This window comes from Arthrobacter melezitosi (genome assembly GCF_054511055.1).
Genome location: NZ_JBTNDJ010000005.1, coordinates 1 through 224,186, shown reverse-complemented (window position 1 = coordinate 224,186; position 224,186 = coordinate 1). Strand labels below are relative to the sequence as shown.

The following is a 224,186-nucleotide window of genomic DNA, read 5'->3' as shown; positions in this document are numbered from 1 at the left end:
CGCGATCCCGCGCGCCTCAAGGCGCTCCTGCTGCACCCGGAGCACCCGATCCAGCTCGTCGTCGCGGGCAAGTCGCACCCGGCGGACGAGCAGGGCAAGCGCATGATCCAGGACATGGTGCGCTTCACCGATGATCCGGAGGTGCGCCACCGCATCGTGTTCCTGCCCAACTACGACATCGCGATGGCACGCATCCTGTTCCCGGGCTGCGATGTCTGGCTCAACAACCCGCTGCGGCCGCTGGAGGCGTGCGGCACCTCGGGCATGAAGGCGGCGATCAACGGCGGGCTGAACCTCTCGGTGCTCGACGGGTGGTGGGACGAGATGTACGACGGCGACAACGGGTGGTCCATCCCCACGGCGAACAACGGGGCCTCCTCGGAGGAGCGCGACGACATCGAAGCGGCGGCGCTGTACGACCTCCTCGAGAACCAGGTCGCACCGCGGTTCTACGGCTCGGTTACGGCCGCCGCGGCCGGATCGGCCGGCCCGTCGGAGCCTTCGCACGACGGCATCCCGCACCAGTGGATCGCCATGATCAAGCACACGATGGCGACCCTCGGCCCGGCCGTCTCGGCCGAGCGCATGATTCAGGACTATGTCGGCCACCTGTACCAGCCGGCCTGGCGGGCCGGGCGGGACGCCTCCCAGGAGCACTACGCCCTGGCCCGGCGCACCGCGGCGTGGCGCACCCGGATCCAGGGCGGCTGGGCCGCCGTCCAGGTGGAGCACGTCGATTCGCTCGGCGTGAGCGAGGACCCCCAGATCGGTGACTCGCTCACCGTCAACGCCTACGTGGCCCTCGGCAACCTCGACCCCTCGGATGTCACCGTCGAGGTCGCATACGGCAGGGCCGCCGGTGACGACGAGCTCAGCGATGTGAGCCTGGCCGAACTGCGGGTCGCCGAGAACCTGGGCAGCGGACGGTACCTCTTCACGGGGGACACCCGGATCGAGCACTCCGGTTCATTCGGCTACACCGTCCGGGTGCTTCCGCGGCATGCCACCCTTGCCTCCAGCGCGGAACTGGGGCTCGTCGTCAACGCCTGAGGACTGCCGGGCTCCGCCCTCCGGCGGGGCCCGTGGGCGTAATGAACCGGATTTTGGGACGGATCGGAACCGTGGAGCCGCACGGGGAGTAGCTTGTGGGCATGGGCACTCACCGCACCCCAGCCAGGATCCGTTTGACAGTGCTTGCCACCCTCACGGTGGTGCTCGCCGCCGCTCCCGTCGGAGGGCCGGCGACGGCGGCGCCGGAGGCTCCGGTCGATTACGTGGCCATCGGTGATTCCTATGCCTCGGGGTTCGGCGCCGGTTCCTATACCGAATGTGGCCGCTCCCCGCTGGGCCTTCCCGGCCTCCTCGATGCCACGAGCCGGGTCGAACTCACCGCGGACGCGACCTGCGCGGGCGCGACCGCGGCCGTGGTGCCCGGCGGGGCGGTCGATGTGCCCGAACAGATCGCCGGGCTGACGGCCGAGGACAGCCTCGACGCCGGAACCGATCTTGTGACCCTGTCCGTCGGCGGGAACGACGCCGGCTTCGGCGTCGTCGCCGGCCTCTGTGCCACCGAGCCGCTGGAGGCGTGCCGGCGGGCGATCCAGAGGAGCCGGGAGGACGCGGAAACGACCGTCGCGTCGAGCCTGGACGCCGTCTATGCCCAGCTCGGGGCCGCCGCCCCCAACGCGAACGTGGTCGTGACCGGTTACCCCCACCTGTTTTCGCCCGGGTTTTCCGGCCCGGCGCCGTTTCCCGCTGAGGCGCAGCTCCTGTTCAATGACGCCACGGACGTCCTGAACCGCGTCATCGAATCGAGGGCCACCGCCGCAGGGTTCACCTACGTCGACGTGGTCGACGAATTCGCCGGGCATGGCGTTGGATCACCCGACCCGTGGATCACCTTCACCGGGTCCGCGGCCCCGGACGACCTGCACCCCACTGCGGCCGGCTACCGGGAGGGTTACTTCCGCGCCGTGCGCTGCGAGGCCAACCTCGCTCGGCTGCGGAAGTAGCACGGCCGCTGGCGGGGCGCAGCCGGCGGGATACACCCGCCCCGGTCCCGACCTGCGCTTCCGACAGCAGGAGCGACCCGAACGCCCTTGGACTCCCGGCCGTCCGGTGGAACCCGCCTACTTCCGGCAGAAATAGACGGCCACCGAATTGGCCGCCAGGAAGTCCGACTCCCCCAGGGAGATCCGGGCCCCGGACCGGCGCATCGTGGGATCGGCCGAGTCGAACAGGAGTTCCATCGTCGCCGCCTTCGCGTGCGACAGGCCCTGGCCCTGCAGGATCCAGGCGGCCGGCAGGTGGATCTTCCGGTCAGTGATCGAGCCGTTGACCGCGATGAGGGCTCCGGCCTGCCCGTCCGGATCGGCCAGCATGAGCTGCACGACGCGGGTGGTCGGGTCGTCCCAATCGGCGGAGGTCATGGGCAGGCCCGAGCCGTTGAACCACAGCAGCGCCGAACTGGCGGCCCGGCCGGGGAAAGCCGGGGGCTGACCGGCGAGGAACCGCCGGCGGATGCCCAGCAGCGTACGGGTCGCGGCGAGCATCCGCTCCGACGCGGCGTCCCGGTGCCAGGAGACCCAGGCGAGCTCGTTGTCCTGGCAGTAGGCGTTGTTGTTCCCACGCTGGGTCCGCCCGAGCTCGTCGCCGGCGGTGAGCATCGGAACCCCGACCGACATCAGCAGGGTGGCCATCAGGTTCCGGGCCGTCCGCTCCCGGGCGGCGATGATCGCGGCGTCCTCGGAGGGGCCTTCGGCGCCGTGGTTGTAGCTGCGGTTGTCGTTCGAGCCGTCCCGGTTCTCCTCCCCGTTGGCCTCGTTGTGCTTCCGGTCGAACGAGGTGAGGTCCGCGAGGGTGAAGCCGTCGTGGGCGGTGACGAAGTTGATCGAGGCGAGCGGCGTCCGGCCCGAGCGGGCGAACACCTCCTGCGATCCGGCCAGGGCGTCGGCGAGGCGCGCCGGGGTGCCTGCCTGCCTGCAGGCCCGCAGCGAGGCCTGGTCGCGCAGCCAGAAGTCCCGGGCGGTATCGCGGAAGCGGTCGTTCCAGTCCGCCCAGCCCTGGGGGAAGTTTCCGGTCTGCCAGCCGCCCATGCCCACGTCCCACGGTTCGGCGATGAGCTTCGTGCCCCGCAGCGCACTCGATGCCCCAACGGCGACGAGGAACGGGTGCCGCGGGGTGTAGGTGTTGGTTTCGTCCCGGCCCAGGGTCACGGCGAGGTCGAACCGGAAGCCGTCGATCTTGAACTCCTCGACCCAGTACCGCAGGGAGTCCAGCGCGAACTCGATGACCTTCGGCTGCGAGAAGTCCAGCGTATTGCCGACTCCGGTGGTGTCGAGATAGCGGCCCGTGCCGTCGTGCCGGTAATAGTCGGTGTCGCTTAGGCCGCGCCAGCAGAGGGCGGGTTGCTCCTTGCCCCCCTCGGCGGTGTGGTTGTAGACGACGTCGAGGATCACTTCGAGGCCGGCCTCATGGAGCGCCTTGACCATCGACTTGACCTCGGCGAGGACCGCCGCCGGGCCGGCGGCCTGCGCCGCCGCCGTGGCATAGGCGGCGTGCGGAGCGAAGAACCCGAGGGTGTTGTAGCCCCAGTAGTTGGAGAGGCCGAGGGTCCGGAGGTGCGCTTCATCGATCGAGAAATGCACGGGGAGCAGTTCGACGGCGGTCACGCCCAGCTCGAGGAGGTACCCGATCATCACGGGGTGGGCCAGCCCGGCGTAGGTCCCGCGGAGCTCTTCGGGGATCCCGGGGTGCAGCTTCGTCAGTCCCTTGACGTGCGCCTCGTAGATGACCGTGTCGCGCCAGGGCGTGCGCGGCCGGGCGGAGGAACCCCAGTCGAAGGATTCCTCGACGAAGACCGACCAGTACACCGGGTCCGCACCGGTGCCGCCGGCCTCCTGGACCTCGATGGCCCGCGCGTACGGGTCGAGCAGCAGCTGTCCCGGCCCTGCGGGCAGGGCCTTGCCGGTCGGCCAGAAACCGTAGCGCGCACCGGCGGGCATCGGACCCACCACCCCGTGGTGGACGCCGCCGTCGAGCCCCGACAGCGTCTCGAAGGCCCACCGGCCGTCCTCCCGCTGGAAATGCACGTCGATCGAGGGGATCGACGGCGCCCATACCGCGGCATTGGCGTGGAGGTCGTCGGAGAAACGGCCCTTGAGCCGGTGGACTCCCTGCGGGAATTCACTGGAGGAGACTGGAACCTGCTCGACGATGCTCATGGCGGGACGGGATCGGCGCTCTCAGGCGGAGCGCTGGCGGGAGATTTCGTAGAGGCTGATTCCCACCGCCATCGACGCGTTGAGGGATTCCATTGCCGAGTCGATGGGGATGGAGACGATCTGATCGCAGTTCTCCCGCACGAGCCGTGAGAGCCCCTTGCCCTCGGAGCCCACCACGAGGCATACCGGGTCCGTCCCGAGGGTCAGTTCCGGCAGGGAGATGTCGCCGTCGCCGTCGAGTCCGAGCACGAAGATGCCGCTGTCCTTGAACGACTTCAGCGCCGAGTTGAGGTTGCCCACCCGGGCGACGGGTACGCGCACGGCGGCTCCCGCACTGGTCTTCCATGCCGAGGCTGTGACTCCGACCGAGCGGCGCTCGGGAACGATGACGCCGTGGGCGCTGAACGCGGAGGCGGACCGGATGATCGCGCCGAGGTTGCGCGGGTCGGTGATCCCGTCAAGTGCGATGAACAGGGGCGCGTTGGCAATGTGGCCGCGCCGGAATTTCTCCATCGTGTCGGCGACCAGGTCAAGCGCATCGGCGTAGTCGTAGGGCGGGATCTGCAGCATCAGGCCCTGGTGCACTGCCCCTTCGGTCATCCGGTCGAGCTCCGGCTTGCCGGTTTCCATCACCGGGACACCGCGTTCGGTGGCGAGCTTGAGCGCCTCCCGGACGCGGTCGTCCATCTCGACGCGGATGGCGACGTGGAGTGCCTTGGCCGGGATGCCGGCGCGGAGCGCCTCCACGACGGAGTTGCGGCCCGTCACGATCTCCTCGGTGGCCTTGCCCTTCCGGCCCGAACCGGGGTTCTTGCCGCCGGCGCGCTTGGCGGCGGAGCGCTCGGCGAGCTCCTTGTTCTTGTAGGCCTTGTGGTACGGGCGGTCCTCCGCCTTCGGGGTGGGACCCTTGCCTTCGAGGGACTTGCGTCCGTGGCCGCCGGTGCCGATGGTGGGGCCCTTTTTCAACTTGCGCACCGCGCCTGGACGTCCGTGACTGGCCATGGGGAAACACCTTTATATAGAGGAAAAGTCTCCTCCAGTTTACGCGGACGGCGCGCGCAGGTGGTGCCGGCCGGAAACGGTCCCGTTCAGCGGGCCGCGAGGCTCCATTCCGCCCCGTCCGCGGAGTCTTCGACGATAACGCCGGCACCGGCCAGGGCATCCCGGATGGCGTCGGCGCGGGCCCAGTCCTTCGCGGCGCGTGCGGCCGCGCGCTCGCCCAACTGGTACCGGACCAGCGCGTCGAGGGCGGCGGCCTGCTCCCCGTCGCCCGTGCCTGCCGTGTCGGTTGCGTCGTCGAGCCCGAGGACGCTGACCATCGCCGCGACGGCCGCGTGGGCGACGCGGGCCCCCTCGGGGTCGCCGGCCGCCAGGGCCGTGTTGCCGGCCCGCACCGTCTCGTGCAGGACGGCGAGTGCCTGCGGGATGTTCAGGTCGTCGTCCATTGCGGTGCCGAAGGCCTCCGGCAGGTCCGCCGGCGCGCCGGTGGCCGGACCGAAGCGGGCCGAGGCCTTGGCCAGGAACCCGTCGATGCGGTCGACGGCGGCCGCTGCCTCGTCAAGCGAGGACGGGCGGTAATCGAGCACCGAGCGGTAATGGGCCTGCCCGAGGTAGTAGCGCACCACGCGGGGCCGGGCGAGGGTGAGCATGTCCTCGGGGCTGACGGTGTTGCCGATCGATTTCGACATTTTTTCGCCCTCGAAGGTGACGAGGCCGTTGTGCATCCAGAACTGCGCGTAGCCGCGCCCGGCGGCGCGCGCCTGGGCGAGCTCGTTCTCGTGGTGCGGGAAGCGCAGGTCGAGGCCACCGCCGTGGATGTCAAACTGCTCACCGAGGTATTTGTTGGTCATCGCGCAGCACTCGGTGTGCCAGCCGGGACGCCCGGGACCCCACGGGCTGGGCCAGCCCGCCGACGGCGCGTCGGTGGGCTTGGAACCCTTCCAGAGGGCGAAGTCACGGGGGTCGCGTTTGCCGCGCGGGTCGGCGTCGGTGGCGGCCTGCATGTCGTCGATCGACTGGTGGGTCAGGGAGCCGTATTCCGGCCAGGACCGGACGTCGAAGTACACGTCGCCGGAGCCGTCCGGGGCCGGGTAGGCGTACCCGGTGTCGATGAGCTTCTGGATGAGGGACTGCATCTCCGGGATGTGGCCGGTGGCCCGCGGCTCGTAGGTGGGGCGGCGCACCCCGAGGGTGTCGTAGGCCCGGTTGAACTCAAGCTCGAAGCGGTAGGCGAGAGCCCACCACTCCTCGTTCCGCTTGCCGCCGGGCGGTTCCTCGTCCCCGAAGGAGGCCTTGGACTTCTCGAGGATCTTGTCGTCGATATCGGTGACGTTCCGGACGGAGGTCACGCGGAACCCGCGGGCCTCAAGCCACCGGGTCAGCTGGTCGAAGACGATCGCCGACCGGACATGGCCCACGTGCGGCATTCCCTGGACCGTCGCGCCGCAGTAGTAAAGGCTGACGGCTCCCGGGGTCAGGGGGACGAAGTCCCGCACCTCGGCGGTGGCGGTGTCATAGAATTTCAGGCTCACCGCTCCAGATTAGCCGAACGTCCACCGCACGCCGGGCTGTTACCCGGCGGAGATGACGACGGCGGTCGCGAGGGCGGCGATGCCCTCGCCACGCCCGGTGAGGCCGAGGCCGTCGGTCGTTGTCGCCGAGACGCTCACCGGTGCTCCCGCCGCCTCGGAGAGGACGGCTTCGGCCTCGCTGCGCCGTGCGGCGAACCGCGGGCGGTTGCCGATGAGCTGGACCGCGATGTTCCCGATCCGGAAACCGGCGTCCCGGACGATCGCCGCCGCTTCGGCGAGCAGCGCCGCGCCCGACGCGCCCGCGAGCTCCGGGCGGTCGGTGCCGAAATGGGTGCCGAGGTCGCCCAGGCCCGCGGCGGAGAAGAGGGCGTCGGCGGCGGCATGGGCGACGACGTCGCCGTCGGAGTGCCCCGCCAGTCCGCGCTCGCCCTCCCAGTGGAGGCCGGCAAGCCACAGGGGGGCCGGCGCATCCTCGGGAGCATAGGCGTGGATGTCGGTGCCGATCCCGGTCCGGGGAATCGGAGCGGTAGGGGCGCTTTCGGTCATGGGTGCTTCCTCGGGGCTTGGAGTCCGGGTTTCGGGCGTGCCGGTGTCCCGGACGAGCGTTTCGGCGAGCGTCAGGTCAAGCGGCGTGGTGACCTTGAAGGCGGCCGGGTCGCCCTCAACGGTGACGACCGGGGCGCCCGTGGCCTCCACGAGCATCGCGTCGTCGGTGATCAGCGGGTCCCCGGCGCCGCCGCCGGCGTGCGCGACCCTCAGCAGGGGCGAGGTGAAGCCCTGCGGCGTCTGGACGGCGCGCAGGCCGCTCCGGTCGGGCGTGCCTGTCACCCGCCCGTCGCGCACGGCCTTGACGGTGTCGGCCAGCGGGAGGACCGGGATGACCGCACCGGCCCCGGCCGCGAGGCCGGAGACCACGCGCACGAAGACCTCCGGCGGCGTCAGGGCACGGGCGGCGTCATGGACGAGGATGAACGGCGCATCGGTGGACAGCGCGGCGATGCCTGCCCGGACTGAGCCGGCCCGGCTGGTTCCGCCGGCCACCGCCCGCACCGGGACGGCCCCGGAGAGGCGTTCCGCAACGGCGCGCAGGGTGTCGTCCCCCTCGGGGATCACGACGGCGACCTCGGCGGCGACACCCGAGGCGAGCACGGAGCGCAGGGAGCGTTCAAGCAGGGTGAGTCCACCGCAGAGCACGCGGGCCTTGGGGATCCCGTGGCCGAGCCGCTGGCCCGAGCCCGCTGCGACGACCACCACGCCCGCCAGGCCGGCGGTGGGGGTGTCGGCTGACCGGGGCGCTGTCGAAGGAGGTGTTGGGCTGGAGGGCACTAAGTCACCCTACGGCAGCCGGACGCAAAAGAAGGACCCCCCGGAGGGAGCCCTTCTCTCATGTTCTGCGGCTATCTGCGGACCTGCAGCCTAGGAGGCGAGGACCTCGTCGAGAACGCTTGCGGCCTTCTCTTCGTCGGTCTTCTCCGCCAGGGCGAGCTCGGAAATCAGGATCTGCCGCGCCTTGGCGAGCATCCGCTTCTCTCCGGCCGACAACCCGCGGTCGTGATCCCGGCGCCACAGGTCGCGCACGACCTCCGCCACCTTGATGACGTCGCCGGAGGCAAGCTTCTCGAGGTTCGCCTTGTAACGGCGCGACCAGTTGGTCGGCTCCTCGGTGAACTCGGCACGCAGTACGTCGAAGACGTGCTCCAGGCCTTCCTTGCCCACCACATCACGAACCCCGACAAGGTCGACGTTTTCCGCTGGTACTTCGATCGTCAGATCACCCTGTGCCACCTTGAGCTTGAGATACATCTTCTCTTCGCCCTTGATGACGCGCATCTTGATCTCCTCGATCTTCGCTGCGCCGTGGTGAGGGTAAACAACTGTTTCGCCAACCTCAAAAACCATGTGGACTTTCCCCTTTCCCGCCAATCAGTTTATCACGGCGGCGACACGCCGACGGCGCGTTTTCGCAGGTCAGCGGGCACCGGCAGGTCCGCTTGGCTATCATTCTCCTCTTGACGCAGCGGCGAATCGATGATCGGCCCTTGTCATGCCCGGTGAAACGGACTCACACGAATGACCCCTTGCGATAGTGTGTTTCCTAGTTTCACCACCCACCCCACCCGGCGCCGCGCCGGAAGACCCCAGGAGTTTGAGCTGTGAGAATCGCACCGAACCACCGAGTGCAGCAGGCCGCCGTGGCCGGCGTCGTACTGGCCATGCTCGGGATCACCGGCTGCAGCGTGATCAACGAACAGTCGACCACCCGCGAGTACGCGGCATCAGATGGCATCGTGGAGAACCTGGGCCCGGTGGAGCTGCGTAACATTCTGATCGTCTCAACCGACGAAGGCACGCCCGGAACCCTCCTCGGCACGGTGTTCAACTCGAGCGACCAGCCGGTGCAGGTCACCATCCAGGGCGAGAACGAGATGGCCGAGATCACCGTCGAAGCCGACGGGAAGTACGTCTTCGAGGAGGAGGTCGCCGACGACGGAACCCTCCAGGGCATCAGCGACATCCCCGGGTCCCTCGTCGACCTGGACTTCACTGTCGAGTCCGAGACCGCAACCTACGGCGTGCCGGTGGTCGATGGAACCCTGGCCGAATACCGCGAGTTCGTCCCGGGCGGCTACACCCCGGAGCCGAGCGAGCCGGCGGCGACCGAAGAAGCCCACGGGGGCGAATAACCTTTCCGGGCGGAGGCCGGGGCCTGTTGGTCCCGGCCTCCGTCGTGTCCGGCCCGGGTCGTCAGCGGCCCCGGCTCAGGGCTCAGGGCTCAAACTTGTAGCCCAGCCCGCGCACGGTGATCAGGTGCCGCGGCGCCGAGGAGTCCGGTTCGATCTTTCCCCGAAGGCGCTTGATGTGGACATCGAGGGTCTTCGTGTCGCCGACATAGTCGGCGCCCCACACCCGGTCGATCAGCTGGCCCCGGGTCAGGACCCTGCCGGAATTGCGCAGGAGCATCTCCAGCAGTTCGAACTCCTTCAGCGGCAGCGCCACCCGGGTACCCTCCACGCTCACCACGTGCCGTTCGACGTCCATGCGGACCGGACCGGCCGACACAGTGCTGGAGACGAGCTCCTCCGGTTCCCCCTGCCGGCGCAGGACCGCCCGCACCCGGGCGACGAGTTCCCGGGAGGAGTAGGGCTTGGTGACGTAGTCGTCGGCGCCGAGCTCCAGGCCCACCACCTTGTCGATCTCCGCGTCCTTCGCGGTCAGCATGATCACCGGGACGCTCGAGCGCTGCCGGAGCTGGCGGCACACCTCCGTCCCGGAAAGTCCGGGCAGCTGGAGGTCCAGCAGCACGAGGTCCGCTCCGGCCCGGTCGAATTCGGTGACGGCGTCGAGCCCGTTGTCGACGACGACCACCTCGAAGCCTTCCTTCCCCAACAGGTACGACAGCGGGTCGCTGAAGGACTCCTCGTCCTCGACAATCAAGATCCGGGTCAAGCGCTCACTCCCTGCTCCTGGGCGCTGGTTCCGCCCTTTTTCTCTGGGTTCTCTTCGGGCTTGGTCCCGGGCTGCGCCGCAGGCAGGGCGGCCGCGCCCCGGGTGTCCTCGGTCGCTTCCATTTCCGGAAGCCGGACGGTGAAGGTGCTGCCCTGGCCTGCCATCGACCAGACGGTCACCTCGCCGCCGTGGTTTGAGACAACGTGCTTGACGATGCTCAGGCCAAGGCCCGTGCCGCCGGTCGACCGCGAGCGGGCCGCATCGATGCGGTAGAACCGCTCGAAGATGCGTTCCTGCTCCTCGGCGGTGATGCCGGCGCCCTGGTCGGTGACCGAGACCTCGGCCAGCCCGTCGCGGGAGCGCAGCCCGATGCCGACCCGGGTTCCCTCCGGCGAATAGCGGATGGCGTTGTCGATGAGGTTGCGGAACGCGGTCATCAACTGGTCGGGGTCGCCGAAGACCGGCTCCTCGACGGTGCCGCGGACCACGATGTCGATGGCGTTGCTCTCGGCCGGCAGCCGGTTCCGGTCGACGGCCTCCTGGATGACGGTGTTGAGGTTCACGGGCTTGCCCCTGCGCACGATGTCGGCGCCCTGCAGCCGCGAGAGTTCGATGATGTCCTGGACCAGGGCGGAGAGCCGCCCCGATTCCTTGTGCATCCGCTGGGCGAACCGGCGCACCGCCACCTCATCCTCGGCGGCGTCGTCGATGGCCTCGGCCAGCAGGGAGATCGCCCCAACGGGGGTCTTCAGCTCGTGCGAGACGTTGGCGACGAAGTCGTTGCGGATCTCCTCGGTGCGGGTGATCTCGGTCCGGTCGTCGGCGAGGATGAGGATGTACTCGGCGCCGAGCGAAGCGACGCGCACCTGCAGGATGATCGTGCCCTTGCCAAGGGGTCCGCGCGGCAGTTCCAGCAGTTCCTGCTCGATGACGCCGTCGCGGCGGACGCGTGCGGTCAGGTTGAGCAACTCCTCATGGACGACGGTGTGCCCGCGGACCAGCCCGAAGGCGTAGGCCGCGGGGCTGGCACGGACGACGCCGTCGATCGCGTCGACGATCACATAGGCGCGTCCGATGATCGAGAGCACCTCCGCCGCACCCTCGGGAAGGGTCGGCTCATCATCGAACAGCAGCTGGCTGCGCTGGGCCTCGCTGGCCCGGTAGGCCAGCATGCCGAACACACCAAGGGCGAGGCCGACGAGCCCGGTGACCAGGCTGAACAGTACGGGGTCCACGGTCATAGCTTATGCGCTGGAATCCCGGGCGGACCCGCATCCGGTGGCAATAGGTCAGTGGTTCAACTAACGTTCACCTAAAGCTGCGGGAACGTTCACGGGGGGCTGAAAAGCTGGCCCGCGGACCTGTTGCCGCAGGTGAGTAGAAACTTCCAACGGAAAGGACGCCCACGTGCGTAAGGTTTTTCAGGCCGAACTCCACCAGATTGGCGAGGAACTGATTGAGATCTCGCAGCTGGTGTCGGAGGCCATCCAAAAAGCCAACAGCGCTTTCCAGGGTGCCGACACCGAGCTTGCCCAGGAAGTGATCGCGGCCGATGCCCGCATCGATTTCCTGCAGAACTCCCTCGACGAGCGCGCCATCGACATCCTCGCGCTGCAGGGGCCGGTCGCCAGCGACCTGCGAATGATCGTCGGCGCGCTGCGCATGAGCGCGTCGCTTGAGCGGATGGGCGACCTCGCCCGCCACGTGGCCCAGCTGGCGCGCCTGCGCTACCCGGCGCACGTCATCCCCGAGAAGATCCGCCCCACGTTCGATGAGCTGGCCGTCCTGGACATCCAGATCGCGGCCAAGGTCACCGAGCTGCTCGAGACGAGGAACCTCGAGCTCAGCAACGAGATCAACGCCGCGAACGCACGGGTCAACGAACTTCACGCGGGGGTCTTCAAGGCCGTCGCGGCCGCGGACTGGAACGAGACGGCGCCGACCACCGTCGACGTCACCCTCGCAAGCCGGTACTTCGAGCGCTTCGCCGACCACGGCGTCTCGGTGGCCCGGAAGGTCACCTACCTCGTCACCGGCGAGTGGCAGCCCAGCGCCCCGCTGAACTAAAACCGGGCGGGGTGCCCCGCTCTCCCGGCGCACAGACGACGACGGCGGCTTCCGAAGGGAAGCCGCCGTCGCGTTTAACGGGTGGTGCGTGGTGCCTTAGTGCTTGCCCTGGTTGGCCACGGCCTGGATCGACGCGGCGGCGGCCTCGGCGTCGAGGTAGGTGCCACCGGCCTTGATCGGAGTCAGGTTCTCGTCGAGTTCGTACACCAGCGGGATGCCCGTGGGGATGTTCAGGGCGGCGATGTCCTTGTCGCTGATCCCGTCGAGGTGCTTCACGAGGGCGCGCAGCGAGTTGCCGTGGGCGGCGACGAGCACCGTCTTGCCGGCCAGCAGGTCCTTGCTGATGTCCGACTCCCAGTACGGCAGGAACCGGTCGAGGACATCCTTGAGGCACTCGGTGCGGGGCAGGTCCGCACCCAGGTCCGCGTACCGCGGATCGTTGCTCTGGGAGTACTCGCTGGAGTCCTCAAGGGGCGGCGGCGGGGTGTCGTAGGAACGGCGCCAGAGCATGAACTGCTCCTCACCGAATTCGGCGAGGGTCTGGGCCTTGTCCTTGCCCTGCAGCGCGCCGTAGTGGCGTTCGTTGAGGCGCCAGTTGCGCTTGACGTCGATCCAGGTGCGGTCGGCGGCCTCGAGCGCGAGGTTGGCCGTGATGATGGCGCGCTTCTGCCGGGAGGTGTAGACGACGTCGGGCAGGAGGCCCGCCTCGACGAGGAGATCGCCGCCGCGGATCGCTTCCTGCCGGCCCTTTTCCGTCAGCGCCACGTCGACCCAGCCGGTGAAGAGGTTCTTTTCGTTCCACTCGCTCTGTCCGTGGCGCAGCAGAATCAGTTTGTGAGAAGTCATGGTCCCTAGTCTGCCGTATCCCGGGCCCGCGGGCATCCGGGCCCGACGGGTGCCAGTACCCTTGGACGGTGCACTCTCACCGCCGCGCCGGAAAGCCCGTGGGCAGCATCACACGCGGAACGACGAATCCGAACCGGTTGCGCCGGGTCGACCGCTGGTTGGCCGGGCCGCAGGCGTGGCGCCTGCGCCGCGCCGAAGATCCCCTCGTCGTCGACCTCGGCTACGGCGCCGCCCCGGTCACCGCCGTCGAACTGTTCGGCCGGCTCCGCCGCGTGCGCCCCGACACCGAACTGATCGGCATCGAAATCGACCCGGCCCGGGTGGAGGCGGCGCGTCCGCTGGAGAGCGGCGGCCTAAGCTTCCGCCAGGGCGGCTTCGAGCTGCCGGTCCCGGGACGCCGCCCGGTCCTGGTGCGTGCCTTCAATGTGCTGCGCCAGTATGACGAGGGCGAGTATCGAGCACACTGGGACACCGTGCGGTCCCGGCTTTCGGAGGACGGGCTGTTCATCGATGGGACGTGCGATGAGATCGGCCGGCGCTCAACCTGGGTTGCGGTCGACCGGGACGGCCCGGTGTCGCTGAGCATCTCGATGCGCTTCGGGGCCTTCGGCCTTCCCTCGGATGTGGCCGAGCGCCTGCCGAAGGCCCTGATCCACCGCAATATCCCGGGCGAGAACGTCCACCGGTTCCTGCTGGCGATGGACCGGGCCTGGCTGGACGCCGCCCCGCTGGCCGCCTTCGGGGCCCGCCAGCGGTGGACGGCGATGTGCACGGCGCTGGCCGAAGCTGGGTGGCCGCTGCTGGATGCGCCGTCGCGCTGGCGCCTGGGCGAGGTGACGGTGGCCTGGAGGGCTGTCGAGCCGGCCGCCCAGGGCTGAGCGGCGCCGGGAGGGGCCTACCAGGGGCCGTACGGGCCCTGGTTGCCGCGGCCGCGGATCTCGCTGACGGCCGGCTTCACGTCGGCGAGGTAGACGCAGGCGGCGACCACGGCGACCAGCTTGAACAGGCCGAAGCCGGGGCTGAGCGCGCTGAAGATGCCCACGAGGACGGCGCCACCGGTGATGGCCATCCAGAAGCCCTTGGTCCGCTTGAGGGTCGCCTCGAAGGACGCCGCCGGGCGGCGCACACAGTCGGCGAAGGCCCATAGCTCGAGCCCCAGCGCAACGTAGCCAAGAACGAGGTACAGGTAGAACTCGAAAGCCAGGATGATACCCACGGGGTTAGCTTAGCCGCTGGGATGCCGAGAGCGCTTTTTCGAGGTCCTCCCACAGGTCCTCGACATTCTCGATGCCCACCGACAGCCGCACGAGGGACGCCGGGACGGTGGCCGGCTCCCCCGGCTGGCGGCGGCGCCGCTCGATGAGGGACTCGACCCCGCCGAGCGAGGTGGCCGGCAGCCACAGGCGCACCGTCTCAACCAGCGCGTCGGCGGCCTCGGCTCCCCCGGCCGGTTCGATGCAGACGATCGCACCGAAGCCGTCCAGCTGTGCCTTGGCCCGCTCGTGCCCGGGATCCTGCGGCAGGCCCGGGAAGCGGACGCGCTCCACCGCCGGGTGGCCGGCCAGGCGCGCCGCAAGTTCGGCGGCGTTGGCCTGCGCCCGTTCCATCCGCACCGAGAGCGTGCGCAGGCCCCGCAGCGCCAGCCACACCTCGAACGGGCCGGCGACGGCGCCGTGCAGCGTCCGGTGGGCCAGCAGCCGGTCCCGCAGGGCGGGATCCGAGGTGGCGAGGGCCCCCAGGACGACGTCGGAGTGGCCAGAGAGGTACTTGGTCACCGAGTGCAGCACGACGTCGGTCCCGGTTTCGAGGGGCCGGGAGAGCAGCGGGGTGTTGAAGGTGTTGTCGGTGACAACCAGCGCCCCGGCCGCCCGGGCGGCACGGGCCAGGCGGGCGGTCTCGGCCACCTCGAGCATCGGGTTGGTGGGGCTTTCGAGCCACAGCATCGCGGTCCCGGCCGGCCCATCCAGCGTGTCGATCTCGCGCAGGACGGCGTCGGTGTCGGCGATGTCGACGGTGCGCAGGGAGAACCTGCCGCGGGCGGCCTCGGCGGCGGCGAGGCTGACCGAACCGGCGTAGGCGTGGCGGGGCATGATGACCGTGCCCCCGGTCGGCAGGAGGGAGAGGGCCGCGGCGGCGGCGCCGAGCCCGGAGCTGAACACGAGCGCCGGAAGGGCGGCGCCCTCGAGCCTGCCGAGGGCCTCCTCGAAGGGATCCCAGCTCGGGTTGGACATGCGTCCGTAGATCCGGTCCCCCGGCTCCGGGGCGCGGGTTTCATGGAAGGTCGTCGACAGCACCAGCGGCGGGTTGGCCGGGGAGTCATGCTCCCGCACGGGCCTGCCCGCCGAGACGACGACTGTATCGGGAGCCAGGTGGGGGTCGGAAGTAGCCATGGGGAAAGGGTAGCCCGGAGGTTTGTCCCCGCCGCACCACGGCGTCGGGCAAGTGGGGGCGGCACTCGGTAGGCTGGACGTGTGACCTCGTCGAATCCGCATCCGCTGCCCGGGCTTTTCGTTGCATTCGAGGGCGGCGACGGCGCGGGCAAGTCGACCCAGGTGGGTGCGCTGTGCCGGGCGCTCGAGGCCGACGGCGTGCCCGTGGTGCGCACCCGCGAGCCCGGCGGAACCCCGGTCGGCGAGAAGCTGCGCGCCCTGGTGCTCGAACACGGGCAGGGTGAGATCGACGCCCGCACCGAGGCGCTGCTCTTCGCCGCCTCGCGCGCGGCCCACGTCCAGCAGGTGATCCTGCCCGCCCTGCGCCGCGGCGACGTCGTCGTCTGCGACCGGTACATCGACTCCTCGGTCGCCTATCAGGGCGCCGGGCGCGGGCTGGGTGCCCGGGATGTCGAGGACCTCAACCTGTGGGCGGTCGACGGGCTCCGCCCCGACCTCACGGTGCTGCTCGACGTAGAGCCGGCGGAGGGCCGCAGCCGACGCACCGCAGGCGACGCCGCCGAGGACCGGCTGGAGTCCGAGCCCGATGACTTCCACGCGAGGATCCGCAGCGCCTTCCTGGCGGCCGCCGACAGCGACCCGGCCCGTTACCTGGTGCTCCCCGCCGCCCTGCCCGTCGACGACCTCGCCCGGCGTGTCCTCGCCGCCGTCCGGGAGCGCCGCGCGTGAGCGTCTGGACCGACCTGCGGGGCCAGGAACCCGTCGTCGAGCAGCTGCAGCGGGCCTCCCGATCAGGGGCGCCCACCCACGCCTGGCTGTTTACCGGCCCGCCGGGCTCGGGCCGCTCCAATGCGGCGCGGGCCTTCGCCGCGGCGCTGCTGTGCGACCGGGAGGACCTCGCGGAGCGGGGCTGCGGAACCTGCAAGTCCTGCCGCACCGTGCTCGCCGGCTCGCACGCCGACCTCACCAATGTCACCACGGAGAAGGTCACCATAACGATCGACGAGGCCCGGGAGCTGGTGCGCACGGCCCAGGACAAGCCCTCAACCGGCCGGTGGCGCGTGATCATCGTCGAGGACGCCGACCGGATGCAGGAACGCAGCACCAACGTGCTGCTGAAGGCGATCGAGGAGCCGCCGCCGCGGACCATCTGGCTGTTGTGCGCCCCGAGCCCCGGCGACGTGCTCGTGACGATCCGCTCGCGCTGCCGCAGTGTGAGCCTGCGCCTTCCCCCGGTGCGCGACGTCGCCGACCTGTTGGTCCACCGCGACGGTATCGACCCGGCGACCGCCGAGGCGGCGGCACGGGCGGCCCAAAGCCACATCGGCGTCGCCAAGCGGCTCGCCACCGATGACGGCGCCCGCGAGCGCCGCAACCAGATCGTGCGGCTGCCGTTGACCCTTCGCTCCGTCGCCGGGGCGATGCAGGCCGCGGCCGACCTCGTGAAGCTTGCCGAGGCCGAGGCGCAGAGCTCCTTCGAGCAGCGCGACGCGTCCGAACGCGCCGCCCTGCTCACCGCGCTGGGTGCGCCGGAATCCGGCACGCTTCCCCCCTCGATGCGGAGCCAGGTCAAGCGCCTGGAGGAGGACCAGACACGGCGGGCCAAGCGGTCGAAGAACGATTACTTCGACCGGGCCCTCACGGACCTGATCTCCTTCTACCGGGACGTGCTGATGCTCCAGGTCTCCAGCGGGCGCGACCTCGTCAACGAACCGCTGCGCCCCGAACTCGAGGCCTTCGCGCAGCGGGAGTCGGCGGAGGACACCCTGCGGCGCATCGACGCCATCAACGAGGTGCGCGGGCGCCTCGTCAGCACCAATGTCTCGCCCCTGCTGGCGATCGAGGCGATGGCCGTCGGTCTCCTCTCCCGGAAGGACCTCGCCTCATGACGCCGAAGACCCCGAAGGGCCGCCGCCGGCCGCGCCGCTGGCTGGCATCGGGCGCGGCCGCCGCGGCCCTGCTGCTCTCGGGCTGCACGCTGCTGCCCGGGCCGTCCGACGACAAGGGGCCGGACACCGGGGCTGTGACGGCGGACCCGGACGTGGTCGGCGACGTCCCGGCCGGGCTCGAGCCCTTCTACAGCCAGGAGGTGCAGTGGGAGAAGTGCGAGGGTGACTTCGCCTGCGCGATGGTGAAAGTTCCCCTTGACTACGGCGCCCCGGGGCGCGACACCATCGAGATCGCCGCGATCCGCGCCGACGCCACGGGAGGTCAGCCGCAGGGCACCATCCTGGTCAACCCGGGCGGTCCGGGCGGCTCCGGCTACAACATCGTCCGGGACGCCCTCGACCGGGTGGCCAGCGACCGGCTCCGGGAAGGGTACGACGTCCTTGGTTTCGACCCGCGCGGGGTGAACCGCTCAACCGCTGTCGAGTGCCTGACGGACAAGGAGCGGGACGCCGCCCGGGAGAAGTTCATCCCGGCCGACGCCACCGACGAGGAAGTGCTCGAACTGCTGAGGGCCGACGCCCGGGAGTACGCGGAGCTGTGCGCGGAGCGGAGCGGTGAGCTGCTCGGCTTCGTCGACACGGACAGCGCCGCGCGCGACATGGACATTCTGCGGGCCCTGGTCGGGGATCCGAAACTCAACTTCCTCGGCTTTTCCTATGGAACCCAACTGGGAGCGGCCTATGCCGGGTTGTTCCCCGAGCGCTCCGGCCGCCTGGTGCTGGACGGAGCACTGGACCCGTCGCTGAACAGCGAGCAGCTGACCCTGGGGCAGGCCACCGCCTTCGAGAAGGCCCTGCGGGCCTATGTCGCCGACTGCCAGGCCGGGGACGAGTGCCCGCTGCCGGGGGACGTCGAGGCCGGCGTTGCCACCGTGCAGGACCTGTTCCAGGCGGTCATTGACGAACCCAAGCCGGCGGAGGACGGGCGCCTCGTCACGATCGGCAGTTTCGTGCAGGGCTTCATCCTTCCCCTGTACGACAATGCGGGCTGGCCGGTCCTCACCGACGCCGTGGACGCCGCGCTGCGGGGGGATTACACGGAGATGATGTACCTGGCGGACCTTTCCTTCGAACGGGAGGAGGACGGCTCCTACAGCACCAACGCGACCGACGCTTTTACTGCGGTGAACTGCCTCGACTTCCCGGTGGTTTCGGACCCCGAGCAGATGAGCCGGGACGAATCGGCACTGGTCGCCGCCTCGCCCACCTTCGGCAAGATCCTCTCGTACGGCGGGCTGACCTGCGAGCCGTGGAAGTACGGCCCGGTGGGTAAGCCGGCACCCGCCAGCGCGCCCGGGGCGGATCCGCTCCTGGTGGTCGGCACGACGGGGGATCCCGCCACCCCCTACGAGTGGTCGCTCGCCCTGGCGGAACAGCTCGAGTCGGCCGTCCACGTCACCTGGGAGGGCGAAGGGCATACGGCCTACGGCCGCTCCAACCCCTGCATCGCGGACATCGTCGACTCCTACTTCGTCGAGGGCACTGTGCCCAAGGACGGGGTGCGCTGCTGAAAGGGCAAGCCCCGGGCGTGCGGGGCCGCGTTTTTGACCAGCGGGCTCAGGCTCTTATAGAGTTGCTTCTTGTGGATTGAGGGACCGGTCGGTCCGGATCATGAAGCGTGCCTCCTTAGCTCAGTCGGTAGAGCGTCTCACTCGTAATGAGAAGGTCGCCAGTTCGACTCTGGCAGGAGGCTCCACCGAAACCCCGCGCTTCACCGAAGCTGCGGGGTTTTTTGCGCCCCGCCCCGCCGTCACGCCCTAGGCTGAACGCCTTTACGCACAGCAGCGTTGGAGGGATCATCGACTGCGGGAGCTGATGTGGAGAAACTGCTGAACACGATCGACGGCGCAGCGCTGGGCGCCGCCCGGTTCCTCAGCGCCAAGTCCTCCGACCCCATCTCCCTCGGCGACGTCGCCGACCACGTCGGCTACAGCCCCTCCCACCTGGTGCGCCTGTTCGAGTCCGTGGTGGGGATGCCGCCGGGACGCTACCTGGCCCACCTGCGCTTCGAGCGCGCCAAGACGCTGCTGCTCACCAGCGGCGAGCCGGTGCGCGACATCTGCTTCGAGGTCGGCTTCACCTCGCTGGGCACCTTCAGCCGGCGCTTCGCCGAGGGCGTCGGCTACAGCCCGGGGCGTTTCCGGGTGCTGCCGGAGATCCTCGCCGACCACCCGCCCCGGCCGCTCCACCTGCCCACGGGCTCCACCAGCGGCGGGACCATCACCGGGCTGACCGTGCTCAGCCGCGCGGCCCGGGACGCCGTGGGCCCCTCCCCTGCGCTGTACGTGGGCCTGTTCACCTCGCCCTCGGCACGCGGGAGGCCCGTGACGAGCTCGCTCCTCGACGGGGTCGACACGTTCGCCTTCGTTCATGTGCCGCCGGGGAGGTTCTGGGTGCTCGCCTCGGCCCTGCCCGGCGCGGCCGAACCGCTGCGGCAGCTTGTGCCGCTGCGCAGCGTGTACGGCAGGACGATGAAGCCGGTCCTGGTGGGGCGGAACGCACCGCACCACCATGTCACCATTGAGCTTGAGCCGGCCGAGGATTGGCAGCTGCCGGTGCTCCTTGCCGTGCCGGCGCTCGCCTCGGCCGGGACCTGACGCGGCCCCGGCCGGGGCGTGCAGCGCTCAGCTCATGGCGGGCCCCGCCTGGCCCGAATGCATCAGGTCGCCGAGGAATTCGTGGCACTTCGCAGCACGCTCGGAATCCTGCGCCATGACCTGCTCGAAGAATCCCGCGATGTCCTCCCGCCCGGCGTTCCGGGCGTCCCGCACGTACTGCCCATAGTCGTGTCCGGCCTTGAGCGAGTGATACTGCAGCGAGATGAGGTCGAAGGAAACGTCGTCGAATCCGGTTTCGCCAGTAGCCATCATGCACCTCCAGAGTTGGGACAACAGGTGGTGCCAGATTAGGACCGCCCCCCATGCCGGGCAACGCGGAAATACCTCATCCGCTCCGCTCGCAAACCGCCCGTGCCTCTGGTAGCGGAACGGCACGGCCGGGCCCCGCGGAGCCCGCCCGCGCCGGACGCAGGAAGGCCACCCGGGGCGTGCCCGGATGGCCTTCCTGCAGGGACGGTTGCCCTCGATTCCGCTCAGGGAACGCGGCTGTGCCGGCGGCGCCGGCGCGCGGCCGGAATCAGGCGAAGTCCGCCGTCGCGGGGTTCGCCCCGATGCGGCCGGCTTCGCCCTTATCGAGTGCCGAGATCGCCTCGATGTCCTCCGCGGTGAGCTGCACGTCGAGCGCGGCCCAGTTCTCGGCGATGCGCGACTCGGTGACGGTCTTGGGGATCACCACATTGTCCAGGGCGAGGTGCCAGGCGATAACGACCTGGCCCGGGGTCGCGTTGCGCTTGGCAGCGATGTCCTTGAGCACCGGGTCCTCGAGCAGGCCCTTGCCGGAGCCCAGCGGCGAGTAGGCCTGGTGCAGGATGCCCTTTTCGGCGTGGAAGGCCCGCAGTTCGGGCTGGCTGAAGTAGGGGTGGCTTTCAACCTGGTTGATGACGGGCACGACGCCGGTCTCGTCGATGATCTCCTGGAGCGCTTCGATGGTGAAGTTGGAGACGCCGATGCTGCGGACGCGACCCTGCTTCTGGAGTTCGATGAGCGCCTTCCAGGTGTCGAGGTACTTGCCCTGCTTCGGCTGCAGCCAGTGGATCAGGTAGAGGTCGAGGGTTTCGAGGCCCAGCTTCTCCATCGACCTATCGAAGGCCGCCAGGGTGCTTTCGTAGCCCTGGTCGGAATTCCAGAGCTTCGTGGTGATGAAGAGGTCTTCGGTGGGGATGCCCGAGGCGGCGATCGCACGCCCCACCCCGGCTTCGTTCCCATAGATCTTCGCGGTGTCGATGTGGCGGTAACCCGCCTCGAACGCCTGGCCGACCACTTTCTCCGCCGTGGCGTCCTCGACCTGCCACACGCCGAAGCCGAGCTGGGGGATCGAGTGGCCGTCGTTGAATTTCAGTTCAGGTGATGTAGTCATAGGCACATAACTAATCACACCCGGCATGTATTTCACAACGTCAATGTTCAGCCGCCTTAGCACTTGCAGGGCGCAGCGTGGACCTAGCCCTAAAGCTGGCGTTCGGCCTCGAGGACATCCTCAATGACCAGTTCGGCCCGCCGCCGGACGTTCTCCAACCCGGCCGAAGCGAGGCCCCACCGCTCCCCGTCAAGGCGCGTCATGGCGGCCGCCTCCGCCGTCGTCGCGAGGGTGTTGCCCGCCCGTGAAAGGGCCCGGTGGACCGATATCCCGGCTCCCGGGATATCAAGGCCCTCACTGGGCCAGTGGGCCTGGGCACTGGCACACGCAGCGCGCACCCGGGGCAGCAGTTCCCCCAGTTGGTTGGCGACCGCGACGAGCTCGTTGTAGACGTCGTCGTCCTCCACGCCTTCGAGGATCTGGTGGTACCGGTCGAGGCCGCGGCGGAACCGGTCGTGGGCCCGGCGCCACACGCCGTTGCCCAGATCGGCGTCATCCTTGCGGCCCTGCCGGGCCGCCGCAAACAGTCCCACGGCCCGCTAGAGGTACTGGCCGGGCCCGCGGTGCTCCGGGTCGGCCGGTGCCTGCTTGCCCGGCGCACGCACCGGTTCACCGTCTTCGCCGACGACGACGCCGGGAGCGATCACCGTGCCCGGCGGGAGCTGGCGGAGCTGAAGCTTGGCAGCGAGCTGCTGGTGGGCCATCTGCTGGGCCGCCATCGCCGCCTGGATGCCGTGGAAAAGGCCCTCGAGCCAGCCGACGAGCTGCGCCTGGGCCACCCTCAGTTCGGCGTCCGTGGGGACGGAGTCCTCCTGGAAGGGAAGGTTGATGCGGTGGAGTTCCTGCACCAGCTCCGGGGCAAGGCCATCCTCGAGTTCCTTCACCGAGCGTTCGTGGATTTCGGCGAGCCGGGTCCGGCCCGCGGGGTCGAGGGGGGCCGTGCGCACCTCCTCGAGCAGCTGCTTCAGCATGGTGCCGATGCGCATGACCTTGGCGGGTTGGTCGACGAGGTCCACGAGCGACGCCCGGCCCGACCCCAGCGTGTCCGCAGCGGGTGTCGGTGGACCGGGATTTGGCAGCGGCGAGTCGGCCACGGGGGCCGGTTCTGGGGTGGGGGCTCCGGATGAAGAACTGCCTGGCTGCTGTTCGGTCATGGGTTCATATTCTCACGGGCGGCAGGGCGCGCGCTGGTAACTCTCCGCGGACGCCTGCACGCCCGTGAACAAAAAGGACCGGCCGGAGATCTCCCCCCAAGGAGATCTCCGCCCGGCCCGGTCGGTGGGGGCGCCTAGCAGCAGCGCCCTTCGGGATTGGTGTCCTGGCGGTCCGTCCGGTCCCGCCAGAACTCCCGCTCGCTCATCGGCGGTTCGGAGCAGTGCGAGTCCGCGTGGTGGTCAAGGTAGGCCGAATAGGCGTTCTCGCCCATCACCCCCTTGAACAGCCACGCCAGCCCGCGGGCTGCGTCCCGTGCCCTACCGAGGGCGGCCGCGGTGCTCATCAGTGCCCGGACCTCACCGGGCGCTTGACCGGGACCCGCGCGGTCCACTGCGACTCGAGCTCCTTCTCCGCCGGGGTGGGGATCAGGCCGGACGGCGCGTAGATGCGCGACGGCACCGGAGCGTCCTCCGTCTCGACGCCTCCGCCGTTGCGGTAGGCCTTGATCGTCGCAAGGACCGCGGTGATGATCACGATGATCGCCAGCGTCACGAAGACGATCGACAGGGTGCCCTGGATGAAGGTGTTGCGCACAACCGCCTCCATCGCAGCGACCGTCGGCGCATTGCCGAAGCTTTCCTCACCGGCGGCGAGGGCGTCCTTGAATGCGTTGTGCTGCGCCCAGTAACCGATGGCCGGGACCGGGGAGAAGATCTTCAGGAACGACGCCGAGATGGTCACCACGGCGGCGAAGGCCAGCGGAAGCGCGGGGATCCACAGGTACTTGAAGGCCCCCTTCTTCGCGCAGATCGCCATGCACACCGCCAGCGCAATGGCGGCCAGCAGCTGGTTGGCGATGCCGAACAGCGGGAACAGGGTGTTGATGCCGCCCAGCGGATCCGTGACCCCCATGATGAGGATCGCGCCCCAGCCGGCGACCATGATCGCCGTGCAGACCCACGCCCCGACCCGCCACGAGGTGTCGCGGAAGCGGGGGATGAAGTTGCCGATGCTGTCCTGGAGCATGAAGCGCGCCACGCGGGTTCCGGCGTCGACGGCGGTCAGGATGAACAGCGCCTCGAACATGATGGCGAAGTGGTACCAGAACGCCATCGCGCCGCCGCCTCCGAAGAGGCCCTGCATGATCTGGGCGATACCGACGGCCAGGGTCGGCGCGCCGCCGGTGCGGGAGACGATCGACTCCTCACCGACGTTGCCGGCCAGTGAGGTCAGCGCGTCGGGGGTGAGGTTCACGCCGGTCAGCCCGAGGCCGTTGACGAAGGCGACGGCGCCCTCGATGGTGCCGCCGGTGGCCGCCGCCGAGGTGTTCATGGCGAAGTAGATGCCGCGGTCGATCGACAGTGCTGCGACGAGCGCCATGATGGCGACGAAGGACTCCATGAGCATGCCGCCGTACCCGATGAAGCGGGCCTGGCGTTCCTTCTCGATCAGTTTCGGCGTCGTCCCCGACGAGATCAGGGCGTGGAAGCCCGAGAGCGCGCCACAGGCGATCGTGACGAAGAGGAAGGGGAAAAGCGGGCCGGGGACCACCGGGCCGGTGCCCGTTGCGGCGAACTCGCTGATGGCCGGCACGCTGATCTCGGGGCGGGTGATGATGATCGCCACGGCCAGCAGCACGATCGTGCCGATCTTCATGAAGGTCGAGAGGTAGTCCCGGGGTGCGAGGAGCAGCCAGACCGGCAGGACGGCGGCGATGAACCCGTAGATGATGATGCCCCACGCGATGGTGACGCGGTCGAGGGTGAAGAGGGCGACGCCCCATTCGGTCTCGGCGATCCAGCCGCCGGCGACGATGGCGAGCATCAGCAGGACGAACCCGATCAGGGAGACCTCGGTGACCTTGCCCGGCCGCAGGAAGCGCAGGTACACGCCCATGAACAGCGCGATGGGGATGGTCATGGAGACCGAGAAGACGCCCCAGGGGCTCTCGCCGAGGGCGTTCACGACGACCAGGGCGAGGATGGCCACGATGATGATCATGATGGTGAGGGTGGCGAGCAGGGCCGCCGTCCCGCCGATGACCCCGAGTTCCTCGCGGGCCATCTGGCCCAGGGAGCGGCCGCCGCGGCGCATCGAGAAGAACATCACGAGGTAGTCCTGCACCGCGCCGGCGAGGATGACGCCGACGATGATCCACAGCGTGCCGGGCAGGTAGCCCATCTGGGCGGCGAGGACCGGGCCGACGAGCGGGCCGGCGCCGGCGATCGCGGCAAAGTGGTGTCCGTAGAGGACGCGGCGGTCGGTCGCCACGTAGTCCTTGCCGTCCGCCTTGTACTCGGCGGGGGTGGCGCGGCGGTCGTCGGGCTGCAGGAGCTTGCGCTCGATGAACTTGGAGTAGAACCGGTACGCGATGAGGTAGGTGCTGACCGCCGCGAAGACGAACCAGATCGCATTGACGGTTTCACCGCGGACGATAGCCAGCATGACCCAGGCGATGCCGCCCAACAGGGCGATGCCCAGCCAGATGGCGATCTTGGCCGGTGTCCACCGGCGGTCCTCCGCTTCAGCCACCTCCGCGTCGATCGCGGTGGGCGGAAGGTCGGGGTCGGTCGCGAGCACGCCTTTGTGCCCGTGCGCCCCGTTGTGCTTCTCACTCATGATGCTCCCTTGGAATACGAGTGGTGGTATGCACACGAAGGTAGCAACCTACTGAGGTGTGCGTCACATCTCAAGGCGCCGACGGGGCTTTCGTCGCCGAAGGGCACCGCCGGTGCGGTGAGTGGTCCGGCCTCAGCCGCCGTCGTTGTCCCGGGCGTTCGATCCTTCGCTCAGGCTGGCATGCGTATGCGTGCGGGGGTCTTCGCCCTCGTTGGCGGTGTCCTGCGGGCCGCTGTCGACGCCGTCGGGAACCTGGTCCGCAAGGTTTTCGGTGAAGCTGTCGGCGGCCTTCGCCAAGCCGCTCTTCTCCGTGTCACCCGCGTCGTCGTTGGCACTGGATGTCATTGTGTTCCTCCTCGGTCCGGTTGGACGCTCCAAGGCTCGCACACTCCCCGCCCGCAAGGAAGCATGCTTATCGTTCGGGTGGAGGTTGACTAGACAGCCAGGAGGATCTTGCCCGTGGAGTCCCCCGAGTCGAAGTACTCATGTGCGGCGGCGGCCTCGGCGAGGGGGAAGGTGCGGCCGACCAAGGGCAGCACCTTCCCGGCTGCCACAAGTGGCCAGACCTCCCGTTCGACCGCAGCCATAATCGCCGCCTTCTGCGCGGGCGGCCGGGCCCGCAGGGTGGATCCGGCGATGCTGGCCCGCTTGGCCATCAGGGCTCCGAGGTTCACCTCGGCCGTCGTCCCGCCCTGCAGCCCGATCACCACGAGGCGGCCGCCGACGGCGAGCGCCCGTACATTCCGCTCAAGGTACTTCGCCCCAACGACGTCGAGGATCACGTCGGCCCCGGCACCTCCGGTCGCCGTACGGACCCGCTCGACGAAGTCCTCCTCCTTGTAGTTGATGCCGGCGACCGCGCCCAGCGAGGCCGCCAGCCGCAGCTTGCCCGCCGAGCCCGCAGTCACCAACGGCACCGCCCCGAAGGCCCGGGCCAGCTGGATCGCCATCGTGCCGATGCCGCCGGCCCCGCCATGGATCAGCACGGTTTCTCCAGCCTTCAGGCCCGCCGTGGAGAACAGGTTGGAGTACACGGTGGCGGCGGTCTCGGGAAGGCCGGCGGCCTCTCCGAGGTCCACGCCTTCCGGCGCCTTCAGGACCTGCCCTGCCGGCACCGCGACCTTCTCGGCGTAGCCTCCCCCGGAGAGCAGCGCCACCACCGGCGTCCCGGGAGGAAACGCCGAACCGTTCGGGTCGGCGACCGTGCCGGAGACCTCCAGGCCGGGGTATTCGGAGGCACCGGGCGGCGGCGGGTAGACCCCGCGGCGCTGCTGCACGTCGGCGCGGTTCAGGCCGGCAGCGACGACGTCGATCATCACCTCGCCCGGCTTCGGCTCCGGGTCCGGAACCTCCCGCAGTTCGAGCATTTCCGGTCCTCCCGGACCGCGGATGACGACTGCTTTCACGGGCGTTCTCCGATCGATTTGGGATTTGGGTGGGGCAGGTTCCCATGAAACACTACTCAGAAGGGAAGGTTGTCCGAGCGGCCGAAGGAGCTGGTCTTGAAAACCAGTGGGCGGTTACCCCGTCTCAAGGGTTCGAATCCCTTACCTTCCGCTCCCTGAAGGGACGGCCCCGGCAGCAGCCGGGGCCGTTCCTTTTTTCGTGGGTCAGAGCCTCTTCTTCGTGGGTCGGAGCCCCTTCTGCGTGGGTCGGAGCCCCTCTTCGTGGGTCGGAGCCCCTCTTCGTGGGCCGGACCCCCTCTTCGTGGGTCGGACCCCGCCGAAACTGCACATAACCACCCTTCGCCCGCGCCATAGCGTGGTGAGCTGCAGACTCGACGCCGGGGCGGTCAGCGTCGAGCCCTTCCCCGTTCCTGCCTTCCCGCCGAAACCGCAGATAACCACCCTTCGCCCGCGCCACAGCGTGGTGAGCTGCAAACTCGACGCGGGGGGACAGCACGCACTGCCGAGACGGTCTGCGAAAAGTCCAGTAATTGCCTCCCGCCACTTCCCCGGAGGTCGCCTCTTGTTCATTCTTCGTTGGTTGGATTATCACTAGTCACGTATGTCACAGGTGACCCATACTGTCTAAGCCATCACCAACCGCCGTCCGGACCATCAGTGCGGGCCCGCGGACTCACCGGCTGAACACCAGCCAGTCTCAAGGAGAGTTCTACCGAATGATCAATTCGCCATGGAAAGGCGCGCTGTGCTCGGTGCTGACGGTGGGACTGCTCGCCGCGCCCGCAGCAGCACTCCCGGCAAGCGCCGAGGAAACGACGCCGGCCAGCACGGGCGGCGTCGTCATCAACGAAGCGTATGTGACAGGCGGCAGCACCGGCGCGCCGTACGTCAACAAGTTCGTTGAGCTGTACAACCCGACCGACACCCCCGTCACCGTCGACGGGTGGTCCCTGCAGTACCGGTCCGCGACCGGCACCGTCGCACCTACCGGCGTTACTCCACTGACCGGCACCATCCCCGCCAAGGGGTACTTCCTGGTGCAGGGATCGAGCAATGGAACGGCTGGCCGGGCCCTCCCCGCTCCGGACGTCAAGGGCTCGATCAACGCCAGCGGAAGCTCCGGAACAATCCTCCTGGCCCGCCAGGCCACCGCCGTGAACCCGCTGCCCACCGACTCCGTCGTCGGCCACTCCGTCGTGGCGGACCTGCTGGGCTACGGGACCTCCAATACGTTCGAGGGTGCTCGGGCGACCGGCCCGAGCGGCGGGCAGAGCTCGATGAACCGCACCAACGGCGCCGACACCAACAGCAACGCCGCCGACTTCACCCTGTCGACGACGGTGACGCCCACCAACTCCACCGGGACGGCGACGCCGCCTCCCGTGGAGCCGCCCGTCGAACCCCCGGTCCCGGGCCAGGTCGTCCCCATCCGCGAGATCCAGGGCACCGGCACCGAAACCCCGCTCAAGGGCACCACGGTGACGACCCGCGGCAAGGTCACCGCCGCCTACCCCACCGGCGGTCTCGCAGGCTTCTACCTGCAGACCGCGGGATCCTCAGCGGCCGAGGGGCAGAACGCCTCGGACGCCATCTTCGTCTACTCTCCGGCCACCGTCGGCTCCGTTGCCGCCAGCGACTTTGTCGAGGTCACCGGAACGGCTGGCGAGTTCTTCGGTCTGACCCAGCTCACCGTCGCGGCCGGCGGCACCACCAAGCTCGCCGAACCGGCCGAGGAGGTCAAGGCCGCGGCATTGCCGCTGCCCGCCACCGACGCCGCGCGCGAGGCCTATGAGGGCATGCTCCTGCAGCCCGCCGGCGACTTCACCGTCACGGACAACTACGCGCTCAACCAGTACGGCGAAATCACCCTCGCCGCCGGCACGGCGCCGCTGCTGCAGCCCACCGAGGTTGCGGCGCCGGGAACGCCGGAGAACGCCGCCGTCGCCGCGGACAACGCCGCCCGCCGGATCGCGCTCGACGACGGCGCGACGACGAACTTCTTCAACGACGCCAACCGGGGCAGGCCGCTTCCCTACCTCGCGGTGGACCAGCCGGTCCGGGTGACGTCGAACGCCAAGTTCACCTCGCCCGTCGTACTCGACTACCGCAACAGTGCCTGGAAGTTCCAGCCGCTGACCGAACTATCGCCCGCCAACGCCGGCGCCGTGCAGCCGGTGGCCTTCAACGGCGAGCGCCCGGCGAGCCCGAAGGACGTCGGGGGCTCCCTGAAGCTCGCATCGTTCAACGTGCTCAACTACTTCCCCACCACCGGTGACCAGGTCGCCGGCTGCACCTTCAATAACGACCGCTCGGGCAACCCCATTACGGTGCGCGGCGGCTGTGATGTGCGCGGTGCTGCGAACGCCGAGAACTTCGAGCGCCAGGAGGCCAAGATCGTCAAGGCGATCACCGGGCTTGGCGCCGACGTCGTGAGCCTGGCCGAGGTCGAGAACTCCGCCAAGTTCGGCAAGGACCGTGACAGCGCCCTGGCGACGCTGACGGCGGCCCTGAACGAGCAGACGCCGGGGGTCTGGGACTACGTCCGCTCCCCCGCCGCGCTGCCGGCGCTGGAGAACGAGGACGTCATCCGCACCGCCTTCATCTACAAGAAGGCCGCGGCGAAGCCCATTGGCGACTCGGTCCTCCTCGATGACAACACCGTCTTCGGGAACGCCCGCAAGCCCCTCGCGCAGGCCTTCGAGACCGTCGACGGCGGCGAGGAGAGCCGCTTCCTGGCGGTCACCAACCACTTCAAGTCCAAGGGATCGGGCCCGCGCACCGGGGAGAACGCCGACACCGGGGACGGCCAGGGTGCCTGGAACGCCGCCCGCGTCCTGCAGGCCCGCGCCCTCGTCGAGTTCGCCGACCGGCTCAAGGCCGAGGCCGGAACCGACAAGGTCCTCCTCACCGGTGACTTCAACTCCTACTCCGCCGAGGACCCGATGTGGGTGCTCTACGACGCCGGGTACGTCAACCAGGGCACCAAGACCGACGGCCACTCCTACGTGTTCGGCGGAATGGTCGGCTCACTCGACCACATCCTGGCCTCCCCGGCCGCCGATGCCACGGTGGCCGGAGTGGACACCTGGAACATCAACGCCGTCGAATCCGTCGCGCTTGAGTACAGCCGCTACAACAACAACGTCACCGACTACTACTCACCGGATCCCTACCGCTCCAGCGACCACGACCCGGTGATCGTCGGCATGGACCTGGGCGACGGCACGAGCGAGCTGAACCTGCTCAACATCAACGACTTCCACGGGCGGATCGACGCGAACACCGTGCGCTTCGCCGGCACCGTCGAGAAACTGAAGGCGGCCTTCCCCGAAGGCAGCTCGGCGTTCCTCTCGGCCGGAGACAACATCGGCGCGTCGCTGTTCGCTTCGTCCCTCCAGCAGGACAAGCCGACCCTCGACGTCCTCGACGCCCTGGACCTGCGCGCCTCGGCCGTCGGGAACCATGAGTTCGACGGCGGTCTGGCCGACCTCGCCGGCCGGGTCGACGACGCCGCCGACTTCCCCTACCTCGGCGCGAACGTCTACGCCAAGGGAACCCAGGACCCGGTGCTCGACGAGTACACCCTGCTGGAGCTCGACGGCGTCGACGTCGCCGTCATCGGTGCCGTCACCGAATCCACGGCCACCCTGGTGAGCCCGGGCGGCATCGCCGACATCGAATTCGGTGATCCGGTGGAGGCGGTCAACCGCGTGGCCAAGGAGATCGAGGCGCAGGACCTCGCCGACGTCATCATCGCCGAGTACCACGACGGCGCCGGGGACGGCGCCGTCGAGGGCGGGACGATCGAGGAGGAGGTCGCGGCCGGCGGAGCCTTCGCCGACATCGTCACCCTCACCACCCCGCTCGTCGACGCCATCTACACCGGGCACACGCACAAGCAGTACGCCTGGGATGCGCCGATTCCGGGCGTCGAGGGCAAGACCCGCCCGATCCTGCAGACCGGGTCCTACGGCGAGTTCATCGGCCAGATCACCCTGACCGTCGACAGCGCGACCGGCGACGTCGAGTCGTACACCGCACGCAATGTCGCCCGCACCACGGAGGCCAACGACACGCTCGTTGCCACCTACCCGCGGGTCGCGGAGGTCAAGCGCATCGTCGATGCGGCCCTGGCCCAGGCGGCCGTCATCGGCAGCCAGCCGGTGGCGTCGGTCACGGCCGACATCACGACGGCCTTCATCGGCACCACCCGCGACGACCGCTCGTCGGAATCGACGCTGGGCAACCTCGTCGCGGACTCCCTCAAGGCGAGCCTTTCCGCCCCCGAGCGGGGAGGTGCCGAGATCGGCATCTCGAACCCCGGCGGGTTGCGCAATGAGCTCTACTACGGGCCCGACGGCGTCATCACCTACGCCGAGGCCAACGCGGTGCTGCCGTTCGTGAACAACCTTTGGACCACGACGCTGACCGGCGCGCAGCTCACCGCGCTGCTCGAGCAGCAGTGGCAGCCCGAGGGCAGCTCGCGGTCGTTCCTGGCCCTGGGCCTGTCGGACAACGTGAGCTACACCTACGACCCGGCCCGCGAGCGCGGCTCACGGATCACCTCGGTAACCGTGGACGGGGAGCCCCTCGACCCGACCCGCGGCTACCGGATCGGCACGTTCAGCTTCCTGGCGCAGGGCGGCGACAACTTCGCCGCCTTCAAGGAAGGCACCGACGTGCGCGACTCGGGGCTGGTGGACCGCGACGCCTGGATCTCCTACCTGAAGGCCAACAGCCCGCTGTCGCCGTCCTTCGACCGCCGCGGCGTGCTCGTGCAGAACGCGCCGACGAGGGTGCAGGCCGGCGGCCAGGCCTCGTTCACCGTGTCGAAGCTCGACCTGACCTCGCTAGGAAGCCCGGTGAACACCTCGCTCAACGCGGCGTATGTCGGAGCGGACGGGGTCCGCGTCGATCTCGGGAACACTCCGGTCACGGCCGGGTCGGCCGCCGTCACCGTCACCATCCCGACGACGGCGAACGGCCCGGGGCGGATCGTCCTCACCGCCGCCGAGTCGAAGACCACGGTGACGCTGTTCGTCACGGCCGAACCCGTGGTCGTCGAGAAGCCGGTGTGTGGCAAGGGCAACGGGCCCAAGGCCGACAAGCCGGTTCAGGGCGATGACAAGGCCGGCAGCAGGAAGTGCACCCCGCCGGGTCACAGCTGACGGTTCCAGCTCGTTAGGCTCCGGGTCTGCACGGTTCTCCGTGCAGACCCGGAGTTGTTTAAGGGGCGGGCCACGCCGTCGGGCCTCTCGCACCCCCGCCGAAACTGCACGTAACCACCCTTTGGGCGGCGCTAAGCGGGGTTATCTGCAGACTCGCCGCGAAGGGACAGGGCACAGCGCGGTTAGCTGCACAATCACCGAACCTACGCGCCGCGCTCCACCGGCTGCAGGTCCGGAGAGTCCCGAAGCGAGGCCAGCAGCGCCTCCGCAATGGAGTCGGTATCGCGCAGGGTCCGCGCCCCCGCATCCAGGGACGCCCCGGCCTCGGCCGCGATGGCCGTGCCCCACTGGACCGACGAGAGTTGCAGCCCGCACACGTACAGCCCGGGCTGCGCCTCGCCGGTGCCGCTCAGGGGCCGGTAGGGCGGCAGCGTCACGTCAAGGCCGGCCGAGACGACAGGCACCCCGTCCTCGGCCATCCGCAGCCGCGGACGCACCACGCCCTCCTCGAGCATCTGCCGCATGAGCACGGACAGGCTCGTCGACACCTGGTTCGCGGGCATCATCGCCTCGACGAGGTACTGGGCAGTGAAGCCCGATCCCCCGACCCACGGTGAGGAGGCCCGGAAGACGCCGTCATCGGGGTCGAGCGCGAACTGCGGATTCGGCCCAACGAACCGCACCAGGTCTGCCCGCACGAGCGCGGCGAGCTGCGCGATGCGCAGTGGCGGCGGCCCGCTGGCGAGACCTTCGACGAGCGGCTCGAACCAGCCCCGGAGTTCGGCGTACCAGCCGGAGTCGGTGAGCCCGCCGTCGGCCACGGCCTGCTTGATCACCGTCCGTCCGGCGTTCAGCGCCCCGATCGCCATCTTGAGGGGGTCGTCCTCCCCGCGGGCCGAGCCGGCGGCGTCCTCGTCGAGGTAGGCCAGGACGGCCTGTGTCAGGGCAGCGCCGTCCTCGAAGTGGCGTCCCGCGAAGGGCTGCGCCAGGGCCTCGACCTTCAGCTGCAGCTCCGCGGGCACGGCGCGGTCGAGCACCTCCTGCAGGGCGGGCGGCCAGCCGGGGCCGGCGGTGTCCAGCGCCGCGCGCAGCTCCGCCAGGGCGGCATCGGCCGGGCCCAGGAACGCACCGGGCCGGACGCGGGCGAGGGTTCCGTAGTACGCCGCGAGGACGTCGCGGTGCAGCAGCGGCCACACGTCGTGGTCGAACCCCGGCTGGATGCCGGCCTCGGCGAACGCGCCCAGGGTTTCGTTCGTGCAATAGGACAGGCTGACGCTGCGAGGGATGTAGCTGTCGATCGCGGCCTTGGCCCGGTAGGGAACGCCGCGGCGCGAGGCCGCGATGAGCACCGGCTCGCGGCCCGACGGCGTGTAGGCGAGCCTGCCGGTACCGTCATCGGCGAACCGGCCGCCGCGCCCCTCGGTCAGCTGGATCATGACGTCGAAGAAGTTGAGCCCGAGCCCCCGGATGAGCACGTCCTTGCCCGCGGGCAGCCGCTTCCAGTCGAGGTCCCCCGGGACGGCCGGCGGCCAATATTGGAGTCCATGGCGGGCCGCGCCGTCCTGGAGGACGCCCTGCTCCGGGGTGAGCCGTGCCGGCAGGTGCCCCAGCGCGAGGACGACGCCGTCGACCGCCAGGACCTCTCCCCCATCGAGCTGCAGCCCCCAGCGCGCGCCGGCGCGGCGGAGGGACAGCGCCTCCCGCCGGTGGTGGATCACCCGCACGCCGTCGCCCGGGTCGGAGACCAGCGCCTCATAGACCCAGGCGAGGTAGCGCCCGTAGAGCGCCCGGCTGGGGAACCCCGCGCTGCCGACCCGTCCGGCTTCGGCGGTCTCCGCCGCCGTCAGGCCGTCCACGCCGCCCACCGCGGCGAGGCGCCGCCAGGAGTCGAAGTCGACCGGCACCGGCGACGGCGGAACCGCCGCGGCGGCCTCCCCCACCGGCACGACGGTGGGGAACAGGGAGGGGGTGTTCATGAGGAAGAGCCGCGACTGGTCGGTCCGCCAGACATGCCCCGGACCCGGGTCGAACGGGTCGACGACGTGGATGGTGAGGGGCTCCTGCGGGCCGGCGAACGCTCTCCGGTGGGCGATCAGCCGCTCAACGACCGAGGTGCCGCGGGGTCCGCCACCGATTACGGCAACGTCCGCGCCCTCTCTGCTGATCATTGGCCAAGCCTATCGAACAGGCAGGGGTGCTCCCGCGCCTGCTTAGGATGGCACTATGAACAGCACACCGGAGCACGCACCCGCCGACGACGAGTTCCTCTGGCTCGAGGACATCTACGGCGAGCGCCCGCTCGACTGGGTCCGCGCGCAGAACGCGGTCACCGAGGAGATGCTCATCGATCCGGGCTTCCTGAAGCTCGAGGCCGGGGTGCTCGAGGTGCTCGACTCCACCGACCGGATCCCGATGGTGGCCAAGCGCGGCGCCCACTACTACAACTTCTGGCGCGACGCCGCCCACCCCAAGGGCCTGTGGCGGCGCACCAGCTGGGAGAGCTACAGCACCGAGGACCCCGAGTGGGAGACCCTGCTCGACGTCGATGCCCTGAGCGCCGCCGAGGGCACCGAATGGGTGTGGGGCGGGGCGATGTTCCTGCGGCCCCCGGAGGGGCAGGAGTACACCCGCGCCCTGGTCGTGCTCTCCCCCGACGGCGGCGACGCCGCCCGTTACCGGGAGTACGACGTCCCCACCCGCTCCTTCGTCGAGGACGGCTTCGACATCCCGACGGCGAAGAGCCGGATCAGCTGGGCCGGCCCGGACACCCTGTACGTCGGCACCGACTTCGGGCCCGGCTCCATGACATCGAGCTCCTACCCGCGCACGGTGCGCACCCTCGCCCGGGGCTCCGACCTTGCCGACGCCGAGCTCTACTTCGAGATCCCCGCCGAACACATGATGGCCGTCGTCGTGCACGACCCGACGCCCGGGTTCGAACGGGACATCGCCATCGACACCATCGACTTCTATTCGCACCGCACCCACGTCCGGCGCGGCGGGGACTGGGTCCAGCTCGACCTGCCCGACGACATCAATGTCTCCCTCCACCGCGAATGGCTGGTGCTGCGCCCCCGCACCGACTGGACCGTCGCCGGCACCACCTACCCGGCCGGGTCGCTGCTCGCCATCGGCTTCGAGGACTTCCTCGCCGGCGACCGGGCGCTGCGGATCCTCTTCGCCCCCGACGCCTCGACATCCCTGCAGTCCTGGAGCTGGACCCGGAACCACCTCCTGCTGAACCTGCTCCGGGACGTCTCCTCGGAGATCCTCATCCTCGACCCGGCCGACGGCTGGTCGCAGCAGTCCCTCGATGCCCCGGCCCTCCACAGCGTCGACGCCTACGCGGTCGACGACGAGGACGACGACGCCGGAGACGACTACTGGCTGGTGTCGACCGGCTTCCTCACGCCGTCGACCCTGAGCCGGGGCACCATCGGATCCGGGCACGCGCCGGTCAAGGCCACCCCGGCCTTCTTCGACGAGGACGCCTACGCCGTGGAGCAGCATTTCGCGGTGTCCGCGGACGGCACCAAGGTCCCCTATTTCCAGGTCGCGGCGAATGACCTCGTGCTCGACGGCGCGAACCCGACGCTCCTGTCCGGCTACGGCGGCTTCGAGCACGCCCTGACCCCTGCCTACAGCGGGGTCATCGGCAGGAGCTGGCTGGAGCGGCGCACGCCCGAGGGCCGCGCAGGGGTGTACGTGCTGGCGAACATCCGCGGCGGCGGCGAGTACGGCCCCGGCTGGCATGCCGCGGCCCTGCGGGAGAACCGGCACCGCGCGTACGAGGACTTCGCCGCCATCGCCCGCGACCTCGTGGAGCGCGGCGTGACGGTGCCGGCACTGCTCGGCTGCACGGGACGCAGCAACGGCGGCCTGCTGGTGGGCAATATGCTCACCAGCTACCCGGAGCTGTTCGGCGCCATCTCCTGCGGTGTGCCGCTGCTGGACATGCGCCGCTACACGAAGCTCTCGGCCGGCTACTCCTGGATCGCCGAGTACGGCGACCCGGACCGGCCCGAGGAGTGGGAGTTCATCCGCACCTTCTCCCCCTACCACCTGCTGCGCAGCGGGGTGGACTACCCCAAGACCCTGATCTGGACCGCCACAAGCGATGACCGGGTCGGCCCGGTGCAGGCCCGCAAGATGGCGGCCCGCATGAAGGCGATGGGCATCGGGGACGTCTGGTTCCACGAGGCGCTCGAGGGCGGCCATGCCGGGGCCTCCGACAACCGCCAGGCCGCCCGGATGCACGCGATGAGCCACGAGTTCCTGTGGAAGGCGCTGACCGGTTCCCTCTAGCCCGGGGGCCCGGGCGGGTGCCGGCTTGGGTCCCCCGCCCGGGAGGGGCCCACTGTTTTGCTCTTGGCTGCCCCTTCTGGGTACCCTTGGGTGGCTAGCAATAGCCGCTGGAGACGTGCCAGAGCGGCCGAATGGGCTTCACTGCTAATGAAGTGTGGGCCTAAAGCCTACCGGGGGTTCAAATCCCCCCGTCTCCGCACTCAATGCAAAAGACCCCCTGGGAACAGGGGGTCTTTTTGCGTTCCCGGCCGGTTCAGGCCCGCAGCGCCAGCGCGAAGGGCAGCACCGCTTCGGCACCGGCCTGCCGCAGCGCCCGCCCGGCCACCGTGATCGTCCACCGGCTGTCCGCGAGGTCGTCGACCAGCAGCACCGGTCCGGGGTTCGCGGCGAACCAGGCCGGGCCCTCGTCGGGCACCTGGAAGCGGTTCCACACCGAGGCGAGGCGGAAGGCGCTGTTTCCTCCCGGCGCCCCCTCCGGCCAGCCGTTGGGGGTGGTCAGGGTGCCCAGGTACGGGATCCGCCCGACCCCGGCGAGGGCCTGGGCCAGTGACCCGATGAGCTGGGGGTGCCGCCGGGACGGCATGGCGACGACGGCGACGGGCCGGGTCTCCCAGTTCCACTGCGCGAGGACCTTGATGCACGCCTCGATGACGCCGCGCTCCAGCGGGGCGTCCGGGGTGGCGTCGGCGAGCAGCGTGCGCAGCTGGGTGCCCCAGCCGAGGTCCGTCATGCGGGCCAGGGCCCTGCCGGGGGCGCTGACTTCGTCCGCCTTCAGCTTGCCCTTCACCGGCACCCCGAGCTTGTCCATGCCCGAGGGCCACTGCCCGCGCGGCTCGAGCTCGACGCCGACCCGGCTGAGGGCCTGTGCGGCGTTGTCGGAGGCGTCGTGGGCCACCTCGTCGGAGTACCACTTACCCGCGCAGTTGTCGCAGCGCCCGCAGGGGGCGGCGGTCGGGTCATCGAGGGCGTGGGCGAGGAACTCCATCCGGCAGCCGGAGGTGTTCTCGTAATCGAGCATCGAGCGCTGCTCGGCAATGCGCGCCTGCTGGATCCGGGTGTAGCGGTCGGCGTCGTAGCCCCAGGGCTGCCCGGTGCTTTCCCACCCGCCGCTGACCTTGCGGACCGCGCCGTCGACGTCGAGCACCTTGAGCAGCAACTCGAGCGGTGAGCGTTTGAGGTTCACCCGCGCCTCCAGCGCCGGCGTGGACAGGACCACGCCCGGCTCCAGTTCGGCAAGGACCCGCTGGGCCGCGTGCTCGGACGGCATCGACGCCGTGGCGAAGTACTCCCAGATGTCGCGGTCCTCCGGCCCGGGCAGCAGCAGCACATCGGCGTTGGGCGTGCCGCGGCCGGCCCGGCCCACCTGCTGGTAGTAGGCCACCGGGGAGGAGGGCGCCCCGAGGTGCACGACGAATCCGAGGTCGGGCTTGTCGAACCCCATGCCGAGGGCGCTGGTGGCGATGAGCGCCTTGACCTCGTTGTTCTTCAGCGCCGCCTCGGCCGCCTCCCGGTCGGCGGGGTCGGTGCGGCCGGTGTAGGCCCGCACGACGTGCCCGTTTTCCCGCAGGAGGCGGGCGGTGTCCTCGGCCGCCGAAACGGTGAGGGTGTAGATGATGCCGCTGCCGGGCAGGTCATCGAGGTGGGTGAGCAGCCAGGCGAGGCGCGAGCGCGGGCTCGGCAGGCGCAGGACGCCGAGCCGCAGGGAATCCCGGGAGAGCCGGCCGCGCAGCGTGAAGACCTCGGCGCCGCCGGTTCCCAGCTGCTCCTCGACGTCGTGCACCACGCGGGTGTTGGCCGTCGCGGTGGTGGCGAGCACCGGCACCCCCTGCGGGAGGGTGCCGATGAGTTCGCGCAGGCGGCGGTAGTCGGGGCGGAAGTCGTGGCCCCAGTCCGAGATGCAGTGCGCCTCATCGATCACCAGGAGCCCGGTGCGCCGGATGAGTTCGGGAAGCTGCCGTTCTCGGAAGGCGGGGTTGTTGAGCCGTTCGGGCGAGACCAGCAGGACGTCCACCTCGTTCGCCTCGAGCCGGGCCGTCACCTCCTGCCACTCGGTCTGGTTGGCGGAGTTGATCGCCTCCGCGCGCACGCCCGCCCGGGCCGCGGCGGCCACCTGGTCGCGCATCAGGGCCAGCAGCGGGGACACGATGAGTGTGGGCCCGGCACCGCGCGAGCGCAGCAGCAGGCTCGCCACGAAGTACACGGCGGACTTTCCCCAGCCGGTGCGCTGGACAACGAGGGCGCGGCGCCCTCCCTCCACCAGTGCCTGGATCGCTTCGAACTGCCCATCGTGGAAGCGGGCGTCGTCGCGGCCCACGAGGGTGCGGAGGATCGCGGTCGCCTGGTCGTAGAGGGTGATCGTGTCGGCCATGGGCCAAGTATTCCAGCCGCCACCCCCAGGAATTGACCGGCGGATGGTATGTGGACAGTCCTAGACCGGATGCGGGCCAGCGATACACTTCAGGAATGAACACTCCCGCGGATCTTTCAGCGTCTTTCAAGGCCTACGACGTACGGGGCATCGTTGGCGAGACCATCACGGTCGAGACCGTGACGGCGGTCGGCGCGGCCTTCGTGGATTCGCTTGATCTCGCGGGAGAGACGGTCCTCGTGGGCGGGGACATGCGGCCCTCCTCCCCCGAGTTCTGCAGCGCCTTCGCCAAGGGCGCGACCCGCCGCGGCGCCAACGTCCTGCTCCTCGACCTCATCTCGACCGACGAGCTGTACTACGCAAGCGGGATGCTGGGCGCCGCGGGTGTGACCTTCACCGCAAGCCACAACCCCGCCCAGTACAACGGGATGAAGATGACCCGCCCCGGCGCCGTGCCGGTCTCCTCGGAGACCGGGCTCAACGAGGTCCAGAAGCTCGCCGAGCAGTACCTCGACCGCGGCTTCATCCCCGCCGTGGAGAATCCCGGCTCGATCGGCGTCCGGGATGTCCTCGAGGAGTACTCGAGGTTCCTGCGCGCCCAGGTCGACCTTTCCGGTTCGCGCCCGCTCAAGGTCGTCGTCGACGCGGGCAACGGGATGGCCGGGCTGACCACCCCCGCCGTGCTCGGCGACCGGCTCCTGCCGGGGCTGCCGCTGGAGATCGTCCCGCTCTACTTCGAGCTCGACGGCTCCTTCCCGAACCACCCGGCGAACCCGCTTGAGCCCGACAACCTGTTGGACCTGCAGGCCGCCGTGATCGCCCACGGCGCGGACATCGGCCTGGCGTTCGACGGCGACGCCGACCGCTGCTTCGTCATCGACGAGCAGGGCAACCCGGTCTCCCCCAGCGCGATCACGGCGATGGTCGCCCGGCGCGAGATCGCCCGGGCCCGCGCCAACGGGGAGGAAACCCCGGTGATCATCCACAACCTGATCACCTCGCGCGCTGTCCCCGAGCTTGTCCTCCGTGAGGGCGGCCGGCCGGTCCGCACCCGGGTCGGCCACTCCTTCATCAAGGCGCTCATGGCCTCTGAGGGCGCCGTCTTCGGCGGGGAGCACTCGGCCCACTACTACTTCCGCGACTTCTGGTATGCCGACACCGGCATGCTCGCCGCCATGCACGTGCTCGCGGCCCTCGGGGAGCAGGAGGGCCCGCTGTCCGAACTGGGCCGGGAGTACGAACCCTATTTCTCGACGGGCGAGGTCAACTCCAAGGTCGCCGACGTGCCCGCGGCCATCGCCCGCGTCCGTGCCGAGTTCGAGGGGAACGGCGTCGCCGTCGACACCCTCGACGGGCTCACGTTCACCTCCTCCCAGGGGAACTGGTGGTTCAACCTGCGCCCTTCCAACACCGAACCATATCTTCGGCTCAATGCCGAGGCCGAGGATCCGGAGACCCTCCGCGACCTCGCCGACCGGGTCCTGGCGCTGGTGCGCCGCTGACCCCGCAGGGCGGCCCGCCCCGGGCGCGCCGCCCTTCACCCCCTCCTGGAGATAAGAATGAGCAATTTGGAAATCGACCCGACGCCCGTTGTGTGCAGCAGCGGGGACGAGGCACCCGGCCTCGTGGAAATCCTGGAGCCGCGGGAGGTCCCGCTCGGGGGGCCCCGCGCAATGGATGTACGGCGCACGCTGCCCCAGCGCAGCCGGTCGCTGATCGGGGCGTGGTGCTTCCTTGACCACTACGGCCCGGAGCCCGTGGGCGTCTCCGGCGGCATGTTTGTACCCCCGCACCCCCACACCGGGCTGCAGACCGTGAGCTGGCTTTTCGCCGGCGAGATCGAGCACCGCGACAGTGCCGGCAACCACGCCCTGATCCGGCCCGGGCAACTGAACCTCATGACCGCGGGCTCGGGCATCTCCCACTCCGAGGTGGCGACCCCGGCCGCCACGATGATGCACGGAGTCCAGCTGTGGCTGGCGCTCCCCGACGCCACCCGGCACACCGACCGCACCTTCGAGCACTACGCCCCGGAACCGGTCGCAGGTGACGGGTACACCCTCAGCGTCTTCCTGGGCACCTTCGGCGGCGCCACCTCACCGGTCGCCACCCATTCGCCCCTGGTCGGCGCCGAACTCCGGCTCGCGGCCGGGCACAGCGCCTCCTTCGAGGTCCAGCCCGGGTTCGAGCACGGCATCCTTGTCGACTCCGGATCCGTTGAGGTCAACGGGACCGCGGCCGCGGCCCGGGAGCTGGCCTATGTGGCCCCCGGAGCGACAACCCTCGAGGTCACCGCCACCGGGGACGGACCGGCCACCCTGATCGTGATCGGCGGAGAACCGTTCGACGAGGACATCGTGATGTGGTGGAACTTTGTGGGGCGAACTCACGAAGAGATCGTCGAGTTCCGCGCCGCCTGGGCAGCCGAGCTGGAACCCGCGGCGGAGCCCGCCAACGGCGCACCCCGGTTCGGCCTGCCGCCGGACAGCGGACTGCGTCCCCTGCCCGCGCCGGTGCTCCCCAATGCGCGCCTGCGGCCCCGGACGCGGAACGGCCATCCACGCCACGCCTGAGCCGCAGCGCCTAAGCCCCACGGGGGCACGTCGGGAGATGTCTCACGCTTTGAATTTGCTTTTAGCGTGAGAACTGGTAGCCTTGATGGAGTTTCGGCTGCCTCCTGCATGCGGCGGGACGCAGGAATGCGCGGCGGACGCCGCGGGTTCTGAAACAGGCGGGCGCAACTCTGCACCGGCCGGAGCACCGGCCGGGCCTGCGCCGCCCCGGCTGCAGCCGCATTCACCCACCTCACTGAAGGAGTCCCCCATGGCAACCATCGACATCACCGAGGCAAGCTTCCCCGAGACCATCGAGAACAACGACATCGTGTTCGTCGACTTCTGGGCCGACTGGTGCGGCCCGTGCACCCGGTTCGCCCCGGTCTACGACGCCGCCTCCCAGAAGCACGAAGACGTCGTCTTCGCCAAGGTCGACACCGAGGCCGAGCAGTCCCTGGCCGCCGCCGCGGGAATCACCTCCATCCCGACGCTGATGGCGTTCCGCGAGAACGTCCTGGTCTTCTCCCAGCCCGGTGCGCTGAACTCCTCGCAGTTCTCCGAGCTCGTCGACGCCGTCAAGGGCCTGGACATGAAGGCCGTCCACGAGCAGATCGCCAAGCAGGACGCCGCCGAGGCTGACGCCAGCTAACGGATTGCACCCGCCGGACGACGACGAAGCCCCCGCCTCCAAACCCGAGACGGGGGCTTCGTCGTATGTCAGCTGACCTGGAAGCGCTCCTTGAGGTCGGCGAGCTGGCCGCGCAGCTCATCGGGGAGCGATTCGCCGAACCGATCGTACCACTCCTCGATGCCCTCGAGTTCCTGCGCCCATTCGGCGGAGTCGACGTGGACGGCCGCCTCCAGCTCCGCCGGGGTCATGTTCAACCCGGTCAGGTCGATGGCGTCCGGGGTGGGCACGAACCCGATCGGCGTCTCGATCGCGTCGGCGGTTCCCTCGATGCGCTCGATGACCCACTTGAGGACCCTCGCGTTGTCACCGAAGCCCGGCCAGGCGAACCCGCCGTCGGCGGTCCGCCGGAACCAATTGACGAGGAAGATCTTGGGCAGCCGCGCCTGGTCGCCCTTCGCGCTCAGCGTGATCCAGTGCCGCAGGTAGTCCCCGGCGTCATAGCCGATGAAGGGGAGCATGGCCATCGGGTCCCGGCGCACCAGCCCCACCTCGCCGGCGGCCGCGGCCGTCGTCTCCGAGGAGAGGGTTGAACCCATGAAGATGCCGTTCGCCCAGTCCCGCGACTGGGTGACCAGCGGCACGGTGGTCTTGCGCCGGCCGCCGAACAGGATGGCGGAGAGCTCGACGCCGTCGGGCCGGTAGTACTCCTCCGCGAGCATGTCGATCTGGTCGATGGGAGTGCAGAACCGGGAATTGGGGTGCGCGGCGGGCACTCCCGACTCGGGCGTCCAGTCGTTGCCCTGCCAGTCGGTGAGGTGCGCGGGCGTCTCGTCGGTCATGCCCTCCCACCAGACCCCGCCGTCGTCGGTTAGGGCGACATTGGTGAAGATCGAATTACCCTTCGCGATGGCGCGCATCGCGTTCGGGTTGGTCCCCCAGCCGGTGCCGGGCGCGACGCCGAACAGGCCGGCCTCCGGGTTCACGGCCCGCAGTTCCCCTTCCTTGCCGAAGCGCATCCAGGTGATGTCGTCGCCGAGGGTCTCGACCTTCCAGCCCTCGATCGTGGGGTCGAGCAGGGCGAGGTTCGTCTTTCCGCACGCCGACGGGAACGCCGCGGAGAGGTAGTAGCTCTTCTGCTCCGGGGACGTGAGCTTGAGGATCAACATGTGCTCGGCCAGCCAGCCCTCGTCCCGCGCCATCACGGAGGCGATGCGCAGGGAGTAGCACTTCTTGCCCAGCAGCGCGTTGCCGCCGTAACCGGACCCGAAGGACCAGATCGACCGCTCCTCCGGGAAGTGGACGATCCACTTGTTGTCATTGCAGGGCCAGGGCACATCAGCTTCACCCTCGGCCAGCGGCGCCCCGAGCGAGTGGAGCGCGGGGACGAAGTCGGCGTCGAGCTCCTCCATGCGATTCAGGACGTCGGTGCCGATGCGCGCCATGATGCGCATGGATGCCACCACGTAGGCGCTGTCGGTGATCTCCACCCCGAACTTGGGGTCCTCGGCGTCGAGGTGGCCCATTACGAAGGGGATCACGTACATCGTGCGGCCGCGCATCGAGCCGTTGAAGAGGGTGCGCAGCTTGCCCTTCATCTCCGCCGGGTCCATCCAGTTGTTGGTGAAGCCGGCCTCACGCTCGTTTTCGGAGCAGATGAACGTCTGCTCCTCCACCCGGGCGACGTCCTTGGGGTCCGAGAACGCCGCGAAGGAGTTGGGGAAGGAGTCTTGGTTGAGGCGCACAAGGGTTCCGGCCTCGACCAGCTCGTCGGTGAGGCGGGTGTTCTCCGCTTCCGATCCATCCACCCAGTAGACCCGGTCGGGCTGGGTCAGCGCGGCGGTTTCGGCGACCCAGGCGAGCAGGCGGGGGTGGGTGGTCGGGGCCGCGGCGCCCTCGGCCGAAGCGGCGTGCCGGTCGGAGCCGGCCTGGTGACCCTGGTCCTGCTGGCGCACGGGATTGCCCATTGATCTTCCCTCCGTTGGGTGCGAGATGTGCTTCGATGCTAAAGGGGCCCTCAGGCCCATCCACGGCCTTTTTTGACGGCAGCTTCACCACACGTTGAAGAAAATCCGCGCAGTGGCGCGGATCACGAAATGGTTGCGGGCCGTTTATGTGATTAAGGTCACGTAGACCGGTCTAGCTGAAATGGCACCTTGGGACCGATTAGGCGGTGCTGCAATTTGCCTGTAAAGTTGTCTACGGCCAAACAGCCACCCGGCAGGACAAGCAGCGTCACCGCTGAACTAGCCCACCGGATGCGTGCGTAGCTCAACGGATAGAGCATCTGACTACGGATCAGAAGGTTGGGGGTTCGAATCCCTTCGCGCGCACTGAGTAAGCGTAAATCAAGAAAGCCCCGGTCACCGACCGGGGCTTTCTTGTGTTCTCCCCGTTTCATTCGCTACCCCCGACCGTAATCTTTAGTCCGCTCGGGTCCCCACCATTGCCTTGCCCAAATGCAGGTGGAAAGCTCTGCACATGAGCGAAGAGCAGGAAACTGATGTCATCGTTATCGGGGCCGGAGCGGCCGGGGAAAACGTCGCCGGGAGGGTGGTGGCGGCGGGGCTGAGCTCCACCATCATCGAATCCGAACTCGTCGGCGGGGAGTGCTCCTACTGGGCGTGCATGCCCTCCAAGGCCCTGCTGCGGTCCGGGACGGTGCTCAACCGTGCCCGAGGGATGTCCGGCGCCAAGGAGGCCGTCACCGGGAAGCTGGATGCCCAGCAGGTCCTTGAGCGGCGCACCCGCATGACGAACAACTGGGACGACGCCTCCCAGGTGGACTGGGTGAACGGTGCCAAGATCCAACTCCTGCGCGGGTCCGCCAAGGTGAGCGGCGAGCGCACGGTCGAGGTCCAGATGGACGGCGGCACCACCCGGGTCACCGCACGCCATGCCGTTGTCCTGGCCACCGGATCGACGCCGAATGTGCCGCCGATCGACGGCCTTGCCGGCCTCGACTACTGGGGCACCCGGGAGGCCACCTCGGCCAAGGAGGTGCCCGAACGCCTCGTGGTGCTCGGCGGAGGAGTCTCCGGGGTTGAGCTGGCGCAGGCCTTCGCCCGGCTCGGGTCGAAGGTGACGGTGGTGGCCCGGCACCGCGTCCTGGGCAACTATCCGCAGGACGCCGTCCGCCTCGTCGAGAAAGGCATGCGGCGGGACAACATCGAGATCCTCACCGACACGCCCACCGAGTCGGTCCGGCTCGACGCCGACGGCCGCTTCGTCCTGACCCTCGGCGGGAACAGGCACGCCACCGGCGACAAGCTGCTGGTCTCCACCGGCCGGACCGCCCACACCAGGGGCCTCGGCCTTGAGGAACTTGGACTGGATCCGGCGACGCTGATGTTCGACCCGACCGGGCGGTGCGAGAACGGCCCCGACTGGCTCTACGCCGTCGGTGACGCCGCCGGGAAGGTGCTCCTCACCCACCAGGGCAAGTACGAAGCCCGGGTCACGTCGGACGCGATCGTGGCACGCGCCGCGGGCACCCTGGGCGACACCGCCGAGGAATGGAGCAAATACACCGCGACGGCCAACACCTACGCCGTCCCCCAGGTGGTCTTCACCGATCCGGAAATCGCGATGGTCGGGCGGACAGCCGAGGAGGCGCGCGCGGACGGCCTCCGGGTCTCCGAGATTTCGCTGCCCATCACCGTGGCCGGCAGCTCGATCCACTCCGACGACTACGCCGGCTGGGCGTCGATGGTCGTCGACGAGGACCGCAAGGTGGTGGTCGGCGTCGCCTTCGCCGGCCCGGACGTGGCCGAGCTGCTGCATTCGGCGACCATCGCCGTCGTCGGGCAGGTGCCCCTTGACCGGCTGTGGCACGCCGTGCCGCCGTACCCCACGGTCAGCGAGGTCTGGCTGCGCCTGCTGGAGAAGTACGGCCTCTAGGAGCTGGCGGAGTGCGCGCGGCGCACCACGAAATCGGTGACGGCGGCGTCGCGCCCGTCGAGTTCGGCCCAGTCGCGGTCGTGCTCCAGCACGGTGAGACCCGCGGTGGGATAGCGGGTGGCCATGTCCATCACCGCGTCCTCATTTGAATGGATGGAGGCGAGGCGCATCGCCAGGTCCTGGACGCCGGGCATGTGGGCCACGACGAGCAGGCTGGTCACCGTGGCGGGCACCGCATTGATCAGGGAGAGGATCTCGACGGCGCGCGCCGCGTAGAGCCCCTCCTCCAGCTTCGGCGTCGGGCCCTTGTCCCCCAGCTCCTTGCTGACCCAGGTGCAGGTCTGCCGGGCGCGCAGGGCCGTCGAGCAGAGGATGAGGTCGGGCACGGCGTCGTTCTCCACCATCCAGCGCCCGGCCAGGGGCGCGTCGAGGTGCCCGCGGGAGCTGAGCGAGCGCTCGTGGTCGGGCACACCGGCCCGCCACTCGGCCTTCGCGTGGCGCAGCAGCATAAGCCGTTTGAGGTGATGGGTTGCCATAGGCGGAAGTCTATCGGCCCTGCTCCCCCCAGGAGCCGGGCCGCGGCCGTTCCGGGCCTAGATGGAGTATTCGGGCGCAGCCCAGACGACGACCTCGGGGTGGTCGTAGAACCGGTAGCCCTGGCCGCGGACGGTGCGGACCGTGTTCGCCAGGCGTCCCAGCTTGGAGCGCAGCCGCCGGATGTGGACGTCGATGGTGCGCTCGTTGGGCACCTCGTCGACGTTGCGCCACAGCCCGCTCAGCAGTTCCTCGCGGCACACCGTGCGGGCACCGTTCTCCACCAGGTAGTTCAGCAGTTCGAACTCCTTGAAGGTGAGGTTCAGGGCCTGCCCGTCGAGGTGCACCTCGCGGCGGGAAAGGTCGATGAGCACGCCGCTGGGACGGGGCGCCTGCGCGTGCGGGTGCATCCCATGGTGGTCCGGGCGCTGGCGGCGGACGGTCGGGTCGCCCAGGGCTGCGCGGACGACGTCGATGTCCGAGCCCGGGGCATCCGCCGGCGCCAGGGCGACGGCCGCGTGGCTCTCCGCCGTCGGCACGAGCGAGCGGACGTAGGCCCGTACGTCCTGGGCGAGCCGGGACAGGGTGGTGCCGTTCGCCGCCGCAGTGTCCTCATCGAGGGCGACGTAGAGGACGAAACCGCGCGCACTGGTGTCGCCGGTAATGGCCTGGGGCCCGGGGACGCCGTTGGGCGTGATGACGGGAGTGGGTGCGGTCATCGGATGCGGCTCGGATCCGACGGCCTGCAGCGGCCGGTGGGACGGCTGCACTGTTGGTGCGCCGTTGGGGCCGTAGGCGTAACCCGAGCCGTACTGCGGCCTGGTTGCGCCGCGGTTTTGCTGGGTGCGGAGGGATATGTGGACGTAGCCCGAAGTAACTGACATGAAAACAACCTCAAAGTGGTTCGCCGTGTAACGGCGCGAATGCCTGGGGGAAGCTCGGCCCGGACGAAACTGGGGTGGCGCCCGCCGTGGACCGGTAGTTGCAGAAACAGGTTGGGGTAGATCTGTTACGCGTGCATTCGACAACAGTGCGGCCCCGCAACGGATGCGGGATCCGCAGCGGCAACTGCGGCTGCAGATGCTGTTGAGTTGGTGTTCACAGGAGAGATTATTGCACGTCACATTGTGTTACGCGCAAGTAACAAGGGCCCTAATTCCGCGCGGTGGCGCGGATTTCGGCGTATGCCGGCAGGGAAATGTCAGCCGACGACGCCGTACAGGCGGTCGCCGGCGTCCCCGAGTCCGGGGACAATGTAGGACTTGTCGTTGAGTTTCTCGTCTATCGAGGCAAGGACAATCGTGACATTCGTGCCCTCGAGTTCCTCCTTGAGGACGGCGAGCCCTTCGGGGGCGGCCAGCAGGCAGATGCAGGTGACGTCGGCGGCGCCGCGCTTGAAGAGGAACTTAATGGCCTCGCGCAGGGTGCCCCCGGTGGCCAGCATGGGGTCGAGCACGAAGACCTGGCGTCCGGTCAGGTCATCGGGCAGCCGCTCGGCGTAGGTGATCGCCTCGAGCGTCTCCTCGTTGCGGGCCATTCCGAGGAAACCGACCTCCGCGGTGGGCACGAGCCGGGTCATGCCCTCGAGCATGCCGAGCCCGGCGCGGAGGATGGGCACCACCAGCGGGGTGGGCTTGACCAGCCCGACGCCCACCGCCGTCTCGACGGGGGTCTCGACCTGCACGGGGTGGACCCGCACCTCCCGGGTGGCCTCATAGGCGAGGAGGGTGACCAGTTCCTCGGTCAGCAGCCGGAACACCGGCGACGACGTGTTCTTATCGCGGAGAACGGTCAGTTTGTGGGCCACAAGGGGATGGTCGACTACCAGTACGCGCATAGGTCAAAAGTACCATTGGGAGCATGAACCCACCTTCGCCCGGCGCCGGCTCCGATCATTGGCACTGGATGGGCCTCGCCCTGGACGCGGCGCGGCGGACGGGCCTAGGTGCCGACGTCGGCAGCGCGGACGTGCCGATCGGCGCCGTCGTCGTCGGCCCGGACGGCAGCGTGGTGGGCACCGGCTGGAACCAGCGCGAGGAACTCGGTGACCCCACCGCCCACGCGGAGGTGCAGGCCATCAGGCAGGCCGCAGAGGCCCTCGGGAGCTGGCGGCTGGAGGGCTGCACCCTGGTGGTGACCCTGGAGCCGTGTGCGATGTGCGCCGGGGCCTCGGTGCTCGCCCGGATCCCCCGGGTGGTCTTCGGCGCCTGGGACCCCAAGGCCGGGGCCTCCGGGTCGGTGTTCGACGTACTGCGGGAGCGGCGGTTGAACCACTGGACCGAGGTCTTCCCGGGCGTGCGCGAAGCCGAATGTGCCGCGTTGCTCAAGGACTTTTTTGCCGCCCACCGCACGGGTTCCGCCGGCGCGAGGTGATGCCTAGGCTGGAATTCCAGCACGGAAAGTTCAGCGCGCCCGCACAGCGAAGGAGCATTGATGGATACCGAGCAGGGACGGCATGCAGGAACTGAGGAAGATCCTTGAGAAGGCCGACATCGCGATCCTCACCACTCAGAACGCGCAGGGGCAGCTCGTCAGCCGTCCCCTGGCGGTGCACGGCAAGGACTTCGACGGCGACCTGTGGTTCTTCACCGAGGACCCCTCCCCCAAGGCCGACGAGATCCGGGGCAACCCGCAGGTGAACGTGTCGGTCAGCACCGGGAAGGGCTACCTCTCCATCGCCGGCACCGCCTCCCTAAGCCGGGACCAGGCGAAGATCGATGAGCTGTGGGGCCCTACGGTGTCGGCGTGGTTCGAGAACGGCAGGGACGATCCCGCCGTCGCCCTGATCAAGGTCGACGCCGACACCGCCGAGTACTGGTCGATGGACGCCCCGCGGGTCGTTTCGGCGGTCAAGATGGTGAAGGGGCTCGTCACGGGGACTCGGCCGGACTCGGGGAAGAACGAGGTCATCGACCTCTAAGGCGCCCGGCTTCGCGGGCCGCGTAGCGTCCTGTTTTGGGTTCGGGGCCCTCGACCCGGTAAAGTAGCGGCGTTGGTGACGTGTCCGAGCGGCCGAAGGTGCAACACTCGAAATGTTGTTTGGTGTAAAAGCCAACGTGGGTTCAAATCCCACCGTCACCGCCAGCGAAAACCCCCGGGAAGCCGGGGGTTTTCTGCATTTTCGGGGCCTTCGTGGTGCATTTTTGGCGCATACCTCGAAGAATCACCGCCACATCGGGGTGTGCTACCGCACGCGCTTTCGCGAGTCGATGGCCTCGGTGGCGTTCGGCCAGCAGCAAGGTAGTCAAAGACGGGCGGGCCACAGCTCCTCCGACAGGTGTCTTGGAACCGGTCTTCCCAGCGGGGTCGGTGGACGGTAAATACCGACCGTCTTGACCAGGCCCGTGAGCTTGCCGATCAGTGTACCGGGACCGAGGCCCCTACCCTTTTCTAACGCATCTAGTAGTGGCACTCCACCGGGGGCTACGAGAACGGTCTGATGGTCTCACACAACATAACGACGGCTATCGGCGCTCTGAAAACACGGGAATGGACGTAGCTGCGAAGCTCTCGGCCGGTGCCTTTTCTCCGGCTTCGCCACGATTACCAGAGAAGTGCACGATGTTTGTCGCAGCCCCCTGGAACGGGCACCGCGCGGTCATCGGAATGAGGCACGAATCTCCTCAATGGCCATCTCCGGGCTTTGCAGGTGGGCGTAGTGTCCCACCTCAGGAAGAATACGGATGTTCGCGTTAATCCTTTGCGCGAACTCGATCCCCATTTCCTTCCTGATGAAGTTGTCCTTCTCGCCCCAGACGACGTTCACGGGCGTTTTGAGCTTGTCGATGTTCGCCTCAAGATAATCTTCATCCCGCGTAAAATGGGCGTAGTAGTGGTAGAAGGCGTCAGGCGGTGTCATTCCGCCATGGCTCCATGTGCGGGAGACGTCATCCTTGAACTCAGCCGAAGCCTCAAACCGCGCTTCTTGGGGAATACCTCCCTTCAAGGAGGTGTCGAGAAGCTCCGCACTGGTCCTGCTTTTGAAGCCGGCGAGCGTCGCACTTGCTGAGGGTTCCGACTTCAGACTTTGCAATCCGTCGAGCATGTACTGAGGCCTGTTGAACGGCGCGAAATCACCAACAATGATGGTCCTGGCGATCTGCGGATCGTCGAGAGCTGCTAGCAGGGCCGGGAGAGCTCCGATGTCGGTCGCATAGATCGTGAGCGTCGATGTCGCGATGTTGGACTTCTTGATGTAGTCCCGCAGAACACGCGCGTAATCTTTGGGCGAGTACGAAAACTTGTCGGCCGGGGGCCGCGATGAAAGACCATAGCCTGGCCAGTCGATGGCATGGACTTCGTAGTCCGTGGACAGCGCCAGGGACATGTCTTTCCAGGCATACAGCGTCTCCGGAAATCCATGCAGGAGAAGCACAGTTCCCTTTGGCGTGGTGGCCTGCCCCACCATCCTTCTGAGCGTGATGTCTAGATCGATCTTGACGTACCCGAGTTCGAGTTTGGGATCCATTGCCTCAGTTCCTAACTTTGTTGGGGTATGGGTGGTGCAGGTTTGAGCTCAAGGTTTGAGCTCATGACATTGGAGGTGTCCCACCCGCTCGACGGCGGGAGTTCTGTGCTTTTGTGGGTCACCCCTGCCAGCGACACACTCGTAGCCGAGTCCGCTCAGAACCTATTTCCGGACGTTCTTATGCCGGTCGTTTCCCAGCCGGTTGGACGGGCGTGGGCCTCAGGTGGTCCTGGGTGAGCTGTTGAGGACCATGGAGGCGAGTTCTTTGGCGAGGCGGGCCGCGTCCGGGTGGGCGTCCAGGTGGGAATTGGCGACCGCCCCGTCGTAAAGCAGCCCGAGGCGGGCCGCCACATCGGCAGCGTCAGTGAATCCTGCTTCTTTGCACAGGGCCAGAAGGGTATCGGCGAGCCAGTCCCGGAAAGTACGGAGGGCTTTGGCTTCTACGCTGCCGGGGAGGGCTTCGGCGTTTGCGTTGGCGAAGGCGCAGCCCCGGTAACCCGGGGCAGCAACCGCTTCGTTCAGGGCGTCGAAGATTGCCAGCAGTTTTTCGATTGGATCTTTCAGGCCTTGCTGGTGCCGGGCGATCCGGTCGCGTCGCCGCTGATCCCTGCCTTCAAGGTAGGCGGCCACCAAGTCGTCCTTGCCCGAGAAGTTGTAAAAGAGCGAGCCTTTGGCAACCCCCGCCTCTTGGATCACTTTGTCGATCCCGACCGTGTGGACACCTTCCGAGTAGAACAAGCGGTCAGCAGCCTCGAGGAGGCGCTGCCGTGCAGACGGACGCGTTGAAACCATGCACCAAGACTATCAGACAGATCTGTCTAAAAATAGATTGACCTTGCTAGACCGATCTGTCTAACCTGTTAGACCGATCTGTCCAAGGAGAATCCCACGTTGCCCCGTCTACTAGCGCCCAGCACTTCCTCTTTCGCCGGACTGACGGTGGTTTTCGCCGCGTTCTTTTTTGCTGCCGGTGCCCCCACACCGTTGCTCTCGCTCCGCCAGCAGGAGTGGGGCTTCTCGGCCGGCAGCCTGAGCATCGCCTTTGCCGTCTACGCGTTGGGCCTCCTAGCGGCACTGCTGGTGGGCGGCTCCCTTTCCGACCACGTCGGCCGGCGCCCGGTCATGCTCGCCGCGCTGTATATGGAGGTTGTTTCAATGCTGGTGTTCCTGCTCGCACCCACAATTACCTGGGTGATTGTTGCCCGTGCCCTGCAAGGCCTGGCCACCGGTGTCGCCACCAGCGCCTTCAACGAGCACGCCCCGGCGAAGCTGAAGAAGTTGGCGAGCGGCCTCGCCACAGCATCCGTTGCCGGCGGTCTCGGCATCGGCGCCCTGGTAACCGGCGCCGCCGTCCAGTTCACCCCGGACGCCAACAGGCTCATCTTCACGATCCTCGCCGGCGTCATGGTCGCGGGAGTAATTTTTCTGAGCTTCACCTCGGAAACAGGTGCGAAGCGTCCCGGCGCCCTTCGTTCACTCTGGCCACGCCTCGTCCTCCCGGCGAGCATCCGCACTGACTTCTTCGCCGGCATCCCCGTGCACATCGCGGGCTGGATGTTCCCCGCCTTCTTCCTCGGGCTTTCCCCCGTGGTACTGCGGGTCCACTTCGGACTCGACGGCGGCCTGGTGGGCGGCTTGACCGCATCCGTTGGCCCATTCGCGGCGGCAATATCCAGCTTCGTCTTCGCCAAGCAGCCCGCCCGGCGCAGCACCGTGGTCGGCATGATCCTTGTCTTCATCGGGATCGTCCTGGTACTTGCAGGAATAAACGAAAGGTGGTTGGCCGCCGTCTGGATCGGGGCTGTCTTTGGAGGTTCCGGCTTCGGCGCTTCATTCGGCGGACAGGTCCGACTCATCGCCCCGCACATCCAACCGCACCAACGAGCCGGCGTCTTCTCCGGCGTCTACACCGCCGCTTACCTGGCGTTCAGCATCCCGGTCATCATCGTCGGGCAGCTCGCACCGCTGGTAGGGCTGGTGACAACCGTGCAGTTCTATGCCCTCACCATTATGGCCTTCGCCGCACTTTCCATCCTTGTGCAGGCGCAACGGCTGCGGAAGGACATCCGGCTCCAACCCTCAGCAGCCAACTCCCCCGCCTGACATACCCAAGAGGGCAAGGGCGGGCTCCCGCGCACGATCCCGTTCCTCAACGCGCGGGCGCTAGGTAGTCGACGTGTCGTCTAGCGGACTCGACCTAAAGCCGAGAGCAGTCAAACAACTAACCAAACAACGTGTCCGGTCCACGCGCGCGCGATCGTGAGTATGTCAACATAATTCAGGACCACGAGGACGGCTCGATCCAAGACCACCGACGGCGCCGGCCGGTAACAGCGACTGCTCTACAGGCCGAGCATGGGAAATGGTTTATCCTGACTTATTTCCCGGACATATCTCCATACTGGAGGCCGCCGGCTGGCTAAGGGGCCCCCAGACGCCACCTTATGAGGCCCGCGATAATTGCGCCGCCTTCCACAACCAAGAAGAGTGTCGCAACCAGTCGTACCTGGCGTCGTTTTTGGATTCAGCGGTGTCTGTAAACACTCCTCGGCTGAACCCGTTCACGCCCACCGACGGCCACCCCATTCTCCGGGCGGCCGCCGGTTTCAGTGTTACGCGGCTCTAGTCCCCTGCAGGCGCTAGTGCTCCGCCTCGGCGGCAGCCTTCTGGGCGTCCTTCTCGGCGCGCAGAGCCGCCGCCTCGTGCTGCTCCTCGGCCTTCTCCTGATGAATAACCTCCGCCAGGAGCTTCTCCATCTCCTTGGCCACCCCGGCGGCCGAGGCAGGGTTCTGGCCGGTCACAAGCCGCTCGTCCACCACAACCTTCTCCTCGAACACACCGGCTGAGACATGGGTGGCACCCTGTTCCTCAAGCCGGTCCGCCAGGGAGAACGGAATGACCTTGTCCTTCCCTGCGGCCACCTCCTCCTCGTTCGTGAAGGCCGCGACCCTCCGCCCCTCGACAAGGCGGAACCCGTTTTCCAACTCCACATTCACCAGGCCGGCCGGTCCGTGGCAGACCGCCCCCACCACGCCGCCGGCGTTGTAGATGCTGGCTACCAGCTTCTGGAGGCCTTCGCTCTCCGGGAAGTCCCACATGGTGCCGTGGCCTCCCACGAGGTAGACGCCGTCGTACTGGTCGGCATTGACGACGTCGACGCGGGCCGTGTTGTAGAGGCCGGCGCGGGTGGTCTCGTCCTCCGTGAAGGCAACCTGGATGGGATCATCCTTATCCACCTCGTCGCGCGGGGGCTGGCCGCCCTGAATCGAGGCAAAGTCGACGAAATGCCCGGAATCCTTGAAGACCTTCCAGGGATGTGCAGCTTCGGCCACGTTGTAGCCGGTCTTCTCTCCGGTGTCGCCGATCTCGGAAACGCTGGTCAGTACCATGAGGATTTTCTTCATGAAGTGCTCCTTTCGTCCGACTTCCACCCTACGCCCCGGCGTATTCGGGCCTCCCTCCCGCTCGTCCAGTCCCAATCGGGGAGAAGCTGCAAGCTGTTCCCTCGGCCGATCTGTGCCGATACTGTGAACACGGGCAGCGTCAAATACCGCCCGGTGGGGGACCAAGACGGACGAGGAATATTCAACTCTCAGGAGGAAATATGACTGAATCACAGCAGGATCCCAGCGAGGCGGAAATCGCCATGGCTGGCGCCGCGGGTGCTAACGTCGGGGGTTCTGACGGCGGTGCCGATGGCGGTGCCGACGGCGGTGCGGACGGAGGCGCCGACGGCGGTGCGGACGGAGGCGCCGACGGCGGAGCAGACGGAGGCGCTGACGGTGGAGCCGATGGCGGAGCCGACGGCGGTGCGGACGGTGGCGCAGACGGCGGAGCGGGCATCTGAGCTGGGGCACTCCTCCTGAGGACCCCAGGCGCCCGAGCGCCGGGGTCCTGGAGACACGCCTGATCGACATCGACCGCGAACGGTTCGCGAACGAGGTCTGGGGACAATCAGCGCTGCTCACGCGCGCCGCCGGCGACTTCTCCGACCTGTTCTCCTCCGACGCCGTCGACGAACTGGTCTCCCGCCGCGGACTGCGCACGCCCTTCCTCCGCGTCGCCAAGGGCGGCTCCACCTTTCCCGACTCCTCCTTCACCTCCCCGGCCGGCGTCGGCGCCACCATCTCCGACCAGCTCGATGACACCGCCCTGTGGCGGAAGTTCGCCGACGGCGCCACCCTGGTCCTGCAGGCGCTGCACCGCACCTGGGAACCCATCGCGGACTTCAACGCCCGGCTGAGCACCGAGCTCGGACACCCGGTGCAGGCCAACGCCTACATCACCCCGCCCCAGAACCGCGGGTTCGACGACCACTACGACGTCCACGACGTCTTCGTCCTGCAGATCGAGGGCACCAAGCGCTGGATCATCCACGAGCCGGTCCTCCCGGACCCGCTACGCGACCAGGTGTGGACCGACCGCCGCTCCGCCGTCGCCGACGCCGCGAAAGGTGAGGCCTACATCGATACAGTGCTCGAGCCCGGCGATGTCCTCTACCTGCCGCGTGGCTGGCTGCATGCCGCCCAGGCGCAGGGCGAGGTCTCCATCCACCTCACGCTCGGCATCCACAGCTGGACCCGCTACGCGCTGGCCGAACAGCTCGCCCAGGCCGCGCTGGCGGAACTCCGCGACGACCCCGAGATGCGCCGGACGCTCCCGCTCGGCATCGACGGACCGGCCGGGGAGGTCGACCTCGTCCGCAAACGCCTGGCCGCCGCCGTCGCCGACGCCGATTCCGCTGCCCTGTTCCACCGCAGCCGACGTGGCCAGGGACGCCCGGCGCCGCTCGGCCCGCTGGCCCAGCTCGCGGCCGTCCAGAAACTCGGCCCGGAGTCCGTCGTGCGGCTGCGCGGTGCACTTGAAGCGCGGCTTGAGGGATCGCGCCTGGACACCCGGGTGGGCTGGCTCGATTTCCCCGAGGCCGATCTGCCGTCGGTGAGGCGCCTGCTCGACGGCGGGGCCCACACCGCGCACGAGCTCGGCGGCGAACTCGTCGAGAGGTTGCTGCGCGCGGGGGTTCTCGTCCCCGCGGAACCGTAACGACCGCCATGGAACGCTTCTTCTGCGCCGACGGTGCCCGGGTGCGGGGCGACCCGATGGCCGGCACGGCGCCGAACGACGTCGTCTGGGTCCTCATCGAGCACCGCGGCCGGTGGCCGTTCAACAGCTTCGACGGGCTCACCCTCGAGCCCGAGACGAAGGACCTCGTGATCACCGCCGCCCAGGCGGCGCGGGCGCGGGTACTGCTGGTGCGGCGGCCCGGCCGCCGTCGCCGCGAAGGCCCCAACCGCTGGGCCGTCCTGCGCCATGACGGATCCGGCGCCCACCGCCAGCAATGGGGGTCCTGGAGCCGTGAAGAGGATCTGGCGGAGATCGCAGCCGCCCTTACCCGGCCGGGCGAACTCGGCCACCCGCCGGTCCTCCTCGTCTGCACCCATGGCCTGCACGACACCTGCTGCGCGCTGCGCGGACGTCCAATTGGACGTGTGCTGAGTGAACGCTGGTCCGAGCAGGTGTGGGAATGCTCGCACGTCGGCGGTGACCGGTTTGCGGCCAACGTCGTCGTCGCGCCCGACGGCGTCTACTACGGCGGCCTCGACGCCGAGTCGTCGGTCGCCACTGTGGAAGGGCACCTCGCCGACTCCATCCACGCGGAGTACCTGCGCGGCTACACCGACCTCCTCCAACCCCAGCAGGCCGCAGTGGCTGCGGCGCTCGAACGCTTCGGTCCGGCAGGCCGGCGGGACTATACGGTCGCCGGCACAAGCCGCCACGGTGACCTCTGGCGGATCCGCCTCACCGCTCCCCCGCCCCACCCCGCACAGACCGACGTCGAGCTGCGGGTCCGCCGTGCCCCACCGAACCAGTTGACCTGCCGCGCGCCGGCGCCGGGCTCGGTGGTCGTGTACGAGACGGTTTCGATCACGGCCGTGTGAAACCCTGGTCGGGAACCTACTCGATGGCACCCTGGAAGATGGCGTCCTGGCCGGCCCCGGTGGGATCCGCAATCTCCACCTGGACGAGGTCCGCATCGGCAGCGGCGATGCCGTAGGCAAACTTCGCGGTTTCGGTTCCGCCGACCGGGATGGTCGAGAGGACCTCCGTGCCGATGCCCGTGTCCGAATCGACAACCGGCTGAACCGCTGTGCCGGAGTCACCGGCACGGACCGTGGGCAGGTTCATCAGGCCGCCATCCACTTCCTCCTCGCCGTTGTTGACCACCGTGATCTCGAAGACCGCGTACTGGCCGTCGACGGCCCCTGGCGCGCTGCCGGACGCGGCCTCGAACCCGTGGGATTGGAGGGTCACCTCCACGCCCCCGTCGAAGGTCACGGTGTCGCCGAACGCCGCACTCTGGTTCGAGGGGACTTCCTCGATGGCGTCCTGGGTCGTGGGAGGCTCGCTCGGGGGCGTTTCTGCCGACTCTCCTCCGCCACAGCCCGACAACCCGAGCCCGATCAGGAGAGTGGCGGTAAGTGCGATGGAGTTCCTCATGACGCCCCCAACATTGAAGTCGCCGGCCGGGATCATGCCAGCGTACCTACACTCTAATTTCAGGCCCCGGGAGTTTCACCTAAATTACCGAACCTGTGGCCACCGGACGGAGGGGCGCTGCCGCTCCTGTCAAGGAGCCCGCAGGGAGGAGTGCCCCAAAAGGCACCGGCGTAGGCATTCGCCATGAGAGATGACCGCGCCGACGACGCCCTGGTGTGGGCGAAGCTTTCCCCGGCCACCCAGGACCTCCTCAAGTCCGACCCGAACGCCCCGTTGACCGCCGACACCCTCGAGGAGCTCGCCCACGTCGGCGGCACCACCACGGCTTCCTGGTGGACAAGCGTCTCAAGGGATTCGGGGAACGTCCGGCTGCCCGAGCACTTCCAGGACTACGTCACCTCGCTGGACCGGCGCGGCGGCGACATCAATAGCTGAGCCTCAGCTTCGCCGCACCAAGCGCCGGCCGGCGCGGTAGAGCCGCCGCTGCGCCTCCTCCGGGGGAACATACTCCCCCACGGTGCTGTAGGTGCCCAGCGGCACCACCGAGTTGATGATCGTGTCCGGATAGACGTGCACAAGGTTGAGCGACTGGGCGCCGTCCCGGCCGCGGGATCCCCCGACCTCAACATTGAGGTCCTGGGTGTAGCAGGTCGCCGAGGCCACCGACACCGGAATCCCGGCGAAGGTCGCCGAGGACGAGAAGTGGAGGTGTCCGCCCAGGATCAGCCGGACATCGGTTCCCTGGAGCGCCTCCCTGAGCCGGCTCTGGTGCCGCAACTCGGTCAGGATGGCGAGGTCCTGAATCATGGGCACCGGCGGGTGGTGCATCGCCAGGATGGTGCCCTCGGGGGTCGGCCGCGCGAGCTGGCCCGCAAGCCACTCAAACTGCTCGGCGCAGATCTCCCCGTAATGGTGGCCCGGAACCGAGGTGTCGAGGGTGATCACCCGGAGGCCGCCCAGCCGGTAGCTGCGGTACAGCGGGGTGTCCACCGGCGGCTCCCCGAGCAGCCCCGAGCGCAGCCGGGCCCGGTCGTCGTGGTTGCCCATCAGCCAGATCAGCTGTGCCCCAAGCCGGTCGGCGATGGGCTCGACGATGCCGCGCAGCCTCGCATAGGCCTCCGGGTGCCCCTTGTCTGTGAGGTCCCCGGTGAAGATCATCGCCTCCGGTTCGACGCCGGAGGTGAGGGTCTGCTCAAGGAGCGCCCGCAGCCGGGCCCCGCTGTCCACCCCGCCGTACAGCAGCCCATCAGCCACGAGGTGGGTGTCGCTCAGGTGCAGGATCACGTGGCTGGCAGGCGGGTGTTCGCGCGAGAATTCGGCGCCCGCGCGTTCTTCCCCCATGGACCCCATCGCCTAGGCTGTTGCTTCCTCGGTCTCGGCGGGGTGCATTTGGCCCGTGAACACCAGCTTTTCCATTGCGACCGCGATCCGGTCCCAGTGGTGGCGTTTCAGCAGCCGCTTCAGTTCCGCCGACGGGGCACGTCCGGCCCGCCCAACGAGCCGTTCACAGGCCGCGGCGAAACCTCCGCCGTCGTCCTGCAGGTCGACGACGCCGGTGAAGTCGGCGACGACGTCGGGAACCCGGGTCGAGACGACCGGCAGCCCGCAGGCGAGGTATTCCAGGGTCTTCGTGGGACTGATCGAGCGGGTCGCCTCATTGAGGGCAAAGGGCATCAGGGCCACGTCGAGTTCGGCCATCAACCGGGGAAGGTCCTCATAGGACTGCTGCCCGAGGTAGGAGATGTTCGGGGCCTGGGGCAGGTCCGCGGGATCAATCTTGCACACCGGCCCGATCATGTGGATGTCCCACCCGGGCAGCTGTGCGGCGAGGTCCGCCAGGAGCTCCAGGTCCAGCCGCTCGTCGAGGACGCCGACATACCCGGCCACCGGGCGCTCCCGGTTCCGCTTCGCATGCCTGCCCGCGGCGGCGTAGTGCTCGGTCGCGACGCCGCTGGGCACCAGGTGCGCATCCTCGCGGCCCTGCCTCACCACCGAACGGTGCAGGGAGCGACCGCCGGCGAACACGACGTCGGCGCGGCGCAGCGCCTGGCGCTGGCGCACGACGAGCTCCGGCGCCGCATCCTTGAACGCCGCGAGGTCATCCATCACGTCGTAGACGAGGGTGGTGGGCGCCAGCGCCAGCGCGGCCTCGAGGGCCAGCGGGGTGTAGATCCACACGACGCGCTCGCCGGCCGGCGGTCCGATGAGCTGCGGTAGCTGCTCGATGTAGTCGGGCATCACCTCGTCGAAGAAGCCGACGTGCCTTCCCTGTTCGGGGATCTCGAGCCACACCCGGGTCAGCCCCTCAACTTCCTGGGTGCCAAGCCGGTTCCGGGTCACCTCGACGCCGGCGGGGGTGAGGGGTTCCTCGACGAACCAGGTGGTGCGGGCCGGCGCCTTGCCGAGCCGCGACATGAGCTGCTGCGGGCGCTGCCAGACCCAATCCCACCGCAGGTGCGACAGCACGATGAGTTCACTTTGCATCGACGATCCTCAATTCCATTCGAGTGGTGGTTCGGGGGAGGCTGGAACCGATATCGGTGCTCGGGGGCGTCGAAAAGTTCCAGTGGGACATCTGCGGGAAGTACCCGCGCAGCCACGTGTTCACGGGCTCCGCGAAGGAGTACGCCGGCAGATCGACGGCCCGCACCCCGGCGGCGGCACGGGCATACGCGGCGGACATCACCGATTCCCGGCGGTCCAGCAGTTCGTCCAGCCAGTAGACGCCCACCGGATCGACGTGCCCGTCGCAGCGGAACAGCAGCGAATCCCAGTCGGTCGAGTCGATGACGGGGAACCAGCACAGGCCCTCGACGGCGACGCCGCGCGCCTGGGCCTCCTCGCACTGCTCGAGCACGTACTTGAGCCAGCCCGCCCGGTCGCCGGTGTGGCCGCGGACATTCGTCTCGGTGATCATGCAGGAAAGGCCGTAGCGCTCCCAGTACTGCCCGATCTGGTCGGCCAGCGGCAGGGGCGTCGGGGTGGGGGCGGTCCCGCCCTCGGCGGAAAAATTCCACTGGCAGTGGGCGTAGTAATCGAGCCCCAGGACGTCGACGAAGCCCGGCTCAAGGCCCTGCAGCCGCTCCCCGCCCACCGGGGCGAGGTCGCGGCCGAGCTGGCTCCCGGCGTCGTAGCCGCGCCCGAGGAAGCTGTCGAGCACCAGGAAGCGCCGTTCGTTGGCCATGTCGGCGTACGCCTGGCCGGGGGCGTCGGACCCGGTGTGAAACTCGCAGGTGTCGACCCAGACGTGCCGGGCGCCGGGCAGGAGTTCCCGGTAGAGCCGGCTCGCCTCGGCCACCGCGGGCAGGACGTTGGCGATGAGGTCGATGAAGCCCCGGAGTCCGGAGTGGTAGGGCGGCCAGATCGCCTCATGCCCGGAGAGGAAGAGCGTCGAGAAGGGCTCGTTGAAGAGCGTGTACTCCTCCACCCACGGGTAGCGGCGGGCGAACGCCTCCGCGTAGCGCAGGTAGGCCGGGCCGAACCGGGCGTCGCCGAAGCCGCCCTCGAGCCAGGTGGGATAGCTGGTGTGGTGCACCAGGTCCACGATCGGCCGGAAGCCGTTGCCGCGCAGGTGGTTCAGCACCTCGTCGGTGGCCGACCAGTCGAAGACGCCCTCGACCGCCTCGAGGCGGTGCCACCGGACGGGATAGCGGAGCCGGGTGATGCCCGAGCGGCGCAGCAGCTCCAGGTCGTCCCGCCACCGGATGTCGTGTTCGGTGGTTTCGAAGATGTCCCGGTCGTGGGCGGGCAGGAAGGTGCTCTCGAACCCGCCGATGATCTCGATGGGCGGTCCGGGCGGCCGAACGCTTGGCGCCATACGGTTCTCCTGTCGATGGCGGAGCCGAAAAGGCATCCGGATAAAGCTGGGTCACCAAATAGTAAGGCTGCTTACTACCTTGCGGCGAGGAAAATCTCAGCGGGGATTTTCCGCTGAATCACGCCGGGCGTCTGCCGAGTTCCTCGTAGACGGTGTCGAGCAGTTCGGCCGCACGCAGGTTGAGTCGGCGCGACTCGTCGAGGTCCGCGTCGAGGCGGATGACCTCCGCGCGCAGGGCCTCGATCTCCTGCTGGAGGACGGGGATGGTGTCGATTCTCTGCAGGATTCCTGGAATCGCCGCGCGCAGCAGCTTCCGGCCCGGCCGTCTCAACTTCTCGCCTACAGCACTCATGGCTTGCTCCTTCGAACGATCACCCGGCGGATCTCAATACCCGCCGAGTCCGACAACGGAACTTCCGTTTCCTCTTCGATCTCCAGCCCGTACCGGGCCAACTGCTCCACGAACCGCCGCCACTCCACGGGCCGGTACTCGAGCCAGCTCGGCGACCCCACCTCCCCGCCGATGCCGACCTCGAAGTAGGCCCGCGCCTCCGGCTCGGCCAGCAGGTGCTTCACCAGCTGGAGGGTCGTATCCCAGCCCAGCGGGCTGAGCGCGTTGAAGAGCTGGTTCCCGTACACGTGCACCGGGCCCGCCAGCTGCGCGCATTGCCTCCGCAGGCGCATCGCATGCCGGGCCATATAGAGGTTCGTGTACTCAAAGCGCAGCCGTCCGTCCTCATCCCCCGCCCCGCGGGCGAAGACCAGGGCCGGCCTGCTGTAATCCACCCCGAGCACCGAATGTCCCTGCGCCGCGAAGTTGCGGGCATCGGCGCCCAAGCCGCAGCCGAGGTCGAGCACCGAGGATCCGGGGCCAAGCCTGCCGGCGGTGGCGAGCGCGAAGGACGACGGCGGCGGTGCAGGGTCCACCTCGATCTCGGCCCGGTGCTGGTCCTCCCAGTTCTCACGGTCGACGTCGAAGTGGTTGAGCCACCAGTAGAACCGCCGCCCGGCCGACGGCGGGGTGACGAACCGGAACGCCGGATCGGGGGTTCTCCAGCCGGGACCGTAGATGGCGGTGAGCATCCGCTCCGGCTCCGCGGGCCCGGGCAGCATCCGGCCGTTGACGTTCACCGGTTTCAGCGGCAGGATCCGTACCTCCCCGGCTCGCTCACGGGCGTGGAAGGTGCCGTGGAACCAGCCGGAGCAGACGAAGTAGGTGAAGATGTCGAGGTAGAAGCGGTCGGTGACCGTTCCGCCGGGGTACATCAGCTGAAGGTGTCCACTGGAGTGCCGCACCACCTCGTGGCCCTCCGCGACGAGCATCCGCTCGAGCGCGTAGCTCTCGAGGGCGACGTCGGAGGGGTTTTCGTACCGGCTGAGGTAGGCGAGGTCGGCGTCGTCGTCGCTTGGGAGAATCCGTCCGTCGCGCACCGGGCCGAGCAGGGTGCCCCCGGTGACGAAGAGCTCGATCCCCGCCCGGTCCCGGACGAGCGCGATGAGCCGTTCGGCCTCGTCCAGTACCCCTTCGAGGAGCGAGGCCTCGCGGCCCTCAAAGGAGCGCGCGATCCTTCCCCACTTGTTGACCACCAGCGGGATGCCCGTGGCCGGCTCGCACAACAGCAGCTCGGTGTCGCTCTCGTCGAACTGGACGGGCTGTTCACTGCCGATCATGGCTCCGTCGCGTTCGACGGCCAACCGCGCCCGGCCACGGAGCCGCTCGGCGAGCGCCGGCGGCCACTCGACGCTCACGCCGTCCCAGCCGGCGCCGTCCTCCGGCACCCGGAACGTCCAGATCCGGCGCCCGGCGAGCAGGACCGACACGGCCGACCCCGGGGCGAGGTCCGTTCCGGTGACGGTCAGGCGTTTGGTGTCGGCGGCAAACGACGCTGTCACTTCGCGGTTTCCAGGGAGACGTGCAGGGGGTCGGTTGCGGGCAGCCGGACGTCGAAGACCTGCCCGGTGACGTCCGAGGCCAGCACCTGCGCGCTGACCCGTGCCACCTCCCCGACCGGCACAAGGGAGGTTTCATCCTCGACACCGAAGGCCCGAACCCGCATGGGCGTCGCCGTGCGGCTGGGGCTGATGCAGTTCACCCGGATGCGGTCTTCGCCCCACTCGTCGGCGAGTGCCTGCGTGAGGTTCACGACGGCGGCCTTCGTCGCTGAGTACACCGTGTACTTGGCCCGGCCGCGAGTATACGAACTGGAGGAGTACAGCAGCAGCGAGCCCTGGGAGTCGGAGAGGTAGGAATGGGACTCCTGGGCGACGATGAAGGCCGCCATCAGGTTGACGTCGACGTCGTGCCGGATCTGCTCGTCGGTGAGTTCGACGAGGGCCCCGATGGTCAGCACCCCAGCGGTGAGGACGACGTGGTCGATCCGCCCGTAGGTTGCCGACGCCGCGGCGAGCGCGCGCGCCACCGAGGTGCGGTCCTCGACGAAGGTGCCCGTGCCGGTGCGGCTGTGGCAGACGACGTTGGCTCCTTCGGCGTCGAGCTGGCGGGCGAGCTCCTCGCCGATGCCCGAGCTGCCGCCGAACACGACGACGGTGGCACCGCGCAGGCTCGAGACCGGGAACGGCACCGGTTCGACCTCCCGGTTCTTCAGCTGGAACAGCTTGTCCGCCAGGTGGATATCGATCGGGTGGGTGATCTTGATGTTCGCCTCATGCCCGGGCACGACGATGATCGGCACGTCCGGACGGTACTTCAGCACGACCGAGCAGTCATCGGTGGCCGTGAACGCCGGGTCCTGCCGGGCCAGGGAGTAGGCGTCCATGATGGTGTCCCAGCGGAAGGCCTGGGGTGTCTGCCCGCGGCGCAGGGAGGAGCGCGGGGGGACCGCCCGGATGATGTCGGACCCGTCCACTTCGATGATGGTGTCGGCCGAGGGGATGCCGGTGTCCACCGCGTCGTAGCTGTCGAGCGCGTCGATGCACGCCCGGATGATGGAGAAATCGACGAGCGGGCGGACGGCGTCGTGGAAGATCACCTTGGCGCCGGGCTCCGCGATGGCCTTCAGCGCCCGGTAGGAGGTGTCGTTGCGGTCGACGCCGCCCTCGAGGATCGCGGACAGGCGGGGAAAGCGGGACGCCGGGAGGAGTTCACGGGCACGGGCGATGCTGCCGGGGTCCATCATCACCAGGACCTCGTCGATGCCCGGGCAGGTCGAGAAGATCTCGACAGTGTGCTCGAGGCTCGTCCTGCCGGCGATGGGCACGAGCTGTTTGGGGATGTCGAGACCCATCCGCGTGCCGACTCCGCCGGCAAGGACGACGGCGATGGTCCGCCCGCCGGGGGCGGCTCCTCCACCCGGTCGCCCAATATAGCCCTCGTCAGTTGCCAACTCTCCACCCGCCTTTCGATCCCGCCGGAGTTTGGTAAGCGTACTGATATTTTTTGGTGTGGGCACTGTTTTTGTTCACCTCCCGGACTCTTGCGTTTTACCCGAAGTTTACCCATCGGCCGGGCCCCTCTCCGGCGCGATAGCCTGAGGAAATGGCAATCCGAGTACTGGCCGTGGGCCGGAAACATGAACCCTGGGTTTCCGACGGAATCGCCCGGTACGAGAAACGCCTCAAGAAGCCCTTCGACCTGTCCTGGCAGTTCCTCCCCCACTCCGCCCGGGAGGGCGACGCCGCCAGGGCCGAGGAATCGGAGCGGCTCCTGGCGAAGACTCCCGACGCGCGCGACTACGTGATCCTCCTCGACGAGCGGGGCAAGTCCATTGACTCCCCAGCCTTCTCCCGCACCCTGGGCGGGCCGCTTGACGCCTCACGGCCCGTGACCTTCCTCATCGGAGGCGCCTACGGCGTCGACGACACGGTGCACCGGCGTGCGGACTTCGTCCTTTCGCTGTCCAAGCTCGTGTTCCCGCACCAGCTGGTCCGGCTCATCCTCGCCGAGCAGGTCTACCGCGCCCAGGAGATCGCCGGACGGCGCTCCTACCACCACGAATAGGCCGGTTCCATAACGATCCCGACACTCAAGCCGTGGAATGCGCGCCGCCTCATGCATCACAGCCGCACCACGCCTACTGTGGCTTTATGACTTCGGGTACACCGCATTGGATCCTCGCCACCGCAGCTCTCGGCACTGCGGCCCTGCTCGGCGCGTGCGCGCCGGCGTCCTCCGAGCCCGCCGGCGCCGAGGGCCGCTCCAGCCCGTCGTCGTCGGCGTCGGCGTCGGCGTCGCCCTCCGGCGAAGCGTCCGAGGCGCCCTCGGCCACCCCGTCTGCCTCTGCGTCGCCCTCCGCGTCCCCGTCGCCCAAGCCTCCGGCCGGTGACGGCGGCGTTTGCACCGCGGCAGTGCTCTCCGGTGCCCTCACCACCGAACCGGGCGCCGGGGCGGCCGGGAGCGCCTACCGGACCCTGACCCTGACGAACACCTCCGATACGGCCTGCGACATGGCCGGCTACCCCGGTGTTTCCTACGTCGACGCCGCTGGCACCCAGCTCGGCGCACCAGCCGACCGCGGGGAGCCAGGTGCTGCCTTCGAACTCCAGCCCGGCGCCTCGGCGACGGCGGTCCTCCGCCAGGCCAACGCCGGCAACTACGGCGCCGCCTGCGCCGCGGTGCCCGCGGCCGGGCTGCGGGTCTACCCGCCCGGCGCAACCGATTCGCTCATCCTGCCGCAGGAAATCACCGCCTGCTCGGCCTCGTCGATCGTCCTGATGACGGTGGGCGCCATGCAGCCCGCGGGCTGACCCCGTCCGGCACGCCTCCGCCGGGTCCCCGCAGGCCCGGACTCCATTCCGGCAGACCGGAATGTCGGCAATCTGGGGGATGATGTTGGGGTGACATCGGTGTTGAGCAGGTTTACCCCCGCCACCTCGGAGTGGTTCGCCGGCGCCTTCTCCGCGCCCACCGCGGCGCAGGAGGGTGCCTGGAAGGCCATCTCGGCCGGATCGAACGCCCTGGTGGTGGCGCCGACCGGATCGGGCAAGACCCTCGCGGCGTTCCTCTGGGCCCTGGACCGCCTGCTGGTGAACGGGGAGGTCGAACCGGCGGCGGCGGATCCTGCGGCGGCCGCCAAGGGTTCGAAGGGCGCTAAGGGTTCCCCCGGCCCGAAGGACTCCCCGGCGAAGCCGGCACGCAGCACACGGGTGCTCTATATCTCCCCCCTCAAGGCGCTCGGCGTCGACGTCGAGCGCAACCTCCGCGCCCCGCTGATCGGCATCACCCAGACGGCCCGCCGGCTGGGCCTTCCGGCGCCGTCGATCACGGTGGGGGTCCGCTCGGGCGACACCCCGCAGGCCGAACGGCGCGCCCTGCTCACCCGGCCCCCGGACATCCTCATCACCACCCCCGAGTCCCTCTTCCTGATGCTGACCTCACGGGCCCGGGAGACCCTCTCGGAGGTCGACACCGTCATTGTCGATGAGGTGCACGCCGTCGCCGGCACGAAACGCGGAGCGCACCTGGCGGTGTCGCTGGCCCGGCTCGACGCCCTGCTGGGCAGGCCGGTGCAGCGGATCGGGCTCTCGGCCACCGTCGAACCCCGGGAGACCGTGGCGCGGTTCCTCTCCGGCAACGCCCCGGTGCAGATCGTCGCCCCGCCCTCCACGAAGAAGTGGGACCTGACCGTCTCCGTGCCGGTGGAGGACATGACCGAACTCGGCGGAGCCACCGGCGGCCCGGACGGCGGCGACGGCGACGCCGTGCCCCAGGCGAGCATCTGGCCGCACGTCGAGGAACGCATTGTCGACCTGATCGAGGAGAACCGCTCCACGATCGTCTTCGCGAACTCGCGCCGGCTCGCCGAACGCCTCACGGCGCGGCTCAACGAGATCCACGCCGAACGCCTCGAACGCGACGCCGCCTTGGCCGGAGGGGAAGCAGCCGGCGGGGAGGCGACCGGAGCGGACGGCGGGGAGGCACCCGGCGCTGCGGCCGGTTCCCCACCACGGCCCGCGGCGCCGCCGGCGCAGATCATGGCGCAGGCCGGCTCGAGCGCGGGCGCCGAGCCCCTGCTGGCCCGCGCCCACCACGGCTCGGTGTCGAAGGACCAGCGCGCCCTCATCGAGGACGACCTCAAGTCCGGGCGGCTGCGCTGCGTGGTGGCCACGAGCTCCCTCGAACTCGGCATCGACATGGGCGCCGTCGACCTCGTGGTGCAGGTCGAGTCCCCACAGTCCGTCGCCAGCGGCCTTCAGCGGGTGGGCCGCGCCGGCCATCAGGTCGGCGAGGTGTCCCAGGGCGTGCTGTTCCCAAAGCACCGCGGCGACCTGGTCAACACCACGGTGACCGTCGAGCGGATGCTCGCGGGCAAGATCGAACCGCTCGCCATCCCCGCGAATCCGCTGGACATCCTCGCCCAGCAGACCGTGGCCGCCGCGGCGCTGGGCACCATCGACGTCGAGGAATGGTTCGACGTCGTGCGGAAGTCCGCGCCGTTCGCCACCCTGCCGCGCTCGGCCTTCGACGCCACCCTCGACCTGCTCGCGGGACGCTACCCCTCGGACGAGTTCGCCGGGCTGCGGCCGCGGATCATCTGGGACCGGACCGAGGGGACGATCACCGGGCGCCCCGGCGCCCAGCGCCTCGCCGTCACCTCCGGCGGCACCATCCCCGACCGCGGCCTCTTCGGGGTGTTCCTCGTCGGTTCCGAAGGCGAGGGGGCCCGGGCCGGCGGCCGGCGGGTCGGGGAACTCGACGAGGAGATGGTCTACGAATCCCGGGTGGGCGACGTCTTCGCCCTCGGCGCCACCAGCTGGCGGATCGAGGAGATCACCCACGACCGGGTCCTCGTCTCCCCCGCCTTCGGCCAGCCCGGCAAGCTGCCGTTCTGGAAGGGCGACTCCCTGGGCCGCCCGGTCGAGCTGGGCCGGGCGCTCGGAGCGTTCGTCCGGGAAATGTCCTACGCACCCGAGGACCAGGCCCGCGAGCGGTGCCAGCGGATCGGGCTCGACGAATGGGCCGCCGGGAACCTGCTGACCTACCTTCGGGAGCAGCGCGAGGCCACCGAGGTGGTGCCCAACGACCGCACGCTCGTCGTCGAGCGCTTCCACGACGAGCTCGGCGACTGGCGCGTGGTGCTCCACAGCCCCTTCGGCATGCCCGTGCACGCCCCCTGGGCGCTGGCCGTTGGGGCGCGCCTCGAGCAGCGCTACGGCATGGACGGCTCCGCAATGGCCTCCGACGACGGCATCGTGCTGCGGGTGCCCCTGATGGAGGACGAGCCGCCCGGGGCGGAGCTGTTCCTCTTCGACGCCGACGAACTCGACGGGATCGTCACGGCGGAGGTCGGCGGATCGGCCCTGTTCGCCTCACGGTTCCGGGAGTGCGCCGCCCGGGCGCTGCTGCTGCCGCGGCAGAACCCGAGCAAGCGCAGCCCCCTGTGGCAGCAGCGGCAGCGCTCGGCGCAGCTGCTCGACGTCGCCAAGAAGTACCCGACCTTCCCCATCGTGCTGGAGACGGTGCGCGAGGTGCTGCAGGACGTCTACGATCTGCCGGCCCTCAAGGACCTCGCGGCCTCCCTCGAGCGCCGCGAGCTGCGGATGGTCGAGGTCACCACCCAGCAGGCCTCCCCCTTCGCCCGCTCGATGCTCTTCGGCTACGTCGCCTCCTTCCTGTACGAGGGGGACTCCCCGCTCGCCGAACGGCGGGCCGCGGCCCTCTCGCTCGACCCCACCCTCCTCAACGAGCTGCTCGGCCGCGCGGAACTGCGCGAGCTGCTCGATGCGAAGGTCATCGCCGACACCGAACGCGAACTGCAGCGCCTCCGCCCCGACCGGCGCGCCCGCGGGATGGAGGGCGTGGCCGACCTCCTGCGCCTCCTGGGCCCGCTGAGCATCGGCGACATCGCCGAACGGCTCGAGGGCACCGGAACCGCGGCCGACGGGTCCGGGCCCGACGGCGGGTCGGGATCCGACGGCGGGTCCGGATCCGACGGCGGAACGGCTGCGGCGCCGGCCGCCACCGAGGCCGAGGCCGCGGCCCTGGTGGAGCCGCTCCTGCGCGCCAACCGCGCCCTGACCGTCCATATTGCCGGGGTCGAACGGATCTCGGCCGTCGAGGACGCAGCCCGGCTGCGTGACGCGCTCGGCGTCCCCCTGCCGATGGGCATCCCGCTGGCCTTCATCGAACCCGTCGCCGACCCTCTGGGCGACCTTGTCAGCCGGTACGCCCGCACGCACGGGCCCTTCACCGCGGCCGAGGCGGCGGCCCGGCTCGGGCTCGGCGTGGCGGTCGTCGCCACGGCCCTGCAGCGGCTGGCCGCCGACGGGCGGACCGTCGAGGGCGAGTTCCGGCCCGCGGAGGCCGCCCCGCAGGCCGGGGAGACCACCGTGGTCCACCCCGCCGCCCCGAGCGAATGGTGCGACGTCGAGGTGCTGCGCCGGCTGCGGCGCCGCTCCCTTGCGGCCTTGCGGCAGGAAGTGGAGCCGGTCGACCCCGCCGCCTACGGCAGGTTCCTGCCGGTGTGGCAGCACATCGGCTCCGGGCTCCGCGGCCTCGACGGCGTGGCCACCGTAATCGACCAGCTCTCCGGGGTGCCGATCCCGGCCTCCGCGTGGGAACCGCTCATCCTGGGCCAGCGGGTCGCCAACTACTCGCCCGCGATGCTCGACGAGCTGACCGCCACCGGGGAGGTGGTGTGGTCGGGGGCCGGATCGCTCGCCGGGAACGACGGCTGGATCGCCCTTCACCTTGCCGAGAACGCGCCGCTGACCCTCCGCCCCGACCCGGCCTACGAGCCCTCCCCGCTCTCGGCGGCACTGCTCGAACTGCTCGGCGGCGGGGGCGGGTATTTCCTGCGCCAGCTCACCACCGCACTCGACGTGGACAGCGTCCCCTCCGACACCGACCTCGTCACCGCGCTTTGGGACCTGGTGTGGGCCGGCCGCGTCAGCAATGACACCTTCACCCCCGTCCGGGCGCTGCTGGCCGGAGGGCGCACCGCGCACAAGCAGCGCCAGCCGCCGGCACGCGCCCGCACCTCCCGCGCCGGGCGGCTCGGGCGCGCCCCGGGACGGTCCCTGACGAACACCTCGATGAGCCTTGCCGGCGGGCCCGACGGCGCCTCCGGGTACCAGCGGACCACCCCGCCGGTCGCGGCCGGGCGTTGGAACCTGCTGCCACCCGTCGAGAACGAGTCGACGCTGCATGCCCACGCCACCGCAGAGCTCCTGCTCGACCGCTACGGCGTCGTGACCCGCGGCGCCGTGGGCAGCGAGGGGGTGCCCGGCGGATTCGGCCTGATGTACAAGGTGCTTGCGCGGCTCGAGGAGATGGGCCGGTGTCGGCGCGGGTACTTCATCGAACAGCTCGGAGCCGCTCAGTTCGCCGTGCCCTCGACCGTCGATCGGCTGCGCTCCTTCAGCGCCGACAACGACCCCCGCTCGGAGGCCGCCGGGGGGCCGGTGCCGACGGCGACCGCCCTGGCCGCGACCGACCCGGCCAACCCGTACGGCGCCGCCCTGGCCTGGCCGCAGGCCGAGGGAGGGCACCGGCCCGGCCGCAAGGCCGGCGCCCTCGTTGTCCTCGTCGACGGCGACCTCGTGCTCTATGTGGAGCGGGGAGGCAAAACGCTGCTGGCCTTCACCGAGGACCAGCCCGCCCTTGACCTTGCCGCGGCGGCCCTCGTCGGCGTCATCCGGCGCGGCGCGGCCGACAAGATGGCGCTGGAGAAGGTCAACGGCGGCGACATCCTCGACACCGGGGTCGGCTCGGCCCTTGCGGCCGCCGGGTTCTACACAACCCCCAAGGGGCTGAGGATCCGTGCCTGAGGGGGATACGGTCTGGCGGGCCGCCCGCGACCTTCATGCGGCCCTCGCCGGTAAGGAGCTGACCCGCTGCGACATCCGGGTGCCGCGCTTCGCCACCGTGGACTTCACCGGCGACACCGTCGACGAGGTGGTCTCCCGGGGCAAGCACCTGCTGATCCGCGGCGGCGGCCCGGACGGCTGGGACATCCACTCCCACCTGAAGATGGAGGGGCTCTGGCACGTCTACGCCCACGGAGCCAGGTGGCGGCGGCCCGGCTTCAAGGCGCGGTGCGTCCTGGAGACCCGGGACAACGTCGTCGTGGGCTTCGAGCTGGGGTTCCTGCGCGTCCTGCCGCGCTCCGGCGAGGAGGAGGCCGTCGGCTACCTGGGGCCGGACCTGCTGGGCGCGGACTGGGACCCGGCCGAGGCACTGCGGCGGATGCTGAGCCAGCCCGAGCGGCCCCTCGGCCTGGCCCTGCTCGACCAGCGCAACCTCGCCGGCATCGGCAACGTCTACCGCTGCGAGCTCTGCTTCCTGGCCGGGGTCCACCCGCTGACGCCCGTCGGCGAGGTGCACAACCTGCCACGCATCGTCGAGCTGGCGAAGAAGCTGCTGGAGGCGAACAAGCTGCGGAGCACCCGCGCCACCACCGGGAACCTCCGCGGCAACAACCTGTGGGTGTACGGCCGCTCCAACCGCGGGTGCCTTCGCTGCGGCACCCCGGTGGTCCTCGAACAGCTGGGCGACAATGAACTCGAACTGCGGGACCTCTACTACTGCCCGCACTGCCAGCCGGCCGCCGGTGGTGCCCGTACCCTTGAAAGGTGATGAAGTCCCCCCTTCCGGTGCGCAACGGCGTCAACGCCACCCGGCTCCGCCTGCCCGACGAGGGGCCGTGGTCAACGGCCCTCGAGTACATCCTTGACCGTTTCGACCACGTCGATCCCGACGGCATCGGCGAGCGCTTCGACCGCGGCGAGGTGGTGGCCCTCGGCGGGACGGTCCTCACCCGGGAGACCCCGCTCACCGAGCACACCTTCATCTGGTACTACCGGGAGCTGCCCGTCGAGGAGAAGCTCCCGGTGGAAATCCGCATCCTCCACCAGGACGAGGACCTGCTGGTGGTCGACAAACCCCACTTCCTCCCCACGACCCCCGGCGGAATGTATGTCGCGGAGTCGGCACTGGTGCGCCTGCGGGTGCAGTTGGACCTGCCCGACCTGATCCCCATGCACCGGCTCGACCGCATGACCGCCGGGATCCTCATGTTCTCCGTGAATCCGGCAACCCGCGGCAAGTACCAGCTCCTGTTCGAAAACCGCCAGATCCGCAAGGAATACGAGGCGGCCGCCCCGGTGCGGCCCGAACTCGGCCTTGACTCCGCACCCCGGACGGTCCGCAGCCGGATCGTTAAATCCCGCACCTACCTGCTGGCGCAGGAGGTCGAGGGTGCGCCGAACACCGAGACGACGGTGAGCCTCCTCGAGGAGCACGCGGGCGCGGGCCGGTACCGCCTGCAGCCGCACACCGGCAAGACCCACCAGCTGCGGCTGCACATGGCCGGGCTGGGCCTTGGCATCCTGAACGATCCCTTCTACCCGGTCCTGAAGCCGCAGGCGGCCGACGACTTCTCGAATCCGCTGCAGCTGCTGGCGAAAAGCATCTCCTTCACCGACCCGCTGACGGGCACCGAGTCCTCCTTCGAATCCTCGCTGCGGCTCTCCGAGTTGCCCCGGCCGGCCGCCGTGGAGCCGGATTAACCACCGGAATTCACCAGCGGTTGGCCCGATTCCGGTGGTTTCCCGGTCCGCGGCCTGTAGGTTGGGAGCGTGGAGATTCCCGGTTCCGACCTGGCCATGCCCCTCTACTTCCTGCTCATGTTCGCAGTCATCGTTGCGGACGTGGTCCTTCCCGTCGTGCCCTCGGAGCTGATGGTGATCGCCGCCGGCACGATGGCCTCGCATGGGAACCTCTTCCTGCCCGCGGCCGTCCTCGTTGCGACCACCGGCAGCTGGGTGGGCGACCTGGCGCTGTTCCTGCTCTTCCGCCGCCGGCTGACCCACTGGCTGGACCGCTTCCGCTGGGGCCGCTCGGTCCACGGCGGGTTGCGCCGCGCCGTGGAGAAGGCCGGGAAGTCCCCCACCTATGCGGGGCTCGTGGCGGTGCGCTTCCTCCCGGGCGGCCGGACCGCCAGTGTGGCGGCCGCGGGCATCGCCGAGGTGGCCCTCCGCCCGTTCATGGTCCTGACCGCCCTGGGTGCATGCCTGTGGGCCGCATGGCTGCTGGGCCTGGGGTACCTGACCGGCGCCTCCACCGGCCTGCCGCTCTGGGTGAGCATCGTCCTGGGCACCGCCGTCGGCACCTTCGTGGGGGTGGTAACGGCCGCCGTCCTCGGACTGCGCCAGCGCCGGAGATCACGGGCAGCCGGCGCGCAGGAGGGCGGAAAACCGTCCGGGCCGGTCGCTGCGGATCCGCCGGGCTCCCCGCAGCCGCGCCGGGGTGGGTAGGCTGAAGGCAAGCGCGCCGGTAGGAGCCGGGCGGCGCAGCACCGTCGAAAGGCAGGCAGTGAAGCCGACGCGTGAGGTGAGGGTCCCGCCAATGCCCCCGGTTCCTCCGACGGTGTCCGCGGCCCCGGACGGCGCCGCGGGGAACGACGGCGGCTCCGGTGCCGATCGGGCGTGGGGCGCGGTGCGGCGGCGCCTTGCAGCGGGCGCCTCGCAGGTGGGCTCCTGGGACCCCGACCTCGTCCGGGCGGTCCTCGTGTCCCTGGCCGCGGCAGCCTGGCTCCTCACGCCGGGCGGACGCGCCGCCGATCCTTTCCTTCCCGGGCCACCGCTCCCTGGCCCCACCCTGCTCGTCCCCGCCGCCGGCGCCCTGTGGATCTGGCTCCTCCTCGACGCGGCGCTGCTGGCCTACGTGCTGTATCAGTGGCTTCCCTCCCAACGCCGGTCGGAGCGCCAGCGCCGGCTCGGCTGGAACGCCGCCTCGGCCTTCGTACTCCTGACCGCCCTCCGCCTGTCGGCTCCGGAGGAGTTTGCGACCCTGGCGGCGGCCATCACCGTGCTGCTCCTCGGCGTCCTGCTTTCCGCCCTGCGGCCGCTGGAGCGCTACCCTGCCAGGGGGCGGATCGAGGGCGCCGCCGTCGATGTGCCCGTCGGCCTGCTGTTGGGCTGGGTCATCATGGAGACGGCGGTGCGGTGCGCCGCCCTGGCCGACCGGCAGGGCATCGACCTGTTCGACCTCGGCGCCAAGACCTGGGCCGTGATCGCCGTGGCTTTGGTCATCATCGGTACAGCCGTTCTCTGCAGTACGGGCAGGGGGCACCTCAGCGTCGCCCTGGCCGTGGTCTGGGGCCTCGTCTGGATCGTCCCGGCGCGCCTCTTCGGGGAGCCTGCGTCGACGCCGGTCGCCTTCGCGGCAGGCCTGGGCGTCTTCCTGCTGCTCATCTCCTCCGGATCGCGGAGGCACCGCGTGGACCATGAGCGCCGGCGGCGGCTGCGGGCACTCCAGGACGCGCAACGCGCCCCGCTGAACCTCATCGACTAGGCCCCGCGGGCTGTCGTGGCCCGGCGGGGATCAGTGGTCCGGAGGCCCCTCGTCACCCGGGCGCTTCAGCCAGTCGAGGGCGTCGGCCCGCGAGGTGAAGAAATGGGTGGGGCACGGCGGGCTGTGCAGGCCGAGGAAGAAGTTGGCGAGCAGCCGGTCCACCGGGGAACTGCCGAGCAGCGCGATCCGTGAGGCGCCGCACGGAATCGAAAAGACGCTGCGGGCTCCCCGGCTGACCGATTTTGTCTCCTCCATGTCCACGAGCATGGGGTGGGAGGTGTCCGCGCAGAGCAGGTCGACGTCGGCCATCGCGGCCCGGGCGTCCTCGGTGGCGATGTGGATGCCGCGGTTCCACCGGAGGTGGAGGACACCGTCCGGCCGGAGCTCAAGCGTGCCTTTTCCACCCTCGATCGGCTGTGGCGCGGCAGGCACTCCCGGGACCATCTAGCGCTCCCCCTGCGGCTGAAGCACCGCAAAGTAGGCGGGAATCGGCGTCGACTCGGCGGTTTCCGCGGGGACGGCGTCAATGACGGCCGGCCCGTCGGCGAGGAGCAGCCACTGGCCCCCGGGGAAGGCTGCCTCCCGCTCGGTGGCGCCGAAGTGACCGGGCCGTGGAAGACCAGCGATGGCCCGCCGCAGCCCCGCGGGGATGTACCCGGGTACCGCCCCGAGCCGTTCGACGTACTCGAGGGAGCTTCCCGGGAAGTTGGTTTCGGTGAGGAACACCCGGCCGCCGCGCACGGAGCTGCGGAGGTTGGAGGCCATAACGGCCCGGGGCCGCGGCGGAAGGACGTGGAGGACGCCACGGACGAAGACATTGCATGCCCCCGGGTAGGGCGAGATTGCGGCCCCCGGATCCGTTGCGTCGACGACGGCGAAGGACACGTTGGCCAGGCCCTCCGCCTCAGCCTCCGCCCGGGAGATCGCGCTCGGGGAAACGTCGACGCCGTGCGCTTCGGGGAAGATGCCGGCAAGCCACCGGGTGAAGGATCCATTGCCGCAGCCGACGTCGATGACCGGCAGCGAGGTGTCGAGGTGGGTGCGGATCGTGGCGGCGTACTGGCTGCGCTCGGCTTCGGAGGTCGAGTCCCAGAGCACCTGTCCCCCGGCGCCGGTGGCCTGAATGTCCTTCCAGTACCCCTCCCACGCCCGGTGGGGATCACGCGGGGCCCGCGCAGCCAGCCACGCGATCGTCGGCACCAGCCGCGCCCGGTTCCACAGCCGACGGGCTGCCGTACTTTCGACGTTTGTCACACGCGTCACTCTGCCACTTCGGGCGGATGGCGGCCAGTACGACCCGCCGTTGCCGGGCGGGACGGCGACGTTGGGGCTGGCGGGGTGAAGATGCGGTCCCGTGTCCTTCCGGGAGGTTCCCCCGGCGCGCCGGGGCGCCGGCCGGAGCTGCCGCCCCTTGCCCGAACTCCGGGGCGCGCCTACGCCAGCGGGCGGCTGAGCACCACCCGCGGCCACCGCGCCAGGCCATGGGCGGCCTCCTCCGCCACGATCTGTGCCAGGGCGGGCTCCAACCGGTCCGCCGGAACGTCCCGGAACCCCAGCCGCCGGTAGTACGGGGCGTTCCAGGGGACGTCGGTGAAGGTGGTGAGCGTGAGGCCCACCAGTTCCTGCCGGCGGCCCCAGTCCTCGGCGGCCTCCAGGAGCCGTCCGCCGATCCCCTGCCGGGCGGCGGCGGGGTGAACGCTGACCTGCTCGACGTGGGCGTCGTTCCCCACGCGCTTCACCAGCAGGTAACCCACCGGCCGGTCGGCCTCGTCCACGGCGACCCAGGCCCGGCCGTCCGCCTGGAAACCGGCAAGCTCGTCAACGCCAAGGGGCTCGTCGTCGGCGATCTGCGCCATGCCGAGGGCGCGGAACTGCTCCCCGGCGGCGCGCTCGATCTCCCGCAGGGCGGAGAGCTCGCCGGCCTGCGCGCCCCGGATCAGCACTCCGGGCGGGGCCTCCCCGGGCGTCAGGGGTTCCCGTCCTTCGAATCGAGTTCCTGGAACAGGGTGAGCTGGACCCCTGCCGGAGCGTTCAACCGGGAGTTCAGCGAGCGCCAGGGGGTTTCCCGCGGTTCAGCGATCAGCTCCGCTCCGGCGGCCACGAGCCGGTGGGTGGTTCCCGCGGCGTCGTCGACCTCGAAGGCAAGGCGGATCCGCGCGCTCGGCTGCCCGCCCGCCTCGACGCTGTCGATGAGGCGGACCTGCGCCGGGTTGGAGAGCTCGAGGGTGGCACGCCCGGCATCGAGGATCGCCACCCGGGCGCCGTCCGCGCCCTGGTAGGCCTCCTCCTCGGGCATGCCGAGCACATCCCGGTAGAACGCCAGCGCGGCGTCGTAGTCCTCGGCCTGCACGACGACCCTCAGCTGCCGCACCGGGCCGGCGGTCTCCATCTCCGTCATGGGCGCAGTCTAGCCCCGGCCTCAGCGGTCAGACGATGGCCGAAAGGCCCGTCAGGGCCCGCCCGACGATCAGCGTGTTGATCTCGTAGGACCCTTCGTAGGTGTAGACGGCCTCGGCGTCGGCGAAGATCTTCGCCATCCGATATTCGGTCACGATGCCGTTGCCGCCCAGGATGCTGCGCCCGAGGGCGACGGTCTCGCGCATGCGGGCGGTCGTATAGGCCTTGGCGAGTGCCGCCTGCGGCATGCCCGGGCCCTCCCCGGGGCCCGCCGGCGATCCGGCTGCGTCCTGCAGCTGGGCGGTCCGGACCATGAGGGCCATGCTCGCCGTCGTATTGCCGAGCATTGTCACAAGCTGGTCCTGGATGAGCTGGAAGCCGGCCAGGGGGCGGCCGAACTGGTAGCGCTCCAGGGCGTACCGGCGGGCGACGTCGAAGGCGGCAAGCTGCTGCCCCACCGCCTGCCAGCCCACGAGGATCCGCGAGCCGAGGAGCAGCCGCCGGGTGTCGGAGAAGCTTTCGATCCCCTCGAAGCGGTCGACCTCGGGCACCCGCACGTTCTCGAGCACGATGTCGGCGTTCTGCACGGTGCGCAGGGCGATCTTGTTTTCGATCGGGGTCCGGGTGACCCCGGGCAGGGTGGCATCGAGGATGAATCCGCGCACCGCCGAGGTGTCGGTGTCCCGGGCCCAGAGGAGCATGTAGTCGCAGAAGGTCCCGTTGCCGATCCACCGCTTGGCGCCGTTGAGGATCCAGGTGTCGCCGTCGCGGGTGGCCGTCGTGGCCATGCCGCCGGCGATGTCGGAGCCGTGCTGCGGCTCGGTGAGCGCGAACGCCCCGGTGATGCGCAGGTCCATGGCGGCCTGCAGGAGGCGCTGTTTCTGCCCGGGCGACCCGAACTGGTGCAGCGCCTCGACGAAGAGGTCGTGGTGGACCATGAAGAAGGTCGCAAGGGAGGTGTCGGCCCGGGTCATTTCGGCGATGACCATTCCGCCGAAGAGGTGGCTGTAGCCCTGCTGCACCGGGGTGCTCAGTTCGAGGGCGGCGAGTTTGGGCAGGATGCCGTGGGGGAACTCGGCGCGGTTCCACCATTCGGTGGCCGAGGGCGCCACCTCCTTGGCGAGGAAGTCGCGCACGTCGTCGAGTTTCGCCCGCTCGGTGGCGCTCAGGAGCGACTCGAAGCCGAGGAAGTCGGCGTCCGGAAGCTGGTTGGTCTCGAACTGGCTCTCCATTGAGCAGTCCTTTCGGTTCGGGCGGCCGGAGGCCGGGAAGGATTACCGCGGGCCCATGCGGATGGCGCCGTCGAGCCGGATGGTCTCGCCGTTGAGCATCTGGTTCGCGAGGATCGAGGACACCAGCGCGGCGTACTCGGAGGGCTTGCCCAGCCGGGAGGGGTGGGGCACCTGGCTGCCCAGGGAGTCCTGGGCCTCCTGCGGCAGCCCCGCCATCATGGGCGTCTCGAAGATGCCCGGCGCGATGGTGACGACCCGGATCAGGTGCCGGGCGAGTTCCCGGGCCAGGGGAAGCGTCATGGCGGCGACGCCGCCCTTGGACGCCGCGTAGGCGGGCTGGCCGATCTGGCCGTCGAACGCCGCGACGGAGGCGGTATTGATGATCACCCCGCGCTCCGGGGAGCCCCCGGCTCCGGTCACGGGTTCGACGGCGGCCATGGCCTCGGCCGCCAGCCTAAGGACGTTGAAGGTGCCGGTGAGGTTCACGGCGAGCACCCGTTCGAACTGTTCGAGCGGGAGCACGCCCCCGCGCCCGAGCACCTTTCCGGGGGTGGCGATGCCCGCGCAGTTCACCACAACGCGCAGCGGTGCGCGCTCCGCGGCGGCCGCGACAGCGGTGCCGACCTGCGCGGCGTCGGCGACGTCGGCCGGGACGAACCGTGCCCGGGGGCCGAGCCGTCCGGCCGCATCGGCGCCGGCGGAGGAGGGAAGGTCGAGCAGGACGACGAAGGCGCCCTCCTCGATCAGGCGCTGCGCCGTTGCATAACCCAGCCCGGAGGCGCCGCCGGTGACCAGCGCTGCCGAATCCTTCACATCCATAAAAGTGCCCCCTCGAAAAGCGTGCATGCTGCCTGATTCAGCGTACTGTGATGCGGCCCACATCGCATCCGGGGCGGCAAGTACTGGGCAGAATGCTCAATCCGGCGCCGGAACCGGTTGGCTAGGCTGGGTTTATGCCCACTCCCGCGGACCGGTCCACTCCGGCGCATCGGGCGCAGGCGGCCGCCGACAGCCTCGAGGGCCTGTTCGCCGCCCGGGCGTTCGGCCTGCCCGGCACCCGGCTGGGCCGGATCGCCTTCCCCCGCCCCACCGGATCGGGAACCCCCTGGCACTACTGGTGGCAGGCGCACTATCTCGACGCCCTCCTCGACGGGCACCTGCGCCTGCGCACCCGGGACCCGGCCGGCGCGGACGCTGCCCTCGGGCGCGCGGTCCGGCTCGCCCGGGGCATCCGCCTGCGGAACGGCCTGCGCTGGACCAATTCCTATTACGACGACATGGCCTGGCTGGCTCTCGCGCTCCAGCGGCTCGACCGGTGCCTCGTCGACGCCGGCCACCGCCCCCGCCACCGGCGCGCCCGGGCCGCCCTCGGGGCCGCACTGCGTTCGGCCTCCACCCCCGAACTCGGCGGCGGGGTCTACTGGAACACCCGGCGCGACTTCAAGAACACCCCGGCCACGGCGCCGGCCGCGCTGTACTTCGCCCGCTCCGGGGAACGGGAACGGGCCGCCGGGCTCCTCGGCTGGCTGCGCGGTCGGCTGTGGGACGCGGATTCCGGGCTTTACCTCGACGGCGTCCACCGCACCGCCGCCGGCGGAAAGGTGGCAAGGGCCGTCTACACCTACAACCAGGGTCCGGTGCTGGGCGCCCTCGTCACCCTCGGCGGCGGGCGGAACCTCCGCCAGGCACAGGCCCTCATCTCCGCCGTCCAATCCCGGCTCACCACCCCGGAGGGCTCCCTGCGCACGCATGGAACCGGCGACGGCGGACTGTTCACCGGCATCCTCGCCCGCTACCTGGCCGAGGCGGCGGAGGCGCCGGGGCTGGCCCCGGACGCCGCCGGAACCGCGCGGAGCCTTGTCACGGCGACGGCGGAGGCGGTGTGGAGCGGGCGGCGCGGGTTAGCCGACGCCCTGGTCTTTCCGGCGGCAGCGGGGATCCCCGCACTGCCCCCGGTGGACCTCTCGACCCAGGTCCAGGCCCTGATGATCTTCGAGGCCGACGCCCGCGCCGGCCGACCGGCCAACCCGCCGCCGGCAGGCGCCGCGCCGGAGACAGAACGCTCCACACCTAATTAGGTCATACGAACGTGACGAAAAAGGTGTGATTTGGGACACCTAAGTGGTGAAATAGGAATTAGTTAGGACATGCTTACCTGTGTGTGAAGGTGCACACAGTCCAACCATCGGTCCAGCCCTCCCGCTGCCGTCCACTGTTTTGTTGAAAGGCTCCAATGATCTTCCGTTCAAGGCAGGTTCAGCCCGCCGCGCTCACGGCCGCCCTGCTTCTCGCCCTGACAGCCTGCGGCTCCGGAGCTGCCTCCGAACCGGCGGCCGAAAGCTCGGACGCCGCCGAAATCACTGTCTACAACGCGCAGCATGAGTCAATGACGCAGGCCTGGGTCGACGAATTCACCGAGCAGACCGGAATCGAGGTGACCGTCCGGCAGGGCAGCGACACCGAGATGAGCAACCAGATCCTGCAGGAGGGCGAAAAGTCCCCCGCCGACGTGTTCATCACCGAGAACTCCCCGGCGATGACCCAGGTCGAGAACGCCGGACTGTTCGCCGACATCCCCGCGGCCGTCGAGGACAACGTTCCGGCGGAGTACCGCCCCACCACCGGCAAGTGGACCGGCGTCGCCGCGCGTTCCACCCTCTTCGTCTACAACCCGGAGAAGGTCACCGAGGCCGACCTGCCGAAGTCGATGATGGACCTGGCCGACCCGAAGTGGGCCGGGCGCTGGGGTGCGGCCGCCGGGGGCGCCGACTTCCAGGCGATCGTCTCCGCGATGCTTGAACTCGAGGGTGAGGAGGCCACCGCCGCGTGGCTCGCCGCAATGAAGGACGGCGCCAAGATCTACCCCAAGAACGGCGCCGCCATGAAGGCAGTGAACTCCGGCGAGGTCGACGCCGCCGTGATCTACCACTACTACTACGCCGCCGACCAGGCGGGCACCGGTGAGAACTCCGGCAACCTCGAGCCGCACTACTTCAAGGGCTCCGACGCCGGCGCGTTCGTGTCGATCTCCGGGGCCGGGGTGCTTGAGTCCTCCGACAACAAGGACGCCGCCAACTCCTTCCTCGAGTTCATCACCAGCAAGGAAGGCCAGGAGACCCTGAGCACCGGCAGCGACTACGAGTACCCGGTGAGCGCCGAGGTCACCCCCCGCGAGGGCCTCGTCCCGCTCGCCGAGCTCGAGGCACCGAAGGTCGATCCGGCCAAGCTCAACGGCGAGAAGGTCGTCGAACTGATGACCGACGCCGGGCTCCTCTAGGCGGCGGGAAGGCACAACCGGCCACCATGGCCACATCCGAGCGGATCCGCGAAACGGCGGGCAGGAGCACCGGCTCCCGCCCGCCTTTCGGCGTTTCCGCGGCGGCCGTGCTGATCACCCTCGGGACGCTGATCCCGCTGGGTTTCGTCGTCACGGTCACCGCCACCACCGGGTGGGACACCGCCGTCGAACTCCTCATCCGTCCCCGGGTGGGCGAGCTGCTGTTCAACACCGTGGCCCTTGTCGTGCTGACGGTGCCCGCCTGCGTCGCCCTCGGGGTGGCGGCGGCGTGGCTCGTCGAACGCGCCGACCTCCCGGCGGCGCGCACGCTCTCCCTGCTGCTCGCCGCACCCCTTGCCGTTCCTGCGTTCGTCAACAGCTACGCCTGGGCCGGCACGGTTCCATCGCTCTCGGGCATTCCCGCGGGCGTCCTGATCTCGGTGCTGAGCTACTACCCGCTGGTCTACATCCCGGCGGCCGCGATGCTGCGCCGACTTGACCCGGGGCTCGAGCAGTCGGCGGCGTCCCTGGGCATGGGCCCCTGGCGGGTCTTCTTCCGCGTCGTCCTGCCCCAGCTGCGCCTGGCCGTCGGTGGCGGCGCCCTCCTGGTGGGCCTGCACCTGCTCGCGGAGTACGGCGCCTACTCGATGATCCGCTTCGACACCTTCACCACGGCGATCCTCCAGCAGTTCCAATCGACCTTCAACAGCGCGGCGGCGAACATGCTCGCCAGCGTCCTCGTGGGCATCTGCCTGCTCCTGCTGCTTGCCGAGTCCGCGGCCCGGGGCAACGCCCGGTACGCCCGGATCGGGCCGGGGGTCGCCGCGGCACCGGCGGTGCGGGCGCTGGGCCGGTGGAAGCCGGCGGCCTCCCTTTTCGTGCTGGCGCTCGTCGTCCTGGCCCTGGGCGTGCCGCTGGCCAATGTGCTGCGCTGGCTCATCGCCGGCGGCGCGGCCGTCTGGGAGGTGGACGAACTCGGGCGGGCCCTGTTCCAGACCCTCGCCTACGGGGTGGCCGGGGCGGCGGTCACCGTCCTCGCCGCGTTCCCCATCGCCTGGCTGGCCGTGCGCTACGGCGGCAGGTTCGCCCGGTTCCTCGAGAGCAGCAACTACATCACCAGCTCGATGCCAGGGATCGTCGTCGCCCTGGCCTTCGTCACCGTCACCATTACCTTCGCCTACCCCCTCTACCAGCAGACGCCGGTGGTGATCGCCGCTTATGCGCTGCTGTTCCTGCCCCGGGCGCTGGTGAACCTGCGCGCCGGGTTCGCGCAGGCCCCGAAGGAGCTCGAGGAGGCCGCCCAGGCGCTGGGCACGCGGCCCCTTGGCGCCTTCGTGAAGGTGACCCTGCGGCTCACCGCCCCGGCGGCCGCCGCGGGGGCCGCCCTTGTCTTCCTGGCCGTCTCCACCGAGCTGACCGCCACGCTGGTGCTCGCGCCGTCGGGCGTGTCGACCCTCGCCACCCGGTTCTGGGCGCTCAGCTCGGAGATCGACTACGCCGGGGCCGCCCCGTACGCCCTGCTGCTGATCCTGCTGTCCCTGCCCATGACCTACCTGCTGTACCGGCAGTCCCAGAAAGCGGTCGGCCAGTGAGCACGGGCGGTGCGGCATGACCACCTCCCCCCTGCTCCCCGCCGTGAACCACCTCGAGCTGCTCAATATCACCAAGTCCTTCGGCAGCACACCGGTGCTGCGCGGGCTCACCCTGTCGGTCCAGAAGGGCATCACCACCGCCATTGTGGGGCCCTCGGGGTCGGGAAAGACGACGCTGCTGCGCATCATCGCGGGCTTCGACACCCCCGACTCCGGCGTCGTCGAGTTCGAGGGCGGCGTCGTCGCCGGTGGACCCGGGCACCCCGTTCCGGCCCACAAACGCAATATCGGCTACGTGGCGCAGGACGGCGCCCTGTTCCCGCACCTCTCGGTCGGGGAGAACGTTTCCTTCGGGCTGGACCGCAGGGCCTTCCCGCGCCGGGCCGCCCGCGCGCGCGTCGCCGAGCTGCTCACCATGGTCTCCCTCGAGGCCGACTACGCCGACCGGAGGCCCGATCAGCTCTCGGGCGGCCAGCAGCAGCGGGTGGCCCTGGCACGCGCCCTGGCGCGCGGGCCCTCCCTGATGCTCCTCGACGAGCCGTTCTCCGCCCTCGACGCGGGCCTGCGGGTGGCCACCCGGAAGACCGTGGCGAGGACCCTCGCAGAGACCGGCGTGACGACGATCCTGGTGACCCATGACCAGTCCGAGGCGCTCTCCTTCGCCGACCAGGTCGCCGTGATGCGCGGCGGCGTCCTGGCCCAGGTCGGAAACCCCTTCGTCGTCTACACCCGTCCGGCGGATCGGGCGACGGCGGAATTCCTGGGCGACGCGGTCATCCTCGACGCGGAGCTTCAGGGATCCCTTGCCATGTGCGCACTCGGAGGGATCCCCGTGCGCCGGCCCACCTGCCAGGGCAGGGTCCAGCTGATGCTGCGCCCCGAGCAGATCCGCATCGCCGAGGACGGCAACATCCGCGGCACCGTCGTCGAGACCGACTTCTTCGGGCCCGAGGTGACGGTGAAGATCCGCCTCCATGGAGGAGCAAGGCCCGCCGGAAACCGCCCGGAGGGCATCGACGGCCAGACCGTCACTATCCGCCACTGGAACGCCGCGATGGCGAGGGTGGGCACCGAGCTGCGCCTGCGGGTGGTCGGGGAGGGCGTGGCCTTCCCGGCGTAGGTGCCGGGCCTGCCGGGCGTTAGCGCTCTTTCTGCGGATACGGGGTTTCCCCGCGCTCGAGCATTTCCACGAAGCGGTCGACGGCCCGCTGCCGTCCCGCCGCGGTGCGCAGCTGCCCCAGCCGGAAGATCAGCGCATACCGGTTTTGGGAGGACAACCCGTCGAAGGTGGCCTGCGCCCGGGGGCTGGCGGCCACCGCGGCGGCGAGGTCGTCGGGCACCACGGCGGTGGCCGGACCGGCGTACGCGCGGTCCCACCGCCCGTCGGCCCGGGCCGCCTCCACCGCGGCCAGGCCAGCCGGCCGCATCCGCCCCTCGGCGGTGAGCCGCTCGATGGAGGTGCAGTTGCGGATCGACCAGATGCTCCTCGGCGTGCGCGGTGTGAACCGTTGGAAGTAGCTTTCGGTGTCCCGGCCGCGCCGCTGTCCGTCGATCCAGCCGTAGCAAAGCACCTCATCGAGCGCCTCGGCATAGGTCAGGGTGGTGAGCGTGCCGCCCTTCTTCGTCAGGATCAGCCACACCCCCGGAGAAGCCGCGTGCTCCGCCTCAAGCCAGTCCCGCCATTCCCGGACGCCGGGGAGGAGGAGTTCGGGCAGTTCGTCGGCCATGGCGCAACTGTATTCCCACGCCACCGGGGGCGCCAGCAGCCGCCCCCGCCCGGGCACTAGCCGGTGTGCAGGCGGTGGCGCTCCCGGCGCACGCTCGTGACATCGGTGGCGACGGCGAGGACGAGGACCGCCGCCAGCAGGACGATCAGCGCGACCGGCAGGACGCTGAGCCCGACGTTGTCGAGCAGCAGCCCCCCGAAAAGCGCACCGCTGCCGATACCGATATTGAAGGCCGTCGCCTGCAGCGCCGCCGCGAGGTCGCGGATCCGGGGCGACGCGGTGCGCAGCATACGGGTCTGGATCATGGCGGGAAGCCCGCCGAAGGCTGCGCCCCACACGACGATGGCCACCAGCACCACGCCGGTGTTCCCTGCCGCCGCGGTGAGTGTCGACACCGCGGCAATGACAAGCAGCACGCCAACGGCGAACCCCCTGCGCGGGAAGCGGTCGGCGGCATAGCCGGCCGCCGCCAGGCCGATGATGCCGGCTCCGCCGTAGAGGAACAGGACGAAGGCCACGGAGCCCATGCCGAAGGAGGACACCTCGGTCAGCCATGAGGCGATGTAGGTGTAGAACGAGTTCTGCCCGGCCAGCAGGACGAGGATGACGGCGCACAGCAGGAGCACCGGCTTGAGGCTCGGCTCGTGGCGGAGCCGCACCTCCTCCTCGCCGGCCTTCCGCTCCACGAGATGCTGGATCGGCGGCAGGAGTGCGACGAGGACGGCGGCCAGCAGCACGGCGACGACCGCGATTGCGGCGAACGCCACCCGCCAGCTGAAGGCGTTGCCGACCGCCGTGGAGATGGGGACGCCGAGCACGAACGCCGCCGTGACCCCACCGGAGGTGAAGGCCACCGACTTGCCCAGCTGCTGGGCCGGTACAAGGTGCGCGGGGTAGGCGGCGACCACGGCCCAGCAGAGCCCGAGGGCCAGCCCGCCGAGGATCCGGGCCGCAACGAGGAAGGCGTAGGTCGGGGCGAGGGCCGCGGCGAGGTTGGCGGCGGCGATGAGCAGCAGAATCACGACGAGCAGCTGCTTGCGCGGGAGCCGCCGGGTCAGCGCCGCCAGGGGCGTGGTGGCAACGACGACCGTGGCCGCGAAGATCGTCACCAGGTAGCCGGCCGTCGAGAGTCCGACCCCCAGGTCGCGCGCCATCTGAGGCAGGAGCCCCGTGGGCAGCAGCTCGCCGGTGACCGCGACGAATCCGACGCCGGCGAGGGCCAACAGTCCGGCGTAGGGGAACGGTGCCGCGGCGGTGACCCGCGGAGAGGAAACAGACAAGGTATGCCGATCGTGTGCGGGGCCCGCGCCCCGGTGCCTTTCGGAGCCGATTCTAGGTTATGGGCGGGCCCGGATTCCCGCTCCGGCGGGCATATTAAGCGGCCGGAGGGCGGGATCCGGCGTTCAGCCGATGGCCGAAGGCACGCGCGCCGCTGTCCCCGGCGCCGGTTCCTGCTATAAAACTTGGTTATGAATGTGCGCACCCCCGACCCCAATCCAGGCTGGCTCTCCGAAGAGGATCTTTACGAGGCCCGCCGCCGGCTGCCCATGGTGTACGTGGAGGCGATCCCGGTCCGCTGCGACGCCCTCGGCTACGTCAACGAGGTGGGACTGCTCCTGCAGGCCAACGCCGAGGGGGAGATGGTGCGGACCTTCGTCTCCGGGCGGGTGATGTACCGCGAGACGGTCCGTGCCGCGCTCCTGCGCCACCTCGAGAAGGACCTCGGCCCCTTCGCCCTGCCGCAGCTACCGCCCTCGGTGCTGCCCTTCACCATCGCCGAATACTTCCCCTCCCCCTCGGAGACCGGCCTGACCGACGACCGCCAGCACGCCGTCGCCCTCGCCTACCTGATTCCGGTCACCGGCGAGTGCAACCCCCGCCAGGACGCCCTCGAACTGTCCTGGCTGACGCCCTCGGAAGCCCTGAGCCCCTCCATCCAGGCCGAGCTGTCGGGAGGCCGCGCGGACCTGCTCCGCCAGGCCCTGGCCCATGCCGGATGGGGCCGCTAGTCGGGCTTCCCGGCGCCGTTCCCGTATCTTTATGTAGGCACAGGTCAGCGGAACGCCCTGTTGCCGGACGCGGGGGCAGCTGAGCGAGGTACGAAAAAAGTGGAAAACAACGCAATCCAGGCACGGCCCGTCCCGGCCGAGACTGTCGCCGCCGGCCAGCGCATCGCGCTTCCGGACGGCTCGGATTACGCCGAGGTGGTGGGCATCGAGATCGAGTCCGATGACTTCGGCGTCCCAGCCATTCTCACCGCCACCCTGACCGGAGGCCGGACGCTGCGCATCGCGAGCGGGTCGGTGGTGTCGGTGGAGGCGGCGGGAGGCACGCCGCCGGTTCCCGCGGTGGCGGCCGACGATGGCTCCCCCGAGGAGCTCGTGGCCCAGGTCGCCGCACTGCACCCGGGCAGCGAGCGCATCGCCGAGCTCGCCGAGCGGTTGGCGCGCGGCATCAACTTCAAGTCCGGTTCGAACCTCCAGGACCTTCACGACCTCGCGCTGACCCTCTTCGTGGACCGCGGGGACACCGACAGCGCCCTGAAGACGGCGGACCTGCTCACCGACCTGGGGTTCGACGGCAACTTCGGACGGTGGAAGTGGATCGAGAGCGCGCTGGCCATGGCCGCGTACCTGACCCGGGACAACGAGGAGCGGTCGGCGGCCTACTCGGTGGCGCTGCGGGTGGCCGACGAATCCGAGACCGACCCGCTGCGCGCCAAGGTCAACGCAGCAGTTCGGCAGCGGCAGCTGAACGACCCCAACCTGTACGACCCGGAGATCCTGCGGGCCACCGCCGCCGGGAACCGGGCCGCCGAGAAGGACTGGCGGGTGCTGCGCCTCGGCGTCCTGCTGTACCTGCGGGCGCACGGCGGCTCCGAAACCCTCGCCCGCGAGGTCCTTGACCGGCGCATCGCCAACGAGCTCAGCGCCGTCGCGGGCCTCGCCCGGACCGCCTGAGCCGGGCTGCGGACGGGAGGACCCGCGGGGACTGGCAAAATGGACAGGTGCATCCACAGTCCCAGCAGTCCTCCTTCTCCTTCACCGTCGGCGCCCGGCTGGAGGAGACCACCGACAGCCCGGACGGGCAGCGGCGGCACGGCCGCACCGGCGTGATTTCGACGCCGCACGGGCAGATCGCCACCCCGGCCTTCATCCCCGTCGGCACCAAGGCGACCGTCAAGTCCGTCCTGCCCGAGTCGATGAAGGACCTCGGCGCCCAGGCGCTGCTCGCCAACGCCTACCACCTGTACCTCCAGCCGGGCCCCGACATCCTCGACGAGGCCGGCGGCCTGGGCGCCTTCATGAACTGGCCCGGGCCCACCTTCACCGACTCGGGCGGCTTCCAGGTGATGAGCCTCGGGTCGGGGTTCAAGAAGGTCATCAATATGGACGTGCCCTCCGGGTCCGAGGCGGCCGGCGCCGACGACCGGGTGGCCGCCGGCAAGGAACGCCTGGCACACATCGACGACGACGGCGTCTGGTTCAAGTCCCACCTCAACGGCGACCGGCACCGCTTCAGCCCGGAAATCTCAATGCAGGTCCAGCACCAGCTCGGCGCCGATGTCATGTTCGCCTTCGATGAGCTCACGACGCTGATGAACTCGCGCGGCTACCAGGAGGAATCGCTGGAGCGCACCCGGCTGTGGGCCGAGCGGTGCATCGTCGAACACGAGCGGCTCTCCAGGGAGCGCAGCCACCGGCCGTACCAGGCCCTGTTCGGGGTCATCCAGGGTGCCCAGTACGAGGACCTCCGGCGCAAGGCCTCGCGGGACCTCGGCGGAATGAACTTCGACGGCTTTGGAATCGGCGGGGCGTTGGAGAAGGAGAACCTGGGCACGATCCTCGGCTGGTGCAGCGAGGAGCTGCCGGAGGACAAGCCACGGCACCTGCTGGGCATCTCGGAACCGGACGACCTGTTCACCGGCATCGAGAACGGCGCCGACACCTTCGACTGCGTCTCCCCCACCCGGGTCGCGCGGAATTCGGCGTTCTATACCCCCGACGGCCGGTGGAACCTCTCCAACGCGCGTTTCCGCCGGGATTTCACGCCGCTGGTCGAGGGGTGCGACTGCTACACGTGCACCAACTACACCCGCGCCTACATCCACCACCTGTTCAAGGCGAAGGAGATGGTGTCGGCCACCCTCATCTCCATCCACAATGAACGGTTCGTGGTGCGGATGGTCGACGACGCGCGTGCCGCGATCGCCGACGGGACGTTCTACGACCTCAAGGCCGAGGTCCTCGGCCGCTACTACGCCTGAGGGGCGCGGTGCGGGTGCCGTGCCGTCACGGGGCGGGAGTCTCCGATGCCAAGCAGGTCAGGCCACCCGGTGTCGTATCCAGGCCTTCCGCGGGGGCGATGGTGGTGAACGCGGAGCCCAGGACGACGTCGATGGTGCGTCCCTTCCGCCGATCCACGACATAGACGGACTCGGGGATGGTGCGCTGGAGGGTGAAGGCGTTGGCCTCCCCCTCGGGGCCCGACACGATGATAGCGGTCATGCCGGTCGGGTCAACCGGCCGGTTGCCGACCTCGGCGACGACGAAGGCGCGCTCCCGCAGCTGGCCCGCGGCGGTGCCGGCGAGCCCTTCGATGTCGGTGCTGTTGTAGACGTTCACCGTCACCGAGCTGGGGTCCTGGTAGTCGAACGGCCCGGCGGGACAGGTCTCGGTGGGCCGGGGTGTCGGCTCGAGGGCGGCGATGCGGATGTCGCCGCGGTTGATGCCGACCGCGGTGAAGGCCGCGGCGCCCACCAGTCCCGCGAGCAGGACCAGGACGACGCCGTGGCGTATCCGGCGGGAATTGCGGGCGCTGCGCTCCGCCTCGTCCGATGCGAAGACGGCGCCGAGGTCGGTCTCGGTGACGATCCGCTGCCCGTGCCACTCCGTGGGGTCCCTCTTCGCGAGGGCCCGCTCGCGGCGGCCCGGACGGTAATCAGCCATCGATGACGAGCACCCGGGCGTGGAGGATGGTGCGCTGGTGGAGGGCCGTGCGGACGGCCCGGTGCAGTCCGTCCTCGAGGTACAGGGTGTCCTGCCACTGGACGACATGGGGGAAGAGGTCCCCAAAGAAGGTTGAGTCCTCGGCCAGCAGGGCCTCGAGGTCGAGGGTGGTTTTCGTTGTCACAAGTTCGTCGAGGCGGACCTGCCGGGGAGGGACCTCTGCCCAGTCTCTCGGGGACACATGTCCATGGTCCGGGTAGGGTCGGCCATCGCTCACAGCTTTGAAGATCACTGATACAGCCTAGGGAAAACAGGCGCGCAATGGAATATAAGCCCCAGCGGCCGCGGATCCGTGGCCAAAGAGTTACCTCTGGCCACGGATCTCCGCCTAGAAATTAACTCCGGCCTGGAGGATCACGTTGGCGTACGGAGTCGCTTCGCCGGTGCGGATCACCAACCGCGCCGAGGGGAGCAGGGCCTTGAGGTCCTCGTGCGGGATGGCGCGGGGCGTAAGCCCCTCGCCGCGCACCCACTCCCCGGCCTCGCCGTCCTGCGCCTCGGCGGCGATGATGCTGTCCTCGACGACCATCTCCGCCAGCACCGCCCGCAGCACCTCGGTGAACCGGGGAATCCCCCGGACCAGGGTGAGGTCGACGGTCCGCACCGTCTCGGGGATGGGCAGGCCGATGTCGGCGATGACCACGAGGTGGGTGTGGCCAAGGCCGGCGATGGCCGAACTGAGGTCAGGATTCAGGATGCCTGAACGCTTCATTCGATCGTCCCTTCGCTCTTGCTGATCCCGACGCCGGGGAGCTCGTCGCCGAGGCCCGGATACGACGGCTGGGCGCCCTCGGACCGCACGGCATACGCACCGACGCGGACGGCGAATTCGACGCCCGTATCCAGGCTGTCGCCGGCGACGAGGCGGGCGGCGAGCGCCCCCACGAAGGCGTCGCCCGCCCCCGTGGTGTCGACCGCCGAGACCTTCGGCGCAGGGAAGCCCCGGACCGTCCCGTCGGAGGAAACCAGGGCGCCTTCGGCACCCAGGGTGAGCACCACCGAGGCGAAGCCGGCCACCGACAGCGCTTCGATGATGCCGCGGTGGTCCGCTGCCGAGGGAAGGTCCCGGACGCCGAGCTGTTCGAGCACCAGGATCCCCTCATGCTCGTTGACCACCAGCGGATCGGCGGCGAGCAGAGCCGAGCGATCGAGTTCAATCACCGGCCCGAGGTTGATCACTACGCGGCCCCTCGCCTGCCGAACCACTTCGGCGATCGAGTCGGCGGGGATTTCACCCTGGAGCACGACGACCGCGGCCTCGGAGATCAGGTCCGCCCTTGACCGCACCACCTCGCTCGTCACCTCGGCGTTGGCGCCGGGGATCACCACGATGGAGTTTTCACCGGCCCCCGAGACCTGGACGACCGCCACGCCCGTGCCGGCGTCCGCCTCGTGGAGGGCGAGCCGGACCCCCGCGGAGCGCAGCCCCGCCAGGGCTGCCTCCGCGTAGGCGTCCGCGCCGACGGCGCCGATCAGAGTGACCGGCGCCCCCAGCTGTGCGGCCGCGACGGCCTGGTTGGCACCCTTGCCACCGGGCAGGACGGTCATTGACCGTCCCAGCACTGTTTCACCCGGTGCCGGATGACGTTCGAGCGTTACGACGAGGTCTGCGTTGATCGACCCGACGACGACGATGCCCGGTGGGTTGGTGCTCATTCGGTGAACTCTCCTACGTTTTCCTCGTTGACGGTGGTTACGGGCACGGGAACCGTGGCGTCGACTGATTCGTCGTTGAGGACCTGCACGAGGACTTCAACCGAGCGCTTGCCGAGCTCGGCGGGCTGCTGGGCGATCGTGGCGGTCAGGGTGCCCTCCTGGATCGCGACGAGGCCCTCCTCGGTGCCGTCGAAGCCGACGACGCTGACCTCGCTGCCGGCCCGGTCACCGAGCGCCTGGATGGCGCCGAGCGCCATCTCGTCGTTCTCGGCGAAGATGCCTGTGACATCCGGGTTGGACTGCAGCAGGTTCGTCGCCACGTTCAGCGCCTCGGCACGGTCGAAGTTGGCGGTCTGCTGGGCCACGACTTCGATGTCGGGGTAGGCCTTGAGGCCTTCGGTGAACCCGGCCCCGCGGTCACGGCTCGCCGAGGTGCCGGCGACGCCCTGCAGCACGATCACCTTTCCCTTTTCGCCCATCGCGCGGGCCAGTTCGTCGGCGGCCTGCTTGCCGCCGGCCACATTGTCGCTGGAGACCAGCGACTGGATCTCGGCGCCGTTGACGGTGCGGTCGACAGCCACGATCGGCGTGCCGCTCTCGACCAGCGGAGCCACGGAGGCCGCCGCCGCGTCGGAGTCGACCGGGTTGATGATCACACCGTCGGTGCCGCTCGACGAGGCGGTCGCGAGCTGGTTGGTCTGGGTGGCGGAATCGTTCTGGGCGTCGATGACGTCGAGGTTGATTCCTGCTTCGTCGGCCGCGGTCTGCGCGCCGTCGCGCAGTTCGACGAAGAACGGGTTGTTCAGCGTCGAGACGGCGAGCGTCACGCTGTCGCCGCCGCTGGCGGCGTCGTCGCCGCCGCCTCGGTTGCATGCTGCGACGCCGAGCACGAGTGCGCCTGCGGCGGAAAGCGCCACGATCTTGGTGGGGGAGAACTTCATTGTCTTCTTCCTTTTATCTATGTGGGGGTATTGCGGAGGAAAGTTTTAGTGCTGCGCAGTCTTGCGGCGGAGCGAGTCCACGCCTACGGCGAGGGCGATCACGAGGCCGATGACAACCTGCTGCCAGAAGGATGAAACGTTGAGCAGGTTGAGCCCGTTGCGGATGACGACCAGGACGAGCGCACCGATGAGGGTGCCGCTGATCCGGCCGACGCCGCCGGCGAGGGAGGCGCCGCCGATGACGACCGCCGCGATCGCGTCGAGTTCATAACCCACTGCCGCCTGTGGCTGGGCCGAATCGAGCCGGCCCGACAGCAGCAGGCCCGCAAGCGCCGCGAAGAGGCCGGAGAGCGCGAAGACGGTGATGAGGACGCGCCGGACCGGAATACCGGAAAGCCGTGCGGCCTCGGTGTTGCCGCCGACCGCGTACATGTAGCGGCCCATGACCGTGAAGTTGAGGATCACTGCGGCGACCGCGCCGGCGATGATGAGCACGACGATGGGCATGGGTACCGGTCCGAGCATGCTACCGAGGAAGGAAACCTCGGGAGCGGTGGGGATCGGCCGTCCACCGGAGAGGACGAGGGTGAGGCCGCGGGCCACGCTCAGCATCGCAAGGGTGGCGATGAATGAGGGAAGCCTTCCGTAACTCACTGCCAGCCCGCTCACCGCACCGCTGAGGGTGCCGATGAGGAGGCCTCCGATGAGTGCGATCCAGCCGGGTAGGTCCGCCTGGGAGAAGATCCAGGCCGAGCCCATCGCGGAGAGTGCCGCAACCGATCCGACCGATAGGTCGATCCCTGCCGCAACAATGACGAAGGTGAGCCCGAAGGCGAGCACCGCAATCACCGAGGCCTGGATACCGACGTTGAGGAGGTTCCGACCTGTGAGGAAGTCGGGGGTGGCAATGAAGAGCGCCAGTCCTAGGACCACCAGTCCTACGAGTGCTCCATTGCCGGCGAGGAACGACATGAACGTCCCCCGTCCGCGCCCCGCGGGGGCGGCTACAGCTTCAGCTACCTTGTTCATGATTCGTCCTTCATCTGCTTGTCTTCAATTTCTCGCTGTACATCGCGGACGGCCAGTGACATCACCGAGTCCTGCGTTGCGTTGTCGGCCGGCAGTTCACCGGACACGTGACCGCCGCTCATGACGACGATCCGGTCGGCCATGCCGAGCACTTCGGGCAGTTCGCTTGAAACCATCACGACGGCACCGCCGGCCGCGGTGATGGCATTGATCAGTTCGTAGATTTCGACCTTCGCCCCGACGTCGACGCCGCGGGTCGGTTCGTCGAGCAGCAGGACCGTAGCGCCGGCGACGATCCACCGGGCGAACACCGTCTTCTGCTGGTTTCCTCCGGAGAGCGAGCCGACCGTCTGGTCGATGCTTGCCATCCGGATCCGGAGCTTGTCGGCGACGGCCTGGGCCCGCTTGCGCTGCCCGGCGAAGTCGACGATTCCGCCCTTCGCGGTCGAGGCCAGCGTCGCGTAGCCGATGTTCTCGTTGACGGCCGCGCCCAGGACGAGGCCCTGGACCTTCCGGTCCTCGGGAACATGGCCGATGCCGGCGCGGATCGCCGCACCCACATTCTGCTGCGGGAGGGACTTGCCCCGCACGGAGACGCTCCCCGAGGTGTACGGGTCGATTCCGGCGATGGCGCGGATCACTTCGGTGCGCCCCGCACCAACTAGCCCCGCGAGCGCGACGACCTCACCGGCCTTCACGGAGAACGAGACGTTGTTGACCATCCCCTTCGTGGAGAGCCCGCGGACCTCGAGGAGGGTATCGGCAGGACCGGAGTACTCGCGGCGTCGCGGGAACTGCTGGTCGATGTCGCGCCCCACCATGAGCCGAACCAGTTCGTCCTCATGGGTGCTGGCGGGAACCTCCGCGATGAACCTGCCGTCGCGCAGGACCGAGACCGAATCGCCGATCGCGGCGATTTCGTCGAGGTGGTGGCTGATGAACACCATTCCGACGCCACGTGCCCTGAGGTCTTCCACGACCGAAAACAGCGAGGCGATCTCCCGCTTGGTCAGAGCCGCGGTGGGCTCGTCGAGGATCAGCATGCGGGCGTTCAGGCTCAGGGCCTTCGCGATCTCCACAAGCTGCTGGTGCGCGATGCCCAGATCCCCCACCTGGCGGTCGACGTCGAGGTTCAGCCCGATCAGGGCGAGGGCGGCCCGGGCATCCTCCTTCATTCGAGCCTTGTCGACCAGTCCGTAGCGGCGGGGCAGGCGTCCCAGCGAGATGTTCTCGGCGATGCTCATCGTGCCCACCAGGTTCAGTTCCTGGTGGATGGTGGCGATGCCGTGGTTTTCCGAGGCCTTGGTGTCCGGAAGGTGGACTTCCTGGCCGTCGATCAGGATCCTGCCGCTGTCCGGCTGGTGAACACCCGCCATCATCTTGATCAGGGTCGATTTGCCGGCGCCGTTCTCACCCAGGAGAACCTGCACCTTGCCGGGGAGAACGTTGACGCTGACGCCATCGATCACCTTGACGGGGCCGAACGCCTTGGACACGTTGTCCAGCGTAAGGATGGGACTGCCGTTCATGATTGCCGTACTTTCTCGAGTTCAGGGGTGGACCCGCGGACGATCAGGCGGGCGGGGATGGATTGGGAGGCCGGAGTTTCGCCCCCGATGACGCTCATCAACGTGTCGACGGCCAGGCGCCCCATCGCATTGACGTCATGCGCGATAACAGTCAATGCGGGGTTGACGAGCTTGAACGCGTCGATGTCGTCGTGGGCCACGAACGCGATGTCGGTGCCGATGGCGATGCCGCGTTCATTGCACACCCCGACCGCACCGATACTCATCAGGCTGTCGGCGGCGAGCAGGGCCGTCGGAGGGTTCGCGAGGTCGAGGAGGGTGCGTGCGCCTTCCGTTCCGCTGGCTGCCTGGAAGTCACCGAGGAAGATGAGTTCGGCGTCGTCGTCCGCCCCGGTTGCGGCCAGCGCTTCCTTGTAGGAGCGGAGGCGCTCGCGGCCGGTGGAGGTTGACTGCGGGCCGGCGATGTAGCCGATACGGCGGTGTCCCCGGGCCGTGAGGAGCTTTACGGCGTCCTTAATGCCCGTCGAGTTGTCCGGGCTGACGCATGGAACATCGAAGTTATCGAGTACCCGGTCAACGAAGACCACCGGCACCCCGCTCCGGAGCAGGTGGTCGAGGTTGCCGCCATCACCCTGGGGTGCCGCAATGACACCGTCCACCCGCTGGGACAGCATGACGTCAATGTACTCGTCCTGCTGCTCCACGTTCTCGTTCGCGTTACCAAACAGCGTCATGTACCCGAAGTCCCGCGCCCTCTGCTCCACTGCGTGGGCGAGGTCACCGAAGAAGGGGTTACGGACGTCCGGCAGGAGCAGGCCGATGGTCTGGGTGCGGGTTTTCCGGAGGGACCGTGCCTGCGCGTTCGGACGGAACCCGAGCCGGCTGGCCGCGGCGCCCACGGCTTCGCGTGCCTCGTGCGAGGTGGACGGATGGCCCGAAAGGACGCGGGACGCAGTGGCCGTTGAGACCCCTGCGGCTTCCGCCACGTCCTTGATCGTAACCTGCTTCATTGCATTTCCTTCGTCGTGGAATCGATTCCATGGAATCGATTCCAAGAGTATGTGCTCTAGTCCTTCTGAAGTCAAATCGGCGCCGGAATGGCGTCGGTCCATAATGGAGCATGCCCTCTTTGAAAGCCCGCATGGGCCTGCTCCTCGACGTTGACGGCCCCATTGCCAGCCCCGTCACGCGTACTGTTCCCCAGCCGATCATCGATCACCTGCTCCAGCTGGCCGCTGCCGGCTGGCCGGTGGTCTTCAACACGGGCCGCTCGGATGCTTTCATCCGGGAACAGTTATTGAACCCCATGGTGGCCTCAGGTATTCCCGACGGGGTCCGGTTCCACGCGGTCTGCGAAAAGGGTGCCTCATGGTTCAGCTTCGACGCCGACGGCGCGGGAAAAGTCAGCGTGGACCGGGCGCTCGCGCTGCCGGCAAGCTTCGGCGACGACATCCGCGACCTGGTCGCCGGGAAGTACTCGAACCTGATGTTCTTTGACGAGACGAAGCGGGCCATGGTGTCGGTCGAACAGTCGCTCGACGTCAGCAGCGCCGACTACCTGGCCGGACAGGCGGAGTTCGACGCCGACGCCATGGACATCCTTGCCAGCCACGGCATGGGGGGGATCCGCTTGGGCCGTGAAGTGCCCGACAGCAACGGCGCGGTGCACTACCGCATCGATCCAACGATCATCTCCACCGACATCGAATCGGTCCGGCTGGGCAAGGACCTCGGCGCGGAGCGTGCCCTGGCCCTGCTGGCACCTCTCGGAGAGGTTCCCACCACCTGGCGGACCGTCGGAGACTCACGGACCGACTATGCGATGGCTGACTACCTGCACGGCAAGGGCTTCGACGTGGCCCACGTCGACGTCCGGCCCTCCGACGGCGTGCCGGAGAAGCCGTACCGCATCCTCATCGAGGAGGGGTTGGTCAACGAGGACGCCGGGGCCGCGTTCCTCGCAGCCTGCGTCGCCACCCTCGACGGCTAGGCCGGCCGCAGGCTCAGGCGGCGGCGCTCAGGCAGGATTCGATCGCCGCCGCGATCTCGGGTGCGTCGGGCTCCACCGTCGGCGCGAAACGGGCGATGACGATGCCGTCCCGGTTGATGAGGAACTTCTCGAAGTTCCACCTCACCAGCCCCGGCAGGACCGACTTTGGGAACCCGGCTCCCTTGAACTCGGTCAGCCGCCCATACAGCGGATGCTGGTTCTTCCCCCGAACGTCCGCCTTGCGCGTGAGCGGGAAGGAGACCCCGAAGGTGGTGGAGCAGAAGGACTGAATCTCTTCGTCGGTACCCGGCTCCTGGTTCATGAACTGGTTGCAGGGAACCCCCAGGACGACCAGGCCGTCCGCCGCGTAGGCGCGGTACAGCTTTTCCAGGCCCTCGTACTGCGGGGTGAACCCGCAGTTTGATGCGACATTGACCACCAGGACGATCCTGCCCCGGTAGTCGCCGAAGGTCCGGAGGGTCCCGTCGTTCATCTCGAGTTCGATGTCATAGAGGTCACTGATGGGCATGGCTGCTCCTCGCTGGTGGTCACCGGTGCTGGATCTTCGTTCCCGGGCGCCGTCCGGATTGCTCTCCAAGCCGGGAACTCCCCAGCCGCGGCCTTCGTGGAACAGGTCAGGCGGGATGCTGCCCGCACCGGCTTTCCCGGGGAGACCTATGTTGCTGAACCTCGTTGCGTCATGGCGTGCCCAGCTGCGCTCCACGTTCACCGCCGGTGACCCGGCCATTCCGCAATGGCAGCTGGACCTCGAACAGGGCGACGACGTCGGATACTTCGTTCCCGGCTCAGCAGTCTGGGCCGTGCACGGCTCGATGACTCCGCTGGTTGCCGGGGTCCGCGCACTGCTCCTCCAGGCCCTCCATCCCGGCGCCATGGCGGGAGTCCATGCGCACTCCTCATTTCGCGAGGACCCACTCGGACGTCTTGCCAACACGATCCGGTGGATCTTCACCGTCACGTACGGGTCCGAGCGCACCGCACAGGATGCGTCGTCGTTCGTTCAGCGGCTGCACCAGCGGGTGCGGGGCACCTACGTCGACAGCCGCGGCACCACCCGGGAGTACTCTGCCGCCGACCCTGCGCTCGTCCGCTGGGTCCACCTCGCCTTCACCGACGCCTTCCTCGCGGCGCACAAGGCCTACGGGCCGCCGATCCCGGGCGGCTCCGACCAGTACGTCGCGGAATGGGCCCGGGCCGGAGAACTCATGGGGGTCGACTCACCGCCGCGTTCGGAGGCGGAGCTCGCTGCACAGCTTGCGGCCTTCGACCCGGACCTCACCGACAGCGACCAGGTCCAGGAGACCCTGGTGCACCTGAGGCACCCTCCTCTGCCGGCCTCGCAGCGGTTGGGCTACCGGGTGCTCTTCGCAGCGGCAGTCGCCACCCTCGAGCCGCGCCACCGGGAGATGCTCGGGCTGCGGGCGCCTTCCCTTGGGCCGGTTCCGCTGCCGATTCGAGCGGCAACCCATGTTGTGCTGAGGGTTGTGCGCCTGGGACTCGGGGCCCAGGGCCCCAGCGAAGCCGCGGCGCGGCGGCGGATCGCCCGGGTCCGGTCCTTGGGGCGTCGGGCCGCCTGACGGCCCCCGACCGCGCGGCGGCAGATCGCCGAATTGGTGCCAGCAGATCCGGGCGTCGACCAGCCTGACGGCCCTGGAAGCCCCATGCGGGACGCCCACCTGTTTGGAGTGGCATGAAAAAAGCCCCGGCCGTTGAGGGCCGGGGCTTTCTTTCTGCGGAGGATGGGGGATTTGAACCCCCGAGGGCGTTAACCCAACACGCGTTCCAGGCGTGCGCCATAGGCCGCTAGGCGAATCCTCCTAGTTTGGAGCAGATACCAGAATACCCAAACATGGGTGATGTTCCGAATCGGCGCCCTCCGGCCTGTTTTGTCAGAGGGAGGTGATGGACTATGACCATGGTCCAGCCAGCACCGGATACCCAGACCGACGAAGCATTCGGTCCCGGGGGCGCGCAGCCGGGATCGGTGTTCGAGAACGGCCTCTTGGCATTCCTCGATGACGATCCGCTGTGGCTTGCGCAGGAGCTGACAGCGCTGGATCCTGCCGCTATTGCCCGCTTGAATGCGGCCGGAGCCGTGGACACCCTCGCGAAGGTCGCGCGGCTGGAGAGGTGGCTCGCGTCGCAGAAGACGCGGATCGTCCACCGCATCGGTACCTCAATGGCCGAGGACAAGCGCTCGGGGAACGAACGTCGGCTGGCGGCAATGAATGCCGTGAGTGAGACTGCCTGTGTCCTCAAGATCCCCGAAGGCACTGCCGGAGGCCTCCTCGCTGAGTCGACCGCCCTGGTCGAGGAATTCGCGCCCACGCTTGAGGCGCTGCGTTCGGGGGCGATCCATTACCAGCACGCGCAGGTGGTTCTCCGGGAAAGCACAGGGGTTTCCGCGGAGGAGCGGGCCAGCTATGAGGACTCCCTGCTTCAGGCGGCTCCGGACCTGACGCGTTCGCAGCTCGCGGTCAAGGCACGCAGGCTGCGGGAGAAGATCTGCCCTGGGGCGGCTGCGGAGCGGCGCACCAGGGCCGAGGCGGACCGCGCCGTCTGGCTCGAGCCCGCCGCGGACGGCATGGCCTACCTTGGGGCCTTCCTGGGTGCCGAGAACGCCGTGGCCATGTTCGACCGGCTCACCCGGGCAGCCCGCGCAGCACAGGGCCCGGCAGAGACACGGACCCTGGCCCAGCTGCGCGCTGATGCCCTTGCGGGCCTGGTGATTCAGGACGACCCGTCGCTCCAGGAACCAGGAACCCTCCGGGGCATCCGGCCCCAGGTGCTCGTGACGGTTCCGGTGCTGTCCCTGCTCGGTGAAAGCGAAAGCCCGGGCGACCTTGAGGGTTACGGCCCAATCCCGGCCGGCGTCGCCCGGCAGCTCGCGGCGAATGCGCCGGGCCTGATGCGGCTGCTCACCGATCCGATCGACTCGGCGGTGCTCGACGTCGGCCGCCGCCGCTATCGGGTGCCGAAGGACCTGAGGACCTACCTGCGCGTCCGGGACAAGACCTGCAGGTACCCGCGGTGCAGCCGGTCCGCCGGCACCGCCGACCTCGACCATACGGTCCCCTGGGAGGACGGCGGGAGCACCCGGCCGGAGAATCTCGCGTGCCTCTGCCCTAAGCACCACCGGATGAAGCATGAGGCCGGGTGGTCGGTGCGGCAGCTTCCGGGCGGGGTGCTCGCTTGGACGTCGCCAACCGGAAGGAACTACTCGACCCGCCCGGAGGATCCCCCTGCCGCGGTGCCGTCCGATGCGGGCGGCCCGCGGACACCGGGGCGGCCACCCGGGCGCGCATGGCGATCGCCGCCGGCCGAGGATCCGCCGCCTTTCTAGGTTGGTGCTCGACGGACGCTGAGGAACGGGTGCTGTGCGCCGGGCTGAATGCTGGGGGCTGCTCGATGATGCTGGGGACCGCTCGATGCTCGGGCTGCACGGACGCTTTCGCTGTCCCCGCATAGGCACCGTGCTCCCTCCGCGTGCCGGATGGCGGTCCGACCGGCACCGGCGCGCGGGCTCAGGAGCAGTCCCCAAGTTCCTGTAGACTATTTCCCGGCCCCTCATGTGGTGTCATCCTGTGAACTCCCCCAGGACCGGAAGGTAGCAAGGGTAAGCGGGCTCTGGCAGGTGCATGGGGGGTCTTTACTTTAACCGCCGGCCGCATCAACCGACCCTTTCGAGGACACGCGGCGAGGGAGTGAAACCATGGAGACGACACCCGGCGCGGGCCGCTTCGCCCCGAGCCCTTCCGGCGAGTTGCACCTGGGCAACCTGAGGACGGCGATCCTCGCCTGGCTTTTCGCCCGCTCCACGGGACGCCGCTTCCTGCTCCGCATCGAGGACCTCGACACGGTCCGGGCCGGCGCCGAGGCGGCCCAGATCAGCGAACTTTCAGCACTGGGCCTCGATTGGGACCTGCCACCGATCCGCCAGAGCGAGCACCTGCAGCGGTACGAGGAGAGCCTCGCTGTCCTGTCCCAGGCGGGCCTGCTCTATGAATGTTTCTGCACCCGGCGCGACATCGCGGAGGCCGCCGCCGCTCCCCACGCCCTCCCGGGCGTCTACCCCGGAACCTGCCGCAACCTTACCGACGCCGAACGGGAGGTCCGCCGCCGGGAGCGGCCGCCCGCGCTCCGGCTGCGGGCCGACGTCGGGACGTATCCGGTCGAGGACCGGCTGCACGGCCGGTACACCGGCCCCGTCGATGACTTCGTTGTCCGTCGCAATGACGGCGTGCCCGCCTACAACCTCGCGGTCGTCGTCGATGACGGCGCCCAGGGCATCGATCAGGTGGTGCGCGGCGAGGATCTCCTCAGCTCGGCTCCACGGCAGGCCTACCTCGCCGGACTGCTCGGCCTCCCGGTGCCGCAGTATGCCCACGTGCCGCTTGCCCTGAGCAAGGAGGGCCGCAGACTGGCCAAGCGCGACGGATCGGTGACCCTCGAAGCGCTGGCGGCCGAGGGCCTGCCGGTCGAGGTCGTCCGCGCCGGCATCCTGGAATCCCTGGGCCTGCCGGCCGGTCCGCTGACCGCCGTCCTCCGCGACTTTGACCCGGACCGCATCCCCCGCAATCCCTGGATCGTGGACCCTCCCCTCTTCTCCTCCACCGGAATGCGTTCCGTCACCCCCAACCGATAAGGTTCATCTGTGAGCACAGCCCTTTACCGTCGGTACCGCCCCGAGACCTTCGCGGACGTGATCGGCCAGGAGCACGTCACCGATCCGCTGATGGCCGCCATCGAAAAGGGTCGGGTCAACCACGCCTACCTGTTCTCCGGCCCCCGCGGCTGCGGTAAGACCACTTCGGCGCGCATCCTCGCCCGCTGCCTGAACTGTGCCCAGGGCCCGACGCCGACGCCGTGCGGTGTGTGCGACAGCTGCGTCGAGCTGGCCCGCAACGGCTCCGGGAGCCTCGACGTCATCGAGATCGACGCTGCGAGCCACGGCGGCGTCGACGATGCCCGCGACCTCCGCGAGCGCGCCACCTTCGCACCCGTGCGCGACCGCTACAAGATCTTCATCATCGACGAAGCCCACATGGTGACCTCGGCCGGCTTCAACGCCCTGCTCAAGATCGTCGAAGAGCCACCCGAACATATCCTCTTCATCTTCGCCACGACCGAACCGGACAAGGTGATCGGGACGATCCGCTCGCGGACCCATCACTACCCCTTCCGGCTGGTGCCGCAGGAACCCCTCATGGCCTACCTCGACGTGCTCTGCCGGCAGGAGAACGTGCCCGTCGCCCCGGGTGTGCTCTCCCTGGTCGTGCGGGCAGGCGGCGGATCGGTGCGCGACTCCCTGTCGGTCCTGGACCAGCTGATGGCGGGTGCCGGCGAGTCCGGCGTCGACTACGAACTTGCCGTTTCCCTGCTCGGCTACACCCACGCCACCCTGCTCGACGACGTCGTCGACGCCGTCGCCGCCGGTGACGCCGCGACGGTATTCACGGCGGTTGACCGGGTGATCCAGACCGGGCACGACCCACGGCGGTTCGTCGAGGACCTGCTCGAGCGCTTCCGCGACCTGATCGTCATCAACGCCGTCCCGGAGGGGGCCGCCTCGGTGCTGCGGGGCATTCCCGAGGACCAGCTGCACCGCATGCGGACCCAGGCGAACCAGCTCGGCGCAGGTGAGCTGTCGCGGGCCGCCGACATCACCAACACCGCGTTGACCGAGATGACCGGGGCCACCTCGCCGCGGCTGCATCTTGAGCTGCTGTGTGCGCGGATCCTGCTGCCCGCGGCGGATGAGTCGGTGCGTGGAACGCTTGCCCGCGTTGACCGGATCGAACGGCGGCTGGCGTATGCGGGAACGGAGACGCCTCCGGCGGCGACCGCACCTGCGCGTGGAGCCGGTCAGGCTCCATCCCGCCCCGGGGCAGTCGAGTCCTCCTCCGGTCCCGCACAGGGCGCCGCGGCCGCCGGTACGCCGCCGGTGACCGCCGGGAGGCCGCCGCAGACCGCAGCCCAAACGGGCGGCGTCGCTGCCGCAGCGTCGGGCGTCCCCAACGCCTCGTCGACCGGCGAGCAGACGACCGGTGCTCCCGGGTCCGGCGCTCCCGAGTCCGGTGCTCCTGAGTCCGGTGCTCCCACGTTCGGGAGCCCAGATGCCGGCACGGCGACGGCGGACGCAGACCCGCAGGCGGCAACGCGGGGGGCCGCATCTCCCGCAGGCTCGACAGGCGTACCCGATGCCCGGCGTGGCCCGGGCACCGGAGCCGCATCCGCATCCACAGGCGCAGGCGCACCCGACAGGGCACCCTCCGGCGCCGAGCCCGCCGCCACGCCAGCACCGGCCGCCACGCCAGCACCGGCCGCCGCATCGGCCGACTGGGGTAACAGCTGGGGAAGTGAACCACCAGCACCGGCACCGGCCGCTCCCGCGGAACCTCCGGCCGCTCCCGCGCCGGAGCGTCCCGCTGCAAGCCACACCCCGGCAGGACCTTCCTCCCCCGCCCGGACCCCCGCCGATGGTCAAGGCGCGGCTGGTCAAGGCGCCGGGGCAACGGCCGGTCGACCGGACGAACCGGTGCAGGCCGTCCCGGCCGAAGCTCCCGCCGCGGGTGGTTCGGGGCAGATCGAGATGGTCCGCCGCGCCTGGCCGGAAATCATGGACGAGCTCGCGAAGATCAAGCGGATCACCTGGCTCAATGTGAATGTCGATGCCAAACCCCGCGCGATGGAGGGCAACAAGCTCGTCCTCGCCTTCACCACACCGGGCAACGCCATTGCCTTCCAGCGCGGACCCCACATGGACAACGTGCGCCAGGCCATCCAGAAGGTCCTGGGGCTCGACTGCATGATCGAGGCCATCCTCGACGGACCGGGGCGGGGTGAGTCGGACCCAAAAGTACCGGCCAGCCGGCCAACGCCGGCTAAGGGCACTCCCGACCCGGAACCCCGGCCCGAGGCAGGGCCGCCCGCACCCACTGCACCGGCAGGACCAAGCGCGCCGGGTGGAGCGACAGCACCGGCAGGTAATTCCGCCGGTCCGGCAACCCCTCCAGGGCGATCGGGGGGAATGGCCGGCCGGCCGGAACCGCAGCCCACTGTGCAGTCCGCCGCGCACTCCGGAGCTCCGGAGTACGCGGGACCCGCACCGACTGCACAGGTGGCACCGGCTGCGCCAGCGACCAATGCGACGCGGCCGATAGCCCCTCAGCCGGGCCAGCCGACCGTGCCCAACCGACCGGACACCCAGCTCCAAGAGCAGCCGCACACCCAGTCACAGGCGGGGCCGGACACGCAGCTCCAAACGCGGCCACACGCCCAGCCCCAGGCGGGGCCGGACACGCAGCTCCAAGCGGGGCCGGACGCCCAGCTCAAAGCGCGGCCGGAACCCCTGCACCATGCGTTGGCTCCCGCCCCTGGCGCGGGTACGCCCCCCGCCACGCCTGCCCCTGCGCCTGGCGGAGCAGCAACCGGTCGGCCCGCCGGCGCCGGTCCGGGCCGCAGCGGTCCGGCCGGTGGCCCCGCCGCCGGTGCACCCGGTACCAGCGGCCACCCGGCCGCATCAGGTCCGACCCTGCCCGGAGGAGAACCTGCACGGGATTCACGCCCGTCCACCGGAGCCCAGGCGGGCCCAGTCGGCAACCGCACGTTTTCCGCTGCCACCCCGGGAGGAACGCCCGCGGGTCGGACTGCCGATCCGCAGGAGAACCCGGTGTCCAGCGCGCCATCTGCGCCACGGGCTGGGCGGCACGACAACGCCCCAGCGTCGCCGCGCCCTGAACCGGAGCCGTACTGGCACAACCCTGATCCCGAAGACGACTCCTGGGCTCTGGTCGAGCCCCCCGAGGACGCCTACGATCCGGGCCCCGGATCCAACGGCCGCAGCGGTGCCTCCGCCGCGCCGTCCATGCCACACGAACCAGGAGCAGTCCGCCGGGCACCGGTGCAGCCCCACGCACCCGGGACCAAGCCGCCTGCTGCAACGCGGCCGCAGACGCCGGTGCAGCCGCCGGCCCGGGGCCAATCCCAGGCACCCTCGGGCTGGCAGGGACCTGCCCAGGGCGAGCCTCAGCTTCAGGCACCGCGTCCTTCCCAGGCCCAGACTCCGGTCCAAGCGCAGGCTCCGGCTCCGGTCCAGGCCCGACCCCCGGCTCCGGCTCCGGTCCAAGCGCAAGCTCCTGCTCCGGTCCAGGGCCAACCCGCGGCCCAGGCTCGTGTCCAGGCCGCCCCTGACGCCCGTTCTTCTGCCGGCACGCCCGCACCGTCGTCCAAGCCCGTCAGCCGCTACCAACGGCTGCTGGACGAGGCGGCACGCAAGCGGGCGGAGGAAGCCGCGGCCCGGCCGGGAACCGTAGACTTGAAGTACGTCGAGGATGTTCCCAGCGCCGATGATGAGACGATCGAAGAGACCGGCCTCGTCGGACGGTCGGCCATCGAACGGATCCTCAACGGCCGGCTTGTCGAGGAACGCAGGATCGACGCCCAGTAACGGACGGTCCTCCCGTCCGGTCCCGGGCGTACCGAAGGCGCATTCCCCCACGAGCAAGATCCAACAATGAAGAAGGTCACGTGTACGAAGGCGCGGTTCAGGAGCTTATCGACGAGCTCGGACGCCTACCCGGGGTTGGGCCGAAGTCCGCTCAGCGGCTCGCCTTCCACATCCTCGAGGCGGACAGCGAAGACATGGAACGGCTCGTCAAGGCCATCACCACCGTCAAGGAGCGCGTGAAGTTCTGCGCGATCTGCGGCAATGTCGCCGAGCAGGAGACCTGCGGTATCTGCAGGGACACCCGCCGCGACCCAACGATGATCTGTGTCGTCGAAGAGTCCAAGGACGTGATTGCGGTTGAGCGCACCCGCTCCTTCCGCGGCCGCTACCACGTGCTCGGCGGCGCCATCAATCCCATCGCCGGGGTAGGGCCGGACCAGTTGCGCATCCGGGAGCTCCTCAACAGGCTCTCCGATGAGCAGATCAAGGAAATCATCATCGCCACCGACCCCAACCTCGAGGGGGAGGCGACGGCGACCTACCTCGTGCGGATGCTCAAGACCATCGGCATCCCGGTGACCCGGCTCGCCTCCGGCCTGCCGGTCGGCGGCGACCTCGAGTACGCGGACGAGGTGACCCTCGGCCGCGCCTTCGAGGGCCGCCGCTCCATGTCCTAGCGGTTCCGGCGCACGGGCCGGCCCGGACCGCCGGGTGATCCGGGTGCCCTGCGCCAGCCTCCCCGCCGGGCACCCCACGCCACCCGCGTTAGGCGATCCGGGTGCCCTGCGCCAGCCTCCCCGCCGGCGTCCTGAGCCGCCGGTATCCAAGGAGAAGCAGGCCACCGGCCAGTAGGAACTGGAGCAGGAGCCCGAGGGGCCAGATCGGGAACTTGTCGTCGAGGTCGCGGGCCGCGCCCTGCGACTCTTCGCAGGTGACGTTGAGATCCGGGCCCGCCTGGAAGCTTCGGACCTGCTGGCTGATGCCCTCCATGACCCCCGGAGGCCGGTAGTTCGGGTTGGCTCCGATGTCCCCGGGCATTCCGGGTTCAGGGGTGCTGCGCGAATAGGGAGCCGCGTCGGCCACCACCACGAAGGGATTCGCCGCAAGGATCCACGTGATCCGCTCGGTGTGCGGCACGGGCTGCCGGAAGGTCTCGGTGACGCATTCGGAATCGCCGGGCTGCGGAGCGGGCGCCTGGGAATCCGGGCTTTCGACCGGCGCGGGGTAGGTGTTGTAGGACGTCGTCACCTCGGTCTCCTCCAAGACGAGCGCCGTGCTCAGTCCGAAGGTGATGAGTGTGCCCAGCGTCAGCATCGCCACGAGCATGTAGGTGGCGACGATCGAGAACAGCGGGCGGTTCGCGATCGATGAGACGCCGACGCCGATCGCGCAGACAACGCCCAACTCCAGCGCGAGCATGCCCAGCGAGACGAATGCCTCGGAGGCGTGCACCCCGCCCAGGGCCAGCGCCCAGAAGATGAAGGGGGCGCTGAGCACCAGGAAGGCGAGGGAGGCGACCCAGGACGCAAGCCACTTGCCGGCCAGCAGCTGCCCCGGGGTCAGCAGGGTCACCTGCAGAATGGCCAGGGTCCCCGCGGCGCGGTCACCGTTGACGGCATTCGCCGACAGCCCCGGCGCCACCAGCAGGCCGAAGAACAGCACGAAACCGACAACAAGGTCGAAGAGCACCGCCCCAATGCCCGAGTAGGTTCCCATGGTGGCGGTGGCGAGCAGGAAGACCGCCCCGATCACCACGAACCAGACCGCGAGCATGATGTACCAGGCCCGGCCGCGGAGCCGCTGGCGCATCTCAAGCCAAAACACCGTCCCGACGGCGGACCGGGTGGAAAGGGACCGTTTGTCCGCCACGTGCGGCGGCTGCTGAATGTTAACGCTCATCGTCTGTCCGTATCCAGGCTCATGTAGGTTTCTTCGAGGGCGCCGCCGGCGGGCGCGAAGGCGGTGACGGCGACGCCGGCCAGGACGAGGGTGCGTAGGAGCCACGCGGCCTGCTCGGTGCTGTCGAGCATCACCTGGTATTCGAGGCGCCGGGAGTCCCCACGTTCCTCGAACCGCATCCCGTGGGCTGAGAGCTCCGCGGCGAGGGCTTCCATCGGTTCGGCCTGGATGTTGTACCGCCGCACCTGGCTTCCGGCCTCGTCAAGGGTCTGGCTGCGGATTGACTCGCCCCTGCTGACGAAGACGGCGCGGTCGGCGATCTCGTCGAGTTCCGACAGCACATGGCTTGAGACGACGATCGTCTTGCCTGCTGCGGCAAGGGTCCTCAGCAGGGTCCGCAGGTCCACCCTGGATCCGGGGTCGAGGCCCGATGCCGGTTCGTCCAGCAGGAGCACCTGCGGGTCGTGGATCAGGGCGCGGGCAAGGCTCAACCGCTGCTGCTGGCCGCGGGAAAGCACCCGCGCCGGCTGGTCGGTGTACTCGGTCAGGCTTACCGTCTCCAGCAACTCGTGGGCACGGGCCGTCCGTTCCTCCGCACCCATCCCATAGAGGGCCCCGGTCGTGGTGAGCACCTCGAGCGCCGAAAGGGAGTCCCATCTGCCAAGGGCGTCGGGCATCCAGCCGACGAGCCTGCGCACCCCCCGCGGGTCGGCGACCGGGTCGATGCCCCCTACGCGCACCGAACCGGCATCGACAGCGAGGAGCGATGCGAGGATCAGCAGGAGGGTTGTCTTGCCGGAGCCGTTGGGTCCGATCAGGGCGGTCACTTCACCGGGCGGGGCCTCGAAATCGATGTGCCGGACAGCCTGCACCGAGCCAAAGCTCCGCGCGGCGGCGTGGACAACGATTCCCCCAAATTCGTTGGTCATCCCGCGACCCTATGCCACCCGGCGCCGGATCGGTGGAGGTGCGCAGAGTTATTTGGCGGGGTGTCCATATTCGGTCATGCAATTGGAGGGCCGCTTCGGCCCGCCGCTAGACTGGCAGCGTGTGGCACTCCGCGGGCGAGGGCCGGCCCGGCCGCTGTGCCGTGCACCGAAGCGCCGCACTGCAGCAGATTCCGACGATGTCAGTGAGCGAGTGCATGAGCCTTCTAGTCCAGAAGTTCGGTGGGTCATCGGTAGCGGACGCCGAGGGAATCAAGCGCGTCGCCCGGCGGCTCGTGCAGTCCCAGGCGGCCGGCAACCAGGTCGTCGCAGTGGTTTCGGCCATGGGCGACAGCACGGATGAGCTCCTGGATCTCGCGGCGCAGGTCTCGGAGACCTCCGATCCCCGGGAGATGGACATGCTCCTGAGTGCCGGGGAGAGGATCTCGATGGCCCTGCTTGCCATGGCGATCCACGGCCTCGGAGCCTCCGCCCAGTCCTTCACGGGCAGCCAGGCAGGTATGATCACCGACGCCATCCACGGCAAGGCGCGCATCATCGATGTCTCGCCCCACCGGATCCGCACCGCCATCGAAAAGGGCGACATCGCCATCGTGGCCGGCTTCCAGGGCATGAGCCGTGACAGCAACGACATTACGACGCTCGGCCGCGGCGGCTCCGACACCACCGCCGTCGCCCTCGCCGCAGCCCTGAAGGCGGACGTCTGCGAGATTTACACCGACGTCGACGGCGTCTACACCGCCGATCCGCGCGTCGTGCCGTCGGCCCAGAAGATCGACACGATCTCCAGCGAGGAAATGCTCGAACTGGCGGCCTCCGGTGCGAAGATCCTGCACCTGCGCAGCGTCGAGTACGCCCGCCGGTTCGGGGTGCCGCTCCACGTGCGGTCCTCCTTCAGCGACCATGAGGGGACCTGGGTCCTGCCCAGCCCCGACGACCAGATCAAGATTCAAGAGGGAGAACCCTTGGAACAGCCAATCATCTCAGGCGTCGCGCACGACCGCTCGGAGGCCAAGGTCACCGTCGTCGGCGTTCCCGACATCCCCGGCAAGGCTGCGGAGATCTTCGGGATCATCGCCGGCGCGCACACGAACATCGACATGATCGTGCAGAACGTGTCGACCCACGGATCGGGCCGGACCGACATCTCCTTCACGCTGCCCATCGTCGATGGCGCACAGGCCCTTGCCGCCCTGGGCGAGGCGCAGGCCGGGGTCGGCTACGAGTCGGTCGAATACAACGAACAGATCGGGAAGCTGTCCCTGATCGGCGCCGGCATGCGCTCCAATCCCGGGGTTTCCTACAAGTTCTTCAAGGCGCTCTCGGACGCCGGCGTCAACATCGACATGATTTCGACGTCGGAGATCCGGATCTCGGTCGTGACCAGCGCCGAACTGCTCGACACCGCCGTCCGGGCGGTCCATGCGGCCTTCGAGCTCGACGGCGAAGCGACCGCCACCGTCTACGCCGGCACCGGGCGGTAGGGCCGCCCGGGCCGGCGGCACCGGGGCGTTTCAGGACTTGTCGGTCGGCCGCCGCACAGCGTAGTGGTGGCCTTCCGAGTCCACTTCGATCTCGAAGGACGCCACGTCCCTGTCACACTGATCCTCCGCCGCGTCGTGTCGATGGACGACGGGTGTTCCCAATCCGCTGCGGTCGGCCGGGCCGAGGAACATCCCCACGAACGAGTCGAGGCGGTTGTAGCCAGGGCGGCGGGGCCGGTGGAACTTCGATGATTCCGGCGATTTTTCCATGGTGCACCTTCTTTCGAGGTACACCTCATTTTACGCCGGGGCCGTGCGGAAAGCGCCGGTCAGGACGGACGGCGGGGAACGATGTAGGTCGAGCCGTCGGCCCGCGTGATCGTCTCCCACTGGTCCGCCTCGGACTGCCTTTGCTTCAGCAGCTCCTGGTTTTCGGCGGTCATCGGATGGTCGAGCGAGCTTGACTGCGCCGGGCCGAAAAAGGCCCGCGTCCGGCCCGTCAGCCGCATGAATCGCTCGATGAAGCCGGGTCGATTCGACATGCCCGTCCCTCCTTCGTTGGTGCTGTCCCCTCCATTTTCCCACGGACGGTGTACGAAAAAGACAGGTGGTGCCGGCGGCCGAAGCCGCCGACCCCACCTGCCGGTGGTCGAACCCGTTCTAGGGCCGGATCAGCGGAGGGTCGAACCTCCCGCCGGAGCCTCCGTAGCTCCGTCGATGATCGCCGGGGAGCCGGTCGACGTGACCGTGGTGGCACCGTTGGCACCGACCTCGAGGCTCACGGCCGTCGATCCGGCGTCTCCGAAGAACACGCGCCCAACGTAGCTGCCGGGCTCAAGGCCGGTCCAGGACAGGGTCACGGTCGACTCCTTGCCGTTCTTGAGCTGGATCGGGTCCGGGGAGACCGAGAGGTTCCCTTCGTCGCCGCCCAGCACGACGGCGTCAACGGTGGCCTTGGTGGGCCGCTTGTCCGGGCTGCTGTAGAGGTTGGCAACGACCGTGTAGGTTCCCGGAACCGGGTTGTTCAGCAGCACTGCCTCACTCGCCGAAGCGGTCGCCGCATCGAACGGGCGCCCCCTCGGGTCGGTGACATACAGGTCGAAGTCCGCAGCGGGGTCCGCCGAGTTCACGGCGAAACGGGCCAGCGAGGTTCCCTCGGGAACCTCGATCGTCCGCACGCTGTTGCTCGCATTCTCGGTGTCGCTGTACGGACCCGGCACCAGCTCGGTCGACGTGCGGTCGGCCTTGGACAGTCCCTTGACGGAGAGATCGACGGTGCTTGTCGTTCCCGCCGTGACGTTGAACGTCCCGGTTCCGGTTCCTGCCGCAGACGTGAAGGAAATGGCGGCGGGCATCACGGCGGTGACCGGACGCACGGCGATCGGTGAGGTCACCGTCGCACCCCGCGCTTCGGTCCAGGTGAGCGAGCCCATCGTGAAGGCGTCAAGCGCGGCCGACTTGTTTTCGAAGGTCACCTTGAAGCTCTTGGACTCCCCTGCGGCGGCAAAGTCGAGCCGGTCCGGGGACACCTTCGCGGAGATGCCCGGAAGGTCCACCGCTGCGGTGTAGCTTCCCGGGGCGGTCGCCGTCACAGTGCGGGTCACCGTGACCTTCCCGGTGAGCTTGCCGACGGCGATCGAGGGAACGTTGACGTCCTTCGCCCCGACAACCTGCGGCTTCCGAAGCCCCAGCGGTGCGCCGAGGCTCTGCAGGAAACCGTTCCAGTGGGCGGCATCCGCGTCATACACGAGCCCGGGGCTCAGCATGGCGGCGGGGTCCACGTGGCCGGCGCCGACGGCGAAGACGTCGTTGTTGGCCGCCCCCTCCTCGGTCAGCACATCACCGGCGGTGGTCATCAGCGCCGACTTCGCGGCCGCCGGGGACCAGCCCGGGTTCTTCGCCAGGATCAGCGCGCCGAGTCCGGCGACCTGCGGGGCAGCCATCGACGTACCGGAAAGGAACCCGAAGTTCTCCCCCGTCCCCACCGGCGAGACACCGGCCAGGACGTTGACGCCGGGCGCCGTGATGTCGGGCTTCAGGAAGTCCGAGTTGACCGCAAGCGACGGTCCACGCGAGGAGAACGCGGCGATCTGCGGGTCCTTGGGAGTGGGAAGGCCCGTTGTGTCCTGGTCGACCAGCGCCGCGGTGAGCGCGGGGTTGGCCTCGAGCTTGGCCTTGATCTCGGGGTCGTCGATGTGGACGGTGGGTACCGCGTGGAGGTCCAGGTCGAGGGACCCGGGGCTCACGTTGACGAGGATCATGCCCACGCCGCCGGCCTTTTCGACCGTGGCGCTCTTGGCCACCCGGTCGATGACGCCGCGGTCGCAGACCACGATCTTGCCCGTCACCTTGGCGGCGTCGAGGCTGTCGGGCTTGCACAGCGCGGCGTCGGCTGGCGTGGCGCCGGCGGCTGCGGCCTTGGCTGCCAGCACGACGGCGGTCTGGGGAACCTCCCGGTTCATCACCGAGGTGCCGCGGTACTTGGTGCCATCGGAGAGTTCGACGGTGCCCTGCAGTTCGTGGGAGAACGTGCTGGCGGCCACCGTGGTGAGCCAGGGCGAGCTGTGGTTCACGGTGCTGACGGTCGGCCCGGAGTTTCCTGCGGAGGTGGAGACGAAAATTCCCGCCGAGGCGGCGGAGAGGAAGGCAAGCGCCACCGGGTCCGTGGTGGAGTTGTTATTGCCCGAGATTGAGTAGTTGAGGACATCCACGCCGTCCAGGATCGACTGCTCGATCGCCTCAACGGAAGCCGAGCTGTAGCAGCCGCCCGAGTTCGGGTCCTTGTCCTCCCAGCAGACCTTGTAGACGGACACGGCGGCCGCGGGGGCCACGCCGGCACCCTTGCCGAAGTTCCGTCCATCGACCGCGACGTCGACGTCGGCGTTGCCTGCCGCCGTCGAGGCGGTGTGGGTGCCGTGGGAGTCGATGTCGATGGGGGAAATCCGCTCATCGGGCGAACGGTCCTTCTCGGGCACGGAGCCGAGGAAGTCGTCGGCGAAGTAGCGGGCGCTGAGCACCTTGGAGTTGCAGGCGCTGCCGTCGAACTCCTGGCCGGTCTGGCATTCGCCCAGGAAGGTGCTGCCGTCGGCCTTGAGCATGGCGATCTTGCCCTCGGGGGTCAGGTAGGGCTCGCCCACCACCGGGTCGCCCTGCAGCAGCTTGACCTCGACGCCGGTGAGGAACGCATTCTCCGGGCGGTACCCGGTGTCGATGACCCCCACGACAGTGCCCTTGCCTGCATTGGCGGCTCCACCGAGCTGGGTGGCCCAGACGCCGTCGCCGCCGGTCAGGCCGAGGAAATCGGCGCTCGAGTAATCGGGGCTGTTCTGCACGTCCGGTGCCACCGTGTAGACGTTCGGGTTCTTGGCGAGCAGCGCCGCCTGTTCCCCGGTGAGGTTGGCGGTGAATCCATTGAGGGCGGTGGTGAAGGACTTGCCCACTTCGACGTCGACGGCTGCCGCAACGTCGTTCTGGTTCTTCTTCAGCCGGGCCTCGTAGGCGCGGGCGTTGGGTGACTCCTTGGTGAACTTCTCCCCCTTGCCCGGCTTCGTTGCCGGGATCCCGTCGGCGCCCCCCTCATACATCGCCAGGGGATGTTCCTTCAGGACAACGATGTAGCGGCCATCTTCGAAACTTGCGGGGGAAACGCCTGAAAGCTGCGTTGAATTCTGCGCGGGCACCTGGGCCGCGAAGACGGCGGGGGTCATCGCCGCGGACGACATCAGCAGCGGCACCCCCAGCGCGATCGCCGTGACGCTGCGGAGCCGCGGGCTCCGCCGTCCGGCTTGTCCTCGTTGGATCATTGGGAGAAGAGCCTTTCAGTCAATGCGGGCCCGGCGGGAGTAACCGGATGCCCCTCATGCTGTGGGCTTCCGCTACCGGATCCCCATCTGTGACAAGAGTCACAAACGCCACAGCAGTATCAATTTACCCGAGGCAACACTTTCTGGGTAGAAAAAGAAGTGGATTTCCGGCGGGACTTGACAGAATGCACGTGGCGCTCGCGGAGGTTGATAATGGAACCATGCGCACCGCACCCTCCCCGGTCCTCGAGCAGGAGGAGTGGCTCCCGCTTGCGGAGAATTATACGGCGAGGGTTCGGCGTTTCACCGGGCCATATCTGCAACGCCGGTCGGCGGGGGAAAAGCACCCGGTCGAAGACTTCCTCTTCACCTACTACAACCACAAGCCGGGCCAGTTGCTGCGCTGGCACCCTGGGGCGGGCACGGCCCTGCGGGGCCCGCTCGCCGAAGAGCGGCGAAACTGGAAGTACTACACCTCCCTTCCCGGCGGGGCCGTCACGGCGGATGTCGATGCCTTCCGGCACGAGCGCACCGAGACCCTGGATTTCGTCCGCATCCTCCTGGCCGGAACCTCGCAGCGCCGGGCGCAGTTCGGCTGCTTCGGGCTGCACGAGTGGGCAATGGCCTACAAGTCGGAACTGAACGGGATCCGCCACGACTACCTCGGCCTGCGCCTCGGCGCCGAGGGCACCGACGCCGTCGTCGAGGAATCCCGGATCCGGTGCTCGCACTTCGATGCGTTCCGCTTCTACACCCCGCAGGCCATCCCGCTCAATGAACTGAGCCCCACCCGGGAAAACCAGCGTCACCTTGAACAGCCCGGCTGCCTGCACGCCAATATGGACCTCTACAAGTGGGCCTACAAGCTCAGTCCCCTCCTGCCCAGCAGCCTGGTCCTCGACTGCTTCGAGCTGAGCTGGCGGATCCGGATCCTCGATATGCGGGCCTCGCCGTATGACCTCAGCGGCTGGGGCTATGCCCCGGTCCGCATCGAAACCCCGGAGGGCAGGGCCGTCTACGTCCGGGAGCAGCGGCGGTTCTCCCTCGAATCCCAGCAGCTGCGCTCACGGCTCCTCGGGCACCTGGATGCCATCGGCGCCCTGCAGGCCCCTCATCCCGCCGGTCCGGACGGGGGCACCCCATGAGGTTCCGTACCCGGCTCCCTGCCGTATCCGCCGCGCTGCTCCTGGCGGTGTTGACCGGCTGCGCCGGTGGAACGGACGACGCTCCACCGGCCCCGACCTCGCCCGCTCCAAGTTCACCGGTGACCGGCCCGCCCCCCTCAAGCCCTGTTCCGACCCCGACGGAGACACCGACAATGGCACCGGAAACCCCTCCACCGCCCCCGGAGACCGGCGGGACCCGCCTGCTGATCTCCATCCAGGACTCACCGGAGGCTGCACCGGTCGAGTATGTGCTCGAATGCGTCGAGGGCAAGCCCGGCCCGGGAACCTCCCTTCCCAACGCCGAATCGGCCTGTTCCGTCGTTGACCGGCTCGGGACGAAATTCTTCACGGCCCGCCCCGACCGGAACATCGTGTGCACCGACATCTACGGCGGGCCGCAGACCGCCTCCATCACGGGCACCGTGAACGGCGAAACCATCAGGGCGCGCTTCGCCCGCACCAACGGCTGTGAAATCTCCCGCTGGGACGCCGTGCGGGACATCCTCGGCACCGGCGGCGAGTTCTAGCCGCCACCGGACCGGACCGCGCCCGGTTCGGGCCGGGCACGCGGGGCCGGTAGACTGGACGGGCAAGCTCGCGGAGCGCCGACATGTCGACCGATCTTTGGTCCGCCCGGCGTGAGACGGCACTTCCGGGCCCCTGCATTTAATGCTGGCACCCCCAGCACTTGCCGCTTCACTCACAGGAGTTGCCGGATGCCCCGGATCGTTGTTGACGTCATGCCCAAACCCGAAATCCTCGACCCGCAGGGCAAGGCCATTGCGGGGGCCCTGCCCCGGCTCGGCCTCACCGGCTTCGCCGGTGTCCGCCAGGGCAAGCGGTTCGAACTCACAGTCGATGGCGAGGTCACCCCCGAGGTGCTCGAGCAGGCCCGCAACGCGGCCGCCACCCTGCTCTCCAACCCGGTGATCGAAGATGTGACCCGCGTGGAGGTCATCCCGGAGGACGCCGAGTGAGCGTCGAAACCCCCCTGATCGGCGATTTCCAGCCGTTCCCCACCCCTTCGAACGAGGGCGCCCTGGCCGGCGTGCGCGTCGGCGTGGTCACCTTCCCCGGCACCCTCGACGACCGGGACGCGATGCGGGCGGTGCGCCTCGCCGGCGGCACCGCCATCCCACTGTGGCACGGCGACTCCGACCTGCGCGGCGTCGATGCAGTGATCATTCCCGGCGGTTTCTCCTACGGTGACTACCTGCGGGCCGGCGCCATCTCGCGCTTCGCGCCCCTGATGGAGCAGATCACCGCGGCGGCCGGCGGCGGAGCGGGCGCGCTTCCGGTCCTCGGCATCTGCAACGGCTTCCAGATCCTCACCGAAGCCCACCTCCTGCCGGGCTCCATGATCAAGAACAACTCCCTCCACTTCCTGTGCCGGGACCAGCGGCTGCGCGTCGAAAACGCCGACACCCCCTGGACCGCCGACTACACGGCCGGCGAGGAGATCGTGGTGCCGCTGAAGAACCAGGACGGACAGTTCGTCGCCGACGAGCGCACCCTCGATGAGCTCGAAGGCGAGGGCCGCGTGGTGTTCCGCTATGTCGGAGGCAACCCGAACGGCTCCCGCCGCGACATCGCCGGGATCTCCAACGCCGCGGGCAACGTCGTCGGCCTCATGCCGCACCCCGAACACGCCGTCGAGCCCGGCTTCGGCCCCGACTCCTCCGCCCGCGGCGAGGTGGAGCTGCGCGGCGGCACCGACGGCCTCGGCATCTTCACCTCGGTACTCAAGAAACTGGTTGGCTAAGTGACTGCAGAGACAATGTCCAAGAAGTTCAATATCGACACCGTCGCCAACGCCGAGGCCACCCCAGGGCAGGACCTGCCCTGGGCGGAGCTCGGCCTCAAGAAGAACGAGTACGACCGCGTCGTCGAGATCCTCGGCCGCCGCCCCACCGGCGCCGAACTGGCGATGTATTCGGTGATGTGGAGCGAGCACTGCTCCTACAAGTCCTCGAAGGTGCACCTGCGCCAGTTCGGCGAGAAGGTCACCGACGCCATGAAGGAACACCTCCTGGTGGGCATCGGGGAGAACGCCGGCGTCGTCGACATCGGTGACGGCTGGGCCGTGACCTTCAAGGTCGAATCCCACAACCACCCCTCGTTCGTGGAGCCCTACCAGGGCGCGGCAACCGGCGTCGGCGGCATCGTCCGCGACATCATCTCCATGGGCGCCCGGCCCGTCGCCGTGATGGACCCGCTGCGCTTCGGCGCCATCGACCACCCCGACACCGCGCGCCTGGTGCACGGCATCGTTGCGGGCATCGGCGGCTACGGCAACTCCCTGGGCCTGCCCAACATCGGCGGCGAGGTCGTCTTCGACCCCTCCTACCAGGGCAACCCGCTCGTCAACGCCCTCGCCGTCGGCGTGCTGCGGCACGAGGACATCCGCCTGGCGAACGCCTCGGGCGTGGGCAACCGGGTGGTGCTCTTCGGTGCCCGCACCGGCGGCGACGGCATCGGCGGCGCCTCCGTGCTCGCCTCGGAGTCCTTCGACGACGCCAAGCCCTCCAAGCGCCCCGCCGTGCAGGTGGGCGACCCGTTCGCCGAGAAGGTGCTCATCGAGTGCTGCCTCGAACTCTTCAAGGCCTCGGTGGTCGAGGGCATCCAGGACCTTGGGGCGGCCGGGATCTCCTGCGCCACCTCCGAGCTTGCCTCCAACGGCGACGGCGGCATGCACGTCGAACTCACGAAGGTCCTCCTGCGCGACCCGACCCTCACCCCCGGTGAGATCCTCATGTCGGAGTCCCAGGAGCGCATGATGGCCGTCGTCACCCCGCAGAACGCGGCGGCGTTCGAAGCGATTATGGACAAGTGGAACGTCGAGTACTCCTGGCTGGGCGAGGTCACCGACACCGGGCGGCTCGTCATCGAGTGGGACGGCGAGACGATCGTCGACGTCGACCCCCGCACCGTGGCCCACGACGGGCCCGTCTACGAGCGGCCCTACCACCGGCCCGAGTGGCTCGACGGCGTCCAGGCGGACTCCTTCGAGGGCTCTTCACCGGACCTCCGCGCCGCGGTGCTCGAGCTGATGTCCTCGCCGAATATGTGCTCCAAGGACTGGGTCACCAACCAGTTCGACCGCTACGTCCAGGGCAACACCGCCCTGGCGATGCCCGACGACGCCGGCGTGATCCGCGTCGATGAGGAGACCGGCCTCGGCGTCGCCATTTCGACCGACGCGAACGGCCGCTACTCGTACCTGAACCCGTACGAGGGTGCCCGCCTCGCCCTGGCGGAGGCGTACCGCAACGTCGCCACCTCCGGTGCGAAGCCGCTGGCCGTCACGGACTGCCTCAACTTCGGCTCCCCGGAGGACCCCGAGGTGATGTGGCAGTTCGCCGAGTCGGTGCGCGGACTCGCCGACGCCTGCCAGGAACTCGGCGTGCCCGTCACCGGCGGCAACGTTTCGCTCTACAACCAGACCGGTGGCGTGGCGATCCACCCCACGCCCGTGGTGGGCGTGCTGGGCGTGTTCGACGACGTCACCCGGCGCACCCCGTCCGGCTGGCGCGAGGACGGGCAGGCCATCTACCTGCTCGGCACTACCCGGAACGAACTCGACGGGTCGGAGTGGGCCAACCTGCGCGGCCACCTCGGCGGCACTCCCCCGGTGGTCGACCTCGCGGCGGAGAAGACCCTCGCCGCGGTGCTCGTGAATTCCTCGCGCGACGGCATGATCGACGCCGCCCACGACCTCTCTGAAGGCGGCCTCGCCGCCGCCCTGTCCGAGGCGGCACTCCGGTTCGGCGTGGGGGCGCGCATCGGCATCGACGAGCTCTGCGAGCGCGACGGCATCGACGCGTTCACCGCGCTGTTCAGCGAGAGCCAGGGCCGTGCGATCGTCAGCGTTCCCCGCTCCGAGGAGGTGCGCTTCAACGACATGTGCACCGCCCGGAACTACCCGACGATCCGGATCGGCGTCGTCGATACCGAGAACGGGGCGCTCGACGTGCAGGGCCACTTCACCCTGCCGCTGGCCGAGCTGAAGGAAGCGCACGAGGGAACCCTGCCGAAGTACTTCGGCTGAGGACAGGACTTCCTCAAGGACAGGAAAGGGCCGGGACCCCGGGCGAAACGCCGGGGGTTCCGGCCCTTTCCTGGTTAACCTTCGCGGGCAAGACGCCGGGCCGCCCGAACGTACCGGGCGGTGACATACCGCTGCACTTGACGCAGCGCCGGGGCCCCGAGCCGGTAGAGGGCCGAGGCCGGGACGCTGTACGCGCTCACCCGGAAGATCAGCTTCCCCTCCGGGCTGAGCTCGGCGTAGAAGCCCTCCTCGCCGCGCACCGGGTGGCCCTTCCGCGTGCCGTAGCCGAATCCCGCGCGCTGGCCCGGCACGGGCCGGCCGGAGGCGTCGCGGAGCACCTCCCGTGACCACAGCACGGTGCTGGGGGCGGGCAGCCGCAACGGGCCAAGGCCAAGGGCGGTGCTCACCTCAACGCCGGGGACGGCCCGGGCCGCGCCGGTGTCCACCCGCAGGCCGGCGTACCGGTGCAGCTGCCAGGTGAGGATGCCTTCGGCCAGGGCCTCGAAGGCCGCTCCCGGGTCCTCGGCCTCCACCGGGTGCGCCGTGACCGTGACCCGGTAGCCCTCGGGCCAGCCGCCGGTCAACGGCTCGGGGAACGGGCGGTCGGTGCGCCCCTGCTCCGGGTAGGTCAACCCTTCCATCAGCCGATCTCCCGCCGTCCTCCGGCCCCGCCGGAGGAGGCCGCTGCTTCGAGCCTAGCCGCTTCTCAACGCTTCCCCGCCGGCACCCCCCGGAGCCCGGAAAAAGTGGCAGGATGGTGCCACACACCTGCGCGGGAGGAAACCATGGGCGAGGCAAAACGCCAGGCAACGAAGGCGGCCGGCGCCGCCGAAGACGTTGCCGACTCAAAAGGCTTCCAACTGGCCGCGCGGGCCGGCTACATCGCGGCCGGGCTGCTCCACCTCCTGATCGGCATCATCGCCCTGCGCATCGCCACCGGCGGGTCGGGCAATGCGGACCAGAGCGGGGCGCTCCAACAGCTGGCCGCCGGGCCGGGCGGAAGGATCCTCCTGTGGGCGTGCTTCCTCGGCTGTATCGCCCTCGCGCTCTTTCAGCTCAGCGAGGTCTTCTTCGGGGCAAAACGCGTCAGCGGCAATGAGCGGACCAAGGAGCGGCTGAAGTCCGGAGGAACGGCCGTCGTGTATGCGGCACTCGCGGTAGCCTTCGGACGGTACGCGCTCGGAGGGTCGAGTGACAGCGGCCAGTCGGCCCAGTCGACCACGGCGTCCCTGATGTCGCACCCGGCCGGGGCGGCCCTGCTGATCGCGGTCGGAATCGGCCTGCTCGCCGCCGGCGGCTACTTCGCCTACAGCGGCGTGACCAAGAGGTTCGCGAAGAACCTCTCACGGCTTCCCTCGGGCGAGGCGGGATCCGCCGTACGAACCCTCGGCACCGTGGGCTACATTGCCAAGGGGGTCGCCCTCGCCGTTCTCGGTTTCCTGCTCATCCTGGCGGCGGTGCGGAACAACCCGGAGGAGTCGACCGGGCTCGATGGGGCCCTGAAGACCCTTGCCGGGCAACCCTTCGGCATTTGGATCCTTGGCGCCGTCGCCGTCGGACTAATCTGCTACGGGCTGTTCCTGATGGTCCGCTCGCGCTACCAGCGCATGTAGGCAGCTCCCTCAGAGTCCAAGACGGGCGCTTTCGGTGACCGGGCAGGTGTCCATCACGACGTCGAGCCCGGCATCCCGGGCACGCTGCGCCGCGGCCTCATCGACGACGCCCTGCTGAAGCCACACGGCCTTGGCTCCGACCGCGATGGCCTGGTCGACGACGGCACCCACCCGCGTGGAGTTCACGAAGCAGTCGACGACGTCGATCGGGCCCGGGATCTCCCCGAGGGTTCGATAGCCCTTCCGGCCGTGCACGTTCTCGCCCTTGAGGCTCACCGGGACGATTTCCTTATCCAGCCGGTCGGCCAGGAACCGGGAAACCGACAGCGCCGTCCGCCGCGGATTGTTCGACAGGCCGACCACGGCCCACCGGCCCGGTTCGCCCAGGAGCCGCCGGATTACCGCCGGATCATTGGAGTGCTTCACTCTTGTCCTTCCCTTCAACCGGCTCCAGCCTATGCGAACCTCCCGGACGCCGGAGCCGTCAAGGGCGCCGACGCGTGTCCGTTTATTACGGGAAGGATTTGCCGCCTGCTCGGCAAGGGGCGTTTAGTGGTGCTTGACCATCCCGAGCGGCTGAGAGACCTGGATCGATGAAGCCGCAGCAACCCTGGTTGCCCGTATCCCCTGATACCGGGCAATAACGAGGAGCAGGCCGCGGGTGCCGGGCGCTGAACAGCGTCGGCGAAGGCTTGTTCCGTAGGGTGCTACTGCCAGGAACGATGGAGAGTTCTATGACTGCTGTTCTGGCTTCCGCCCATTCCACCGATCCGCGCCGCCGGCCGCCCCTGAAGGTGACCTTCAGCAACCTCGGCCGCAGCTTCGGGACCCCCGGCGACCGACGGGTGGTGCTGCGGGACGTCACCGTGGACATCCGGCCCGGCGAGGTCCTGGCCATCCTTGGCACCAGCGGCTGCGGCAAATCGACGCTGCTGCGCGCCGCGGCCGGCCTCGACACCCCCGACGCCGGAAGCGTGCTGATCGACGGCACGGAGGTCCGCGGCATCGACGAGCGCTGCGCCGTTGCCTTCCAGGAGCCGCGCCTGCTGCCCTGGCACACCCTGCAGGCCAATGTCGCCATCGGGCTGCCGAAATCCTCGAGTGCGAGCGCCGGCAAGGCCAAGGTCGCCGAACTGCTCCACCTCGTGGGCCTTGACCGTTTCGCCAAGCACCGCCCCCGGGAGGTGTCCGGGGGGATGGCCCAGCGTGCCTCCCTCGCCCGGGCGCTGGCCCGCACGCCCGGCGTCCTGCTGCTCGATGAACCCTTCGGTGCGCTCGACGCGCTGACCCGGCTCAAGATGCAGGACCTGCTCCTGGAAATCCACGCGGCACAGCCCACCACTGTGCTGCTGGTGACCCACGACGTCGACGAGGCCCTCCAGCTCGCCGACCGGATCCTGGTGCTCGGCAGCAGCGGCGACGGGCCCGGCTCAACGGTGAAGGACCTGATCCGGGTCCCTGGCTCCCGTCCGCGGGACCGCAGCTCCCGCGACCTGGCCGAACTGCGCCGCACCCTCCTCGCCCTGCTCGGCGTCACCGGACACTGAGGAACGGGGCACCGGGGAACCGGCCAGCGACGGGGCGGACCCCCGCCATCTGAGGCCCGGACCGCCCCGCAGCCCCACCTCGCCCGCACCCTCCACGCTCCACCATCTCCTCCTGCAGCCATGCCCGCTGCCGCATTTTCCCGCACTCCCGGCCCACCCAGTAAAGGAACCCCATGAACCGTCTTGCCCTTCTCCGCACCGCCTCCGTCGCCGCAGCCTTGTCCCTTGGGTTGAGCGGCTGCATGGCCGGGGAGAACACCGCCTCCGGCGGCACAGCAGCCGAGGCCGCCACCACAGGCGGCACCCTGAACATCGACTTCGCGACCTACAACCCGCTGAGCCTGGTCATCAAGGAACAGGGATGGCTTGAGGAGGACCTCGCCGACCAGGACATCACGGTGAACTGGGTCCAGTCGGCCGGCTCGAACAAGGCCAACGAGGCCCTGCGGGCCGGTGCGATCGACGTTGGGTCGACGGCCGGATCGGCGGCGCTGCTCGCGCGCTCGAACGGTTCTCCGATCAAGACGATCGAAATCTACTCGCAGCCGGAGTGGGCGGCCCTCGTCACCTCCGCCGGATCGGACATCACCGCGGTGGAGGACCTGCGCGGCAGGTCGGTCGCGGCGACCAAGGGCACCGACCCCTACTTCTTCCTGCTGCAGGCCCTTGAATCGGCCGGAGTCGACCCCGACGAGGTGACTGTGCAGAACCTGCAGCACGCCGACGGCCGGGCCGCCCTCGCCAGCGGGGCCGTCGACGCCTGGTCCGGTCTCGACCCCATCATGGCCGCCGCCGAGCAGGACGGCGCCGAGCTGTTCTACCGGAACATCGACTTCAACAGCTACGGGTTCCTCAATGCCACCGAGAGCTTCCTTGAGGAAAAGCCCGACGTCGCCCAGGCCGTGGTGAACGCGTATGAGAAGGCGCGTGACTGGGCCGCCGAGAACCCCGGGGATACCGCGGCGATCCTCGCCGAGGTCGCCGGGATCGATCCGGCCGTCGCGGACTCGGTGATCCTTGAGCGCACCAACCTCGACGTCGACCCGGTCCCCGGGGACGCCCAGCGGGAGGTCCTGGAGAAGATCGGCCCGGTCTTCGTCGAGTCGGGGGACGTCAGCACCCAGGAGCAGGTCGATACGGCCCTCGAGACCCTGTTCGATGACTCGCTCGTGACGAAGGCCGACCCGGCCGCCGTCGGAGCCTCCTGATGACCGGCCCGGTCAACGGCATGCCGCCGGCGCGGCCCCCGGCCCCGGAGGCCGTGCCGGTCCCGGCTGCAGCGGGGAAGGCTTCAGGCACCCGGGGAGGCTCCCGCCCGGAAGCCTCCCCCGGGGCGGCGGTCCGCCTGCGCGGGCTGCTGCTCGGGCTGGTCGTTCCGGCCCTCCTGCTCGGCGCGTGGCAGCTCAACTCGGTCACCGGGGTGTTCAGCGCCGTCCAGCTGCCTCCACCGGGCGCCGTCGTGCGTGCCGCCGCCGAACTGCTGGAGCGCGGGGAACTCTCGGTGCACATCGCCATCAGCACCCAGCGCGTACTGATCGGCTTTGGCCTGGGAGCGGCACTGGGCCTTGCTGCCGGGGCGGTGCTCGGGCTGTCACGGTTCGCCGATTCCCTCCTGGGGCCCACAATCGGCGCGGTGCGGGCCGTCCCGTCCCTGGCCTGGGTTCCACTGCTGATCCTGTGGATCGGCATCAACGAGGACTCGAAGGTCACGCTGATCCTCATCGGGGCGTTCTTCCCGGTCTTCACCACGGTGTCCCTCGCGCTGCGCCACGTCGACCGGAACCTGGTGGAGGCCGGGCGGGCCTTCGGGCTCACCGGGTTCCGGCTCCTCACCACCGTGCAGCTGCCCGCCATCATCCCTGCGGTGTTCTCGGGGCTGCGCCTGGCCCTTGCCCAATCCTGGCTCTTCCTCGTCGCCGCCGAGCTCATCGCCGCCTCGATGGGGCTCGGCTGGCTGCTCAGTGACTCCCAGAACAACGGCAGGGTCGACCGGATCTTCCTGGCGATCATCCTGCTCGCGGTCCTAGGCAAGACGACCGACGCCCTGCTCGGCCTCGGCCAGCGCTGGGCGGTGCGGCGGTGGGCCTGAGCTGCGGGCCGGGCCGGCCCCGCCGGGCCGGGGACCTACCGGTCCAACCGCTCGATCCGCGGCCACGTCCACGCTTCGAGGTCCGGGGTCGGGATGTGGACGTGCTTCATGTCGTCGGGCTTGGGCGTGCTGGGGATGTGGGCCACCGGCGAATCGCCGTCCGCCGCAGCGGCGGCGGCATCGACGAGCCCGAACCGGTCACGGACCCGGCCGAAGAAGTCCGGCTCCTGGAGCCGGAGCATCCGGACGTCCGTCGGGCGGGCATAGACGGAGACCCAGTCCCCCGGGTCAAGGACTCCGACGATCCGGCCGTCGACGGACATGGACACCTGACCGCTGCGCTCGAGCACCCGCACCGAGACGAGTTCGTCGGCGGCCACGATCAGGCTCCGGTCGAAGACCATGTGCGCGGCGACCGGGGTGAACAGGAGCACCTGGGCGCGGGGGGACACCACCGGGCCGCCCGCCGCGAACGAATAAGCGGTGGAACCGGTGGGCGTGGCGATGATGAGCGCGTCGGCCGAGTAGGAGACGAAATGGCGGGATCCGACATAGACCGCCACGCTTGCCTGCCGGTCGCGGGTGAGCTTCTCGAACACCACGTCATTGAGCGCCGTGACGTCCATCCCGATGCCCCAGCCCGTCTCCTGGGCGGCGTCGGCACGGACCTCGGGCGGCTCCGTCGTCGGGCCCTTCTCGTAATGGAGCAGCGCGCCGAGTTCCTTGGGGATCCGCAGCGGCCGGCTCGAGCGCATCGTGAGGGTCAGGCGCCGCTCCTCCAGCGCCTCATTCGCGATGACGGCATTGAGCGCCTCGATCAGGTGCTCGGGCTCGACCTCGGTGAGGAAGCCCACCCGTCCCAAATTGACGCCCAGGATCGGGGAACCGGAGGCATGGGCCACCGCCACGCCGCGCAGGAACGTGCCGTCGCCGCCGATCGTGACAACGAGGTCGAAGGTGCCGGGCGGGGAATGTTCGATCCGCAGGTGTCCGTGCTCATCCGCGGACCAGACGTCCACCTCGGCCACAGCGATGCCGTGCTCACCGGCCCAACGCTCAAGGCCTCTCGCAGCCTCGACGGCCCGCGGCTTGCCCCCGTGCACCACGAGTCCCAGCCTGCGTAATTCCACCTCCGGCTCCTTTGCATCGTCCGCGTGAGCAAACCTTACCCGCATTGCCCCGACCCGCAGTGACACATTTCTTGGCGCCTGCGCCGGACCCTGCCACACTCGGGAAGAACCATCCCGAGCGGCCGAGAGATCTGGCTCCAGAACGCCGCAGCAACCCTGGCCAGCGCCTCCGGCGCTGACAGTAGGGTGCTACCGCCAGAACCGATGGAGGAATCATGAGCAGCACAGTTTTTACGAAGCCCCCGACGTCCGCCTCCCCGGCGCCGACCGGAGGCGGGCCCGGTGTCCGGGAAACCCCCTCGACCGGGACGGCAGGACTCTGATGGCGGAGCGGACGTTCGGGTTCCGGACCCGGGCGCTCCACGCCGGGGGAACCCCCGATGCCGCACACGGCGCCCGCGCCGTGCCCATCTACCAGACGACGTCGTTCGTCTTTCGGGACACCAACGACGCCGCCAGCCTGTTCGCCCTGCAGAAGTACGGCAATATCTACTCCCGCATCGGCAACCCGACGGTTGCGGCGTTCGAGGAGCGCATCGCCTCACTCGAGGGAGGCATCGGAGCCGTGGCGACGGCGTCGGGCATGAGCGCCGAGTTCATCACCTTCGCCGCGCTGTGCCAGGCGGGGGACCACATCGTTGCCGCATCCCAGCTGTACGGCGGGACCGTGACACAGCTCGACGTCACGCTGCGGCGCTTCGGCATCGAAACCACCTTCGTTCCCGGCACGGATCCCGCCGACTACGCCGCCGCCATCCGGCCGAACACCAAGGCCGTCTACGCGGAGGTCATCGCCAACCCTTCGGGCGAGATCGCCGACCTTCAGGGCCTGGCGGAGGTCGCCCACGGCTCAGGGGTACCCCTGGTCATCGACTCGACCCTCAGCACGCCCTACCTCATCCGGCCGATCGAACACGGCGCGGACATCGTGATCCACTCCGCCACGAAGTTCATCGGCGGCCATGGGACGACCCTCGGCGGCGTCGTCGTCGAGAGCGGGAAATTCGACTGGGGCAACGGCAATTTCCCCGGCATGACCGAACCCGTCCCCTCCTACGGGAACATCCAGTGGTGGGCGAACTTCGGTGAATACGGGTTCCTGACCAAGCTCCGCACCGAGCAGCTGCGCGACATCGGGCCGTCGCTGTCGCCGCAGTCGGCCTTCCAGCTCCTGCAGGGGGTGGAGACCCTCGCCCAGCGGCTTGACGAGCACCTGTCGAACGCGTTGGCCGTCGCGGAATGGCTGAAGGCCGACCCGCGCGTCGCCTATGTCAATTACGCGGGGCTTCCCGGCCACCCGCACCACGGGAGGGCTGCGAAGTACCTGCCGCTGGGGCCGGGATCGGTCTTCAGCTTCGGGATCCGCGGTGGGCGCAAGGCCGGGCAGCGCTTCATCGAAGCGCTGCAGCTCGCATCGCACCTGGCGAATGTTGGGGACTCGCGCACGCTCGTCATCCACCCCGGGTCGACGACCCACCAGCAGCTCTCACCCGAACAGCTCGCCGCGGCGGGCATCCCGGAGGACCTGGTCCGCATCTCGGTGGGCCTTGAGGACCTTGAAGACATCCTGTGGGACCTCGACCAGGCGCTGACCGAGGCCGTCGAGCGCGACGGCTCGTCCTTCCTGCCGCAGGCACCGGAGGAGGGCGGCGCCGGCGAGCCAGCCGACGGGCAGGACCCGACCCGCGCCGTGGGGGTCGGGGCATGAGCGCCGCACCGCGGACGTGGGAGGGACCCTCCGCGCCTGAGCGGCTGGGCCTGCTGCGCAGGGCGAAGTCGGTGGCGATCGTCGGCGCCTCGGACAAGCCGTCGCGGGCCTCCTACTTCGTCGCGACCTACCTCCAGTCCTCGTCGCCCTACCGGCTGTACTTCGTGAACCCGGTGGCCACGCAGATCCTCGGCCAGCCCGCGTATGCCTCGCTTGCGGACCTCCCGGAGGTCCCCGATGTGGTCGACGTCTTCCGTAAGCACGACGACCTCCCCTCGGTGCTGCAGGAGACCCTCGAGGTCGGGGCGCAGGCCCTGTGGCTGCAGCTGGGTTCCTGGCACGAGGAGGTGGCCCGCACCGCCGAGCAGGCAGGGCTCTCGGTCGTCATGGACCGCTGCCTCAAGATTGAGCACGCCCGCTTCCACGGCGGACTGAACCTCGCCGGGTTCAATACCGGCGTGATCTCCTCGAAGCGGCAGCTCACCTCCTGACGGCGCGCTGGAAGGACGGTGCCTCCGGCGGTGTCCCCGCTGGGAGCTCCGGCTTCACCCCTCCGCCGGTCCCAGGCGCCGGGTCACCGGCGTGCGCGGGGCCGCCTGCTTCACCAACCGGCGGCTGCCCCGGGCCGGAAGTCTCCTTCTCCGGGTCCGACATAGCACTGTCCGGTGTTCCCTGACCGGTGCCGGGCTGCGGCTCCGGGCCGGACTCCCTCGGTGCGGTCCTCCGATCGGCATCCGTGCCGACCTGCGGGTCGACCGGGTCGAGGGGGTCCGCCGGCTCAGGCTTCGAAGGGCCGTTCCGTCCCATTTCGAGGCCAGTTCCCGGTTCAACGGGCCTGGGCTCGACGGGTCCGGGCTGAACGGGTCTGGGCCCGGCAGGCTTGGGACCGCCAGGCTTCGGCCCGGCATCCCGCCCGGTGCCCTGCCCCGGCGCGGCTGGCCGCTGTTTCGCCGGCTCGGCTTTCGCCGGTTTCGGTCCAGCCTTCCGGCCGCCCTCCGGCCCTGCCCCGGGCACGACCGAAGGCCGGCCGGGCGAATTGTCCCGGGGGGTGCCGCCTGAAGCGGCGCCGGGTCCGGGACCGGAGCCGCCGGGTGGGGTGCGCACCGGCTCATCCTCCACTGCCGGGACTTCGGCGGTGGCTTCCGGACGCCCTCCGGTGTCCGGGCCGGAACCCGATCCGACGCCGCCTGCCGACGCCGGCCCTGCCTCGGCTGCGGTCCTTCCGGAGTCCGGCAGGGTGGCCGCGGTGTCCCCTGGTGCGGCGGACCCGGCGGTACCCTGCGCCGGGTACGCTTCGACCGGCACTGGCGGGGCCGACGGGCCGGGCAGGTCGGTCGGCCCCGGGAGCCCTGCGGCGCCGGCTGCTGCCGGCACCGGGTCCGGCATGCTTCCGCCCGGCTGGCCCATGATCGAGGTCACCGCGCTGCCGAGGCGATCGGTGAAGACGCCCGGCCCGGCGGCAACGCCGGACATACCCAGCCCCATGGAGACCACCAGGGTGCCGCCGATGATGGGGCCCCGGAGTCGGCGTCCTGTCCCCAGTCCCGGGGAATCCGGTGGGGCCAGGAACGGCAACAGCTCCGCTGAGGATACGGGAGGGAACCGGTCTCCCAGACTGCGCACGGTGTCCAGTACCTCAAGGAGTTCGACGGTGGCGGGCAGGCCCGCTTCATCCAGGAGTTCCTGCAGGGCCTCGTCATCGGCCGGTGTCCTGCCAGCCATCATGACGCCTCTTTCTGGTTCGGTTCAACAAGTTCCTTCAGGCGGAGCAGACCCCGCCGCTGTAGCTGCTTGATGGAGCCTGTCGACCTGCCCATTACCTTCGCCGTCTGCTCGAGCGAAAGCCCGGCAACGACGCGCAGCAGCAGGACCTCCCGGTGCTCGTCCTTGAGGGACCCCAGCAGCTCTTCGGTGTCCCCTTCGCCGAACCGGTTCAGCGCGATGGACTCGGCCGATTCGCTCGCGCGGAGGTCGCTCTCGGGTTCATACCCGGTCAGCAGGGGGCCGCGCGCCTTCTTCCGCAGTTCGTCGACGTACCTTGCGTGGGCGACGGAGAAGACGAAGGTGCGCAGCGCGCCTGGCCCGCCATGGAGTGTCGAAAGCTTCGTGAAGACCGTGAGGAAGACTTCCTGGGTCAGGCCCTCGGGATCCTCGGCGCCCCTGCCCGAGAAGTAGCCGAGCACCAACGGGCTGAGTTGGGAGTAGATCCATTCGAAGGCTGCCGGGTCACCCTCCTGAGCGCGTGCGAGCGCTTCTTCGGGCAGCATGCGGACCATGGATTTCCTTGCGAAGGTGGTTGGAGAAGTCAGCTTATCGGCTGCATGCCGCGCTGCGTGGCAGGCCCGGCGGGTGCGCCGGGCGGCGGTCCAAAAGAAAGGCCGCACCGAGGCCCTATGGGGGATAAGCCTCGGTGCGGCACTTACACAGGAGTAATCGTGCGCCGGTCCGGAAAAGTTACGCCGGCCGGACACTTTCTTAGATTTCCTCCGGTGCGTCCCTACTTCAGGGCATTCGAGGCGCGCCGCTTGTTGAAGACGTCGAAGCCCACGGCCAGCAGGAGCACCATTCCCTTGATGAACTGCTGGTAGTCGCTTCCCACGCCGAGCAGCGACATGCCGTTATTGAGCACACCCATGATCAGCCCACCGGTGATGGCACCGATCACCGTGCCGACTCCACCGGTGACCGCTGCGCCGCCGATGAAGGCCGCTGCGATCGCATCGAGCTCGAACAGGTTGCCGGCGCCGGGGCCCGCGGAGTTGAGGCGGCCGGTAAAGATGAGGCCCGCCAGTGCGGCGAGCACCCCCATGTTGACGAACAGGTAGAAGTCGATCTTCCTGGTGTTGACGCCGGAGAGCTGGGCCGCCTGGAGATTGCCGCCGCGGGCGTAGATGTGGCGGCCGAAGACGCTGTTCCCCATCACCGCGCTGTAGGTCACCACGAGGAGGCCAAGCACCACGAGGACGATCGGGGTTCCACTGCGGGAGCTGGCCAGCAGGTAGGTCAGGCCGAGGATGACCACCGTGCCGAAGACGAGCTTGGTGGCGAACCAGGCCATCGGTTCGTCGTCGAGCTTCAGCTTGGCCCGCGTGGACCTCCCACGCAGCTGGCTGGCGATGAGCAGCCCGACGGCGAGGAGCCCGAGGCCGACGGTGGTCCAGTCGAGGATGTTGGTGTCTGCGGGGAAGAGCCCGGGGAACAGGAACCCGCCGCCCAGCTGCCGGTACTCGACCGGGAACCCGGTGATCCGCCGGTTCTCCAGCGTGATCTGGGTGAGCCCGCGGAAGACGAGCATGCCCGCGAGGGTCACGATGAACGCCGGGATCCCCATGTAGGCGACCCAGAAGCCCTGCCACGCCCCGACGAGGCCGCCGATGGCAAGCGAGGCCGCGAAGGCGAGCCACCAGGGGAAGCTCCAGTCCTGGATCATGATGCCCGACATGGCGCCCACGAAGGCGGCGACCGACCCCACGGAGAGGTCGATATGGCCCGCCACGATGATCATCACCATGCCGATGGCGAGCAGCAGGATGTAGCTGTTCTGCACGATGATGTTCGAGACGTTGTCCGGCTGCAGCAGCTTGCCGGCCGTGAGCAGCTGGAACAGGGTGACGATCACCAGGAGCGCGACGAAGATGCCGATCTGCCGGAGCCTGCTGGCGAGGAACCGTCCCGCGTCGGTCAGTGTGGGCGCCGCAGGCTTCAGGGCGGCGTCGGTGAGGCTCGAAGCCATGGATTCAGTCCTTTTCCTTGGTCATGTGCTGCATGAGGAGCTCGGGTGTCGCCTCGCCGATGGGCACCTCGGCGGTGATTGAGCCCTCGGCGAGGGTATAGATGCGGTCGCAGATGCCGAGCAGTTCGGGTAGCTCCGAGGAGATGACGATCACCGCTTTCCCCTGGGCAGCGAGCGAGTTGATGATTGTGTAGATTTCGTATTTGGCACCGACGTCGATGCCGCGGGTCGGCTCATCAAGGATGAGCACGTCCGGGTCCGCGAACATCCACTTCGAGAGCACCACCTTCTGCTGGTTGCCTCCGGAGAGCTTCCCCGTCACCGAGGTGACCGACGGCGCCTTGATGTTCATCGAGGTCCGGTATCCCCCGGCGACGACGGCTTCCCGTCCGCTGTCCACCCAGCCGCGTCGGGCGAGCTTGCCCAGCGCCGCGCCGGAGATGTTGCGCTTGATGTCGTCGAGGAGGTTCAACCCGTAGCGCTTGCGGTCCTCGGTGGCGTAGGCGATGCCGTGGCGGATGGCATCGCTGACGGTGCGGACCGAGATCTCCCGGCCGTCCTTGTACAGCTTCCCCGAGATGTTCGAGCCGTAGCTGCGCCCGAAGATGCTCATCGCCAGTTCGGTCCGCCCGGCGCCCATGAGTCCGGCGATCCCGACGATCTCACCGGCACGGACACTGAGGTTGGCGTGGTCGACGATGACGCGGGTGTGCTCCTGCGGGTGGTGCACGGTCCAGTCCTCGACCCGGAGGATTTCGGCCCCGATCGAGGGCGTGCGCTCGGGGTAGCGGTTCTTCAGTTCGCGTCCGACCATGCCCTTGATGATCCGGTCCTCGGTGACGGAGCCGTCGTGGAGGCTGAGCGTCTCGATGGTCCTGCCGTCGCGCAGGATCGTCACCGAGTCGGCAATGGCGCGGATCTCATTGAGTTTGTGGCTGATGATGATCGAGGTGATGCCCTCGTCGCGCAGTCCCTTGACCAGCCCCAGCAGGTGCGCTGAGTCCTCGTCGTTGAGTGCGGCCGTCGGTTCGTCGAGGATGAGCAGCTTTACGTTCTTCGACAGCGCCTTGGCGATCTCCACGAGCTGCTGCTTGCCGACCCCGATGTCGCCGGCCCGCACGACGGGGTTGAGCGTCAGCCCGACGCGCCGGAGCAGCTTGGCCGCCTCGACGTTCGTCTCGTTCCAGTCGATGAAGCCGCGGCTTGAGCGCTCGTTGCCGAGGAAGATGTTCTCGGCGACGGAGAGGAAGGGCGAGAGCGCGAGTTCCTGGTGGATGATCACGACGCCGCTGCGTTCGCTGTCCTTGATGTCCTTGAAGGAGACGGCTTCGCCGTCGAAACGAATGTCGCCGTCGTAGGTGCCGTGCGGGTACACGCCGGAGAGCACCTTCATGAGGGTCGACTTGCCCGCGCCGTTCTCACCGCAGATCGCATGGACCTCACCCCGCGCCACGGCGAGGTTCACGTCGGAGAGGGCCTTGACCCCGGGGAAGGTCTTGCTGATCCGACGCATCTCAAGAATGTGCTCGGTCATGAAGCGTCCTTTGGCAGTAGGAGGTATCGATGTTCGCAACAGCAGGCCGGGCGGCGGTGCCGCCGCCCGGCCGTGCTTACTTCAGACTGTGCCTACTTCAGGTCGTCCTCGGTGTAGTAGCCGGTCTCGATGAGGCTCTTCTCGTAGTTGTCGGCGGTGACGATTTCCGACTCGAGCAGGTAGGAGGGGACGATCTTTTCTCCGTTGTCGTAGGTCTCCTCGTCGTTGACCTCCGGCTCCTCGCCCTTCATGAGCGAATCGACCATGGTGACGGCGCGCTTGCCCAGTTCACGGACGTCCTTGAAGATCGTGGAGTACTGCTCGCCCGCCATGATCGACTTCACGGAGCCGACCTCGGCGTCCTGGCCGGTGACGACGGGCAGGTCGTCCTTGGAGTACCCGCCGGAGGTCAGGGCGGAGATGATGCCGATCGAGAGGCCGTCATAGGGCGAGAGCACGCCGTCGAGGCGCTTGCCTTCGCCGACGGTCAGCAGGTCCTCCATGCGGTCCTGGGCGGTGTCGGGAAGCCAGCGCAGGATGGCGGCCTGCTCGAATTCGGTCTGGCCGCTGGGAACGGTCAGCACCCCGCTGTCGAGGTGGGGCTGCAGGACCTCCATGGCGCCGTCCCAGAAGAAGGTGGCGTTGTTGTCGTCGGGGCTGCCGGCGAAGAGTTCGACGTTGAACGGACCCTTTTCGCCGGTTTCCTTGCCGTTTTCGTCGAGCACGCCGAGGCCGGTCAGCAGGGAGGTCGCCTGCTGGACTCCGACCTCGAAGTTGTCGAACGTCGTGTAGTAGTCGACGGTGTCCGAGCCGTTGATCAGGCGGTCGTACGCAATGACGGGGATGTCCTGGGACTCCGCGGTGTCGAGGACGCTCGTGAGGGTGGTGCCGTCGATCGAGGCGATGACGAGGGCCTTCGCCCCGCCGTTGATCATGTTCTCGATCTGGGAGACCTGGGTGGGGATGTCGTCGTTGGCGTACTGGAGGTCCACCTCGTAGCCGAGTTCCTCCAGCTGGCTCTTGACGTTCTCGCCGTCGGCGATCCAGCGTTCGGACTGCTGCGTGGGCATCGCGACGCCGATCTTGGCGCCCTCGTTCGAGCCCTCGCCGCCCTCGCCTCCGGCATCCGTGCCGCGGCTGCCGCCGCAGGCGCTCAGGCTGAGTGCGAGCACACCGGCGGCGGCGATGCCCTTGAGGAAGTTTTTGTTCACTTGGTTCCCTTTCGTCGGCCCGGGCGCCTTCGCCCGGGTTGCTGCGTTGTTTACAGTTTTGAGGCGAGCCGGTAGTAGGCCGCGTTCCAGCGCAGTTCGCGCTGGAACTCCCGGAGGGTCGTCGAGGCGTCGATCCGCAGGAGTTCGGTCTCCGCCAGCACGGCGAAGTCCTCGAAGACCTCGAGGCCGATCGCCGTGCTGAGCACCGTATGGTGGGCGGCGCCGGCGCTGAGCCAGGCCGCCGCGGAGGTCGCGAGGTCGGGCGCGGGCTTCCACACCGCCCGGGCCACCGGAAGGTTCGGCAGCGGTGCGTCCGGAGGGACGACGTCGACGGCGTTCGCCGTGAGCCGGAAGCGGTCGCGCATGTCGGACAGGGCGACGAGGACGCCGGGCCCGGCGTCGGTGTCGAACACCAGGCGGACCGGGTCCTCGCGGCCGCCGATGCCCAGCGGGTGGACCTCGAGCGAGGGCCGCGCCGTCGTCAGGGTGGGGCAGATCTCGAGCATGTGCGCGCCGAGGATTTTCTCCTCCCCCGGGACGAGGTGGTACGTGTAGTCCTCCATCAGCGAGGCGCCGCCCGGCAGGCCCGCCCCCATCACCTTGGCCGCGCGGACCAGGATGGCGGTCTTCCAGTCACCCTCGGCGCCGAAACCGTAGCCGCGGGCCATGAGCCGTTGGACGGCGAGGCCGGGGAGCTGCCTCAGGCCGCCGAGGTCCTCGAAACTCGTCGTGAAGGCACCGAAGCCGCCGGCTTCAAGGAATGAGAGAAGCCCCAGTTCGAGGCGGGCACCGTAGCGCAGCGACTCGTGGCGCTCCTCGCCGCGCCGCAGCACGGGTGCGACGTCGTAGCTTTCCTCGTATTCGGCGACCAGGTCGTCGATGAGGGAATCCGGCTGGGCGTCGACCACCTCGACGAGGTCGTTCACGCCCCAGGTGTTGACCGAGACGCCGAAGCGCAGTTCGGCCTCGGTCTTGTCGCCCTCGGTGACGGCGACATTGCGCATGTTGTCCCCGAACCGGGCCACCTTCAGCCCGTGCACGGCGGCCCAGCCGGCGCAGGCGCGCTGCCAGCTCGCGATCGAGGCCGTGACGGCGGGGGTGGAGGCATGCCCCACGACGGTCTTGCGCGGCACGCCGAGGCGCGACTGGATGTACCCGAACTCGCGGTCGCCGTGGGCGGCCTGGTTGAGGTTCATGAAGTCGAAGTCGATCTCGCCCCAGGGCAGGGCGACGTTGATCTGGGTGTGAAGGTGCAGCAGGGGCCTGCGCAGGGCGTCGAGGCCGGCGATCCACATCTTGGCGGGGCTGAAGGTGTGCATCCAGGCGATGACGCCGATGGCGTTGTCGGCGGCGTTGACCTCCAGGGCCATCCGGCGGATGGAGTCGGCGTCCTTCAGGGTCGGCTTCCAGACGATGTTCACCGGAAGGCCCGAGTCGTTGAGGATCTTCAAGATCTCCTGGGACTGCGTCTCAACCTGGGCGAGGGTCTCCTCGCCGTACAGGTCCTGGCTGCCGGTGAGGAACCAGACCTCGTAGCTGTCGAGGGTGGTGCGGAGGGTAGGCATCAGTTGGCTCCTGCCGGGGTTGAGGGTGACGGGGCGGGCTGGCCATAGACGTTCTGGTAACGGTCGAAGAGGGAATCGACGTGCGCTTCGGCGATCACTGCCGGTTCCCCGAGCTGGCGGGAGAGGTGCACGGTGCGGGCGACGTCTTCGAGCATGACGGCGGCCTTGACGGCGTCGCGGGCGTCCCGGCCGATGGTGAAGGGGCCGTGGTTCTTCATCAGCACGGCCCGTGACCGGCGCCCGGCGAGGGTGTCGACGATGCCCCGGCCGATCGAATCGTCCCCGATGACGGCGAACGGTCCGACGGGCACCTCGCCGCCGAATTCATCGGCCATTGCGGTGAGGACGCAGGGGATCGCCTCGCCGCGGGCCGCCCAGGCGGTGGCGTAGGGAGAGTGGGTGTGGACCACCCCGCCAACCTCGGGCAGGTGCCGGTAGACGTAGGCGTGGGCGGCGGTGTCACTCGACGGTGAACCTTCACATCCCGCGGTGCCGGGAACCACCGTGCCGTCGAGCGCGCACAGGATCTGGTTTTCGGCGCACAGCTCGTCGTAGCCGACGCCGCTGGGCTTGATGACGAACAGGTCGGTGCCGGGCACCCGGCCCGAGACGTTGCCGCCGGTCCAGACGACGAGCCCGTAGCGCACCAGTTCCGCGTGCAGGCCGGCGACCTCCTGCCGTGTCCGTGCGATGGCCTCCTCGATGGCGGGGCTGAAGCCGGTCATGCCGACACCGCGCCGGTGGTGGAGGCGGCGGGGGCTGTGGAAGCCGCTGAGGGTGGAGGAACGGACCGGGCGGAGCGCCGGATCGCTTTGAGCCGGCGCATCACGTTGTTGCCGCCGCGGCCGAAGTAGTCGTGAAGCTCCCGGTATTCGGCGTAGAGCGCCGTATAGGCTTCGGCGCGGGCGGAGTCGGGGAGGTAGGCGGCGCGGTGCAGGCGGCCCATGGCGGCGGCGGCGGCGGCGATGTCGGCGTACTGCCCGGCCGCGACCGCGGCGTGGATGGCGGAGCCCAGCGCCGGTCCCTGGGCACTGCCGATCACCGAGATCGGCAGGTTGAGGACGTCGGCGTAGGTCTGCATCAGGAAGGAGTTCCGGATGAGGCCCCCGGCCGCAACGAATTCGGTGACCGGGACGCCCGAGTCGTTGAAGGCCTCGACAATCCGCCGGGTGCCGAAGGCCGTGGCTTCAAGCAGCGCCCGGTACACCTCGTGCGGCGCGGTGGCGAGGGTCAGCCCGACAACGAGTCCCGAGAGTTCGTGGTCGACGAGGACCGAGCGGTTGCCGGAGTGCCAGTCGAGGGCGATCAGTCCGGAGGCGCCGACGGGTTCGTGCCGGGCCTGTTCGGTGAGGTACTCGTGGACGCTCAGGCCAAGCCGCTCCGCCTCGGCCGTGATGCCGGCCGGGACCTGGTTGGCGACGAACCAGGCGAAGATGTCGCCCACCCCCGACTGTCCCGCCTCGTAGCCGTAGAGTCCCTCGACGATCCCGCCGTCCACCACGCCGCACATCCCGGGCACCTCCCGGAGCGTCGCGGCGTTCATCACGTGGCAGGTCGAGGTGCCCATGATGGCCACCATCTGGCCGGGCCCGGTGGCCCGCGCCGCAGGGGCCGTCACGTGCGCGTCCACGTTCCCGACGGCGACGGCGATACCCACCGGCAGCCCGGTCCAGGCCGCCGCCTGCTCGGAGAGCGTGCCCGCGGCGGAGGCGAGCGCACCGATGGGGTGCTCCACCTTGTCCTCGGCGAAGGAGGCGAACTCCGGGTTCAGCGCCTCAAGGAACTCCCGGGACGGGTAGGCGCCGTCCTGCAGGATGCCCTTGTACCCGGCGGTGCAGGCGTTGCGGACGTACCGGCCGGTCAGCTGCCAGACGATCCAGTCGGCCGCCTCGACCCAGTGGTCCATGCGTGCGTAGAGCTCGGGGTCCTCCTCGAGGAGCTGCAGCCCCTTGGCGAACTCCCATTCGCTGGAGATCAGTCCTCCGTAGCGGGGCAGCCAGGCCTCGCCGCGCTGGCGGGCGAGGTCGTTGATACGGTCGGCCTGGCCCTGCGCGGCGTGGTGCTTCCACAGCTTCACGTAGGCGTGCGGGCGGCCGGCGTAGCCGGGCAGCTCGTTGAGCGGGGTGCCGTCGGCGGTCGTGGGCACCATGGTGCAGGCGGTGAAGTCGGTGCCCACGCCCACGACGTCCTGCCCTGCGATGCCGGCGTCGCGCACCGCGGCGGGGACCGCCGTCCGCAGCACCTCGACGTAGTCCGCCGGGACCTGCAGGGCCCAGTCGGGGGGAAGCGCCTCGCCGGTGGCCGCCAGGACCGTGTCCATGACGGCGTGCGGGTATTCGGTGACCGCGGAGCCGATCTCGGCGCCGTCGCTGACACGGACGACGACGGCGCGGCCCGAGAGTGTGCCGAAGTCGATGCCGATCACGTACCGGTCACCGGTTCCGGTCACCGGAGCGCCCAACCCCGGATGCGGAGAGGCCGGAGTGGTGGGGGAAGCTTCGCTCACGAAAAAACCTCATTGTCTTTCGGGAATGCCTGTGGAGGGAAGGCTGCGTGGCCGTCCTTCAATGTGAACGGTCACATCCACCGTCCGTGCCACCCTACAGGCAGCTTCCGGAGCGGGCTGGAAGTCTTCGGTAACGCTTTGGTAACAGGAATCCGCCGGCCGACCGGTCAATCGGAGGGCGTCGCCGTGGAGCGGCGCACAATGAGTTCGGGGGCGACATCCTCCTGCGGCAGGGACGGCCCGGCGCCGAGCAGACCCAGCAAGGCGGCGACACAGCGCCGCCCCAGCTCGGGGAAGTCCTGGCGGACCGTCGTGAGCGGTGGAAGGTAGTGCGCCGCCTCGGGGACGTCGTCGAAGCCTACGACGCTGACGTCGCCGGGGACTCCGAGGCCGGCCTCGGACATGGCATGGACGAGCCCCAGGGCCATCTGGTCGTTGGAGGCAAAGACGGCGCTGAACCCGCGTTCATCCGCCAGCGCCCGCCCCACGCGGTACCCGGACTCCGCGGTCCAGTCCCCCACCGGCGCCGCGAGGGGAGCGAAGTTCCAGGCCGCCATCTCCTCCCGGTAGCCCTGCAGCCGGGCGTCCGTCTCCACCCAGCCCTCCGGCCCGGCCAGGTGGAGAACCCTCCGGTGCCCCAGCTCCAGCAGGTGACGGGTCGCAAGGCGCGCGCCCGCCAGCTGGTCGACGGAGAGCCGGTGGTCGGCAAAGCGTCCCGTCGAATGCACCGTGACGAAGGGCAACCGGATCGAGAGGTCCTCGATGACGGCAAGGGACTGAGACTGGGGTGCGAGGATCACCAGGCCTTCCACCGCATGGTCCATGAGGCGGTCGAGGGCCGCGACGATAGAGTTCCGGTCGGTCCGCTCAAGGTTGGCGATATCGACCGAATAACCGGCGTCGGCTGCAGCCTTCTCGATGGCCTGCAGGCTCGCCGCCGGCCCGTATTCGGCTCCATGAGAGACGAGCACCCCCAGGATTCCGGACCTGCTCGTCACGAGGGCGCGCGCCGCCCGGTTGGGCCGGAAGGCGAGCTGTTCCATCGCCTCCAGCACGCGCTGGCGGGTTTCCTCCCGCAGGCTCGGATGACCGTTGATCACCCGCGAAACCGTCTGGTGGGAGACCCCGGCGGCACGTGCGACGTCCCGGATGTTCGCCGAGCGCTCAGGCCGCGCAGCCCTTCCGGGGTTCTTTTCGGTCATGGCGGACACGCTACTGCACCGCGGCGGCCCGGGCAGCCCGCCGAAATACCCTTGGAGTCCCCGCCCCAGGAAGGTCCCGGTGGCAGGATGGTCCCACCACCGACACCTGCGGGCGGAAGGCGCCGACCGGCCGGAGCAGCGGCACGCCGGACGGACGGCAACGCTGACACGGGCTGTACTGCGAGATTAGGAAGAAAAACCGATGACGATCGAGCGCAACTGGGCAGGAAACCTCACGTACCGGCAGGCCCGCCTCGAGCGCCCCGCCACCGTACAGGCCCTGCAGCGGATCGTTGCCGGCGCATCGTCGATCCGCGCACTGGGCAGCCGCCACTCGTTCAACGACATCGCCGACACCGAGGGCACCCTTGTGTCGCTGGAGCACCTCCCGGCGGATATTCGCGTCGATCGCCTCCGGCACACCGTGGACGTCGGTGCGTCGACCCGCTATGGCGAGCTCGCCGCCGAGCTCCAGCGGCAGGGATTCGCCCTTGCCAACCTCGCTTCGCTGCCGCACATCTCCGTCGGCGGGGCGGTTGCCACGGCCACCCACGGCTCCGGCAACGGCAATGGAAACCTCGCGACGGCCGTCGCCGCCATCGAGTTCGTCACGGCCTCCGGGGACCTGTGCACCGTCCGGCGCGGGGAGGACGCCGACTTCGCGGGGACGGTGGTGAATCTTGGCGCGCTCGGGATCATGACCCGCCTCACCCTCGACATCGAGCCGTCCTTCACCATCCGCCAGGACGCCTACACCGACCTTCCCTGGTCCCGCGTCCTAGAGCGCTTCGAGGAGGTCACCGGCGCGGCCTACAGCGTCAGCCTGTTCACCGACTGGGCCGGGGACACCGTCAACCAGGCCTGGCTGAAGTCCAGGACCTCAGCGGACGACGACGCCCCGGCTGCCGAGGCGTTTTCCGGCGGGACCAGGGCGGCCCGGCCGCTCCATCCGGTCCCCGGCATGTCCCCGGTGAACTGCACCCAGCAGCTCGGCGTCCCCGGCCCCTGGTCGGACCGCCTTGCCCACTTCCGGCTCGCCTTCACCCCGAGCAGCGGAGCGGAACTGCAGTCCGAGTACCTGATCGGCTCCGAGCACGCCCTGGCGGCCATCGACGCGGTCCGCGCCCTCGCCCCGAAACTCGCACCGCTGCTCCAGATCTCGGAGATCCGCACGATGGCCGCCGACGACCTGTGGTTGAGCGGAAATTACGGCCGTCCCGGCATCGGCCTTCACTTCACCTGGAAGCCGCTCCAGGCCGAGGTCGAGGCGTTCCTGCCGGAGCTCGAGGCCCGCCTTGCGCCCTTCTCCGCCCGGCCGCACTGGGGCAAGCTGTTCACCGCACGCATTGGCCGCCTCGACGGGCTGTACCCCCGCCTCGCGGACTTCCGCTCCCTTGCCGACACCTGGGATCCGCAGGGCAAGTTCCGCAACGGCTTCCTGGGGCGCACGGTGTTCGCTCCGGCGGACCGGCCGGTGATTCCGGGATGAACCGGCGGGCCTAGTGGGCGTCGACGATCGCCTCGTTGGGCCCGAAGCGGCGGTTCCGCAGCACGGGCAGGAACTCGCGGACGTCGTCGACCCGGTGCCGGGTGACCTCCGTCGTCACGACGGCCTCGGACTCGTGTTCGAGGAAGGCGTGCGCGACGCCCATCGGGTCGAGGATGGCCGAGTGGCCGATGGTGTGGTCGCTCGAGGTGCCGGCGGCGGCGATCCAGACGGTGTTCTCGATGGCGCGGGCCTTGAGCAGGGTCTCCCAGTGCTCGATCTTGTGCTCGCCCTGGAACCAGGCAGCGGGCACGCAGATCAGGTCGGCGCCGGCGTCGGCGAGCGCCCGGGCCTGCTCCGGGAAGCGGACGTCGTAGCAGGTCATCAGCCCCACGGACATCTCGCCGAGCGGCACGACGGTGAGGCCGCCGTCGCCGGGCTTGATCCGTTTTGATTCCTGGTAGCTGAACGCATCGTAGAGGTGCAGCTTCCGGTAGGTGTCGGCGATCCGGCCCGTCCGGTCGATCAGCACGAGGGTGTTGTAGGGGCGTTCCTCCCCGCTCGACTCGTAACCACCGGCGACGATCGCAAGGTCCAGTTCGGCGGCGAGGAAGGAGAGCTGCTGCACGAAGGTGCTCCAGCTGCCGTCGACGGCGGCGTGCAGCGGGCCGGTGACCTTGCCAACGGTGAACATCGACTCTTCCGGGAACACGATGAGCTCCGCGCCGTCGGACTTTGCCTTCCGGGCCAGCTTCCGCATCACCTTGAGGTTTGCCTGCACGTCCCCGCCCGGCCGGAACTGTCCTACGCTGACTTTCATATTCCCCGCCTCCGCGTCGCTGTCCCCTGCGCACCAGCCTACAGACTGCGCGGCGGGTTGCTAAAGGCTAGCGTTGGGCCATGAGCATTCGACGCGCGGTCCCCGGTCCCGGCCAGGAGTCCGTCTGGGACTATCCGAGGCCACCACGGGTGGAGGCGACCACCGAGGAGATCGTCGTGCGGTTCGGCGGCGGGGAGATCCTGCGGACCTCCTCGGCCCTGCGGGTGCTCGAGACGAGCCATCCGCCGGTGTACTACCTGCCGGCCGCGGACTTCGCGCCCGGGGTGCTGCAGGCCGCGGAGGGAAGTTCCTTCTGCGAGTTCAAGGGCACCGCGGGCTACTTCGACGTCGTCGGCGGCGGGAGGCGCGCGGCGCGGGCGGCCTGGACCTATCCCTCTCCCTCGGCCGGCTACGAGGAACTCGCCGGCCGCGTCGCCGTGTACCCGGGGGCGATGGATCTGTGCACCGTTGCCGGTGAGCGGGTCACCGCGCAGGCCGGCGACTTCTACGGCGGCTGGGTCACCGCGCGGATCGTCGGGCCGTTCAAGGGCGGGCCGGGAACCCAGGGCTGGTAGCGCCCCGGGCCCGCAGGCCCGGGGCGCTTTGTCAGCCGGTGATGAGGTCGTTGACCACGATGGTCTGGTCGCGGTCCGGGCCGACGCCGATGGCCGAGAACCGGGTCCCCGACATCTTCTCGAGCGCCCGCACGTAGACCTGCGCGTTGTCCGGCAGGTCCTCGATGCTGCGCGCACCGGTGATGTCCTCCGTCCACCCCTCGAAGTATTCGAAGATCGGCTTCGCGTGGTGGAACTCGGTCTGGGTCATGGGCATCTCGTTGTGCCGTACTCCGTCGACGTCGTAGGCGACGCAGACGGGGATGCGCTCGATGCCGGTGAGCACGTCAAGTTTCGTCACAAAGTAGTCGGTGAAGCCGTTGACGCGCGCCGCGTGGCGGGCCAGCACGGCGTCGTACCAGCCGGTGCGGCGCGGACGCCCGGTGTTCACGCCGAACTCCCCGCCGGTCTTCTGGAGGTACAGACCCATGTCGTCGAAGAGCTCGGTGGGGAACGGGCCGGCGCCCACACGCGTCGTATAGGCCTTGATGATGCCCACGGCCCGGGTGATGCGGGTCGGTCCAATGCCCGATCCGACCGATGCGCCGCCGGCGGTGGGGTTCGAGGAGGTGACGAACGGGTAGGTGCCGTGGTCGACGTCGAGGAAGGTGGCCTGGCCGCCCTCCATGAGGACCACCTTGCCCTCGTCGAGCGCCTCGTTGAGCACGAAGGTCGAATCGATGACCAGGGGGCGCAGCCGCTCGGCATAGGACAGGAAGTACGAGACAATCTCGTCCACCTCCACGCTCCGGCGGTTGTACACCTTCACGAGCAGTTCGTTCTTCTGCTTGAGGGATCCTTCGACCTTCTGGCGCAGGATCGACTCATCGAAGACGTCCTGGACGCGCAGTCCCAACCGGGCGACCTTGTCCATGTAGGCCGGGCCGATGCCGCGGCCCGTGGTGCCGATGGCACGCTTGCCGAGGAAACGCTCGGTCACCTTGTCGAGCACCTGGTGGTACGGCGCCACAAGGTGTGCGTTGGCCGAGATCCGCAGCTTGGAGGTGTCGGCGCCGCGTGCCTCGAGTCCGTCGATCTCATCGAACAGCGCCTCAAGGTTGATCACGCAGCCGTTGCCGATAATGGGGATGGCGTTGGGGCTGAGGATGCCGGCGGGAAGGAGCTTCAGCTCGTACTTCTCGCCGCCGACGACCACCGTGTGGCCGGCGTTGTTGCCGCCGTTGGGCTTGACCACGTAGTCGACGCGGCTGCCGAGCAGGTCGGTGGCCTTGCCTTTTCCTTCATCGCCCCACTGGGCTCCGACAATCACAATTGCAGGCATGGGATCCTCCCCCATTGTGGCGGCGCGGCGTGCCGGTCGATGGGCAGCCGCTGCCGTCATGAGAATGCCCCCGGCCATGCCGCCGTTGCCGGCCGCATCAGGGGCTCTTACGTCCCAAGTTTAGCCGAGCGCGCGGCGAAGGCGCTGCACAATGGACGCATGGACCGCTTCGAAGGACACATTGCCGGCATCGGAACCGCATCGGGGACCCGCCTGGTGGTCGGCCGGTGGGACCGTTCGCCCTTCGGCGCGTTCACCGACGTCATGATGGAGGACGCCGCAGGAGTCCGCACCCTGATCGCCCCATCGGAGGACATCGCCTCCTATGTCGGGGCGACCTACTCCTTCGACGAGGTCGAGGTGGCCCCGGTCCGCTCAAGCCTGTCCGCCACCCACCTCATGGTGCGGGCCGGCGGACTGCAGGTCACCGCCACCCTCGGTGGGCGCACCGTGCTGGGACGGGCGCTCGCCCTCGTCCCCCGCGCGGTCGCCACGAGTCCCCGGTGGCTTACCGTCATTTCACCCCTGGCCGCGGCCCTGGTGCCGGGGGTGCGCACCGCGGGCTCGGCGGGCAACGGCCGCCGCGAGTACTACGGCGTGCATTCCGCCCGCAGCGTCACGGCCGCCACCGCCACCCTCAACGGCACCGGCCTGGGCCCGCTCGCGCCGCTGCGCCCGGCGGTCCGGTTCGGCTTCAGTTCGGCCCCCGCGGCACCCCAGATCGTCAGCGTCGTGACGACCATCTCGCGCCCCCGCTGAACCCGCGCCCAACCGAGCCGGGGGGGCGGATGCTTCCGCCGCCCCGCCGCCCGAGGGGTCGTTATCCGACGGAGCGCCGCTCCGGATTCATCGAGTCGAGATACTGCTGCACCGCGTCCTCGGGCACCCGGTAGGAACGCCCGAACCGGATCCCGTGAATCGCCCCGGACTGTACCAGCCGGTACACAGTCATCTTGGAGACCCGCATCATGGCGGCCACCTCCGAGACAGTGAAAAGGTGAGTTGGAATTGTCTTGTTGTCCACCACGGCACACCCGCTCCCGCAAACCCAGCCGCCACTTTGGCGACTCCCTTAACTGTGTTGGTTCAGGGTGAAGGCTCACAAGGGATCGAGCTACTCGTTTATCCCGCGAAGGATTCGAGTAGTCCCCCGGAGCGGGTGCCCGCGGGGCGGATCAGGAGCCGAGCTGCGCGCTCGCCTCCGGGTCGGATTCCCGCAGGAAAGCGGCGATCCGCTCCGCCTCCTCGATCTCACCGATCGACGCGGCGGCCCGGCCCAGGGCGTAGAGGGACCGCAGGAAGCCGCGGTTCGGCGCATGCGAGTACGGCACCGGGCCCGCGCCGCGCCAGCCGTTGCGGCGGAGCGCGTCGAGGCCGCGGTGATAGCCCGTGCGCGCATAGGCGTAGGACTCGATGGTGCGGCCCTGCGCGTACGCCTCGTCGGCGAGGATGGCCCACACCAGCGAGGACGTCGGGTATTTTGCGGCCAGGTCCACCGCCTCGTCGCCGGCCTCCAGGCGATCCTCCACCTCGGGCTCCCCGGGCAGCAGAGTCGGCTCGGGTCCGAGCAGGTTCCTGCGGAACTCGTCGGACATCGTCAGAGCTTCTTTCCGGCGGAGCCGAGGGACTTCGCCGCTTCGACAACGCGGGCGGCGAGGGCCGCTTCGGCGGAGGCGCCCCAGACGCGCGGGTCGTACACCTTCTTGTTGCCCACTTCGCCGTCGACCTTCAGCACGCCGTCATAGTTGCGCAGCATGTGGTCCGCCACGGAGCGGGTGAAGGCGTACTGGGTGTCGGTGTCGATGTTCATCTTGATGACGCCGTAGGACACGGCGTCGGCGATCTCCTGCTCGCTTGAGCCGGAGCCGCCGTGGAAGACGAGGTCGAACGGCTTGTCCTTGCCGAGCTTCGACCCCACCTGCTGCTGGATGTCCTTGAGGATCTCCGGGCGCAGCTTGACCCCGCCCGGCTTGTAGACGCCGTGGACGTTGCCGAAGGTAAGCGCGGTGATGTAGCGGCCGTTCTCACCGGAGCCGAGCGCCTCCACGGTGGCGAGGGCGTCCTCGACGGTCGTGTAGAGCTTGTCGTTGATGGCGTTCTCCACGCCGTCCTCCTCGCCGCCCACGGTGCCGATCTCCACTTCGAGGATGATCTTCGCGGCGGCAGCGCGGGGCAGCAGCTCACGGGCGATGCGGAGGTTCTCCTCAAGGGTTTCGGCCGAGCCGTCCCACATGTGGGACTGGAACAGCGGGTTGCCCCCGCCCTTCACGGCCTCCTCGGAGGCCGCCAGGAGCGGAAGGACGAAGTCGTCGAGCTTGTCCTTGGGGCAGTGGTCGGTGTGCAGGGCGATGTTGACGTCGTACTTTTTGGCCACCTCGTGGGCGAAGGCCGCGAAGCCCCTCGCCCCCGCGACCATGTCCTTCACGCTGGCCCCGGACCAGTAGGCCGCTCCGCCCGTCGAAACCTGAACGATCCCATCGGAGCCCGCATCGGCGAAGCCGCGCATGGCGGCGTTGAGGGTCTGCGACGACGTGACGTTCACGGCCGGGTACGCGAAGCCGCCGGCCTTCGCGCGGTCGATCATCTCGGCGTAGATTTCGGGTGTGGCGATGGGCATGGTCGACTCCTCGTAGCTGGGTTCGTGGACGCCGGGCAGGAAGCACCCCGTGCGATCGTTCCCATCCTAGCCATCCACCGGTGCCCCCGCAGGGCCAATCCGGGAGCGGTCTGCGGCCTGCGCTCAGACCCGCTGGCCGTAGACGTGCCGGCGGATCCAGCCGTGCATGGCGATGGCCGCGGCCGCCGACGCGTTGATCGACCTCGTTGAGCCGAACTGGGCGATGGAGAGCGTCGCTTCGGCGGCGGCGTGGACCTCCGGGGTCAGTCCCGGCCCCTCCTGCCCGAAGACGAGGACGCAGCGCTCCGGCAGGTCGTAGGTCTCCAGCGGCACGGAGTCGGGGAAGTTGTCGATGCCGATGACGGCGAGGCCCTCGGCGGCCGACCACTCGACGAAGTCCGCCACGGTGGGGTGGTGGCGGACGTGCTGGTAGCGGTCAGTGACCATGGCGCCGCGGCGGTTCCAACGGCGCCGGCCGATGATGTGGACCTCGGCGGCCAGGAAGGCATTCGCGGTGCGCACCACCGAGCCGATGTTCAGGTCGTGCTGCCAGTTTTCGATGGCGACGTGGAACGGGTGCCGGCGCGTGTCGAGGTCGGCCACGATCGCCTCGTGGCTCCAGTACCGGTAGGCGTCGACCACGTTGCGGGTATCCCCCGCCCGAAGCAGCTCCTGATCCCACTGCGGACCCGTCGGCAGCTCCCCCTCCCACGGCCCCACGCCCACCGGCGGGGCGGCGTCCGGCGCCGGCACCAGCGGCTGGTCCTGCCCGGGCGCCGGCGTGGCGCCTGTTTCGTGCGAGCCTTCATTTTTCACCTCTCAAGCCTAAGGTGAAAGACTGATCGGATTCCCCACCCGCCCAGCGAAGGAAGCAGATGCGCAACAACGACTACATTGAATGCTGGCTGACGGACATGGACGGCGTCCTGGTTCATGAGAACCACCCGATCCCGGGGGCCGCCGAGCTGATCGAGCGCTGGGTGGCCACCTCCAAGCGGTTCCTGGTTCTGACGAACAACTCGATCTACACCCCGCGCGACCTGGCGGCGCGGCTGGCGGCCTCGGGCCTTGAGATCCCGGAGGAGAACCTCTGGACCTCGGCGATGGCCACCGCCGAATTCCTCAAGGGACAGCTGCCCGGCGCCCGCGCCTATGTGATCGGCGAGGCCGGCCTGACGACGGCCCTCCACGAGGCCGGTTTCGTGCTCACCGACACGAATCCCGACTATGTGGTCCTTGGAGAGACCCGCACCTACTCGTTCGAGGCCATCACCATGGCCATCCGGCTGATCCTGGAGGGGGCACGGTTCATCGCCACCAACCCCGACGTCACCGGGCCGTCCAAGGAGGGGGTGCTGCCCGCCACCGGGGCGATCGCGGCGCTGATCACGGCGGCGACCAACCGGGACCCATACATCGTGGGCAAGCCCAACCCGATGATGTTCCGCTCCGCGATGAACCAGATCGAGGCCCACTCGGAGACCACCGCGATGATCGGTGACCGCATGGACACCGACATCATCGCCGGCATGGAGGCGGGCCTGCACACGGTGCTCGTGCTCAGCGGCATCACCCAGCGCGCGGACATCGACGCCTATCCGTTCCGGCCGGACCAGGTGGTCGACTCCGTCGCGGACCTGATCGACTCGTTCTAGGCGCGGCCGCCTGTCAGGTCACCGGAGCGCGGCCGCCGTTCAAGTGACAGTGGCGCGGCCGCCGCCGCGCGGCAGCGGAATGAGCTGCTCCTGGATCGACTGCAGCAGCGGCTGGTAGGTCAGCGGGTTCCACTGCGGGCTCGCGTGCGCCGGGCGGGCGCCCTCGGTCACGAGGTCGCTCATCAGGAGGTTGGCCGGGAAGATTTCGGCCCAGCCCGCCCGCGCGGTGCTGTAGTTGACGACGGTGTCTCCCGGATTCCCAAGGAACGCCAGCTTGGTGTCGCCCAGCGACCTCCGGAAGCGCGTCGGGTCGAAGTGGTAGATGTAGGACGCCTGCGACTGGATCAGGGTGCTGCTCGGCGCCAGCGGCGAGAGCTGTTCGAAGGTCTGGTCGATGATTCTGCGCCAGGTGCGTTCGTTCTTGTGCGCGATGCGTTCTCCGAGTTCATACCCGCCGCGCACCACCGTCGGGATGCGGTACCCGGCCTCGTAGAGGAAGACGACGCCCTCGAACATCTCCTGTTCGAGCACGTCGAACTTGGTGTGGGGGCTGGAGTCCAGCACGATCAGCTCGACGGGAATGCCGCGGGCGGCGAGCCGCGCGGCGACCTCGACCGCGACCATCCCCCCGAAGCTGTGTCCGTAGAAGTAGAGCTTCTCAAGCTGGAAGTTCCGCACGTACCGATTCAGCTCCGCCACGATGTTGCTGACGTCCAGTCCGCGGTTGGAGTACCCCACCGTGGCCATCTGCGCCCGCCGGGAGAGGGCGGGCCGCAGCGAGTTGAGGATCCACAGGGCCTCCTCCCAGCTCGTCTTGTAGCCGGGGAAGAGCACCCAGCGGGCGTGCGGGAAGGCCGCCCGCGCGCCGTCGTCGGGCACCGGGAGCAGGCGCAGCGTCTCGCGCTCCTTCTGGATCCTGCGGGTCAGCACGAGGTCGGCGGTGAGCGCCAGGCCGAGCGAGGAACCGGTCAGGAAGGCCCTGCGGGAAAAGGCACCGACCTCGCTCGCGTCCCCCAGCAGGCGGCGGGCATCATCCATCGTGGACCGATTCCCTCCCGTCTCCGCTGGTGTCTTCCGTACGCACGCCCGCCGGCACTTCAGCCGAGGCCGAGTTCTTCCTTCCCGAACGCGTAGAGGTAGGGCACCCCCGCTTCGGCTTCGATCCGCTCCCGCGACCCGGTGTTGCGGTCCACGATGACGGCGACGGCGCGCACGTCTCCGCCCGCCTTCCGGACGCCCTCGACGGCGGTCAGCGCCGACCCGCCGGTGGTGGAGGTGTCCTCAAGGACGACCACGGGCCGGCCCGCGACGTCGGGGCCCTCGACCTGCCGGCCCATGCCGTGGGTCTTGGAGGCCTTGCGGACGACGAAGGCGTCGACGGGGCGGCCCGCGCGGGCCGCGGCGTGCATGACCGCGGTGCCCACCGGGTCCGCGCCCATGGTCAGGCCGCCTGCGCTCTGGAACTCGATGCCCGCCCCGTCGAGGAGGTCGAGCATGACGCGTCCGACGAGCTGGGAGGCCTCGTGGTGGAGCGTGATCCGGCGCAGGTCGATGTAGTAGTCGGCCTCCACCCCGCTGGAGAGCGTCACTTTGTCGTGCACCACGGCGAGTTCCTTGATGAGTTCGAGGAGCCGGGCGCGGTCGGCGGCGGTTGCGGAGGTGTCGGCGGTCATAATCCGAGTCTATCGAGTCCCCGCAGCCACTCGGGCCCTGGGGATTCCGCGGCCGGGCCAGTCCCACCCGGGAGGAGGAAGCCACCGCCCCGGTCGGGCACTGGATCGGGAGAAGCCCGACAGGGGGACCGCGTGCCTGTCCGCCTATCGGGTGTTGAAGCGTAACGCCCGCGAAACCTGCCCGTAGTAGCCTGAGCACATGCGCGAACTCCAGGCGAAAATCATCGAGGAACTGGGCGTGCGGCCCACCATCGACCCCGCGGGGGAGATCCGGAGCCGGGTTGGCTTCCTCAAGGACTACCTCCGGGCGAGCCGGACGAACGGATTCGTTCTGGGCATCAGCGGCGGGCTCGATTCGACCCTTGCCGGAAAACTCGCGCAGCTCGCCGTCGATGAGCTGCGCGCCGAGGGCACCGACGCCGACTTCGTCGCCGTCCGCCTGCCCTACAACGCCCAGAAGGACGAGGAGGACGCCCGCGCCGCCCTGGCGTTCATCGCCCCGCGCAGCACGCGCGAGTACAACGTCGCACCCGCCGTCGACGGGTTCCAGGACGAGTACGTGAAGACCACCGGAGAGAAGATCTCGGACTTCAACAAGGGCAACATCAAGGCGCGGGCCCGCATGGTGGCCCAGTACGCCCTTGCCGGCCAGCACAACCTCCTGGTGCTGGGCACCGACCACGGCGCCGAGTCCGTCACCGGCTTTTTCACCAAGTACGGCGACGGCGGCGCCGACATCCTGCCGCTGTTCGGGCTCAACAAGCGCCAGAACCGGGCGCTGTTGGAGGAACTCGGAGCTCCCGAGGCGCTGTACAACAAGGTGCCGACGGCGGACCTGCTCGACGACGCGCCCGGCCAGGCGGACGAGAAGGAACTGGGCCTGACGTACGACCAGATCGACGACTATTTGGAGGGGCGCCCGGTCGACGAGGAGGCCGCGGCGGCGATTGAACACCGTTACTGGATCACACGCCACAAACGCACCGTCCCTGTCACGGTTTTCGATTCCTGGTGGCGGGGCTGAAGCCCGCCGTTGGTAACCTAGTGCCCGTGAAGATCGCCACCTGGAACGTCAATTCCCTCCGTGCCCGTGCCGACCGCGTCGAGGCCTGGCTGAACCGCTCCGACGTCGACGTCCTGGCGATCCAGGAGACCAAGTGCAAGGACGAGAACTTCCCGTGGGAAATGTTCGAGAACGCCGGGTACGAGGTCGCGCACTTCGGCCTGAGCCAGTGGAACGGGGTGGCCATCGCGTCGCGGGTAGGGCTCGACGACGTCGAACGCACCTTCCCCGACCAGCCGGGCTTCGCCAAACCGGGGATTGAACCGGTCCAGGAGGCGCGCGCCATCGGCGCGACCTGCAACGGCGTGCGCGTGTGGAGCCTCTACGTGCCCAACGGCCGCGCCCTCGACGACCCGCACATGCCCTACAAGCTTCAGTGGCTCGAAGTGCTCCGCCGGCACGCGCAGGACTGGGTCACCGCCGACCCCGGCGCCCAGATCGCCCTCATGGGCGACTGGAACATCGCCCCGCAGGACGAAGACGTGTGGGACATCGACCTCTTCGTCAACGGCGGCCTCACCCACGTCAGCCCGCCCGAACGCAGCGCGTTCCAGGGGTTCCTCGACGCCGGCTACGCCGACGTGGCGCGCCCGTTCACCCCCGGGCCGGGCGTCTACACGTACTGGGACTACACGCAGCTCCGCTTCCCGAAGAAGGAGGGGATGCGGATCGACTTCGTCCTGGGCTCCCCGGTCCTCGCGGCGCGCGTGGCCAACGCCTCGATCGACCGGGAGGAACGCAAGGGCAAGGGCGCCTCGGACCACGCGCCCGTGATCGTGGAGCTCGACGGCCAGTGACCAGCCGCCGCCCCACCGGCATCGCCCCGCCGTTTCCCTACGTCTCGTTCCTGCGCGTCTACGAGCCCCTTGACGCCTTCGACGACGCCCAGCAGCTGGCCATCCTCGAACAGCGGTCGCGGGGGCGCCGTATCACGGAGCAGCTCGACCACCTCCAGTCCCTGCGCCGGGTGACCCGCACGGTCTCCGACCCCTTCCCGCACCGCGAACCCGATCTGGTGCGGGTGCTCCACTTTCCGGGCAACAGCGGCAGCACCACCCCCTACTACTGCCCGAACCAGCTCTCCGTGCGCACCACCCTGGCCGCCGAGTCCCTCGATGCGACGCTGAGGGGCCCGCTCGTCGACGTCCTGGTGCCCGAGGCGGCCCGCGAGGCCCAACAGGCCCGGCTCGACCCTGACACGTTCGCCGATTCGGTGGCGAAGCTCCACACCCGCTCGGCGACCTGGGGCGTGCCCTTTTCCTGGTTCGTGCTGATCCACGAGGACGACATGACCGAGGTCATCGAGGACAACGGCAGGGTGAGCACTGTCCGCATCGCCGCCCGCGTGCACGAGTGCATCGACCGGGCCCGGCACGCCATCGCCCAGCTCGCGATCGGCGCCCCGGAACTCGACCTGCTCGAGGAGCTCACCGACATCACCCAGTGGCTGGAGTTGTTCCGCCGCGACGCCGTCGTGGAGATCGACTACGGTGCGGTCGCCGACCGGGTCTTCCCCGACGAGTCGCCGTTCGATGTGCGGACGGGGATCGAGAGCCTCGCCGAGGCCGACATGACCGGAGCCGCCGCCTCCTACCGCCGGCTGGCCTCCCGCTGGATTCCGATCCGGCAGCTCGCGCGCGCCTCCTGAGGCCGGCACGGTGTGCCGGGCGGGCTGCCCGCCCTCAGCGCGGGGCCGGTCCGGTCGAGCCGCGCAGGATCAGCTCGTGCGGCTGGACCGGAATCACCTCGGCGGGGGGCAGGCCCTGGAGCTCCCCCAGCAGGATGCCCGCCGCGAAGGCCCCCTGCTCCTCCGGTTTCTGCCGCATCGTGGTCAGGCCCATCGGCTCGGCGAATTCGTGGTCGTCGATCCCGATGACCGACAGCTCGCCCGGAACGTCGATGCCCAGCTCCCCGGCCGCCCGCAGCACCCCGAACGCCATTTCGTCCGAGGAGCAGAAGACCGCCGTCGGCCGGTGGGCGGGGTCGGCGAGCATCTGCAGGGCACCCTCCCTGCCTTCCTTGAAGCGGAAGTCGCCGAAGACCTCCCATTCCGGCCGGATCTCGAGCCCATGCCCGGCCATGGTGCGCCGGTAGGCCGTCTCCCGGATCCGGGGTACGTGGAAGTCGATGCCGAAGGACCCGCCGCCGCGCAGGTGGCCGATGCGGGTGTGCCCCAGCCCGATGAGGTGCTCGACGGCGTCGCGGGCGGCGGCGTCGTCGTCGATCCCCACGTGGCGCACCCCCTCGACGGCTCCACCGACCACGATTGTGGGCGACTCGAGCTCGAGGAGGGAGGAGCGTTCGGAATCGGTCAGCTCGAGGCAGAGCACCAGCAGCCCGTCGATGCGTTTGCGCAGGATCGAGCGGTGGAACACCCGCTCGCGGTTGACGCCTGAGCCGCCGAGGCTGAACAACACAAGGTCATAGCCCGCCGAGCGCAGCCGCCGGTCGACCCCTTCAAGGACGGCCGAGAAATACCACCGCTCGATCTGCGGCAGGAGCACCCCCAGGGCCATGGTGCGCCCCGAGGCAAGCCCAGCCGCTGCCGACGAGGGGACGTACCCGAGGTGCTCGGCCTCCCGCTGCACCCGGGAGCGGGTATCCGGCGAGACCCCGGGCAGCCCCCGCAGCGCGCGGGAGACCGTTGCGGTCGAGACTCCCAGCGACTTCGCGACATCTTCGATGCTCGTCACGGGAATCAGCCCTTGAGGCCGCCTGCCAGCAGTCCGCGGACGAAGTACCTCTGCAGCCCGAAGAAGACCGCCAGCGGCACCAGGATCGAGACGAACGCACCGGCAGTGAGGCGCTGCCATTCGCCGCCACGTGAGCCCTGCAGCTCCGCGAGCCGCTGGGTGATCGGGGCGACGTCGGCCCCGCCTCCGGAGAACACCAGCGCCACCAGCAGGTCGTTCCACAACCACAGGAACTGGAAGATGCCGAACGAGGCAAGGGCGGGAGTGGCAAGGGGAATGATGATGCGCCAGAAGATGGTGCTGTGCCCGGCGCCGTCCACCCGTGCCGCCTCGATGACCTCACCGGGGATCTCCGCGATGAAGTTGTGGAGCAGGAAGATCGCCAGGGGCAGCCCGAAGATCGTGTGGGCCACCCAGAGCTGGGCGTACGTGTCGCTGGGAAACAGCTGCAGGTCCCCGATCTTCAGGACCTGGGTGAACAGCTGCAGCAGCGGGATCAGGGCCATCTGCAGCGGCACGATCTGCAGGGCGAAGACGAAGATGAACAGCCCGTCCTTGCCGCGGAAGCGGCCCCAGGCGAACATGTACGCCGCCATGGCGCCGATGACCAGGGTGAAGATCGTGCCCGGGATGACGATGGCGAGGGAGTTCACGAAGTAGGAACCCAGGTTCGGCGACTGGCTCCCGCCCGGGGCGAGGACATCCTGGTAGTTGGCCAGGGTGAACTGCCAGTCGGTGAAGACGTTCCACCAGCCGTTGCCCTTGATGTTGTCCTCGGGACGGAAGGAGGAGACGAACAGGCCGAAGGTTGGAATGGTCCAGAGAACGGCGATGACCACGGCGGCCGCCGTGGCGCCGCGGGAGGTCAGCTTCTGCCGGACCCGCCGCTGGATCGGCGGACGGTCCGCCGTCTCGATGTCCTGAAGCTCCGGGAAGACCTTGTTGGTGTTCTCGGCCGGGATGGCGCTCATCGGATCTCCTTCTGCTGGCGGAGCAACCGCGCGTTGTAGACGACGACGGGCAGGACCATCAGGAACAGGACCAGCGCGAGCGCCGCACCGCGGCCGGGCTCGCCGGCGCGGAAGGCCTGGGTGTACATCTCGTTGGCGACGACCGAGGTTTCGTACTGTCCGGCGGTCATCGTGCGCACGATGTCGAACACCTTGAGGGTGCCGATGGTGATGGTGGTGACGACGACGATCAGTGAGCCGCGGATCGTGGGGATGGTGACGTTCCGGAACTGCTGCCAGGCGCTGGCGCCGTCGAGCCGGGCGGCCTCCACGATTTCCGTCGGAATGCCCTTGATGGCGGCGGAGAGCACCACCATGGCAAAGCCGGTCTGGATCCAGATCATCACGGCGATCAGGAAGAAGGTGTTCTCGGGGGCGTCGAGCAGGAACTGCTTGGGTGTCTGTCCGAGCCAGACGAGGATCTGGTTGGCCAGGCCGATCTGGTCCTGCTCGGCATCCTTGTAGGCGTAGACGAAGCGCCAGATGACGCCGGCGCCCACGAAGGAGATGGCCATGGGCATGAACACCAGCGCCTTGAGCGCCTTCTCCCCGCGTGCCTTGTCGATGAAGACCGCGTAGGCGAGGCCGATCGAGGAGGCGAGCAGGGGAACCAGGACCACCCAGATCACGGTGTTGCGCAGGGTGACCAGGGCCTCGGGCTGGGTGAACATCCACACGAAATTATCGAGGCCGGTGAACTTCCCGGCCGCGTCGGTGAAGGAAAGGTAGGTCGTCTGGAGTGCCGGGTAGACGAGTCCGACACCGAGCAGGACCAGGGCCGGTGCGAGGAACCCGGCGATCTGGATTTTCTCCCGGGACGACTTGGGGGCCCGGTCGACGACGAGCATGAGTAAACCGATGATGGCGGCGAAGATGGCAAGTGCCACCACCACCTGTATGCCTTTTTCTGCTAGATCTTCCACAGCCCAGCCTCCTTGGTGCGCCTGGTGGATGAAACGATGAACTGTCCGGCCGGCGGGGCGCGGAAGCGCGGGAGTGCCGGAAGCCGGAGGGCACTAACGCCGCCGGCCGTCCCTGCGGGGAACAGCCGGCGGCGTTGGCGTGCCTGGCTAGGACTTGGGCCAGCTGCTCTCGACCGAGTCCGTGACCTTCTTGGTCTCGTCGCCGTTGATCCAGTTCACGATGCCGCTCCAGAAGGAGTTGGCGCCGACGGCTCCGGGCATCAGGTCCGATGCGTCGAAGCGGAAGACCGTTTCGGGGTTCTGGAGCAGTTCGATCGACTGGCGGTCCAGGTCCGATCCTGCGAGCTCCGGATCCAGACCCTTGTTGGCGCTGATCGCACCACCCTGCTCAACGCGGGCGTTCGCGAAGTCGGCGCTTGCCATGTACGACTGCAGGGCAACGACCTCGGGCTTGTCCGAGTAGGCGCCGACCATTTCGCCGCCACCGGTGATGGCGGTGCCATCGGCGGGGTCAACGGGAGGGGTCATGAAGGCCCAGACGTCGCCGTCCTCGGCCACCTCGGTGCCTTCGGGCCAGTTGGCTGCCTGGAAGGAGGCCTGGTGGTGCATGGCGCAGGCGCCGTCGAGGACGGGCTGGCCGGCCTCGGCGAAGGCCGTCGACAGGATCGAGCGCGAGTCGCCGAAGCCGCCGTTGACGTAGTCGTCGTTCTTGAGGATCTCCCCGACCTTGTCGAAGGACTCGACGATCTTCGGGTCGTTGAACGGGATCTCGTGGGCGACCCACTGGTCGTAGACCTCGGGACCGTGGTCGCGGAGCACCGCGTCCTCGACCCAGTCGGTTCCCGGCCAGCCGGTTGCCTCGCCGGATTCGAAGCCGGCGCACCAGGGCTTCATTTCCTTTTCTTCGCTGGCGATCTTCTCGGTCAGCTCCATCATCTCGTCCCAGGTCGTGGGGACTTCCCAGCCCTTCTCCTCGAAGGTCGCCGGAACGTACCAGACGTAGCCCTTGATGTTCGCGAGCATGGGGGCGGCGTAGAAGGTTCCGTCGACCGTGCCGTACTTCTTCCAGTCCTCGGACCAGCCCTCGTCGACGAGGTCGGAGACCTCCTGCGGTGCGGGCTTCAGGTTGCCCGCCTGTGCGGCGAGCAGGCCCGGCTGGGGGAAGATGGCGAGGTCCGGCGGGTTTCCGGCCTTGGCGCGGACGCCGATCTGGGTCTCGAATTCCTTCGAACCTTCGTAGGCCACCTCGATGCCGGTGCATTCGGCGAAGTCGGCCCAGGAGTTTTCGAGCAGCTCGGCTTCGACGTCGACGATCGTTGAGTAGACGCTGACCTCGGTGCCTTCGTGCTCTCCGTAGGCCTCGTAGAGGGAGCAGTCGGCGTCTCCGCCGCCGGCCTCACCGGATCCACCGGATCCGCAGGCGGAGAGTGCGAGCGTCAGGACGCTCAGGGCCGCGAGCGGCGCCAGCGCTTTCTTGGAGCGAGATTTTGGCATTAAAGAGACTCCTTTGTCTGGCGGCACGCATCAGTCGGTTCCACGCCCGCCATCGGGCCGGAATTCTAACCGTGCCGCCGCCTCACCAGATTGATATCCCCGACAGTAAGCGCTTACGTAAGTGGCCCACAACACAGGGGAGCGTTCCGTGTCCCTTCGATACCGAATCGTGACTGTCCCCACCCGGGCGGTGTCGGCGGTGGGCGGATCGGCTCAGCTCACCCGGTCGGCGCGCGTGAAGCGCGCCCGGGCACCGGCGCTGATACTGATGAGCACCGGCGCGCGGTGGCCCAGGACGACGTCGAGCGCCTCGACGAGCACCGCGACCTCCTCTGCGACCCGTGCCGGTGCGGCGCCCTGCCGGGGGTAGACCCGGACGCGCAGCGCCGAGGTGCCCCGGAAGCGCCAGGTCGTCACCGCCGCGTTCACGAGGTCGCGCCGCTCCTGCAGGGCCACCTTGAGCGCCTGCTCGGCGGCCGCCGCGGTGATGGTCACGGTTCCGGCGGCCTCCGGGGGCTCCTCCCCGCCGCGGACCTCCACGAAGTTGCCGGTCCTCCCCCGGCCCTGCACCGCCAGCCAGGCGATCATCAGCGCGGCCAGCAGCAGGAACACGAGGGCGAGCAGGATCCACAGCCAGTCGTCGCCGCCCCGCTCGAGGATCGAACCGATCCCGGCCGCGGTGCCGGCCGCGGCGGCCCGCCACTGCCGGGCGACCCCGGGGAAAAGGGCAGCCGCCGTCCCCGCGGCCCCGACGGTCATCAGCACGAGGCCGAAGAATCCGAGCAGGATCCGGTTGAAGGCACGGGGTGTCGAGTTCACTGGCCGATCACCCCGCTGGGTGCGACGGCCACCCGGACGGCGGGGAACGGCTCGGCGACGGTGCCGCGGAGGTCCTCTTGGACGGCCAGCCGGACCGATTCGGCGTCCACCGGGATGCCCGAGGTCGGCCGCACGGTGACCTCGACGAGGCGGCGGCCCACGGTGACGAGGACCTGCTCGGAGCCGACGCCGGCGGCCAGCCGGGCGCGCCGGGCCAGCGTAGCCGCTAGGATCTCGGCGTCCACCACCACCGCGGCCCTTCCGTTGGGCACCGCGTACCGTGCCCGCCGGCCCGGGAGGACCGCCGCCAGGAACAGCATCAGGCCGACGACGAACACCAGCAGTCCGGCCGGAACCAGGAGGGATGCCGGCAGGAGGTCGGGCAGGCGGCCCAGCGACGCGGCCAGCCGGTCGAGGTCGATCAGGAAGGGCGGGTCGCCGACCGCCTTCAGGACTGCCTCAAGGAACAGCAGGATGGAAACCGCTGCCACGACGGTGCCGGTGAGGATCGAGGGGACCGCGCGGGAGGCGTGAAGTTCCCGGCGGAGGGCGTGCTGCGTCACCTCGTCCACGCCGGCTGCGGGCCCGTTCATCGGACCCGCCCCTGCACGGCGGCCGTCCCGATGATCCGGATGTCCACCCGGCTGAGCCGGGTGCCGGTGAGCGCGGTTACCGTCGCCAGGATCCCGGCCTTCGCCTGCCGCGCACGTTCAAGGACCGACCCCCCGGGTGGCGGGATACGCGCGGGCTCGGCGGCAAGGCGCGCCAGCGGGGGGATGGGCACCGGCAGGGACAGCTCAAGGGCCAGCAGGCCGCCGTCGTCGGTGTACACGGCACGGACCGAGGCGGGGGGAACCCCGAAGTGCTCAGCTGCGGCGGCCTGCGCCGTACTGACGAGGGCCTGGGTGGTGATCCGGTTGTGCCCGGAGACCTGCGGGGCGGCCGCGGGCCCCGACGCACGGAGCGCTGCGCTGCTCACGAAGAGGATCGGCGCCCGGTCAGGGCATCCCGGACGCTGCGGAAATCGAGCTTGCCCTCGGCACTGCGGCCCAGCAGCGCCCCGGCCCCCATCAGCAGGGCCGTCAGCAGGAAACCCCAGAATCCGAAACTGAGGGCGGCCAGGGCAAGGACCGCGCCCGCCGCCATGCCGGTGACTGTTGGTGTCATTGGAAGTCCTTCGTTGGACGGATCAGAGCTGGGTGGAGCCCAGGGCCCGGGATTTCTCGCTGGAGCGTACATCGTTGAGGCCGGGGACGTGGACGTCGCTGACCTCGACGTTGACCTCGATCACCTCGAGCCCGACGAGGTCGCTGACGGCCTGGTACACGGTGGCCCGGACGGCGTCGGCCAACCGGTGCAGCGGGTAGCCGTACTCGGCAACGAGGCTGACATCGACGGCGACCTGGGTCTGGCCCACCTCGACGCGGACGCCCTGCACCGGCTCGGCCGCGCCGACGGCGTCCCGCAGGGCGCCCAGCCGGCCCGCGCCCCCGCCGAGGGCGTAGACGCCCGGCACCGACCGCGCCGCCACGGCGGCGATCCGGACGGCCGCCGGGTCGGCGATCACGGTCCGCCCGGGCGCTGTGCCCGGAACGGTCGGAGGAGAAGCAGGTTCAGTGGGAAGCGGGTCCATGCGCGCGCACCTTTCGTCTGTGCCCAGCCTAAGCCCTCGCCCCGGTCCGGACAGAGGACCCGGGCCGGGCGGCATCCCGCGTCGCCGGCTGCGGCCCGGAAGGCCCGCGTCGAGGCGCGGAATCGGGCGTTAAACAAGAAAACCCCGGATTTCCAAGAAGGAAACCGCGGGGTATTCAGTAGTGGCTCCGACCGGCGTCGATCCGGTGACCTTTCGATTTTCAGTCGAACGCTCTACCAACTGAGCTACAGAGCCGTGCAACCATCTTCCGATGATCACCGCATCAAACCGGCACTGCTTACGCCTGCCGCCTGAGCGACCCTGACGGGACTTGAACCCGCGACCTCCGCCGTGACAGGGCGGCGCGCTAACCAACTGCGCTACAGGGCCTTGCTATCTTGCACTTTCATTTTTGCAAGAGTTTCATCCTACCAGCATCTCTGCGGTGCGAATGACCACCGAAACCGGTGAATCCTGCGTACCCCCAACGGGATTCGAACCCGTGCCGCCGCCGTGAAAGGGCGGTGTCCTAGGCCGCTAGACGATGGGGGCCTGTCCACTTGGGGCGAAAGCTCCCCGCTGTGGACCTATAAAACTATAGGTCCTCCATCTCGAATATCCAAAATGCGTCCGTGGGCGCGTTCCGGACCGCGGCGAGAGGCATCCGGCGGGCACGGATAGAGTCGAAGGGTGCCTATCGACATGAGCCTTGCGGACTTCGAGGCCGCCGTTGACGACGCCATCGACTCCATTCCCGAGGACCTGGCGCGCGCCATGAACAATGTGGCGATCTTCGTGGTCGAGGAATACGAACCGGGCCCGGGCGATGAACCGGACCCGGACCTGCTCGGCCTCTACGAGGGGGTGCCGCTGACGGAGCGGGACTCGTGGTGGGATGCCGGCTCGCTGCCGGACCGCATCAGCATCTTCCGCCAGCCGCTGATGCGCATGTGTTCCTCCCGGGAGGAACTCGTCGAGCAGATCCTCATCACCGTCATCCACGAGGTGGCCCACCACTTCGGCATCGACGACGAGCGCCTGCACGAACTCGGCTGGGGCTAGCCGGGCGTCCCCGGCAAGCCACCGCCCGGGCGGCTGGTGCGGGCCGGCTCAGCCCACCGGCGGCATCATCGGCCCGAAGGAACTGCGGTCCAGCAGGCGCGGGTCCTCGCTGTCCGGAACCACCATCACCGGCCCCTTGGCGTGGTGGATCACGCCCTGGCTCGTCGAGCCCATCAGCATCCCGGTGAAGCCGCCACGCCCGCGCGTCCCCACCACCAGCAGTTCGGCGGTGCGTGAGGCGTTGATCAGCACCTCCGCCGGCGGCCCGTCGAGCTGCTCCACAGTGATCTCAAGGCCCGGGAAGTGGCTCCGCAGCCACTCCCGGCCCGCATTGAGCTGCGCGGCGATGTCGGCATGGAGCGCTTCCCGGTCCAGCGGAGCCGGCACCCAGGCCAGGGAGCCGTTGAACGGCGGGATCGAGCAGATGACCCGCAGCGGAATGCCGCGGGACACCGCTTCCTCCGCAGCGGCCAGCGAGGCCCGGCGCGCCTGTTCGGAACCGTCGACACCGACGACGACGACCCTCTCGATCCCCGAGGCGGGCGGGCCGGGCTCACCCCTGGACCTGCTGCCGACAAGCTGCGGCTGTCCGAAGCGCGGCGCGCACGAAAGCGGGACGATCACCGTCGGGCTCTTGGCGTGGGCCGGAAGCGCGCTGCTGACCGATCCCAGGAGCCTCCCGACGAAGCCTCCCCTGCCCCGGGACCCCACGACGACGAGGTCGGCCTCCTCGGACAGGTCGAGGAGGACCCCTGCGGCGTCACCGGTTTCGATCCGGGGAATCACTTCCAGGCCCCTGCCGGACAGGTGGCCCACCGCCTCGTCGAGGACGGCCTGGGCGCCTTCGCGGATGATCGAGTCGTCAACGGTGGCGTAGCCGGCGTCCATGCTCGAGGCGGCGAACACCGGGACTGTATAGGCGGTCACCACATACAGGGGTGACCGGCGCCGCTCGGCCTCCTGGGCGGCCCACAGCAGCGCGCACACGCTCTGGTCGGAGCCGTCGACCCCCACCACAATGCCCGAACCGAGCGGGGCTCCGGCAGAATGATCGTCCTGCGGGACACTCATGGCACGCTCCTTCGCTCGCCGTCCGCCCCCGGCCCATGGCCGGTTGTCAATATTTGTAGCCTACTCCCGAAGGCTGGTCTATCCACGGTGCAAAAAGTTATATAGGCTTCGTGAAATCGAGACCCGGAGGTCCGCCGACAGGCGTGCCGTTCCGCTTTTCGGTTCCCGTCCGACCCGTTCGCGGCCGGGAATCAGTACGGCCCGGAAGAGGCGCCGGGCCGTACTGTGCTCTTCTTCGAACCGGAGGTACTTCGTCGTGGATTTGCTGCCGCCGGACCCCGCGCATGCCCTCCCCGAGGTGTCAGCGGCGGCGGAGCTCACCACCACCGTTGTCATCGGATCCGGACTGCCGGGCCTCGCGGTCGCCAGCGAACTAAGCAGGCACGGCATCGACTCGATCGTCGTCGAAGGACTCGAATGCCTGGACTCGGGCCCCCTGCGCACGGTGATGACCGACTCGGTCTCCCTCTCGGAACGGTCCGGGCTGCTGCGGCTGCTCCGGGCCTACGCCTCGAGCCACTGCCTCGACGTCCGGCACACCACACGCTGTGAGGACCTCAGCATCATCGGGCACTCGACCCTGCTGCCGGCGCGGGTCCCCTCAAGCAAGAAGTGGGCCGTCCAGACCGCCGAGGGCGTGCTGCTCGCCGACCATGTGGTGCTGACGAAGTACCCGCAGAACCAGCTGCGCCGGTTCCTGCGCTCCCTCGGGATCGCCATCGGCGCCGACTTCCGTGCGGCCCTTGCCGCCATCGGCCTGCACCTGGTGGGCGTGGGCGAGGTGCTCACCCCGACCACGCGCGAAATCGTGAGGCAGGCGAAGGTCGTCAGCGACACCATCGCCGCCTCGGGCCGGGCGGGCGGAGGCCCCCTGGCGGTCCGGCCCGCCTAGGGAGCAGGGGCCCCGGGCCGGGCGGACGGGTCACTGGTGATCCGGCCCGCCTGGGGAGCAGGGATTAGGGACTAGGGACGGGCTACCGGTCGGCGCGAAGGCGTTTCCGGGCCGTCGTGGCGAGGAACGCGGCGAGCGCCAGGAGCACGATGGCCATGACGGCGACGCTCCAGGGGAAGTCGCCCGTTCCCGCGGCCTGCGCGGGACCCTCCTCCACCTCGGCGGGGGTGATCGGCACCGCGGTCCCGGCCGAATCCGGCGCCGCAGCCGTGCCGGATTCCGCGGTGAAGGTCAGGACGCCTTCAATGGGGTGGGAGTCCGAGGACACGACCCGCCAGTTGACAGTGAACTCGCCGGCGGGAGCCCCGGCACGCACGTCCTGCACCGCCGTGTTGTCGACGATCCGCGCCGGGCCGTCCGACCAGGAGGCGCCGTCGGCGTCCAGGATCTCCACCTGCGCGCCGATGCCCGAGGGGACGCTCGAGAAGGTGAGTTCAACGGCACCCGGGACCGCGGCGACGGTCGCACCGTCGGCCGGGTTGCTCGACGACAGCTCGTCGTGGGCGGCCGCCGGCCCCGCAGCAAGGCCGAGCAGGACCAGCAGGATGATCCCCGCCGAGGCGAGGACCGCGCGCACGGGGTTGGGGCGGAGGCCGGCGCGGTCGGGGGTGGGGGAAGGAAACGGGGTGGAAGCCATGCTTTCAGCCTACGCTCCGGGCCGGCGTAACCCGTTGGCGGGATTCGCCGGGTGCCGGGATAGGATTTTGCTCGGCTCCTCTACCTCCTCTCCAAGGATCATCATGCTCAAGACGGGTTCGGCGCTGGACCGCTACTTCGAAGTCACCGCCCGGGGTTCCACCTACCCGCGGGAGATCCGCGGCGGCGTCGCAACCTTCTTCGCCATGAGCTACATCGTCGTCCTGAACCCGCTGATCCTTTCCGGGGCCGACGCCTCGGGCACCGAGCTCGGTTTCGAGCGGGTCGCGGCCGTGACGGCCCTCGTCGCGGGCGTCCTCACGATCGTCATGGGCGCCTGGGCCCGGTATCCCTTCGCCCTCGCCACGGGCCTCGGGGTCAATGCCTTCGTCGCCATCACCGTCGCCACGAACCCGGAACTGACCTGGCCCGACATCATGGGCCTTGTGCTCCTGGCCGGGCTCACCATGCTCGTGCTGGTGCTCACCGGCTTCCGGACGGCGGTGTTCAACGCGGTCCCGGAGAGCCTGAAGACGGCCATCGTCGTCGGCATCGGCCTGTTCATCGCCCTCATCGGGCTCGTCAACGCCGGCTTCGTCCGGCGGATCCCCGATGTCGCCCAGACAACCGTGCCTGTCGGCCTGGGCTTCGAGGGCGTCCTCCTCGGCTGGCCGACCCTTGTCTTTATCTTCGGGCTGGTGCTCACCATCGCGCTCGTGGTGCGGCGGGTCCGCGGCGCGATCCTCATTGGCGCCCTCGCCGCCACCGCCCTCGCGGTTCTCATCGAGGCCATTGCCGACGTGGGGCCGAGCTTCGTGCCCGGGCAGGACCCCAACCCGCTGGGCTGGTCGCTTGTCGTCCCCGAGCTGCCTGCAGGTGCCTGGGTCGGGGCTCCGGACCTTGGGCTGCTCGGCAACGTCAGCCCCTTCGGCGCCTTCGGCCACCTCGGCGCCACCGCGGCGTTGCTGCTGACCTTCACGATCCTGCTGAGCATTTTCTTCGACGCCATGGGCACGATGGTCGGCCTGGCGAACGAGGCGAAGCTCGTCGACGCCCGCGGCAACATCCCCGGCGTCAACCGGGTCCTGATCGTCGACGCCCTGGGGGCCGTCGCCGGCGGCGCCGGCTCGGTGTCCTCGAACCAGATCTACGTCGAATCCGGGGCGGGCATCGGCGAGGGCGCCCGCACCGGCATCGCGAACATCGTCACGGGCGTCCTGTTCCTGCTGGCGATGTTCTTCACCCCCCTGATCAGCCTCGTGCCCTTCGAGGCCGTCGCGCCCGCCCTCGTGGTCGTGGGCTTCATGATGGTCTCCCAGGTCGGCCGGATCGACTGGCAGGACTGGGGCATCGCGATCCCCGCGTTCCTGACCTTCACCCTCATGCCGTTCACCTACTCGATCGCCAACGGGCTTGGGGCGGGCTTCATCGCCTTCGTCCTGATCCGCACCATCCAGGGCCGGGCGCGGGAGATCCACCCGCTGATGTGGGCGGTCGCCGCGGCGTTCGTGATCTTCTTCTGCATCGGGCCCATCGAACAGATCCTGCTCTAGCGGAGCGCCGGGCTCAGTCGGTCAGCGGCTGAGCCCCGGCGGCGAAGCGGCGCACCTGCTCGTCGTGCCACAGGTGGGCGGGGACGCCGCCGCCAAGCAGCCCCCGGGCCAGCCCGGGGCCCTCGGCGAGCGGGCCGTCGCTGCCGGCGATGATGACATTGCCGTACCGGCGTCCCTTGAGCATCGCCGGATCGGCGACGATCGCGGTGGTCGTGAACACCGAGGCGATGGTCGCCGCCTCCCGCCGGGCCATCTTCAGATCCGGCCCGTCGCCGCAGTTGACCAGGTAGATCCCGTCCGCCGCGAGCACCTTCTTCGCCTCCTGCGTGAACCCGACGGTCGTGAGCGCGTGCGGGGTGCGGCTGCCCGAAAAGACATCCCGGATGATGAGGTCGCGGCTTGCCTCCGACAGCGAGCAGGTCACCTCCCGGGCCTCCCCCACCCGGATGCGCACCAGCGGGGCCCGCGGCAGGTCGAACCACTGCCGCACGAGTTCGGCCAGCCTCCCGTCGAGCTCCACGACGACCTGGCGCGCCGCAGGGTGCGCCGCGGCGATGTAACGCGGCAGGGAGCACGCGCCGCCGCCAAGGTGCAGCACCCGGAGCCGCTCAGTCGGGCTCCAGCGGGCATCGACGAGCGCGGCGATCCAGCGCATGTACTCGAAGTCGAGGCGCAACGGGTCATCGAGGTCGATGTGCGAACTTGGGACCCCGTTGATGCGCAGCACCCAGCCGTTGGTGCTGTAGGGATCCGGTTCGAGTTCGCAGGTGCCGGTATCGATCGTAAATTCGCCCGCAACCGGCGCGGGAGCTGCCTGGCGCCCCATCAGGAGTGGCCCTCGAACTCCTGCATCTCCGTCAGGGCCTTCTCAAGCCGTTCCACCTTGCCGGTGAGTTCGCCCGTGCGCCCGGGCCGGATGTCGGCCTTCAGCACCAGCGACACCCTGCTGCCGTAGCGGCCCGCCGCCTCAGTGGCGTGCTTGATCACCGTCATCACCTCGTCCCACTCACCCTCGATCGTGGTGAACATGGAGTCGGTCGAGTTGGGCAGTCCCGACTCGCGCACGACGGCGACGGCGGCGGCCACCGCCTGGTGGACCGATCCGTCGCCGTCCTCCGCGGCGTGTTCGGACGATCCGGACGGGGCGACTGAGAAGGCTACAAGCATGCTCCAAGTGTCCCAGAAACCGGCGTCTCCGTCCCCGCCGGTGTGTGGCGTGCGTTATGGCACGCGGGACGGGTCCCTGACAGGATGGTCCAATGACCCGCGGAATTTACGTCAGTGCCATGAACCCCGGCTCCGGCAAGTCCCTGATCTCGCTTGGCCTCGCCGATATGCTCCACCGGCACGCCGACCGGGTCGGTTTCTTCCGGCCGATCGTCGAAGGCGATGATCCAGCGGCGGACCCCATGGTCCAACTGATGCAGCGCAGCTTCAACCTCCCGCCTGAACGCTCCCGCGGCGGCCTCACCCGCGCGCAGGCCCGCGCCCTGCTCGTGGCCGGCAACCGCGAGGAAATCGACACGGCCTGCGTGGCGATCTACAGCGAAATCGCAAGCCGCTGCGACGTCGTCATCGTCGAGGGCACAGACCTCGGCGGCCACGACGCCGCAGTGGAGTTCGACCTCAACGCCCGCCTCGCGAACAACCTCGGGGCGATGGTGCTGGCCGTGGTCAGCGCCAAGGAGATGTCGGTCGCCGAGGCCGCCGACGCCGTCGACGTGGCCCGGCAGGAACTCGACGAGGCGAAGGTCTCCCTGCTGGCGATGATGGTGAACCGGGCCCCCGACGATGCGCTTGAAGGAATCCGGTCGGAGATCCGCCCGGGCCGGTCGGGCCGGCCCGTCTACGTGATCCCCGAACTGCCCGAAATCGCCCGGCCCACCATCTCTGAGGTCGCCTCCGAACTCGGCGCGAAGCAGATCGCCGGAAGCACCAACCTCGAGCGGGACGTGCTCTCCGTCCGGGTGGCGGCGATGAACGTGGGCAATTTCCTCCACCTGCTCACCGACGGCGCCCTGGTGATCGTCCCCGGGGACCGCGCCGACGTCCTCGCGGCGACCCTTGCCTCCTCCTTCTCACCTGACTTTCCCGTTCCCTCCGGGCTGGTCCTCACGGGCGGCCTCGCCCCCGACCCGCACCTGCTTCCCCTGCTGGCCCAGGCGCCGTTCCCCGTGTTCGCCCTCGAGGACGACACCTACACCGCCGCCCAGCGGGTCGGCGGGGTGCGCGGCGAGATCGCGACGGGGCTGCGCCGGAAGTCGGCCGCCGCGCTCGGCGCCTGGTCGCGGCAGGTGGACGAAGACGAACTCCTCGAACGCCTTGCGCTCCCCCGGGCCATTTCCATGACGCCGCTGCGGTTCCTCCACGAACTCATCCAGCGCGCCCGGTCGCAGCGCCGCTCCATCGTGCTTCCCGAGGGCACCGATCTCCGGATCCTCCGGGCCGCCGAGATCCTGCACCGCCGGGACGTGTGCGACCTCACGGTCCTCGGCCCCGAATCGCAGGTCCGGGAGCTCGCCGCCGGCCAGGGCATCGACCTGTCCGGGATCACCCTCATCGACCCGGAGACCTCCGAACTGCGCGAGGAGTTCGCCGCCGAATACGCCCGCCTCCGGGCCCACAAGAACGTCTCGCTCGAGGACGCACGGGAGCGTATGCTCGACGGCGCATACTTCGGCACCATGATGGTCCAGCTCGGCCGCGTGGACGGGATGGTGTCCGGGGCGGCCCACACCACCGCCAACACCATCCGGCCGGCCCTTGAATTCGTCAAGACCCGGGAGGGCGCCCGGATCGTCTCATCGGTCTTCCTGATGCTCCTCTCCGACCGGGTCCTGGTGTACGGCGACTGCGCGGTGAACCCCGAACCCAACGAGGAGCAGCTCGCGGACATCGCCTCCGCCTCGGCCGACACCGCCGCGCAGTTCGGCGTCGAGCCCCGGGTGGCAATGCTCTCCTACTCGACGGGGGAATCGGGCCACGGCGGCGCCGTGGACGAGGTCCGCCGCGCCACCGAAATCGTGAGGGCGCTCCGCCCCGAGCTGCCGGTGGAAGGGCCCATCCAGTACGACGCCGCCGTCGATGCCTCGGTCGCGGCCTCGAAGCTTCCGGGGTCCTCCGTGGCGGGCCAGGCGACGGTCTTCATCTTCCCCGACCTCAATACGGGCAACAACACGTACAAGGCGGTCCAGCAGTCGGCCGGCGCCGTGGCCGTCGGCCCGGTGCTGCAGGGCCTCCGCAAGCCCGTCAACGACCTCTCCCGCGGCTGCACCGTGGAGGACATCGTCAACACCGTCGCCATCACCGCGGTGCAGGCCCAGCAGGCGCCTCCCGTGTCGGCCGCCGCCGCGGACGGACCGGCTGTATCCACCCTAGGAAAGCAGTAAGCATGATCATCCTTGTCATCAACTCCGGCTCGTCATCCCTGAAGTACCAGGTGCGCGAGGGTGACGACATCCTCGCCCAGGGCTCGATCGAAAGCATCGGGGAGGAATGGGTCCCCGACCATGCCGCGGCGATCGAGCACTTCGACAAGGAGCTCACGGTGATCCTGCAAGGGAAGACCATCGACGCCGTCGGCCACCGCGTGGTGCACGGCGGTGAGCGCTTCGGCGAGCCGGTGCTGATCACCCCGGAGATCATCGGCGCCATCGAACGGCTCAATCCGCTGGCCCCGCTCCACAACCCCGCCAATGTCCTGGGGATCCGGGCCGTCGCCGAGAAGTGGCCCGGCATGCCGCAGGTCGCCGTGTTCGACACCGCGTTCCACCGGACCCTCCCGGAGCGCGCCTGGCGGTACGCGGTGCCCGATAAGCTCTATTCGAAGTACGGGATCCGGCGTTACGGCTTCCACGGCACCTCCCACGACTATGTCACCGGCAAGGCCGCGGAGTTCCTTGGAACACCGCGGGAGGATTTCCACGCGGTCATCGCCCACCTCGGCAACGGCGCGTCGGTGACCGCCGTGCGCGGCGGCCGGAGCATCGACACCTCGATGGGCTTCACCCCGCTCGAGGGGCTCGTGATGGGCACCCGTTCGGGCGACATCGACCCCTCGATCCTGCTCTTCCTGGCCAGGGAGGGCTACTCGCCCGAGGACCTCGACACCCTGTTGAACCGCGAGTCGGGCCTGCGCGGGCTGGCCGGCACCAACGACATGCGCTCGGTGGAGAAGGCGGCCGACGCCGGCGACAAGGCGGCCCGGCTGGCCCTGGAGATCGCCGCCTACCGCCTCGCGAAATACATCGGCGGCTACCACGTCGCGGTCGGCGGGGCCCGCGCGCTGGTGTTCACGGCCGGCATCGGCGAGAACTCCGCCAACTTCCGCTCGCTCGTCGCGGGAAACCTCACGGCGCTCGGCATCGAACTCGACGCCGAACTCAACGAGCTGCGCAGCCCCCAGGCGCGCCTGGTCAGCACCCCCGGATCGGCGATGCCGGTGCTGGTCGTGCCCACGGACGAGGAGGGGGCGATCGCTTCGGCGACGGCCGCCGTCCTCGGCGCTGCCACGGGCTGACTGCCGGCCGGACGGCCGCGCGGAGCTCCGGGGCCGTCAGGGCAGGCCGGCGAGCCGGGCGGCGGCCGCGGCGAGCGCGCCGGCGGCGACGACAACGAGGAACGGGGCCCGCAGCCACAGCGCGGCGGCGGCCGCCACGGCGGCCGCGAGCCGTGCGTCCGGGACGAGCGCGCTGCCCGAGGCGAGGGTGGTCACGACCGTCAGGGAGGTCAGCAGCCCCACGGTGAGCGCCCCGGCGGCGTGCAGCATGCGTGGATTGCCGAGGATGCTGGCCGGCACGAGGTAGCCGGCGAGCTTCGTCGCGAAGGACACGGCGCCGGCGGCGAGAATCCAGAACCACAGCACCATCAGTCGCCTCCACCCTGGCCGGCGGGTCCGGGTTGCCGCTCCCCCGCCGGCTGGTGGGAGGACGCCGGCCGGCGGAGCCCGAGGACGGCGGCCACGACGGCGGCGCACAGGATGGGAACCCCCGGCGGCGCCAGGGGCACCACGATCACCGTCACCAGGGCGCAGGCCACCGCTGTGGCCCCGGCCTCCCTCGTGCGCAACCGCGGCCACAGCAGGCCGAGGAACGCCGCGACGGCCGCGCCGTCGAGCCCCCACTGGCGCGGATCGCCCACGGCGCCGCCGAGCAGGGCGCCCGCCAGGGTGAAGGCGTTCCAGAGCACGAACACCCCGATTCCCGCGGCCCAGAACCCGCGCTTCGCCTCTGGGAGCGTGCCCTGGGCGGTCGCCGTGGCAACGGACTCGTCGATGGTGAGCTGGGCGGCCACTGCCTTCCGCCAGCCCCGCGGCCGGAGGAGGAAATTGAGCTGCATGCCGTACACCCCGTTGCGGATTCCCAGCAGGGCCGCGGCGGAAAGTGCCGACAGCCCGCTGCCCCCGCCGGCCACGACGCCGATGAAGGCGAACTGCGAGCCGCCGCTGAACATCAGCAGGCTCAGGGCCGCCGTCTGGGCGAGGCTGAGCCCGGAGGCGGCGGACAGGGCGCCGAAGGAGATGCCGTAGAGGCCGGTGGCGAGCGCCACCGAGAGGCCCACGCGGACGGCGGGCGAGGCGAGGAGTGTCACCCGAATCAGGGTAGTGGGTGGGCCCGGCATCTCCCACCCGGCTTTGCTTTCCGGCCCGTGGAGGGAATAGTGGGAAAAGACAGCACCCTTACTACCTTTGGAGGCAGGCGTGAAAGCAGTGACGTGGCAGGGCCGGCGGAAGATCAGTGTCGAAGAGGTCCCGGACCCGATTCTTCAGGAACCGACCGATGCGATCGTGAGGATCACCTCGACCGCCATCTGCGGCTCCGACCTCCACCTCTATGAAGTCCTCGGGCCGTACCTCAAGCGCGGGGACATCCTGGGCCACGAGCCCATGGGCATCGTCGAGGAGGTCGGCAGCGCCGTGACGAACCTGTCGCCCGGCGACCGCGTCGTCGTTCCCTTCAACATCTCCTGCGGCCATTGCGCGATGTGCCGCAGCGGACTGCAGTCCCAGTGCGAGACGACCCAGGTCCGCGCGAAGGGCACGGGCGCGAGCCTCTTTGGCTTCTCCTCCCTGTACGGCTCGGTGCCGGGTGGGCAGGCCCAGTTCCTGAGGGTTCCGCACGCCGACTACGGGCCGATCAAGGTGGGCTCCGAGCTTCCCGACGAGCGCTACCTCTACCTCTCCGATATCCTCCCCACGGCCTAGCAGGGCGTGAAGTACGCGGATGTTCCCGACGGCGGAACCCTCGCCGTCTATGGCCTGGGCCCCGTGGGCCAGTTCGCCGCGCGCATCGGCCGGCACCTGGGCTACCGGGTCATCGGCATCGAACCGGTGGCCGAACGCCGCGCGATGGCCCAGCGGCACGGCGTCGAGACCCTCGACTTCTCGAAGAACACCGGCGAGGAGCTGCGGAGCATGACCGGAGGCCGCGGACCGGATTCGGTCGTCGACGCCGTGGGGATGGAGGCCCACGGCTCACCCGCCGGGGCGTTCGCCCAGAACGCCGTCGGCCTGCTGCCGGACGCCCTGGCCCGCAAGGCCGTCGAAACGGCGGGTGTGGACCGCCTGAGCGTGCTGCACTCGGCGATCGACTCGGTCCGCCGGGGCGGCACCATCTCCCTCAGCGGGGTGTACGGGGGCAGCGCCAATCCGATGCCCCTGTTCACCATGTTCGACAAGCAGCTCCAGCTGCGCATGGGACAGTGCAATGTCCGCCGCTGGACCGAGGACCTGCTTCCGCTCGTCGAGGACCCCGCCGACCCCCTGGGCGTCACCGACCTGATGACCCACGAGGTCTCGATCGACGAGGCCCCGGAGGCCTACTCGAACTTCCAGAAGAAGCAGGACGGGTGCATCAAGGTTGTTCTAAAGCCGTAACCCCGAGGGCCCCGGCCAGATGCGGCGGCCGCGGGGTGCCGGCGTAGTGGATCGCATCGGCGGCCCGCACCAGGGCCAGGTGGGAAAACGCCTGCGGGTAGTTTCCGACCATGGTGCGGGCCTCGGCGTCGTATTCCTCCGAGAGCAGGCCGAGCTCGTTGGCGTAGCCGATCAGCCGGTCCATGAGGGCACGGGCCTCGTCGCCGCGCCCGCTGCGGGCGTACTGCTCAACCAGCCAGAAGGAGCAGGCGAGGAACGGGTGCTCCCCCGGCTCGAGCCCGTCGTCGGACTCGTCGGTGCGGTAGCGCAGCAGCAGTCCCTCCGCGGTCAGGAGGCTCTTCTCCAGCGCCGCCACGGTGCCGAGCATCCGGGGGTCGTCATAGGCGATGAAGCCGACCTGCGGCAGCTGCAGCAGCGACGCGTCGAGCTGGCCCTCGCCGTAGGCCTGCGTGAAGGTGTTCAGTTCCTCGTTGAAGCCGTGTTCCATCACCTCGGCGTGCAGCTCGTCGCGCAGGGTGATCCACCGCTCCAACGGACCGTCGAGCCCATGGTCCTGGACGGCCCGCACGGCGCAGTCGAAGGCCGCCCACATCATCACCCGGGAGTGGGTGAAGTGCCTCAGGTCCCCGCGCATCTCCCAGATGCCGTGGTCCTTGTCATGGAGGTGGTTCTCGGCGAAGCTCAGGAGGGCCCGCTGCAGCGGCCAGGAGAAGTGGTCCTCCGTGACCCCGTGGCAGCGGAGCTTCTCAAGGGCGACCATCACCTCGCCGACGACGTCGGCCTGGTACTGGTGGACCGCCCCGTTCCCGATGCGCACCGGCTGGGAGTCCCGGTACCCGGGCAGGTGGCCGAGGATCGTCTCGGGGAGCATCCGCTCCCCGCCCAGGCCGTACATGATCTGGAGGTCCTCAGGATCCCCGGCCACCGCGCGGAGCAGCCAGTTCCGCCACTCGAGCGCTTCCTCCTGGTAACCGTGGGTCATCATCGCCTCGAGGGTCAGGGCCGCATCCCGGAGCCAGCAGTAGCGGTAGTCCCAGTTGCGCTCGCCCCCGAAGTGCTCGGGCAGCGAGGTGGTCGGCGCCGCGACGATTCCGCCGGTGTCCTCATGCGTCAGGGCCCGCAGCACCAGCAGCGACCGCTTGACCATGTCGTCGTAGTCGCCCTGCGGCTCGTAGTTCGACGCCCAGGCCTGCCAGTAGGCAATGGTGCTCTCGAAGCAGGGCTCCGCCTCCTGGCTGCGGGGCGGGGTGCGGTGCGAGGGGAACCAGGCCAGCTCGATGTCCATGATCTGGCCCGCCGTGACCGTCAGCGTCCCCTCGTGTCGGTGCCCCTTGGGCATCAGGGTGTTGCCACGGTGCATCAGCGCATTGGGGCCGGCGATCGCCAGCAGCATGGGGCCGTCGTCGTCGTGGGCCTTCCGCACCCAGGGCACGATGTCGCCGTACTCGAAGCGCAGCTGAAGTTCCTCGCGCATCGTCACGGTTCCGCTGAGTCCCTCGACCCGCCGCACGATGGAGGCCCTGCGGTCCTCCACCGGCATGAAGTCGGTCACGAGCGCCTCGCCCGTGCTGGTCCGCCAGCGCGTCTGCAGCACGAAGGTCGAGTCCAGGTACGAACGCCCGATCACCTCCGCCTCCTCCTCAATGGGGGCGAGCAGCCATCGGCCGTGGTCCTCGGTGCCCAGCAGCTTGGTGAAGACCGCCGGGGAGTCGAAGCGGGGGAAGCACAGCCAGTCGACGCTGCCCCTGCGCGATATCAACGCGCCGGTGTGGAGATCCGATACCAGGGCGTAGTCCTCAATGGGCGAATACATGGATTAACTCAACCACAAAGCGCGGGTTTGGGAGCCCTATCCGCCGGAGGTAATTGCAAAGAATGAGCGCATTTCCGCCGGATAGTCGGTCGTGATCTCCTGCACCCCCAGCCCGGTCACCAGCTCGGCCTCCTCCTGCGTGTTGACCGTCCACACCCGGACCCGGAGGCCCTCGGAAACCCACCGCCGCACGGTCTCGGGATGGTCGCGCACATAGGCCACCCCCGGGCCCGCCAGTCCCACCACATGGGCGTCGATCAGCCCCTTGCCCTCGTTGATGGCCCGCCGCATCAGGTTCACGACGGCGCCCGAGGTGATCGAGCCGAAACTCAGCGCCTCCCGCACCTCCTCGGGCTCCACATCGGCCACGAGCTGGCACAGGGCGTGCGGCGGGGCGATCTCTCCGAGCTGGCGCATCGAGTCGGGGTTGAAGCTCATGAAGCTGATCGTGACGTTGCCCAGGGTCGAGCTCTCCGGGTCCCACCCCTCGTCGAGGAGGAACGCCACAAGCTCCTCCTCGAGGCGCAGGCCGAAGGGGCTCGGGTGCTTCAGCTCAATTGCCAGGGCGATGCTCCGCCCCACTGACCGGAGCAGCCGGAGGAGGTCGGCCAGCGTCAGCAGCTGGTTCCGGGGCCCACCGTACTCGGCCGGGACCCGCACGCCCTTCCAGGAGGAGAAATCCAGTTCCCGCAGCTCGGCCAGGGTGAAGTCGGCGACGTCGCCGGAGCCGTTCGAGGTCCGTTCGAGCGTGGGGTCGTGCACGCACACGAGCTGCTCGTCGCGGGTCAGGTGCACGTCGCATTCGACGCCGTCGGCTCCGTCGGCCAGGGCCTGGAGGAAGGCCGCGCGGGTGTGCTCGGCATAGGCGCCACTGGCGCCGCGGTGGGCGAAGATTACTGGACTCATGCTGGCCCTTACTCTCGTGGTCCGTTGGAAGCCGACCCTCCGCCGATTACGCTACGCGATCGGAACGCCGTCAGGGACATCGGGGAGCGGCGCTCGATAGACTGGGGCAGTGAATATGACGCCGGGCACCGATGAGGAACGAGCCGCAGCGCTGCGGCGCATGAAGGTCCTGGCCACGGCCCTGCTCGGAGTGCTCGCCGTGATTTTCCTTGTCGCGTTCGCGCTCCAGGACAGGTATCCATGGCTCCAGTACGTGCGCGCCGCAGCCGAAGGCGGGATGGTCGGCGCCCTGGCCGACTGGTTCGCCGTCACCGCGCTCTTCAAGCACCCCATGGGGCTGAAGATCCCGCACACGGCGATCATTCCCCGGAAGAAGGACCAGATCGGCGAGTCCCTCGGACAGTTCGTTGAGGAGAACTTCCTCTCGGAGGCCGTGGTGCGTGCGAAACTCGACTCTGCCCGGATCGCCGAGAAGGCCGGCGCCTGGCTGGCCCGCCCGGAGAGCGCCGACCGCGTCGCCGCCGAAGGCGCGGCGCTGATCCGGGGTGCGTTCACCGTGCTCAATGACGAAGCCGTCCAGGGCGTCCTCGAATCCATGGTCCGCAAGCACGTCATCGCCCCGCCGTGGGGACCCCCGGTCGGCAGGATCGCCGAGCGGCTCTTCCGCGAGGGGCACCATCACCGCCTCGTGGACCTGCTCGTGGACCGGGCGGCGGACTGGGTCGACGCGAACTACGCCGTGGTGACCCGCGTCGTGGCCCAGCGCTCGCCCACCTGGGTGCCGCGCCTCGTCGACGGCGTCGTCGGGGACCGCGTCTACGCCGAGCTTTCAAAATTCATCCGCGCCGTCCAGGACGACCCGCAGCACGACGTGCGCATCGCCCTCGACAAGTACCTCAGGGAGCTCGCCTCGGACCTGCAGTACAACCCTGAGACGATCGCCAGGGCCGAGGAGATCAAGGGGCAGCTCCTTGACGACCCGCGTGTGCGGGACCTGACCGCACGCACCTGGGCCACCATCAAGAACGCACTCCTGGAGGCGGTCAGCGACCCGCAGAGCGAACTGACGCAGAACTTCAAGGCCGCGGTGCGGGACTTCGGCGGCCGGCTCGCGAGCGACCCGGAACTTGCGGCGAAGGTGAACCGGTGGATCTCGGACGGCGCCGCCTACGCAGTCCGGACCTACCGCAGCGAGATTGCCGGGGTGATTTCCGAAACCGTCGGACGCTGGGATGCCGAAGAGACCTCACGGAAGATAGAGCTCCAGGTCGGCAAGGACCTGCAGTTCATCCGCATCAACGGCACTGTTGTGGGGTCCCTCGCCGGAGTTGCCATCTTCGCGCTCGCGCACGCAATCTTCGGCTGACGCACCCGGCCGGCAGGGTTACAGGCTGCGCCGCCGGCGCCCGGGACACCGCCCCTCGGGCGGGCGCTCCCGCGGGCGGGCGCCCCACCGTCGGGGAAGCACCCGCCCGGGGGCCCGGATCAGGTGCGTGGGCCGGCCTCAGGCTCCTGCGCCGCGGCGTCGAGGGTGTTCGCCAGGTCGCCGGGGACGACCAGCGGGGGCGGCCCGAAGGCCGTGCGCGTCGCCTGAATGACCGCCTTGCCCATCGCATGGTTCCCCGCCCCGCCGATCGCGGCCCCAACACCGAAGGGCAGGGCCCGGCCGAGGAGGGCGCCGCCCTGGCGGGCGACCATCCGCCGGATGAACCGGCGCCGGATGCTCGCGCTCAGCGCGCGGACCAGGGACGCCGGCGCGGCGCTGCCCACGGCGTTCCCCCAGGGCTGCTGTCCGGAGGAGACCGAGGATCCGCCCAGCCCTGACTGAATCAGCGCCATCCCCTCCTCGCCCATCAGGATGGCCATCACCATGGTGCGCGACCGCTCGGGGTCGTCGGTATGGACGCCGTGGAGTTCGGCGATCGACTGGGCGTAGAGGGCCGTCGCCTCCAGGAAGCCTACTGTGGCTGCGGCTGACAGGCCGAGCGAGGCGATGGTGCCGACGGCGGGCACCGCCGCCGTCGCGCCCACGGCGGCGCCTGCGACCGTGATCGCCCGGAGATAGTCGCGTTCGAGGAGTTCGGCGAGCTCGGCGGGGGTGGCCGCCGGGTGACGGCGCCGCACCCGGCGGAGGTTGGCCAGGACGAGGGGGCGCTGGACGTCGATCGCCCGCTCGATGCCCCGGTAAATCTGGGGCTTGGGGTTCCCTTCCTTGTCGAAAAGGGCACTGCTTGCGGCCTTCGCGGCCGGATTGAATCGGCCATTGCTTCGTGGATTCACTCGGATGAGTTCCTTTCACAACCGGTCATCCGGTAGGGATGGCGCGTGCTTTCAGTCTAGGGCTGGACGCTGGGCGGCGGTGCGCGGAATCAGCGGCCCGCCGGCAGGCCGGGGAACGTGGCCGCCGGATACGGAAAAGGGCGCCGCCGGAAGACCGACGGCGCCCTGACTCAGCTGTTCCCCCAGGTTCAGCCGGCACCCTGTGGGTGCATCCGGGTTATGCGCGTGAGCGGTTCTTCGTCACGGCGCCGTAGATCACGAGGACGATCAGGGCGCCGATGACGGCGAAGAGGATCGACATGAAGGAGAAGGTTCCTCCCATGTCAACGCCGAGGATGCTGTTGCCAATGAATCCGCCCAGCAGTGCGCCGACGACGCCCAGGATCATCGTGATGAGCCATCCGCCGCCCTGACGGCCGGGAAGGATCAGCTTGGCGATCGCGCCGGCGATCAGGCCGAGAATAAGAAATGCGAGGAAATGCAACATGAGGTGCTCCTTGAGTGATAATTGGCTGCCCACCGAAGCGGCCAGCTACTCGAATAAAACCGATGCACCGGGGTGCAACTTTTTGACACTCTACTTCATCAGCATGCTTACCGTTCAATCCTACCACCAGCGAAGCAAGGATATTCTCCTGCGACCGGCTCCCGCAATGGCCCCACGCCCGGTGTCACGGCAGGCGCCGCGGCCGGATTGCCGCAGGAAATATCCGGGTGGCAAGTATGCTTAGCACCACCTCGTCGTCAAGCGGCGATTTGGCATCCTTCGGGACTGTCCGAGATATCGGGGCGGTCCATCGCGAATTTTCAACCAAGGAGTAATGGCCATGAGAATCGGATCCTCAATAGCTTTGATCGCGATCGGGGCAATTCTTGCTTTTGCCGTCGCCGACATCGTGAGCTTCATCGACCTCCGGCTGGTCGGGTACATCCTCATGGGTGTCGGACTTCTCGGCCTGATCGTCTCGCTCTTCCTCAACGCGCCGCGCAGCCAGCGCCGGGTCTCCGAGTCACGCTCACTGCACGACCCCGGAACCGGCGAGACCATCACCCGCAACGAAACGCGGGACGGCCTCTAGGAGAGCCCCACGGCTGGATTCCAGGCCGGGATCCGACGGCCGGACCTTTCATTCAACGGGCCGGAGCGCAGGCGCTCCGGCCCGCTCCATGTCCCCACATCTTTGGGTCTGTGGGAATTTCCATCGAATCCCTTGCTTGTCGGGCAAAGGGGCAGATAAACTCACATAACCACAGGCCGGAGGTTCGACCGGCTGGACAACGGAGTCGCCATGTTCGCTGAAGAACGTCAACGCCAGATCAGCACCCTCGTACGCACCGACGGCCGCGTGAGCGTCACCGAGCTGTCCGAGCGGTTCCGCATCACTTCCGAAACCGTGCGGCGGGACCTTGCGCTGCTCGAAAAGGACGGTGTCCTGCGCCGCGTGCACGGCGGCGCCGTCCCGTGCGACTCCGTCAGCACCCGCGAGTCCAGTGTCGAAAGCCGCCAGGCCCAGTACCGCGCCGAGAAGCAGCGGATCGCCAAGGCCGCACTCGACATGGTCCCCTCGACCGGATCGGTGATCCTTGACGCCGGCACCACCACGGGCGCCCTCGCCGCCCTCCTCGCCACCGAATCACGCACCGACCTCACGGTCATCACCCACTCGGTTCCGATCGCGCACCTCATCACCGGCTCCTCCGTCCACCTCGAACTGATCGGCGGCCGGGTCCGGGCGCTCACCAGCGCCGGAGTGGGAAGCAGCGCCGTCACCGCTTTCTCCCGGCTCCGCGCCGATGTCGCCTTCATCGGAGCCAACGGCGTGGCCGAGCCCTTCGGCCTCAGCACCCCGGACTCCGACGAGGCCGCAGTCAAGACCGCCATCGTCCGCTCGGCCCGCAGGGTGGTCCTGCTCGCCGATTCGTCAAAGTTCGGCGAGGAATCCCTCGTCAGCTTCGCTTCCCTGGAGGAGATCGATGCAGTTGTCACGGACCGAACACCCGGGCGCGCCCTTGCCGCGGCCCTCGCAGACGCCCAGGTCGAGGTGGTGAGCGCATGATCATCACGCTGACCGCCAACCCCAGCATCGACCGCACCGTCGAACTGCCCTCCGCCCTCGCCCGGGGCGAGGTACACCGGGCGCTCAACGCCCACCAGGAAGCGGGAGGGAAGGGCGTGAACGTGAGCCGCGCGCTGACGAAGTCGGGCGTGCCGTCCCTCGCGCTGCTTCCCGGGGACGAGGGGGATCCGGTGCTCGCCGGGCTCGCCGCCGCCTCGGTTCCCTACCGGAGCCTGCCCATCGGCGCCGCGCTGCGGACGAACACCGCCCTGACCGAGCCGGACGGCACCACGACCAAGGTCAACGAACCCGGACCTGTCCTCAGCCCGCAGCACACCGCGGCGCTGCTCGACCTCGTGGTGGAGGCCAGTGCCGGAGCCTCGTGGCTCGTCCTCGCCGGATCGTTGCCACCGGGGGTGTCAGCGGACTTCTATGCCTCCGCGACGGCCGCGGTGCGGAAGCGGTACGGCTCCACGGCCCCCAGGGTCGCCGTCGACTCCTCGGGCAGCGCCCTGGCCCACGCCGCCGCGGGAGCTCCGGACCTGCTCAAGCCCAACGCCGAGGAGCTCTCGGAGCTGACGGGCCTCGGGGCCGGTGCCGAGCTCGAAACGGACCTCGAACTCGCCCTGCAGGCCTGCACCGCCCTGATTGGCGGCGGGGTGGGTGCGGTTCTTGCCACCCTCGGCTCCCGGGGTGCGTTGCTTGTCACCGCCTCGGGCGCCTGGCACGCCCGCCACAGTCCGGTCACGGCGCGGTCGACCGTTGGCGCCGGCGACTCGGCACTGGCCGGCTACCTGCTCGCCGCCGCCGCGGGGGAGGACCCCGAGGGGTGCCTCCGCCAGGCGGTCGCCCACGGCTCGGCCGCGGCGTCGCTGCCGGGATCCGAAGTCCCAGCCCTGAACCAGACAACTCCGGAGGCCGTCACCCTGACCGCCTTCGCCCCAGCTCTCAACTCCGGCGCACCCGCGCACCAGGCAGCATCGTCTCCAAAGGAGGAAAACTGAATGTCCGATCTCATCACGCCGAGCCTCGTCACTCTCGATTCGAATCTCGGGACTGACCGCTCGGCCGTCATCCGGTACCTTGCGGAACAGGTCACCGCGCAGGGCCGGGCCTCCGGCGCCGACGGCCTTTACGCCGACGCCATCGCCCGGGAGGAGAAGACGGCGACCGGGATCCCCGGCGGCATCGCCATCCCCCACTGCCGCTCCGGGTCGGTCCTCGAGCCCACCCTCGCCATGGCCCGCCTCGCTCCCCCCGTCGACTTCGGCGCGAAGGACGGTCCGGCGGACCTCGTGTTCTTCATCGCCGCCCCCGACGGCGCCGACCAGGAACACCTGAAAATGCTGTCCAAGCTGGCGCGGTCCCTGATCAAGAAGGATTTCACCGCCGCGCTGAGGAACGCCGCCTCCGAGCAGGAGGTGGTCGACCTCGTCGAGGGCGCCCTGGGCACCGGCAAGGCGCCGGCCGCAGCCCCAGCGGCGGCCGCAGCGGCCGGAGCCACCGGGGGTACGGGAGCCCATGCGGCCTTTGCACCGCCTGGCAGCACCGAGCAGGCACCGGCCGGAGCGCCCGCCGCGCCGGCCGGCGATGGCGACGGCGAGGTCCGCCGCCTGGTCGCGGTCACCGCCTGCCCCACCGGCATCGCCCACACCTATATGGCGGCCGACTCCCTCGTCGCCGCGGCCAAGGAGCGCGGCATCGACCTGCAGGTCGAAACGCAGGGCTCCTCGGGGGCAACACCCCTTGATCCTGCGGTGATCGCGGCGGCGGATGCCGTCATCTTCGCCGTCGACGTCGACGTCCGCGACAAGCACCGCTTCGCCGGCCTTCCGGTCATCAGTGCCCCGGTCAAGCGTGGAATCGACGAGCCCGGCGAGATGGTCGACGAGGCCGTTGCGGCGGCACGGAACCCCTCGGCCCGCCGGGTCGCCGGCGGCGGAGGCGACACCGAGACCGCCGCAGACACGAGCCGGGAGGGCATTGGCGGAACGTTGAAGCGGGCGCTGCTCACCGGCGTCAGCTACATGATCCCCTTCGTCGCCGGTGGCGGCCTGCTGATCGCCCTCGGCTTCCTCATCGGCGGGTACGACATCACCGAGGTCGCCGATACCGTGGTGATCGAGAACAGCTTCGGCAACCTGCCGGAGGGCGGCCTTTCAACCTACCTCGGGGCCGTGGCCTTCAAGATCGGCCAGCTGTCGCTGGGCTTCCTGATTCCTGCGCTGGCCGGCTACATCGCCTATGCCCTGGCGGACCGCCCGGGCATCGCGCCGGGCTTCGTCGCCGGCGCGGTCGCCGGGTTCATGGGTGCCGGCTTCCTCGGTGGCATCGTCGGCGGCCTGCTGGCCGGTTATGTCGCAATGATGATCGGGCGCCTGAGTGTCCCCCGCTGGCTGCGCAGCCTCATGCCCGTCGTCATCATTCCGCTGGTCGCCTCGCTGGTCGCCTCCGGCCTCATGTTCCTCGTGCTCGGCGGACCGATCGCCGGCCTGACGACCGCGCTGAATGACTGGCTGTCCGGACTGACCGGATCGGCGGCCGTGGTGCTGGGGATCATCCTCGGCCTCATGATGGCCCTCGACCTCGGCGGGCCCGTGAACAAGGTCGCCTACTCCTTCGCAGTCGCCGGACTGGGTGCGGCCACCGCGGCCAACCCGGCACCCCTGCAGATCATGGCAGCCGTCATGGCAGCAGGCATGGTGCCGCCGCTGGCGATGGCCCTCGCAACGGTCATCGACCGCCGCAGGTTCTCCCAGGCCGAGCGGGAAAACGGCAAGGCCGCCTGGCTCCTCGGTGCCTCATTCATCTCCGAGGGTGCCATCCCGTTTGCTGCGGCCGACCCGCTGCGCGTAATCCCCGCCTCCATGGTGGGTGCCGCGGTGACCGGCGCGATGGTGATGGGCTTCGGCGTCACCTCCCGGGCTCCCCACGGCGGGATCTTCGTCCTGTTCGCGATCGACGGCGTTGTGTGGTTCGTCCTGTCGATTCTCGTCGGGATGGTCGTCTCGGCCGTCGTCGTCGTCGCCCTCAAGCGGATCGGGCAGCGCAACAAGGACCGCAACGCCGCCGCCGCCGAACCGGTCGCCGTCTAAGCCGCACCCGGAGGCAGCAGGGGCAAGTTATCCACCCCGGAGCCGGTTCTACCGGCTCCGGGGTGGATACCTGCTCCCGAAACGCAGATGATGAAAGACCAGCAGAACCGACCGATCCACCCCAAGCGAAGGAAAAGACAATGCCCGAACGCAAAGCCACTGTAGCCAGCCGTGTAGGACTCCACGCCCGCCCCGCCTCCATCTTCGCCGAGGCGGCCGGGGAGGTCCCGGTCGAGGTGACAATTGCGATGGACGGCGAGCCCGCCGATGAGGCGATGGACGCTTCGAGCATCCTGTCGCTGATGAGCCTGGGGGCGTCCCACGGTGACGTTATCGTCCTGCGCGCCGACGGCGACGGGGCCGAGGAGGCCCTTGAGTCCCTCGCGAAGATCATCGAGACCGACCACGACGCCGAATAGCGGAAGGGCCCTCCCCGCACTGGCGGAACCGGGCTGTGCACCTGGGTGCGTCCCCCCGTTCCAACGCACCCAGGTGAAATAACAATCCGCTGACCCCCCACGTTCAGCGGCAGTTACATATTCATTATTTTTTCACACGAATATGAAAGTGTGAACACCGTAAGGCAACGATTGTGCTTCGATCCGGCCGCGGTCAGGCCAGCGGGTTTTGCTGCCTGCCGCGGTACCGGCTGACCCCGATCAGGGTCAGCCCCGAGACGACGAGCAGGATCGCGCCATAGGGCAGGAGCACCTCGAGAATTGCAAGTTCGATCCCCTCGAGCAGCTGGAGGACCGCAAAGCAGACGACGAGGAAGAAGCCGGCTGCGAGCAGGGCGCAGGCGAGCCGGTGGACCGGCCGTGAGCCGGGGCGCCGTGCCGCGGCTGCCGCCGGCCACACGAGGCAGCCTGCCACGTATCCCGGATAGAGGCGGCCAACATCCGCATACAGCTCGACGGTGGGCTGGTCCGCATACATCCACAGGCCGGTTGAGGACACGGGAAGGTCGCTGAGGGCGAAAAGGACAAAGGTGGCGGCCACGGAAACGAGCAGCACCGGGATCCCCACCGGGCCCACGATCAGGTTCCGTGAGCGCTCCGCGCCGAAGGCGGCGGCCATCCGAAGTCCGAGCAGGACGAAGACGGCGAAGAGCGCAAGGCGGATGACCAGGTTCGCCCCGTTCCAGCCCCCCAGCACCGCGTCGACCGCGAGGTAGATCGGGGGGAGGGACAACCCTACGGCGACTGTCATCAGGACGAGGGCAGCGAAGACCATCCGGCCGCGGCCCCGCCGGACCCGGGGCACGCGCAGCAGCGTGCCGAGGATGCACAACAGGAGGGCGGCCCATTGGATCAGGTGGCCGCTCATCCCAGGTTCTCCCAGATTGCGCGGTCCCGGCTTTCGTCGGCGTCCGCCTTCCGAAGCTGCTTGCCCAGGGCATCGAGCCGGTCCCGCGCGAGGAGGACCAGCTCGGTGTCCGAGAGGGCGTTGAGTGCATCGGCACGACCGGTGGCGGGCCATCCGCCCTCGGCAGAGGTCAGCAGGCCCGTCACCACGAGGCCGCTGGTGGAGGAGACGCCGGCGATCCGGGACGCCTCGATGGCAAGACTGGGGCTGAGCCGTCCGGCGGTGAGCTGCGCCGAAAGGTTCTGGCGGGCGATGCCCGCACGCTCGGACAGCTGGTGGCGGAGGTCCCCCGGATCGATCGCGTCGATCCAGGCACGCACCGAGTTGCGGTGGGGAAACGGGAGAAGGTCCTCCGCGAGCGCGCCGACTGGGTCTTCCTCGCCCCGCGCGACGAGGAGCTTGAGGATGTCGCGGTGGGACACCTGGCTGAGGAGCTCGGCACTCGTCGGCGCCCGCATCCCCGTTCCAAGGTCCGTATAGCCTTCGAACTGCGCGAGCGCGCAGACGGGGTCGAGCCCGTAGCCGCGCGCGACGGCAATCAGGGTGCCCACCGACACCTTCCCGCGCACGAGCTGCTGGGCCAGCGTCGACCGCTTGATGCCGGCCGAGCGGCAGAGGTCGGAGACCGAGTCCGTCGGGGCGATCTGCTGGCGCCACAGCTGGAATGCTTTGGCCGTGACAGCCATCCCCACCTCCCATTGGACATCCGGTGATTAGTTCGCAGTATACTTAAAGCGCTGGCTCCCCATTCTGCGATTCCCCCATACGCAGAACGTGGAGCCAGCTTTACGTTAACCCCCAGGCTTCCCCGCGGGCCCTTCGGGCTCCGTCCGTGCGGAAGCCGTCGCCTGCCTAGCTGCCGCGGACCCTCAGGTCGACGTAGACGAGGCGGTGGTCGCTTGAGGGGAACGGGAAGATGCCGGTCAGCTCGGAACCCGGAGTTCCCACCCGCGGCCAGAAGATGCCGCTTCCGAGCACCGGCAGGTTCTTTGAGGGGAGGACGTAGTCCACGCGCAGGTTACCGGCCGACTGGTCCTCGAAGTCGGCGGTATCGTGTCCCGCAAATCCGCGGTGCCCCGCATTCGCGCCGCCCTGCAGGGCCGAGGCCTCCGCGGCTCCATCGGAGGAAGGCATCGGATCGTGCACGAGGCGGTGGATCAGGAGCTGGTCGATCGAGCCGGCGATCGAGTCGCCGTCGAACGGGTCGCTGTTCTGGTCGCCCAGCACGACGAACCGCTCGCCCGGGTCGAGCCCGCCCCGCCGGCCCTGGTCGTCGTAAAGGTAGGCGGCCGTCTTTCCGCCTTCGATGTAGTCGGCCCACATCCGGATCTCGTCGTTGTTGCGCCGGCCGTTACGGTCCTCGCGTCCGTCGAAAACCGGTGGTGTCGGGTGGCTCGCAAGGAGATGGATCGACTTCCTGCCGACCAGCACCGGAACATCCCAGTGGGACTTGCTCGAGAGCCGCACCTGCGCGAGCTCCTCGGCGGAGAACCAGTCGGCACCATTTGCCACCGGGTCGGTGGGAAGCAGCGCGCCGGGCATGTCCTTCCACAGGAAGTTCCGGAAGGTGCGGACGTTGGCCGTATCGATCGGGTACTTCGAGTAGAGCACCATGCCGTACTGGCCCTCGAAGGCTCCGTAGCCCAGGGCATCGTCGGGTCCGCCGACGGTTCCGTCGTTGTTCAGGTCCATTCCACTGGGCACGCCGGTATTCGAGGGTGCGGTGTAGACGTAGGGGTAGGTGATCCCCGACCCGGCGGATGACCCGGCTGCAAGGTAATTGGTGCGGAACAGTTCCGCCGCGCGGTGCGCCGGATCGTAGTCGAACTCGTTCAGCAGCACGACGTCGGGGGCGGTGGCCTGAATGATGCCGGCGACGGCGCGGGCCTGGGTGCTCTTGGTGCCCGACAGTTCGCGGACCAGGTCCCCGGGATTCTGCCGGTTGAGGCTGGCGTTGTAGGTTGCGACCCGGACCGAAGGGGCTCCAGGGCTGTCCTGTGCCACCTCAACCTGCGTGGCGGGCGGTGCGTAGGCGGGCGCTGCGGAGGCGGGGACCGCGGCTGGTCCGGTGGCAATCGTCCCACCGGCGGCGAGCAGAACCGCTGCCGTCAGCGCGGCTGAGCACCGTCTCAGTAGTCGCATGAGTCCCTTCCGCATCGTCCCGGTCCGGTATCAAACCCTACCGGCAGGCAGCGGGGGTGGCACACCCGGAACGATAACGATTTCAAACAAGGGCTTCCACAAGCGGAACCCGGCGCTCCGGCGCGCGGACGGCGCGGAAGAATTCGCCGGGGAACGGTCCCGCCGCGAATCCCCCCGGCGGAGTCGGACTCCGCGCCCCGGTGTCGGGCCGTTACGCCCCGGGAAACGGCGCCCCGGGAGGGCCCACGCGTGGCCGGGGCTGCCTGGGCAGTCGGGCGGGTCCCCGCGACGGTTCGACGCCGGCCGCAGCCTCCGCCGTACCCAGGGCCCGCTCCAGCGCCGTGACCGACGCCGCGTAGTCGGCCAGCAGAGATTCCGTCCCGATCCCCTGCCCCGATGCCGCTGCCGGCTCCGACTCGAGCGCCCGACGCCGGCGCAGGGCCTCGCGCATGGCGGCAAGCACACGGCGCGACTCGGGCCCGTGGGTGTCGCTCATTGCCGGGTAGTCAAGGGCCAGTGCCGGGTCGAGTTCGTAGGCCGCCCAGCGGCGCAGCACGGCGTCGTGCCGGGCCTGATGGGAGCGCAGCCGGCCGGAGGCGGCCGCCGTCCGCCGGATCCCGGCACGCCGCTGCTCCCTCAGTCCGAGCCAGGCGGCACCCGCGGTGGTTGCTACGACCGCAGCAGCGGCCGCAGCGCCACCGGCACCCGCCGGGACCGCCGCGAGGCATCCCGCGACCAGAACCAGGAGGGCGGTGAACGCGAGCCAGAAGAGCGTGTCGGCGTCCGCGCGGCGTTTGAGGGCGGCGTCGATGCGCCAGGCGGCACAACCGGTCAGCGCCGCTATGGCAGCGGCTGCAACGATCAGTGCGGTGGCGTCGCGCATTGGACTACTTTCGCGGGTGCCGTCCGGACCCTTGGCCGGGCGGGCGGTTACCCCTCCATTTCAGACGCAGCACGGGCCGTAGTCAATCCCCTCGGATCTCGATCCGGATCGCCCGGACGCGGAATACCCCGCCCGTCGGTACCGGTGGCGGAGGCGTCGCCGGAGTCCAGCCCGTCGTCCAGGGCCCGCCGGATCACCTGCGCGCCGAGCGGGGCGAACCAGTCGATCATCAGCGGTGCCATCAGAACGGCAGGCAGTAATAAACAGGTACCGATTTTTAGGGCGAAGACTATTTCCCGCTGGTACATTCTGTTCGTGTGCCGACGCAACTAAGTCGGCGGTCAGCGAGCGGCACGAGTGCCGCCGTCAGGGTTCGCCCGAAAATATTTGCAGCGCGTGGTCTCCGCCCTATGGGCAATGCATTCGGAGGCAGGAAATTGGGAAATCTCAATGCTGACACCGTGGACATCTGCGCTGCCCGCTCGTGGGCACCTGTCTTCTTTTCAGTCCCGTCCTCCGGGACGTTCTCTCAGGTGACAAAGGGGTCATCATGCGTTTAACCATCAGAATACTCACCCCCTTGATGGTGGTCGGACTTTTTGTCGGTCTCTCCACTCCGGCCGCGAGTGCGGCACTCGTACAGGTGAGCGCAACTGTCGAAACTGCCCAGATTCCCGGCTCAGGAGATGCCGCGGATGACCCAGCCATTTGGATCCACCCCACCGACCCGTCGAAGAGCACCATCATCGGCACGGACAAGAGCACCGATGGGCGCGGTCTTGTCGTCTACGACCTGTCCGGACGGCAGTTGTTCTACTACCCCGACGGACGGATGAACAACGTTGACGTCCGCTACAACTTCCCCCTCGGCAACAGCCGCGTCGGCCTGGTCGGTGCCTCAAACCGGGAGCGGAGCCTTGACTTCTACAAGGTCAACGATTCGGATCGATCGCTGACGAAGGTCGGCAGCTTCGCCCCCACTGCCAATATCGGAACGCCCCGCGGGTTCTCCTTTTACCACTCCCCGGAGACCGGGAAGTACTTCGCTTTTGTCACCGATATTGGCAAGGTCGAGCAGTGGGAGCTTGACGGCTCCACCGGATCGGTCACGGGCCGACTCGTGCGGAGCTGGACGGTAAGCGGTCCGGCCCACACCGAGGGTCTGGTGGCCGACGATGAAATGAAGCGCCTTTACATCGCGCAGGAGGACGTCGGCGGAATCTGGCGCTACGGCGCCGAGCCCGGGGACTCCACCGCAGGGACGAAGGTTGTCAGTACGATCGAGAATGGCGGCGACATCGTCCAGGACATCAAGGGCATCAGCATCTACTACGGTGGCGGTGGCGCCGGTTACCTCCTTGCCGCAAGCCAGGGTTCCGACCGATTCCACGTCTATTCCCGCGACGACAACCGGCCGCTGGGTGCCTTCGCCATCCCGACCGGAAACGGCATCGATGCTGTCACCGGCATTGACGGAATAGACGTCACCAATTTCGGCGTCGGGGGGCCCTTCCCCCAGGGCTTCTTCGTCACACAGGACCACGCCAACGACAACGGGCAGCGACAAAACTTCAAGGTGGTGCCATGGCAGTCCATCGCTGCCGCCTACACTCCGGCTTTGCTCGTTGATCCGGCCTACGACCCGCGCAAAATCGGGGCTGGCACCCCCGCTCCCACTCCGCCTGACACCACAATCACGAGCAAGCCGGCCAACCCGACCACCTCCACGTCGGCCGAGTTCAGCTTCACCTCGCCATCGACCAGCGCCACCTTCGCCTGCTCGCTCGACTCCGCAGCATTCGTCAACTGCACCAGCCCGGTGTCGTACCCTGGATTGTCCAATGGCTCGCATACCTTCCAGGTTCGCGCCTCTGACCCGAACGGCGTTGACCCGACTCCTGCCAGCCATACGTGGACCGTGGACACGACGCCCCCGGAGGGCGACACCACGCCCCCGGAAACAACCATCACATCGGCGCCACCTGCGACGTCGTCGTCGACCAGCGCCTCCTTCGCATTCACCTCGAATGAAGCAGATTCCACCTTCCAGTGCAGCCTGGATGGTGCACCGCGCCTCGCGTGCACCTCGCCCCAGGCCTACACCGGGTTGTCCACCGGATCGCACAGATTCGATGTTTGGGCCACCGACGCAGCAGGCAACACCGACCCTGTGGCAGCGACGCATACCTGGAGTGTCGGCCCCGGGGACACGACGGCGCCGACGGTGACGGCTGTCTCTCCGGCTGCCGGCGCGACCGGTGCGGCGGTGACGGCGAATGTGACGGGGACGTTCTCGGAGGCGATGGATGCCTCAACGGTCACGTCTACTACGTTCACGCTGAAGACGGGGACGACGACCGTGCCGGCCGCCGTGACCTACAACAGCACCGATCGGGTGGCCACGTTGAACCCGGGCGCGGATCTCGCGGCGGGCACGACGTACACGGCGACGATCAAGGGCGGCGCCAGCGGGGTCAAGGACACTGGCGGCAACCCGCTGGCATCGGACAGGACCTGGACCTTCACCACCGCTGCCGCGGGTGGAGGCACCCCGGGGACCGTGATGGTCACCGCCACCGCCGACAGCTATGTGTCGAGCGCGACGGCGGCGACGAACTATGGCACGCGCACCACGCAGAATGTGGACGCCAGTCCGGTGGATGTCACGTACCTGAAGTTCGACCTGTCGGCCTACGCCGGCAGGACGCTGGAGAGTGCGGCGCTGCAGCTCAGGAGCGCTGGGAGCGGGTCGACGGGTAAGCAGAACATCAAGCTGGTGGCCAGTGACAGCTGGACCGAGACCGGGATCACCTACAGCAACCGGCCGGCGGTCGGGACCAGCATCGGCACCCTGGGCCCGACCGCGGTCAACACCAACTACAGCGTTCCGCTCACGGCCAGCGCCCTGACCGGTGAGCTCGGCCAACAGCTCTCACTGGCAATGGACTCGACCAGCAGCGACGGCCTTACCCTTCACTCCAGAGAGGCCGGCAGCACCGCCGCACCCAAGCTCGTGCTCACCCTCGGCGGCGGTGGGGGCGGCCCCGGTGATACGACGCCGCCGACGGTGACGGCTGTCTTGCCGGGCCCCAATGCCACCGGTGTGGCGGTGGGAACCAACGTGACGGGGACGTTCTCGGAGGCGATGGATGCCTCGACGATTACACCGTCCACGTTCACGCTGACGACGGGGACGACGACCGTGCCGGCGGCCGTGACCTACAACAGCACCGACCGGGTGGCGACGTTGAACCCGGGCGCGGACCTGGCGGCGGGCACCACCTACACGGCCACGATCAAGGGCGGCACCAGCGGGGTTAAGGACGCCGCCGGCAACGCGCTGGCATCTGACAGGACCTGGACCTTCACCACCGCCGCCGCCGGCGGGGGCGGGGGCACCCCGGGGACCGTCACGCTCACGGCCACCGCCGACAGCTACGTGGAGAGCGGGACGACGGGCACGAACTACGGCACCTCGGCCCTGTTGGGCGTGGACGCCAGCCCGGTGGAGGTCTCCTACCTGAAGTTCGACCTGTCGGCCTTCGCGGGCAGGACCCTGGAGAGCGCGACCCTGCAGCTGCGCAGTGCCGGCAGCGGGTCCACCGGCACCCAAAACGTGAAGCTGGTGGCCAGTGACAGCTGGACCGAGACCGGGATCACCTACAGCAACCGGCCGGCGCTCGGGACCAGCATCGGCACCCTGGGCCCGACCGCGGTCAACACCGACTACCGGGTTCCGCTGACCCTCAGCGCCCTGGCCGGTGAGCTCGGCCAGCAGCTCTCCCTGGGCATGGATTCCACCAGCAGCGACGGCCTGGACCTCAACTCCAGGGAGGCCGGCAGCACCGCCGCACCCAAGCTCGTGCTCACCTTCAGGTAGGTGCACGATCTGGGTACAAACACAGGAGCAGGCCAGAGGCTGATGCCTCTGGCCTGCTCCGCGGGTGGGCCCTGTGGGGCTCGAACCCACGACCCACGGATTAAAAGTCCGATGCTCTACCAACTGAGCTAAAGGCCCGTCCGTCGCCGGCCGGTTCCACCGGCCCGCGCAACACTTCAACTTTATCCCAAAGAACCCGCGCCGTTGCACCCGACTCTCCCTCCTGGACAGCCACGCCGTTGCAGCCCGCCGGGTGGGTGTCGGTCCGTACGCTTCGGACGGCCCGCTGCGGCAGGAGTATCCTCATTCCATGGACGGCGACTACACCAACAAGAGCCCGCGGCCCCACAAGCCGAAGCCCTTCGCCCCGGCCGATTTCGAGGTTTTCGCCGGCGGGATCGACCCGTCCCGGGTCTCCGAGGCCGCACACCTGACGGCCCACGCGCTCGTGCACCATGGGCGGGAGGCGGACGACCCCGAGATCACCCGGCGCCTCGTCGAACTCGCCGATAAACAGGGGCTGGAGGCCGTGGCGGAGATGTGGGCCGAAAGCCCGGCCCGATCCCTTCCCGGGGCCCTGTGGCGCCTCTACGCCCTGCGTGCCGCAACGCAGAAGGATCCCGAGCGCATCGCGTCATATTTCACCTCCGGCAAGGAGGTGGCCCAGGTGTCCAAGGTGGTCGCCGGCGTGGCCGAGCCGCCCGGGGCCACCGAGATGACCGACATGGCGGACAAGATCCTGTCCGGCGCCTTTGAAGGGGATTTCGACGTCGCCCTCGAACGTTTTGCCGCGTTCTGCCGGGTCGTCGCCCTGGGCCAGGTGAACCACGCGGAGCAGGCGCACCACTCGAACGCCGCCCACGCCTCGCGGCTGACGAGGAATTCACACCGGCTGATCAAGACCGCCGAGGACCTCGAGCACGCCGCGGCCGCCTGGCGGCGGGGAGAGCTTGACTAGGCGGGCGCGCGCCGCAATGTTGACACTGGGGCGGCAGAGTAGAAGACTGAAATCGGCGTCGGACCGTGGAACCCCCGGGCTTCAACACTCAGCCGCTTCGAGCGGCCTTCCGCCGAGAGGCGCTCCCGGTTCGACGCCATTACCGCGCCTGGTCCCAGTGCGCCCCCCATTTCGACGGCCGGTACGGCCGTCCGCGCCTGAGACAGGGAAGCACCAGTGAAGTTACGCCTCTTCCCTCAGGAAAACGCAGGTCTCGAGCTGCTGTCCCGCATGGCCCGGCAGCTCGTGCTCGGGGTGGGCACGATGTCGGCGGTGCTCGGCGCGACAACCGAAGAGTACGACCGCCTGGCCGAGGAAATGCACCAGCACGAGGCGGTGTCGACCGATCTGCACTTCGCCCTGCTGACTTCGATGCGCACCTCGTTCGTGAACCCGCTCCCCCGCGAGGATCTCTACACCCTTTCACGGCTGCTCAACGAGGCGATCGAGAAGCTCGACGGCGCCGCCGAGCTAATCGCCCTGTACAAGCTCAACCGGCTCAGCCAGCGTGCGGCCGAACAGCTCGAGGTGATCAACCGCCAGGCCGAACTGACAGCCACCGCCATGCAGCGCCTCGACTCGATGGATGAGCTCGAGGAGTACTGGATCGAGATCCTGCGCCTGGCCCGCCGCGCCGAACGCACCCACCGCAGCTGGTGCGCCGAACTGCTCAGCGAGCACAAGCCGCTGGCCTACGCCCGGCACCGGGACATTGCGAACCAGCTTGTCGAAGTGACCAAAGACATCCGCAAGGTAGCCACCCACGTGGGCAGCATCCTCGTGAAGGAATCGTAGGTGGAGCCCGTCCTGCTGGCCGCCGTCGTCGGCTGCGCCGGGGCCTTCGCGTTCCTCAACGGCTTCCACGACGTGTCGAACTCCGTGGCGGCGGCGGTGCGCACCCGCGCCCTGACCCCCACCGTGTCGGTGTTGCTCGCGGCGGCCTTCAGCCTCACCGGCGCGCTCCTGAGCACGTCGCTGGCGCTGTTCCTGACCGATGCCGGGCTGCGCCTGCCGCCGGGCACGACGGGTTTGGGCATCCTGCTTGCGGGCCTGCTGGGGGCCGGCTGCTGGGGCCTTTTCACCTGGTACCGCGGCAAGCCGTCGTCGTCGACCCACGCCCTGATCGGCGGGATCATCGGTGCCGGCGGTGCCTCGCAGCTCCTGGGCGGGCAGGCCATCGCTGGCTCCGAGCGCGTCTTCTTCTTCCAGATCGTCCTGCCGCTGCTGCTTTCCCCCCTGGTGGCCTACCTCCTGGCCTATGTGCTGGTGTTCGCCGCGACGTGGGTGCTGCGCTACAACTCCCCGCGGCGGGTCAACCGGGGGAACCGGATGGCCCAGTCGGTCCTCGCGGGTGCCTTCGCACTGGGCCACGGCCTCCAGGACGGGCAGCGCACCATGGCCGTGATCCTGCTCGCCCTGGTGGCGGCCGGGTCGTCCAGCGGCGCCCAGATGCCGTTGTGGGTCCAACTGTTCGCCGCGGCGCTCCTTGCCTGCGGGTCGGCCTTCGGCGGGTGGCGCATCACGCATACGCTGGCCAACCGGCTGGTGCGGATCGATCCGCTGCGCGGCATGAGCGCCCAGGGTGTGAGCACGGCGATGCTGTTCATCGGTGCGATCTCCCTGCATGTGCCGCTCTCGAGCACCCACACCATGACCTCGGCGATCGTGGGGGCCGGAGCGAACCAGCGGTTCGCCTCGGTGCGGGGGAACGAACTGCTGCGGATCCTCATCGTCTGGCTCGCCACGGCCGCCGTCGCGGCCCTGCTGGGCGCCGTCTTCTTCCTCGCCCTGAGCCCGTTGCTCTAAGTCCCCGGCGCGGTTCCCGGGGCGCCTACCCGGGCCTTAACCGCGAAGGCCCCGCCGCCGTCCGGAACTCCTCCGGGCGGCGGCGGGGCCGATGGGTGCGTCGAGTTATCCGAAACGGCCGGAGACGTAGTCCTCGGTGGCCTTGATGGTGGGCTTGCTGAAGATCGTCGCGGTCTCGCCGTACTCGATGAGCTTGCCGGGCTTGCCGGTGCCCGCGATGTTGAAGAACGCGGTCTTGTCCGACACCCGGGCGGCCTGCTGCATGTTGTGGGTGACGATCACGACCGTGTAGTCGTTCTTCAGTTCGTTGATCAGGTCCTCGATGGCGAGGGTCGAGATGGGATCGAGCGCCGAGCAGGGCTCGTCCATCAGGATCACCTCGGGCGAGACGGCGATCGCCCGGGCGATGCACAGGCGCTGCTGCTGGCCGCCGGAGAGGCCGGAGCCGGGGCGGTCCAGGCGGTCCTTGACCTCGTTCCACAGGTTCGCGCCGCGCAGGGACTTCTCGACGAGGTTGTCGGCGTCGGCCTTGCTGATCCGCTTGTTGTTGAGCTTCACCCCGGCCAGGACGTTGTCCCGGATGGACATGGTGGGGAACGGGTTGGGCCGCTGGAACACCATGCCGATCTGGCTGCGCACCGTCACGGGGTCCACATTCTGGTCGTACAGGTTGTCCCCGTCGAGCAGCACCTCGCCCTCGACCCGGGCGCCGGGGATGACCTCGTGCATGCGGTTGAGGGTGCGCAGGAAGGTCGACTTGCCGCAGCCGGAAGGTCCGATGAAGGCGGTGACGGAGCGGGGCTTGATTTCAATGTTGACGCCCTCCACAGCAAGGAACTTGCTGTAGTAGACGTTGAGGTCCTTGACGTCGATTCGCTTGGACATGGTTTCCTTTTTGCGTTGTTGCCGCGGAAGCTCAGCGGCTTGTCTTGGGGGCGAACATGCGGGCGATCAGGCGGGCGACCAGGTTCAGCAGCATGACCATCAGGATCAGCAGGAGCGCCGCGGCCCAGGCGCGCTGCGTGCTGGGGTCGGTGTTGGTGGGGGAGGTCGGCGTGAGGATCTGGTAGTAGATCAGGGTGGGGAGGGTGCTCATCCAGCCGCTGAAGACGTTCCAGTTGATGGCGCTGGCGAATCCTGCCGTAACAAGGATAGGAGCCGTTTCGCCGATTACCCGCGCGATGGCGAGGGTTACGCCGGAGGCGATACCGGAGATGGCGGTGGGAATGACCACCTTGGTGATGGTGCGCCACTTGCGCACGCCCAGGGCGTAGGCCGCCTCGCGCAGCTCGTTCGGCACGATCTTGAGCATCTCCTCGGTGGAGCGGACCACAACCGGGATCATCAGGACCGACAGCGCGACGGCGGCCACGAAGCCGGTGCGCGTTCCGGGCCCGAACAGCAGCCCGAAGAGGGCGGCGGCGAAGAGGCCCGCGACGATCGAGGGGATGCCGGTCATCACGTCGACGAAGAAGGTGATGGCGCGGGTCAGCGGGCCGCCCGTGCCGTACTCGACGAGGTACACGGCGGCGAGCAGGCCGATGGGCACGGAGATCGCCGTGGCCCAGAGGGTGATCTGGAGCGTGCCGACCACGGCGTGGTAGGCACCGCCGAGCACGGGCGTGCCATTGGCCACCGAGGCGTTGTCGACGGCGCCGGTCACACCGTTCAGCGAGGTGAACAGGAAGTCGTAGGAGATCCCGGGCAGGCCGCGCTCGAGGACGGTCCACAGCACCGAGAGCAGCGGCAGGAGCGCCACGATGAACGACCCGTACACGAGGTAGGTGGCCAGCGAGTCGGTCGCCTTCCGTCCGCCTTCGACGACGGCGGTCACCGCCGTCGCGCCCAGGAGGAAGAACAGGGCGGAAAAGACGCCCCAGGACACGGCGCTGAAGCCGACCAGGGAGGCGGCGGCCGCGCCGAAGATGAGCGCCGCACCGAGGACGACCCAGACGGCGTAGGAGGGCAGCTTCCCCTTGGTGAGGGAGGACTGCCGGCGGGCAAGGGTTGCGCTAGTCATTAGTTGGCCCCCGAGAATTCCTTGTGGCGGGTGATGATCCAGCGCGCCACCATATTGACGGCCAGGGTGATGAGGAACAGCACGAGGCCCGCGGCGATGAGTTCGCTGAGCCGCAGTCCGAAGGCCTCCGGGAAGTTGAGGGCGATCTCGGCGGCGATCGTCTGGTTGCCCGAGGCGATGAGGCTGGCGGTGAGCGCGCCGCCGGAGAGTACGAGGGCGACGGCCATGGTCTCGCCGAGGGCGCGGCCCAGGCCGAGCATCGCGGCGCTGATGATGCCGGGGCGGGCGAAGGGAAGCACGGCCATGCGGATCATCTCCCAGCGGGTGGCCCCCATCGCCAGCGCGGCCTCCTCGTGGAGGTTGGGGGTCTGGAGGAAGATCTCGCGGCTCAGGGAGGTGATGATGGGGAGCACCATGACGGCGAGCACGATGCCCGCGGTGAGCATCGTGCGCCCGGTCTGGCTGGCCGGGCCTTCGAAGATGGGGATCCAGCCGAGGTTCTCCGCCAGCCATCCGTATCCCTTGGCCAGCTCGGGGGCGAGCACGGCGTAGCCCCACGCCCCGTAGACCACCGAGGGGATCGCGGCAAGCAGGTCGATGACGTACCCGAAGCCCTGGGCGAGCCGCCGCGGCGCGTAGTGCGAGATGAACAGCGCCACGCCGATCCCCAGCGGGGTGGCGATCAGCAGGGCGATGGCGGCGGCCACCACCGTGCCGATGACGATGGGGAAGATGTAGGTGCCGAAGCCCGCCCCGCCGGTGATCTCGGTGGAGTCGGCGCTGGCCACGGGGAGTGCCTGCACCAGCAGGAACACCGCCACGCTGAAGAGAACGGCGAGGATGAGACAGCCCGCGGCGAGGGTGAGGCCGGAGAAGATCTTGTCTCCGGACTGGCCCGCGCCGCGGGTCTCGGTCAACGTAGTGGTGGACACTGCTAAACCCTTCGGAACTGTTTTGCTGGAGTGCACTGCATGTCTCGGGTAGTGCTTTGGATAGTGTTCATCGTTCCCCCTGCCATTACAAACCGGCCGCCCCAGCCGGCCGGTTCGTGAACAGCGGAGTGCCCCGCCCTGTCGCTCGGCGACCGGACGGGGCAGCTGCTGGGGCGCCTAGGAGGCAACGGTGATCGAATCGATCGCCGTCAGGGCCTGTTCGCGGAGGGTCTCGGAGATCGGGGCGTTTCCGGCCGACTCGGAGGCATCCTGCTGGCCCTGCTCGCTGACGGCGTAGGAGGCAAAGGCCTTCACCAGGTCCACGGTCTCCTGGTCCTCATACGTGGAGCAGTAGATGTGGTAGGACACCAGGACGACGGGGTAGGCCCCGGAAGCCTCGGTGTCACGCTCGAGTTCGAGGGACATGTCGACCTCGGCGCGGCCCTCGAGCGGGGTCGCGGCCTCGACGGCGAGCGCGGCGGCCTCGGAGCTCAGCTTGACGTACTCCTCACCGACCTTCACGTAGACCTGGCCGAGGTCGCCCACGGCCGAGGCGTCGGTGTAGGTGACGGCGCCTTCGGTGGAGGAGGTCGTGGAGACGACGCCGTTGGTGCCCTGGGCGTTCTCGGCGACGAGGGCGGAGGGCCACTCGCCGGAGGCTTCGTCGGTCCACACTGAGGGAGCGGCCTGGGCGAGGTATTCGGTGAAGTTTTCGGTGGTGCCGGATTCGTCGCTGCGGTGCACCACGGTGATGGCCGTGTCGGGGAGTTCGACGCCCTCGTTCTGCGAGGCGATCGCCTCGTCGCTCCAGGTCTCGATCTCGCCCCGGAAGATGGAGGCGATGGTGTCGGCGTCGAGGTTCAGCGCTTCGATGCCGGGAAGGTTGAAGGCCACGGCGATCGGGGAGACGTAGGCGGGGATGTTGAGTGCGCCGTCGGGGCCGCAGATCTCCTTGGAGGCCTCGTACTCCTCGTCGTCGAGTGCCGCGTCCGACCCGGCGAACTGGACGCCCTGCGCCAGGAAGGCGTCACGGCCGGCGCCGGACCCGTCGGGCGAGTACTGGACCGTCGCTCCGCTCTGGGCGGTCTGGAAACCGGACTGCCAGGCCGTCATGGCGGCGTTCTGGGCGGATGAGCCGGCACCGGTCAGGGTGCCCGAGACTGCGGCGGTCGACTCGGCGGAGCCGGCCTCAGCGGCGGGGGCGTTCGTGGCGTTGTCCGAGCCACACGCGGTCAGTGCCAGTGCGGCCACGGAGATAACCGCCGCTGCGCGGCCGAAGCGAAGAACCTTCACGTGATATTGCCCCTTCCAGGGTTCGAACGTCAGTGCGCAGGTGACACCCGGGAGGGTGTGAGCGTCCTCGTACACCCCTCACGCTAGAGCGCCCAGTTAACGAGACTGGCCCCAAAAGGTGAACGGAAGATGAACACGGCAGGGACATTGGCTCCCTATGGGAAACTGGTCCCATGCCCCGCCGAGGAATCGCCGCTGCCACAGCCTTCCTGGGCAACCGGAGCAGGGTCGGGTTCAAGCGCAGCTCCAACTCGGTGCTCACGGCCCTGCAGATCACGGTCTGCGCCGTGGGCGCCTACGCCTTCGCCGAGCAGGTGCTCGGCCACGACGGGCCCCTCTTCGCGGCGACCTCCTCAATGATCGCCCTCGGCTTCTCCAGCGATCCGCGGCTGCGCCGGGTGCTCGAGGTGGGCCTTGGATGCACGCTCGGCATCGCACTTGGCGATGTCCTCCTCACCCTGCTGGGGACGGGGATCTGGCAGGCGGCCATCGTCCTCTTCGTCTCGATCCTGCTCGCGCGGTTCCTCGACAGCGGCACGATCTTCACGACCCAGCTGGGCCTGCAGTCCCTGCTCGTGGTCCTCCTGCCCGCCCCGGCGGGAGGGCCGTTCGCCCGCAGCGCCGACGCCGTCGTCGGCGGGGCCTTCGCGCTGATCATCACCATGCTCGTCCCGCGCGATCCCCGCCGCGAGCCGAAGGCCGAGGTGCGGAACCTCCTTGAGGAGGTTGCCGGCCTCCTGCGCGAGGACGCCGAGGCCCTCATCCGCAGCGACTCGACCCTGGCCTGGCACGCCCTGGTGCGCGCCCGGAACACCCAGTCCTCAATGGACGCCCTCATGAAGAGCATGCTCGCGGCGCGGGAGCTCGCGACGCTCTCCCCCGTCCAGCGCCGGCACCGCGAGGAACTCGGCTCCCTCGAGCAATCGATCGAGGCGATCGACCTTGCGGTGCGCAACAGCCGGGTCTTCTCCCGGCGGCTGACCTCGGTCATCAACCATGCAGCGCTCAGCGATGAGGCAATCGCCTCCCTGAGCCAGGCGCTTGAGGACACCGCGGACGCCGTCACGGTCCTCGCCCGCGGCCTGGCCGGCTCCCACCCGGCGGAGCGGCGGTTGAACCTGCGCTCCGCCCGCAACGACCTCGCGGCCGTCGCCACCCTGCTCCATCCCGCGAAGCTCAATGTGTCGCGGCTCGAGGGCGAGGGGCTGATCCTGCTCTTCCGGCCCCTGGTCGTCGACCTGCTCCAGGCGGCCGGGCTCACCCACGACGAGGCAGCGGGCTACCTCCCCCGGCTCTGACCCGGCGGGGCGGGTTCCGCGGCAGGAATGTCCGGGGCCGCCGCTAGGCTGAGGGGATGGCAACAAAGACTGCGGCCGCGCGCTCCGGACGCGGAACCAACCCCACCTACCGGTGCGCCGAGTGCGGCTGGACGACGGCGAAGTGGGTCGGCCGGTGCGGGGAGTGCCAGGCCTGGGGCACTGTGGAGGAGACCGGCCAGCCGGTGGCGCGCACGACGGCGGCGGCGGTCGTCACCCAGGTGGCGCAGCGCATCGCCGACGTCGACGCGACGACCGCCGCGTTCCAGGCCACGCGCATCGACGAGCTGGACCGCGTGCTCGGTGGCGGGCTGGTCCCCGGGGCCGTCATCCTGCTGGCCGGTGAACCCGGAGTGGGAAAGTCGACCCTGCTGCTTGACGTCGCGGCCCGCGTGGCCCGGCTGGGGCGCGACGTGCTGTACGTCACCGGCGAGGAGTCGGCCGCCCAGGTGAAGCTGCGCGCCGAGCGGATCGCCGCCGTCGCGGACTCGCTCTACCTCAGCGCCGAGACCGACCTCGGGCAGGCCCTGGGCCAGGTCGAGAAGATCCAGCCGGCCCTGCTCATCGTCGACTCGGTGCAGACCCTCAGCAGTTCGGCCGTCGACGGCTCCGCCGGCGGTGTGACGCAGGTCCGGGAGGTCGCCGCCTCCCTGATCAGCGCCGCCAAGTCCAAGAACATGACAACGCTCCTGGTGGGGCACGTCACCAAGGACGGCTCGATCGCCGGGCCGCGCCTGCTTGAGCACCTGGTCGACGTCGTGTGCCAGTTCGAGGGCGAGCGGCATTCGCGCCTCCGCCTGCTGCGCGCGGTGAAGAACCGGTACGGCCCCACCGACGAGGTGGGCTGCTTCGACCTGACCGATGCGGGCATCGAGGGGCTCGCCGATCCGAGCGGGCTGTTCGTCTCACGGACGAAGGACCCCGTCTCCGGAACCTGCATCACCGTCACCCTCGAGGGACGCCGGCCGCTGCTCGCCGAGGTCCAGGCGCTGCTGGCCGAATCGGCAAACGCCCAGCCGCGGCGGGCCACCAGCGGGCTGGACAGCGCTCGGGTGGCGATGCTGCTCGCCGTGCTGCAGCAGCGCGCCTCGCTCAGCCTGGCCAAGGACGACAGCTACGTGGCCACCGTCGGCGGGGTGAAACTCTCCGAGCCGGCCACCGATCTCGCCGTCGCCCTGGCGGTCGCCTCGGCGAAAACCAACCAGCCGCTGCCGGCCCGCCTGATCGCCTTCGGGGAGGTCGGGCTCGCCGGCGAGGTGCGGCCGGTGCCGGGAATCTCGCGGCGGATCCACGAGGCCGAACGGCTCGGCTTCACGCACGCCGTGGTCCCGGCCTCCCCCAACGGGCCCGGGCCGGTGCCCAAGGGCTTCACGGTGCGGGAGGTCTCGACGCTCACCGAGGCGCTGGCACTGATTTTCTGAGCCGGCACCGCCGCCCGGGCGCCCCGGGCGGACCCCGGCGGGCCGGTGGGCCCGGCGCCGGGCGGAGCCCGACACCGGAAAATCCCGCCGCTCCCATTAGTATTGTGATCGGCTGCGTGGAATCTCCGTGTCCGCCTCGGCCCGGCGCCACTTCCCGGGCCGCCCCACCACGCGGTCCGGAACGGCGCGCGGATGCTGAAAGGATGACACGATGGCCCGTAGCCCCGAGGACGCCCTCAAGGCGACCCTGGCCAGGGTCGCACCGGGAACGCAGCTGCGCGACGGGCTCGAACGGATCCTCCGCGGCCGGACCGGCGCCCTGATCGTCCTGGGCTTCGACCGCACCGTGGACTCCATCTGCTCCGGCGGCTTCGACATCGGCATCGACTTCTCCCCGACCCGCCTGCGCGAACTGGCGAAGATGGACGGCGCCATCGTCTGCGACCGCGACGCGAGCAACATCCTCAGGGCAGCCGTCCAGCTGGTGCCGGACAGCGCCATACCCACCCAGGAGTCGGGCACCCGCCACCGCACCGCCGAGCGGGTCGCCATCCAGACCGGCGTCCCGGTGATCTCCGTCAGCCAGTCGATGCAGATCATCGCGCTGTACGTCAACGGGCTGCGGCACGTGCTGGAGGGCTCCGAGCCCGTGCTCGCCCGCGCCAACCAGGCGCTGGCGACCCTCGAGCGATACCGGGCCCGCCTGGACCAGGTCACCAATTCCCTCTCCGCGCTGGAGATCGAGGCGATGGTCACCGTGCGCGACGTCGCCATCACCCTGCAGCGGCAGGAGATGGTCCGGCGGATCTCCGAGGAGATCTCCCAGTACGTCCTCGAACTCGGAGTCGACGGCAGGTTGCTGTCGCTGCAGGTGGAGGAACTCACGACCGGCCTTGGCCCCGGCAGTGAAATGGTGCTGCGGGACTACATGGATCCGAGCAGCAACGGTTCGACCCCCGAGGAACGGGTTGCCATCCTCCAGGGCTTCAGCTCCACCGACCTGATCGACCTCGGAACGATCGCCAGCGTCCTGGGGTTCAACCCTTCGACCGACTCCCTCGACGCCGTCGTCCAGCCCAAGGGGTACCGGCTGCTCTCGGGCATCAAGGCCGTACCCCCCGCCGTGGCGACCCGGCTCGTTGACCATTTCGACGGGCTGCAGAACATGATGGCCGCCAACATCGATGACCTCATGGCCGTGGACGGCATCGGCGAGCAGCGGGCCCGCACCGTGCGCGAGGGCCTCTCCCGGATCGCGGAGACGAGCCTGCTGGACCGGTTCATGTAGCCTTCGGGCGCAGGCGGCCGTCCGGCGGCGCCGGTGGTCCTACTCGAGGACGAAGGCGGCCGGAGCGCTCGTCCGGCTCCCGAGCCGGGTGGTCAGGGTGTAGGTTCCCGGTCCGGGCACCGCCTCGACGGCCTCGCACCCGGGCATGCTGCGGATCCGGTCCCAGGTGAAGGACGCCTTCTCCTCGGCGCCGGGGGCGATGTCCTTGGAGAGGTCCTCCGACCCGTCCTGGCAGTCGACCGACGAAAAGATGCGGTCTGCGGCGCTGGTGACCTGAAACTCCATCTGGGAGGTGCCCACGTTGACCGCGCACGGGGCCGCGCTCTCGTTGCGGACCACCAGGGTGAAGACGGGTTTGCCCTTCGGCCCGTACGCCTTCGCGTCGGTGACGGCCTCGACAACGACCTTCGCGGGGTCGCACTTCGCCGCCGCCGGGGGTTTGGGGGCCGGCGCGGACGCGGTGCCCTCCCCCGCCGGGGCGGGCTCGGCTGCCGGCGCCGGGCCGTCCCCGGCGAAGGCAGTGGCGACGGCCTTCGCGCCGACCGCGAGCGCGGCGACCACCAGGAGGGCAAGGATCGCGGCCACCAGCCGCCGCCGGCGGTAAACGGCCGGGCTCGGGCGGCGCGGTGGGTGCCCGGTGCTTCCGGAAAGGCGCGGCCTGCCTACTGGTTCCATGGTCCAAGGCTAGGGATTGCCTCCCGATTGCCGCAGGCACCACGCCGGTCAGTAGAGTGGGAAGAATTGTTCTCAGGAGTGTTCATGTTTTCTCGGCGGGACCTTCCAGCCCTGCACCGCTCGGTGATCGGGTGGTTCGACACAGCGGCACGGGACCTTCCCTGGCGCCGCCCCGACCGGTCGGCATGGGGTGTGCTCGTCAGCGAGGTGATGCTGCAGCAGACGCCCGTGGTGCGGGTGCTGCCCGTCTGGATGGAGTGGATGGCCCGCTGGCCCTCCCCCGCCGACCTGGCCGCCGAGCCGCCCGGAGAGGCAGTGCGGCACTGGGGACGGCTCGGGTATCCCCGGCGCGCCCTGCGCCTGCACGCGGCGGCCACCGCCATCGTCGAGCGCCACGGCGGGGCCGTCCCGGGAAACTACGCCGAACTGCTCGCCCTGCCCGGGGTGGGAAGCTATACGGCCGCCGCGGTGGCGGCCTTCGCCTTCGGACAGCGCGAGACGGTGGTCGACACCAACATCCGGCGCGTCCACGCCCGGGCCGTTACCGGCACCGCCCTGCCCGCCCGCTCGCTTTCAGCCGCGGAGATGCGCCTCGCCGCCGAACTGCTCCCCGCCGAGCCGGCCGAGTCGGTGCGCTGGAACGCCGCGGTGATGGAACTCGGGGCGCTTGTGTGCACGGCGCGGAGCCCGCAGTGCGCCTCATGCCCGGTGCGCGGCGCCTGCGTGTGGCTTGTGGCGGGCCGGCCCCCCGCCGAGTACGTCCCGAAGGGCCAGGCCTGGGCGGGAACCGACCGCCAGGTCCGCGGGGCGATCCTGGCGGTGCTGCGCGAGGCCGAGGGACCCGTGGGGAAGGAGCTGCTGCTGCGCGGGCCCGTCGACCTCGGCTTCGGCGGGCACGGGCCGAGGTCCGCGGCGCTCACCGGGCTGCACGGGCTCGGAGCACCCGAGGAGCAGCACGCGCGGGCCCTGGCGGGCCTGCTGGCGGACGGCCTCGCCGAGGAGACGGCGGCCGGGATCCAGCTGCCGGCCTAGTCCGGCCCGGGCTGCTACGGCAGCTCGCCGAAGCCGTCCTCGACGGCCGCGCCGATCAGCTCGATCGCCGCCTGGGCGTCCGGTCCCACGGCCTCGGCGCTCAGCGTCTTTCCCTTCCCCAGGCCGAGGCCCATCAGCAGCATCACCGACTTGCCGTCGATGCCGTTCACCGTGACCTCCGCGTCGAGGTCGGCCAGCCCCTGGGCCAGGACCGCCGCGGGACGGGCATGGAGGCCCATGTCGTTCGGGAGGACCCAGGATCCGCTGGCCTGCGGCCCCTCCGGAACCGGCGTCCGGGCCGTTCCGGGCGCGGCGGCCGACCGGCTCACGAACGGCTCAAGCGCGTCGGGGCGGATGGAGACCACCGCCTCCTCCGCTGCCCGCAGCACCTCCTCGAGGGAGCCGCCGGCCTGCGCCTGCACCGCGGCCGCGACCGCCCCTTCGACCAGGGCGGCGCTGGCCAGCCGGATGTTGGCGCGCCGATCCTCATCGAGGAACTCAAGGGCCATTTCGGCTGTCATCACCGCCGAGCCGAGGTCGGTGAGGATGACCACCCCGTCGCCCTGTTCGGCCTTCCCGATGCCGTCGGTGACCTTCTCGAAGCTCGTGCCGATCCGCGCCGCGCCGCCCCCGGCGTCCGTCCCGCCGGCGGGAACCAGGACGACGTCCCCCGCCATCTGGGCGGCGAGCTCGCACACCCCCTCGGCGATCTTGGTGCTGTGCGAAACGATGACGAGCCCAACGCTCATCCGGGTTCTCCGGCGGCCTCGGCCGCTGCTGCGAGGATGAGAGCCGTCGAGACCGCGCCCGGGTCGCGGTGGCCCGCACTGCGCTCCCCCAGGTAGCTGGCCCGGCCCTTGCGCGCCACCAGCGGATCGGTGGCGACGGCACCGGCCTCGGCCGCGTTGGCGGCCGCCGCAAGGACCGCGCCGGCCCCCGCGCCCGCGGCGGCGGCGGTCGCCGCAGCCTCCACGGCCGGGGTCCACGCATCAATCATCGTCTTATCCCCGCTGTCCGCCTTGCCGCGGGCGACGATGCCGTCCCGGGCGGCCGAGAGCATCGCCACGACGGCCTCCGGCTGCGCCTCCGCGGCATCGCCCAGGGAGGTCGCAGCGCGCAGCAGCGCCGTGCCGTACAGCGGCCCCGATGCTCCCCCAACGGTGGACATCAGGGTCATGGCGGCGGCCTTGAGCACCTCGGCGGGGGTGGCCGGCACCGGCCCGGCGTCGAGCTTGGCGACGACGGCGGCGAACCCGCGGTCCATGTTCTCGCCGTGGTCGGCGTCCCCGATCGCCCGGTCGAGCTCCATCAGCCGGACCCGGTTCTCCGCGATGGAGCCGGCGGCGGCGCGCAGCCACTCCTGGGCCCAGCCGGCGTCGAGCGCCACGCCTAGACCCCCCACCGCAGGGCGGCGGTGGAGACCGGGGAGTCCCACAGGGTGATCATCTCGTCATCGAGCTTCAGCACCGTCAGGGAGGCGCCCTCCATCTCAAGGGCGGTGATGTAGTTGCCCACGAGGGAGCGCTCCACGGTGACCCCGCGCTCCTTCAGGAGGGCGACGGCCTTGCGGTAGACGATGTAGAGCTCGCTGGCGGGGCTGCCGCCCATGCCGTTGACCATCAGCAGCACCCGGTCGCCGGAGCCGAGGTTCAGGTCGGCCGTGATGGGCTCGAGCAGGCGGGTGGTGATGCCGTCGGCGTCCTCCATGGCGATGCGGTGCCGGCCCGGCTCGCCGTGGATGCCGATGCCGATCTCGATCTCGTCCTCCGCGAGGTCGAAGCTCGGGACGCCGGCGTGGGGCACGGTGCTCGGCGCGAGGGCCGCCCCCATGGAACGGACGTTGTCGATGACCCGCTGCGCCACCGCGGTGACGGCGTCGAGGTCGTCGCCGCGCTCGGCCGCGGCTCCGGCGATGCGCTCGACGAAGACCGTGCCGCCGACCCCGCGGCGCCCGGCGGTGTAGAGGGAGTCCTCGACCGCGACGTCGTCATTGACGAGCACGGAGCGGACCTCGATGCCTTCGGCCGCCGCCAGCTCGGCGGCCGTCTCGAAGTTCAGGACGTCGCCGGTGTAGTTCTTGACGATGTGCAGGACCCCCGCGCCGCCGTCCACGGCGGTGGTCGCCGGGAGGATCTGGTCGGGCGTCGGCGAGGTGAACACCGCCCCGGGCACCGCGGCGTCGAGCATCCCGCGCCCCACATAGCCGGCGTGGAGGGGCTCATGGCCGCTGCCTCCACCGGACACCAGGCCCACCTTGCCCTGGACGGGCGCGTCCTTGCGCACGACGAACAGCGGATCAGGATGGACGGTGACCAGGTCGGCGTGGGCGAGGCCGAAGCCCTCCACCGACTCGTTGACAACGGCCTTGGGGTCATTGATGAGCTTTTTCACGAAGGTACGCTCCTTCTCGGCTGGGCGAGGTTCAGGACCGGCTGCCCCTGTGGACCGCGCCGGCCACGATGAACGATACCCGGTGGCGGAGTCCATTCCTATAGCGGTTTTTCCGCCCGCCTGCCGTGAGATGGCGTTAACGAACCGAGGAAGGGGCCCCGTAGCGGGGCGCCCTCCCTCGGCTGGGCCGGATGCGGTGATCCGGTTCCTGCGGTCTCTTAGCGGTCGTCCTTCTTGAAGGCGTCCTTGATGTTCTCGCCGGCATCCTTGAGGTTTGCCTTGGTCTGGTCCTTGTGGCCTTCGGCCTCGAGGCTCTGGTCGCCCGTGGCCTTGCCAAGACCTTCCTTGATCTTGCCGCCCAGGCCCTCGCCCTTGTTTCCGATCTTGTCGTCCAGTCCCATGATCGAACTCCTTCTCTCTCGGCCTACGGGCCCCGGTTCCGGGAAACCCAACCGCACCGCAAGCGATGCTAAGCACTCTTACTATATCGGGGCGGGGCCGCGTTGACCACCCGCGGCCGCGTGGAACCGCCTAGAGCAGGCGGATCATCCGCGTGTTTCCAAGGGTGTTGGGCTTCACCCGGGCCAGATCGAGGAACTCCGCCACACCCTCGTCGTGGGAGCGCAGGAGCTGCGAATACACCTCAGGGTCCACCGGCGACTGGTCGGCCATCACCTCGAAGCCGCGCTTGCGGAAGAACTCGACCTCGAAGGTGAGGCAGAAGACCCGCGTGACCCCGAGGGAGGCGGCGTCCTCGAGGAGCCGCTCCACCAGGGCGGTACCCACCCCGCGGCCCTTCGCCGCTTCCGCCGTCGCGAGGGTGCGCACCTCGGCGAGGTCCTCCCACATCACGTGGAGGGCTCCGCAGCCGAGCACCGTGCCGTTTTCATCCTCCGCGATGCGGAACTCCTGGAGCCCCTCATAGTAGGCGACGGTTTCCTTGGCCACGAGGACCCGGTCGTCGGCCAGCGGCGCCACCAGCGCGCGGATGGCGGCGACATCGGAGGTGCGGGCGGGCCGGATGTGGAAGGACGGGTTCACCCGCCCCAGTCTACAAAGCGCACCGGCGGACCGGCCGGATACACGAAGAGGCCCGCCCCGGTTTCCCGGGGCGGGCCTCTTGGTCGGCGTGGAGCGTGTCCGCAGGTGCCTACTCGGGGACGGTCGCCTCAATGGCGGGCGGCGCGTCCTCGATGGCCTTTGGCTCGCCGTGTCCGACGAAGGTGAACTTCGCGTCGACGCCTTCGCCCTCGACGTCGACCTCGACCCGTTCGCCGGACTTCAGGTCACCGAAGAGGATCTTCTCGGAGAGCTGGTCCTCGATCTCGCGCTGGATGGTGCGGCGCAGCGGCCGCGCACCCATCGCCGGATCGTAGCCGCGGGTCGCCAGCAGCACCTTGGCCGCCGGGGTCAGCTCGATCGTCATGCCCTTGTCCGCCATGCGCTTGCCGAGGCGCTCGAGGAACAGGTCCACGATCTCCACGATCTCGCTCTGGGTCAGCTGCGGGAACACGACGGTGTCGTCGACGCGGTTGAGGAACTCGGGCCGGAAGTGCTGCTTGAGCTCCTCCGTGACCTTGGCCTTCATCCGGTTGTAGCTGGTGTTGGTGTCGGTGCCCGACTGGAAGCCGGTCATGACGCCCTTGGAGATGTCGCGGGTTCCAAGGTTGGTGGTCATGATGATCACGGTGTTCTTGAAGTCCACCATGCGGCCCTGGCTGTCGGTCAGGCGGCCGTCCTCGAGGATCTGCAGCAGCGAGTTGAAGAGATCGGCGTGGGCCTTCTCCACCTCGTCGAACAGCACCACGGAGAACGGCTTGCGGCGGACCTTCTCGGTCAGCTGCCCGCCCTCTTCGTAACCGACGTAGCCCGGAGGCGCACCGAACAGGCGCGACACCGTGTGCTTCTCGGAGTACTCGGACATGTCCAGGGTGATCAGGGCGTCCTCGTCACCGAAGAGGAACTCGGCGAGCGCCTTGGCCAGCTCGGTCTTACCGACGCCGGTGGGGCCGGCGAAGATGAAGGAGCCGCCGGGACGCTTCGGGTCCTTGAGCCCGGCGCGGGTGCGCCGGATCGCCTGGGAGATCGCCTTAATCGCCTCGTTCTGGCCGATGACCCGCTTGTGCAGCTCATCTTCCATGTGCAGCAGGCGGGAGGACTCGGCCTCGGTGAGCTTGAAGACCGGGATGCCCGTGGAGTTCGCGAGCACTTCGGCGATCAGTTCCTCGTCGACCTCGGCGATGTCATCGAGTCCGCCCGACTTCCAGCGGCGCTCCTTGTCGGCGCGCTGGTCGTGGAGCTTCTGCTCCTTGTCGCGCAGCGACGCGGCACCCTCGAAGTCCTGGGCGTCGATCGCCGATTCCTTCTCGCGGCGCACCTCGTTGATGCGATCGTCGATCTCCTTGAGCTCCGGCGGAGCGGTCATCCTGCGGATGCGCAGCCGGGCACCGGCCTCGTCGATCAGGTCGATCGCCTTGTCCGGCAGGAACCGGTCGGAGATGTACCGCTCGGCGAGGGTCGCCGCGGAGGCAAGGGCGCCGTCGGTGATCGAGACGCGGTGATGCGCCTCGTACCGGTCGCGCAGCCCCTTGAGGATCTCGATCGCCAGGGCGACCGAGGGCTCGGCGACCTGGATCGGCTGGAAGCGGCGCTCGAGCGCGGCGTCCTTCTCGATGTGCTTGCGGTACTCATCGAGGGTTGTCGCGCCGATGGTCTGCAGCTCGCCGCGGGCGAGCATCGGCTTCAGGATGGAGGCCGCGTCGATGGCGCCCTCGGCGGCACCCGCACCCACGAGGGTGTGGATCTCGTCGATGAACAGGATGATGTCGCCGCGGGTGCGGATCTCCTTGAGCACCTTCTTCAGGCGCTCCTCGAAGTCGCCGCGGTACCGGGAGCCGGCCACGAGCGAGCCGAGGTCGAGCGTGTAGAGCTGCTTGTCGCGGATGGTCTCGGGGACGTCGCCGCGCACGATCGCCTGGGCGAGTCCCTCCACGACGGCGGTCTTGCCGACGCCGGGCTCGCCGATCAGCACCGGGTTGTTCTTGGTGCGGCGGGAGAGGACCTGCATGACGCGCTCCATCTCCTTCTCGCGCCCGATGACCGGGTCGAGCTTCGATTCACGCGCGGCCTGGGTGAGGTTCCGTCCGAACTGGTCGAGCACGACCGAACCGGCGGGGGTCCCCTCCTGCTGCTGGCCGCCGGCGGCTGCCGGCTCCTTGCCCTGGTAACCCGAGAGCAGCTGGATGACCTGCTGGCGGACCCGGTTGAGGTCCGCTCCAAGCTTCACCAGGACCTGCGCCGCAACCCCTTCGCCCTCACGGATGAGGCCCAGCAGGATGTGCTCAGTGCCGATGTAGTTGTGGCCAAGCTGCAGCGCTTCCCGCAGGGAAAGCTCAAGCACCTTCTTGGCGCGGGGGGTGAACGGGATATGGCCGGACGGCGCCTGCTGGCCCTGCCCGATGATCTCCTGGACCTGCTCTCGCACAGCACCCAGGGAAATGCTGAGTGATTCCAAAGCCTTGGCGGCAACACCCTCACCCTCATGGATGAGGCCAAGCAGGATGTGCTCGGTGCCGATGTAGTTATGGTTGAGCATGCGGGCCTCTTCCTGGGCCAACACGACAACTCGACGGGCACGATCTGTAAATCTCTCAAACATGAGACACACTCCTAGCTAACGCGTAACTCGATGCTACGTGTACCCGCCGAGGAATTGGGACGTGTTCGCCACAGGCGAGAATATGCCCGTAACAGCCCGCCTAGCGCTGCGCGGCGCGGTACGCCTCAACAATTTCGCTGTTGACGCGGCCCCGCGCGGAGACGTTGTACCCATTCTCCTTGGCCCATTCGCGGATCTGGGCCGCTTCCTGGTTCCGGGCCGGCGCGGCGCTTGCACGCTGCTGCTTGGAGGAGCTGCTGCGCCGGGCCGAGGAGATGTAGGTTCCCAGCGCCGAGCGGAGTTCCTTCGCGTGGGCCTCCGAGAGGTCGATTTCGTACTGGACGCCGTCGAGGCCGAACCGGACGGTTTCGTCGGCCTCGCCGCCGTCCACGTCGTCAATGAGGATGATTTTCACTTTCTGCGCCACCATGAGCTCCTGAATTAGTGCGTGTATGCGAATATCCCCTAATTAGATTATGGGGCACGCTCAGGACGCCGTCAAAAATTACTTCGCTGAATTAGTTCCGCCGATATCCGGTCCGGACTCCGGTCCGTCGGTTTCCACCGGTTGCTCCCCTGAACGATCTTCCTCCCGGTGAAGTTCCCGCGCCCGGGCCATCGCTTCCCGTTCGGACCGGTCGGCATTGAGGATGGTCCGCATCACAAAGTAGAAAAGGACGGCGAGGGTGGCCGAGGGCAGGAGCACTTCGAGGTATTGCATGGGGCTCAGCCCGCTTCCGGCTTCAAAAGGGGAAAGAGGATCGATTCACGAATTCCGGCATTTGTGAAAAGCATCACGAGGCGGTCGATGCCGAGCCCGATGCCCCCCATCGGCGGGGCGCCGTACTCGAGGGCGCGCAGGAAGTCCTCATCGAGCTGCATCGCCTCCTCGTCGCCGGCCGCGGCCCGCCGCGACTGCTCGGTGAGCCGCTCGCGCTGGATCACCGGGTCGATCAGCTCCGAGAAGGCCGTGCCGCGTTCCATGCCGCCGATGATCAGGTCCCACGCTTCGATGAGGCGGGGGGTGCTCCGGTGGGGCCGGGCGAGCGGCTGGGCCGACGGCGGATAGTCGTACACGAAGGTGGGCTGGATGAGGGTCGGCTCGACGAGCTCCGAGAACAGCTCAAGGACGAGTTTCTCCGCGTCCCACGCCGGATCCACCGACACCCCGCGCTCCCCGGCGATGCGGACCAACTCGCCCGCCCCGGTCTCCGGGGTGATCTCCTGTCCCACGGCCTCGGACAGGCCGGGATAGACCCCCAGCCACTTCCATTCGCCGTCGAGGTCGATGGTGCCCTGCGGCGTTTCGATGGTGCGCATGCCCAGGACGTCGGCGCAATTCAGAATCATTTCCTTCATCCGCTCGGCCATTCCGAACTGGTCGGTGTAGGCCTCGTAGGATTCGAGCATGGTGAATTCTGGGCTGTGCGTCGAATCGACGCCCTCATTGCGGAAAATCCGGCCGATCTCGTACACCCGGTCAATTCCGCCCACCACCGCCCTTTTGAGATAAAGCTCGAGCGCGATGCGGAGGGTCATTTTCTGGTCGAAGGCGTTGAGGTGGGTTTCGAAGGGCCGCGCGGCGGCCCCGCCGTGCACCAGCTGCACAATCGGAGTTTCCACTTCGATGTAATCGTTGGCGTGCAGGGTTTCCCGCAGCGAGCGGGTGATCATTGCACGGGTGCGCACCATGTTCCGGGCCTCCTCGCGCACCATCAGGTCGACGTAGCGCTGGCGGACCCGGGTCTCCTCGTTGAGTCCGGCGTGCAGGGTGGGCAGCGGGCGCAGCGCCTTGGAGGCCATGGTCCAGGCCGCGGCCATCACCGAGAGTTCCCCGCGCCGCGAGCTGACGACCTCCCCCGACACCTGCACGTGGTCCCCGAGGTCGACGAGGGCCTTCCACTCGGCGAGCTGTTCCTCCCCGATGACGGCCAGGCTGAGCATCACCTGCAGCCGGGTCCCGTCGCCCTCCTGGAGGGTCGCGAACGCGAGCTTGCCGGTGTTGCGGAGAAAGACGACCCTCCCGACGACGGCGACGTGCGTGCCGGAGGCCTCATCCGGCTCCAGGTCCGGGAATGCCGCCCGGATCTCGGCGAGCGAGTGCGTCCGTTCGGGCTTGACCGGGTAGGCCTCCCTGCCGCTCTCGAGCAGGCGGGCGCGCTTCTCGAGGCGGATGCGCATCTGCTCGGTGAAGTCGTCGGTGGAGAGGCCATCGGTCAGGAGGGGGTTTTCTGTGGTCACGGTAGCCAAGTTTACGGGGTTCCGGTAATCTCCGGGTCTCACCCGTCGCCGAGGACCATGTTGTCGATGAGCCTCACGGCGCCCACCCGGGCGGCGACCAGGGCCAGTGCCGTCCCGGTGAACGGCGTCGAGGCGCAGGGGAAGGCGAGCGGTTCGAGGGTGAGCGGGTCGACGACCTCGAGGTACTCGAGGCCCACGGCGGGCTCGCTGGCGATCATCGCCAGGACCGAGTCGGGGTCGAGGGGCTCGTTCCGCCCGGCCCGTTCCTTCAGCAGCCCCAGGGCACGCGGCAGCACGAGCGCCGCCCGGCGTTCGCTTTCGGAAAGGAAGCGGTTGCGGCTTGAGAGGGCGAGGCCGTCGGCGTCCCGGACGATCGGCACCCCGACGATCTCCACGGGGAAGTTCAGGTCGCGCACCATGCGCCGGACGAGCGCCAGCTGCTGGGCGTCCTTCTGGCCGAAGTACGCGCGGTAGTCGGCGGCGGCGTCGGGTGCCCCAAGGTGGAGGAGCTTGGCCACGACGGTGAGCATGCCGTCGAAGTGGCCGGGCCGGAACGCTCCTTCGAGCTTCTCCCCGAGGGGCCCGGCCTGCAGCCGGACCTGCGGGGGCCCGCCGGGGTAGACCTCCTCCGCCCCCGGAGCAAAGACCAGGTCCACCCCCTCCCCGCCCAGCAGCGCCAGGTCGGCCGCCAGGGTGCGGGGGTAGCGGTCGAGGTCGGCCTGTTCACCGAACTGCAGGGGATTGATGAAGATCGTGGTGACGACGACGTCGTTTTCGGCGCGGGCGGCCGCGGCGAGGGCTGCGTGGCCGGCGTGGAGCGCCCCCATCGTCGGCACGAGCCCCAGCGACGGACGCCGCGCGGCGCGGTCGGTGCCTGCCCCTCCGGCCGGGCGGCCGGCCTGGGCCCGGTGGAGCAGTTCTGAGCCGGCGCTCCGCAGCTCGTCGACCGTGGTGACGAGCCGTGGCGGGGTTGGTGCCGGCGTCATCGTCCGTCCTCGCTGCGGGTTGGTTCAAGGGCGGCCAGCACCGCGGCTCCCTGCTCGGCGCTGAGGACGCCGCGGTCGAGTGCGCGCAGGGTGGTGGCCTGGGCCATGTCGCGGTAGGCGAGGGCGATGTCGGCGGCGTCGTGGCGGGCCAGTGCCGCGCTGTGGGTGCGGATGGTCTCCACGTCGCCGCGGGCCACCGGGCCGGTCAGGGCGGACTCCCCGGAGGCCAGCGCGTTTTCGAGGGAGGCCTTCATGAGGGGGCCGAGCATCCGGTCCGGGTGCTGCACGCCGATGTCGCTCAGCAGCTGGGCCGACTGGGAGGCCAGGGTGACGAGGTGGTTCGAGGCATGGGCGAGCGCCGCGTGGTAGAGCGGCCTGCTCTCCTCGTCGATGACCACCGGTTCGGCGCCCATCTCCACCACGAGGGCCTGGGCGATCGGAAGGACCGCGGCCGGAGCCGTGATGCCGAAGGTGCATTCGGGCAGGCGGCCGAGGTCGAGGCTGAGGCCGGTGAACGTCATGGCCGGGTGGATGGCGAGCGGGATCGCCCCGGCCCCGCGGGCGGGGGCGAGGACCTCGGTGCCGTGGCGTCCCGAGGTGTGGACGACGAGCTGCCCGGGCTGCCAGACGCCAAGGCGCGCCAGTCCGTCGACGAGTCCGGGCAGGGCGTCGTCGGGCACGGCGAGGAGGACGAGTTCGGCGCGTTCGACGAGAACGGGAATGTCGAGGACCGGCACCCCGGGCAGGAGGGTTTCCGCGCGCTCCCTGCTCGCTTCGGAGACCGCCGATACTCCAACGACCGCGTGTCCCGCGGCGCGCAGGGCGGCGCCGAGCACCGCGCCGACCTTGCCGGCGCCGATGACGCCCACCCCCAGGCGCCCTGGTCGGCGTGAGGCTTCAGCGTTGTTCATGGTTACCGGGTCCCTCCGGAGTCTGGTGCACGGTTGGCTGGTCGGGCGGCGCGGCGGCGGGCGGCCCGTCGCCGGGGGGCGCTTCCTGCGTCGGCCCGGCACCGGGGGGCCCGTAGCTGGGCGCCGGGGCCTGCGTCGGCCCGGCACCGGGGGGCCCGTAGCTGGGCGCCGGGGGCATGACGGCGCCCGAAGGCTGCTGGATCGGACTCATCCACCGCTCGGGGACGCTTCGCCGGCGCGCCTCGGCCGCGCGCCGGGCCTGGCTTGAGAAGAGTTCGAGCGCCGCGGTTTCGTCGATGTGGCTCAGGGACGGCGCAACGGGTCCCGGCGTGGTCTGCAGCTGCAGTTCCATCACCCGCAGGGACCGCTCAATGGGGCCCTGGTGCAGGGACAGCGACTGGGTCCGCTCGTGCGGCACGACGGCGAGCCGGCGGTGGAAGGACCCCGACCGCACGAGCAGCGCGGTGCCGGTCACGGCGAACCCGCTGCGCCGCCAGGTCAGGGGCGCGAGCCACCGCGCGCGCCGCGGTGCGGTGGTGAAGCCCTCGGCCGGGCCCGAGGCCTCGAGGCCGGCGGTGAAGACGTCAAGGGGCCGCCCGGTGCCCGGGTCCGGAAGGACGAGCGCCAGGATGGAGAAGACCTCGGCGCGGGTTCCGACGGGCAGCAGCGTGGCCCTGGCCTGCCCTTCGCCGGAGACGGCGGCACCGTACCCGGCGACGTTGGCATTGATCCGGTACCAGCCCTTGAGCCGCCAGAGCAGCGGCTGGTCGATCCCGACGGCCTGCACCCTCCCCGGCGGGACGGTCTGCGCCCGGGTGTCGAGGAGGCCGTACCGGACCCGAATGCCGTCGGGCGAGAGGGCGGCCCGGAAGTTGTAGCCCGAGTTCAGGGCGTTCCAGTACGCGCCGGCGACGCCCAGCGCCATGGGGATGAGGGCCGGTGCGGCGAGCGGCGTGCGGAACACGACCGTGACAGTGCCGACGACCACCACAGCGGCCAGCAGGAGCACCGTGGTCCCCGAGAGCAGGACCGCGCCGACGATCCGCCCCGGGGGCACAGCGACGACCTCGCGCTCGGGGGCCTCGGGCACTCCCCCGGCGGCATCCGGGGCCACCTGGGCCCCGGAGGCGCGGGCCAGGATCGTGGCCCTGAGCTGCTGCGCCTCGGAGAGGCGGAGGAAGGCCAGGCGGACCGCCGACTCGCCGGCGTCGGCCACCTCGAACTTCAGCTCGGCGAGGCCGAAGACCCGGGCGAGGAAGGGCTGCACGACGTCGATTGCCTGGACGCGGTCGAGGCGGGCCTGCCGGTTCTGCCGGAACAGGATGCCCGAATTGACCCGGACATACTCCGCCGTGACCTGGTACCGGGTGAAGTACCACGACACGAGGAACCCGAGCGCGATCAGCGCGACGACGCCCAGGACGACGGCGATGGCCAGCGGGAGTCCGATGGCCCCCGGCAGCCCCGTCCGGGCACCGGGGCCGAAGAGGCCCTCGAACCAGTCCCTGCCGAAGAAGAAGGCGATGGCGGCCAGGGCGATCCAGCCGCGCACCAGCGGCGAGATCACGGAGACGCGGCGCCAGCCGTCCTCGGCCGGCGCGGGTGTCGGCGGCGCGCCGGGGAGGCTTCCGCCAGCCGGCCCGGTCCCGTGCCCGGACGGTCCCGGGACGGGTCCGGGGTGCTGGTCCGGGGAGGGTCCGCGGTGCGGGTCCGCGGCGCTCACAGCCCCGCCAGCCGGGCTTCCCCGCGGCTCGACAGCTGCTCGCGGAGCCGGGCGCCCTCGGCGGCGGGAAGGCCGGGGATGGCCGCGTTGGTGGACGGGGACGCGGTGTGCAGCTTCAGGGTGCACAGCCCGAACGCCCGCTCGAGCGGGCCCACCGCCACGTCGACGTACTGCATGCGCCCGTACGGGACGACGAGGGTGCGCTGGAAGATCACGCCGCTGCGGATCAGCAGATCGTCGTCGCGCTCCGCGTAGCCCAGGGCCCGCACCTGGCGGGGAAGCAGCAGCACCCTCCAGATACTGATGAGGAGCACTACGGCCGGCAGGGCGACGGCGATGGCCAGCGGCGGAAAGTCCGGCCACACCCCGGTGAGCCGGAGGATCAGCGGGATGCTGAAGATCAGCAGGTAGATCACCGAGCCGACGAACCAACCGATCAGGCGCACCCGCAGGTAGGCGGGCGAGACCCTGGACCAGACGACGCCCTCGGGATCGATGGGTTCCCTACGCATACTCCCCCTCGCTCGTTCCCGGAGTGCCGGCGCTGCCCTTGTCCCCGGGCGGAATCCTGCAGAACCCTTCGACGACCAGTCCGACGACGATCATGACGATGCCCGCGGCCATCAGGGCCAGCGTCCCCCAGACAGGGCCCAGGGTGTCGCGGACGGCCAGCAGGGAGAGCTGGTCGACGAGGATCCCTGCGTGCCAGCCGAGGCTGAGGGCGCCGGCATAGGCCGTCGCCTGCGCCAGGATCAGGGTGCGGGCCGCGAGGATGGGATTCAGCTCCCGGTCGCGCTTGCCGTTGCGCCACCGCAGCACCCTCAGCCCGAAGACCAGGGTCACGGCGATGATCAGCGCGACGGTCAGCAGCGAACTCAGGTGCAGCGAAGGGGTCGGGTAGCCGTTGTTCCCCGCCCAGAAGTTGACGGTCCACCCCAGCAGGCCGGAGAGGATGCCGATGCCGATGAGCCAACTGAACCGGATGCTCATTCCAATGCGCCTAGTCTTCCTCGAACTGGGTCACGCCCGGCAGGTCGGCGGCGCCGGCTGCGAGCTCGGCTACGGGCACACCGCCGAGCACGGCGGTGGAGTCCATTCTGGACCACGGGACGAGGACGAAGGCCCGCTCCGCGGCGCGGGGGTGGGGAACCGTCAGCCGGGGATCCGCCGAGGTCCATGCCCCAAAGGTGATGATGTCGATGTCGAGGGTCCGCGGGCCCCAGCGCACGGTGCGGGTCCTCAGGTGCTTCTCCTCGACGGCCTGGCAGAGCGCAAGCAGTTCGTAGGGGCCGAGGTCGGTGACGACCTCGATGACCTGGTTGAGGTAGTCCGGCTGCTCCGGGCCCCCGACGGCCCGGGTGCGGACCACGGGAGAGGCCGCGGACAGCCGCACCCGGGCGTCCGAGGTGAGCTCGGCGGCGGCCGCGGCAAGCGTGCCGCGGCTCTCGCCGAGGTTGCTGCCCAGGGCCAGGACGGCCCGCACCTCCGTACCGGTCGGCGCGGCCGTGGAGGCGGGTCCGGCAGGGTGCCGGGCCGTCGTCACTGCCTGCTCCGATGGAGGGTGACGGCGACGTCGCCGAACGGCACCGAAATGGGCGCCCGTGGCTTGTGCACGGTGACGTCGACCGCCTCGACGGGGTAGCCGGCGAGGATCTCGGCCGCGATCCTCTCGGCCAGTGCCTCGATCAGCTGGAACGGTTTCCCGGAGATGATCGAGGCGACCAGCTCGGCGACCTCCCCGTAGTGGGCCGTCCGGGCGAGGTCGTCGCTGGTCCCGGCGGGCCGCAGGTCCAAATGCAGCACCACGTCGACGACGAAGGGCTGGCCGTCGCGCCGCTCGAAGTCGAAGACCCCGTGGTGGCCGACGGCGGTGATGCCCTTCAGCGAGACGGCGTCGAGCTGCCGGAGCACCGTCATGGCCGGGCCCGGCCCGTCCACGCGGAGGCGACCTTGACGGCGTCGAGGGTGGGGCCGACCTCGTGCACCCGGACCCCCCAGGCGCCGTTCGCCGCGGCAAGGGCCGAGACCGCGACGGTCGCGGCGTCGCGTTCGGCCGGCGGCGCGGCCTTCCCGGCCGAGGTCAGCAGGGTGCCAAGGAAACGTTTCCGGGAGGCCGCGACGAGCACCCGGTGTCCGAGGGATGCGAAGCGGTCCAGGGAACGGAGCAGTTCCCAGTTGTGCCCGGCGGTCTTGGCGAAGCCCAGGCCCGGATCGAGGATGATCTTCTCCGGCTGCACTCCTGCCGCCGTGAAGGCGCCGCGCACCTCAAGGAGCTCGGAGATGACCTCGTCGACGACATCCGTGTAGGTCGCCAGGGAATCCATCGTTTCGGCGGTTCCCCGGCGGTGGGTCAGGATGTAGGGCACGCCGAGTTCGGCGACGAGCGCCGGCATCGCGGGGTCGAACTCCTTACCGGAGATGTCGTTGATGACCGCGGCTCCCGCCCGGACCGCCTGGGCGGCCGTCTCGGCGTGCATCGTGTCGATGCTGACGAGGGCGCCGGCCTTCACGAGCGCCCGAACCACGGGCAGTACCCGCTCCAGCTCCTCCTCGACCGGCACCGCCGCGGCGCCGGGGCGGGTCGATTCCCCGCCCACGTCGATGATGTCGGCCCCGGCGTAGTGCATCCGCAGTCCGTGCGAGATGGCGTCGTCGGTCGAGGAGTACCTGCCGCCGTCGCTGAAGGAGTCCGGGGTGACGTTGAGGATGCCCAGCACCATGGCACGGTCAGCAGGCAGCGCCTCGAACGTGCGCGGGGCACGCACCGGCCGGATCACCGGCAGCGGTGAGGTGGCGGGGCCGGTCCCGGGGGCTGCGGCGAGTGAATCCATTGTTTCGGGGTGTCCTATCTTCCAAGTATCAGGCTCATGGCCTCGGCGCGGGTCGCCGTTTCGCGGATCTGGCCGCGGACGGCCGAGGTCACCGTCTTGGCGCCCGGTTTCCGGATGCCCCGCATTGACATGCACATATGCTCACACTCAATGACCACGATCGCACCCTTGGGATTGAGGTGCGTCATCAGCGCCTCGACGATCTGCGTCGTCAGCCGCTCCTGCACCTGCGGGCGGCGGGCGTAGACCTCGACGAGCCGGGCCAGCTTGCTCAGGCCGGTGACCCGGCCGTCGTCCGAGGGAATGTATCCGACGTGGGCGGAGCCGTGGAACGGCACCAGGTGGTGCTCGCACGTCGAGTAGAAGGGGATGTCCTTCACCACCACCAGCTCCTGGTGATCGAGCTCGAAGGAGGTCGACAGCACCTCGGCGGCGTCCTGGTGGAGACCCGCGAACATCTCGGCGTAGGCCCGTGCCACGCGCCGCGGAGTCTCCACCAGCCCGTCGCGGTCGGGGTCCTCCCCGATCGCCTCCAGGATTTCGCGGACGGCCCGCTGGATGCGGGGCAGGTCCACCGGGGATCCAGAGGCGGCCAGGGCAGCGGCGATCACGTCATTGTCGAAGTCAGTCACGGCTCTGATCCTATCCCTGTGCGGCGGGCCGGCCGCCCTACGGGTGCCGGGATCCGGTCCCGCCCTTACCGTCGACGGCGGCGCCGTCGGAGTCCGGCGAGGGCAGGTCCGAGCTGTGGACGTCGAAGTCACCGGGGATGTCGGCGTCGGCGATCTGGTCCTGCGGGGCCACCGTCTCGGGAGCGGGCTGGCCGTTCTGCGCGGCCTGGGCCCGTTCCTTGGCCGAGACGACCGGAGGCAGCGAGTGCACCGGACGGGAGTCCTTCGACAGCCACACGTTGCGCAGGCCGCGCTTGCGCACGCTCGCGAAGACCTCGGCGATCTCGGCCTGGTTCAGCGTCTCCCGCTCGAGCAGTTCGAGCGCGAGGCGGTCGAGCACGTCGCGGTTCTCGGTGAGGATCTCGTAGGCCTCGTCGTGGGCGTTGTCGATCAGCCGGCGTACCTCTTCGTCGACGACGAAGGCCACCTGGTCGGAGTAGTCGCGGTCGCTGCCCATGTCCCGGCCCAGGAAGGGCTCCCCGGCGCCCTGGCCGAGCTTCACCGCGCCGATGCGCTCGCTCATCCCGTACTGGGTCACCATCTTGCGGGCCGTGCCGGTGGCCTTCTCGATGTCGTTCGAGGCGCCGGTGGAGGGATCGTGGAAGACGATCTCCTCGGCGACCCGCCCGCCCATGGCGTAGGCGAGCTGGTCGAGCAGCTCATTGCGGGTGACCGAGTACTTGTCGTCCATCGGCAGCACCATGGTGTAGCCGAGGGCGCGGCCGCGCGGCAGGATGGTGATCTTCGTGACCGGGTCGGTGTTGCGCAGGGCGGCCGCCACGAGGGCGTGTCCGCCCTCGTGGTAGGCGGTGATCTTCCGCTCGAGTTCCTTCATGACGCGGCTGCGCTTCTGCGGGCCGGCGATGACGCGGTCGATCGCCTCGTCCAGGGCGCGGTCGTCGATCAGCTGGGCGTTCGAGCGCGCGGTGAGCAGCGCGGCCTCGTTGAGCACGTTCGCCAGGTCGGCGCCGGTGAACCCGGGGGTCTTCTTGGCCACCGACTTCAGGTCCACTCCGGGTGCCATCGGCTTGCCCTTGGCGTGGACCGCGAGGATCTGGTCGCGGCCCTTCATGTCGGGGGCCTCGACGCCGATCTGCCGGTCGAACCGGCCCGGGCGCAGCAGCGCCGGGTCGAGGACGTCGGGGCGGTTGGTGGCGGCGATCAGGATGACGTTCGTCGTCGAATCGAAGCCGTCCATTTCGACGAGGAGCTGATTGAGGGTCTGCTCGCGCTCGTCGTTGCCGCCGCCGACGCCGGCACCGCGGTGCCGGCCCACGGCGTCGATCTCGTCGACGAAGATGATGGCCGGTGAATTGTTCTTGGCCTGCTCGAAGAGGTCGCGGACGCGGGAGGCGCCCACGCCGACGAACATCTCGACGAAGTCCGAACCGGAGATCGAGTAGAACGGCACGCCGGCCTCGCCGGCCACGGCCCGCGCCAGCAGGGTCTTGCCGGTGCCCGGAGGCCCGTACAGCAGCACGCCCTTGGGGATCTTGGCACCCAGGGCCTGGAACTTCGCCGGCTCCTGGAGGAATTCCTTGATCTCGAGCAGTTCCTCGACGGCCTCGTCGGCACCGGCGACGTCGGTGAAGGTGACCTGCGGCATGTCCTTGGAGATGAGCTTGGCCTTGGACTTGCCGAACTGCATCACCTTGGAGCCGCCGCCCTGCATGCGGCTGAGGAGGAACCAGAAGATGAGGCCGAGGATCAGGATGGGGAAGATCAGGCCGAAGACGCTGAGGAACCAGTTGCTCTCGACCGGCTGGTCGGTGAAGCCTTCGACGTCGGACTCGTTGACCGCCTCTACGACATCCTCGGCACGGGCGGTGCTGAAGAAGAACTGGACGCTGCGGCCCAGGTCCTCGTAGTCGTCCCGGAGGGTAAGGTCGACGCGCTGCTCGCCGTCGTGGATCTTGGCCTGCTCCACCCGGTTGTCCCGCAGGAGCTCCAGGCCGACATTGGTGTCGACCCTGCCGGAGCTGCCGCTGAACAGGCTGGGGACGATGAAGAGGAGCCCGGCGAGTGCCAGGACGATCCAGATGACCGGCCCCTTGAACATGTTCTTATATTTCATTCTTCTCAGGGCTGCGCACCCTGTCCCTCCTGCTTATGCCGGAAATAGCGTGTTCCGTCCGCCGTCACCTCGAAACACTCAAGATATACACGGTTTCAGATGCAACACGTCCGGTTTCGGGCATAAGTTCCCTGTGGGCGTACAGCCCGGGCCCCGCCGCCGGGCCCGCCGCCTACTCGTAGACGTGCGGGGCGAGGGTGCCGATGAAGTCGAGGTTGCGGTACTTCTCGGCGAAGTCGAGGCCGTACCCGACGACGAATTCATTCGGAATGTTGAATCCCACATATTTCACGTCGATGTCGACCTTCGCGGCGTCGGGCTTGCGCAGCAGGGTGCAGATTTCGACCGAGGTGGGCCCGCGGGAGAGGAGGTTGGCCTTGAGCCAGGAGAGGGTCAGGCCGGAGTCGATGATGTCCTCGGCGATGAGCACGTGCTTGCCCATGAGGTCGGTTTCGAGGTCCTTGAGGATCCGCACGACGCCCGAGGACTGCGTCCCGGAGCCGTAGGAGGACACGGCCATCCAGTCCATGGTGATGTGGGAGTGCAGGGCCCGGGCCAGGTCGGCCATCACCATCACGGCGCCCTTGAGCACGCCCACGAGGAGGATTTCCCGCCCCTGGTAGTCGGCGTCGATCTGCGCTGCAAGTTCGGTCACGCGCTGCTGAATCTGTTCCTTGCTGTACAGGACGTGCTTCAGGTCTGACTCGACGTCGTTGGAATCCACCAATTACTCCTGGGTTGAACGGCTCGGCGGCTCCGTGCCGGGACGGTTTTTTCTAAACACAAGATTGCCATAGCTTGGCCCGCCCCGAAGAACCGATTTCCCCCGGACCTGCCGGTACACGCCGACGAATCCGCCGAGCTGGACCGGCCCGGCGGAGCCGCGCCGTTCGAGGAGGGTCTCGGCGGCGAGCAGGCGTTCGAAGCTGGGCTGGAACCCGCCGAGTTCGACGGCGGCCAGGGCCAGGACCCGTTGGCGCAGCGAGGCGGGCAGCTCCCGCAGGCCCTCCTCCGGCAGGAGAATGTCCCCATCGACCTCCGTGCGCAGCCGGCCGTACGCCTGGGAACTGAGCTGTTCCAGGTAGTCGGCGTCCTGGCCGAGGATCCGGGCGGAGCGGTACAGCGCGGAGGCGATGCCGGGCCCGAGCTGGTCCTCGAGGTAGGGCAGCACCGCCGCCCGGACCCGGGAGCGGGCGAAGGCCGGATCGGTATTGGCGGGGTCGTGCCAGGGCTCGAGGCCGTAGAAGGAGCAGATCTCCTCCGTATCGGCACGCCGCAGGTCGAGGAACGGCCTGCGGTAGCGTCCGCGCCGGGCCGGCATGCCGGCGAGGGAGCGGGTTCCTGAGCCGCGGGCCAGCCCGAGCAGGACCTGCTCCGCCTGGTCATCGAGGGTGTGCCCCAGGAGGACGGCCACCGCGCCGGTCTCCTGCGCCGCGGCGTCGAGGGCGGCGTAGCGGGCCGACCGGGCGGCCGCTTCGGGGCCCATCCCGGCCGCGGCAACCTCGACGGTACGCACCTCGACCGGGGAGAGTCCGAGCTCCCGCAGCTGGGCCGCGGCGTTTTGCGCGACGGCCCCGCTGCCGTCCTGCAGGCCGTGGTCGACGACGACGGCCCCCACCCCGCACCGGCCCACCCGGGCGAGATGGACGGCGGCGGCGGCCAGGGCGAGCGAGTCCGGACCGCCGCTGCAGGCCACAAGCACCAGGGGCGGCCCGTCGGGGCCCGGCGCCGCACCGGCCGGGTGCAGCACATCGGCCAGGGCGTCCTCCACCCGGTTCCGCGCCGCAGCGGCCACGGGGTTCAGGCGCGGGCGCCTAGCCATGGCGGTGCAGGCTCATCCTGTCGATCCATTCATCGGGGGCGTGGATCTCCCGCTCGGTGGGCAGGTGGGCCTCGGCCTCCCAGACGAGGTTGAACCCCTCCATCCCGGTCTGGTCGACGACGCGCCGCACGAACTTCGCCCCGTCGCTGTACTGGCGCATCTTGGCGTCGAGGCCCAGGAGCTGGCGGATGAGTTTTTCCACGGGCCCGCGGGACTTGCCGCGGGCGTTGAAGCGGCGTCGGATGGTCTTCACTGTCGGGACGATGCCCGCATCCACTCCGTCCATCACGACGTTCGCGTGGCCCTCGAGGAGGCTCATCACGGCGGTCAGGTGGGACAGGCGCGCCTTGTCGTCCGGGTCCTGGAGCACCGACAGCAGGCCGGTGCCGTGGACCTTCCCGCCGTCGGGCCACTGTTCAACACCGGCCGCACCGCGGCCCCGGTCCCCCTTGGGCACACCGAGGCTCTTCGCCGCCGCGGCAAGGCGTTCGGAAAGGGTGTCGGCCTTATCCATCATCCCGGTGGTCAGCTCCGAGATGGAGGAGATCATGTGGTCCTTCAGCCAGGGCGCAGCGGCGAACTGGACCCGGTGGGTCTGCTCGTGCAGGCAGACCCAAAGGCGGAAGTCCGACGGGTCGACGTTCAGCTCGCGCTCGACGGAGATGATGTTGGGCGCCACGAGCATCAGGCGCCCGCCGGCGCCGTTGCGGGAGGGGACGAACGGGTCGTACTGGCCCAGCACCTTGCTCGAGAGGAACGCCAGGATGGCCCCAAGCTGGGCGCCGGTGACGCTGCCGCCGAGGCTGACCGAGGCGGCCTTGAGGATTTCCGGCTTGGACTGCGCGAGGTGCTCAAGGGCCGGCTCGATGAGCACCCGGAAGCTCTGCGTGTTGGCCTTCGCCCAGGAGGCCCGGTCCACGATGAGGAGTTCGGAATCGCGAAGGTCCCGCGCCGCATCCAGGCGGGAGATGGCGTGGACGTGGGCCACCGAGGCGTCGGCCTGTGCGCGGAGGTTGTCCACGGCGGCGTTGATCTCGCGCGGCGTCATTGACGGTCCGGCCGGAGCGAGGCGGGCGGCGCTGCCGGCGGCGAGGTCCCAGTTCACCAGCCGGGGCAGTTGGGGGGTGGATGAAACGATTGGCTTCTTGGGCTCCATGACCCAATTCGATCACATCCGGCTCCCGGCCGCTCGGGAGCGACCCCGGGTGGCAGCTTGCGGGACGGATCGAGGACGGGACGGACCGGGCCGTCAGCGGCATCCGCAGGCGGCCAGCGCCGCCGCGGCCCGGTCGACGGCGTCGCGGGCCTCCGCGGTGCGGCCCTCGACCCCCGAGGCCATCAGGGAGAAGGCAAGCAGGCGTCCTTCGGCCGTGACGACATAGCCGCTCAGTGCGGTGACGGCGTTCAGGGTGCCGGTCTTGGCCCGGACCACCCCCGCCCCGCCCGCCGTCGGAGCGTCCGGGGCGAAGCGTTCGCGCAGTGTCCCCGACAGCCCCGCGACCGGCAGCAGGCCCGGCAGGCCGGCAAGGGCGGGACGCTCGGAGGAGGCCGCGGCGTGCAGCAGGGCGGCGAGCTGGGCCGGTGTGGCCGAGTTGTCCACCGACAGTCCCGCCGCGTCCCCGATCCGGAGGCCCTCCCCCTCAAGACCCAGCCGGTCGGCGGTGTCCGCAAGCACCGCCGCCGCGCCGTCGGAGCTCGCCGGCCCGCCGGCCGCCGCGGAGGCGAGGCGCGCCAGCGACTCGGCGAGGTAGTTGTCCGAGAGGACCAGCATGTGTTCGACCTGCTCGCGGAGCGTCGCCGACCGCACCGTAGCCACCGGCTCGGCGGCCTCCGGCACGGCGGCGCGGACGGGTCCGCCGAGCACCTCGACGCCGCGTTCGGCCGCGGCCGCGGCCAGGGCGGCGGTGAACGCGTCGGCGGCGCGGAGTGCGGGGTCGGCGTCGCGGGCCCCGGCCTGCCGCTCCTCATCCTGCCAGGCGGAATTGACGGCCAGCGGGTACACCGGGGCGAGTTCCCCGGCCTCCAGGTCGCCCTGCGCCCAGGACGGGTTCAGCGGCGGACCGTCGAAGAGGGAGTCATCGACCGCGACGCGGTAGGGGCCGGCTGCGGGATCCAGGGTTGCGGCGGTCTCCTGCGCGAGGGTCGACAGGCCCGCGCGGCCCCGCACCGAACCCGGGTCGGAGGGCCCCGAGCCCAGCAGCACGTCGCCGCCGCCGCGGAGGTAGAGCACGCCGTCCCCGGCGGCGTGCACGGTCGTCTCCAGCCGGTCCTCCGGCTCGAGGGTGTCCAGGACGGCGGCTGCCGTCAGCAGCTTGAGGTTGGACGCCGGGGCCTGCGCCTCGTCGGCGCCGCTGCTGTAGAGCACCTTGCCGGTGGTGGCGTCGCGGACCACCCCGGTGAACCGCCCGCCGCCGGGCAGCTGCAGTTCCGCCTCGAGCAGCGGGGCGAGCACCTCCGGGCGCGGTGTCGGGGTGGCGGGCGAAAGGGCCGAGACGACGCCGGGTTCGAGCAGGCGGGCCGGCGGGCGCTGCAGGACCGGCGGTGGAACCTCGGCATCCCGGCCCCCGCCGGTGAGCTCGGCCACGGCGGGAGGGACCACGCGCACCGACAGGGGCAGCGCCAGCACCGCAAGGACCGCCGCGAGCAGCACGGCGGTCAAGCGTCGGGCCTGGCGCTTCATGGATTCCTTCCGGAAGGTTCAACGGGAACGCCGGACGGCGGAAAATGCCGGGAAGCGGGCCACGACCGATATGTTAGTGCAGAAGTTTAAACAGTAAACGGGCGGCCGGGCTCCGCGGACCGGACAGCCGGAGCCCGCCACCAGCCCCCTGCCAGTACCCACCGAGGAGTTGCCATGAAGCTCGACGTCACCATCGAGATCCCGAAGGGATCCCGCGTCAAGTACGAGATCGACCACGAGACCCACCGGCTGCGGCTGGACCGTGTGCTGTTCACGGCGATGCAGTACCCGACCCACTACGGGTACTTCGAGAACACCCTCGGTGAGGACGGCGACCCGCTCGATGCCCTGGTGCTGCTGCAGGATTTCGACCTGATTCCGGGCGTCCTCGTCGAGTCACGCCCGATCGGCGTCTTCAACATGACCGATGACGGCGGCGGGGACGCCAAGGTGCTCTGCGTGCCGGTCGATCCGCGCTTCGATGACATCCAGGATCTCTCGGACGTCTCGACGTTCCTGCTCGACGAGATTAAGCACTTCTTCACCCGCTACAAGGACCTCGAGCCCGGCAAGTGGGTCGAAGCGGCCGAGTGGGCGGGCCGTGAGGCGGCGGAGGCCGAGGTTGAGGCCTCGCTGGAGCGCTTCAAGCGGCAGGGCGAGACCAGCGCGGCCGACGAGCCGCAGGGCCGCGGCGTCGAGGTTGAGGCCGACAACGCCACGGCGGTTCCCGAAGGGCGCTGACGCCCTTCGTCCCCGGTGTGCCGCGCCCGCAACCGCAATCGGTTGATTTGCGGTAACCGTGAAGCATACTGGGGCAATGCAATACGTGCTCACCATCAACCAGCGCGATTCGCGCGAGGTGGGCGACCTGGTGGGAGGGGGGCGCCGGGGAGCCCCGGCCCCCCCCCCCGCCATTGCCCTTCCCCCCCCTT

General features: G+C 69.3%; 208 protein-coding genes, 10 tRNA genes, 1 other RNA gene and 1 pseudogene (1 of these 220 running past the window's edge). 87 read left to right on the top strand and 133 right to left on the bottom strand.

The genetic code is table 11. The annotated features are described in order from the left end of the window. Positions 1 to 1,050 carry the end of an alpha-glucan family phosphorylase gene (glgP, locus tag ACX80W_RS08435; protein WP_459282231.1) on the top strand. It extends 1,563 nt beyond the left edge of the window, so only the last 1,050 of its 2,613 coding nucleotides appear in the window; its start codon lies off the left edge, out of view; the stop codon is at positions 1,048 to 1,050. 101 nt (positions 1,051 to 1,151) lie between these two features. After that, on the top strand, positions 1,152 to 2,012 hold the full coding sequence (locus ACX80W_RS08430; RefSeq protein WP_459282229.1) for an SGNH/GDSL hydrolase family protein: 861 nt from the start codon (positions 1,152 to 1,154) through the stop codon (positions 2,010 to 2,012). Between the two features lie 117 nt (positions 2,013 to 2,129). On the opposite strand, the gene glgX is transcribed toward ACX80W_RS08430, so the two are convergent. The 5 genes from glgX to ACX80W_RS08405 form a co-directional block, all read right to left on the bottom strand. After that, positions 2,130 to 4,223: a glycogen debranching protein GlgX gene (glgX, locus tag ACX80W_RS08425; protein ID WP_459282227.1), complete on the bottom strand. Its 2,094-nt coding sequence runs from the start codon at positions 4,221 to 4,223 to the stop codon at positions 2,130 to 2,132. A gap of 21 nt (positions 4,224 to 4,244) precedes the next feature. Next, complete coding sequence (gene rlmB, locus ACX80W_RS08420; RefSeq protein ID WP_459282225.1) at positions 4,245 to 5,225, bottom strand: 23S rRNA (guanosine(2251)-2'-O)-methyltransferase RlmB; 981 nt, start codon at positions 5,223 to 5,225, stop codon at positions 4,245 to 4,247. Between the two features lie 86 nt (positions 5,226 to 5,311). Beyond that, positions 5,312 to 6,754, bottom strand: a complete 1,443-nt coding sequence (cysS, locus tag ACX80W_RS08415; RefSeq protein WP_459282223.1) for a cysteine--tRNA ligase — start codon at positions 6,752 to 6,754, stop codon at positions 5,312 to 5,314. Between the two features lie 39 nt (positions 6,755 to 6,793). Beyond that, positions 6,794 to 8,080 carry a 2-C-methyl-D-erythritol 4-phosphate cytidylyltransferase gene (gene ispD / locus ACX80W_RS08410; protein ID WP_459282221.1) on the bottom strand — a complete coding sequence of 429 codons (1,287 nt, stop codon included), beginning with the start codon at positions 8,078 to 8,080 and terminating at the stop codon, positions 6,794 to 6,796. Positions 8,081 to 8,170: 90 nt separating this feature from the next. Beyond that, entirely contained in the window at positions 8,171 to 8,653 is a 483-nt protein-coding gene (locus ACX80W_RS08405) for a CarD family transcriptional regulator (RefSeq protein WP_028280415.1), read from the bottom strand. A 254-nt stretch (positions 8,654 to 8,907) separates the two neighbouring features. Here ACX80W_RS08405 and ACX80W_RS08400 point away from each other — a divergent pair, with 254 nt between their 5' ends. After that, the gene (locus ACX80W_RS08400; protein ID WP_459282219.1) at positions 8,908 to 9,438 is read left to right on the top strand and encodes a hypothetical protein; all 531 of its coding nucleotides are present in this window, start codon (positions 8,908 to 8,910) and stop codon (positions 9,436 to 9,438) included. Positions 9,439 to 9,520: 82 nt separating this feature from the next. Here the strand turns inward: ACX80W_RS08400 and ACX80W_RS08395 are convergent, their stop codons facing one another. Both ACX80W_RS08395 and ACX80W_RS08390 read right to left on the bottom strand, forming a co-directional pair. Further along, complete coding sequence (locus tag ACX80W_RS08395) at positions 9,521 to 10,201, bottom strand: response regulator (protein WP_459282217.1); 681 nt, start codon at positions 10,199 to 10,201, stop codon at positions 9,521 to 9,523. Further along, positions 10,198 to 11,442: a sensor histidine kinase gene (locus tag ACX80W_RS08390; RefSeq protein ID WP_459282215.1), complete on the bottom strand. Its 1,245-nt coding sequence runs from the start codon at positions 11,440 to 11,442 to the stop codon at positions 10,198 to 10,200. Before ACX80W_RS08390 ends, ACX80W_RS08395 begins: the two co-directional genes overlap by 4 nt. 166 nt (positions 11,443 to 11,608) lie before the next feature. Between ACX80W_RS08390 and phoU the strand changes: the two genes are divergently transcribed. Further along, positions 11,609 to 12,268, top strand: a complete 660-nt coding sequence (gene phoU / locus ACX80W_RS08385; RefSeq protein WP_459282213.1) for a phosphate signaling complex protein PhoU — start codon at positions 11,609 to 11,611, stop codon at positions 12,266 to 12,268. A 96-nt stretch (positions 12,269 to 12,364) separates the two neighbouring features. On the opposite strand, the gene ACX80W_RS08380 is transcribed toward phoU, so the two are convergent. Continuing rightward, complete coding sequence (locus tag ACX80W_RS08380; protein WP_459282211.1) at positions 12,365 to 13,114, bottom strand: phosphoglyceromutase; 750 nt, start codon at positions 13,112 to 13,114, stop codon at positions 12,365 to 12,367. A gap of 98 nt (positions 13,115 to 13,212) precedes the next feature. On the opposite strand from ACX80W_RS08380, the gene ACX80W_RS08375 reads away from it, so the two are divergent. Next, positions 13,213 to 13,992, top strand: a complete 780-nt coding sequence (locus ACX80W_RS08375; RefSeq protein WP_459282209.1) for a class I SAM-dependent methyltransferase — start codon at positions 13,213 to 13,215, stop codon at positions 13,990 to 13,992. A gap of 17 nt (positions 13,993 to 14,009) precedes the next feature. Here the strand turns inward: ACX80W_RS08375 and ACX80W_RS08370 are convergent, their stop codons facing one another. Next, on the bottom strand, positions 14,010 to 14,330 hold the full coding sequence (locus tag ACX80W_RS08370) for a DUF2516 family protein (RefSeq protein WP_459282207.1): 321 nt from the start codon (positions 14,328 to 14,330) through the stop codon (positions 14,010 to 14,012). Positions 14,331 to 14,334: 4 nt separating this feature from the next. Beyond that, complete coding sequence (locus ACX80W_RS08365) at positions 14,335 to 15,504, bottom strand: trans-sulfuration enzyme family protein (protein WP_459282205.1); 1,170 nt, start codon at positions 15,502 to 15,504, stop codon at positions 14,335 to 14,337. Positions 15,505 to 15,585: 81 nt separating this feature from the next. On the opposite strand from ACX80W_RS08365, the gene tmk reads away from it, so the two are divergent. The 5 genes from tmk (at position 15,586) to ACX80W_RS08340 (ending at position 20,050) form a co-directional block, all read left to right on the top strand. After that, the gene (tmk, locus tag ACX80W_RS08360; protein ID WP_459282203.1) at positions 15,586 to 16,233 is read left to right on the top strand and encodes a dTMP kinase; all 648 of its coding nucleotides are present in this window, start codon (positions 15,586 to 15,588) and stop codon (positions 16,231 to 16,233) included. Next, positions 16,230 to 17,393: a DNA polymerase III subunit delta' gene (locus ACX80W_RS08355; protein WP_459282201.1), complete on the top strand. Its 1,164-nt coding sequence runs from the start codon at positions 16,230 to 16,232 to the stop codon at positions 17,391 to 17,393. Before tmk ends, ACX80W_RS08355 begins: the two co-directional genes overlap by 4 nt. Further along, positions 17,390 to 18,964, top strand: coding sequence for an alpha/beta hydrolase (locus ACX80W_RS08350; protein WP_459282199.1), 1,575 nt, complete (start codon positions 17,390 to 17,392; stop codon positions 18,962 to 18,964). Before ACX80W_RS08355 ends, ACX80W_RS08350 begins: the two co-directional genes overlap by 4 nt. 109 nt (positions 18,965 to 19,073) lie before the next feature. Then, a tRNA-Thr gene (locus ACX80W_RS08345) sits at positions 19,074 to 19,149 on the top strand. Positions 19,150 to 19,270: 121 nt separating this feature from the next. Then, positions 19,271 to 20,050 (top strand): helix-turn-helix transcriptional regulator, encoded by a 780-nt coding sequence (locus tag ACX80W_RS08340; protein ID WP_459282197.1) that lies wholly within the window; start codon positions 19,271 to 19,273, stop codon positions 20,048 to 20,050. A 27-nt stretch (positions 20,051 to 20,077) separates the two neighbouring features. On the opposite strand, the gene ACX80W_RS08335 is transcribed toward ACX80W_RS08340, so the two are convergent. From ACX80W_RS08335 to ACX80W_RS08300, 8 genes are all read right to left on the bottom strand, one after another. Continuing rightward, complete coding sequence (locus tag ACX80W_RS08335) at positions 20,078 to 20,320, bottom strand: acyl carrier protein (RefSeq protein ID WP_459282195.1); 243 nt, start codon at positions 20,318 to 20,320, stop codon at positions 20,078 to 20,080. A 268-nt stretch (positions 20,321 to 20,588) separates the two neighbouring features. After that, on the bottom strand, positions 20,589 to 21,428 hold the full coding sequence (locus ACX80W_RS08330) for an aldo/keto reductase (RefSeq protein ID WP_459282193.1): 840 nt from the start codon (positions 21,426 to 21,428) through the stop codon (positions 20,589 to 20,591). 89 nt (positions 21,429 to 21,517) lie between these two features. After that, positions 21,518 to 21,961, bottom strand: coding sequence for a hypothetical protein (locus ACX80W_RS08325; RefSeq protein WP_459282191.1), 444 nt, complete (start codon positions 21,959 to 21,961; stop codon positions 21,518 to 21,520). A 6-nt stretch (positions 21,962 to 21,967) separates the two neighbouring features. Next, positions 21,968 to 22,582: a bacterial proteasome activator family protein gene (locus ACX80W_RS08320; protein ID WP_459282189.1), complete on the bottom strand. Its 615-nt coding sequence runs from the start codon at positions 22,580 to 22,582 to the stop codon at positions 21,968 to 21,970. Between the two features lie 134 nt (positions 22,583 to 22,716). Further along, positions 22,717 to 22,926, bottom strand: a complete 210-nt coding sequence (locus ACX80W_RS08315) for a YbdD/YjiX family protein (protein ID WP_459282187.1) — start codon at positions 22,924 to 22,926, stop codon at positions 22,717 to 22,719. Continuing rightward, positions 22,926 to 25,202 (bottom strand): carbon starvation CstA family protein, encoded by a 2,277-nt coding sequence (locus ACX80W_RS08310; protein WP_459282185.1) that lies wholly within the window; start codon positions 25,200 to 25,202, stop codon positions 22,926 to 22,928. The genes ACX80W_RS08315 and ACX80W_RS08310 overlap by 1 nt, the downstream gene beginning before the upstream one ends. Positions 25,203 to 25,334: 132 nt before the next feature. Beyond that, positions 25,335 to 25,547: a hypothetical protein gene (locus ACX80W_RS08305; protein ID WP_459282183.1), complete on the bottom strand. Its 213-nt coding sequence runs from the start codon at positions 25,545 to 25,547 to the stop codon at positions 25,335 to 25,337. Positions 25,548 to 25,636: 89 nt separating this feature from the next. After that, a complete protein-coding gene (locus ACX80W_RS08300) occupies positions 25,637 to 26,608 on the bottom strand; it encodes an NAD(P)H-quinone oxidoreductase (RefSeq protein ID WP_459282181.1) in 972 nt (323 codons plus the stop codon). Positions 26,609 to 26,671: 63 nt separating this feature from the next. On the opposite strand from ACX80W_RS08300, the gene ACX80W_RS08295 reads away from it, so the two are divergent. Then, positions 26,672 to 26,759, top strand: a tRNA-Ser gene (locus tag ACX80W_RS08295). Between the two features lie 565 nt (positions 26,760 to 27,324). After that, on the top strand, positions 27,325 to 31,776 hold the full coding sequence (locus tag ACX80W_RS08290) for an ExeM/NucH family extracellular endonuclease (RefSeq protein ID WP_459282179.1): 4,452 nt from the start codon (positions 27,325 to 27,327) through the stop codon (positions 31,774 to 31,776). A gap of 203 nt (positions 31,777 to 31,979) precedes the next feature. Here ACX80W_RS08290 and ACX80W_RS08285 read toward each other — a convergent pair whose 3' ends face one another. Next, positions 31,980 to 33,944, bottom strand: coding sequence for an FAD/NAD(P)-binding protein (locus ACX80W_RS08285; RefSeq protein WP_459282177.1), 1,965 nt, complete (start codon positions 33,942 to 33,944; stop codon positions 31,980 to 31,982). Positions 33,945 to 33,999: 55 nt separating this feature from the next. Here ACX80W_RS08285 and ACX80W_RS08280 point away from each other — a divergent pair, with 55 nt between their 5' ends. Beyond that, positions 34,000 to 36,081: a prolyl oligopeptidase family serine peptidase gene (locus ACX80W_RS08280; protein ID WP_459282175.1), complete on the top strand. Its 2,082-nt coding sequence runs from the start codon at positions 34,000 to 34,002 to the stop codon at positions 36,079 to 36,081. Between the two features lie 109 nt (positions 36,082 to 36,190). Further along, positions 36,191 to 36,278 (top strand) — tRNA-Ser (locus tag ACX80W_RS08275). A gap of 56 nt (positions 36,279 to 36,334) precedes the next feature. Here the strand turns inward: ACX80W_RS08275 and ACX80W_RS08270 are convergent. Next, positions 36,335 to 38,449 carry a RecQ family ATP-dependent DNA helicase gene (locus ACX80W_RS08270; protein WP_459282173.1) on the bottom strand — a complete coding sequence of 705 codons (2,115 nt, stop codon included), beginning with the start codon at positions 38,447 to 38,449 and terminating at the stop codon, positions 36,335 to 36,337. 95 nt (positions 38,450 to 38,544) lie between these two features. Here ACX80W_RS08270 and ACX80W_RS08265 point away from each other — a divergent pair, with 95 nt between their 5' ends. The 3 genes from ACX80W_RS08265 to ACX80W_RS08255 all read left to right on the top strand — a co-directional run bounded on the left by ACX80W_RS08265 (position 38,545) and on the right by ACX80W_RS08255 (position 41,653). After that, entirely contained in the window at positions 38,545 to 39,951 is a 1,407-nt protein-coding gene (locus ACX80W_RS08265; RefSeq protein WP_459282171.1) for a phosphomannomutase/phosphoglucomutase, read from the top strand. A 57-nt stretch (positions 39,952 to 40,008) separates the two neighbouring features. After that, the gene (locus ACX80W_RS08260) at positions 40,009 to 41,022 is read left to right on the top strand and encodes a pirin family protein (protein WP_459282169.1); all 1,014 of its coding nucleotides are present in this window, start codon (positions 40,009 to 40,011) and stop codon (positions 41,020 to 41,022) included. Positions 41,023 to 41,272: 250 nt separating this feature from the next. Next, positions 41,273 to 41,653 carry a thioredoxin family protein gene (locus tag ACX80W_RS08255; RefSeq protein WP_459282167.1) on the top strand — a complete coding sequence of 127 codons (381 nt, stop codon included), beginning with the start codon at positions 41,273 to 41,275 and terminating at the stop codon, positions 41,651 to 41,653. A gap of 68 nt (positions 41,654 to 41,721) precedes the next feature. Here the strand turns inward: ACX80W_RS08255 and ACX80W_RS08250 are convergent, their stop codons facing one another. Continuing rightward, positions 41,722 to 43,599: a phosphoenolpyruvate carboxykinase (GTP) gene (locus ACX80W_RS08250; RefSeq protein ID WP_459282165.1), complete on the bottom strand. Its 1,878-nt coding sequence runs from the start codon at positions 43,597 to 43,599 to the stop codon at positions 41,722 to 41,724. Positions 43,600 to 43,892: 293 nt separating this feature from the next. On the opposite strand from ACX80W_RS08250, the gene ACX80W_RS08245 reads away from it, so the two are divergent. Both ACX80W_RS08245 and ACX80W_RS08240 read left to right on the top strand, forming a co-directional pair. Then, a tRNA-Arg gene (locus ACX80W_RS08245) sits at positions 43,893 to 43,965 on the top strand. 148 nt (positions 43,966 to 44,113) lie between these two features. Then, entirely contained in the window at positions 44,114 to 45,532 is a 1,419-nt protein-coding gene (locus tag ACX80W_RS08240; protein ID WP_459282162.1) for a dihydrolipoyl dehydrogenase family protein, read from the top strand. Here ACX80W_RS08240 and ACX80W_RS08235 read toward each other — a convergent pair. The 3 genes from ACX80W_RS08235 to upp all read right to left on the bottom strand — a co-directional run bounded on the left by ACX80W_RS08235 (position 45,529) and on the right by upp (position 47,903). Beyond that, on the bottom strand, positions 45,529 to 46,068 hold the full coding sequence (locus tag ACX80W_RS08235; protein WP_459282158.1) for a SixA phosphatase family protein: 540 nt from the start codon (positions 46,066 to 46,068) through the stop codon (positions 45,529 to 45,531). The genes ACX80W_RS08240 and ACX80W_RS08235 overlap by 4 nt on opposite strands. A gap of 57 nt (positions 46,069 to 46,125) precedes the next feature. Further along, the gene (locus ACX80W_RS08230; protein WP_459282156.1) at positions 46,126 to 46,950 is read right to left on the bottom strand and encodes a winged helix-turn-helix domain-containing protein; all 825 of its coding nucleotides are present in this window, start codon (positions 46,948 to 46,950) and stop codon (positions 46,126 to 46,128) included. Positions 46,951 to 47,267: 317 nt separating this feature from the next. Next, positions 47,268 to 47,903 carry a uracil phosphoribosyltransferase gene (upp, locus tag ACX80W_RS08225; protein ID WP_459282154.1) on the bottom strand — a complete coding sequence of 212 codons (636 nt, stop codon included), beginning with the start codon at positions 47,901 to 47,903 and terminating at the stop codon, positions 47,268 to 47,270. 23 nt (positions 47,904 to 47,926) lie between these two features. Here upp and ACX80W_RS08220 point away from each other — a divergent pair, with 23 nt between their 5' ends. The 3 genes from ACX80W_RS08220 (at position 47,927) to ACX80W_RS08210 (ending at position 49,150) form a co-directional block, all read left to right on the top strand. Continuing rightward, complete coding sequence (locus ACX80W_RS08220; protein WP_459282152.1) at positions 47,927 to 48,439, top strand: nucleoside deaminase; 513 nt, start codon at positions 47,927 to 47,929, stop codon at positions 48,437 to 48,439. A gap of 82 nt (positions 48,440 to 48,521) precedes the next feature. Continuing rightward, positions 48,522 to 48,986 carry a pyridoxamine 5'-phosphate oxidase family protein gene (locus ACX80W_RS08215; protein WP_459282150.1) on the top strand — a complete coding sequence of 155 codons (465 nt, stop codon included), beginning with the start codon at positions 48,522 to 48,524 and terminating at the stop codon, positions 48,984 to 48,986. A 74-nt stretch (positions 48,987 to 49,060) separates the two neighbouring features. After that, a tRNA-Ser gene (locus tag ACX80W_RS08210) sits at positions 49,061 to 49,150 on the top strand. A gap of 514 nt (positions 49,151 to 49,664) precedes the next feature. Here the strand turns inward: ACX80W_RS08210 and ACX80W_RS08205 are convergent. Further along, positions 49,665 to 50,534 (bottom strand): alpha/beta fold hydrolase, encoded by an 870-nt coding sequence (locus ACX80W_RS08205; protein ID WP_459282148.1) that lies wholly within the window; start codon positions 50,532 to 50,534, stop codon positions 49,665 to 49,667. Between the two features lie 219 nt (positions 50,535 to 50,753). Then, the gene (locus tag ACX80W_RS08200) at positions 50,754 to 51,326 is read right to left on the bottom strand and encodes a TetR/AcrR family transcriptional regulator (protein WP_459282146.1); all 573 of its coding nucleotides are present in this window, start codon (positions 51,324 to 51,326) and stop codon (positions 50,754 to 50,756) included. Positions 51,327 to 51,473: 147 nt separating this feature from the next. On the opposite strand from ACX80W_RS08200, the gene ACX80W_RS08195 reads away from it, so the two are divergent. Next, positions 51,474 to 52,637 carry an MFS transporter gene (locus ACX80W_RS08195; RefSeq protein WP_459282144.1) on the top strand — a complete coding sequence of 388 codons (1,164 nt, stop codon included), beginning with the start codon at positions 51,474 to 51,476 and terminating at the stop codon, positions 52,635 to 52,637. Between the two features lie 536 nt (positions 52,638 to 53,173). On the opposite strand, the gene ACX80W_RS08190 is transcribed toward ACX80W_RS08195, so the two are convergent. Beyond that, on the bottom strand, positions 53,174 to 53,938 hold the full coding sequence (locus tag ACX80W_RS08190; protein ID WP_459282142.1) for a type 1 glutamine amidotransferase domain-containing protein: 765 nt from the start codon (positions 53,936 to 53,938) through the stop codon (positions 53,174 to 53,176). Between the two features lie 209 nt (positions 53,939 to 54,147). Next, entirely contained in the window at positions 54,148 to 54,438 is a 291-nt protein-coding gene (locus ACX80W_RS08185; RefSeq protein WP_459282140.1) for a hypothetical protein, read from the bottom strand. On the opposite strand from ACX80W_RS08185, the gene ACX80W_RS08180 reads away from it, so the two are divergent. Both ACX80W_RS08180 and ACX80W_RS08175 read left to right on the top strand, forming a co-directional pair. Beyond that, positions 54,378 to 55,577, top strand: a complete 1,200-nt coding sequence (locus ACX80W_RS08180) for a cupin domain-containing protein (protein WP_459282253.1) — start codon at positions 54,378 to 54,380, stop codon at positions 55,575 to 55,577. The genes ACX80W_RS08185 and ACX80W_RS08180 overlap by 61 nt on opposite strands. An 8-nt stretch (positions 55,578 to 55,585) precedes the next feature. Beyond that, positions 55,586 to 56,473 (top strand): sucrase ferredoxin, encoded by an 888-nt coding sequence (locus tag ACX80W_RS08175; RefSeq protein WP_459282138.1) that lies wholly within the window; start codon positions 55,586 to 55,588, stop codon positions 56,471 to 56,473. Positions 56,474 to 56,489: 16 nt separating this feature from the next. Here the strand turns inward: ACX80W_RS08175 and ACX80W_RS08170 are convergent, their stop codons facing one another. Beyond that, positions 56,490 to 57,032, bottom strand: coding sequence for a hypothetical protein (locus tag ACX80W_RS08170; RefSeq protein WP_459282136.1), 543 nt, complete (start codon positions 57,030 to 57,032; stop codon positions 56,490 to 56,492). Between the two features lie 183 nt (positions 57,033 to 57,215). On the opposite strand from ACX80W_RS08170, the gene ACX80W_RS08165 reads away from it, so the two are divergent. Next, positions 57,216 to 57,467, top strand: coding sequence for a hypothetical protein (locus tag ACX80W_RS08165; RefSeq protein ID WP_459282134.1), 252 nt, complete (start codon positions 57,216 to 57,218; stop codon positions 57,465 to 57,467). A gap of 3 nt (positions 57,468 to 57,470) precedes the next feature. Here ACX80W_RS08165 and ACX80W_RS08160 read toward each other — a convergent pair whose 3' ends face one another. The 6 genes from ACX80W_RS08160 to ACX80W_RS08135 all read right to left on the bottom strand — a co-directional run bounded on the left by ACX80W_RS08160 (position 57,471) and on the right by ACX80W_RS08135 (position 64,193). Beyond that, positions 57,471 to 58,373, bottom strand: a complete 903-nt coding sequence (locus tag ACX80W_RS08160; RefSeq protein ID WP_459282132.1) for a phosphodiesterase — start codon at positions 58,371 to 58,373, stop codon at positions 57,471 to 57,473. Positions 58,374 to 58,385: 12 nt separating this feature from the next. Beyond that, positions 58,386 to 59,516 (bottom strand): glycosyltransferase, encoded by a 1,131-nt coding sequence (locus ACX80W_RS08155; RefSeq protein WP_459282130.1) that lies wholly within the window; start codon positions 59,514 to 59,516, stop codon positions 58,386 to 58,388. Beyond that, positions 59,506 to 60,849, bottom strand: a complete 1,344-nt coding sequence (locus ACX80W_RS08150; RefSeq protein WP_459282128.1) for a family 1 glycosylhydrolase — start codon at positions 60,847 to 60,849, stop codon at positions 59,506 to 59,508. The genes ACX80W_RS08155 and ACX80W_RS08150 overlap by 11 nt, the downstream gene beginning before the upstream one ends. Positions 60,850 to 60,967: 118 nt before the next feature. After that, entirely contained in the window at positions 60,968 to 61,201 is a 234-nt protein-coding gene (locus ACX80W_RS08145) for a hypothetical protein (RefSeq protein WP_459282126.1), read from the bottom strand. Beyond that, positions 61,198 to 62,742: a class I SAM-dependent methyltransferase gene (locus tag ACX80W_RS08140; RefSeq protein WP_459282124.1), complete on the bottom strand. Its 1,545-nt coding sequence runs from the start codon at positions 62,740 to 62,742 to the stop codon at positions 61,198 to 61,200. Before ACX80W_RS08140 ends, ACX80W_RS08145 begins: the two co-directional genes overlap by 4 nt. Next, the gene (locus tag ACX80W_RS08135) at positions 62,739 to 64,193 is read right to left on the bottom strand and encodes an SDR family NAD(P)-dependent oxidoreductase (RefSeq protein ID WP_459282123.1); all 1,455 of its coding nucleotides are present in this window, start codon (positions 64,191 to 64,193) and stop codon (positions 62,739 to 62,741) included. The genes ACX80W_RS08140 and ACX80W_RS08135 overlap by 4 nt, the downstream gene beginning before the upstream one ends. Positions 64,194 to 64,345: 152 nt before the next feature. On the opposite strand from ACX80W_RS08135, the gene ACX80W_RS08130 reads away from it, so the two are divergent. The 7 genes from ACX80W_RS08130 to ACX80W_RS08100 all read left to right on the top strand — a co-directional run bounded on the left by ACX80W_RS08130 (position 64,346) and on the right by ACX80W_RS08100 (position 74,101). Beyond that, on the top strand, positions 64,346 to 64,807 hold the full coding sequence (locus ACX80W_RS08130; RefSeq protein ID WP_459282121.1) for a 23S rRNA (pseudouridine(1915)-N(3))-methyltransferase RlmH: 462 nt from the start codon (positions 64,346 to 64,348) through the stop codon (positions 64,805 to 64,807). An 86-nt stretch (positions 64,808 to 64,893) separates the two neighbouring features. Beyond that, the gene (locus ACX80W_RS08125) at positions 64,894 to 65,553 is read left to right on the top strand and encodes a DUF4232 domain-containing protein (protein WP_459282119.1); all 660 of its coding nucleotides are present in this window, start codon (positions 64,894 to 64,896) and stop codon (positions 65,551 to 65,553) included. 90 nt (positions 65,554 to 65,643) lie between these two features. Next, complete coding sequence (locus tag ACX80W_RS08120) at positions 65,644 to 70,575, top strand: DNA glycosylase AlkZ-like family protein (protein ID WP_459282117.1); 4,932 nt, start codon at positions 65,644 to 65,646, stop codon at positions 70,573 to 70,575. Further along, positions 70,568 to 71,383, top strand: coding sequence for a DNA-formamidopyrimidine glycosylase family protein (locus ACX80W_RS08115; protein WP_459282115.1), 816 nt, complete (start codon positions 70,568 to 70,570; stop codon positions 71,381 to 71,383). Before ACX80W_RS08120 ends, ACX80W_RS08115 begins: the two co-directional genes overlap by 8 nt. Further along, positions 71,383 to 72,315, top strand: coding sequence for an RluA family pseudouridine synthase (locus tag ACX80W_RS08110; protein WP_459282113.1), 933 nt, complete (start codon positions 71,383 to 71,385; stop codon positions 72,313 to 72,315). Before ACX80W_RS08115 ends, ACX80W_RS08110 begins: the two co-directional genes overlap by 1 nt. A 69-nt stretch (positions 72,316 to 72,384) precedes the next feature. Then, a complete protein-coding gene (locus tag ACX80W_RS08105; protein ID WP_459282110.1) occupies positions 72,385 to 73,062 on the top strand; it encodes a DedA family protein in 678 nt (225 codons plus the stop codon). A gap of 91 nt (positions 73,063 to 73,153) precedes the next feature. Next, positions 73,154 to 74,101 carry a TspO-related membrane protein gene (locus ACX80W_RS08100; protein ID WP_459282108.1) on the top strand — a complete coding sequence of 316 codons (948 nt, stop codon included), beginning with the start codon at positions 73,154 to 73,156 and terminating at the stop codon, positions 74,099 to 74,101. A gap of 30 nt (positions 74,102 to 74,131) precedes the next feature. Here the strand turns inward: ACX80W_RS08100 and ACX80W_RS08095 are convergent, their stop codons facing one another. The 6 genes from ACX80W_RS08095 to ACX80W_RS08070 form a co-directional block, all read right to left on the bottom strand. Beyond that, on the bottom strand, positions 74,132 to 74,533 hold the full coding sequence (locus ACX80W_RS08095; RefSeq protein ID WP_459282106.1) for a DUF7793 family protein: 402 nt from the start codon (positions 74,531 to 74,533) through the stop codon (positions 74,132 to 74,134). Between the two features lie 12 nt (positions 74,534 to 74,545). Next, entirely contained in the window at positions 74,546 to 75,355 is an 810-nt protein-coding gene (locus ACX80W_RS08090; RefSeq protein WP_459282104.1) for a class I SAM-dependent methyltransferase, read from the bottom strand. 179 nt (positions 75,356 to 75,534) lie between these two features. Further along, on the bottom strand, positions 75,535 to 76,044 hold the full coding sequence (locus ACX80W_RS08085; RefSeq protein ID WP_459282102.1) for a GNAT family N-acetyltransferase: 510 nt from the start codon (positions 76,042 to 76,044) through the stop codon (positions 75,535 to 75,537). 23 nt (positions 76,045 to 76,067) lie between these two features. Then, positions 76,068 to 76,499, bottom strand: coding sequence for a VOC family protein (locus ACX80W_RS08080; protein WP_459282100.1), 432 nt, complete (start codon positions 76,497 to 76,499; stop codon positions 76,068 to 76,070). Positions 76,500 to 76,527: 28 nt separating this feature from the next. Then, positions 76,528 to 77,730 carry an acyl-CoA dehydrogenase family protein gene (locus tag ACX80W_RS08075; RefSeq protein WP_459282098.1) on the bottom strand — a complete coding sequence of 401 codons (1,203 nt, stop codon included), beginning with the start codon at positions 77,728 to 77,730 and terminating at the stop codon, positions 76,528 to 76,530. Positions 77,731 to 77,772: 42 nt separating this feature from the next. Further along, the gene (locus ACX80W_RS08070) at positions 77,773 to 78,549 is read right to left on the bottom strand and encodes an SDR family NAD(P)-dependent oxidoreductase (RefSeq protein WP_459282096.1); all 777 of its coding nucleotides are present in this window, start codon (positions 78,547 to 78,549) and stop codon (positions 77,773 to 77,775) included. Positions 78,550 to 78,683: 134 nt separating this feature from the next. On the opposite strand from ACX80W_RS08070, the gene ACX80W_RS08065 reads away from it, so the two are divergent. The 4 genes from ACX80W_RS08065 (at position 78,684) to ACX80W_RS08050 (ending at position 83,719) form a co-directional block, all read left to right on the top strand. Beyond that, on the top strand, positions 78,684 to 79,808 hold the full coding sequence (locus tag ACX80W_RS08065) for a glycoside hydrolase family 76 protein (protein ID WP_459282094.1): 1,125 nt from the start codon (positions 78,684 to 78,686) through the stop codon (positions 79,806 to 79,808). 155 nt (positions 79,809 to 79,963) lie between these two features. Beyond that, positions 79,964 to 81,007 carry an iron ABC transporter substrate-binding protein gene (locus ACX80W_RS08060; protein WP_459282092.1) on the top strand — a complete coding sequence of 348 codons (1,044 nt, stop codon included), beginning with the start codon at positions 79,964 to 79,966 and terminating at the stop codon, positions 81,005 to 81,007. Between the two features lie 26 nt (positions 81,008 to 81,033). Further along, positions 81,034 to 82,599 carry an ABC transporter permease gene (locus tag ACX80W_RS08055; RefSeq protein WP_459282090.1) on the top strand — a complete coding sequence of 522 codons (1,566 nt, stop codon included), beginning with the start codon at positions 81,034 to 81,036 and terminating at the stop codon, positions 82,597 to 82,599. A gap of 16 nt (positions 82,600 to 82,615) precedes the next feature. After that, the gene (locus tag ACX80W_RS08050; RefSeq protein ID WP_459282088.1) at positions 82,616 to 83,719 is read left to right on the top strand and encodes an ABC transporter ATP-binding protein; all 1,104 of its coding nucleotides are present in this window, start codon (positions 82,616 to 82,618) and stop codon (positions 83,717 to 83,719) included. A gap of 19 nt (positions 83,720 to 83,738) precedes the next feature. Here the strand turns inward: ACX80W_RS08050 and ACX80W_RS08045 are convergent, their stop codons facing one another. Both ACX80W_RS08045 and ACX80W_RS08040 read right to left on the bottom strand, forming a co-directional pair. Next, complete coding sequence (locus tag ACX80W_RS08045) at positions 83,739 to 84,326, bottom strand: YdeI/OmpD-associated family protein (RefSeq protein WP_459282086.1); 588 nt, start codon at positions 84,324 to 84,326, stop codon at positions 83,739 to 83,741. A gap of 56 nt (positions 84,327 to 84,382) precedes the next feature. Continuing rightward, positions 84,383 to 85,606 (bottom strand): MFS transporter, encoded by a 1,224-nt coding sequence (locus ACX80W_RS08040; protein WP_459282084.1) that lies wholly within the window; start codon positions 85,604 to 85,606, stop codon positions 84,383 to 84,385. Positions 85,607 to 85,795: 189 nt separating this feature from the next. Here ACX80W_RS08040 and ACX80W_RS08035 point away from each other — a divergent pair, with 189 nt between their 5' ends. The 3 genes from ACX80W_RS08035 (at position 85,796) to tgt (ending at position 88,593) form a co-directional block, all read left to right on the top strand. After that, the gene (locus ACX80W_RS08035) at positions 85,796 to 86,335 is read left to right on the top strand and encodes an NUDIX hydrolase family protein (RefSeq protein WP_459282082.1); all 540 of its coding nucleotides are present in this window, start codon (positions 85,796 to 85,798) and stop codon (positions 86,333 to 86,335) included. Positions 86,336 to 86,434: 99 nt separating this feature from the next. Continuing rightward, positions 86,435 to 87,286 carry a DUF6707 family protein gene (locus tag ACX80W_RS08030; RefSeq protein ID WP_459282080.1) on the top strand — a complete coding sequence of 284 codons (852 nt, stop codon included), beginning with the start codon at positions 86,435 to 86,437 and terminating at the stop codon, positions 87,284 to 87,286. Between the two features lie 47 nt (positions 87,287 to 87,333). Continuing rightward, positions 87,334 to 88,593 (top strand): tRNA guanosine(34) transglycosylase Tgt, encoded by a 1,260-nt coding sequence (gene tgt / locus ACX80W_RS08025; RefSeq protein WP_459282078.1) that lies wholly within the window; start codon positions 87,334 to 87,336, stop codon positions 88,591 to 88,593. Positions 88,594 to 88,618: 25 nt separating this feature from the next. Here tgt and ACX80W_RS08020 read toward each other — a convergent pair whose 3' ends face one another. From ACX80W_RS08020 to ACX80W_RS07985, 8 genes are all read right to left on the bottom strand, one after another. Beyond that, complete coding sequence (locus ACX80W_RS08020; RefSeq protein ID WP_459282076.1) at positions 88,619 to 89,275, bottom strand: LytR C-terminal domain-containing protein; 657 nt, start codon at positions 89,273 to 89,275, stop codon at positions 88,619 to 88,621. Next, entirely contained in the window at positions 89,268 to 89,567 is a 300-nt protein-coding gene (locus ACX80W_RS08015; protein WP_120165727.1) for a type II toxin-antitoxin system VapB family antitoxin, read from the bottom strand. Before ACX80W_RS08015 ends, ACX80W_RS08020 begins: the two co-directional genes overlap by 8 nt. 96 nt (positions 89,568 to 89,663) lie before the next feature. Beyond that, positions 89,664 to 90,047 carry a D-ribose pyranase gene (gene rbsD, locus ACX80W_RS08010; RefSeq protein WP_459282073.1) on the bottom strand — a complete coding sequence of 128 codons (384 nt, stop codon included), beginning with the start codon at positions 90,045 to 90,047 and terminating at the stop codon, positions 89,664 to 89,666. After that, positions 90,044 to 90,991: a ribokinase gene (locus ACX80W_RS08005; protein WP_459282071.1), complete on the bottom strand. Its 948-nt coding sequence runs from the start codon at positions 90,989 to 90,991 to the stop codon at positions 90,044 to 90,046. The genes rbsD and ACX80W_RS08005 overlap by 4 nt, the downstream gene beginning before the upstream one ends. Continuing rightward, positions 90,988 to 91,932, bottom strand: coding sequence for a substrate-binding domain-containing protein (locus ACX80W_RS08000; protein ID WP_459282068.1), 945 nt, complete (start codon positions 91,930 to 91,932; stop codon positions 90,988 to 90,990). The genes ACX80W_RS08005 and ACX80W_RS08000 overlap by 4 nt, the downstream gene beginning before the upstream one ends. Before the next feature lie 45 nt (positions 91,933 to 91,977). Then, the gene (locus tag ACX80W_RS07995) at positions 91,978 to 92,961 is read right to left on the bottom strand and encodes an ABC transporter permease (protein ID WP_459282066.1); all 984 of its coding nucleotides are present in this window, start codon (positions 92,959 to 92,961) and stop codon (positions 91,978 to 91,980) included. Then, entirely contained in the window at positions 92,958 to 94,490 is a 1,533-nt protein-coding gene (locus tag ACX80W_RS07990; RefSeq protein WP_459282064.1) for a sugar ABC transporter ATP-binding protein, read from the bottom strand. The genes ACX80W_RS07995 and ACX80W_RS07990 overlap by 4 nt, the downstream gene beginning before the upstream one ends. After that, entirely contained in the window at positions 94,487 to 95,500 is a 1,014-nt protein-coding gene (locus tag ACX80W_RS07985) for a LacI family DNA-binding transcriptional regulator (protein ID WP_459282062.1), read from the bottom strand. The genes ACX80W_RS07990 and ACX80W_RS07985 overlap by 4 nt, the downstream gene beginning before the upstream one ends. A 110-nt stretch (positions 95,501 to 95,610) precedes the next feature. Between ACX80W_RS07985 and ACX80W_RS07980 the strand changes: the two genes are divergently transcribed. Further along, complete coding sequence (locus tag ACX80W_RS07980) at positions 95,611 to 96,480, top strand: Cof-type HAD-IIB family hydrolase (protein ID WP_459282060.1); 870 nt, start codon at positions 95,611 to 95,613, stop codon at positions 96,478 to 96,480. A gap of 13 nt (positions 96,481 to 96,493) precedes the next feature. Here ACX80W_RS07980 and ACX80W_RS07975 read toward each other — a convergent pair whose 3' ends face one another. Next, on the bottom strand, positions 96,494 to 97,009 hold the full coding sequence (locus tag ACX80W_RS07975; protein ID WP_459282058.1) for a glutathione peroxidase: 516 nt from the start codon (positions 97,007 to 97,009) through the stop codon (positions 96,494 to 96,496). A 148-nt stretch (positions 97,010 to 97,157) separates the two neighbouring features. Here ACX80W_RS07975 and ACX80W_RS07970 point away from each other — a divergent pair, with 148 nt between their 5' ends. Next, positions 97,158 to 98,078, top strand: coding sequence for an oxygenase MpaB family protein (locus ACX80W_RS07970; protein ID WP_459282056.1), 921 nt, complete (start codon positions 97,158 to 97,160; stop codon positions 98,076 to 98,078). A 156-nt stretch (positions 98,079 to 98,234) separates the two neighbouring features. Here ACX80W_RS07970 and ACX80W_RS07965 read toward each other — a convergent pair. Beyond that, positions 98,235 to 98,319, bottom strand: a tRNA-Ser gene (locus tag ACX80W_RS07965). A 97-nt stretch (positions 98,320 to 98,416) separates the two neighbouring features. Here ACX80W_RS07965 and ACX80W_RS07960 point away from each other — a divergent pair. From ACX80W_RS07960 to recR, 5 genes are all read left to right on the top strand, one after another. After that, the gene (locus tag ACX80W_RS07960) at positions 98,417 to 99,844 is read left to right on the top strand and encodes an HNH endonuclease (RefSeq protein WP_459282054.1); all 1,428 of its coding nucleotides are present in this window, start codon (positions 98,417 to 98,419) and stop codon (positions 99,842 to 99,844) included. Between the two features lie 215 nt (positions 99,845 to 100,059). Next, an RNA gene (ffs, locus tag ACX80W_RS07955) (signal recognition particle sRNA small type) lies at positions 100,060 to 100,155 on the top strand. A 58-nt stretch (positions 100,156 to 100,213) separates the two neighbouring features. Then, the gene (gene gluQRS, locus ACX80W_RS07950; RefSeq protein ID WP_459282052.1) at positions 100,214 to 101,146 is read left to right on the top strand and encodes a tRNA glutamyl-Q(34) synthetase GluQRS; all 933 of its coding nucleotides are present in this window, start codon (positions 100,214 to 100,216) and stop codon (positions 101,144 to 101,146) included. 9 nt (positions 101,147 to 101,155) lie between these two features. Next, the gene (locus ACX80W_RS07945) at positions 101,156 to 104,950 is read left to right on the top strand and encodes a DNA polymerase III subunit gamma and tau (RefSeq protein WP_459282050.1); all 3,795 of its coding nucleotides are present in this window, start codon (positions 101,156 to 101,158) and stop codon (positions 104,948 to 104,950) included. An 80-nt stretch (positions 104,951 to 105,030) separates the two neighbouring features. Further along, entirely contained in the window at positions 105,031 to 105,627 is a 597-nt protein-coding gene (gene recR, locus ACX80W_RS07940) for a recombination mediator RecR (RefSeq protein ID WP_459282048.1), read from the top strand. An 88-nt stretch (positions 105,628 to 105,715) separates the two neighbouring features. On the opposite strand, the gene ACX80W_RS07935 is transcribed toward recR, so the two are convergent. Both ACX80W_RS07935 and ACX80W_RS07930 read right to left on the bottom strand, forming a co-directional pair. Next, entirely contained in the window at positions 105,716 to 106,849 is a 1,134-nt protein-coding gene (locus ACX80W_RS07935; protein WP_459282046.1) for an ABC transporter permease, read from the bottom strand. After that, complete coding sequence (locus tag ACX80W_RS07930; protein ID WP_459282044.1) at positions 106,846 to 107,778, bottom strand: ABC transporter ATP-binding protein; 933 nt, start codon at positions 107,776 to 107,778, stop codon at positions 106,846 to 106,848. The genes ACX80W_RS07935 and ACX80W_RS07930 overlap by 4 nt, the downstream gene beginning before the upstream one ends. Before the next feature lie 215 nt (positions 107,779 to 107,993). Here ACX80W_RS07930 and ACX80W_RS07925 point away from each other — a divergent pair, with 215 nt between their 5' ends. Continuing rightward, positions 107,994 to 109,280 carry an aspartate kinase gene (locus ACX80W_RS07925; RefSeq protein WP_459282042.1) on the top strand — a complete coding sequence of 429 codons (1,287 nt, stop codon included), beginning with the start codon at positions 107,994 to 107,996 and terminating at the stop codon, positions 109,278 to 109,280. A gap of 30 nt (positions 109,281 to 109,310) precedes the next feature. On the opposite strand, the gene ACX80W_RS07920 is transcribed toward ACX80W_RS07925, so the two are convergent. The 3 genes from ACX80W_RS07920 to ACX80W_RS07910 form a co-directional block, all read right to left on the bottom strand. After that, positions 109,311 to 109,550, bottom strand: a complete 240-nt coding sequence (locus ACX80W_RS07920) for a hypothetical protein (protein WP_459282040.1) — start codon at positions 109,548 to 109,550, stop codon at positions 109,311 to 109,313. Between the two features lie 59 nt (positions 109,551 to 109,609). Next, on the bottom strand, positions 109,610 to 109,822 hold the full coding sequence (locus ACX80W_RS07915; protein WP_459282038.1) for a hypothetical protein: 213 nt from the start codon (positions 109,820 to 109,822) through the stop codon (positions 109,610 to 109,612). A 129-nt stretch (positions 109,823 to 109,951) separates the two neighbouring features. Next, positions 109,952 to 113,083, bottom strand: a complete 3,132-nt coding sequence (locus ACX80W_RS07910; protein ID WP_459282036.1) for a S8 family serine peptidase — start codon at positions 113,081 to 113,083, stop codon at positions 109,952 to 109,954. Positions 113,084 to 113,304: 221 nt separating this feature from the next. Between ACX80W_RS07910 and ACX80W_RS07905 the strand changes: the two genes are divergently transcribed. The 5 genes from ACX80W_RS07905 to purL all read left to right on the top strand — a co-directional run bounded on the left by ACX80W_RS07905 (position 113,305) and on the right by purL (position 118,297). Then, a complete protein-coding gene (locus ACX80W_RS07905) occupies positions 113,305 to 114,228 on the top strand; it encodes a 3-methyladenine DNA glycosylase (RefSeq protein WP_459282034.1) in 924 nt (307 codons plus the stop codon). A gap of 173 nt (positions 114,229 to 114,401) precedes the next feature. Further along, on the top strand, positions 114,402 to 114,776 hold the full coding sequence (locus tag ACX80W_RS07900; protein ID WP_459282032.1) for a subtilase-type protease inhibitor: 375 nt from the start codon (positions 114,402 to 114,404) through the stop codon (positions 114,774 to 114,776). A 189-nt stretch (positions 114,777 to 114,965) separates the two neighbouring features. Beyond that, entirely contained in the window at positions 114,966 to 115,226 is a 261-nt protein-coding gene (gene purS, locus ACX80W_RS07895) for a phosphoribosylformylglycinamidine synthase subunit PurS (protein ID WP_459282030.1), read from the top strand. Then, complete coding sequence (gene purQ, locus ACX80W_RS07890; protein WP_459282028.1) at positions 115,223 to 116,011, top strand: phosphoribosylformylglycinamidine synthase subunit PurQ; 789 nt, start codon at positions 115,223 to 115,225, stop codon at positions 116,009 to 116,011. The genes purS and purQ overlap by 4 nt, the downstream gene beginning before the upstream one ends. Positions 116,012 to 116,026: 15 nt before the next feature. Further along, positions 116,027 to 118,297 carry a phosphoribosylformylglycinamidine synthase subunit PurL gene (gene purL / locus ACX80W_RS07885; RefSeq protein ID WP_459282251.1) on the top strand — a complete coding sequence of 757 codons (2,271 nt, stop codon included), beginning with the start codon at positions 116,027 to 116,029 and terminating at the stop codon, positions 118,295 to 118,297. Between the two features lie 74 nt (positions 118,298 to 118,371). On the opposite strand, the gene ACX80W_RS07880 is transcribed toward purL, so the two are convergent. Beyond that, a complete protein-coding gene (locus ACX80W_RS07880; protein ID WP_459282026.1) occupies positions 118,372 to 118,938 on the bottom strand; it encodes a DUF1990 domain-containing protein in 567 nt (188 codons plus the stop codon). A gap of 144 nt (positions 118,939 to 119,082) precedes the next feature. Between ACX80W_RS07880 and ACX80W_RS07875 the strand changes: the two genes are divergently transcribed. Further along, entirely contained in the window at positions 119,083 to 119,910 is an 828-nt protein-coding gene (locus tag ACX80W_RS07875) for a DUF1206 domain-containing protein (RefSeq protein WP_459282024.1), read from the top strand. A gap of 9 nt (positions 119,911 to 119,919) precedes the next feature. Here the strand turns inward: ACX80W_RS07875 and ACX80W_RS07870 are convergent, their stop codons facing one another. Beyond that, positions 119,920 to 120,336 carry a CoA-binding protein gene (locus ACX80W_RS07870; RefSeq protein WP_459282016.1) on the bottom strand — a complete coding sequence of 139 codons (417 nt, stop codon included), beginning with the start codon at positions 120,334 to 120,336 and terminating at the stop codon, positions 119,920 to 119,922. A gap of 308 nt (positions 120,337 to 120,644) precedes the next feature. Here ACX80W_RS07870 and ACX80W_RS07865 point away from each other — a divergent pair, with 308 nt between their 5' ends. The 3 genes from ACX80W_RS07865 to ACX80W_RS07855 all read left to right on the top strand — a co-directional run bounded on the left by ACX80W_RS07865 (position 120,645) and on the right by ACX80W_RS07855 (position 123,546). Then, positions 120,645 to 121,457, top strand: coding sequence for an ABC transporter ATP-binding protein (locus tag ACX80W_RS07865; RefSeq protein WP_459282014.1), 813 nt, complete (start codon positions 120,645 to 120,647; stop codon positions 121,455 to 121,457). Between the two features lie 173 nt (positions 121,458 to 121,630). Continuing rightward, positions 121,631 to 122,665 (top strand): aliphatic sulfonate ABC transporter substrate-binding protein, encoded by a 1,035-nt coding sequence (locus ACX80W_RS07860; protein ID WP_459282012.1) that lies wholly within the window; start codon positions 121,631 to 121,633, stop codon positions 122,663 to 122,665. Then, positions 122,665 to 123,546: an ABC transporter permease gene (locus ACX80W_RS07855; protein WP_459282010.1), complete on the top strand. Its 882-nt coding sequence runs from the start codon at positions 122,665 to 122,667 to the stop codon at positions 123,544 to 123,546. Before ACX80W_RS07860 ends, ACX80W_RS07855 begins: the two co-directional genes overlap by 1 nt. 35 nt (positions 123,547 to 123,581) lie before the next feature. On the opposite strand, the gene ACX80W_RS07850 is transcribed toward ACX80W_RS07855, so the two are convergent. Beyond that, on the bottom strand, positions 123,582 to 124,676 hold the full coding sequence (locus ACX80W_RS07850; protein WP_459282008.1) for an NAD(+)/NADH kinase: 1,095 nt from the start codon (positions 124,674 to 124,676) through the stop codon (positions 123,582 to 123,584). A 322-nt stretch (positions 124,677 to 124,998) separates the two neighbouring features. Here ACX80W_RS07850 and ACX80W_RS07845 point away from each other — a divergent pair, with 322 nt between their 5' ends. Together ACX80W_RS07845 and ACX80W_RS07840 are read left to right on the top strand one after the other, a co-directional pair. Further along, positions 124,999 to 126,384 carry an O-acetylhomoserine aminocarboxypropyltransferase/cysteine synthase family protein gene (locus ACX80W_RS07845; RefSeq protein ID WP_459282007.1) on the top strand — a complete coding sequence of 462 codons (1,386 nt, stop codon included), beginning with the start codon at positions 124,999 to 125,001 and terminating at the stop codon, positions 126,382 to 126,384. Beyond that, on the top strand, positions 126,381 to 126,875 hold the full coding sequence (locus ACX80W_RS07840; protein ID WP_459282005.1) for a CoA-binding protein: 495 nt from the start codon (positions 126,381 to 126,383) through the stop codon (positions 126,873 to 126,875). The genes ACX80W_RS07845 and ACX80W_RS07840 overlap by 4 nt, the downstream gene beginning before the upstream one ends. A gap of 1,230 nt (positions 126,876 to 128,105) precedes the next feature. Here the strand turns inward: ACX80W_RS07840 and ACX80W_RS07835 are convergent. From ACX80W_RS07835 to ACX80W_RS07800, 8 genes are all read right to left on the bottom strand, one after another. Further along, entirely contained in the window at positions 128,106 to 128,660 is a 555-nt protein-coding gene (locus ACX80W_RS07835; protein WP_459282003.1) for an RNA polymerase sigma factor, read from the bottom strand. 221 nt (positions 128,661 to 128,881) lie between these two features. Continuing rightward, entirely contained in the window at positions 128,882 to 130,117 is a 1,236-nt protein-coding gene (gene mmsB, locus ACX80W_RS07830; protein WP_459282001.1) for a multiple monosaccharide ABC transporter permease, read from the bottom strand. 4 nt (positions 130,118 to 130,121) lie between these two features. After that, positions 130,122 to 131,651 carry a multiple monosaccharide ABC transporter ATP-binding protein gene (gene mmsA, locus ACX80W_RS07825; protein WP_459281999.1) on the bottom strand — a complete coding sequence of 510 codons (1,530 nt, stop codon included), beginning with the start codon at positions 131,649 to 131,651 and terminating at the stop codon, positions 130,122 to 130,124. Positions 131,652 to 131,743: 92 nt separating this feature from the next. Further along, complete coding sequence (gene chvE / locus ACX80W_RS07820) at positions 131,744 to 132,862, bottom strand: multiple monosaccharide ABC transporter substrate-binding protein (RefSeq protein WP_459281997.1); 1,119 nt, start codon at positions 132,860 to 132,862, stop codon at positions 131,744 to 131,746. A gap of 50 nt (positions 132,863 to 132,912) precedes the next feature. Continuing rightward, the gene (gene araA / locus ACX80W_RS07815) at positions 132,913 to 134,427 is read right to left on the bottom strand and encodes an L-arabinose isomerase (RefSeq protein WP_459281995.1); all 1,515 of its coding nucleotides are present in this window, start codon (positions 134,425 to 134,427) and stop codon (positions 132,913 to 132,915) included. Then, a complete protein-coding gene (locus ACX80W_RS07810) occupies positions 134,427 to 135,152 on the bottom strand; it encodes an L-ribulose-5-phosphate 4-epimerase (protein WP_459281993.1) in 726 nt (241 codons plus the stop codon). The genes araA and ACX80W_RS07810 overlap by 1 nt, the downstream gene beginning before the upstream one ends. After that, complete coding sequence (gene araB / locus ACX80W_RS07805; protein ID WP_459282249.1) at positions 135,149 to 136,876, bottom strand: ribulokinase; 1,728 nt, start codon at positions 136,874 to 136,876, stop codon at positions 135,149 to 135,151. The genes ACX80W_RS07810 and araB overlap by 4 nt, the downstream gene beginning before the upstream one ends. A 224-nt stretch (positions 136,877 to 137,100) precedes the next feature. Then, a complete protein-coding gene (locus ACX80W_RS07800; RefSeq protein ID WP_459281991.1) occupies positions 137,101 to 138,135 on the bottom strand; it encodes a LacI family DNA-binding transcriptional regulator in 1,035 nt (344 codons plus the stop codon). 202 nt (positions 138,136 to 138,337) lie between these two features. Here ACX80W_RS07800 and ACX80W_RS07795 point away from each other — a divergent pair, with 202 nt between their 5' ends. Further along, positions 138,338 to 139,624, top strand: a complete 1,287-nt coding sequence (locus ACX80W_RS07795; protein WP_459281989.1) for an FAD-binding protein — start codon at positions 138,338 to 138,340, stop codon at positions 139,622 to 139,624. A gap of 10 nt (positions 139,625 to 139,634) precedes the next feature. Here ACX80W_RS07795 and ACX80W_RS07790 read toward each other — a convergent pair whose 3' ends face one another. Further along, entirely contained in the window at positions 139,635 to 140,441 is an 807-nt protein-coding gene (locus tag ACX80W_RS07790) for a carbon-nitrogen hydrolase family protein (RefSeq protein ID WP_459281987.1), read from the bottom strand. A gap of 80 nt (positions 140,442 to 140,521) precedes the next feature. Between ACX80W_RS07790 and ACX80W_RS07785 the strand changes: the two genes are divergently transcribed. Then, positions 140,522 to 141,016, top strand: coding sequence for a DUF427 domain-containing protein (locus tag ACX80W_RS07785; RefSeq protein WP_459281985.1), 495 nt, complete (start codon positions 140,522 to 140,524; stop codon positions 141,014 to 141,016). A 31-nt stretch (positions 141,017 to 141,047) separates the two neighbouring features. Here ACX80W_RS07785 and ACX80W_RS07780 read toward each other — a convergent pair whose 3' ends face one another. Continuing rightward, positions 141,048 to 142,337: an adenylosuccinate synthase gene (locus ACX80W_RS07780; protein ID WP_459281983.1), complete on the bottom strand. Its 1,290-nt coding sequence runs from the start codon at positions 142,335 to 142,337 to the stop codon at positions 141,048 to 141,050. Positions 142,338 to 142,496: 159 nt separating this feature from the next. Between ACX80W_RS07780 and ACX80W_RS07775 the strand changes: the two genes are divergently transcribed. Further along, positions 142,497 to 143,096 carry a hypothetical protein gene (locus ACX80W_RS07775; RefSeq protein WP_459281981.1) on the top strand — a complete coding sequence of 200 codons (600 nt, stop codon included), beginning with the start codon at positions 142,497 to 142,499 and terminating at the stop codon, positions 143,094 to 143,096. Positions 143,097 to 143,157: 61 nt separating this feature from the next. Here ACX80W_RS07775 and ACX80W_RS07770 read toward each other — a convergent pair whose 3' ends face one another. From ACX80W_RS07770 to ACX80W_RS07755, 4 genes are all read right to left on the bottom strand, one after another. Further along, a complete protein-coding gene (locus ACX80W_RS07770) occupies positions 143,158 to 143,307 on the bottom strand; it encodes a helix-turn-helix domain-containing protein (RefSeq protein WP_459282247.1) in 150 nt (49 codons plus the stop codon). A gap of 205 nt (positions 143,308 to 143,512) precedes the next feature. After that, entirely contained in the window at positions 143,513 to 143,932 is a 420-nt protein-coding gene (locus tag ACX80W_RS07765; RefSeq protein WP_459281979.1) for a DUF3151 domain-containing protein, read from the bottom strand. A gap of 2 nt (positions 143,933 to 143,934) precedes the next feature. Continuing rightward, positions 143,935 to 144,954, bottom strand: a complete 1,020-nt coding sequence (gene fbaA, locus ACX80W_RS07760) for a class II fructose-bisphosphate aldolase (protein WP_459281977.1) — start codon at positions 144,952 to 144,954, stop codon at positions 143,935 to 143,937. A 123-nt stretch (positions 144,955 to 145,077) separates the two neighbouring features. Beyond that, positions 145,078 to 145,710: a TrmH family RNA methyltransferase gene (locus ACX80W_RS07755; RefSeq protein WP_459282245.1), complete on the bottom strand. Its 633-nt coding sequence runs from the start codon at positions 145,708 to 145,710 to the stop codon at positions 145,078 to 145,080. 119 nt (positions 145,711 to 145,829) lie between these two features. Between ACX80W_RS07755 and ACX80W_RS07750 the strand changes: the two genes are divergently transcribed. Beyond that, positions 145,830 to 146,609: an HAD-IIA family hydrolase gene (locus tag ACX80W_RS07750; protein WP_459281975.1), complete on the top strand. Its 780-nt coding sequence runs from the start codon at positions 145,830 to 145,832 to the stop codon at positions 146,607 to 146,609. Positions 146,610 to 146,648: 39 nt separating this feature from the next. On the opposite strand, the gene ACX80W_RS07745 is transcribed toward ACX80W_RS07750, so the two are convergent. Continuing rightward, positions 146,649 to 147,647 (bottom strand): thioesterase domain-containing protein, encoded by a 999-nt coding sequence (locus tag ACX80W_RS07745; protein ID WP_459281973.1) that lies wholly within the window; start codon positions 147,645 to 147,647, stop codon positions 146,649 to 146,651. A 59-nt stretch (positions 147,648 to 147,706) separates the two neighbouring features. Beyond that, positions 147,707 to 148,282: an orotate phosphoribosyltransferase gene (gene pyrE, locus ACX80W_RS07740; protein ID WP_459281971.1), complete on the bottom strand. Its 576-nt coding sequence runs from the start codon at positions 148,280 to 148,282 to the stop codon at positions 147,707 to 147,709. A 199-nt stretch (positions 148,283 to 148,481) separates the two neighbouring features. Here pyrE and nadE point away from each other — a divergent pair, with 199 nt between their 5' ends. The 3 genes from nadE to ACX80W_RS07725 are packed head-to-tail and all read left to right on the top strand — an operon-like array spanning position 148,482 to position 150,993. After that, the gene (gene nadE / locus ACX80W_RS07735; protein WP_459281969.1) at positions 148,482 to 149,306 is read left to right on the top strand and encodes an NAD(+) synthase; all 825 of its coding nucleotides are present in this window, start codon (positions 148,482 to 148,484) and stop codon (positions 149,304 to 149,306) included. 26 nt (positions 149,307 to 149,332) lie between these two features. Then, complete coding sequence (locus ACX80W_RS07730) at positions 149,333 to 150,142, top strand: exodeoxyribonuclease III (protein ID WP_459281967.1); 810 nt, start codon at positions 149,333 to 149,335, stop codon at positions 150,140 to 150,142. After that, the gene (locus tag ACX80W_RS07725) at positions 150,139 to 150,993 is read left to right on the top strand and encodes a DUF8083 family protein (protein WP_459281965.1); all 855 of its coding nucleotides are present in this window, start codon (positions 150,139 to 150,141) and stop codon (positions 150,991 to 150,993) included. The genes ACX80W_RS07730 and ACX80W_RS07725 overlap by 4 nt, the downstream gene beginning before the upstream one ends. A gap of 34 nt (positions 150,994 to 151,027) precedes the next feature. Here the strand turns inward: ACX80W_RS07725 and ACX80W_RS07720 are convergent, their stop codons facing one another. The 12 genes from ACX80W_RS07720 to ACX80W_RS07665 all read right to left on the bottom strand — a co-directional run bounded on the left by ACX80W_RS07720 (position 151,028) and on the right by ACX80W_RS07665 (position 158,469). Further along, positions 151,028 to 152,038: a LacI family DNA-binding transcriptional regulator gene (locus tag ACX80W_RS07720; RefSeq protein ID WP_459281963.1), complete on the bottom strand. Its 1,011-nt coding sequence runs from the start codon at positions 152,036 to 152,038 to the stop codon at positions 151,028 to 151,030. Positions 152,039 to 152,043: 5 nt separating this feature from the next. Continuing rightward, complete coding sequence (locus ACX80W_RS07715) at positions 152,044 to 153,009, bottom strand: carbohydrate ABC transporter permease (RefSeq protein WP_459281961.1); 966 nt, start codon at positions 153,007 to 153,009, stop codon at positions 152,044 to 152,046. After that, entirely contained in the window at positions 153,006 to 153,971 is a 966-nt protein-coding gene (locus ACX80W_RS07710) for a carbohydrate ABC transporter permease (protein ID WP_459281959.1), read from the bottom strand. Before ACX80W_RS07710 ends, ACX80W_RS07715 begins: the two co-directional genes overlap by 4 nt. A gap of 147 nt (positions 153,972 to 154,118) precedes the next feature. Beyond that, entirely contained in the window at positions 154,119 to 155,465 is a 1,347-nt protein-coding gene (locus ACX80W_RS07705) for an ABC transporter substrate-binding protein (protein WP_459281957.1), read from the bottom strand. Between the two features lie 213 nt (positions 155,466 to 155,678). Continuing rightward, positions 155,679 to 156,284 (bottom strand): hypothetical protein, encoded by a 606-nt coding sequence (locus ACX80W_RS07700; RefSeq protein ID WP_459281955.1) that lies wholly within the window; start codon positions 156,282 to 156,284, stop codon positions 155,679 to 155,681. After that, entirely contained in the window at positions 156,281 to 156,877 is a 597-nt protein-coding gene (locus tag ACX80W_RS07695; protein WP_459281953.1) for a DUF6286 domain-containing protein, read from the bottom strand. The genes ACX80W_RS07700 and ACX80W_RS07695 overlap by 4 nt, the downstream gene beginning before the upstream one ends. Continuing rightward, on the bottom strand, positions 156,874 to 157,263 hold the full coding sequence (locus ACX80W_RS07690; protein ID WP_459281951.1) for a hypothetical protein: 390 nt from the start codon (positions 157,261 to 157,263) through the stop codon (positions 156,874 to 156,876). Before ACX80W_RS07690 ends, ACX80W_RS07695 begins: the two co-directional genes overlap by 4 nt. Continuing rightward, on the bottom strand, positions 157,260 to 157,451 hold the full coding sequence (locus ACX80W_RS07685; protein WP_459281949.1) for a DUF2273 domain-containing protein: 192 nt from the start codon (positions 157,449 to 157,451) through the stop codon (positions 157,260 to 157,262). The genes ACX80W_RS07690 and ACX80W_RS07685 overlap by 4 nt, the downstream gene beginning before the upstream one ends. A 22-nt stretch (positions 157,452 to 157,473) precedes the next feature. Then, positions 157,474 to 157,917, bottom strand: coding sequence for an Asp23/Gls24 family envelope stress response protein (locus ACX80W_RS07680; protein WP_459281947.1), 444 nt, complete (start codon positions 157,915 to 157,917; stop codon positions 157,474 to 157,476). A 182-nt stretch (positions 157,918 to 158,099) separates the two neighbouring features. Further along, positions 158,100 to 158,172, bottom strand: a tRNA-Phe gene (locus ACX80W_RS07675). 61 nt (positions 158,173 to 158,233) lie between these two features. Next, positions 158,234 to 158,307: transfer RNA gene (locus ACX80W_RS07670), tRNA-Asp, on the bottom strand. Between the two features lie 89 nt (positions 158,308 to 158,396). Then, a tRNA-Glu gene (locus tag ACX80W_RS07665) sits at positions 158,397 to 158,469 on the bottom strand. 150 nt (positions 158,470 to 158,619) lie between these two features. Between ACX80W_RS07665 and ACX80W_RS07660 the strand changes: the two genes are divergently transcribed. Further along, positions 158,620 to 158,979, top strand: a complete 360-nt coding sequence (locus ACX80W_RS07660; RefSeq protein ID WP_459282243.1) for a metallopeptidase family protein — start codon at positions 158,620 to 158,622, stop codon at positions 158,977 to 158,979. Between the two features lie 48 nt (positions 158,980 to 159,027). On the opposite strand, the gene ACX80W_RS07655 is transcribed toward ACX80W_RS07660, so the two are convergent. Continuing rightward, on the bottom strand, positions 159,028 to 160,050 hold the full coding sequence (locus ACX80W_RS07655; protein ID WP_459281945.1) for a universal stress protein: 1,023 nt from the start codon (positions 160,048 to 160,050) through the stop codon (positions 159,028 to 159,030). Positions 160,051 to 160,306: 256 nt separating this feature from the next. Here ACX80W_RS07655 and ACX80W_RS07650 point away from each other — a divergent pair, with 256 nt between their 5' ends. Beyond that, entirely contained in the window at positions 160,307 to 160,942 is a 636-nt protein-coding gene (locus tag ACX80W_RS07650; RefSeq protein ID WP_459281943.1) for an FAD-dependent monooxygenase, read from the top strand. 82 nt (positions 160,943 to 161,024) lie between these two features. Here the strand turns inward: ACX80W_RS07650 and ACX80W_RS07645 are convergent, their stop codons facing one another. Then, a complete protein-coding gene (locus ACX80W_RS07645; RefSeq protein ID WP_459281941.1) occupies positions 161,025 to 161,639 on the bottom strand; it encodes a copper resistance CopC family protein in 615 nt (204 codons plus the stop codon). A 103-nt stretch (positions 161,640 to 161,742) separates the two neighbouring features. Between ACX80W_RS07645 and ACX80W_RS07640 the strand changes: the two genes are divergently transcribed. Beyond that, entirely contained in the window at positions 161,743 to 163,191 is a 1,449-nt protein-coding gene (locus ACX80W_RS07640; protein ID WP_459281939.1) for an NCS2 family permease, read from the top strand. Positions 163,192 to 163,204: 13 nt separating this feature from the next. Here the strand turns inward: ACX80W_RS07640 and ACX80W_RS07635 are convergent, their stop codons facing one another. Together ACX80W_RS07635 and ACX80W_RS07630 are read right to left on the bottom strand one after the other, a co-directional pair. Beyond that, positions 163,205 to 164,017 (bottom strand): spermidine synthase, encoded by an 813-nt coding sequence (locus ACX80W_RS07635; RefSeq protein ID WP_459281937.1) that lies wholly within the window; start codon positions 164,015 to 164,017, stop codon positions 163,205 to 163,207. Then, entirely contained in the window at positions 164,017 to 164,358 is a 342-nt protein-coding gene (locus ACX80W_RS07630; RefSeq protein WP_459281935.1) for a thiamine-binding protein, read from the bottom strand. The genes ACX80W_RS07635 and ACX80W_RS07630 overlap by 1 nt, the downstream gene beginning before the upstream one ends. 92 nt (positions 164,359 to 164,450) lie before the next feature. On the opposite strand from ACX80W_RS07630, the gene pta reads away from it, so the two are divergent. Both pta and ACX80W_RS07620 read left to right on the top strand, forming a co-directional pair. Beyond that, the gene (gene pta / locus ACX80W_RS07625; protein WP_459281933.1) at positions 164,451 to 166,580 is read left to right on the top strand and encodes a phosphate acetyltransferase; all 2,130 of its coding nucleotides are present in this window, start codon (positions 164,451 to 164,453) and stop codon (positions 166,578 to 166,580) included. Between the two features lie 2 nt (positions 166,581 to 166,582). After that, a complete protein-coding gene (locus ACX80W_RS07620; protein ID WP_459281931.1) occupies positions 166,583 to 167,710 on the top strand; it encodes an acetate/propionate family kinase in 1,128 nt (375 codons plus the stop codon). Between the two features lie 36 nt (positions 167,711 to 167,746). On the opposite strand, the gene ACX80W_RS07615 is transcribed toward ACX80W_RS07620, so the two are convergent. Further along, a complete protein-coding gene (locus tag ACX80W_RS07615) occupies positions 167,747 to 168,058 on the bottom strand; it encodes an AzlD domain-containing protein (protein WP_459281929.1) in 312 nt (103 codons plus the stop codon). Beyond that, positions 168,058 to 168,780: an AzlC family ABC transporter permease gene (locus tag ACX80W_RS07610; RefSeq protein WP_459281927.1), complete on the bottom strand. Its 723-nt coding sequence runs from the start codon at positions 168,778 to 168,780 to the stop codon at positions 168,058 to 168,060. The genes ACX80W_RS07615 and ACX80W_RS07610 overlap by 1 nt, the downstream gene beginning before the upstream one ends. Positions 168,781 to 168,889: 109 nt before the next feature. Between ACX80W_RS07610 and ACX80W_RS07605 the strand changes: the two are divergent. Beyond that, positions 168,890 to 170,065: pseudogene (locus ACX80W_RS07605) on the top strand (zinc-dependent alcohol dehydrogenase). Here ACX80W_RS07605 and ACX80W_RS07600 read toward each other — a convergent pair. Together ACX80W_RS07600 and ACX80W_RS07595 are read right to left on the bottom strand one after the other, a co-directional pair. After that, positions 170,043 to 171,878, bottom strand: a complete 1,836-nt coding sequence (locus ACX80W_RS07600) for a glycoside hydrolase family 15 protein (RefSeq protein WP_459281925.1) — start codon at positions 171,876 to 171,878, stop codon at positions 170,043 to 170,045. The pseudogene ACX80W_RS07605 and the gene ACX80W_RS07600 sit on opposite strands and share 23 nt — an antisense overlap. Before the next feature lie 36 nt (positions 171,879 to 171,914). Continuing rightward, positions 171,915 to 172,784, bottom strand: coding sequence for a glycerophosphodiester phosphodiesterase (locus tag ACX80W_RS07595; protein ID WP_459281923.1), 870 nt, complete (start codon positions 172,782 to 172,784; stop codon positions 171,915 to 171,917). A gap of 115 nt (positions 172,785 to 172,899) precedes the next feature. Between ACX80W_RS07595 and ACX80W_RS07590 the strand changes: the two genes are divergently transcribed. Further along, on the top strand, positions 172,900 to 174,150 hold the full coding sequence (locus tag ACX80W_RS07590; RefSeq protein ID WP_459282241.1) for a DUF445 domain-containing protein: 1,251 nt from the start codon (positions 172,900 to 172,902) through the stop codon (positions 174,148 to 174,150). A 119-nt stretch (positions 174,151 to 174,269) separates the two neighbouring features. Here the strand turns inward: ACX80W_RS07590 and ACX80W_RS07585 are convergent, their stop codons facing one another. Next, the gene (locus ACX80W_RS07585) at positions 174,270 to 175,064 is read right to left on the bottom strand and encodes a hypothetical protein (protein WP_459281921.1); all 795 of its coding nucleotides are present in this window, start codon (positions 175,062 to 175,064) and stop codon (positions 174,270 to 174,272) included. A gap of 217 nt (positions 175,065 to 175,281) precedes the next feature. Further along, positions 175,282 to 175,548, bottom strand: a complete 267-nt coding sequence (locus ACX80W_RS07580; RefSeq protein WP_459282240.1) for a GlsB/YeaQ/YmgE family stress response membrane protein — start codon at positions 175,546 to 175,548, stop codon at positions 175,282 to 175,284. A 343-nt stretch (positions 175,549 to 175,891) separates the two neighbouring features. On the opposite strand from ACX80W_RS07580, the gene ACX80W_RS07575 reads away from it, so the two are divergent. The 5 genes from ACX80W_RS07575 to ACX80W_RS07555 all read left to right on the top strand — a co-directional run bounded on the left by ACX80W_RS07575 (position 175,892) and on the right by ACX80W_RS07555 (position 180,635). Further along, entirely contained in the window at positions 175,892 to 176,143 is a 252-nt protein-coding gene (locus tag ACX80W_RS07575; protein WP_459281920.1) for a DUF6458 family protein, read from the top strand. A 210-nt stretch (positions 176,144 to 176,353) separates the two neighbouring features. Then, on the top strand, positions 176,354 to 177,121 hold the full coding sequence (locus ACX80W_RS07570; protein WP_459281919.1) for a DeoR/GlpR family DNA-binding transcription regulator: 768 nt from the start codon (positions 176,354 to 176,356) through the stop codon (positions 177,119 to 177,121). Next, positions 177,118 to 178,125, top strand: a complete 1,008-nt coding sequence (locus ACX80W_RS07565; protein WP_459281918.1) for a 1-phosphofructokinase family hexose kinase — start codon at positions 177,118 to 177,120, stop codon at positions 178,123 to 178,125. The genes ACX80W_RS07570 and ACX80W_RS07565 overlap by 4 nt, the downstream gene beginning before the upstream one ends. Beyond that, positions 178,126 to 180,216 (top strand): PTS fructose transporter subunit IIABC, encoded by a 2,091-nt coding sequence (locus ACX80W_RS07560; protein WP_459281917.1) that lies wholly within the window; start codon positions 178,126 to 178,128, stop codon positions 180,214 to 180,216. It begins immediately after the preceding gene. A 140-nt stretch (positions 180,217 to 180,356) separates the two neighbouring features. After that, entirely contained in the window at positions 180,357 to 180,635 is a 279-nt protein-coding gene (locus tag ACX80W_RS07555; protein WP_459281915.1) for an HPr family phosphocarrier protein, read from the top strand. A 193-nt stretch (positions 180,636 to 180,828) separates the two neighbouring features. Here ACX80W_RS07555 and ACX80W_RS07550 read toward each other — a convergent pair whose 3' ends face one another. From ACX80W_RS07550 to ACX80W_RS07530, 5 genes are all read right to left on the bottom strand, one after another. Next, on the bottom strand, positions 180,829 to 181,542 hold the full coding sequence (locus ACX80W_RS07550; RefSeq protein ID WP_459281913.1) for a hypothetical protein: 714 nt from the start codon (positions 181,540 to 181,542) through the stop codon (positions 180,829 to 180,831). Continuing rightward, complete coding sequence (locus ACX80W_RS07545) at positions 181,539 to 182,267, bottom strand: hypothetical protein (RefSeq protein ID WP_459281911.1); 729 nt, start codon at positions 182,265 to 182,267, stop codon at positions 181,539 to 181,541. The genes ACX80W_RS07550 and ACX80W_RS07545 overlap by 4 nt, the downstream gene beginning before the upstream one ends. 166 nt (positions 182,268 to 182,433) lie before the next feature. Beyond that, complete coding sequence (locus ACX80W_RS07540; RefSeq protein ID WP_459281910.1) at positions 182,434 to 183,723, bottom strand: endonuclease/exonuclease/phosphatase family protein; 1,290 nt, start codon at positions 183,721 to 183,723, stop codon at positions 182,434 to 182,436. A gap of 211 nt (positions 183,724 to 183,934) precedes the next feature. Then, positions 183,935 to 184,606: a hypothetical protein gene (locus ACX80W_RS07535; protein WP_459281908.1), complete on the bottom strand. Its 672-nt coding sequence runs from the start codon at positions 184,604 to 184,606 to the stop codon at positions 183,935 to 183,937. Positions 184,607 to 184,653: 47 nt separating this feature from the next. Beyond that, positions 184,654 to 184,914, bottom strand: coding sequence for a hypothetical protein (locus ACX80W_RS07530; protein WP_459281907.1), 261 nt, complete (start codon positions 184,912 to 184,914; stop codon positions 184,654 to 184,656). Positions 184,915 to 185,156: 242 nt separating this feature from the next. On the opposite strand from ACX80W_RS07530, the gene ACX80W_RS07525 reads away from it, so the two are divergent. Next, a complete protein-coding gene (locus tag ACX80W_RS07525) occupies positions 185,157 to 188,486 on the top strand; it encodes a phytase (RefSeq protein WP_459281906.1) in 3,330 nt (1,109 codons plus the stop codon). A gap of 65 nt (positions 188,487 to 188,551) precedes the next feature. Here ACX80W_RS07525 and ACX80W_RS07520 read toward each other — a convergent pair. Further along, positions 188,552 to 188,624, bottom strand: a tRNA-Lys gene (locus ACX80W_RS07520). A 172-nt stretch (positions 188,625 to 188,796) separates the two neighbouring features. On the opposite strand from ACX80W_RS07520, the gene ACX80W_RS07515 reads away from it, so the two are divergent. The 3 genes from ACX80W_RS07515 (at position 188,797) to ACX80W_RS07505 (ending at position 191,289) form a co-directional block, all read left to right on the top strand. Next, complete coding sequence (locus ACX80W_RS07515; RefSeq protein WP_459281904.1) at positions 188,797 to 189,444, top strand: hypothetical protein; 648 nt, start codon at positions 188,797 to 188,799, stop codon at positions 189,442 to 189,444. 216 nt (positions 189,445 to 189,660) lie between these two features. After that, the gene (locus ACX80W_RS07510) at positions 189,661 to 190,278 is read left to right on the top strand and encodes a DUF47 domain-containing protein (RefSeq protein ID WP_459281902.1); all 618 of its coding nucleotides are present in this window, start codon (positions 189,661 to 189,663) and stop codon (positions 190,276 to 190,278) included. After that, positions 190,279 to 191,289: an inorganic phosphate transporter gene (locus ACX80W_RS07505; protein ID WP_459281901.1), complete on the top strand. Its 1,011-nt coding sequence runs from the start codon at positions 190,279 to 190,281 to the stop codon at positions 191,287 to 191,289. Positions 191,290 to 191,394: 105 nt separating this feature from the next. Here ACX80W_RS07505 and pstB read toward each other — a convergent pair whose 3' ends face one another. The 4 genes from pstB to pstS all read right to left on the bottom strand — a co-directional run bounded on the left by pstB (position 191,395) and on the right by pstS (position 195,534). Beyond that, complete coding sequence (gene pstB, locus ACX80W_RS07500; protein WP_459281899.1) at positions 191,395 to 192,174, bottom strand: phosphate ABC transporter ATP-binding protein PstB; 780 nt, start codon at positions 192,172 to 192,174, stop codon at positions 191,395 to 191,397. Between the two features lie 31 nt (positions 192,175 to 192,205). Further along, positions 192,206 to 193,309, bottom strand: coding sequence for a phosphate ABC transporter permease PstA (pstA, locus tag ACX80W_RS07495; RefSeq protein WP_459281897.1), 1,104 nt, complete (start codon positions 193,307 to 193,309; stop codon positions 192,206 to 192,208). Beyond that, positions 193,309 to 194,241 (bottom strand): phosphate ABC transporter permease subunit PstC, encoded by a 933-nt coding sequence (pstC, locus tag ACX80W_RS07490; protein WP_459281896.1) that lies wholly within the window; start codon positions 194,239 to 194,241, stop codon positions 193,309 to 193,311. Before pstC ends, pstA begins: the two co-directional genes overlap by 1 nt. Positions 194,242 to 194,418: 177 nt before the next feature. Next, positions 194,419 to 195,534, bottom strand: coding sequence for a phosphate ABC transporter substrate-binding protein PstS (gene pstS, locus ACX80W_RS07485; protein WP_459281894.1), 1,116 nt, complete (start codon positions 195,532 to 195,534; stop codon positions 194,419 to 194,421). A gap of 173 nt (positions 195,535 to 195,707) precedes the next feature. Between pstS and ACX80W_RS07480 the strand changes: the two genes are divergently transcribed. From ACX80W_RS07480 to disA, 3 genes are all read left to right on the top strand, one after another. After that, positions 195,708 to 196,832, top strand: a complete 1,125-nt coding sequence (locus ACX80W_RS07480) for an FUSC family protein (RefSeq protein WP_459281892.1) — start codon at positions 195,708 to 195,710, stop codon at positions 196,830 to 196,832. Positions 196,833 to 196,888: 56 nt separating this feature from the next. After that, entirely contained in the window at positions 196,889 to 198,271 is a 1,383-nt protein-coding gene (gene radA, locus ACX80W_RS07475) for a DNA repair protein RadA (RefSeq protein WP_459281890.1), read from the top strand. Between the two features lie 211 nt (positions 198,272 to 198,482). Next, positions 198,483 to 199,559 carry a DNA integrity scanning diadenylate cyclase DisA gene (gene disA, locus ACX80W_RS07470; RefSeq protein WP_459281888.1) on the top strand — a complete coding sequence of 359 codons (1,077 nt, stop codon included), beginning with the start codon at positions 198,483 to 198,485 and terminating at the stop codon, positions 199,557 to 199,559. A gap of 39 nt (positions 199,560 to 199,598) precedes the next feature. On the opposite strand, the gene ACX80W_RS07465 is transcribed toward disA, so the two are convergent. After that, a complete protein-coding gene (locus tag ACX80W_RS07465; RefSeq protein WP_459281886.1) occupies positions 199,599 to 200,234 on the bottom strand; it encodes a hypothetical protein in 636 nt (211 codons plus the stop codon). 84 nt (positions 200,235 to 200,318) lie between these two features. On the opposite strand from ACX80W_RS07465, the gene ACX80W_RS07460 reads away from it, so the two are divergent. After that, a complete protein-coding gene (locus ACX80W_RS07460; RefSeq protein ID WP_459281884.1) occupies positions 200,319 to 201,266 on the top strand; it encodes an iron-sulfur binding domain-containing protein in 948 nt (315 codons plus the stop codon). A gap of 14 nt (positions 201,267 to 201,280) precedes the next feature. Here the strand turns inward: ACX80W_RS07460 and dhaM are convergent, their stop codons facing one another. The 23 genes from dhaM to dacB form a co-directional block, all read right to left on the bottom strand. Then, the gene (gene dhaM, locus ACX80W_RS07455) at positions 201,281 to 202,015 is read right to left on the bottom strand and encodes a dihydroxyacetone kinase phosphoryl donor subunit DhaM (protein WP_459281882.1); all 735 of its coding nucleotides are present in this window, start codon (positions 202,013 to 202,015) and stop codon (positions 201,281 to 201,283) included. Further along, positions 202,012 to 202,653, bottom strand: a complete 642-nt coding sequence (gene dhaL / locus ACX80W_RS07450; RefSeq protein WP_459281880.1) for a dihydroxyacetone kinase subunit DhaL — start codon at positions 202,651 to 202,653, stop codon at positions 202,012 to 202,014. Before dhaL ends, dhaM begins: the two co-directional genes overlap by 4 nt. Before the next feature lie 2 nt (positions 202,654 to 202,655). Next, the gene (dhaK, locus tag ACX80W_RS07445) at positions 202,656 to 203,657 is read right to left on the bottom strand and encodes a dihydroxyacetone kinase subunit DhaK (protein WP_459281878.1); all 1,002 of its coding nucleotides are present in this window, start codon (positions 203,655 to 203,657) and stop codon (positions 202,656 to 202,658) included. Positions 203,658 to 203,875: 218 nt separating this feature from the next. Beyond that, a complete protein-coding gene (locus tag ACX80W_RS07440) occupies positions 203,876 to 204,058 on the bottom strand; it encodes a CsbD family protein (protein ID WP_459281876.1) in 183 nt (60 codons plus the stop codon). A gap of 130 nt (positions 204,059 to 204,188) precedes the next feature. Further along, positions 204,189 to 204,698 (bottom strand): amino-acid N-acetyltransferase, encoded by a 510-nt coding sequence (locus ACX80W_RS07435; protein WP_459281875.1) that lies wholly within the window; start codon positions 204,696 to 204,698, stop codon positions 204,189 to 204,191. A 109-nt stretch (positions 204,699 to 204,807) separates the two neighbouring features. Continuing rightward, positions 204,808 to 207,315 (bottom strand): ATP-dependent Clp protease ATP-binding subunit, encoded by a 2,508-nt coding sequence (locus ACX80W_RS07430; protein ID WP_459281874.1) that lies wholly within the window; start codon positions 207,313 to 207,315, stop codon positions 204,808 to 204,810. Between the two features lie 100 nt (positions 207,316 to 207,415). Next, the gene (locus tag ACX80W_RS07425) at positions 207,416 to 207,742 is read right to left on the bottom strand and encodes a histone-like nucleoid-structuring protein Lsr2 (RefSeq protein ID WP_120166428.1); all 327 of its coding nucleotides are present in this window, start codon (positions 207,740 to 207,742) and stop codon (positions 207,416 to 207,418) included. A 78-nt stretch (positions 207,743 to 207,820) separates the two neighbouring features. Next, positions 207,821 to 208,036, bottom strand: a complete 216-nt coding sequence (locus tag ACX80W_RS07420) for a hypothetical protein (protein WP_459281873.1) — start codon at positions 208,034 to 208,036, stop codon at positions 207,821 to 207,823. A 5-nt stretch (positions 208,037 to 208,041) separates the two neighbouring features. Further along, positions 208,042 to 209,496, bottom strand: coding sequence for a lysine--tRNA ligase (gene lysS / locus ACX80W_RS07415; RefSeq protein WP_459282239.1), 1,455 nt, complete (start codon positions 209,494 to 209,496; stop codon positions 208,042 to 208,044). A gap of 98 nt (positions 209,497 to 209,594) precedes the next feature. Then, the gene (gene panC / locus ACX80W_RS07410) at positions 209,595 to 210,542 is read right to left on the bottom strand and encodes a pantoate--beta-alanine ligase (RefSeq protein ID WP_459281871.1); all 948 of its coding nucleotides are present in this window, start codon (positions 210,540 to 210,542) and stop codon (positions 209,595 to 209,597) included. After that, entirely contained in the window at positions 210,539 to 211,453 is a 915-nt protein-coding gene (locus ACX80W_RS07405; RefSeq protein WP_459281869.1) for a Rossmann-like and DUF2520 domain-containing protein, read from the bottom strand. The genes panC and ACX80W_RS07405 overlap by 4 nt, the downstream gene beginning before the upstream one ends. After that, entirely contained in the window at positions 211,440 to 213,176 is a 1,737-nt protein-coding gene (locus tag ACX80W_RS07400) for a PH domain-containing protein (protein ID WP_459281867.1), read from the bottom strand. Before ACX80W_RS07400 ends, ACX80W_RS07405 begins: the two co-directional genes overlap by 14 nt. Beyond that, complete coding sequence (locus ACX80W_RS07395; RefSeq protein ID WP_459281865.1) at positions 213,173 to 213,688, bottom strand: PH domain-containing protein; 516 nt, start codon at positions 213,686 to 213,688, stop codon at positions 213,173 to 213,175. The genes ACX80W_RS07400 and ACX80W_RS07395 overlap by 4 nt, the downstream gene beginning before the upstream one ends. Further along, positions 213,681 to 214,166, bottom strand: coding sequence for a DUF3180 domain-containing protein (locus ACX80W_RS07390; RefSeq protein ID WP_459281863.1), 486 nt, complete (start codon positions 214,164 to 214,166; stop codon positions 213,681 to 213,683). The genes ACX80W_RS07395 and ACX80W_RS07390 overlap by 8 nt, the downstream gene beginning before the upstream one ends. Before the next feature lie 10 nt (positions 214,167 to 214,176). Then, the gene (gene folK, locus ACX80W_RS07385; protein ID WP_459281861.1) at positions 214,177 to 214,719 is read right to left on the bottom strand and encodes a 2-amino-4-hydroxy-6-hydroxymethyldihydropteridine diphosphokinase; all 543 of its coding nucleotides are present in this window, start codon (positions 214,717 to 214,719) and stop codon (positions 214,177 to 214,179) included. Further along, entirely contained in the window at positions 214,716 to 215,093 is a 378-nt protein-coding gene (gene folB / locus ACX80W_RS07380; protein WP_459282238.1) for a dihydroneopterin aldolase, read from the bottom strand. Before folB ends, folK begins: the two co-directional genes overlap by 4 nt. Beyond that, complete coding sequence (gene folP, locus ACX80W_RS07375; RefSeq protein ID WP_459281860.1) at positions 215,090 to 216,007, bottom strand: dihydropteroate synthase; 918 nt, start codon at positions 216,005 to 216,007, stop codon at positions 215,090 to 215,092. Before folP ends, folB begins: the two co-directional genes overlap by 4 nt. A gap of 14 nt (positions 216,008 to 216,021) precedes the next feature. Next, the gene (gene folE, locus ACX80W_RS07370) at positions 216,022 to 216,639 is read right to left on the bottom strand and encodes a GTP cyclohydrolase I FolE (protein ID WP_459281858.1); all 618 of its coding nucleotides are present in this window, start codon (positions 216,637 to 216,639) and stop codon (positions 216,022 to 216,024) included. A 37-nt stretch (positions 216,640 to 216,676) separates the two neighbouring features. Next, positions 216,677 to 218,752, bottom strand: coding sequence for an ATP-dependent zinc metalloprotease FtsH (gene ftsH, locus ACX80W_RS07365; protein WP_459281856.1), 2,076 nt, complete (start codon positions 218,750 to 218,752; stop codon positions 216,677 to 216,679). A gap of 172 nt (positions 218,753 to 218,924) precedes the next feature. Further along, positions 218,925 to 219,476 (bottom strand): hypoxanthine phosphoribosyltransferase, encoded by a 552-nt coding sequence (gene hpt / locus ACX80W_RS07360; protein WP_459281854.1) that lies wholly within the window; start codon positions 219,474 to 219,476, stop codon positions 218,925 to 218,927. A 3-nt stretch (positions 219,477 to 219,479) separates the two neighbouring features. Beyond that, positions 219,480 to 220,574, bottom strand: a complete 1,095-nt coding sequence (gene tilS / locus ACX80W_RS07355; protein WP_459281852.1) for a tRNA lysidine(34) synthetase TilS — start codon at positions 220,572 to 220,574, stop codon at positions 219,480 to 219,482. Continuing rightward, on the bottom strand, positions 220,567 to 221,730 hold the full coding sequence (locus ACX80W_RS07350) for an Rv3626c family coenzyme F420 biosynthesis-associated protein (protein WP_459281850.1): 1,164 nt from the start codon (positions 221,728 to 221,730) through the stop codon (positions 220,567 to 220,569). Before ACX80W_RS07350 ends, tilS begins: the two co-directional genes overlap by 8 nt. A 93-nt stretch (positions 221,731 to 221,823) precedes the next feature. Then, positions 221,824 to 223,254, bottom strand: a complete 1,431-nt coding sequence (dacB, locus tag ACX80W_RS07345; RefSeq protein ID WP_459281848.1) for a D-alanyl-D-alanine carboxypeptidase/D-alanyl-D-alanine endopeptidase — start codon at positions 223,252 to 223,254, stop codon at positions 221,824 to 221,826. Positions 223,255 to 223,428: 174 nt separating this feature from the next. Between dacB and ACX80W_RS07340 the strand changes: the two genes are divergently transcribed. Beyond that, positions 223,429 to 223,995 carry an inorganic diphosphatase gene (locus ACX80W_RS07340; RefSeq protein ID WP_459281846.1) on the top strand — a complete coding sequence of 189 codons (567 nt, stop codon included), beginning with the start codon at positions 223,429 to 223,431 and terminating at the stop codon, positions 223,993 to 223,995. The last annotated feature ends 191 nt before the right edge of the window (positions 223,996 to 224,186 follow it).

Excerpts from the sequence above, each read along its gene's own strand:
- ACX80W_RS08430 (WP_459282229.1), top strand. The coding sequence starts at position 1,152 with ATGGGCACTCACCGCACCCCAGCCAGGATCCGTTTGACAGTGCTTGCC.
- glgX (WP_459282227.1), bottom strand. The coding sequence starts at position 4,223 with ATGAGCATCGTCGAGCAGGTTCCAGTCTCCTCCAGTGAATTCCCGCAG.
- rlmB (WP_459282225.1), bottom strand. The coding sequence starts at position 5,225 with ATGGCCAGTCACGGACGTCCAGGCGCGGTGCGCAAGTTGAAAAAGGGC.
- ACX80W_RS08405 (WP_028280415.1), bottom strand. The coding sequence starts at position 8,653 with ATGGTTTTTGAGGTTGGCGAAACAGTTGTTTACCCTCACCACGGCGCA.
- ACX80W_RS08390 (WP_459282215.1), bottom strand. The coding sequence starts at position 11,442 with ATGACCGTGGACCCCGTACTGTTCAGCCTGGTCACCGGGCTCGTCGGC.
- ACX80W_RS08380 (WP_459282211.1), bottom strand. The coding sequence starts at position 13,114 with ATGACTTCTCACAAACTGATTCTGCTGCGCCACGGACAGAGCGAGTGG.
- ACX80W_RS08365 (WP_459282205.1), bottom strand. The coding sequence starts at position 15,504 with ATGGCTACTTCCGACCCCCACCTGGCTCCCGATACAGTCGTCGTCTCG.
- ACX80W_RS08350 (WP_459282199.1), top strand. The coding sequence starts at position 17,390 with ATGACGCCGAAGACCCCGAAGGGCCGCCGCCGGCCGCGCCGCTGGCTG.
- ACX80W_RS08335 (WP_459282195.1), bottom strand. The coding sequence starts at position 20,320 with ATGGCTACTGGCGAAACCGGATTCGACGACGTTTCCTTCGACCTCATC.
- ACX80W_RS08330 (WP_459282193.1), bottom strand. The coding sequence starts at position 21,428 with ATGACTACATCACCTGAACTGAAATTCAACGACGGCCACTCGATCCCC.
- ACX80W_RS08320 (WP_459282189.1), bottom strand. The coding sequence starts at position 22,582 with ATGACCGAACAGCAGCCAGGCAGTTCTTCATCCGGAGCCCCCACCCCA.
- ACX80W_RS08315 (WP_459282187.1), bottom strand. The coding sequence starts at position 22,926 with ATGAGCACCGCGGCCGCCCTCGGTAGGGCACGGGACGCAGCCCGCGGG.
- ACX80W_RS08310 (WP_459282185.1), bottom strand. The coding sequence starts at position 25,202 with ATGAGTGAGAAGCACAACGGGGCGCACGGGCACAAAGGCGTGCTCGCG.
- ACX80W_RS08305 (WP_459282183.1), bottom strand. The coding sequence starts at position 25,547 with ATGACATCCAGTGCCAACGACGACGCGGGTGACACGGAGAAGAGCGGC.
- ACX80W_RS08290 (WP_459282179.1), top strand. The coding sequence starts at position 27,325 with ATGATCAATTCGCCATGGAAAGGCGCGCTGTGCTCGGTGCTGACGGTG.
- ACX80W_RS08285 (WP_459282177.1), bottom strand. The coding sequence starts at position 33,944 with ATGATCAGCAGAGAGGGCGCGGACGTTGCCGTAATCGGTGGCGGACCC.
- ACX80W_RS08280 (WP_459282175.1), top strand. The coding sequence starts at position 34,000 with ATGAACAGCACACCGGAGCACGCACCCGCCGACGACGAGTTCCTCTGG.
- ACX80W_RS08270 (WP_459282173.1), bottom strand. The coding sequence starts at position 38,449 with ATGGCCGACACGATCACCCTCTACGACCAGGCGACCGCGATCCTCCGC.
- ACX80W_RS08265 (WP_459282171.1), top strand. The coding sequence starts at position 38,545 with ATGAACACTCCCGCGGATCTTTCAGCGTCTTTCAAGGCCTACGACGTA.
- ACX80W_RS08260 (WP_459282169.1), top strand. The coding sequence starts at position 40,009 with ATGAGCAATTTGGAAATCGACCCGACGCCCGTTGTGTGCAGCAGCGGG.
- ACX80W_RS08255 (WP_459282167.1), top strand. The coding sequence starts at position 41,273 with ATGGCAACCATCGACATCACCGAGGCAAGCTTCCCCGAGACCATCGAG.
- ACX80W_RS08250 (WP_459282165.1), bottom strand. The coding sequence starts at position 43,599 with ATGGGCAATCCCGTGCGCCAGCAGGACCAGGGTCACCAGGCCGGCTCC.
- ACX80W_RS08240 (WP_459282162.1), top strand. The coding sequence starts at position 44,114 with ATGAGCGAAGAGCAGGAAACTGATGTCATCGTTATCGGGGCCGGAGCG.
- ACX80W_RS08235 (WP_459282158.1), bottom strand. The coding sequence starts at position 46,068 with ATGGCAACCCATCACCTCAAACGGCTTATGCTGCTGCGCCACGCGAAG.
- ACX80W_RS08230 (WP_459282156.1), bottom strand. The coding sequence starts at position 46,950 with ATGTCAGTTACTTCGGGCTACGTCCACATATCCCTCCGCACCCAGCAA.
- upp (WP_459282154.1), bottom strand. The coding sequence starts at position 47,903 with ATGCGCGTACTGGTAGTCGACCATCCCCTTGTGGCCCACAAACTGACC.
- ACX80W_RS08220 (WP_459282152.1), top strand. The coding sequence starts at position 47,927 with ATGAACCCACCTTCGCCCGGCGCCGGCTCCGATCATTGGCACTGGATG.
- ACX80W_RS08215 (WP_459282150.1), top strand. The coding sequence starts at position 48,522 with ATGCAGGAACTGAGGAAGATCCTTGAGAAGGCCGACATCGCGATCCTC.
- ACX80W_RS08205 (WP_459282148.1), bottom strand. The coding sequence starts at position 50,534 with ATGGATCCCAAACTCGAACTCGGGTACGTCAAGATCGATCTAGACATC.
- ACX80W_RS08200 (WP_459282146.1), bottom strand. The coding sequence starts at position 51,326 with ATGGTTTCAACGCGTCCGTCTGCACGGCAGCGCCTCCTCGAGGCTGCT.
- ACX80W_RS08190 (WP_459282142.1), bottom strand. The coding sequence starts at position 53,938 with ATGAAGAAAATCCTCATGGTACTGACCAGCGTTTCCGAGATCGGCGAC.
- ACX80W_RS08175 (WP_459282138.1), top strand. The coding sequence starts at position 55,586 with ATGGAACGCTTCTTCTGCGCCGACGGTGCCCGGGTGCGGGGCGACCCG.
- ACX80W_RS08170 (WP_459282136.1), bottom strand. The coding sequence starts at position 57,032 with ATGAGGAACTCCATCGCACTTACCGCCACTCTCCTGATCGGGCTCGGG.
- ACX80W_RS08165 (WP_459282134.1), top strand. The coding sequence starts at position 57,216 with ATGAGAGATGACCGCGCCGACGACGCCCTGGTGTGGGCGAAGCTTTCC.
- ACX80W_RS08160 (WP_459282132.1), bottom strand. The coding sequence starts at position 58,373 with ATGGGGGAAGAACGCGCGGGCGCCGAATTCTCGCGCGAACACCCGCCT.
- ACX80W_RS08155 (WP_459282130.1), bottom strand. The coding sequence starts at position 59,516 with ATGCAAAGTGAACTCATCGTGCTGTCGCACCTGCGGTGGGATTGGGTC.
- ACX80W_RS08150 (WP_459282128.1), bottom strand. The coding sequence starts at position 60,849 with ATGGCGCCAAGCGTTCGGCCGCCCGGACCGCCCATCGAGATCATCGGC.
- ACX80W_RS08145 (WP_459282126.1), bottom strand. The coding sequence starts at position 61,201 with ATGAGTGCTGTAGGCGAGAAGTTGAGACGGCCGGGCCGGAAGCTGCTG.
- ACX80W_RS08130 (WP_459282121.1), top strand. The coding sequence starts at position 64,346 with ATGGCAATCCGAGTACTGGCCGTGGGCCGGAAACATGAACCCTGGGTT.
- ACX80W_RS08125 (WP_459282119.1), top strand. The coding sequence starts at position 64,894 with ATGACTTCGGGTACACCGCATTGGATCCTCGCCACCGCAGCTCTCGGC.
- ACX80W_RS08110 (WP_459282113.1), top strand. The coding sequence starts at position 71,383 with ATGAAGTCCCCCCTTCCGGTGCGCAACGGCGTCAACGCCACCCGGCTC.
- ACX80W_RS08100 (WP_459282108.1), top strand. The coding sequence starts at position 73,154 with ATGCCCCCGGTTCCTCCGACGGTGTCCGCGGCCCCGGACGGCGCCGCG.
- ACX80W_RS08080 (WP_459282100.1), bottom strand. The coding sequence starts at position 76,499 with ATGACGGAGATGGAGACCGCCGGCCCGGTGCGGCAGCTGAGGGTCGTC.
- ACX80W_RS08075 (WP_459282098.1), bottom strand. The coding sequence starts at position 77,730 with ATGGAGAGCCAGTTCGAGACCAACCAGCTTCCGGACGCCGACTTCCTC.
- ACX80W_RS08070 (WP_459282096.1), bottom strand. The coding sequence starts at position 78,549 with ATGGATGTGAAGGATTCGGCAGCGCTGGTCACCGGCGGCGCCTCCGGG.
- ACX80W_RS08065 (WP_459282094.1), top strand. The coding sequence starts at position 78,684 with ATGCCCACTCCCGCGGACCGGTCCACTCCGGCGCATCGGGCGCAGGCG.
- ACX80W_RS08060 (WP_459282092.1), top strand. The coding sequence starts at position 79,964 with ATGATCTTCCGTTCAAGGCAGGTTCAGCCCGCCGCGCTCACGGCCGCC.
- ACX80W_RS08055 (WP_459282090.1), top strand. The coding sequence starts at position 81,034 with ATGGCCACATCCGAGCGGATCCGCGAAACGGCGGGCAGGAGCACCGGC.
- ACX80W_RS08050 (WP_459282088.1), top strand. The coding sequence starts at position 82,616 with ATGACCACCTCCCCCCTGCTCCCCGCCGTGAACCACCTCGAGCTGCTC.
- ACX80W_RS08045 (WP_459282086.1), bottom strand. The coding sequence starts at position 84,326 with ATGGCCGACGAACTGCCCGAACTCCTCCTCCCCGGCGTCCGGGAATGG.
- ACX80W_RS08035 (WP_459282082.1), top strand. The coding sequence starts at position 85,796 with ATGAATGTGCGCACCCCCGACCCCAATCCAGGCTGGCTCTCCGAAGAG.
- ACX80W_RS08020 (WP_459282076.1), bottom strand. The coding sequence starts at position 89,275 with ATGGCTGATTACCGTCCGGGCCGCCGCGAGCGGGCCCTCGCGAAGAGG.
- rbsD (WP_459282073.1), bottom strand. The coding sequence starts at position 90,047 with ATGAAGCGTTCAGGCATCCTGAATCCTGACCTCAGTTCGGCCATCGCC.
- ACX80W_RS08005 (WP_459282071.1), bottom strand. The coding sequence starts at position 90,991 with ATGAGCACCAACCCACCGGGCATCGTCGTCGTCGGGTCGATCAACGCA.
- ACX80W_RS08000 (WP_459282068.1), bottom strand. The coding sequence starts at position 91,932 with ATGAAGTTCTCCCCCACCAAGATCGTGGCGCTTTCCGCCGCAGGCGCA.
- ACX80W_RS07995 (WP_459282066.1), bottom strand. The coding sequence starts at position 92,961 with ATGAACAAGGTAGCTGAAGCTGTAGCCGCCCCCGCGGGGCGCGGACGG.
- ACX80W_RS07990 (WP_459282064.1), bottom strand. The coding sequence starts at position 94,490 with ATGAACGGCAGTCCCATCCTTACGCTGGACAACGTGTCCAAGGCGTTC.
- ACX80W_RS07985 (WP_459282062.1), bottom strand. The coding sequence starts at position 95,500 with ATGAAGCAGGTTACGATCAAGGACGTGGCGGAAGCCGCAGGGGTCTCA.
- ACX80W_RS07980 (WP_459282060.1), top strand. The coding sequence starts at position 95,611 with ATGCCCTCTTTGAAAGCCCGCATGGGCCTGCTCCTCGACGTTGACGGC.
- ACX80W_RS07975 (WP_459282058.1), bottom strand. The coding sequence starts at position 97,009 with ATGCCCATCAGTGACCTCTATGACATCGAACTCGAGATGAACGACGGG.
- ACX80W_RS07970 (WP_459282056.1), top strand. The coding sequence starts at position 97,158 with ATGTTGCTGAACCTCGTTGCGTCATGGCGTGCCCAGCTGCGCTCCACG.
- ACX80W_RS07960 (WP_459282054.1), top strand. The coding sequence starts at position 98,417 with ATGGTCCAGCCAGCACCGGATACCCAGACCGACGAAGCATTCGGTCCC.
- gluQRS (WP_459282052.1), top strand. The coding sequence starts at position 100,214 with ATGGAGACGACACCCGGCGCGGGCCGCTTCGCCCCGAGCCCTTCCGGC.
- ACX80W_RS07935 (WP_459282046.1), bottom strand. The coding sequence starts at position 106,849 with ATGAGCGTTAACATTCAGCAGCCGCCGCACGTGGCGGACAAACGGTCC.
- ACX80W_RS07930 (WP_459282044.1), bottom strand. The coding sequence starts at position 107,778 with ATGACCAACGAATTTGGGGGAATCGTTGTCCACGCCGCCGCGCGGAGC.
- ACX80W_RS07925 (WP_459282042.1), top strand. The coding sequence starts at position 107,994 with ATGAGCCTTCTAGTCCAGAAGTTCGGTGGGTCATCGGTAGCGGACGCC.
- ACX80W_RS07920 (WP_459282040.1), bottom strand. The coding sequence starts at position 109,550 with ATGGAAAAATCGCCGGAATCATCGAAGTTCCACCGGCCCCGCCGCCCT.
- ACX80W_RS07915 (WP_459282038.1), bottom strand. The coding sequence starts at position 109,822 with ATGTCGAATCGACCCGGCTTCATCGAGCGATTCATGCGGCTGACGGGC.
- ACX80W_RS07910 (WP_459282036.1), bottom strand. The coding sequence starts at position 113,083 with ATGATCCAACGAGGACAAGCCGGACGGCGGAGCCCGCGGCTCCGCAGC.
- ACX80W_RS07905 (WP_459282034.1), top strand. The coding sequence starts at position 113,305 with ATGCGCACCGCACCCTCCCCGGTCCTCGAGCAGGAGGAGTGGCTCCCG.
- ACX80W_RS07900 (WP_459282032.1), top strand. The coding sequence starts at position 114,402 with ATGGCACCGGAAACCCCTCCACCGCCCCCGGAGACCGGCGGGACCCGC.
- purS (WP_459282030.1), top strand. The coding sequence starts at position 114,966 with ATGCCCCGGATCGTTGTTGACGTCATGCCCAAACCCGAAATCCTCGAC.
- purL (WP_459282251.1), top strand. The coding sequence starts at position 116,027 with ATGTCCAAGAAGTTCAATATCGACACCGTCGCCAACGCCGAGGCCACC.
- ACX80W_RS07880 (WP_459282026.1), bottom strand. The coding sequence starts at position 118,938 with ATGGAAGGGTTGACCTACCCGGAGCAGGGGCGCACCGACCGCCCGTTC.
- ACX80W_RS07875 (WP_459282024.1), top strand. The coding sequence starts at position 119,083 with ATGGGCGAGGCAAAACGCCAGGCAACGAAGGCGGCCGGCGCCGCCGAA.
- ACX80W_RS07865 (WP_459282014.1), top strand. The coding sequence starts at position 120,645 with ATGACTGCTGTTCTGGCTTCCGCCCATTCCACCGATCCGCGCCGCCGG.
- ACX80W_RS07860 (WP_459282012.1), top strand. The coding sequence starts at position 121,631 with ATGAACCGTCTTGCCCTTCTCCGCACCGCCTCCGTCGCCGCAGCCTTG.
- ACX80W_RS07855 (WP_459282010.1), top strand. The coding sequence starts at position 122,665 with ATGACCGGCCCGGTCAACGGCATGCCGCCGGCGCGGCCCCCGGCCCCG.
- ACX80W_RS07845 (WP_459282007.1), top strand. The coding sequence starts at position 124,999 with ATGGCGGAGCGGACGTTCGGGTTCCGGACCCGGGCGCTCCACGCCGGG.
- ACX80W_RS07840 (WP_459282005.1), top strand. The coding sequence starts at position 126,381 with ATGAGCGCCGCACCGCGGACGTGGGAGGGACCCTCCGCGCCTGAGCGG.
- ACX80W_RS07835 (WP_459282003.1), bottom strand. The coding sequence starts at position 128,660 with ATGGTCCGCATGCTGCCCGAAGAAGCGCTCGCACGCGCTCAGGAGGGT.
- mmsB (WP_459282001.1), bottom strand. The coding sequence starts at position 130,117 with ATGGCTTCGAGCCTCACCGACGCCGCCCTGAAGCCTGCGGCGCCCACA.
- mmsA (WP_459281999.1), bottom strand. The coding sequence starts at position 131,651 with ATGACCGAGCACATTCTTGAGATGCGTCGGATCAGCAAGACCTTCCCC.
- araA (WP_459281995.1), bottom strand. The coding sequence starts at position 134,427 with ATGCCTACCCTCCGCACCACCCTCGACAGCTACGAGGTCTGGTTCCTC.
- ACX80W_RS07810 (WP_459281993.1), bottom strand. The coding sequence starts at position 135,152 with ATGACCGGCTTCAGCCCCGCCATCGAGGAGGCCATCGCACGGACACGG.
- ACX80W_RS07800 (WP_459281991.1), bottom strand. The coding sequence starts at position 138,135 with ATGACCGAAAAGAACCCCGGAAGGGCTGCGCGGCCTGAGCGCTCGGCG.
- ACX80W_RS07795 (WP_459281989.1), top strand. The coding sequence starts at position 138,338 with ATGACGATCGAGCGCAACTGGGCAGGAAACCTCACGTACCGGCAGGCC.
- ACX80W_RS07790 (WP_459281987.1), bottom strand. The coding sequence starts at position 140,441 with ATGAAAGTCAGCGTAGGACAGTTCCGGCCGGGCGGGGACGTGCAGGCA.
- ACX80W_RS07785 (WP_459281985.1), top strand. The coding sequence starts at position 140,522 with ATGAGCATTCGACGCGCGGTCCCCGGTCCCGGCCAGGAGTCCGTCTGG.
- ACX80W_RS07780 (WP_459281983.1), bottom strand. The coding sequence starts at position 142,337 with ATGCCTGCAATTGTGATTGTCGGAGCCCAGTGGGGCGATGAAGGAAAA.
- ACX80W_RS07775 (WP_459281981.1), top strand. The coding sequence starts at position 142,497 with ATGGACCGCTTCGAAGGACACATTGCCGGCATCGGAACCGCATCGGGG.
- ACX80W_RS07770 (WP_459282247.1), bottom strand. The coding sequence starts at position 143,307 with ATGATGCGGGTCTCCAAGATGACTGTGTACCGGCTGGTACAGTCCGGG.
- ACX80W_RS07765 (WP_459281979.1), bottom strand. The coding sequence starts at position 143,932 with ATGTCCGACGAGTTCCGCAGGAACCTGCTCGGACCCGAGCCGACTCTG.
- fbaA (WP_459281977.1), bottom strand. The coding sequence starts at position 144,954 with ATGCCCATCGCCACACCCGAAATCTACGCCGAGATGATCGACCGCGCG.
- ACX80W_RS07750 (WP_459281975.1), top strand. The coding sequence starts at position 145,830 with ATGCGCAACAACGACTACATTGAATGCTGGCTGACGGACATGGACGGC.
- ACX80W_RS07745 (WP_459281973.1), bottom strand. The coding sequence starts at position 147,647 with ATGGATGATGCCCGCCGCCTGCTGGGGGACGCGAGCGAGGTCGGTGCC.
- pyrE (WP_459281971.1), bottom strand. The coding sequence starts at position 148,282 with ATGACCGCCGACACCTCCGCAACCGCCGCCGACCGCGCCCGGCTCCTC.
- nadE (WP_459281969.1), top strand. The coding sequence starts at position 148,482 with ATGCGCGAACTCCAGGCGAAAATCATCGAGGAACTGGGCGTGCGGCCC.
- ACX80W_RS07715 (WP_459281961.1), bottom strand. The coding sequence starts at position 153,009 with ATGAGCGCCATCCCGGCCGAGAACACCAACAAGGTCTTCCCGGAGCTT.
- ACX80W_RS07705 (WP_459281957.1), bottom strand. The coding sequence starts at position 155,465 with ATGCCAAAATCTCGCTCCAAGAAAGCGCTGGCGCCGCTCGCGGCCCTG.
- ACX80W_RS07695 (WP_459281953.1), bottom strand. The coding sequence starts at position 156,877 with ATGAACGGGCCCGCAGCCGGCGTGGACGAGGTGACGCAGCACGCCCTC.
- ACX80W_RS07685 (WP_459281949.1), bottom strand. The coding sequence starts at position 157,451 with ATGACACCAACAGTCACCGGCATGGCGGCGGGCGCGGTCCTTGCCCTG.
- ACX80W_RS07680 (WP_459281947.1), bottom strand. The coding sequence starts at position 157,917 with ATGGACCCGCTTCCCACTGAACCTGCTTCTCCTCCGACCGTTCCGGGC.
- ACX80W_RS07660 (WP_459282243.1), top strand. The coding sequence starts at position 158,620 with ATGAGCCTTGCGGACTTCGAGGCCGCCGTTGACGACGCCATCGACTCC.
- ACX80W_RS07655 (WP_459281945.1), bottom strand. The coding sequence starts at position 160,050 with ATGAGTGTCCCGCAGGACGATCATTCTGCCGGAGCCCCGCTCGGTTCG.
- ACX80W_RS07645 (WP_459281941.1), bottom strand. The coding sequence starts at position 161,639 with ATGGCTTCCACCCCGTTTCCTTCCCCCACCCCCGACCGCGCCGGCCTC.
- ACX80W_RS07640 (WP_459281939.1), top strand. The coding sequence starts at position 161,743 with ATGCTCAAGACGGGTTCGGCGCTGGACCGCTACTTCGAAGTCACCGCC.
- ACX80W_RS07635 (WP_459281937.1), bottom strand. The coding sequence starts at position 164,017 with ATGGGGCGCCAGGCAGCTCCCGCGCCGGTTGCGGGCGAATTTACGATC.
- ACX80W_RS07630 (WP_459281935.1), bottom strand. The coding sequence starts at position 164,358 with ATGCTTGTAGCCTTCTCAGTCGCCCCGTCCGGATCGTCCGAACACGCC.
- pta (WP_459281933.1), top strand. The coding sequence starts at position 164,451 with ATGACCCGCGGAATTTACGTCAGTGCCATGAACCCCGGCTCCGGCAAG.
- ACX80W_RS07620 (WP_459281931.1), top strand. The coding sequence starts at position 166,583 with ATGATCATCCTTGTCATCAACTCCGGCTCGTCATCCCTGAAGTACCAG.
- ACX80W_RS07615 (WP_459281929.1), bottom strand. The coding sequence starts at position 168,058 with ATGGTGCTGTGGTTCTGGATTCTCGCCGCCGGCGCCGTGTCCTTCGCG.
- ACX80W_RS07600 (WP_459281925.1), bottom strand. The coding sequence starts at position 171,878 with ATGTATTCGCCCATTGAGGACTACGCCCTGGTATCGGATCTCCACACC.
- ACX80W_RS07595 (WP_459281923.1), bottom strand. The coding sequence starts at position 172,784 with ATGAGTCCAGTAATCTTCGCCCACCGCGGCGCCAGTGGCGCCTATGCC.
- ACX80W_RS07590 (WP_459282241.1), top strand. The coding sequence starts at position 172,900 with ATGACGCCGGGCACCGATGAGGAACGAGCCGCAGCGCTGCGGCGCATG.
- ACX80W_RS07575 (WP_459281920.1), top strand. The coding sequence starts at position 175,892 with ATGAGAATCGGATCCTCAATAGCTTTGATCGCGATCGGGGCAATTCTT.
- ACX80W_RS07570 (WP_459281919.1), top strand. The coding sequence starts at position 176,354 with ATGTTCGCTGAAGAACGTCAACGCCAGATCAGCACCCTCGTACGCACC.
- ACX80W_RS07565 (WP_459281918.1), top strand. The coding sequence starts at position 177,118 with ATGATCATCACGCTGACCGCCAACCCCAGCATCGACCGCACCGTCGAA.
- ACX80W_RS07560 (WP_459281917.1), top strand. The coding sequence starts at position 178,126 with ATGTCCGATCTCATCACGCCGAGCCTCGTCACTCTCGATTCGAATCTC.
- ACX80W_RS07555 (WP_459281915.1), top strand. The coding sequence starts at position 180,357 with ATGCCCGAACGCAAAGCCACTGTAGCCAGCCGTGTAGGACTCCACGCC.
- ACX80W_RS07550 (WP_459281913.1), bottom strand. The coding sequence starts at position 181,542 with ATGAGCGGCCACCTGATCCAATGGGCCGCCCTCCTGTTGTGCATCCTC.
- ACX80W_RS07545 (WP_459281911.1), bottom strand. The coding sequence starts at position 182,267 with ATGGCTGTCACGGCCAAAGCATTCCAGCTGTGGCGCCAGCAGATCGCC.
- ACX80W_RS07540 (WP_459281910.1), bottom strand. The coding sequence starts at position 183,723 with ATGCGACTACTGAGACGGTGCTCAGCCGCGCTGACGGCAGCGGTTCTG.
- ACX80W_RS07535 (WP_459281908.1), bottom strand. The coding sequence starts at position 184,606 with ATGCGCGACGCCACCGCACTGATCGTTGCAGCCGCTGCCATAGCGGCG.
- ACX80W_RS07530 (WP_459281907.1), bottom strand. The coding sequence starts at position 184,914 with ATGTACCAGCGGGAAATAGTCTTCGCCCTAAAAATCGGTACCTGTTTA.
- ACX80W_RS07525 (WP_459281906.1), top strand. The coding sequence starts at position 185,157 with ATGCGTTTAACCATCAGAATACTCACCCCCTTGATGGTGGTCGGACTT.
- ACX80W_RS07515 (WP_459281904.1), top strand. The coding sequence starts at position 188,797 with ATGGACGGCGACTACACCAACAAGAGCCCGCGGCCCCACAAGCCGAAG.
- pstB (WP_459281899.1), bottom strand. The coding sequence starts at position 192,174 with ATGTCCAAGCGAATCGACGTCAAGGACCTCAACGTCTACTACAGCAAG.
- pstA (WP_459281897.1), bottom strand. The coding sequence starts at position 193,309 with ATGACTAGCGCAACCCTTGCCCGCCGGCAGTCCTCCCTCACCAAGGGG.
- ACX80W_RS07480 (WP_459281892.1), top strand. The coding sequence starts at position 195,708 with ATGCCCCGCCGAGGAATCGCCGCTGCCACAGCCTTCCTGGGCAACCGG.
- radA (WP_459281890.1), top strand. The coding sequence starts at position 196,889 with ATGGCAACAAAGACTGCGGCCGCGCGCTCCGGACGCGGAACCAACCCC.
- disA (WP_459281888.1), top strand. The coding sequence starts at position 198,483 with ATGGCCCGTAGCCCCGAGGACGCCCTCAAGGCGACCCTGGCCAGGGTC.
- ACX80W_RS07465 (WP_459281886.1), bottom strand. The coding sequence starts at position 200,234 with ATGGAACCAGTAGGCAGGCCGCGCCTTTCCGGAAGCACCGGGCACCCA.
- ACX80W_RS07460 (WP_459281884.1), top strand. The coding sequence starts at position 200,319 with ATGTTTTCTCGGCGGGACCTTCCAGCCCTGCACCGCTCGGTGATCGGG.
- dhaM (WP_459281882.1), bottom strand. The coding sequence starts at position 202,015 with ATGAGCGTTGGGCTCGTCATCGTTTCGCACAGCACCAAGATCGCCGAG.
- ACX80W_RS07440 (WP_459281876.1), bottom strand. The coding sequence starts at position 204,058 with ATGGGACTGGACGACAAGATCGGAAACAAGGGCGAGGGCCTGGGCGGC.
- ACX80W_RS07430 (WP_459281874.1), bottom strand. The coding sequence starts at position 207,315 with ATGTTTGAGAGATTTACAGATCGTGCCCGTCGAGTTGTCGTGTTGGCC.
- ACX80W_RS07420 (WP_459281873.1), bottom strand. The coding sequence starts at position 208,036 with ATGCAATACCTCGAAGTGCTCCTGCCCTCGGCCACCCTCGCCGTCCTT.
- lysS (WP_459282239.1), bottom strand. The coding sequence starts at position 209,496 with ATGCGCATCCGCCTCGAGAAGCGCGCCCGCCTGCTCGAGAGCGGCAGG.
- panC (WP_459281871.1), bottom strand. The coding sequence starts at position 210,542 with ATGACGCCGGCACCAACCCCGCCACGGCTCGTCACCACGGTCGACGAG.
- ACX80W_RS07405 (WP_459281869.1), bottom strand. The coding sequence starts at position 211,453 with ATGAACAACGCTGAAGCCTCACGCCGACCAGGGCGCCTGGGGGTGGGC.
- ACX80W_RS07395 (WP_459281865.1), bottom strand. The coding sequence starts at position 213,688 with ATGCGTAGGGAACCCATCGATCCCGAGGGCGTCGTCTGGTCCAGGGTC.
- ACX80W_RS07390 (WP_459281863.1), bottom strand. The coding sequence starts at position 214,166 with ATGAGCATCCGGTTCAGTTGGCTCATCGGCATCGGCATCCTCTCCGGC.
- folB (WP_459282238.1), bottom strand. The coding sequence starts at position 215,093 with ATGACGGTGCTCCGGCAGCTCGACGCCGTCTCGCTGAAGGGCATCACC.
- folP (WP_459281860.1), bottom strand. The coding sequence starts at position 216,007 with ATGGATTCACTCGCCGCAGCCCCCGGGACCGGCCCCGCCACCTCACCG.
- ftsH (WP_459281856.1), bottom strand. The coding sequence starts at position 218,752 with ATGAAATATAAGAACATGTTCAAGGGGCCGGTCATCTGGATCGTCCTG.
- tilS (WP_459281852.1), bottom strand. The coding sequence starts at position 220,574 with ATGGCTAGGCGCCCGCGCCTGAACCCCGTGGCCGCTGCGGCGCGGAAC.
- ACX80W_RS07350 (WP_459281850.1), bottom strand. The coding sequence starts at position 221,730 with ATGGAGCCCAAGAAGCCAATCGTTTCATCCACCCCCCAACTGCCCCGG.
- dacB (WP_459281848.1), bottom strand. The coding sequence starts at position 223,254 with ATGAAGCGCCAGGCCCGACGCTTGACCGCCGTGCTGCTCGCGGCGGTC.
- ACX80W_RS07340 (WP_459281846.1), top strand. The coding sequence starts at position 223,429 with ATGAAGCTCGACGTCACCATCGAGATCCCGAAGGGATCCCGCGTCAAG.